The organism is Maribacter forsetii DSM 18668 (assembly GCF_000744105.1).
GTDB classification, from domain to species: Bacteria; Bacteroidota; Bacteroidia; order Flavobacteriales; family Flavobacteriaceae; genus Maribacter; species Maribacter forsetii.
In genome coordinates this window covers 1,557,129-1,787,814 of record NZ_JQLH01000001.1, presented here as the reverse complement: position 1 = coordinate 1,787,814, position 230,686 = coordinate 1,557,129, and the positions used below count along the sequence as shown (strand labels likewise).

178 protein-coding genes, 4 tRNA genes, 3 rRNA genes and 1 other RNA gene (2 of these 186 only partly in view) are annotated in these 230,686 nt (G+C 35.8%); 110 read left to right on the top strand and 76 right to left on the bottom strand.

Annotation, left to right across the window (positions count from 1 at the left end):
* On the top strand, positions 1-265 hold the final stretch of the coding sequence (locus P177_RS07515; protein WP_051941751.1) for an HAD family hydrolase. 386 nt of this gene lie to the left of the window's left edge; only the last 265 of its 651 coding nucleotides appear in the window; its start codon lies beyond the left edge, outside the window; it ends in the stop codon at positions 263-265.
* A 60-nt stretch (positions 266-325) separates the two neighbouring features.
* Here the strand turns inward: P177_RS07515 and P177_RS07510 are convergent, their stop codons facing one another.
* Both P177_RS07510 and P177_RS20515 read right to left on the bottom strand, forming a co-directional pair.
* Positions 326-2,374, bottom strand: a complete 2,049-nt coding sequence (locus P177_RS07510; protein WP_036153530.1) for an HAD family hydrolase — start codon at positions 2,372-2,374, stop codon at positions 326-328.
* 381 nt (positions 2,375-2,755) lie between these two features.
* Positions 2,756-10,783 (bottom strand): PKD domain-containing protein, encoded by an 8,028-nt coding sequence (locus P177_RS20515; protein ID WP_036153528.1) that lies wholly within the window; start codon positions 10,781-10,783, stop codon positions 2,756-2,758.
* Between the two features lie 334 nt (positions 10,784-11,117).
* Between P177_RS20515 and P177_RS19370 the strand changes: the two genes are divergently transcribed.
* Entirely contained in the window at positions 11,118-11,801 is a 684-nt protein-coding gene (locus tag P177_RS19370) for a hypothetical protein (RefSeq protein ID WP_051941750.1), read from the top strand.
* A 76-nt stretch (positions 11,802-11,877) separates the two neighbouring features.
* Here P177_RS19370 and P177_RS07495 read toward each other — a convergent pair whose 3' ends face one another.
* From P177_RS07495 to P177_RS07455, 9 genes are all read right to left on the bottom strand, one after another.
* Complete coding sequence (locus tag P177_RS07495) at positions 11,878-13,059, bottom strand: OmpA family protein (protein WP_036153527.1); 1,182 nt, start codon at positions 13,057-13,059, stop codon at positions 11,878-11,880.
* Positions 13,060-13,179: 120 nt separating this feature from the next.
* Complete coding sequence (locus P177_RS07490; protein ID WP_036153523.1) at positions 13,180-13,656, bottom strand: hypothetical protein; 477 nt, start codon at positions 13,654-13,656, stop codon at positions 13,180-13,182.
* A complete protein-coding gene (gene bshA, locus P177_RS07485; protein ID WP_036153520.1) occupies positions 13,619-14,758 on the bottom strand; it encodes an N-acetyl-alpha-D-glucosaminyl L-malate synthase BshA in 1,140 nt (379 codons plus the stop codon). Before bshA ends, P177_RS07490 begins: the two co-directional genes overlap by 38 nt.
* Positions 14,759-14,777: 19 nt before the next feature.
* Positions 14,778-17,687 carry a glycoside hydrolase family 3 N-terminal domain-containing protein gene (locus P177_RS07480; protein WP_036153517.1) on the bottom strand — a complete coding sequence of 970 codons (2,910 nt, stop codon included), beginning with the start codon at positions 17,685-17,687 and terminating at the stop codon, positions 14,778-14,780.
* A 94-nt stretch (positions 17,688-17,781) separates the two neighbouring features.
* On the bottom strand, positions 17,782-18,264 hold the full coding sequence (locus tag P177_RS07475; protein WP_036153514.1) for a hypothetical protein: 483 nt from the start codon (positions 18,262-18,264) through the stop codon (positions 17,782-17,784).
* A gap of 16 nt (positions 18,265-18,280) precedes the next feature.
* Positions 18,281-19,072, bottom strand: a complete 792-nt coding sequence (locus tag P177_RS07470) for a (Fe-S)-binding protein (protein ID WP_036153511.1) — start codon at positions 19,070-19,072, stop codon at positions 18,281-18,283.
* Positions 19,073-19,080: 8 nt separating this feature from the next.
* Entirely contained in the window at positions 19,081-20,406 is a 1,326-nt protein-coding gene (locus P177_RS07465; RefSeq protein WP_036153508.1) for a (Fe-S)-binding protein, read from the bottom strand.
* 110 nt (positions 20,407-20,516) lie between these two features.
* Positions 20,517-21,482 (bottom strand): MlaD family protein, encoded by a 966-nt coding sequence (locus P177_RS07460; protein WP_036153505.1) that lies wholly within the window; start codon positions 21,480-21,482, stop codon positions 20,517-20,519.
* Between the two features lie 47 nt (positions 21,483-21,529).
* Positions 21,530-22,846: an N-acetylmuramoyl-L-alanine amidase family protein gene (locus P177_RS07455; RefSeq protein WP_036153502.1), complete on the bottom strand. Its 1,317-nt coding sequence runs from the start codon at positions 22,844-22,846 to the stop codon at positions 21,530-21,532.
* 179 nt (positions 22,847-23,025) lie between these two features.
* Here P177_RS07455 and P177_RS07450 point away from each other — a divergent pair, with 179 nt between their 5' ends.
* Both P177_RS07450 and P177_RS07445 read left to right on the top strand, forming a co-directional pair.
* Positions 23,026-25,713 carry a putative LPS assembly protein LptD gene (locus tag P177_RS07450; protein ID WP_245233077.1) on the top strand — a complete coding sequence of 896 codons (2,688 nt, stop codon included), beginning with the start codon at positions 23,026-23,028 and terminating at the stop codon, positions 25,711-25,713.
* An 18-nt stretch (positions 25,714-25,731) separates the two neighbouring features.
* Positions 25,732-26,112: a RidA family protein gene (locus P177_RS07445; protein ID WP_036153499.1), complete on the top strand. Its 381-nt coding sequence runs from the start codon at positions 25,732-25,734 to the stop codon at positions 26,110-26,112.
* A gap of 5 nt (positions 26,113-26,117) precedes the next feature.
* On the opposite strand, the gene P177_RS07440 is transcribed toward P177_RS07445, so the two are convergent.
* The 4 genes from P177_RS07440 to P177_RS07425 form a co-directional block, all read right to left on the bottom strand.
* Positions 26,118-26,969: an N-acetylglucosamine kinase gene (locus tag P177_RS07440; RefSeq protein WP_036153496.1), complete on the bottom strand. Its 852-nt coding sequence runs from the start codon at positions 26,967-26,969 to the stop codon at positions 26,118-26,120.
* Between the two features lie 87 nt (positions 26,970-27,056).
* Positions 27,057-28,058 carry a type I glyceraldehyde-3-phosphate dehydrogenase gene (gene gap / locus P177_RS07435; RefSeq protein WP_036153494.1) on the bottom strand — a complete coding sequence of 334 codons (1,002 nt, stop codon included), beginning with the start codon at positions 28,056-28,058 and terminating at the stop codon, positions 27,057-27,059.
* A gap of 24 nt (positions 28,059-28,082) precedes the next feature.
* Positions 28,083-29,069: a 6-phosphofructokinase gene (pfkA, locus tag P177_RS07430; protein WP_036153491.1), complete on the bottom strand. Its 987-nt coding sequence runs from the start codon at positions 29,067-29,069 to the stop codon at positions 28,083-28,085.
* 162 nt (positions 29,070-29,231) lie between these two features.
* Positions 29,232-33,683 carry a translocation/assembly module TamB domain-containing protein gene (locus P177_RS07425; RefSeq protein WP_449405300.1) on the bottom strand — a complete coding sequence of 1,484 codons (4,452 nt, stop codon included), beginning with the start codon at positions 33,681-33,683 and terminating at the stop codon, positions 29,232-29,234.
* Positions 33,684-33,745: 62 nt separating this feature from the next.
* Here P177_RS07425 and tsaD point away from each other — a divergent pair, with 62 nt between their 5' ends.
* Positions 33,746-34,774, top strand: coding sequence for a tRNA (adenosine(37)-N6)-threonylcarbamoyltransferase complex transferase subunit TsaD (gene tsaD, locus P177_RS07420; protein ID WP_036153489.1), 1,029 nt, complete (start codon positions 33,746-33,748; stop codon positions 34,772-34,774).
* A 17-nt stretch (positions 34,775-34,791) separates the two neighbouring features.
* The gene (locus P177_RS07415) at positions 34,792-35,499 is read left to right on the top strand and encodes a 16S rRNA (uracil(1498)-N(3))-methyltransferase (protein WP_036153487.1); all 708 of its coding nucleotides are present in this window, start codon (positions 34,792-34,794) and stop codon (positions 35,497-35,499) included.
* 2 nt (positions 35,500-35,501) lie between these two features.
* Here P177_RS07415 and P177_RS07410 read toward each other — a convergent pair whose 3' ends face one another.
* Positions 35,502-36,293, bottom strand: coding sequence for a DUF1223 domain-containing protein (locus tag P177_RS07410; RefSeq protein ID WP_051941749.1), 792 nt, complete (start codon positions 36,291-36,293; stop codon positions 35,502-35,504).
* Positions 36,294-36,329: 36 nt separating this feature from the next.
* Here P177_RS07410 and P177_RS07405 point away from each other — a divergent pair, with 36 nt between their 5' ends.
* The 6 genes from P177_RS07405 to P177_RS07380 all read left to right on the top strand — a co-directional run bounded on the left by P177_RS07405 (position 36,330) and on the right by P177_RS07380 (position 48,224).
* Positions 36,330-36,980 carry a DUF4159 domain-containing protein gene (locus tag P177_RS07405; RefSeq protein WP_036153485.1) on the top strand — a complete coding sequence of 217 codons (651 nt, stop codon included), beginning with the start codon at positions 36,330-36,332 and terminating at the stop codon, positions 36,978-36,980.
* Between the two features lie 3 nt (positions 36,981-36,983).
* A complete protein-coding gene (locus tag P177_RS07400) occupies positions 36,984-38,084 on the top strand; it encodes an AI-2E family transporter (RefSeq protein ID WP_036153484.1) in 1,101 nt (366 codons plus the stop codon).
* A 6-nt stretch (positions 38,085-38,090) separates the two neighbouring features.
* On the top strand, positions 38,091-39,269 hold the full coding sequence (locus P177_RS07395) for a THUMP-like domain-containing protein (RefSeq protein ID WP_036153482.1): 1,179 nt from the start codon (positions 38,091-38,093) through the stop codon (positions 39,267-39,269).
* Between the two features lie 410 nt (positions 39,270-39,679).
* Positions 39,680-42,847 (top strand): SusC/RagA family TonB-linked outer membrane protein, encoded by a 3,168-nt coding sequence (locus P177_RS07390; RefSeq protein WP_245233014.1) that lies wholly within the window; start codon positions 39,680-39,682, stop codon positions 42,845-42,847.
* A gap of 4 nt (positions 42,848-42,851) precedes the next feature.
* Positions 42,852-44,546, top strand: a complete 1,695-nt coding sequence (locus tag P177_RS07385) for a RagB/SusD family nutrient uptake outer membrane protein (protein WP_036153480.1) — start codon at positions 42,852-42,854, stop codon at positions 44,544-44,546.
* A gap of 303 nt (positions 44,547-44,849) precedes the next feature.
* Positions 44,850-48,224 (top strand): VCBS repeat-containing protein, encoded by a 3,375-nt coding sequence (locus tag P177_RS07380; RefSeq protein WP_051941747.1) that lies wholly within the window; start codon positions 44,850-44,852, stop codon positions 48,222-48,224.
* 13 nt (positions 48,225-48,237) lie between these two features.
* Here P177_RS07380 and P177_RS07375 read toward each other — a convergent pair whose 3' ends face one another.
* On the bottom strand, positions 48,238-48,951 hold the full coding sequence (locus P177_RS07375) for a carboxylesterase family protein (protein WP_036153479.1): 714 nt from the start codon (positions 48,949-48,951) through the stop codon (positions 48,238-48,240).
* Between the two features lie 177 nt (positions 48,952-49,128).
* The gene (locus P177_RS07370; RefSeq protein ID WP_036153477.1) at positions 49,129-57,708 is read right to left on the bottom strand and encodes a T9SS type B sorting domain-containing protein; all 8,580 of its coding nucleotides are present in this window, start codon (positions 57,706-57,708) and stop codon (positions 49,129-49,131) included.
* A gap of 127 nt (positions 57,709-57,835) precedes the next feature.
* On the opposite strand from P177_RS07370, the gene P177_RS07365 reads away from it, so the two are divergent.
* The gene (locus P177_RS07365; RefSeq protein ID WP_036153475.1) at positions 57,836-58,957 is read left to right on the top strand and encodes a PQQ-dependent sugar dehydrogenase; all 1,122 of its coding nucleotides are present in this window, start codon (positions 57,836-57,838) and stop codon (positions 58,955-58,957) included.
* Positions 58,958-59,040: 83 nt separating this feature from the next.
* Here P177_RS07365 and murQ read toward each other — a convergent pair whose 3' ends face one another.
* A complete protein-coding gene (gene murQ / locus P177_RS07360; RefSeq protein WP_036153473.1) occupies positions 59,041-59,853 on the bottom strand; it encodes an N-acetylmuramic acid 6-phosphate etherase in 813 nt (270 codons plus the stop codon).
* Between the two features lie 4 nt (positions 59,854-59,857).
* Positions 59,858-60,607, bottom strand: coding sequence for a DeoR/GlpR family DNA-binding transcription regulator (locus P177_RS07355; protein WP_036153470.1), 750 nt, complete (start codon positions 60,605-60,607; stop codon positions 59,858-59,860).
* 204 nt (positions 60,608-60,811) lie between these two features.
* On the opposite strand from P177_RS07355, the gene nagB reads away from it, so the two are divergent.
* The 8 genes from nagB to acs all read left to right on the top strand — a co-directional run bounded on the left by nagB (position 60,812) and on the right by acs (position 72,345).
* Positions 60,812-62,740: a glucosamine-6-phosphate deaminase gene (gene nagB, locus P177_RS07350; protein WP_036153468.1), complete on the top strand. Its 1,929-nt coding sequence runs from the start codon at positions 60,812-60,814 to the stop codon at positions 62,738-62,740.
* A gap of 59 nt (positions 62,741-62,799) precedes the next feature.
* Positions 62,800-64,317: a glycoside hydrolase family 10 protein gene (locus P177_RS07345; protein ID WP_036153466.1), complete on the top strand. Its 1,518-nt coding sequence runs from the start codon at positions 62,800-62,802 to the stop codon at positions 64,315-64,317.
* Position 64,318: 1 nt separating this feature from the next.
* Positions 64,319-65,593 carry an MFS transporter gene (locus tag P177_RS07340; RefSeq protein WP_157486486.1) on the top strand — a complete coding sequence of 425 codons (1,275 nt, stop codon included), beginning with the start codon at positions 64,319-64,321 and terminating at the stop codon, positions 65,591-65,593.
* Positions 65,586-67,142, top strand: a complete 1,557-nt coding sequence (locus tag P177_RS07335; protein WP_157486485.1) for a glycoside hydrolase family 3 protein — start codon at positions 65,586-65,588, stop codon at positions 67,140-67,142. The genes P177_RS07340 and P177_RS07335 overlap by 8 nt, the downstream gene beginning before the upstream one ends.
* A 25-nt stretch (positions 67,143-67,167) precedes the next feature.
* On the top strand, positions 67,168-68,244 hold the full coding sequence (locus P177_RS07330) for an anhydro-N-acetylmuramic acid kinase (RefSeq protein ID WP_036153462.1): 1,077 nt from the start codon (positions 67,168-67,170) through the stop codon (positions 68,242-68,244).
* A 133-nt stretch (positions 68,245-68,377) separates the two neighbouring features.
* Positions 68,378-68,638, top strand: coding sequence for a DUF4212 domain-containing protein (locus P177_RS07325; RefSeq protein ID WP_036157977.1), 261 nt, complete (start codon positions 68,378-68,380; stop codon positions 68,636-68,638).
* A gap of 33 nt (positions 68,639-68,671) precedes the next feature.
* Positions 68,672-70,366 (top strand): sodium:solute symporter family protein, encoded by a 1,695-nt coding sequence (locus P177_RS07320; protein ID WP_036153460.1) that lies wholly within the window; start codon positions 68,672-68,674, stop codon positions 70,364-70,366.
* A gap of 47 nt (positions 70,367-70,413) precedes the next feature.
* A complete protein-coding gene (acs, locus tag P177_RS07315; protein ID WP_262493310.1) occupies positions 70,414-72,345 on the top strand; it encodes an acetate--CoA ligase in 1,932 nt (643 codons plus the stop codon).
* A gap of 122 nt (positions 72,346-72,467) precedes the next feature.
* On the opposite strand, the gene P177_RS07310 is transcribed toward acs, so the two are convergent.
* Positions 72,468-73,697 (bottom strand): multidrug effflux MFS transporter, encoded by a 1,230-nt coding sequence (locus tag P177_RS07310; RefSeq protein WP_051941746.1) that lies wholly within the window; start codon positions 73,695-73,697, stop codon positions 72,468-72,470.
* A 107-nt stretch (positions 73,698-73,804) separates the two neighbouring features.
* Between P177_RS07310 and udk the strand changes: the two genes are divergently transcribed.
* The 9 genes from udk (at position 73,805) to P177_RS07265 (ending at position 80,698) form a co-directional block, all read left to right on the top strand.
* Positions 73,805-74,419 carry a uridine kinase gene (gene udk / locus P177_RS07305; protein ID WP_036153455.1) on the top strand — a complete coding sequence of 205 codons (615 nt, stop codon included), beginning with the start codon at positions 73,805-73,807 and terminating at the stop codon, positions 74,417-74,419.
* Positions 74,419-74,751, top strand: a complete 333-nt coding sequence (locus P177_RS07300) for an FtsB family cell division protein (protein ID WP_036153454.1) — start codon at positions 74,419-74,421, stop codon at positions 74,749-74,751. The genes udk and P177_RS07300 overlap by 1 nt, the downstream gene beginning before the upstream one ends.
* A 190-nt stretch (positions 74,752-74,941) precedes the next feature.
* Positions 74,942-75,715, top strand: a complete 774-nt coding sequence (locus P177_RS07295; RefSeq protein WP_036153452.1) for a ParA family protein — start codon at positions 74,942-74,944, stop codon at positions 75,713-75,715.
* A 2-nt stretch (positions 75,716-75,717) separates the two neighbouring features.
* Positions 75,718-76,626, top strand: a complete 909-nt coding sequence (locus P177_RS07290) for a ParB/RepB/Spo0J family partition protein (protein WP_036153449.1) — start codon at positions 75,718-75,720, stop codon at positions 76,624-76,626.
* Positions 76,619-77,260 (top strand): DUF5683 domain-containing protein, encoded by a 642-nt coding sequence (locus P177_RS07285; RefSeq protein WP_036153447.1) that lies wholly within the window; start codon positions 76,619-76,621, stop codon positions 77,258-77,260. The genes P177_RS07290 and P177_RS07285 overlap by 8 nt, the downstream gene beginning before the upstream one ends.
* A gap of 2 nt (positions 77,261-77,262) precedes the next feature.
* Positions 77,263-77,964: a 4-hydroxy-tetrahydrodipicolinate reductase gene (gene dapB / locus P177_RS07280; protein ID WP_036153444.1), complete on the top strand. Its 702-nt coding sequence runs from the start codon at positions 77,263-77,265 to the stop codon at positions 77,962-77,964.
* Between the two features lie 94 nt (positions 77,965-78,058).
* Positions 78,059-79,759 carry a signal peptidase I gene (lepB, locus tag P177_RS07275; protein WP_036153443.1) on the top strand — a complete coding sequence of 567 codons (1,701 nt, stop codon included), beginning with the start codon at positions 78,059-78,061 and terminating at the stop codon, positions 79,757-79,759.
* Complete coding sequence (locus P177_RS07270; RefSeq protein ID WP_036153441.1) at positions 79,756-80,385, top strand: WbqC family protein; 630 nt, start codon at positions 79,756-79,758, stop codon at positions 80,383-80,385. The genes lepB and P177_RS07270 overlap by 4 nt, the downstream gene beginning before the upstream one ends.
* Positions 80,378-80,698, top strand: coding sequence for a DUF6122 family protein (locus P177_RS07265; protein WP_036153439.1), 321 nt, complete (start codon positions 80,378-80,380; stop codon positions 80,696-80,698). The genes P177_RS07270 and P177_RS07265 overlap by 8 nt, the downstream gene beginning before the upstream one ends.
* Here P177_RS07265 and P177_RS07260 read toward each other — a convergent pair.
* Genes P177_RS07260 through P177_RS07230 form a run of 7 tightly spaced genes read right to left on the bottom strand, consistent with a single transcriptional unit; the run spans position 80,679 to position 86,864 of the window.
* On the bottom strand, positions 80,679-81,710 hold the full coding sequence (locus P177_RS07260; protein WP_036153434.1) for an endonuclease/exonuclease/phosphatase family protein: 1,032 nt from the start codon (positions 81,708-81,710) through the stop codon (positions 80,679-80,681). The genes P177_RS07265 and P177_RS07260 overlap by 20 nt on opposite strands.
* A 2-nt stretch (positions 81,711-81,712) precedes the next feature.
* Positions 81,713-82,594: a rhomboid family intramembrane serine protease gene (locus tag P177_RS07255; RefSeq protein WP_036153432.1), complete on the bottom strand. Its 882-nt coding sequence runs from the start codon at positions 82,592-82,594 to the stop codon at positions 81,713-81,715.
* Positions 82,595-82,597: 3 nt separating this feature from the next.
* Positions 82,598-83,341 (bottom strand): rhomboid family intramembrane serine protease, encoded by a 744-nt coding sequence (locus P177_RS07250; protein WP_036153430.1) that lies wholly within the window; start codon positions 83,339-83,341, stop codon positions 82,598-82,600.
* Entirely contained in the window at positions 83,342-85,192 is a 1,851-nt protein-coding gene (gene mutL, locus P177_RS07245) for a DNA mismatch repair endonuclease MutL (protein WP_036153428.1), read from the bottom strand. It lies immediately after the preceding gene.
* Entirely contained in the window at positions 85,192-85,554 is a 363-nt protein-coding gene (locus P177_RS07240; protein WP_316930784.1) for a riboflavin synthase subunit beta, read from the bottom strand. The genes mutL and P177_RS07240 overlap by 1 nt, the downstream gene beginning before the upstream one ends.
* Before the next feature lie 57 nt (positions 85,555-85,611).
* Positions 85,612-86,097, bottom strand: a complete 486-nt coding sequence (gene ribH, locus P177_RS07235) for a 6,7-dimethyl-8-ribityllumazine synthase (RefSeq protein ID WP_036153426.1) — start codon at positions 86,095-86,097, stop codon at positions 85,612-85,614.
* Positions 86,097-86,864, bottom strand: a complete 768-nt coding sequence (locus P177_RS07230; protein WP_036153424.1) for a tetratricopeptide repeat protein — start codon at positions 86,862-86,864, stop codon at positions 86,097-86,099. Before P177_RS07230 ends, ribH begins: the two co-directional genes overlap by 1 nt.
* A gap of 123 nt (positions 86,865-86,987) precedes the next feature.
* Between P177_RS07230 and recF the strand changes: the two genes are divergently transcribed.
* From recF to P177_RS07215, 3 genes are read left to right on the top strand one after another with little or no spacing between them, the layout of a single operon-like run.
* Entirely contained in the window at positions 86,988-88,067 is a 1,080-nt protein-coding gene (gene recF / locus P177_RS07225) for a DNA replication/repair protein RecF (protein ID WP_036153422.1), read from the top strand.
* Complete coding sequence (locus P177_RS07220; protein WP_036153420.1) at positions 88,067-88,486, top strand: lipocalin family protein; 420 nt, start codon at positions 88,067-88,069, stop codon at positions 88,484-88,486. Before recF ends, P177_RS07220 begins: the two co-directional genes overlap by 1 nt.
* The gene (locus P177_RS07215; RefSeq protein ID WP_036153419.1) at positions 88,486-88,782 is read left to right on the top strand and encodes a DUF721 domain-containing protein; all 297 of its coding nucleotides are present in this window, start codon (positions 88,486-88,488) and stop codon (positions 88,780-88,782) included. The genes P177_RS07220 and P177_RS07215 overlap by 1 nt, the downstream gene beginning before the upstream one ends.
* A gap of 80 nt (positions 88,783-88,862) precedes the next feature.
* Here P177_RS07215 and P177_RS07210 read toward each other — a convergent pair whose 3' ends face one another.
* On the bottom strand, positions 88,863-89,282 hold the full coding sequence (locus tag P177_RS07210) for a nucleoside-diphosphate kinase (RefSeq protein ID WP_036153417.1): 420 nt from the start codon (positions 89,280-89,282) through the stop codon (positions 88,863-88,865).
* Between the two features lie 45 nt (positions 89,283-89,327).
* On the bottom strand, positions 89,328-90,356 hold the full coding sequence (locus tag P177_RS07205) for an alkaline phosphatase D family protein (RefSeq protein ID WP_036153414.1): 1,029 nt from the start codon (positions 90,354-90,356) through the stop codon (positions 89,328-89,330).
* A 75-nt stretch (positions 90,357-90,431) separates the two neighbouring features.
* Here P177_RS07205 and P177_RS07200 point away from each other — a divergent pair, with 75 nt between their 5' ends.
* Genes P177_RS07200 through P177_RS07190 form a run of 3 tightly spaced genes read left to right on the top strand, consistent with a single transcriptional unit; the run spans position 90,432 to position 93,146 of the window.
* Entirely contained in the window at positions 90,432-91,448 is a 1,017-nt protein-coding gene (locus P177_RS07200; RefSeq protein ID WP_036153411.1) for a DHH family phosphoesterase, read from the top strand.
* Positions 91,445-91,996, top strand: a complete 552-nt coding sequence (gene gldI, locus P177_RS07195) for a gliding motility-associated peptidyl-prolyl isomerase GldI (RefSeq protein ID WP_036153409.1) — start codon at positions 91,445-91,447, stop codon at positions 91,994-91,996. The genes P177_RS07200 and gldI overlap by 4 nt, the downstream gene beginning before the upstream one ends.
* Positions 91,997-92,006: 10 nt before the next feature.
* Positions 92,007-93,146 (top strand): peptidylprolyl isomerase, encoded by a 1,140-nt coding sequence (locus P177_RS07190; protein ID WP_157486484.1) that lies wholly within the window; start codon positions 92,007-92,009, stop codon positions 93,144-93,146.
* Positions 93,147-93,207: 61 nt separating this feature from the next.
* Here the strand turns inward: P177_RS07190 and P177_RS07185 are convergent, their stop codons facing one another.
* On the bottom strand, positions 93,208-94,653 hold the full coding sequence (locus tag P177_RS07185; protein ID WP_036153407.1) for an aminoacyl-histidine dipeptidase: 1,446 nt from the start codon (positions 94,651-94,653) through the stop codon (positions 93,208-93,210).
* Between the two features lie 68 nt (positions 94,654-94,721).
* Here P177_RS07185 and P177_RS07180 point away from each other — a divergent pair, with 68 nt between their 5' ends.
* The 3 genes from P177_RS07180 (at position 94,722) to P177_RS07170 (ending at position 100,250) form a co-directional block, all read left to right on the top strand.
* On the top strand, positions 94,722-95,789 hold the full coding sequence (locus P177_RS07180; protein ID WP_036153404.1) for a DUF3810 domain-containing protein: 1,068 nt from the start codon (positions 94,722-94,724) through the stop codon (positions 95,787-95,789).
* Positions 95,790-95,963: 174 nt separating this feature from the next.
* The gene (locus P177_RS07175; RefSeq protein ID WP_036153403.1) at positions 95,964-98,918 is read left to right on the top strand and encodes an amidohydrolase family protein; all 2,955 of its coding nucleotides are present in this window, start codon (positions 95,964-95,966) and stop codon (positions 98,916-98,918) included.
* A 39-nt stretch (positions 98,919-98,957) separates the two neighbouring features.
* Positions 98,958-100,250 (top strand): amidohydrolase family protein, encoded by a 1,293-nt coding sequence (locus P177_RS07170; RefSeq protein WP_036153401.1) that lies wholly within the window; start codon positions 98,958-98,960, stop codon positions 100,248-100,250.
* A gap of 80 nt (positions 100,251-100,330) precedes the next feature.
* Here P177_RS07170 and P177_RS07165 read toward each other — a convergent pair whose 3' ends face one another.
* The 10 genes from P177_RS07165 to P177_RS07120 form a co-directional block, all read right to left on the bottom strand.
* Positions 100,331-100,738 (bottom strand): hypothetical protein, encoded by a 408-nt coding sequence (locus P177_RS07165; RefSeq protein WP_036153399.1) that lies wholly within the window; start codon positions 100,736-100,738, stop codon positions 100,331-100,333.
* Positions 100,739-100,759: 21 nt separating this feature from the next.
* Positions 100,760-101,950, bottom strand: coding sequence for a molybdopterin molybdotransferase MoeA (locus P177_RS07160; RefSeq protein ID WP_036153397.1), 1,191 nt, complete (start codon positions 101,948-101,950; stop codon positions 100,760-100,762).
* Between the two features lie 65 nt (positions 101,951-102,015).
* Positions 102,016-102,792, bottom strand: coding sequence for a sulfite exporter TauE/SafE family protein (locus tag P177_RS07155; RefSeq protein WP_036153395.1), 777 nt, complete (start codon positions 102,790-102,792; stop codon positions 102,016-102,018).
* Positions 102,776-103,849, bottom strand: a complete 1,074-nt coding sequence (locus P177_RS07150) for a HesA/MoeB/ThiF family protein (protein WP_036153392.1) — start codon at positions 103,847-103,849, stop codon at positions 102,776-102,778. The genes P177_RS07155 and P177_RS07150 overlap by 17 nt, the downstream gene beginning before the upstream one ends.
* Positions 103,846-104,439: an NTP transferase domain-containing protein gene (locus P177_RS07145; RefSeq protein WP_036153389.1), complete on the bottom strand. Its 594-nt coding sequence runs from the start codon at positions 104,437-104,439 to the stop codon at positions 103,846-103,848. Before P177_RS07145 ends, P177_RS07150 begins: the two co-directional genes overlap by 4 nt.
* Positions 104,423-104,896 carry a cyclic pyranopterin monophosphate synthase MoaC gene (gene moaC, locus P177_RS07140; RefSeq protein ID WP_036153387.1) on the bottom strand — a complete coding sequence of 158 codons (474 nt, stop codon included), beginning with the start codon at positions 104,894-104,896 and terminating at the stop codon, positions 104,423-104,425. Before moaC ends, P177_RS07145 begins: the two co-directional genes overlap by 17 nt.
* Positions 104,896-105,879 (bottom strand): GTP 3',8-cyclase MoaA, encoded by a 984-nt coding sequence (moaA, locus tag P177_RS07135; protein WP_084684647.1) that lies wholly within the window; start codon positions 105,877-105,879, stop codon positions 104,896-104,898. Before moaA ends, moaC begins: the two co-directional genes overlap by 1 nt.
* Positions 105,880-106,070: 191 nt before the next feature.
* The gene (locus P177_RS07130) at positions 106,071-106,487 is read right to left on the bottom strand and encodes a molybdenum cofactor biosynthesis protein MoaE (protein WP_036153382.1); all 417 of its coding nucleotides are present in this window, start codon (positions 106,485-106,487) and stop codon (positions 106,071-106,073) included.
* A complete protein-coding gene (locus P177_RS07125) occupies positions 106,487-106,726 on the bottom strand; it encodes a MoaD/ThiS family protein (protein ID WP_036153379.1) in 240 nt (79 codons plus the stop codon). The genes P177_RS07130 and P177_RS07125 overlap by 1 nt, the downstream gene beginning before the upstream one ends.
* A gap of 100 nt (positions 106,727-106,826) precedes the next feature.
* The gene (locus P177_RS07120) at positions 106,827-107,621 is read right to left on the bottom strand and encodes a DUF6503 family protein (protein WP_036153377.1); all 795 of its coding nucleotides are present in this window, start codon (positions 107,619-107,621) and stop codon (positions 106,827-106,829) included.
* Between the two features lie 87 nt (positions 107,622-107,708).
* Between P177_RS07120 and P177_RS07115 the strand changes: the two genes are divergently transcribed.
* From P177_RS07115 to P177_RS07040, 16 genes are all read left to right on the top strand, one after another.
* Positions 107,709-108,512 (top strand): TrmH family RNA methyltransferase, encoded by an 804-nt coding sequence (locus tag P177_RS07115; RefSeq protein ID WP_036153375.1) that lies wholly within the window; start codon positions 107,709-107,711, stop codon positions 108,510-108,512.
* A gap of 45 nt (positions 108,513-108,557) precedes the next feature.
* Positions 108,558-109,790, top strand: a complete 1,233-nt coding sequence (locus P177_RS07110) for a M48 family metallopeptidase (protein ID WP_036153372.1) — start codon at positions 108,558-108,560, stop codon at positions 109,788-109,790.
* Positions 109,791-109,834: 44 nt separating this feature from the next.
* Entirely contained in the window at positions 109,835-112,039 is a 2,205-nt protein-coding gene (locus P177_RS07105) for a RelA/SpoT family protein (RefSeq protein ID WP_036153370.1), read from the top strand.
* Between the two features lie 50 nt (positions 112,040-112,089).
* Positions 112,090-112,560, top strand: coding sequence for a Fur family transcriptional regulator (locus tag P177_RS07100; RefSeq protein ID WP_036153368.1), 471 nt, complete (start codon positions 112,090-112,092; stop codon positions 112,558-112,560).
* Positions 112,561-112,585: 25 nt separating this feature from the next.
* Positions 112,586-113,857, top strand: coding sequence for an adenylosuccinate synthase (locus tag P177_RS07095; protein WP_036153366.1), 1,272 nt, complete (start codon positions 112,586-112,588; stop codon positions 113,855-113,857).
* A 148-nt stretch (positions 113,858-114,005) separates the two neighbouring features.
* A complete protein-coding gene (locus tag P177_RS07090; protein WP_036153364.1) occupies positions 114,006-114,803 on the top strand; it encodes a 3-keto-disaccharide hydrolase in 798 nt (265 codons plus the stop codon).
* A gap of 11 nt (positions 114,804-114,814) precedes the next feature.
* The gene (locus tag P177_RS07085) at positions 114,815-116,251 is read left to right on the top strand and encodes a Gfo/Idh/MocA family protein (RefSeq protein WP_036157965.1); all 1,437 of its coding nucleotides are present in this window, start codon (positions 114,815-114,817) and stop codon (positions 116,249-116,251) included.
* A gap of 240 nt (positions 116,252-116,491) precedes the next feature.
* Positions 116,492-118,195 carry an OstA-like protein gene (locus P177_RS07080; RefSeq protein ID WP_245233013.1) on the top strand — a complete coding sequence of 568 codons (1,704 nt, stop codon included), beginning with the start codon at positions 116,492-116,494 and terminating at the stop codon, positions 118,193-118,195.
* Positions 118,196-118,204: 9 nt separating this feature from the next.
* On the top strand, positions 118,205-119,380 hold the full coding sequence (locus P177_RS07075) for an aspartate aminotransferase family protein (protein WP_036153359.1): 1,176 nt from the start codon (positions 118,205-118,207) through the stop codon (positions 119,378-119,380).
* Positions 119,381-119,484: 104 nt separating this feature from the next.
* Positions 119,485-120,888 carry a tetratricopeptide repeat protein gene (locus tag P177_RS07070; RefSeq protein WP_036153357.1) on the top strand — a complete coding sequence of 468 codons (1,404 nt, stop codon included), beginning with the start codon at positions 119,485-119,487 and terminating at the stop codon, positions 120,886-120,888.
* A 17-nt stretch (positions 120,889-120,905) separates the two neighbouring features.
* Positions 120,906-121,820: a DUF368 domain-containing protein gene (locus tag P177_RS07065; RefSeq protein ID WP_036153355.1), complete on the top strand. Its 915-nt coding sequence runs from the start codon at positions 120,906-120,908 to the stop codon at positions 121,818-121,820.
* A gap of 13 nt (positions 121,821-121,833) precedes the next feature.
* The gene (locus P177_RS07060; protein ID WP_036153353.1) at positions 121,834-122,853 is read left to right on the top strand and encodes a DUF368 domain-containing protein; all 1,020 of its coding nucleotides are present in this window, start codon (positions 121,834-121,836) and stop codon (positions 122,851-122,853) included.
* Positions 122,825-123,577 carry a shikimate dehydrogenase family protein gene (locus P177_RS07055; RefSeq protein ID WP_036153352.1) on the top strand — a complete coding sequence of 251 codons (753 nt, stop codon included), beginning with the start codon at positions 122,825-122,827 and terminating at the stop codon, positions 123,575-123,577. The genes P177_RS07060 and P177_RS07055 overlap by 29 nt, the downstream gene beginning before the upstream one ends.
* A 148-nt stretch (positions 123,578-123,725) precedes the next feature.
* Positions 123,726-125,744 carry a DUF349 domain-containing protein gene (locus P177_RS07050; RefSeq protein WP_036153350.1) on the top strand — a complete coding sequence of 673 codons (2,019 nt, stop codon included), beginning with the start codon at positions 123,726-123,728 and terminating at the stop codon, positions 125,742-125,744.
* Positions 125,745-125,848: 104 nt separating this feature from the next.
* Positions 125,849-127,060 (top strand): sensor histidine kinase, encoded by a 1,212-nt coding sequence (locus P177_RS07045; RefSeq protein WP_036153347.1) that lies wholly within the window; start codon positions 125,849-125,851, stop codon positions 127,058-127,060.
* Positions 127,061-127,074: 14 nt separating this feature from the next.
* Positions 127,075-127,389 carry a hypothetical protein gene (locus tag P177_RS07040; protein WP_036153343.1) on the top strand — a complete coding sequence of 105 codons (315 nt, stop codon included), beginning with the start codon at positions 127,075-127,077 and terminating at the stop codon, positions 127,387-127,389.
* A gap of 54 nt (positions 127,390-127,443) precedes the next feature.
* Here P177_RS07040 and rny read toward each other — a convergent pair whose 3' ends face one another.
* The 4 genes from rny to P177_RS07025 all read right to left on the bottom strand — a co-directional run bounded on the left by rny (position 127,444) and on the right by P177_RS07025 (position 129,829).
* Positions 127,444-129,012, bottom strand: a complete 1,569-nt coding sequence (gene rny, locus P177_RS07035) for a ribonuclease Y (RefSeq protein WP_036153341.1) — start codon at positions 129,010-129,012, stop codon at positions 127,444-127,446.
* A 49-nt stretch (positions 129,013-129,061) separates the two neighbouring features.
* Positions 129,062-129,172: non-coding RNA, 6S RNA (gene ssrS / locus P177_RS19645), on the bottom strand.
* 56 nt (positions 129,173-129,228) lie between these two features.
* Positions 129,229-129,525, bottom strand: coding sequence for a cell division protein ZapA (locus tag P177_RS07030; protein ID WP_036153338.1), 297 nt, complete (start codon positions 129,523-129,525; stop codon positions 129,229-129,231).
* Between the two features lie 13 nt (positions 129,526-129,538).
* Complete coding sequence (locus P177_RS07025) at positions 129,539-129,829, bottom strand: hypothetical protein (RefSeq protein WP_036153335.1); 291 nt, start codon at positions 129,827-129,829, stop codon at positions 129,539-129,541.
* A 193-nt stretch (positions 129,830-130,022) separates the two neighbouring features.
* Here P177_RS07025 and P177_RS07020 point away from each other — a divergent pair, with 193 nt between their 5' ends.
* From P177_RS07020 to P177_RS07010, 3 genes are read left to right on the top strand one after another with little or no spacing between them, the layout of a single operon-like run.
* Entirely contained in the window at positions 130,023-131,714 is a 1,692-nt protein-coding gene (locus P177_RS07020) for a M23 family metallopeptidase (RefSeq protein WP_036153332.1), read from the top strand.
* A 5-nt stretch (positions 131,715-131,719) separates the two neighbouring features.
* Positions 131,720-134,185 carry a TonB-dependent receptor gene (locus P177_RS07015; RefSeq protein WP_051941744.1) on the top strand — a complete coding sequence of 822 codons (2,466 nt, stop codon included), beginning with the start codon at positions 131,720-131,722 and terminating at the stop codon, positions 134,183-134,185.
* 9 nt (positions 134,186-134,194) lie between these two features.
* Positions 134,195-134,845 (top strand): hypothetical protein, encoded by a 651-nt coding sequence (locus P177_RS07010; protein ID WP_036153330.1) that lies wholly within the window; start codon positions 134,195-134,197, stop codon positions 134,843-134,845.
* On the opposite strand, the gene P177_RS07005 is transcribed toward P177_RS07010, so the two are convergent.
* Positions 134,846-135,991: a cysteine desulfurase family protein gene (locus P177_RS07005; protein WP_036153328.1), complete on the bottom strand. Its 1,146-nt coding sequence runs from the start codon at positions 135,989-135,991 to the stop codon at positions 134,846-134,848.
* Positions 135,992-136,094: 103 nt separating this feature from the next.
* Here P177_RS07005 and P177_RS07000 point away from each other — a divergent pair, with 103 nt between their 5' ends.
* Positions 136,095-136,601, top strand: a complete 507-nt coding sequence (locus P177_RS07000) for a hypothetical protein (protein WP_036153325.1) — start codon at positions 136,095-136,097, stop codon at positions 136,599-136,601.
* Here the strand turns inward: P177_RS07000 and P177_RS06995 are convergent, their stop codons facing one another.
* Positions 136,602-137,144: a Smr/MutS family protein gene (locus P177_RS06995; RefSeq protein WP_036153323.1), complete on the bottom strand. Its 543-nt coding sequence runs from the start codon at positions 137,142-137,144 to the stop codon at positions 136,602-136,604.
* A gap of 59 nt (positions 137,145-137,203) precedes the next feature.
* Between P177_RS06995 and P177_RS06990 the strand changes: the two genes are divergently transcribed.
* From P177_RS06990 to P177_RS06980, 3 genes are read left to right on the top strand one after another with little or no spacing between them, the layout of a single operon-like run.
* Positions 137,204-137,509 (top strand): DUF2752 domain-containing protein, encoded by a 306-nt coding sequence (locus tag P177_RS06990; protein ID WP_036153321.1) that lies wholly within the window; start codon positions 137,204-137,206, stop codon positions 137,507-137,509.
* An 18-nt stretch (positions 137,510-137,527) separates the two neighbouring features.
* The gene (locus tag P177_RS06985; protein ID WP_036153320.1) at positions 137,528-137,866 is read left to right on the top strand and encodes a CCC motif membrane protein; all 339 of its coding nucleotides are present in this window, start codon (positions 137,528-137,530) and stop codon (positions 137,864-137,866) included.
* Positions 137,867-138,178 (top strand): CCC motif membrane protein, encoded by a 312-nt coding sequence (locus P177_RS06980; protein ID WP_036153318.1) that lies wholly within the window; start codon positions 137,867-137,869, stop codon positions 138,176-138,178.
* Positions 138,179-138,229: 51 nt separating this feature from the next.
* On the opposite strand, the gene rocD is transcribed toward P177_RS06980, so the two are convergent.
* Positions 138,230-139,510: an ornithine--oxo-acid transaminase gene (rocD, locus tag P177_RS06975; RefSeq protein ID WP_036153316.1), complete on the bottom strand. Its 1,281-nt coding sequence runs from the start codon at positions 139,508-139,510 to the stop codon at positions 138,230-138,232.
* A 248-nt stretch (positions 139,511-139,758) separates the two neighbouring features.
* On the opposite strand from rocD, the gene P177_RS06970 reads away from it, so the two are divergent.
* From P177_RS06970 to P177_RS06955, 4 genes are all read left to right on the top strand, one after another.
* Positions 139,759-140,931, top strand: a complete 1,173-nt coding sequence (locus tag P177_RS06970; protein ID WP_036153313.1) for a mechanosensitive ion channel — start codon at positions 139,759-139,761, stop codon at positions 140,929-140,931.
* Positions 140,932-141,115: 184 nt separating this feature from the next.
* Positions 141,116-142,528 (top strand): 23S rRNA (uracil(1939)-C(5))-methyltransferase RlmD, encoded by a 1,413-nt coding sequence (gene rlmD, locus P177_RS06965; protein WP_036153311.1) that lies wholly within the window; start codon positions 141,116-141,118, stop codon positions 142,526-142,528.
* Position 142,529: 1 nt separating this feature from the next.
* On the top strand, positions 142,530-143,036 hold the full coding sequence (locus P177_RS06960; protein ID WP_036153309.1) for a DUF6452 family protein: 507 nt from the start codon (positions 142,530-142,532) through the stop codon (positions 143,034-143,036).
* Positions 143,037-143,061: 25 nt separating this feature from the next.
* On the top strand, positions 143,062-143,808 hold the full coding sequence (locus P177_RS06955; protein ID WP_245233012.1) for a DUF6048 family protein: 747 nt from the start codon (positions 143,062-143,064) through the stop codon (positions 143,806-143,808).
* Here P177_RS06955 and P177_RS06950 read toward each other — a convergent pair.
* Together P177_RS06950 and P177_RS06945 are read right to left on the bottom strand one after the other, a co-directional pair.
* On the bottom strand, positions 143,803-144,033 hold the full coding sequence (locus P177_RS06950) for a hypothetical protein (RefSeq protein WP_036153306.1): 231 nt from the start codon (positions 144,031-144,033) through the stop codon (positions 143,803-143,805). The genes P177_RS06955 and P177_RS06950 overlap by 6 nt on opposite strands.
* Positions 144,030-145,199, bottom strand: a complete 1,170-nt coding sequence (locus tag P177_RS06945; protein WP_036153304.1) for a THUMP domain-containing class I SAM-dependent RNA methyltransferase — start codon at positions 145,197-145,199, stop codon at positions 144,030-144,032. The genes P177_RS06950 and P177_RS06945 overlap by 4 nt, the downstream gene beginning before the upstream one ends.
* A 95-nt stretch (positions 145,200-145,294) precedes the next feature.
* Between P177_RS06945 and P177_RS06940 the strand changes: the two genes are divergently transcribed.
* Both P177_RS06940 and P177_RS06935 read left to right on the top strand, forming a co-directional pair.
* Positions 145,295-145,966 (top strand): ZIP family metal transporter, encoded by a 672-nt coding sequence (locus tag P177_RS06940; RefSeq protein WP_036153300.1) that lies wholly within the window; start codon positions 145,295-145,297, stop codon positions 145,964-145,966.
* Positions 145,966-146,391 (top strand): DUF4268 domain-containing protein, encoded by a 426-nt coding sequence (locus tag P177_RS06935; RefSeq protein WP_036153298.1) that lies wholly within the window; start codon positions 145,966-145,968, stop codon positions 146,389-146,391. Before P177_RS06940 ends, P177_RS06935 begins: the two co-directional genes overlap by 1 nt.
* Before the next feature lie 17 nt (positions 146,392-146,408).
* On the opposite strand, the gene trhA is transcribed toward P177_RS06935, so the two are convergent.
* The 6 genes from trhA to P177_RS06905 all read right to left on the bottom strand — a co-directional run bounded on the left by trhA (position 146,409) and on the right by P177_RS06905 (position 152,533).
* Positions 146,409-147,041 carry a PAQR family membrane homeostasis protein TrhA gene (gene trhA, locus P177_RS06930; protein ID WP_084684646.1) on the bottom strand — a complete coding sequence of 211 codons (633 nt, stop codon included), beginning with the start codon at positions 147,039-147,041 and terminating at the stop codon, positions 146,409-146,411.
* 197 nt (positions 147,042-147,238) lie between these two features.
* A 5S ribosomal RNA gene (gene rrf, locus P177_RS06925) occupies positions 147,239-147,350 on the bottom strand.
* A gap of 168 nt (positions 147,351-147,518) precedes the next feature.
* Positions 147,519-150,347, bottom strand: a 23S ribosomal RNA gene (locus P177_RS06920).
* Between the two features lie 212 nt (positions 150,348-150,559).
* Positions 150,560-150,633: transfer RNA gene (locus P177_RS06915), tRNA-Ala, on the bottom strand.
* A 116-nt stretch (positions 150,634-150,749) separates the two neighbouring features.
* Positions 150,750-150,823, bottom strand: a tRNA-Ile gene (locus P177_RS06910).
* A gap of 183 nt (positions 150,824-151,006) precedes the next feature.
* Positions 151,007-152,533 (bottom strand): 16S ribosomal RNA (locus tag P177_RS06905).
* The 16S, 23S and 5S rRNA genes sit together here with 2 tRNA genes alongside, the layout of an rRNA operon.
* 683 nt (positions 152,534-153,216) lie before the next feature.
* Here P177_RS06905 and thrS point away from each other — a divergent pair.
* The 4 genes from thrS to rplT all read left to right on the top strand — a co-directional run bounded on the left by thrS (position 153,217) and on the right by rplT (position 156,500).
* Positions 153,217-155,157 carry a threonine--tRNA ligase gene (gene thrS, locus P177_RS06900; protein WP_036153292.1) on the top strand — a complete coding sequence of 647 codons (1,941 nt, stop codon included), beginning with the start codon at positions 153,217-153,219 and terminating at the stop codon, positions 155,155-155,157.
* A 28-nt stretch (positions 155,158-155,185) separates the two neighbouring features.
* On the top strand, positions 155,186-155,743 hold the full coding sequence (gene infC / locus P177_RS06895) for a translation initiation factor IF-3 (RefSeq protein ID WP_082642892.1): 558 nt from the start codon (positions 155,186-155,188) through the stop codon (positions 155,741-155,743).
* A gap of 115 nt (positions 155,744-155,858) precedes the next feature.
* Positions 155,859-156,056 (top strand): 50S ribosomal protein L35, encoded by a 198-nt coding sequence (gene rpmI / locus P177_RS06890; RefSeq protein WP_027064530.1) that lies wholly within the window; start codon positions 155,859-155,861, stop codon positions 156,054-156,056.
* A gap of 99 nt (positions 156,057-156,155) precedes the next feature.
* Positions 156,156-156,500, top strand: coding sequence for a 50S ribosomal protein L20 (gene rplT / locus P177_RS06885; RefSeq protein ID WP_027064529.1), 345 nt, complete (start codon positions 156,156-156,158; stop codon positions 156,498-156,500).
* A 36-nt stretch (positions 156,501-156,536) separates the two neighbouring features.
* On the opposite strand, the gene P177_RS06880 is transcribed toward rplT, so the two are convergent.
* A complete protein-coding gene (locus tag P177_RS06880) occupies positions 156,537-156,815 on the bottom strand; it encodes an EF-hand domain-containing protein (protein WP_036153286.1) in 279 nt (92 codons plus the stop codon).
* A gap of 31 nt (positions 156,816-156,846) precedes the next feature.
* Entirely contained in the window at positions 156,847-157,269 is a 423-nt protein-coding gene (locus P177_RS06875; RefSeq protein WP_036157959.1) for a secondary thiamine-phosphate synthase enzyme YjbQ, read from the bottom strand.
* Between the two features lie 92 nt (positions 157,270-157,361).
* Between P177_RS06875 and P177_RS06870 the strand changes: the two genes are divergently transcribed.
* Positions 157,362-158,156 carry an HAD family hydrolase gene (locus P177_RS06870; RefSeq protein WP_036153283.1) on the top strand — a complete coding sequence of 265 codons (795 nt, stop codon included), beginning with the start codon at positions 157,362-157,364 and terminating at the stop codon, positions 158,154-158,156.
* A gap of 24 nt (positions 158,157-158,180) precedes the next feature.
* On the opposite strand, the gene P177_RS19365 is transcribed toward P177_RS06870, so the two are convergent.
* Entirely contained in the window at positions 158,181-159,152 is a 972-nt protein-coding gene (locus P177_RS19365; protein WP_051941743.1) for a helix-turn-helix domain-containing protein, read from the bottom strand.
* A 148-nt stretch (positions 159,153-159,300) separates the two neighbouring features.
* Between P177_RS19365 and P177_RS06860 the strand changes: the two genes are divergently transcribed.
* Entirely contained in the window at positions 159,301-161,718 is a 2,418-nt protein-coding gene (locus P177_RS06860) for a TonB-dependent receptor (protein WP_036153280.1), read from the top strand.
* Between the two features lie 20 nt (positions 161,719-161,738).
* A complete protein-coding gene (locus P177_RS06855) occupies positions 161,739-163,109 on the top strand; it encodes a hypothetical protein (protein ID WP_036153278.1) in 1,371 nt (456 codons plus the stop codon).
* A gap of 91 nt (positions 163,110-163,200) precedes the next feature.
* Here the strand turns inward: P177_RS06855 and P177_RS06850 are convergent, their stop codons facing one another.
* From P177_RS06850 to tgt, 6 genes are all read right to left on the bottom strand, one after another.
* Positions 163,201-164,463: a hypothetical protein gene (locus P177_RS06850; protein ID WP_036153275.1), complete on the bottom strand. Its 1,263-nt coding sequence runs from the start codon at positions 164,461-164,463 to the stop codon at positions 163,201-163,203.
* A 172-nt stretch (positions 164,464-164,635) separates the two neighbouring features.
* On the bottom strand, positions 164,636-166,186 hold the full coding sequence (dnaB, locus tag P177_RS06845) for a replicative DNA helicase (protein WP_036153273.1): 1,551 nt from the start codon (positions 166,184-166,186) through the stop codon (positions 164,636-164,638).
* 166 nt (positions 166,187-166,352) lie between these two features.
* Positions 166,353-167,306, bottom strand: a complete 954-nt coding sequence (locus P177_RS06840) for an acetyl-CoA carboxylase carboxyltransferase subunit alpha (RefSeq protein ID WP_036153271.1) — start codon at positions 167,304-167,306, stop codon at positions 166,353-166,355.
* Between the two features lie 49 nt (positions 167,307-167,355).
* Entirely contained in the window at positions 167,356-168,255 is a 900-nt protein-coding gene (locus P177_RS06835) for a DMT family transporter (RefSeq protein ID WP_036153269.1), read from the bottom strand.
* A complete protein-coding gene (locus P177_RS06830) occupies positions 168,242-169,324 on the bottom strand; it encodes an LptF/LptG family permease (protein WP_036153266.1) in 1,083 nt (360 codons plus the stop codon). The genes P177_RS06835 and P177_RS06830 overlap by 14 nt, the downstream gene beginning before the upstream one ends.
* Entirely contained in the window at positions 169,324-170,454 is a 1,131-nt protein-coding gene (gene tgt, locus P177_RS06825; RefSeq protein ID WP_036157955.1) for a tRNA guanosine(34) transglycosylase Tgt, read from the bottom strand. The genes P177_RS06830 and tgt overlap by 1 nt, the downstream gene beginning before the upstream one ends.
* 230 nt (positions 170,455-170,684) lie before the next feature.
* Here tgt and P177_RS06820 point away from each other — a divergent pair, with 230 nt between their 5' ends.
* Complete coding sequence (locus tag P177_RS06820) at positions 170,685-171,275, top strand: outer membrane beta-barrel protein (RefSeq protein WP_036153264.1); 591 nt, start codon at positions 170,685-170,687, stop codon at positions 171,273-171,275.
* A 70-nt stretch (positions 171,276-171,345) separates the two neighbouring features.
* Here P177_RS06820 and P177_RS06815 read toward each other — a convergent pair whose 3' ends face one another.
* A complete protein-coding gene (locus P177_RS06815; RefSeq protein WP_036153262.1) occupies positions 171,346-172,305 on the bottom strand; it encodes an FKBP-type peptidyl-prolyl cis-trans isomerase in 960 nt (319 codons plus the stop codon).
* Between the two features lie 78 nt (positions 172,306-172,383).
* On the opposite strand from P177_RS06815, the gene P177_RS06810 reads away from it, so the two are divergent.
* Together P177_RS06810 and P177_RS06805 are read left to right on the top strand one after the other, a co-directional pair.
* Positions 172,384-172,812 (top strand): RNA-binding S4 domain-containing protein, encoded by a 429-nt coding sequence (locus tag P177_RS06810; RefSeq protein WP_051941947.1) that lies wholly within the window; start codon positions 172,384-172,386, stop codon positions 172,810-172,812.
* 48 nt (positions 172,813-172,860) lie between these two features.
* Complete coding sequence (locus tag P177_RS06805; protein WP_036153260.1) at positions 172,861-173,358, top strand: phosphoribosyltransferase family protein; 498 nt, start codon at positions 172,861-172,863, stop codon at positions 173,356-173,358.
* Here P177_RS06805 and P177_RS06800 read toward each other — a convergent pair.
* Complete coding sequence (locus tag P177_RS06800; protein WP_036157949.1) at positions 173,350-173,865, bottom strand: shikimate kinase; 516 nt, start codon at positions 173,863-173,865, stop codon at positions 173,350-173,352. The two genes, P177_RS06805 and P177_RS06800, sit on opposite strands and share 9 nt — an antisense overlap.
* Before the next feature lie 141 nt (positions 173,866-174,006).
* On the opposite strand from P177_RS06800, the gene P177_RS06795 reads away from it, so the two are divergent.
* Both P177_RS06795 and P177_RS06790 read left to right on the top strand, forming a co-directional pair.
* A tRNA-Lys gene (locus tag P177_RS06795) sits at positions 174,007-174,082 on the top strand.
* Between the two features lie 97 nt (positions 174,083-174,179).
* Positions 174,180-174,252 (top strand) — tRNA-Lys (locus P177_RS06790).
* A 118-nt stretch (positions 174,253-174,370) separates the two neighbouring features.
* Here P177_RS06790 and P177_RS06785 read toward each other — a convergent pair.
* From P177_RS06785 to P177_RS06750, 8 genes are all read right to left on the bottom strand, one after another.
* The gene (locus P177_RS06785) at positions 174,371-177,340 is read right to left on the bottom strand and encodes a tail fiber domain-containing protein (protein ID WP_084684644.1); all 2,970 of its coding nucleotides are present in this window, start codon (positions 177,338-177,340) and stop codon (positions 174,371-174,373) included.
* 4 nt (positions 177,341-177,344) lie between these two features.
* Positions 177,345-177,827, bottom strand: coding sequence for a T9SS type A sorting domain-containing protein (locus P177_RS06780; protein WP_084684643.1), 483 nt, complete (start codon positions 177,825-177,827; stop codon positions 177,345-177,347).
* Positions 177,828-177,989: 162 nt separating this feature from the next.
* Positions 177,990-179,927, bottom strand: a complete 1,938-nt coding sequence (locus P177_RS06775) for an OmpA family protein (protein WP_036153252.1) — start codon at positions 179,925-179,927, stop codon at positions 177,990-177,992.
* Between the two features lie 11 nt (positions 179,928-179,938).
* Positions 179,939-180,871 carry a PorP/SprF family type IX secretion system membrane protein gene (locus P177_RS06770; protein ID WP_036153246.1) on the bottom strand — a complete coding sequence of 311 codons (933 nt, stop codon included), beginning with the start codon at positions 180,869-180,871 and terminating at the stop codon, positions 179,939-179,941.
* A gap of 23 nt (positions 180,872-180,894) precedes the next feature.
* Positions 180,895-194,649, bottom strand: coding sequence for an Ig-like domain-containing protein (locus P177_RS06765; protein ID WP_036153250.1), 13,755 nt, complete (start codon positions 194,647-194,649; stop codon positions 180,895-180,897).
* A gap of 711 nt (positions 194,650-195,360) precedes the next feature.
* A complete protein-coding gene (locus tag P177_RS06760; protein WP_036153248.1) occupies positions 195,361-197,298 on the bottom strand; it encodes an OmpA family protein in 1,938 nt (645 codons plus the stop codon).
* Positions 197,299-197,309: 11 nt separating this feature from the next.
* On the bottom strand, positions 197,310-198,242 hold the full coding sequence (locus P177_RS06755; protein ID WP_036153246.1) for a PorP/SprF family type IX secretion system membrane protein: 933 nt from the start codon (positions 198,240-198,242) through the stop codon (positions 197,310-197,312).
* 23 nt (positions 198,243-198,265) lie between these two features.
* Complete coding sequence (locus P177_RS06750) at positions 198,266-206,191, bottom strand: T9SS type B sorting domain-containing protein (RefSeq protein WP_157486483.1); 7,926 nt, start codon at positions 206,189-206,191, stop codon at positions 198,266-198,268.
* An 894-nt stretch (positions 206,192-207,085) separates the two neighbouring features.
* On the opposite strand from P177_RS06750, the gene P177_RS06745 reads away from it, so the two are divergent.
* From P177_RS06745 to P177_RS06610, 28 genes are all read left to right on the top strand, one after another.
* A complete protein-coding gene (locus tag P177_RS06745; protein ID WP_036153241.1) occupies positions 207,086-208,174 on the top strand; it encodes a sensor histidine kinase in 1,089 nt (362 codons plus the stop codon).
* A 2-nt stretch (positions 208,175-208,176) separates the two neighbouring features.
* Positions 208,177-209,502 carry a sigma-54-dependent transcriptional regulator gene (locus P177_RS06740; protein ID WP_036153239.1) on the top strand — a complete coding sequence of 442 codons (1,326 nt, stop codon included), beginning with the start codon at positions 208,177-208,179 and terminating at the stop codon, positions 209,500-209,502.
* 211 nt (positions 209,503-209,713) lie between these two features.
* Positions 209,714-210,160: a GreA/GreB family elongation factor gene (locus P177_RS06735; protein WP_036153236.1), complete on the top strand. Its 447-nt coding sequence runs from the start codon at positions 209,714-209,716 to the stop codon at positions 210,158-210,160.
* Between the two features lie 17 nt (positions 210,161-210,177).
* Positions 210,178-210,537, top strand: coding sequence for a hypothetical protein (locus tag P177_RS06730; RefSeq protein WP_036153234.1), 360 nt, complete (start codon positions 210,178-210,180; stop codon positions 210,535-210,537).
* Positions 210,538-210,666: 129 nt separating this feature from the next.
* Positions 210,667-211,293, top strand: coding sequence for an MCP four helix bundle domain-containing protein (locus tag P177_RS06725; protein ID WP_036153231.1), 627 nt, complete (start codon positions 210,667-210,669; stop codon positions 211,291-211,293).
* A 229-nt stretch (positions 211,294-211,522) separates the two neighbouring features.
* Entirely contained in the window at positions 211,523-212,812 is a 1,290-nt protein-coding gene (locus tag P177_RS06720) for a Glu/Leu/Phe/Val family dehydrogenase (protein WP_036153229.1), read from the top strand.
* 171 nt (positions 212,813-212,983) lie between these two features.
* Positions 212,984-213,403, top strand: a complete 420-nt coding sequence (locus P177_RS06715) for a GreA/GreB family elongation factor (protein WP_036153226.1) — start codon at positions 212,984-212,986, stop codon at positions 213,401-213,403.
* The gene (locus tag P177_RS06710) at positions 213,400-213,792 is read left to right on the top strand and encodes a hypothetical protein (protein ID WP_157486482.1); all 393 of its coding nucleotides are present in this window, start codon (positions 213,400-213,402) and stop codon (positions 213,790-213,792) included. Before P177_RS06715 ends, P177_RS06710 begins: the two co-directional genes overlap by 4 nt.
* A gap of 57 nt (positions 213,793-213,849) precedes the next feature.
* Positions 213,850-214,695 (top strand): universal stress protein, encoded by an 846-nt coding sequence (locus P177_RS06705; RefSeq protein ID WP_036153222.1) that lies wholly within the window; start codon positions 213,850-213,852, stop codon positions 214,693-214,695.
* A gap of 73 nt (positions 214,696-214,768) precedes the next feature.
* Positions 214,769-216,013 (top strand): mechanosensitive ion channel family protein, encoded by a 1,245-nt coding sequence (locus P177_RS06700; protein WP_036153219.1) that lies wholly within the window; start codon positions 214,769-214,771, stop codon positions 216,011-216,013.
* Positions 216,014-216,106: 93 nt separating this feature from the next.
* On the top strand, positions 216,107-216,721 hold the full coding sequence (locus P177_RS06695) for an HD domain-containing protein (RefSeq protein ID WP_036153216.1): 615 nt from the start codon (positions 216,107-216,109) through the stop codon (positions 216,719-216,721).
* Between the two features lie 18 nt (positions 216,722-216,739).
* Positions 216,740-217,384: a hypothetical protein gene (locus P177_RS06690; RefSeq protein WP_036153214.1), complete on the top strand. Its 645-nt coding sequence runs from the start codon at positions 216,740-216,742 to the stop codon at positions 217,382-217,384.
* A gap of 12 nt (positions 217,385-217,396) precedes the next feature.
* Positions 217,397-217,660, top strand: a complete 264-nt coding sequence (locus P177_RS06685) for a hypothetical protein (RefSeq protein WP_036153211.1) — start codon at positions 217,397-217,399, stop codon at positions 217,658-217,660.
* Between the two features lie 56 nt (positions 217,661-217,716).
* Positions 217,717-218,376 carry a hypothetical protein gene (locus P177_RS06680; RefSeq protein WP_036153209.1) on the top strand — a complete coding sequence of 220 codons (660 nt, stop codon included), beginning with the start codon at positions 217,717-217,719 and terminating at the stop codon, positions 218,374-218,376.
* A 28-nt stretch (positions 218,377-218,404) separates the two neighbouring features.
* The gene (locus P177_RS06675) at positions 218,405-219,490 is read left to right on the top strand and encodes a hypothetical protein (protein ID WP_036153207.1); all 1,086 of its coding nucleotides are present in this window, start codon (positions 218,405-218,407) and stop codon (positions 219,488-219,490) included.
* Positions 219,491-219,550: 60 nt separating this feature from the next.
* The gene (locus tag P177_RS06670) at positions 219,551-220,240 is read left to right on the top strand and encodes a DUF4304 domain-containing protein (protein ID WP_167333098.1); all 690 of its coding nucleotides are present in this window, start codon (positions 219,551-219,553) and stop codon (positions 220,238-220,240) included.
* A gap of 32 nt (positions 220,241-220,272) precedes the next feature.
* Positions 220,273-220,746 (top strand): SMI1/KNR4 family protein, encoded by a 474-nt coding sequence (locus P177_RS06665; protein ID WP_036153195.1) that lies wholly within the window; start codon positions 220,273-220,275, stop codon positions 220,744-220,746.
* 325 nt (positions 220,747-221,071) lie between these two features.
* Positions 221,072-221,371 (top strand): hypothetical protein, encoded by a 300-nt coding sequence (locus P177_RS06660; protein WP_036153192.1) that lies wholly within the window; start codon positions 221,072-221,074, stop codon positions 221,369-221,371.
* A 140-nt stretch (positions 221,372-221,511) separates the two neighbouring features.
* Positions 221,512-222,009 (top strand): hypothetical protein, encoded by a 498-nt coding sequence (locus tag P177_RS06655; RefSeq protein WP_036153189.1) that lies wholly within the window; start codon positions 221,512-221,514, stop codon positions 222,007-222,009.
* Positions 222,010-222,093: 84 nt separating this feature from the next.
* Entirely contained in the window at positions 222,094-222,738 is a 645-nt protein-coding gene (locus P177_RS19360) for a hypothetical protein (RefSeq protein WP_051941742.1), read from the top strand.
* A 192-nt stretch (positions 222,739-222,930) separates the two neighbouring features.
* Complete coding sequence (locus tag P177_RS06645) at positions 222,931-223,980, top strand: ATP-grasp domain-containing protein (protein WP_036153187.1); 1,050 nt, start codon at positions 222,931-222,933, stop codon at positions 223,978-223,980.
* A 90-nt stretch (positions 223,981-224,070) separates the two neighbouring features.
* Positions 224,071-224,832, top strand: coding sequence for a DUF4272 domain-containing protein (locus P177_RS06640; protein WP_036153186.1), 762 nt, complete (start codon positions 224,071-224,073; stop codon positions 224,830-224,832).
* 82 nt (positions 224,833-224,914) lie between these two features.
* Positions 224,915-225,643: a hypothetical protein gene (locus tag P177_RS06635; RefSeq protein WP_036153185.1), complete on the top strand. Its 729-nt coding sequence runs from the start codon at positions 224,915-224,917 to the stop codon at positions 225,641-225,643.
* A 19-nt stretch (positions 225,644-225,662) separates the two neighbouring features.
* Entirely contained in the window at positions 225,663-226,049 is a 387-nt protein-coding gene (locus P177_RS06630) for an SMI1/KNR4 family protein (RefSeq protein WP_036153184.1), read from the top strand.
* Positions 226,050-226,175: 126 nt separating this feature from the next.
* A complete protein-coding gene (locus P177_RS06625) occupies positions 226,176-226,895 on the top strand; it encodes a hypothetical protein (protein ID WP_036153183.1) in 720 nt (239 codons plus the stop codon).
* Positions 226,896-227,768, top strand: coding sequence for a hypothetical protein (locus P177_RS06620; RefSeq protein ID WP_036153182.1), 873 nt, complete (start codon positions 226,896-226,898; stop codon positions 227,766-227,768). It begins immediately after the preceding gene.
* Between the two features lie 155 nt (positions 227,769-227,923).
* The gene (locus tag P177_RS06615; protein ID WP_036153181.1) at positions 227,924-228,898 is read left to right on the top strand and encodes a bile acid:sodium symporter family protein; all 975 of its coding nucleotides are present in this window, start codon (positions 227,924-227,926) and stop codon (positions 228,896-228,898) included.
* A 43-nt stretch (positions 228,899-228,941) separates the two neighbouring features.
* Positions 228,942-229,463: a DUF4442 domain-containing protein gene (locus tag P177_RS06610; RefSeq protein ID WP_036153178.1), complete on the top strand. Its 522-nt coding sequence runs from the start codon at positions 228,942-228,944 to the stop codon at positions 229,461-229,463.
* A gap of 7 nt (positions 229,464-229,470) precedes the next feature.
* Here the strand turns inward: P177_RS06610 and P177_RS20470 are convergent, their stop codons facing one another.
* Positions 229,471-229,593, bottom strand: coding sequence for a hypothetical protein (locus P177_RS20470; RefSeq protein ID WP_262493309.1), 123 nt, complete (start codon positions 229,591-229,593; stop codon positions 229,471-229,473).
* A gap of 221 nt (positions 229,594-229,814) precedes the next feature.
* Between P177_RS20470 and P177_RS06600 the strand changes: the two genes are divergently transcribed.
* Entirely contained in the window at positions 229,815-230,234 is a 420-nt protein-coding gene (locus P177_RS06600) for a DUF2147 domain-containing protein (protein WP_036153173.1), read from the top strand.
* 8 nt (positions 230,235-230,242) lie between these two features.
* Positions 230,243-230,686: the beginning of an NAD-dependent epimerase/dehydratase family protein gene (locus tag P177_RS06595; protein WP_036153170.1), read on the top strand. The gene runs 480 nt beyond the window's last position; 444 of the gene's 924 nt are visible here — the first part of the coding sequence; the start codon lies at positions 230,243-230,245; its stop codon lies off the right edge, out of view.

The following is a 230,686-nucleotide window of genomic DNA, read 5'->3' as shown; positions in this document are numbered from 1 at the left end:
AGATTGTTGTATTATTTCTGAAAGTGTAGGTACCGAAAAACCTAGTAAAAGAAACTTCAAATTGGTAGAGAAAGATCTGAAGGTCTCTAACTATTATTATTTTGGGGACAATTTCAAGAAAGATTTTATTACACCTGCATATTTAGGGTGGCATACTGTTGGGCTTATTGATAACGGTTTAAATATACACCCTAACAGTTGTTTTAACGCATTAAACTCACCACAAAGCTTAATACGGTCATTTAAGGAAGTAAGTGCCGTATAAGCATTAGTATTTAAAAAGCCGTATTGCAAAATAACAATACGGCTTTTCTATTTTTAACATTTAATTAATTAAATCTTTAGTGAAAATTCTTTTTTTAATGTATTTATTAAATCTAATATAATAATACGTACTACTCACCGTCCAGCCCATCCATGCCATTTTTTTATCATATAAAAATGGTTTTACTTTAACTAAGTATCTAAAGATCTTCTCTGGACTCCATATAAATTCTTTTAAGAGCTGTAATTTTGATTTAGACAATTGGCTTGGATCATACGCCATACCAACTTTATTTCCTCCAACATTTTGGTAAAATCCTTTTGAGATCAATTGTATGAATTTCAATTTTTTCCTATTGGTAAACAGTCCTAGTCTCAATGCAAGTGCTGTGATATACTCCTGCACCATGATATCCGAATAGGTAAGTCCTTCCAAGGATTTCATCAGTTCCATAAACTGTGTATCCATAAATTCCTGAATAGGCGATATAAAATCATCGAATACTCTTTTTTCATTAGGTTCATGGTATTCTATCGTGGGAGATTCAGGATCATTGCTGTAGCCTAAAGTACTACCATGAGGTGCAGCCAACAATTGTTCATACAATTGACCATTTGCCTGAAGAATATGATCAGAGTATCCTTTTTTTGGATATACTGTGAAATTAAGACCATATCTCTTTGTTTTACTTTCTATAGTATATATTTCACGTAAGCCAATATAATAACCGGTAACCGGCACTTCGCAATTTAAGTATTGGTATATACATTCTTGCATGGTACCTCCCCAACCAACATCCACTAAAGCCATACCATCTGCCTTGAAATCGACGTTAAATGAATTCAAATAATTATTAAAAGCATCGCGCTGCCCTACCCTATGTAACTCATAAGCTTCTTTAAAACGGTCGTTAGCTCGTAATTTTGTAACAACTTCCGATGTACTGAAATTTTCAATTTGCTCATCTTTATCTACGCCAACTTCTGAGGCAATTGCCAATATTCCCTCCTCTTCAATATTAAAGGATTGTAGAAACTGGGTAGTTGTCATTACATCATAGTTCTTTTTTATAGGTGCAAATTTTTCTTCTTCAATTGGTTTAAGAGAAACTTGTTTTGCTGAATGTCTAGAAGCTTTAAAGTAATGGGTTTGAATAAAATCTTCTTCTTTTAGTCCATTAAATTTTTGATACGTATCAAATAACTGCTTTAGATAATGACCTTCGCGCGCTAAAAAGAACAAATCTTTAATTCCTTTTCTTTTTGCTTCACTATATAAACGTTCTGTAAAAAAGTAAAAATGAATAATATATTCACTAAACGGAAAATCACTTTTTTTACAAGACTTTTCCGTTTTTTTACATGCGTCTTTAAATTCTGTATTAATACTACCGAATAAGTTTTTCTTATTTCTGTATTTGTGAGCGTAGTGCTTTAGAAAATGCCCATGTAAACCATGTTTTGCTGCATTAATTACATCACTAACTTTATTATCTCCCATCATGCCAGTATGTTCAGCTACCGAACCCGTTTTCTCTAATACCAATGGATAAATATTACCGGAGCTTTCCTTACTTTTTTCTAAATCGCATGAAATAAAAACTTCATTAAAAATAGATGTTATACCATGATGATCCAACAATCTTACAATTATCGTTTTTGGTAAGTGATAATCTGAAACGATGTATATCTTATAATTCTCTGCTTTTAACTTTTTAAGCCCTTCAACCAAAGAAATATTTAAAAATTGAACTGAAGTTTCACTTCTATAATCTGCCTCTTGAGTATAATAAAAGAAGGAATCCCAGTCCAAATCATTCAAAATATCAGAATTCACCAATCTATGGTATACATCTTTCATAACCAAGTGATAAGGAACCTCTACTTTGCTAAGTTTCATATCTTCTGCCAACTTAGCCGTTGCATCTGCCCTGATTTTAAATAAAGTATTTATATCTATGCTTAATCCTAAATCTCTTATCAGAAACTTTGCCCAAATTCTATATACATAATTTGGATGGACTGAACGATGAATCAAAGTATCAAAGAGATCGGTAAAGACAGTCTTTATTTTAGAATTACCCTTAATTTTTTGTATTGTATTGTTCAAGTTTTATTGATTTTTGATGGCTAGATTAAACTCTTCGTAAAATTTTAAACTCAGGCTTTTAGACCATACTACAATTAATAGGATATTTACACCCTAAACTCCATAATACTTGTCTTCCACCATACGACAAAATAAACCCTAAATATTAAGATTTAGTATAATTAATCGACAAAATAGTATAAATACCTACAAAAGGGATTTATTAAGTAAATACACCCATTAAATGTTTTTTAATGCTGTAATGATACCGGCATTAATTTAATTTTGGGTTTACAGAAAAATATTCCTATTACTTTTAAAAATAATATTTGATTTTTAAAATATAAAAAAAGCCGTATTTCTACAATGTAGAAATACGGCTTTCATTGAATATCTAAACTTCTATTTTCTCAAGATCATTCTTTTGGAAACTAGCTCACCATTATTAAGTACTACTGTAACCACATAAACATCGGTGGTTAAAATTTCCAAATCAATGATATATGTACCGCTTGTTGAAATCTCTTCAGGAAGATATTGTTTAATTAACCTACCAGCAGAGTCATGTAGCGTAAATCCAACAATATCGTCTTCTGATACAATACCATTCAATGTTATTTCTACAAAATCTATTGATGGGTTAGGTGATAAAACCATATCTAATTCTACATCAAGAGGTTCATTATCCTCAACTGTAATGGTAATGGTTGTACTGTTAGTTAAACCTTCAACATCTTCTACAGTTAAGATGACCTCAAATTCTCCTGCTGTATTAAAAATATATTCTGGATCTGCTTCTGTTGAAGTACCACCATCACCAAAATCCCAATCATAAGACACTATGCCAGTATCATCTACCGAAGCACTCCCAACAAAAAGTACTGTCAATGGCGCTTCACCTGTAATAATATCAGAACTAGCTATAGCTGTTGGAGCTTCATTCATAATAGCAAGCTCTTCAACTGTAATCGTTACAGTTGTGGTATCAGATAAACCTTCTTCATCTGTTACTGTTAAGGTTACCTCAAATACACCTGCTGTGTCAAAAACATATTCTGGATCAGCTTCTGCAGAGGTACCTCCATCAATGAAATCCCAGGCATAAGTAACTATACCCACATCGTCTGTTGAAGTACTACCAACAAAAGATACAGTAAGTGGCGCTTCTCCTGAAATTATATCTGCGTTCGCTATTGCCTCTGGAGCTTCGTTTACAACTATACCCTCTTCAACCGTTATAGTCAACGTTGTCATATCAGTTAAACCTTCTTCATCTGTAACCGTTAAGGTTACCTCAAAAATACCTGCAGATTCAAAAACAAACACTGGATCTGCTTCTGTTGACGTACCTTCATCCCCAAAATTCCAAGCATATGAAGTTACACCTATATCATCTGTTGAGTTACTACCAATAAAAGACACAGTGAGTGGTGCTTCACCAGATACAATATCTGCGTTAGCTATTGCGACTGGTGCCGTATTTGGTTCGTTCACAGTAATTGTTAATGTAGTACTATGTGTTTGTCCTTCTGCATCACTAACAGTTAATGTAACTGTATTCTCACCAACCACATCAAAAGTATGTACAGGGTCAACTTCATTTGAATTTTCACCATCACCAAAGTCCCATAAATAAGATACAACACCATTATCATCTGAAGACTCACTACCATCAAAAATAACTGTCAATGGCGCTACACCTTCTAAAACATCAGCGTTTGCAATTGCAATCGGAATCCCATTACCAACCACAGAAATATTAGCTGCGGAAGTATCTACTTTACCATCTGCATCTGTAACCGTTAAAGACACATTATAAGTGTTAGAAGCAGCATATATATGAATTGGATTTGGTTCATTAGAGGTGTTTCCATCTCCAAAATCCCATAAATAGGATACAATACCATTGTCATCCATACTAGCAGAAGAATCGAAATCTACTTGAAGTTCATTAATAGTATAATCAAAATCACTTTCTGGAGCACCTCCATCTGGCAAGTACTGTATCAAGGTTGCCTTAGTTTCCGTTGCACTATCATCTATATTATTGGAAACTCCACCGCGACCACGCAAATGAATACTAACAAGATCATTGACTCCGTCACTATATACTTGAACCCTTAATCCGTCCATTAGAATAGGTGCTTGTTCTTCACTACCCCATTCAAATATACCAGCATCGATCCAACCACCAACACCTTCTTCTAAAATAATCCAATCATTACCTACACGATAGCTAATTCTCCATAAAGAATTTGGCTGGGGTTGATTAGCATACACTCCACCAAAGGTGATATAATTCACTAATTTCCTTGAAGCCCAATCAACTTGCCATCTAAAGCCATTATCAACATCCGGTGTTCCTAAATTAGCATTAACAGGGGTACCATATTCATTATAATCTGTACGTACAAAATAGTCATCCCTAGACGGATCATATAATATAGATTGTACTGTTCCCCTTGGATTAGTAACGGAACCTGTTACTGTAGCATCTGGTAATAATGCTATATTAATACCCGCATTTGGTGTATTATCGGGTTGGTCACTTGTTACTATGATATCAACAAATGCTTGATCGGTTAACCCCTGTTCATCAGTTACCGTCAAAGTTGCCGTATAATTTCCTGGTTGCGTATAAATATATGTAGGATCAGCCTCAGTAGATGAATTACCATCTCCAAAATCCCAACTGTAAGAAACTACTGCCACATCATCAGTTGAATTGCTACCTATAAAATCTTCAGTAAGTGGAGCAGAACCCGTAATTAAGCTAGTTTCAATATTTGCAACTGGCGCTTGATTATCTGGTGCACCTAAATTAATGATCTGAGTAGAAGTGTCACTTAAACCATCAGCATCGGTAACCGTTAACATAACACTATAGGAACCTGAACTGATAAAAACATTTGTTGGGTTTTCTTCAGTTGACGTATTACCATCTCCAAAATCCCATTCATAAGAAACTATACCAACATCGTCAGTACTAGTAGTAGCGTCAAAATCAACTTCAAGATCATTTGTAACATATTCAAAATTACTTTCAGGAGCTCCTGTATCCGGTAAGTATTGAATCAGCGTAGCCTTTGTTTCCGTGGCGCTATCGTTTATTTTGTTTGACACACCACCTCTACCTCTTAAGTGAATACTGATTAGATCATTGACACCATCACTATAAACTTGAACTCTTAATCCGTCAATAGATAGCGGAACTTGTGTTATACCTCCCCATTCAAATATGCCAGAATCGATCCAACCACCAACACCTTCTTCTAAAATGGTCCAATCATTTCCAATACGGTAACTAATACGCCATAAAGAATTAGGTTGCGGCTGATTGTCAAACACACCACCTAATGTAATATAGTTAACATCTTTTCTTGCCGCCCAGTCTACTTGCCATAAGAAACCATCATCTACAAGCGGAGTCCCTAAATTTTCACCACGAGTAACACCATATTCGTTAAAATCAGTAGTTACAAAATAATCATCCTTAGATGGATCATAGAGTATAGCTTGTGGGGTACCTCTACCATTTTCAGAAGAACCACTTAAAACAGCATCTGGCAATAGCGCAAGGTTTAAACCTGAATTTGGATTATTATCAACCGCCCCACCACTAGCTAAAATAGATAATTCATCTACATTAGTATTACCATCGGCATCTGTAACTGTCAAGGTTACATTATAATTACCTGCTGTAATATAACTATAATTAGGATCAGCAACGTCAGCAGTATCACCATTCCCAAAATCCCAAAGATAAGATACGATACCAATGTCATCAGTAGAAGAGCTACCCGTGAACTGAATATTTAACGGCGCCGGACCTACACTAACATCAGATTCTGCAATCGCAACTGGAACAGAGTCATCTTCCATGACAGTGATTTCCTGTGCAGAAATATCACTTAGACCATTTTCATCTGTTACAGTAAGTGTTACATCATATGCACCAGATTCTGAATATGTATGAACTGGATTGGCATCTGTTGATCCATTACCATCACCAAAATCCCAAGTATAGGATACAATACCTACATTGTCAACGCTTTCTGACGAATCAAAAGTTACTTCTAAGTTATTAACTGTAAAATCGAACTCACTTTCAGGAGCACCTGTATCAGGCAAATACTGTATTAAGGTGGCTTTTGTTAAAGTTGAGCTATCATCTATTCTATTTGAAATACCACCTCTACCTCTTAGGTGAATACTTACCAAATCATTAGTACCATCACTAAATACCTGAACTCTTAAACCGTCCATTTCAATCGGTACCATAGTTGCACCACCCCATTCAAAGATTCCTGCATCAATCCATCCACCAGTACCTTCTTCTAAAATTGTCCAGTCATTACCAATTCTATAACTTATTCTCCATAACGAATTAGGTTGTGGTTGATTAGGGTATACGCCCCCAAAAGTAATATAGTTTACTTCTTTTTTATTTGCCCAATCTACTTGCCAATTAAAACCATTATCAGCATTAGGGGTACCTAAATTTTCAGCATTGGCAACACCATATTCATTAAAATCAGTAACCACAAAGTAGTTTTCTTCCAAAGGATCATAAAGAATAGCTTGTGGCGTTCCTCTACCATCTTCTGATGAACCAGTTACTGAAGCATCTGACAACAAGGCTAAATTAACACCTGCATTTGCATTATTATCGATAGCACCACCATTAGCTAAGATATTAATTGTCGTTTCGTTTTCGTTTCCATCAGCATCGGTTACCGTTAACGTAGCTATATAATTTCCAGGAATTGTATATTCATATTCCGGGTTTTCTTCTGTTGAAGTTGCGCCGTCGCCAAAATCCCAAGCATAGCTAACAATCGCCACATCATCTGTAGAGTCACTACCCGTAAACTGAACATCTAGCGGAGCAGGACCTGTTGTAACATTTGATGTAGCTACAGCCACTGGTATTGTAGGTATTCCTTCAACCGTTATTGTTTCTGAATGAACATCCATTAATCCATCTGCATCAGTAAGTGTTAAAGTAACATCATAGGTACCGTCTGAAGTATAATTATGTACAGGGTTGGCTTCATCAGAAATTTCACCGTCACCAAAATCCCAAGCATAAGCAACAATACCGTTGTCATCTGTACTATCCGAGGAATCAAAAGTAACTTCTAGTTCATCTGCTGTATATGTAAAATCAGCAACTGGTGAACCGTCGTCAATTAAATACTGAAACAATGTAGCTTTTATAGGTTGGTCAGTATCGTCAATTCTTAATGAAGCCCCTCCTCTTGCCCTAAAATGGGTACTTACAATGTCATTTACTCCATCACTATATAATTGCATACGGAACCCATCAGCTTCAATTGGCTCTTGACCTTTACCTCCCCATTCATAAATTCCAGAATCAATCCAACCACCAACACCTTCTTCAATTACCATCCAGTTGTCACCTTGACGGTAACTAAGTCTCCAAGCCGTATTAGGTTGCGGTTGATTAGGATAAGTACCTCCAAAAGTAATATAGTTCACTAATTTTTTATTAAGCCAATCCACTCTCCAAGTAATAGCCTCTTCGATAGGCAATGTACCCGAATCATGATACTGAAGAACTCCAAATTCGTTCCAATCGGTTGCAACTACGTAATCATTGGTAGAAGGATCGTATAAAATATCTTGAGGAACACCACGCCCTTCTTCACCATGTATTTGACCGTATATTATCGCGTCATTGGTCAAAGCTATATTTACGTTTTCATCTGCTATATTATCAACAGCCCCGCCCGTTACCGTAATCTCAATTGATTTTGATTCCGTTTGACCATCATTATCGGTAACCGCCAAAGTAACGGAATAGACACCAGGTACGGTATAAATATGATCTGGATCTACTTCTGCAGATGTACCACCATCACCAAAAGTCCATTCATAAGAGTCTATAGATTGGTCATCTGAGGACTCATTACCTGTGAAATTAAAAGCTATATCTATATTCCCAAGCGTTTTATCTGCAGTAATTACAGGAGTAGGGGGTATTAACAAGTTATTAATCCACTCCTCCAACAAGGCTACACCTGCTTCATCTACTTGACCTTTAGCTACCAAAGGCATCATTACTCCTGGTGTGATGCTATTCGCACGATGAAATATTTGTGATTTAGAAGCATCACCAACAAAAACTATTTTCTGATCAGCAGACATTTCTTCAATGGGCTCCGCTATTGATGCAGTTAATAGGTTGGTTTCTATTAGACTATTAGCCAACCTTAAATCAAAATCTGCTCGAAGATTATTATCTGATCGATGGCAATAGGCACAATTTAAATCTAAGTATGATCTAGCACGATCATCTAAACTAGCCTCTTCATCATTAATTGAAGTATGTTTTAAAAAACCAGGTGTATCTCCGTCTGTAATGGTTTCTTCTATAAAACCGAGTTCACTTAAAGTAACCAATTGATTACCTAAAACTCCACCGACATCACTATAATCAAAATCGCTGTTCAAGTTTCGAGTTCTTGGTCCTAATGTCCCTTTAGAAACACTATTATGACAACTTAAACAATCACTTGTTGATGGATACTGCCAAGTTATGGTGTTTGTACTACCATCATTCATAGCAACTTGTACATCTAAAGTATCACCGTTACTCATATTAATAAGATCTGCATCAGTTTGAGCAGCATTCCATTTATAGGACAGAAAAGTCCAGTTTTCGTTACTATTCTTAATAGAAAATCTTGTTTCTACTTTTTGAGTGATTTCTGGATTATCCTCATCTATAGGATAGTCAAAGTGCTTTATCATAACTGTACCTACAGGAAACTCCCATATTCCATTTTCTGAATAATTAATTTGTTCATCAGCTGTATCTGGGTTCCCGTCATTAGGAATAGCCATCCAACGTTTTTTTTGCGCACCATCCGACCAAAATGGGTCAATTAAATCATAAGGTAAAAAACTTTCTTTAACCACTAAATTTTCCACATCGGTAAAGGCACCTGTTTCAGTCAAGGTTTCTGGCACCCCAGATACTACACCAGGCTCCACGAAACGTAATAATTGTAGCCCCTCACCTGCTAAAAGATAATAAATATCTCCGCCAGCATCTTCTCCAAAAGAAATTGGTCTTAAATCTAATGTACCTAATGTTGACACATCTCCACTGGATATGTCAACTTCTAATATTTTTCTTGTAATATAATCTGCCGTAATGTACTTCCCATAATGTGAAGTAAATTCTGCCCCTCTATATACATGTCCACCAATGATAGAACCCGCATCTAATCTAGAAAATGCAGTTAATGGCTCTTGATGCTCCATATCATTTAGCAAACTAGTAATTCCGCAACCATTTTCAGGTCCTTCAACAGCACCTTCAAACAAAGGCCAACCAAAATTGGCACCTGCAGAAAGCACATTAATTTCATCATGTGTACTCAAGCCTACATCACCAATATAAATTAATCCCGTTTCAGAATCCTTGCTCATACGGTGTGGACTTCTACTACCAATGGCATAAAACTCTTCAAAAGTTTCGCCCGTTGGACTTAAAAAAGGATTATCATTTGGAATATAATAGTTTTGTCCTGTTATCTCCTCTACAGCTCCTATATCATCAGGCATTTTTCTTCTTGGGACATGACTTCTAGTAATGTCCATATCAACGTCTATACGAAGAATACCCCCATCAATATTTTCAGTCATCTCCTGAGAACTAATGGCACGACCTTGTTCACCTATTGCCACATATAAAAAACCATCATCTCCAAATTCTAATGCCCCACCACGGTGAGCTGTATTTAGCATTCTACGACGAATCAAAATTTCTCTAGAACCCTGTATAAAAGTTAAGTTAACCGGGTCTACTTCAAACCTTTCTAAATGAATATAATTATCATGAAATTCTTGTATATCACAACCAAATGTACCACCATCTTCACTATTAGCTAAAGTATCATCACCTGTCTCTGACTCGGTTGTATAATAAATATATACGTAATTACTACCTGCAGTTCCAAAATCAGGGTGTAACTCCAACCCTAAAAGACCACCGTCCCAAACTTCAATTTGACCATTTGTTCGAGTTCCTGCAGCAGACCCTACTTCTTCTGAAAAATCAACAATAAGTTGCTTATTAGTAACATTTTGATCATCTTGAAACCAATAGATATTACCATCTAATTGCCCAACAATTATGCGTTCTTGTCCTGGCACTGGGTTAAAAGTTAAAGGGTAGTCAAAGGTTAACCCCTCAAAGGCAACTTCGTAAGGTTCAGTACTGACAGTTAAATCAGGAAAGTTGGTATCGCCAAAAGCTACATAAGGCTGAGCCTCTGTTAAACCTGGCCCAAAAAACATAGGGCTAAAACTCATGAATACTGCAACAGCACCAACAACACCAGCCGTTAGTAATAAATTCTTTGCATTTCGAAAAGAAGTAGTAATTTTTTTAATCATAATTCTAAATAATATAGAGATGGGTATAATTATAAAACAAAAAAAAAGCAATATTCGTGAACACTAGATTAATATCGTTCAACACCATATAAAAACGTTTAATTTCAATGTTTGAGCTTTTATTAAATAAGTGAAAACCACCTCAATTTAGTCGTTATTTTCTTACATATTAATCAAGAATTCATCATAATTAGAATAAATAAATAGCGTAATTTTAAAAATTTTGTAGGTTGGCAGAACTCTTATGACTAAATAATTACATTTACACTTAGAATTACCACAAGATATTTGATCATGATTTGAGCAAATCATAAAACTTAAACTTATAGTTTAAATGAGAAAAAAAATAATATTTCTAATTTTTATAACATTCTTTGGCATATCTTCTTGCGGTGTTGATTCTGAAGTACTTGAGTACCAAAAAAGTACTATTGATCTTTTGTATCCTGAAGATAATACAGAAGTTACTGACGGAATTATTCTTACAGACTCTACCAATACCTTAGTTTTTAAATGGGAGTTTTTAGACCATAGCGAGAATCATTTATATTTCATTGAATTGGTAAATCTTGACAACAATATTATAGAGATATATGAAAGCAACAACAACGAAGCTACTATTCCTCTTCAACGAAACCACAACTACTCATGGCAAGTGACCGATTCCATACATAACAGCAGTTTAGTTTGGAAATTTAAAAATACAGGACCTTGGGATACCTCCATAGCTCCTTTACCTGCTACTGCAATTTCTCCTGTATCTGGAGCTTCTATTTCCCAGACCAGTACTACGGTAAATCTAATTTGGAAAGCCGAAGATGAAGATAATGATATTATAGGGTATGACCTTTATTTTGGTACAGCCGAAGATCCAGAATTACTAGTTAGTGATATCACAACTTCTAAATACGACGACCTACCTGTTGAAGCGGGCAAAATTTACTATTGGAAAATAGTCACCAAAGATAGTAGTGGTAACGAGTCTATCTCTGAAGTATTCAATTTTAGCGTTGGCTAAATATTATACTTAAACTAAAAAAGCCAATAAATAATATGTTTATCGGCTTTAATTGATTTCTACTACAACATTCTAATTAAAATTCGACAATTACGAATTCTGAACGTCTGTTTACTGCATGTTTCTCTTCTGGACAATATGTACTGTCATCACAATCATTTAACAACATAGTCTCACCATAAGCCTCTGTTGTCAACTTATTTTCTAAAACACCTTTAGATAATAAATAAGCTTTAGTCTTATTGACCCTACGTTGCGACAACCAATCGTTATATTTAGAAGTTCCGCGAGAATCGGTGTGTGAGGTGATTTTTAATTTCAAACTTGGAATCTGATCCAATACTTCAGCTAAAGAATCTAATACCTTTTTGGATGAAGAGTTCACTACCGATGAATTCAAAGCAAAATACACATTTCCTAAATCTTCAATCTTAGATTTAATTTCTGCTTTACGTTTATTAATAGCATCTACCTTGGCTTTTTCAGCAGCGGCCAATGCATCTGCTTCTTGTTGCTTCTTAAGCCTTTCTGCCAATAAAGCTTCGTCCTTTAAACGATTTACTTCATTAATAGAATCTGTTTGGCGTTGCTTTTCTTTTTCAATTGCTGCTAATAACTCTAACTTCTCTTCACCTCGTTTAGAAAGACCTTTTTCAATTCCAAATTGATAAACAACTCCCGCAGCATGTTGTATATGGTTTGTAGCACCCTCACTTTGACTCATTGCCCATTTACCTGTAGAATTAAGGTCTAATCCCCATCTGTCTGAAAACCATGTTCTGAAACCAACAACTGCATTATAAGTTCCTCTACCTATATTATTTGCATCGGTGTAACCAGCACCAATACCAACATATGGATCAAACCAACCTGTTTCTCCAATAATTTTATTTAAATCATAAGTAATTCTACCATCAATACTGTAGTAATCAATATCTTCGGATATAACCACCCCATCAATAATATTACCTTCCATATAAGTGTTATAAGCTCCTATGGCTTCTAAACCCAACCCATTTTTAAAGTACCTACCTATGCTAACTCTAGATGGAAATGGAACAATATTCCATTCTTTACCAACATTGAAGATACCATCAAAAACATTTCCTGAATCATCCACAGCATTAAATCCAATACCTAAAATCCAAGAGCTTTGCACGATACTATCTTTTGCCGTAATTTGAAGTTCTTCTTGGGCAAAAGTGACCGATGAAAGCAAAAACAGTAATAAAAAACTAAAAATTTTAGTAGTTTTCATAATATGCAATTTGGGTTTATAATATGTAAAATTAAATGTAACAGAGGTAGTTATCAAATATTTACTGCATACAGCAATTAAAATCGTTTGATAGTTGAATGTAGAATTATTATCGACTAATTACTTCAAAATTTTAAGAGTTTTTGTACTTAAAGGCAACTTATACACGCTGAAAGGACTTACAATAAATCTATTTTCTTCTTTTGAAGCTGTAGTTTTAAGTTTATGAAGTTCTAAAAAATCGTCTGTCTCATGCAATTCTAAATTAGCATAATGCGAGGCCGAATTATCTCCACACCAAATAAGAATCATTTCCGCATTAAAATCTATGGAAGGCGGAGTTAAACCAGGTTTTCTTGTACGGTTTACCTTCCCGTAAAAGGCATTTAAATCTTTTTGATTGTTTATTAAAATATACTCTTCTTGTTCAAAGCCGCTATAATTTTCATTTAAGAGAAGCTTCATACCCATGTTATTAGATTCTTGCAAATTACCTTGAGCAGTACTTTTACAAGAATTCAATTGAATTATTGCCGCTGATAATAAACAAATAGCATATTTAAACATTTTTGAATCTTCCGTTATAAGCCCTTTCATAAACCTCCTCATAAAGAGGTACTACTTTTTGAATATCAAAACGTTGTGCTTCTTTTAAGGCATTAAGTTTAAATCGTTCTAAAACACTATCATTCTTTAAAATGGTAATTGCCTTAGCAGCCATATCGCTTATATCACCTACATCACTTAAAAATCCGCTAACACCTTCTGTATTCACTTCTGGGATCCCACCTGCATTACTAGAAATTACAGGAACTTTGTTAATCATGGCTTCCAAAGCCGCAAGACCAAAACTTTCGGATTGAGACGGTAAAAGAAACAAATCTGAAAAGCATAAAATCTTATCTATCTCATTACTATTACCTAAGAATATAACTTTATCCGCGATACCTAATTCTTCACATAATCGCTCAGCACCTGCCTTTTCAGGACCTTCACCTACCATAATTAGTTTTGAAGGTATCTCTAACTGTATTTTACTAAATATTTTAATGACGTCTGGTATACGCTTTACCTTTCTAAAGTTACTAATATGAGTAACAATACGTTCATCATCAGTTGCCATGTTAGACCTTTGACAATCCGTAAAAGATGTACTATACTTTTTAGCATCGATAAAATTAGGGATAACTTCTATATCACCCTGAATATCAAATGTATCTAATGTTCCTTGCTTTAAACTTGCTGAAACCGAGGTTACAACATCAGACTGATTTATGCTAAAGGTAACGGCAGGCTTATAAAATGGATGTTTACCTACTAAAGTAATATCCGTACCATGCAATGTTGTAATCATAGGTACATATATACCTTCTTCTTCTAACATCTTCTTAGCCATATACCCTGCATATGCATGTGGTATGGCATAATGCACATGTAAAAGGTCTATTTTATGAAGTTTAATAGTATCAACCAACTTACTGGATAATGCAAGTTCATAAGGTTGATAATGAAAGAGTGGATATTCTGGCACATGAACTTCATGAAAAAATATCTTATTACTTAACAGCTCTAAACGCACGGGCTGCTTATAAGTAATAAAATGAATCTCATGACCTCTATTTGCCAATGCAATTCCTAATTCTGTTGCTACAACACCACTACCACCAAAGGTAGGGTAACATACTATTGCTATTTTCATTACAACAAAATTACCTTTTTTAATTCAGAATTGAATCGTAAATGGCTTGTTGAATTCTTGTTCTTAACCCAGATTTAACTAAAAGTGTGTTAGATGCGGAAGGATATGTTCTATTGGATAAAAATACGTAGACTATTTCTTCTTCTGGATCTGCCCATGTATACGTACCAGTAAAACCACTGTGCCCAAAACTTTTTCTAGAAACACAACCACATGTAGGACCACTGTGTTGCAACTGTGGCTTATCAAAACCTACTCCCCTACGCACATTGTTATCACAGAAATAACAGGTATTAAATTTCTTTACCGTTCTAGAATCGAAAAACTTAGTACCACCATAGTACCCATCTTGAAGGTACATCTGCATAATCTTGGCAATGTCATTAGAGTTACTAAAGAGACCGGCATGACCACCAACACCTGCTTGCATTGCTGCACCCATATCATGAACGTAACCCTGTACTCTACCATACCTGTAGTAGTTATCTTCCTCAGAAGGAACAATCTTGTTCTTGTCAAATTTCTCTAAAGGATTATACGAGGTATGGTTTGCCCCTATTCTACTGTAAAGAAAATTAGATGTTAATCCGTCTAATCTTTGACCGTAACTTTCTTCGACCACCTTTTTCATTACATAATATGGCACGTCACTATAACGATATCTGTTGGACTTTAAATCTTGTCTACCTATTCTATTGTAAATTGAATCTTTATATGCATCTGTTAAATATAAATTGTCATACACTTTTGTTGAAAAACCAGGCAAGGGTTTATTTCTATAAAATTCACCTGATGGTTTTTTATTTTTATCCAAAGTTCTAATGTAAAATGGAATCCAAGCTGGTAAGCGACCGTAATGAGAAAGTGCTTTTAAAACGGTTACATTTTTAATTTCCGTATTCGAGTAGTTAGGCACCAATTCTTCAAAAGTATTGTTCAAACCTATTCTACCTTCTTCTTCCATCTTCATTACCATTGGTAATGTTGCCAATATTTTGGTTAAAGAAGCAAGGTCATAAATGTAATCGTTGGTTATTTTTTCTTTACTATCATACGTAGGTTTTCCAAAACTCTTCTGGTAAATGACCTTTCCTTTTCTTGCCACCAATACTTGAGCTCCAGGAAACATTAAGCTATCTAGACCGTGGCTCATTAGCTCATCTATCTCTCTAAGTCCTTTTGAACTCATACCAACGCGCTCTGGAATACTATACCCCAATCTACTTAATGATTTAACTTCCACGCCTGTACGTACTGGAAATTCTTGATGTGCACTTACAGGCAATTTACCGGTAGCACTTACAGCTCCAAATAAAACTTCTGCCGTTTTCTCTTGTGCTATTTCACTATTCTGATAAGACATAACCACAGCATCAATAGTATCATATGATTCGATATCTGATAACGCATATGGTTTAGCAAAGACACAAAGTATAAGATTAGAAGTACGTTCGTTACCAATTTCTTGTAACCAGTTTAATTCTTTAGTTGAAAACTTATACGACTTCCATGGACTTTCATTACTCTTATGATGACCAACAATAACTAAATTGAAATCTTTAAGTTTAGCTTTCAAGGTATTGATATCATTTGCCTCAACCACAGTAACATCGGCATAATTCTTCAATCCTTTTATGAAAGCCTCGTTATTAGAATCGCCCATTTTCACATAAGCGATTTTCTTATTGTCAAGGTTTTTAATAGACAGTATATCTAACTTATTCTTTACAACCGTAATTGCATTCTCAATAGCTTGCTCGTAAATAATATCATCTTCAAGGCTATTTAAATCTTCAAATAGATTATTTAAAGCAATAGGTCTGTACTTATTTAACCCTGCCTTATATTTTGCCATCAATATCTTTTTTACGGAATACGCCAAACGCTCTTCAGACAACTTACCCTTATCATAAGCCTTTGCTAATTTTGCTTTTGCGCTTACAATATTTTCAGGCATTAACAACATATCGTTACCTGCCATAAAAGCATCTAGTTCTACGCTACCATCTTTACCTTTTGTAGACACCCCTTTCATATTCAGTGCATCGGTAAATATCAATCCTTCGTAACCTAATTCTTCTTTTAGAATACCTGATATAATTTGTTCGGACAATGAAGAAGGCATTCCCTTTTCCATCTCAAGGGCAGGAACCTCTAAATGAGCAACCATTATACTACTTAAACCAGAACTAATTAATTTTTTAAAAGGATAGAGTTCTAGGCTATCCAATCGTTTTCTCGAGAACGGAATTACCGGCAAATTGTGATGAGAATCTACTTCTGTATCACCATGCCCAGGAAAGTGTTTTCCATTTGCCAATACTCCTGCGCTCTCCATTCCGCGTGTAAAAGCTATTCCCTTTGCAACTACATTATCCCTATCCTCACCAAAAGAACGATTCCCTATAATTGGATTTTTTGGATTTGTATTGATATCTAAATCAGGCGCAAAATTTATATGAACACCCAATCGTTTTGCATGCTTACCTATTTGGTAACCTACTTTTTCAACAATTGAATTATCTTGAATTGCACCCAGGGTCATATTCCACGGGAAAGCATATGTTGAATCTAGGCGCATAGAAAGACCCCATTCCGCATCCATTCCAATAAGTAATGGAATTTTTGAGGCTACTTGATAATCGTTCGTAAGTTTAGCCTGACGTACAGGACCGCCTTTAGAAAAAATTACTCCGCCTAAATGTTCTTTTACTATTAAGTTCTTAATTAAATCTTTTGCTTGCTTACTTTGGTTGGAAGCAACACTTACCATAAATAGCTGACCTAATTTTTGATCTAAGCTCATTTGAGCATACTGAGCATCTACCCATCTCTGCTGATTGGTGCTGTCTTTAGTTACTAAAGGATTTTGAGCTAGGATACTTGAACAGCAAAACAACCCACAAATAAGAATAAAAATATAGCGCATAAAAATATATGTACTGAGATAACTATTACGGATTGAAATTATTGCATTTCATCGATAAAACCCAATAAATTCTGATACTTAAGAAGAAATTATGTTAAAGAAAACGAGCATGCCAACTCTCAGAAGCAGGTACTTCCCAGTGCTCCAAATACTCTCCCTTATTGGCAACCAGATTGTTAAATACAATGGTATTTTTTGAAATGGCTTTTTGCTTTGCCATAGCCTTAAAATCAATTAAGCTTTTGTAAGCTACAAACTCACCTTGTTTATAAGATACGTTCATTTTATCAAGCAACAGAACATCATATTTCTTTTCTAATGCTTGTATAAAATGCACAGATGCATCTATAGAACAACCGGTAGCACCTTGGGTAGTTTGATCAAGGGCAATCACTATAAATCTTTTGTACTTAATTTCATAACCTGCATTTAAATCATTGCCATGCGCGGTCCATGAAGTTAAAAAAGTATTTAAATCCGTTCCAATTTCTGCGATTTCCTTTTCAGAAAACGATCGATTACATTGGTATATCCAAACTCTTGAAGTATCTGGTAATGTGTTAAATTCTACTAGCAAATTTCCCTTCTTTAAATTATAAATCTTCTGCAGCCGCAATCATCTCTGCGATATCCATTACTGCAACATCATCTTCCTTTTCCTTATTCTTCACCCCATCGGTCATCATAGTATTACAAAATGGACAACCTGCCGCTATAATTTCCGGTTTAGTTTCTAAGGCTTGCTCAGTACGTTCAATGTTCACATCTTTATCACCTTTTTCAGGTTCCTTGAACATTTGTGCACCTCCTGCACCACAACAAAGACCTCTTTGCTTACAGCTTTTCATTTCAATAAGCTCAGCATCCAACTTTCTAATTAAATCTCTTGGTGCCTCATACACTCCATTTGCCCTACCTAAATAGCAAGGATCATGAAAAGTTATACGCTTACCTTTAAAGCTACCGCCCTCCATAGAAATTCTACCTTCGGACAGCAGGTCTTTTAAAAACTGAGTGTGGTGAACTACTTCATAGTTACCACCTAAGCCCGGGTATTCGTTTTTAATAGTATTAAAACAATGCGGGCATGCTGTTACTATTTTCTTTATTTCATAAGCGTTCAGCACCTCTATATTAGTTACTGCTTGCATCTGAAACAAAAACTCATTACCAGCACGTTTTGCAGGATCACCAGTACAACTTTCTTCTGTACCCAATACCGCAAAAGAAACATTAGCCTTATTCAAAATCTTTACGAAGGCTTTGGTTATTTTCTTTGCTCTATCATCAAAACTACCAGCACAACCTACCCAAAACAAAACTTCAGGTACAGTTCCCGACGCAAAAAACTCTGCCATTGTAGGCACTTTTAATTCACTTGCCATATCTATCTTTAAGATTCTTTACTCCAATTTAAGCGGTCCATTTGGTTAAATGGCCAAGGTGCTCCATTATTCTCAATATTACCCATCATGTTATTCAAATCTGTTGGAGCTGCAGATTGTTCCATCACCAAATATTGTCTCATATCCATAATTATGGAAAGAGGATCAATACTAATTGGGCAGGCCTGAACACAGGCATTACAAGATGTACATGCCCATAATTCTTCTGGAGTAATATAATCGTTTAACAATTGTTTACCGTCATCTTTAAACTCGCCTTTATTAGCATCAATATTTTTCCCAACTTCTTCTAGACGATCACGAGTATCCATCATGATCTTACGAGGAGATAATTTTTTTCCGGTCTGATTCGCAGGACATTCACTAGTACAACGTCCACACTCTGTACACGTATAAGCATTTAATAATTGTACCCAACTCAAATCTTGCACGTCTGATGCACCAAATTTATCTGGAACAGCAGCATCTTCTGCAGGTTCAGCATAAGGATCCGCATCTGGATCCATCATCATTTTAACCTCGTCAGTAACTGATTGTAAGTTTTTGAATTGTCCCTTAGGTGTCAACTTCCCGTAATACGTATTTGGGAATGCAAGTAAAATATGTAAATGCTTTGAGTAGTAAAGGTAATTAAGGAAAAACAAGATTCCTGCAATATGCAGCCACCAAGCTGTACGCTCTAATAGCACCAAGCTAGGAATAGGCATACCTTCAAACATAGGAGCAATCATACCACTAACAGGAAATGCACCTGCAGCAGCGTAGTGATCCGCACCCATTTGTTGCAACTGATAATCTGCTCCGTTCATTGTTAAAAAAAGTACCATCAAAACAAGTTCTATATAAAGAATCATGTTTCCATCATTCTTTGGCCAACCTTCCATTTCCGGTTTAAAAAATCGTTTTAATTTAATAACGTTTCTTCTCATCCAGAAAACAATGACCGCAACGATAACCAATAGCGCAAGTACTTCAAAAGAACCAATTAAGAAATCATATACAGGTCCTAAAACAGCAAACATTCTATGTGTACCAAAAATACCATCTAAAATAATTTCTAGCACTTCAATATTGATAATTACAAAACCAACATAAACAATGATATGTAATGCACCTGCAATGGGCCGTACAACCATTTTTGACTGCCCTAAGGCAATCATTGCCATGTTTTTCCAACGTTGCGGTTTATCATCAGTCAACGATTCTTCCTTTCCTAAGAAAATATTTCTTTTCAACTTAGAAACATTCCTTACAAAAAAACCTATACCTGCTATAAGCAGTATTACAAAAATTACATTAGGGAGATATTGCATATAATTAAGTCTTCTTTACTCGATAATCTATGTTTAAATGCCCCGACACTTTGGTCGAAATATTAACTATGTTTTCAATTTAATGCCTTACGGAATTCCTCAAAGGATTTTTAATTCTCAATAGCATTGGTTGCTGGATCATTTTCTGGCAACTCGTAGTCTTTCTGTTTTTTACCAAACACAGAAACATTTACATACCTTTTTGGGTTCAAACGAAAATCCTGCAGCAGTAAATCTAGTTCACGTGATGCATTATTTAAGTTATTGTATAGTTCCTTATCATTCATAAGTAATCCAAGTGAACCATCACCATTTTCTATTTTTGCCGTTACTTGATCCAAACTAGCCATTGTAGATTCTAAACTAGCTAAAGTTCTACCTAGTCCGGCAGAATTTAACGAATCTGAAAGCTTTGCAAAATTAGCGGTCAACTGCTCAAAATTCTCGAAAGAATTATTCAATTTATCCTTATTTGTATTTAAAACGGAATTAAGTTGAGTTGCACTACCATTAAGGTTTGTTATCAAGGTATTTAGACCTCCAATAACTTCTTTTAATTCTTTTTTCGTCTTTTCATCTAAAACAGAATTTACATTAACCAAAACGGAGTCTGCTCCAGAAATAGCGGATTCAACCTTGCGTACTAACGGATTCAACTTCTGCTGTGCCAAATCTGTTATTCCCGGTCTAGTTTCTGTGGGTAAAGTATCACCTGATTGCGCTAAAGCCTCGTCAAAAACTGGCTTAATCTGTAAACCTTTACCTCCAATAATACCTGTATCGTATAATTCAACCATACTGTTTTTAGAAAACTTAAATTCATTTCCAACAGTAAATGTCACCAATAAATTTCCTTTATCGTCTAAAAACCTGATATCATTAACCTTACCAACACTAAATCCGTTTATAGAAACATTGGTTCCAGACTGCAGACCACCAACATTAGGGTATACTGCAAAAAAGGTTTTACTATTATCAAAAATAGGAGTCGACTTCAAATAGCTAAATCCCATAATGAATAGTAAAATACCACCGATAACAATAATTCCCGTTTTTAATTCTCTAGATAGTTTCAAGCAATTATATTTTTTATACTCTCAAAATTATGAATAATATTTACACTTTATGGTCTAAAATTAGAAACCTCGTCAATAGCATGTTGAATAGGAATTCTTTCTCCTAGTTTATAGGCTACAATATAAGCGGATGGGTATCCTTTTTCTTGCGCCTGGGTCTGCATCATTTTTGCTTCTCTGTATGACCTTGTTTCACCATACATGTAACGATATAAGTTTTTATATGGTTCTTGAGATAGGTTTGACAATCCTTTAAAGTTACTAGAATTTAGAGCAACATTCTTACTACTCGCCATCAATTGAACCTTAAAAACAATAGAATCTGCAACTTCCTTTTCATTTATTGCTTCTTTTGTCTTTACCACTGGTACATCAACTACTTCTTTTACCACCTCAGTTTTTGGAGGCATGCTAATTTCTTTTGGCTTCTCAACTTCGGCAACTACTTCTTCAACAGGCTCAACAATAGTCTCTTTTGCCTGTTCAACTATAACTTCTTTCTTCTCTTCTACCTTTTCAACTATTTCTTCTTTTACAGGCGGCGCCGTTGGTTTTGTCTCTATGTGCTCAATGCTTTGCACAGTAGGCTGAACCCCTTCTTTATAATGTAAAATTGCTTTTGCAATTGCGTCACCCATTTCATTTTGGCCCTTTGTAGAATTTAAATAAGCTCCTTCAGACTTATTAGTTAAAAATCCTGTTTCAACCAAAACACTAGGCATAAACGTTTGATGCAGTACAATAAAACCTGCTTGCTTCACTTTTCTATCCGTTCTTTTTAATTGACTAGAAAAATTTTCCTGTATCATAGTTGCCAAAGCAACACTTTGATCTAAAAACTCTTCCTGCATTATTGTAAGTCCAATAACAGATTCTGGAGAATTAATATCGTAATCGGCATATCTATTCTCGTAATTATCCTCTAAATAAATTACCGAGTTTTCTTTCTTCGCAATTTCAAAATTTTGTTTATTGGCATGAAGTCCTAATACAAAAGTTCCCGCACCATGAGCATCAGAAGTATGAGAATCACAATGTACTGACACAAATAAATCGGCATTTGCTTTATTTGCGACTTCTCCCCTAACATACAAATCAATAAAAGTATCATCTTTACGAGTGTAAATAACCTTTATATCTTTATTCTTGGAAAGAATTTCACCCACTTTTAAAACAATATTCAGGGCTATTTTCTTTTCTAAATAACCATTACCCAAGTTTCCGGGATCATGCCCACCGTGCCCGGCATCAAGTACAACTATAAATGGATCATCTGATATATTTTCCTTGTCAGACGTTGTAAAAGACAGAAGTAATAACGCTGTGGATAAAACTAAAGAAATGCTAAAGAATTTTATTTTCATATGTGTTAGGGATTTTATCGCCCTTATAATGGTTAAATTTATTGTAAGACCCTACATACGGATTAAAAAATATATGTAAGTTTGACATCTTAAATAACGGCTCATTGGACCGCCAAACCTTTACAAAAATAGGATATATAGCCTTGCAATCAAATAAACAATACTTACTTTTCCTATTAATGGTCTTTGCCAGTGCTTTTTATGCCACCGGTCAAGAAGGTAAAATTACGACTCTCAACATCAAAGCTGAAAGAGATTCAATAATTGCGCCATTGTTCCCACCAACAGCGCTCAGGGACTCTATAGCCAACGATTCTTTAGCTGCAGATTCCTTAAACCAAAAACCCCCTTTACTTTTAGATAAAATTAAATACAAGGCAAAAGACTACGTAAAATTAAGTCAAAAAGATAACAAGATATACCTCTACAATGAGGCGGAAATCTATTATCAAGATACCGAATTAAAAGCCGGTATCATAATAATGGATTATATTAAAAATGAAGTCTACGCAGGTAGAATGATAGACTCCTTAGGTAACTACACCCAGCTCCCCTACTTTAAACAAGGAGAAAATATTGTTATACCAGATTCTATACGTTTCAATTTTGACACACAAAAAGCGCTGATCTGGAATTCTAGAACAGAACAGCAAGCCGCAGCTGGATCATTGGGTAGTGATGCCATGAAGGTATATGCCGAAATAACAAAAAAAGAAAATGACTCTGTCTACTTTTTAAGTGAAGGAAAACTGACCACTTCAACAGACACTATAAATCCTGATTACTACATAAGAGTTAGAAAGGCAAAATTTGTACCTAAAAAGAAGGTTATTGCCGGTTTTAGCAATTTATATATTGCCGATGTACCTACACCTATAGCCATGCCTTTTGCATATTTCCCATTAACCGTTGGTAGATCTGCGGGTATTTTAATGCCTTCTTTTGGTAACGACCCTAATACCGGCTACTTTCTACAAGATATGGGATACTATGTTCCTTTAGGGGATTATGCAGACATTACGTTATCTGGTGATTTTTACACCAATGGTAGTTACGCATTTAGAACAGCCTCCATTTATACAAAACGCTATAAATATAGAGGGAATGTAAATTTAAGATTTGAAAATATTGTCAATAGTCAAAAAGGATTCAGCGACTATAGTTTATCTCGTAACTATAACATTCAATTTTCTCATTCGCAAGACACAAAAGCTAGTCCAAATTCTAGATTTTCAGCATCTGTAAACTTAGGTAGTAGTGATTTTTATCAAAACTCTTTACAACAAAGCAACTTACCTAACACACAAAACAATACCTTATCCTCTTCAATTTCATATTCTAAAACATTCCCTAATTATCCCTCTGTGAATATGAGTGTAACCGCTACGCATTCGCAACTGACGTCAGCTGCAACAGACGATGACGATGATGATGACAACATCAATATGACCTTACCTACATTTCAAGCAAGTGTTGAGCGTATTTATCCATTTGTAAAAAAAGATGGCATAAAAAAGGGAATTATTGATAATATCAATTTTCAATATAGTGTCAATGCCCAAAATAGATTAACCACTAACGACGAAGATTTTTTCACCGCAAAAATGTTTGATAATGCCCGTGTGGGTGCAAGCCACAGTATACCGGTTGCCACAAACTTTAAAGTCGCTAAATTTTTCAGTGTAAGTGTTGGTGGTAATTATGAAGATGTTTGGTCATTGGAAACATTTAACCAACGTTTTGATGCTGACACAAATGAAGTAATAACGGATACTATTAGTGGTTTTGATCGTTACAACACCTATAATTTTAGTGCAAGTATAGGTACCACACTTTATGGTACATATGTTTTTGGTGAGGACAAAAAATTTCAAGCACTTAGACATACTGTAAGACCATCATTAAGCTATGGCTATGCACCATCTTTTGAACAGTTTTATGATGAGTATATTGGTGAGGACGGAGTTGAAGTCCAGTACAGCCGATTTACAGGTACATTGAATGGAGCACCATCTTTAGGGCAATCAAATAGTTTAAGTTTCTCTTTAGCCAATACCTTAGAGGCAAAGGTCAGGGATAAGGATTCTACAAAAATAGAACCGAAAAAAATCTCCCTTTTAAGTAATTTCAATATTTCTACAGGATATAATTTTGAATCAGATTCGTTACGCATCAACCCATTAAGTATAAATGGCGGTACAAATATCCTTGACAATAAAATGTCTATTAACTTCTCTGCCGGTTTAGACCCGTATGCTATTGACAATAACGGAACAAGAATAAACACTTTTAATATTGATAATGGAGGAAGCCTTTTTAGATTAACCAGAGCAAATGCGAACGTATCATACTCCATCAGTAGTGAAATGTTCGGTAAAAAAGATGATAAGGAAAGAGACGACGAAGAAGAACTAGACCCTTTTGATTATGTTGCACAAAGTGGCGGTAGGGAAGACGACCTGTTTGGTCGTGCCGATGACTTCAACTCAAATCCTGTCAGAAAGGACGATAAGAATTCTGACGTTGAGAACCCTATATTTGGCACAAAAATACCCTGGAACTTTAGACTGGCCTACTCAGCAAACTACAGTAATTCTGCACGGCAAAATGAATTTAGCAGTCACTCGTTAATGTTTTCGGGTGACATAGAACTTGCTCCACGTTGGTCTGTAGGTGGCTCTTCTGGTTACGATTTTAAAAATCAAGGTTTCACCCTAACTCAATTACGTTTTCAAAGAGACTTAAAGAGTTTTACAATGCGCTTTAACTGGACTCCTTTCGGCACTTATAAAAGATGGTACTTTTTTATAGGTATAGATTCATCTATACTTAAGGATCTTAAATGGGAAAACAGAAGCCAGAACTAACACCAAAATTCTAAAAAAATGAAGAAAATAATAAACACAGAGAACGCTCCAGCACCTATAGGACCTTACAACCAAGCAACATTGAGCAACGGTACTTTATACATTTCAGGTCAAATTCCATTAAATCCTAAAAGTGGTGAATTAGTTTCCGGAGACATCAAGCTAGAAACTAAACAGTCTATGGAAAATTTAAAGGCCATTTTAACCGAAGCTGAAATGACCTTTGAAAATGTTGTTAAATCGTCTATTTTTCTTAGTGACATGAATCAGTTCACTGAAGTTAACGAAGTATATGCTTCATATTTTAATGCAGAAACTGCACCAGCTAGAGAAACAGTAGAAGTTGCAAATTTACCTAAGTTTGTAAATGTTGAAATTTCTATGATTGCCGTAAAATAAAAAATTTACATATTAGCTTTGTGAAATTCCACAAGACCTTCAATAGGCTTTTGTCTAATTACACCAACTATTAAGTCGTTTCTTAGCAATACAGAAGTTAGTTCTTCTCTTAAATAATAAGCAACACTACCAACAAAATTGATTGGTACTTTTGTCGCAAGCTCAAACTGCATTACATAGTTATTTATAAACTGCTGAAATCCTTTATCTATAACGCCTTTAGAATATGGATGATCTTTGTTCTCGATTAAAAACCGAGCAAAGGTTGCTAAATAGGTATTTGGGTTAGGTTGCTTGTATAAATTCTCTTTAATAACATCAGCATCCAAATCATGCTGCTTTGCAAATTTATGAGCTAAATCTGCAGGCATTTTATGAAAGTAGTAGTCACGTATTAATTTACGGCCAAAAAAGTTACCACTACCATCGTCCATAGGAATATACCCTAATGACGTTACTTTTTGAAACAGTTGGTTACCATCGTAATAACTACAATTAGAACCTGTACCCAAAATACAAACGATACCTTGATGACCTACTTTGGTAGTAGCAAATATGGCAGCATATGTATCTTCTTTTACATCAGCTTTAGCATTCGGAAAAAAGTCTTTAAAGATGGATTTTAAGAACAATTTCATACGGTCGGTTCCACAACCTGCACCATAAAAATAAAGATGGGTTACCTTCTCCCTGTTCTTAGAAATTTCAAAATTATTCGCTAAACGATCTTCAATAACATCTTTTGTCAGTACCTCAGGACTTAGACCTAAAGTTTGTGTTAAAAAAAGTTGTTCACCATTTTCATCCAATGCAATCCAATCTGACTTGGTTGCGCCACTATCTACTATTAAAATCATATACCGAAGGTCTTTAAAAAATAATCCTGAAAATAAGGTAAAAGCGCCTCATTTTCAGGATATATCTATGTTATACTAAAATTAAGGTTATAAGGTATTAACGTGCTGCATTAAGTCTACCATTTTGTTAGAGAAACCAGCCTCGTTATCATACCAAGAAATTAGCTTAAAGAAACCAGAGTTAAGCTCTATACAAGCCTCTGCATCAAAAATACTAGTTCTTGGGTCACTTACGAAATCTTGAGAAACAACTGCTTCATCAGTATAACCTAATACACCTTTAAGCTCACCTTCAGAGGCAGCTTTGAAAGCTTTTTTAATTTCATCCAAAGAAGTTTCCTTACTTGTTCTCACAGTCAAATCCACAACAGACACATCTGCAGTAGGCACTCTAAACGCCATACCAGTAAGTTTTCCTGTTAATGCAGGTATAACTTTGGTTACCGCAACAGCAGCACCTGTAGTTGAAGGAATAATATTCAACATTGCAGAACGACCTAAACGGTAGTTTTTTCTAGAAGGTGAATCTACTGTAAATTGAGTAGAAGTACTTGCGTGGATTGTTGTCATCAACGCCTCTTCTATACCAAAACTATCATTTAACACCTTAGCAACAGGAGCTAAACAGTTAGTAGTACAAGATGCATTGGATACAATAACATCTGATGCCTTAACCTCTTTATGGTTTACACCCATTACAAACATTGGCGCATCTTTAGAAGGAGCAGAAATAACTACTTTTTTAGCACCACCATCAATATGGTATTGAGCAGTTTCTAAAGTTGTAAATATACCTGTACATTCTGCAACAGTATCAGCACCAACAGCATCCCACTTAATACTTTTTGGATCTCTTTCTGCAGTAATACGTACCGTTTTACCATTTACAACCAAGTTACCATCTTTTACCTCTACAGTACCATCGAATTTACCGTGAACAGAATCATACTTTAACAAGTAAGCCAAGTGCTCAACATCTAACAAGTCGTTGATAGCAACAACATCAACATCACCACGTTTAATTGTAGTTCTGAATACCAATCTACCTATTCTACCAAAACCGTTAATTCCTATTTTCAAATTTGACATTTTCTCTATTTTTAATTTTTAATATTATGTAGTCATTATTTCTGAAACTCGTATAAGCTCCTTATCAATTTTTGTATGCCCTTTAATGGCCTTGTTGATCGGCGTCAACGTAAGTTTATTATCCTGAATGCCCACCATTAGGTTGGTCTTGCCCTCTAACAAAGCTTCAACTGCCTTAACACCCATTCTACTGGCAAGAACACGGTCATAACAAGATGGTGCTCCACCCCTTTGCATATGTCCTAATACAGACACTCGTACATCATATATTGGTAAATGTTCCTCAACATATTCTTTAAGCTCAAAAACATTTTTACCAGATTTATCACCCTCCGCAACGATTACGATACTTGAAGACTTACCAGATTCTTTACTTCTTTTTAAAGACTCAAGCAATCTATCCAAACCTAAATTCTCTTCTGGAATCAAGATTTCTTCAGCACCAGCACCAACACCTGCGTTCAACGCTATATGCCCAACATCCCTACCCATAACTTCTACAAAGAAAAGTCTGTTATGAGAACTTGCCGTATCTCTAATTTTATCTATACATTCTACCACAGTATTTAATGCAGTATCAAAACCTAACGTGAACGTAGTACCGAATATATCGTTATCAATAGTTCCGGGAATACCTATTACAGGAAAATTATATTCTCTATTGAAAATCATAGCACCTGTAAAACTACCATCGCCACCAATAACAACAAATGCGTCTATACCTTCTTTTAAAAGTTGATCGTGAGCTGTTTTTCTTCCTTCTGGAGTTCTAAAATCGTCACAACGTGCAGATTTCAAAATAGTTCCTCCTTTATTGATAATATTATTTACGCTACGGGCATCCATTGGTTTAAAATCTCCCTCGATCATACCTTGGTACCCTCTATAGACTGCAACACAATCTACCTTCATGTAGGCACACGTACGAACAACTGATCTTATGGCTGCATTCATACCTGGTGAATCACCACCTGAGGTCAAAACTGCTATTTTTTTTATTTCTAAAGACATGGAAAAATTTAAGCCAACGAAATTAATAAATCTTAGTCAAAAACGGAATAAAACCCAGTCGCATTTTAAGAAAAAATCAACGAAAAGGATTTCGCTGTAACAGATTAATAGTCAAATTCTTAAAATTTGTTATTTATTACAAAAAAGATGAGGATTCGTTTGTTAATTTAATGATTTAGGCTTGTCATAAAATCGGATTAAACTATCATTACCCATGACTGAAGATGGGGTTTCAACTTCTTTTACAGGTTCTTTCTCAACTGCAGGCTTAGCACCCAAAATCTTTTGGAATAGTTCTTTAAAATTATTGAAATCTACCTCATAAGATATTCCTGCACCTTGAGTGGAACCTTGTTGATCAGATAAATAGGCTTGTATTTCACTTTGTCTACTGAAAAAATTAGCACTTAGCGTACCCTCTTCATTCAGCAATACCTGAATTTCAAAATCACCCGCAACCAATGTTTCACTAGATGCGCCCACCGGAACACCTACTTTACCATTAAACAATATTCTATCTGATATTTGAGTAGATACCGTAACCCCTATTCTATCATCCGTTTCTATATCAGCTGACCGATCCAATATACCTTGCTCATAAGATAAACCAAGATTAAATTTATCATTACCACCGCTTAATATAGAGTTTAGAATACTGGATGCACTTTGAACCAAGTTACCTGTTATCGCTTGTTGATTGATACCACTTTGAGAATTTACGAATGTACCTTGTGCCAATAAGAATATGGCATTTTTTTCTTCAACTGTAGGATCTTGCAAACGATATTCCAATTCTGATTTGACGATGGAGTTGGTACCCGGAAAATCAATACCGAAATCAATATCCGGTTTTTGAAGTTGCCCTGTTAGACTAATAATTACATCAGTAGGGATTCTTCTCGTAAATCCAGCATCATCAAGCAAAGGCGCAGGATTGGCATTTAAAGAATATACCGCCTCCATATCTAAAATAGCTTCTAAAGGTTTTTGATCCCAGTTTATGGTACCACCAGGCTCTACCTTAAATTTCTTGTCTATGATACCACCAAACTTATAATTGAACTCACCTGTTACAACAACATAATCCCCATACATTTCAAACTTACCATTGGTATTGATTTGAATTAAGATAATTCCTGCACCAGTTCCTTTCAAAGAGCTTCCGGTTTTTGTATCAGTTACAATTTCAACTTCTGCATCAGGAGTAACGTCAAGGTTAAATTCTAGCTCTAGCCCTTGGTAATCCTTTAATTGGAGCTTACTTTCAATTCGCTGTTTATCCTTCTTCTCTAAAAAATTGATAAAAGAATAATCACCTACACTTGCAACATCACTTAGTGGTATTTTTAAAGAAGTTCCTTTAGCGGTAGCTCCGTCTACAGTTATATTCAGTGCAGTAGTTGGTCCATAAATACGTCCGGTTCCATTTAAATACCCATCTCCATAATATAATTCACCCTCCTTAAATTCGGTATTCAAAATTAAGAATCTATCATTCTTAGTGTCTACGTTTAAGTCTAAAACCCAATCTTTGAAGAAACTATGTGTTATTGTACCATCAATATTGGCACGTGTACCTTTTGCCACATCTTCTAACGCTATATTTTCAAAATCAAAAGTCTGATTCTTAAGAACTACCCTTGATCGAGGCGCAAAACCATAATCAACATTTAAATATGGCACAGCAATACCCGCATTATCTAAAGTCAGCAGCCCATTAAAATTAGGATTATCTACATTACCTTCTATCTTGACCCTTCCATCAATATCACCACGTATATGATCAATAATCCCTTCACCCAAAGGACTAAATGGTTCTAAACTAAAATCATTAAAATTTGCAATTAGGTTTGCTTTAGGTATTTTTCCCTTATTCTCAACACTTCCTACTACGCTGAACTTTTCAACATTATTGTCTGATAATTGAGAATTTACTTGAAACTCAGATAAATCTTTATTCCCGATAATGTTGATTGCTAAATCACCCAACGGAATATTATTAATTCCAAATTGATCGATATTCAAATTTGACGAAGGCAGGTAGATTCCGTCTTTCTGTAGTACATTCAAAGTACCATTAACTTCTCCTTGAAGTTTTAGACTATCAATAACAGGTGTAATCTTATCTAAAGAAACAATTTTGAACTGAAGCTGCAGATCTTTGTATGTTGAATCTGCAAACTGACCTTTCAATCGAATTTGTTCTTTTTCTTCATTGTTCATTACAATTTCTTGAATTGTAATGCTATCTAAAGACCTATTTAGTATAACCTTGTTTTTGGTATCGCCATCTTTATTCAATACCCATTTATTGCCTTTAAAATTAACATCGGAAGTTTTAAGACCAATAACGGATTTATTATCCTTATTAAATGTATGATAAAAGTTCAGGTTATATGAATCGTTAAATTCACTACCTCCCTTAAATTCTGACCTAAAGAACAAGGTATCTTTTAAAGTAGTGTTAATCAGATTAAAATCCTTAAAATTATAATACGGCGTATCCAATTCACCCACAGAAACGAAAGTATTGAAGAGCGGGTTCTTATTATCAATTCTAACCTCAATACTATCGGCAGCCGTACCAAAAGCCTCTATACTTGGAGACGCAAAATTCAGTTTAAAATCACCATCATCCGCTACTATATTCCCTTTTATAAAAGTGTTGGGATCAAAACGTACCTCAGGAAAGAATACGTCTACAATCTTGTTATATATTTTAAAATTAAAGGAAAGATTTTGACCATCAGATATTTGAAACGGCCTATAATTTGTATAAATACTACCCAAAGAGTTTTGTACAAGTTTACCCAATTCCCTTACTTTAAAATTACCTTTCATAAAACCGGTAATTATATCTGGCGAGTTTATATTGATAGTGCGCTCACGATCTTCACCAAAGCTAGAGGTCACGACAAAATCTTCAAAATAATAAGTATCATTTACGTTTTGATAGCTGGTTTGTGTAAATTTAATATCTCCGGTAATATTATCTAAGGTAGTACCGGTAATATCCATACTAACATTACCCTTAAAAACAGAAACACTATCATTTATAATATTCAACTTCTTTAAATCTGCATAATCTACAGAAGCTATAAAATTGAAGTTATTTCTTGTTTCTGCCACATTGGCTAGACCCTTAAAATCAAATTTAAAATTCTCGTCATTACTAATCAAAGAACCATCAAACAACTGATCTTTAATTAGACCTGAAACACGTAAATCTTGGTAATTATATTTATTAAATTCTATGGAATATATTTGCCCTATTACCTCAGTGTTCAGTTTCTCTTTCACAAAACCTTTTCCTTCTACGTTGAAATCCAAAGTCGTTTTACCTAGGTTTTTATTTTCGATAAAATCACCTAAATCAAAATCTATCAAAGAGATAAATCCTTTATAAGTAGCATTGTCAATATTATTAAAATCACTTAGTACAATATCCGCATAGCTGCTACCTACGGCGGTGTTTAAATTTACTTTTGCATCTACTGAAGAATTGGTAATAAAAGCATTACCACGAATAGTAAATTGCCCAAGCTTACTAAAAGAAGATGGTAATGACTTGCCAATTAAGTTTGGTAATAAAGCATTCAATTGATAATAACTACTTGTAACATTTTTCATTTCAGCATTTAAGCTAAAAGGTTTTTGCTTGTTAAATAAATTTTTAAAATTAAAATCGCCACGTATTCCGGTATCATCAGAAAACAGGAAGAGATCATCAGTATTAAGATCATTTAAAACTCCGTTTACATTGGCGTTGAACGTTACTTCTTTTCCCTTACCAAATTCATTGTACAGCAAGTTGACTTCATCAAAAGCAACCTTAGATTCTTTAAACTCTGCTACCACATTAACCTTGTTCAAGAAATCCGCAAAATCTTTTCGGTCATAATTAAATACCAAATTACCATCTAAAGCAGAAAGCGGAGTTTGTATTTGCAAGGAATCAAAGCGCATTTGCTGCTTTGTATACTTAAAATTTGTTGCTAATCTATCAACTCTTAATCCTCTATTACTAAAAAAGGACATCTCTTGAATATCTGCAGAAACCTCAGGACCTAGAATTAAAAAATCTCCTGCATTTATATTTAGACTATCAAAATTTAAGACAGTCGCATTATTTAGATTTTCATCAATATACTTAAACCTACTATTTTCAATATCTACATTAGATGAGGAAAGTTTAAAAGGTGGCGTACCTGGAGCCCGTGGTTTACCATTATCTAGCTTATCTACGAAAACCTCCAGATTAGTATTCGTTTCTCCGAAATAAGTTTTAAGCTTAAAATTCAATTCATCAACATCTATATCTCCGAATTCTAAGTTACCTTGAGCTAAATTACCTATGCTAAGAATAGAGGTTTTAAGCTCATTTACATAGAATAAAGTATCTTGTTTGTAGTCTTCAATAAAGACTCCTTCCAAACCCGTATTCCAAGAAATCAAAGAAACCTTTAAGCGCTCAATATTGATATGCGTACCATACTGATCGTTAATTTTTTTCGTAGCAAACTGTGCCAACAAGGTCTGTACCACTGGCAGTGAAAAAATGATAGTACCTAAAACACATATCAGCAAAAGCACCAATAATGTTCTAACCAATATTTTTCTCAGTTTTTTGATAGGTCTTTATGTTTTACCTTTGTTGCTCAAATTTTATTCCAAATATGTCTGAACACGATACAATTTATATACTTGCTATAGAATCTTCCTGTGATGACACTTCTGCGGCAGTTTTAATGAACGATAAAGTGCTCAGTAATGTTGTGGCTACCCAGGCTATTCACGAAGAATATGGAGGGGTTGTACCAGAACTTGCTTCAAGAGCGCATCAACAAAATATAGTCCCTGTCGTTCATCAAGCCATAGCCAAAGCAAATATCGATAAAAAACAATTATCAGCCATAGCATTTACACGCGGACCTGGACTAATGGGCTCATTACTTGTAGGCACCTCATTTGCAAAATCTTTATCATTAGGTTTACAAATACCTCTTATTGAAGTTAACCACATGAAAGCCCATATTTTAGCTCATTTTATAAATGAGGAAACTATGAAGGCACCATCATTTCCTTTTTTGGCATTGACCATAAGTGGAGGTCATACACAAATTGTTCAAGTCAACGATTTCTTTGATATGAAAATTATTGGGCAAACTTTAGATGATGCAGTTGGTGAAGCATTTGATAAGAGTGCAAAAATTTTAGGTCTACCCTACCCTGGCGGACCATTAATAGATAAATATGCCGCAACTGGCAATCCTCATAAATTTGAATTCACCATACCAAATGTAAAAGACTTGGATTTTAGTTTTAGCGGATTAAAAACCAATATTTTATACTTTATTCAAAGACAAACGAAAGAAAATCCGGATTTTATCAAGAACAATTTGGAGGATATTTGTGCTTCTATACAATATACAATCATCACTATATTGATGAGAAAATTGAAAAAAGCTGTAAAACAGACTGGTATAAAAGAAATTGCCATTGGCGGTGGAGTATCAGCAAATTCCGGTATTAGAAACGCACTGGTTGAAGCACAATCCAAGTTTGGATGGAAAACCTATATTCCTAAATTTGAGTATTGCACTGACAATGCGGCCATGATAGGTATTGTAGGCTATCAAAAATACAAGAATGAGAAATTTTCTCAACAAGATGTAACGGCTAAAGCCAGGTATGTTATATCATAGCTTTTAAAACAACCCACATGCAATTATTTTATAATTCAGATATAAAAGACACTGATGCCACTTTCATTTTCGATAGTAATGAAAGTAAGCACATCATAAAAGTTTTGAGAAAAAAAAATGGTGACCAGCTATGGATTACAAATGGTTACGGTTATTTATTTGAAGCAAAAATAATTGGGGATAATTTAAAAAAATGCGAGGTAGAACTGGTGTCCTCTAAAAAAACCTATGCAAAATCTCATTGGTTACATATAGCAGTTGCACCAACCAAAATGAATGATCGTTTTGAGTGGTTTTTAGAAAAAGCTACCGAAATAGGCATTGATGAAATTACACCTATCATTTGTGACAGATCAGAACGCAAAGTACTAAAACTTGAACGTATGCAACGTGTGTTAGAATCAGCCATGAAGCAATCTTTGCAAACATATCTACCTAAACTAAACGAACCCATTAGTTTTTCTGAATTTTTAGAAAAACCAGCTGCTGAATTACAATTTATTGCGCATTGTGAAGACACCGAAAGGCATGAACTAAAAAGAAGGGTCGCTGCAGATAAAGATGTTACTATTTTAATAGGTCCCGAAGGTGATTTTTCTCCCGAAGAGATTAAAAATGCTATGCAAAAAGGATACGCCCCAGTTGCTATGGGCAAAACAAGATTAAGAACAGAAACTGCCGCAATCGTAGCTTGCACTATTATAGCAACCATTAACAATGGCTAATATTAAATAGCTTCTTTTACCGCACCCAAGATATCGCCATTGTTGTTTTCCATTATCAACATAAGAAAAAGTTCTTCTTTATTTTTAACGGTTGAAGGGATGGCTATAGAACCACTAAGACTGCTATTTGCAATTTTTATCGTCTTTTCTGCCACCACAATGTTGGAGTTTACTAACGTTCTTTGTCTGTTCTCTCCTCTTTTTACTTGTGTTGTCCTCTCGTTTAAAACTAAAACAGCTCGCACATTTTTACCTGAAGTATCTCCAGCAATAGTATAATTGAAATTTATTTTGTCCGTTTCTCTATTTAAATTTTGAACAATAAATTGGTTCTCTGATTTCAAAACAGAATATTTATTGATTGCATTTAAAACCTTTCCTTTATTTGAACCTACTAGATGCTCTTTACCGTTAACCACCAATTCCGGGGTGTAGTTCCCTTTATATCCAAATTTTCTATTATAACTGCTTTGTTTTTCAGTAAAGTCCTTATTACTAAATGGATCAGCCCAACCTATATAGTTCCAATAATCAACATGGTAACTAAGCACAAATACATTATCAGGATACCTAACCTTAACTTCCTGCAATAATTCATCCGCTGGCGGACAACTAGAACAACCTTGTGAAGTAAAAAGCTCTAGCACTACTACTCCGTTAAATGCTTTTTCTGAAAACTTTGAAGAAAAAGCATCACCAACTTTATTATCTTTACTCGGTTGGGATGGAATAAAGGAGGTTAAAAAAAGACCTGCTCCAAAAAACAAAAGAATAATCAATTTTTTATCTAACATAATAGTATAATTAGGTATACTATTATTCGAATTAAAATGAAAAAACTTACAATATATCTTGTTTTAAGCCTGTTATTCTGCAGTTTTCAGATATTTTCACAAGAAATAGCTATTTTAAAATATCAAGGTGGTGGAGATTGGTACGCCAACCCCACTGCATTACCTAACTTAATTACCTATTGCAACAATAATATTGACACAAACATAAACAGTAAACCAGAAACCGTAGAGGTTGGTAGTAGTTCCATTTTTCAATATCCTTTTTTACATATGACAGGGCATGGTAATGTTGTGTTTTCTGATCAGGAAATAGAAAACTTAAGAAACTACCTTTTATCCGGTGGATTTTTACATATTGATGATAATTATGGCATGAAGCCTTATATCACTAGAGAAATCAAAAAGCTTTTTCCAAATACAGAACTAGAGGAGTTAGGTGCTGAACATCAGATATTTAAAAACACCTACTCTTTTCCAAAAGGGTTGCCAAAAATTCATGAGCATGATGGGCAACGCCCGCAAGCATTTGCCATATCAAAAAACAATAGAATTGTATTATTGTTTACATCAGAATCAGATTTAGGTGATGGCTGGGAAGACCCATCGGTGCACAACGACCCTGCAGAGGTAAGAGAAAAAGCATTACAAATGGGCGCCAATATTATAACTTATGCCTTTAAAAATTAATCAATGACCGCAAAAACCATATCGCAAGGCATATTAAGAGCAATAGGTGTATTAGTTGGCATAGCTCTTTTACTATATTTTTTATACACGATACAATCTGTTATCGCATACTTAGCAATTGCAGCTGTTACCGCATTAATAGGCAGTCCTTTAGTACGTTTTTTTAGATTACGACTTAAACTACCAAACATACTTGCAGTTATTATAACGATGATTCTCATGGTTGGTTTGTTAGTAGGTATTATAGCTCTATTCATACCATTGTTAACAGAGCAAGGCAAAAACCTGTCCTTACTTGATATAGACGAATTACAAAAAAGTTTAAACACATTATACCATCAAATCACGAATTACCTGGGCTTATCATCGCATATAGTAGAAGATGTAATTGATGATTCTGGTTTAGAACAAAATATTCTACAGGGCTTAGATATTGGTTTTATACCAAATTTTTTAAACTCCTTTTTAAATATATTGAGCACAGCGAGTATCGGTTTATTTTCAGTTCTCTTTATTTCTTTTTTCTTTTTAAAGGACAGTAAATTATTTGAACACGGTTTATTAATTTTCGTTCCAGTTGATAAAAAGAAAGGCACCACCAATTCAATTGGAAAAATTAATGGATTATTGTCAAGATACTTTGTTGGTCTTTTACTACAAATTTTTATTCTATTTGTGATTTATACGATAGTTTTATTAATAGTAGGTATTGAAAATGCAGTAGTTATAGCCTTTCTATGCGCCCTTTTTAATATCATACCTTACATAGGTCCTATAATAGGTGGTGTTATTATGTTGACATTGACCATGACCAGTAATTTAGGCTCAAATTTCAGTGAAGTAATATTACCAAAAACAGGCTATGTATTTTTAGGATTGCTATTTGGTCAGTTGGTAGACAATTTTTTCTCCCAACCTTTTATATTTTCCAATAGTGTAAAATCTCATCCTTTAGAGATTTTCTTGGTTATTATCATTGCAGGCTTGTTATTTGGTACCGTAGGTATGATAGTTGCTGTTCCTGGATACACCGCTATTAAAGTTATTTTAAAAGAATTTCTTTCTGATAACCAAATAGTAAAATCTTTGACCCATAATCTTTAGATTGTTGTGAATAAAGAAATAATAAGTAGTGAAGTTCAAAATTTTATTGATGATAACCTAAAAACCGATATTCACAAAATCATTTTATCAAAACCAAAGTTCAAAAATGTCAGCCAAAAAGAGTTGGCTGAACAAATCGAGTCAAAAGTAAGGGCAAAATCAAAATTACCTACATGGTTTAAAACCAAAAATATATATTACCCTAACAAACTTAATCTTTCACAGACTTCATCAGAAATTACAGCAAATTACAAAGCTTCATTAATAGAAGGTAATTCCTTAATTGATGTAACTGGTGGATTTGGAGTAGATTCATTTGCGTTTTCCCGTAAAGTAAGCCAAGTCACTCACATCGAAAATAACGAGGCTCTATCTAAAATTGCCGATTACAACTTTACCCAAATGGGTACTACAAATATAAAATGTATTTCAGAAGATGGATTAGCATTTTTGAATAACACATCTAACTCATATAATTGGCTTTATGTAGACCCATCTAGAAGAGACAAGAACAACAAAAAAGTATATTACTTAGCTGATTGCGAACCCAATGTAGTAAGCAACATGGATCTTTTACTGTCAAAATCTTCGAATCTAATTATTAAAACTGGACCATTGTTAGATATTAAAAGTGGCTTAAAGGAATTGGGATCTGTAAAAGAGATACACATTGTGGCTGTTAACAATGATGTAAAGGAGCTACTTTGGCTAATTGAAAAGGGTTTTAATAATGAAACTCTTATAAAAACAGTAAATTTTAAATCTAATAACACACAAGAGTTCAATTTTAATATAAGCGACGAGGAACATACAATCTCTGAATATTCAGAACCTTTAGCATATATATATGAACCAAACACATCCATTTTAAAATCTGGTTCGTTTCATTTTATAGGAAAGCATTTCAACTTATATAAACTTCACCCTAATTCACATTTGTACACATCAGAAAAATTAATTGAGTTCCCTGGGCGTATATTTAAAGTTGAAGATATTTATGATTACTCAAAAAAAACATTTAAAAAATCAGGGATTTCCAAAGCCAATATCACCACAAGAAACTTCCCGGATTCGGTAGAAAAAATCAGAAAAAAACTAGGCATTAAAGACGGTGGAATTAACTATCTTTTCTTCACAACCAACATTGCCGAAAAATTAGTGTCTATTTCATGTTTTCAGATTTAAAAAAGCATTTTATTATGCCATTTAACACTCCCATTTATTAAATTATAACTCATTTAGAAGTAGCTCAAAAAAGTAAAACTACAACGTTGTAAATTACCTTTTAACGTAATTTTTATCTACATAACGAAATGAAAATGTTAAAAATTTAACGTAGAAAATTCCAAATTTATCGATAGCTAAATTATTGATTACTCAATATTTACGCCTATTAATACAGATTATTACAATAACAATACTGCAAAATGGATTTATGACCTTCGAAAATTAACATTGATGAATTATCGATATTTAAAGTAAAAGTGCTATTATTATACCGGATTTTGATTTTTTTAACATTTAATTACTGCAACTATAAATTTTAGAAGCTCAATTTCCGCGCATTTAATTTAAACTAACAAACAACAACTATTATGAGTCAAAAACGTGATTACACGTTGATGAAATCCAGCAAAAGGTCATCCTTTATTAAGTATGGAGTTTTATCAATGCTTGTTTGCTTAGGTACCCAATTGGTACAAGCAAATGAAAACACAAGTACTTCAAACGAAGTTGAAGTAAAAACGCTTCAATCTACTATTACGGGAACCGTTTTAGATGACACTGGCCAACCATTACCTGGAGCCAATGTTGTAGAAAAAGGAACAACTAATGGTACACAAACAGATTTTGATGGTAACTATAGCTTAAATGTATCTGATGGTGCTACATTGGTATTTAGCTATATAGGATTTAAAAGTACAGAGATTGCCGTGAACGGTCAATCAACTGTGAATGCAACTTTAGCTGAAGATGCTGCGGCTCTTGATGAAGTTATTGTATTAGGTTATTCAACTCAAACTAGAGGTGATGTCACCGGTTCCGTAGCATCCGTAGATGTTTCTGAAGCAACAAAAGCACCTGTTGTAAATGCTGCTTCTGCATTACAAGGTCGTGTAAGTGGTGTAACTGTAGTACAAAATGCTACCCCTGGTAGCCCACCAAAAATTAATATTCGTGGTTTTGGTACTAGTAATAATACCAACCCATTGTTTATTATTGATGGTCTACAAACAGATGACCCATTTGTATTAAACAGTATTAACCCGAACGACATTGATCAAATGAACGTTTTAAAAGATGGTGCAGCTGCTATATATGGTGCAAGAGCATCTAACGGGGTAGTAATTATCACAACTAAAGGTGGTGGTTATAATATGGACAAACCAATTGTATCTATAGATACTTATACCGGTTTTTCTACTGTAGCAAATGTTCCTGAACTTCTAAACGCTCAGCAATTAGGGGATGTCTTATTTCAAAGTGCTGCCAATGATGGTACCGCATTCAATCATCCACAATATGGTAGTGGTTCATCTGCAGTTGTCCCTTCATCATTAAATGGTTACACTAGAGTAGTTTCTTATGATCCTATCGTAAGAGGTGATGCCTCGGCTACCGTAAATCCAAATGGAACAGATTGGATAGATGCTATTACAAGAACTGCAATTATTCAAAGTGTTGCTTTTTCTGTTGCAAATGGTGAAGAAAATAGTAAATATAATTTATCTGCGAATTATTTAAACAATCCTGGTAATCTTTTAGAAACAGAATACAAAATTGGTCAGATTCGCTTAAATTCAGAATTTAAAATTGGGGACAAAATACGTATAGGTCAACATTTCAGTACTGCCTACAGTAACTCCAAAGGAGGAAGTGGTGCTCAATATGAGGAAGCAGTAAGAAGCAGTCCATTAATACCTTTATACGATGACGATGGCAATTTTGCAGGTACAGGAGCACAAGGTACAGGTAATTCAAGAAGTCCATTAGCTCAATTAAATAGACAAAGCGATAATTTTAACAAAACAATTAGAATCTTAGGAGATATATATGCATCAGCAGAAATTTTTGAAGGCTTAACCTTTAAAACAAATTTTGGTGGAACTATTAATTCTTTTAACACTCGTAGTTTTCAAGCATTGGACCCTGAGCATAGCGAACCTTTAGGAACTAATCAGCTTACAGAATTAAATCAAGATGGATACTCTTGGACCTTTACAAATACCTTAGGTTATAAAAAAACCTTTGAAAATAGTAAGATTGACGCATTAATAGGAGTAGAATCTGTTAAAGACGGAATTAAAGGTAAACAAATTAGTAGAACAGGTTATATTGTAGAGAGTCCTGACTTCTACTTATTAAATAATGGTACGGGAACACCAAACGTCGATAATGCCTTTGATACTGCTAACTCACTATTTTCAGTTTTTGGTACAGCGACTTATTCCATAGCAGACAAATATTTTTTAACGGGAACATTAAGAAGAGATACCTCTTCACGCTTTCTTGGAGACAACAAAAGCGATGTATTCCCTTCTTTAAGTGCTGGTTGGGTTGTAAGCAAGGAAGATTTTGTTTCCTCTGATTCTGCTTTAAGCTGGTTTAAATTAAAAGGTTCATGGGGACAGCTAGGAAACCAATCCTTACCTGTAAACAATCCAACTTTAAATTTATCTGGATTAAGTGAGAGTACGGCAAATTATGCATTAAATGGTAGTTCTATTGCTTATGGAGTTGTACTAACCTCAGTAGGTAACCCAGACCTAAAATGGGAAACTAGTGAAGCTATAAACGCAGGAGTAGAATTAGGATTTTTTGACAATAAATTAAATTTTGATTTTGAATGGTTTACAATTAAAACCAAAGATTTAATTACACAAAATAATGGTTTGATTAGTACTACAGCAATTGATGCATCCGCACCTTATGTTAACGTTGGTAATGTAAAAAATACCGGTTTTGACATTAGTCTTGGATATAAAGATGAGTTTGCTTCTGGTTGGAAATATGGCTTTGATGTAAACCTTTCTCATTATAAGAATGAAGTAACAGATTTAATAAGTGAATTCCAAGTAGGAGATGATAGCTTCCGTGGTGGTGCTGTATCAAGAACACAAGTTGGTCAGCCTATTTCTTCTTTCTTTGGTAGAGAAGTAATCGGTTTTACTGATGAAGGCAGATTTGAATATAGAGATGTAAACGGTGACACGGTAATTGACGATGACGACAGAACTTTTATTGGTTCTCCTCACCCAGATTTCACTTATGGATTCAACTTTAACTTAGGGTACAAAGCTTTTGACTTGTCATTGTTCTTACAAGGTTCTCAAGGAAATGACATTTACAATTACACTAAAATATTTACTGATTTCCCAACTTTCGTTGATGGTAATAGAAGTGTAAGAGTTTTAGATTCTTGGACACCAACAAATACGAATGCTACATTACCAGCATTAAGTAATTCTATTCAAAATAGTGAAACACAACCAAATTCATACTTTGTTGAAGACGGTTCTTACTTACGTTTAAAAAATGTTCAATTAGGTTATGCTTTCCCTGATAAAATTACCGAAAAAATAGGTCTTGATTTATTAAGGGTATATATTCAAGGAACAAATCTACTTACCTTAACTGGTTACGATGGCTTTGACCCTGAGATCATTTCATCAGTTACCGGTAATAACTTAACATTAGGTGTAGATAACCAGGTTGTTCCTCAATCTAGAATTCTTACACTTGGATTTAATTTAAAATTGTAAAAAAATGAAAAAGAATATAATTTATTTACTCACATTATTTGTTGCTATAAGTGCTTGTAGCGATGATTTTACAGAATTGCCTGCTATTGGCTCTTTAAGTGACGAAGAAGTTCAAAACGAAGATGGTGTAGAACTTTTACTAATCGGTGCCTACTCCACTCTTGACGGTATTCGAAATAACTTATCTGGCAATGGCTTTGCTGCAAGCGGAGACAATTGGTGGTTCGATGTTATTGCAGATGATGCCCACAAAGGTAGTACCGATGGTGATCAAGCTGATCTTTTTGAAATGGAAGTATATAACTGGACAACTGCAAACCCTTATGTATTAGGGAAGTGGTCATCCATATTTGCAGGTGTGAACCGCGCAAATGCAGTTATCGCTTTAATCGCTACTATAGAAGGTGCTGATTTAAATGCCCAATTAGCTGAAGCTCGTTTTTTAAGAGGTCATTTCAATTTTGAATTGCAAAGAATCTATGGAAACGTACCATATATCTCTGAAGATGATTATGCTAATACTGAATTCAACCAAACAAATTCAGGACCAATTTGGGACGAGATAGAAGCTGACTTTCAATTTGCGGTAGATAATCTACCTGATTCACAAGGTCTACCTGGAAAACCATCTTCTTGGACCGCAAAAGCGTATTTAGGAAAAGTTTACTTACAACAAAATGAATGGACTGCTGCTTTTGATTTATTGGAAGATGTTATAAACAATGGTCCGTATAGCTTAAATTCAGAATTTCTTGCAAATTTTGAAAGTGAAGGTGAAAACAGTTCTGAAGCAGTTTTTTCAATACAGTTTACCGCAGATAGTGGCCAGTCTTTAAATGGTAATATTGGTGGCGTATTAAACTTCCCTAATCCCGGTCCTTTTGGTTCTTGTTGTGGTTTTTACCAACCTTCACAAGATTTGGTAAATGCTTTTCAAACAGATGTAGACGGACTTCCATTGTTAGACACATTTAATGAAGCTAATAATGATGTAACCAACGATTATGGAATTGAAGATGAAGATGCATTTACACCACACACTGGTCCTTTAGATCCAAGATTAGATTATACTGTTGGTAGAAGAGGTATTGATTATAATGGTTATGGTACATTCCCCGGTCATTCCTGGATACGTGCTACCTTTTCAGATATTTCCGGACCTTATTTACCTGCTAAAAATGTTTATCAAAGTGGTGATAGCGACAATCAGGGCACAGGTGCTTGGGGGCAACAACACTCTGGTATAAACTATCATATTATACGTTTTGCAGATGTTCTTTTAATGGGTGCAGAAGCTGCAGTTGAAACTAACGATCTTGCATCTGCCCTTACTTGGGTAAACTTAGTACGTAACAGAGCTAAAAATATGGAATATGTTCAAAATGAAGCTGGCGATGCAGATGCTGCTAACTATGTAATTGAACCTTACACAAGTTTTGACGATCAGGCTTTCGCAAGAAAAGCTGTTCGTCATGAACGTCGTTTAGAATTGGGTATGGAAGGCCATCGTTTATTTGATTTAAGAAGATGGGGCAACAGCGTTGAGGTAATCAATGAATACATTGTTAACGAGAGTCGTACAATAACTAACTTTGGTACTAAAGCAAATACTTTTGAAGCCAAACATGATATGTTACCTATCCCATTAACCGCTATAGATTTAAGTGGTGGTATTCTAGAGCAGAATCCTGGTTACTAAATAATAGTTTTTAAAATTATTTAAAGCAGGACATTAACATGTCCTGCTTTTTTATTTGATGCTATTGACAGAAATTCACCCTCCATTTATTATCATTAGAATATGTTTGAGCTACCATATTGATTAACGTTATAAAGTACAAACAAGTATTACTACAAAAGCTATAAGTAAATAACCTTGTGGCTATGATATTCTATTCAAAAATATTATTTTGGTACTTGATAAAATGATTGGATTTAATTATCCAATTTTATATTAATTATCATTTTTTTCAACTCTTACATTCAACTAACTCATCTCACTTTGTATACTTCTAAACTAACAACTACTTTTAAGCATAAGGCTGTAAGAACAATTCTAGCTATAACTTTAGTACTGTTTCTACTTAATGCCACTCATTGTAAAAAACAGAGCAATTCATTATTTGAAATTGTACCAAGTTCAGATTCAGGAATTGATTTTAACAATAAAATTGTTGAAACTGACAGTTTCAATATATTAACCAGTGAATACATATTTAATGGTGGTGGTGTTGCCATTGGTGATTTCAATAATGACAATATGCCCGATATACTTTTTAGTGGGAATCAGGTTGCCAATAAATTGTATTTAAATCAGGGTGATTTTAAATTTAAAGATGTCTCTAAAGAATCTAAGATAGAAGCCCTAAATAAATGGAATACAGGAGTTGCCTTGGCAGATATAAACAATGACGGATTTCTAGATATTTACGTCTGTTCAGCAATGCTAAACAGTGAAGAGGAAAAGAAAAATTTACTATTTATACATCAAGGTTTAGATAACAATGGTGTACCATCCTTTAAAAATATGGCCAAAGAATATGGCCTTGAAGAATCTGGCAATAGTATGGGTGCATCTTTCATAGACTATAACAAAGATGGTCTTTTAGATTTATATGTTTTAAACAATGTGGATGTACATATATTACCATCTAATTTTAGAAAAAAAATTACCGACGGTTCTGCCCTGAGTAATGATAAGTTATATAAAAATAATGGTGACGGCACATTTACAGATGTTACGATAGAAGCAGGTATAACTATAGAAGGTTATGGTTTAGGACTCTCTATAGCCGACCTAAACTATGACGGTTGGCCAGATATATATGTTAGTAATGATTACCTGTCAAATGATATTCTCTACATTAACAATCAAGACGGAACATTTACTAACAAGATAAAAGAGAATATTAAACACCAAAGTAAGTTTTCTATGGGTAATGATATTTCCGATTATAACAATGATGGTTATTTGGATATTATCACCTTAGATATGCTTGGTGAAACCAATGAAAGATTAAAAACAACATTAGCAGGAAACAAATACACAGAATATATTTTAAACGACCGTTTTGGCTATGAATACCAACATACCAGAAACATGTTACAAAAAGGTAATGGAAACAATGTGCCTTTTAGCGAAATAGGATTAATGGCAGGTGTATCTAAAACAGATTGGAGCTGGTCTCCCCTATTTGCTGATATGGACAATGATGGATATGAAGATTTACTAATTACAAATGGTTTTCCAAGAGATATTACGGACTTAGATTTTGGCGATTTCAAATTTAACGTTAGTAGATATTTAAGTCCCGCTCAAATTTTAGACTCTATCCCAAAAATAAAGATTCCTAATTACGCATATAAAAACAATACCAACAATCAGTTTACAGATGTTAGTGAAGATTGGGGTATTGGAATAGCATCATTTTCCAATGGTGCTGCATTTGCTGATTTAGATAATGATGGTGATTTGGATTATATCGTAAATAACATTAACGATGAAGCGTTGATTTTTCAAAACCAAACTGACCTAAAAGATGGTCAACATAATTACCTAAGTATAGACCTTAAAGATTCCCCTTCAAAATCGCAAAAAACAGGTACGAAAATTGTTTTAAGGTTTGATGATGATACATTTCAATATAAGGAACATCATACCTACAGGGGCTATATGTCTACCGTTGAAGACATCATGCATTTTGGTCTCGGCTCCAAAAAACAAATAACATCCATTGAAATACTATGGCCAAATAATAAGTTTCAAAAAATATCTAACGTCAAAGCAAATCAAAGAATAATTCTAAACTATGAAGATGCAGTTTCAACAGCTTCAGATAAATTAAGTTTCCCACTAGTTGCCAAAAAAGAAAAAACGATTTTCAAAGAGGTTTCAAGTGATATAGGGTTATCATATTTACATGAAGAAAAAGATATTGTAGACTATAATATTCAACGAACAATACCACATAAATTAACCCAAAATGGTCCAGTAACAGCCGTGGGAGATATGAATGGTGATGGTATTGAAGATTTTATTATTGGTAGTTCGTCAGGCAATTCACCTCAATTATTTTTTCAAAACACAGAAGGTAAATTCACGCAACAAAGTTTATTTGATGATGAAGAAAACAAGAAATATGAAGAAGAAAGTATTGCTTTATTCGATTTAGAGAACGATGGTGATTTAGACATGTTCTTAGTTTCTGGTAGCAATGAATTTAATCTAGAAAGTATATACTACAATCATAGGTTATTAATTAATGATGGTCAAGGAAACTTTGATATTGCAACTGATCAAATGCCTATAATTAATACAAGCGGCTCTATTGTTACCATCTCAGACTTTGACAAAGATGGGTTTATCGATTTGTTCATTGGCGGAAGAACTCCTTATTCAAAATACCCGAATACGGAAAAAAGCTTTTTATTAAAAAACCAAAATGGCATATTAAAAGATGTAACCAATAGCATGTCTCCTGATTTAAGAAACATAGGAATGGTTACAGATGCTGTTTGGGCAGATATTGATTTAGACGGAAATGATGATTTAATTGTAGTTGGTGAATTTATGCCTATCTCAATCTTTAAAAATAACGTTACCAGTTTCAAAAAATTAGATAAAACAGGAATTGAAAAACTTTCCGGTTGGTGGGAAAGTATCATAAAAACCGACATAGATAATGATGGTGATATTGATTTCGTAGTTGGTAATTTAGGTATAAATAATTTTTATCAACCTTCGGCGGAAAGACCAGTAACCGTAGTCGCAAAAGATTTTGACAACAATGGCACTATAGACCCTGTAATGTTCGCATATTTCAAAGACAGCTTTAACAATCCTACCTACAAGGCATTTCCTGTAAATTTTTGGGGAGATTTAAACGGACAAAGTCCAATTTTCAGAGCAAAATATAACACATTTAAAGCATATTCCAAAGCAACTATTGCTACCTTATTTACAGATGAAGAATTAGAAGGGTCAACTAAATTAATTGGCAATTATGATAATAGTATTATTATAGAAAATAATGGTGATGGTACATTTAAATATAGTCCACTACCTATAGAAGCTCAAGTTGCTCCCATAAACGGAATTACATCTTTGGATTACAACAATGATGGTTACCAAGATCTTTTATTAGTTGGAAATAATTTTGGAAATGAAGTTTTTATAGGAAGAAATGATGCCTTTAATGGTTTATTACTACAAAACGACGGAAATGGTAAATTCAAATCTATTGAGACATCTAAAAGCGGATTTCTTGTGCCTGGAGATTCAAAAAGTATAGCTACCGTTAAAAGCAACAAAGAAAATTATCCATACTATATCGTTACTCAGAATAGAGACTCTGTTCGGGTATTTCAGAAAAATTAAGGGAAAATGGTCATCACTTCAACTCCTGATTTATAAACCAATCATACAAAGCTTCGGTTTCATACGCTTTTATCCATGCGTTGTGACCTACGTTAGGGTATCTTGTGAAAATGACCTCATAGCCCATTTCCTTTAATTTGGCGACCATATTTTCAGATTCGGAAAAGGGAATGGACTTATCTTTCTCTCCATGAAAAACCCAAATCGGCATTTCGCGATTAATCCATGAAGCATAAGGTAATGGTGCCATACCACAAACCACAGCCATGGCTGCAAAAGTATCCGGGTATTGCACTGCCAGCTCCCATGCAGCCCCTCCTCCTCTACTCAATCCTGTTAAATAAATTCGCTTTTTATCTATTCTATTATTATCTACAATTGAATCCAGCAACTGCTTAACAGCTCTCGTATTCCACCATTTTTTAGCATTCGGATTTTGAGGTGCCAGTATTAAAAATGGAAACTTTTTGCCTTGAACTATCAATTTTGGAGGGCCATTCCTCTTCACGGTAACCAAACTATCGCCCGATTCACCACCACCATGTAAAAATAAAAGAATAGGAAAATCTTTCTCAGGCTCTTCTTCATAGTCTTCTGGATAATAAAGATAATAGGCTAAATTTTCTTTTACATTCGTTTCCATTGCCGAATCTATTAGAATAGGCTTTGCCTGAGATGCACAACTTTGAAAAATAACCAATAAAATAATATATACAATTGCCCTCATCTGTAAAATCTAAATTATTCATCAAATGTACCCTAAAAACAAGTTCTTTTATAGTTATTGTAGTTTTAGGTTCATTCAGATTTAAAAAGTTAGACGATGAAGTTTTAAAAAACTTAATTAAATAAAAAAGAGGATGCAAAATACATCCTCTTTTTAAAACCATGTTCTCTCTTTTGTTTATCTGTATAAAGTAAAGTGACCTACATACTTAAGCTCATCGCTATTGGCATTTACTACGTACCAGTAATCTCCTGTTGGTACTTCTTTACCTTCATAGGTACCGTCCCAACCGCTAACCTCATCTAATACAGCCACTACTCTACCATAACGGTCATATATTCTAACCTCAACTCCGTCAAAAAGATCTCTATTCTTTGGTGACCAAATATCATTAAGATTATCTCCATCAGGAGTAAAGAAATTAGGGAATTCCAGCATTCCCGTAAATTCAAACGGTACACTTAATTCTAGTTCACAACCTCTTGCATCTCTTACACGAACATTTACTATTCCGCTTTCATTTGTGGTAAATACGGTCTCTTCACCAAATGATTGTCCGTTAAAGAAGAATTCATATTCACCGTAACCACCAGCAGCAGCAGCTTGAACTTCATTAGGTCCAGTTTTATCAACTACCAAGCTCAATGGCTCATACCCGTCAATGCTAAACTCAACAAAATTGGTACAACCATTTTCATGATATATATATACTATATGGTCCCCTGCCGGTAAATCTCCCCAAACATACTCATCATTTGCATTTGCAGTAATAGCATCTGTAGGGTCTATTGGATCTAGAGCAAACATTAGCTCAGGCAATAAATTAGTATTAGCCAATTGAACAGTTGATGTACTCGTTGGGAATATACCTTCACAACCATATTGAATTTGAGGTTCTGCAGTTAAATCTACCCCAATATCAATAGTAAACAATTCTGAAGCAGTACAAAAATTGGAATCTTGTATGTAAATAATATATGAGGCACCACCTTGTAAATCTTCTATTATTTCTCCGTTATAAGGTGCAAATACTGCTGTACCAGTTTCATCAACCGGATCAACCATTTCTATTTTATACTCATAAAATGGAGTAGGATTAATTAAAACATCATCAAATGGAGTACCACCTATGATATCAAAAACTACTGTTCCATTATTAGCACCAATACACAACTCATCTGTAGTCTCTATATTGATTGCTTCAATTTGATCGGGCTCTTCAACTGTAATGAAATCCTTTTCAAAACAACCGTTGTCATCTTTAATTAAGATTTCATAAGTACCGGCCGCAAGTTCATCAAAAGTATACGAACCAGGATTATCAGAATCACTAAAGAATTCATTAAAGTTAGGGGCAATAGCAAATTGAATCAAACCTTCACCACCAGCACTTACAGAAACTGTAATGGTACCATCTTCTTCTCCATTACAACTAACATCTGTAGGAACGGCATCAAATATTATAGGATCAGGTCTAACTATTTCAAACGGACCAGCAATATCCATACAAGTAGCTCCACTAGTTACAGCTATATAATATTCTGTGCCTTCAGGAAGTCCCTCAAACGTTCCGTTATCTTGAGGACCCCTAATTACCGTTGCTGTTGCAGCAGGATTAAAAGCATCTACAGGATCACCTTCATACAGGTAAAATAAATCTGCACCTACACCGCCGTTAACAAATGACTCTATTCTACCATCTAACTCAGATGCACAAGAAATATCATCCGGTAAATTTGGAAGTAAAGTAATACCCGTAGCATCGGTCATTGTAATACCATTAGAACGAATTGCCGGACAAGCACCGGATCCATTTACTTTTCTTACATCAAATTGATATGTAATACCCTGAACTCCTGTAATAGTTACAGAATTGCTCGTCATAGGCTGATAAGCACCAATAGCAACCCCGTTTTCAACTCTTAAATATTCATAGGTAAATAAAGGATCAGGATTCTCTACCGTCATTCTCATTTCACCATCTCCACCACAACCAGGCACTCTTGTCTGTACCAATAATGGTTGAATTGGTGGTGGTGGATCAACGTAGTAAGCATCTGTTACGAATGAACACCCAAAACTAGAAGATACTTCTATTGCATACCAACCAGCGCTAATATAACCTCCACTATCGCCAATGAAAGTTGGTGTATTTTGCAATCCACTTTCAGATACAATAGCTGTGTTATCATCACCACTTAAATATAATAATGTGTAATTGTAACCAGCACCAGGGAAACCGCCGCTTGCACCAGGTGTAGCAGTAATAGCATCACCAGAAGTGATATCATAAGCTTCAAGAACAGCATTGTTACCATTAGGGCAATCTAGTGTTTGTGGCTCTCTAATACCGGCGATAATTTGTGGTACTTCTTCTAATTCTATTTCTACCGTATTTGTACAACCTTCAACATCCGTAATTTCTACTTCATAGAATCCGAAAGACAAACCTGTAAATTCATTATTATTTGAGAATGCAGCAATTTCAGTAGTATACGTAGCACCACCATCTGTACTCATTAATAATCTGTACTCATACGGAGTAGTATCCCACCCACCGGTACCGGTAGCAATTATCTCACCTGTATCGTTCGTACAACTTACATTACCTATAGATTCTGCAGTTACTTGAAGTTCTCCATTCGGAGTTCTAATGTTCGTCACATTACTAATTCCGGCACAATACGGATTACCAATAGAAACTACATCAACAATTAAGTTACCACCAGGCAAATTATCTATTCTAGCTTCATCGCCATTTACATCAGGGAAATTATTGGTGTCAAAAGTTCCCGAAGCCAACGGTGTTGTTCTAGCATCATCAGTAGCCTCATAAACGATGTAATCAAATACCCCTACATAATCACTAACCGAAATAAATAAGGCTCCATCATTTCCAGGTACCGCACAACTAACCGATTTGGCCTCGCTAATTAATACCGTTGGTGCAATTGGCGTATTAACCGTATGCACAGGCATTGGGTAAGTACAACCTACTGTATTATCTACAATCTCGAACAAATAATCTCCAACAGCAGGTAAATAAACATCTACATAGTTATTACCAGAAGTATTCGTTACAGAAGGAACCGCGATAACTGAAACCGTATTTACCGTAAAATCTGTTGTACCAGCTACCTCTATACGTACACGCTCATCATCTCTACAATTTAAAATATCTACCTCAATAATTGTTGGAACAACATCTGTAGGAGGATTAATAGTAGGAACGTCAAATGTAGTCTGACAACCATTACCATCTATTGCATAAACAGTGATGTTTTGAGCACTACCGTTATCAATAATTTCAAACGTATTACCTGTTTGATAGTTTTCAAAACCAGTGATGCTATATTGATATCCTGAACCAACCGTACCTGCATCATCGACGGTCACTGTAATAATTGTTGAACTATATCTATTTGCCCCTGGCTCACAAGCAAAATCAGCAGCACTAGCAGAAATACTAAATACATCAGGATTTATAATGGTATGCACAGCAGATAGCACCTCGCAGTTACGTGCCGTTACCACCTGTACTTGATAATCACCAGCAGTCAACCCTGAAAAGGCACCCGTATTATTTCTAGTAACTTCAGTAGTTCCTGAAGTTACATCATTTAAAATGTATGTTATAGGAGTATCTTGAGATGTAAATGGGACTGCTGCATTAGCAGGACCAACAACTACTTCTATTGTACCATCGTTTTCATCTCTACAACTAATATCAATTGCTTCTTGTGAAACGATAACTGGTTGTGCAGCTTGATTTAGAATGATGTTTGTAACCGTTGTTTCACAGTAATTAGAACCATCAAACATGATATTATCAACAATTCTAACCTCATATGCACCTGGAGTAAGTCCCGTAAAAACAGGATCGTTAGTTTGCGAAATAGTTCCTATAGCATTTGAGTTATAATCTGTTCCCGTTAATTCATAATCAAAATCTCCACTACCACCATTTGTAGTTATTGTAATTTCACCATCTGCATCATTACAAGTACTATCTGTAGTAAAGTCGCCCGTTGCGGACAAGAAATCATAAACAGTAGCCGTACCAACACTTGTACAACCATTAGCATCCACAACATCTACCACATAATCACCTGGGCTACTCACAGTGTAAGTATAAATCCAATTTGTACCATCATCTATTGGTAATTGTTCATCACCTCCTAAAGTAAATCTTGGAGTATTCACAGAACTGGGGACTGAAACGGTAATATCAAAAGATGTAGATAAAGGGTCACATTGATTTACAATCGTAAAAACTGGAACAGGCAAGTCTGGATCTAAAGAAATAATCGTTGCGATATCAAAAGAAGTACATCCACTTGCATCTCTTACATAAACATCATAAGTGCCATCAGCTGCCGAGAATGTGGTATCTGTAGTCCAACCTGATGGTGCTACACCTGCATCCATAAAAGCAAATTCATACGGACCACCTGAACCACCTCTACCCTGAACGGTAACTTGACCAAAAGCGTTACAATTTGCAGGAACTTCCTGTAAGATATCAATATCAGGTAAATTCTGAAGTATTGTAACCGGAGCGGCATCTGTACATGTATCGGTTAAATTTTCAACCAATATCTGGTAGTTTCCAGGTAATTCAGGGTACGTACCATTATACTGTAAAGCTGTAGTTGCTACCGAAGGTTCCAACTCCGTCTCTGAACCATCTTCATTATTAATCAACACGATTCTTAATACATCACCTACAGTATACCCAGTAATCTCATAAGCTATTTCTCCATTTCTATTTAAATCACACGCTCCAGGTGTAGAATCTGCTGAAACATTTAATGTTGATGGCGCATCTACAGGCGGAATTTCTTGTTCGTAGGTACAACCAGTACCAGTATCTAATACGACTACGGTATACGCTACTCCATACTGAATACCATCAGTAGTATTGCTAAACGTATGGTCATTTACAGCCGGTGTATTGTTTAATGCGTAAAAACTAGGCTGATCTAATAATCTAATTTCATATGAACCAGAACCTCCACTTACGCTTACCGCATAAGTAAATGCCGTATCATCACAATCTGCGGGTGCAGTTGGCGGTATAGGTGTAATCACTACTTCATTAGAAGTAATGGTCACCGTATCAATATCGGTACAACCATGAGCATCAATTGTAATCACTGTGTAATCTCCTGTTACTAAAAGTGGATCTATAATTTGCACGGGTAAAGTAGAAGGATCAACATCTTCCATTCTCGCAATTTCCACCCCTGTATTATCTTCTACAATAAAATCGAAATTTGGATAACCATCAGCAACAGTGTCAATACTGATACCACCGCTAACTGGACCACTACCACTACATACTGCCTGAATTTCAGAAACTAATGTAGCAGGTGGAGGCGTATTATCTAATACAATATCAAAAGTATCAACTGGAGTTTCACAACCTCTAGCATCTCTAACCAAGTAAGAATACGTACCTACCGTTAAGTTCGAGTATACCGTTTCTGATGCCCATCCCATTCCATTGAAATTAACTTCATATGGTGGTACACCGCTAGTAGCATCTGGTATAATTGTTACTGCGCCGTTATTTGTAGAACTACAGCTAACCGGTCTTGTCGTGTAAGCAGCCGCTGCAATATTCTGAGGCGGATTTAATGTTATAGAAACAGATTCTGCTACACAACCACTACTTGTCGTATTATTATCTGTAATTCTGAAAACATAATCTCCAGGCACATTTGTATCATAATCAAAAGTATCTGCAGTAAGTGGAATTGCAGCTCCAAAAGTAGCTCCACCATCAGAACTAACTTCATACTGTTTTGCACCAGCACCAGAAGTGTAACCACCGTTAACACTTACTCTAATAGTACCATCAGCTCCGCCACAAGGTATTTCAGCTTCAATACTTGTATTCACTCTTAATTGAGGAGCAATAGTAATTGGAAGACTATCTGAACAATCGTTTCCATCAACAACTTCAATGGTATAATTACCTGGAGAAAGTCCTGCGAAAGTTGCACCTGGTTGAAGGGCACCTCCGTTAATTCTATAATGATGCGTTCCAATAGCTGCGGTACCAGCAGTAGATGTCACTACCACAGTTGCTCCAGTACCTGCTACAAAACAGAAATCTGAAGATGGACCATCTAATGCTATACTTGGTGCATCGATTGGGTTTAAATCGAATGTAAAAGTATCTGTACAACCTTCAGCATCTTCAACAGATAAAATGTATGTTCCCGCTGCGGAAAGATTACTAAAGGTTCTTCCAGATTTTGGACCAACTTGTGGTCCTATTGGTGGCGTTAAGGTATATCTATACGTACCCCATCCACCAATTGCGTTTGCTCTTACTGCACCTAAATTGCCATTTGCACAACTCATATCGGTTACCGTACTTGTTGACAAATCTAAAACCGGAGCTTCGTCGATGTCAAAAGAAATGGTATCTGTACACCCTGTATCGGCATCGGTAACAGTAATAGTATATGTCCCCGCTCCAGATAAAGGCAAATCAACTTCACTATTACTTTGAGGTCCACCAGAGAATAATCCTCCGTTAATATCATATGTATAATTATTCGCGAATCCGTCAATGATAAACGTTCCCGTACCATCCGTTGCGCCATTACAAACTCTAAGATCACCTCCCGATTTTACACGTACACGAATTGAACTGATTTCTACAGGTCTAAAACCTTCGGTATAAGAACAGCCATTTACATCTGTAATTTGAAAAATATATGCCTGAGAAGTTAATAACCCAACGAATGTATCATTAGTACCGTTATCAACATAAGCCGGACTAATAATTTCATATCTATTGATTGCAGCGTTACTTGTTGGTGTCAACTGAACATCTGTTGTACCAGCCGCACAACTAGTATTACTTTGGGCAAAATCTAAATCTGTAGGAGGGTCAACATCTAAAATATCTATAGCTGTCAACTCTAAGCGACATCCACCTGCATCACGAATAATAGGCGTATAAGTTCCTGTAGCCAAATCTGTATATGATGCTATCGTAGAAAAGTTTACACCATCTATACTAAATTCATAACCACTACCAGAACCACCAGAAAACGGACCTACAAAATCAATTTGCCCACCTATAGCTCCAGAACCAGAACATGTAACATCAGCAACTTTAGTGGCAGATCCCGTTAATGAACCAACCGTGTCTACTGTTACTGAAGGCAGCGCTAAAGTACATTCGAACCCACCTTGTTGGTATCTTACTTCTATATCGTTATATGTACCTGCCGCAACTGAAATCTGCGGAGTACTTACCCAAGGTTCAGATGCACTTTCTCTGTAAGATATATTATAACCTCTACCATTATTGATAGTAAATTCTAATTTTGCCCCACCATTACTACAAGTACCATCGACGCCCGACACTGTTACATCTGGCGGAAGCAAATCTTCAACATCTGAAGACGCATTAATAATACAACCGTTACTATCTGTAATAACAAAATCATACGTTCCTGCAGAGGTTACTGTATATGTGGTAGTACCTGAATCTGTTGCCGCATCACCAAATGAAGGTTGCACAGGGCCACCATTTACAGTAAATGTATAAGGTGCAGAACCACCTGAAGTATTTAAAGTAATATCAACGCTAGAAATATTGGAACAACCAAAACTACTATTAACCTCAGTAGAGGCATCTAGAGCAGAAGCTCCGGCACCGATTGTCAGTGGATTTCCGCTAGTATCGACACTTTGTCGTGGAGGGTCAATACCATTTAATGGATCTCCTGTACATTGTTGTGTTTCTACTTGTACCGTATATGTACCAAAACCTACAGCTGAAAACGTGTAAGGGTTTGTAGAAACAAAAGCAGTAAACTCTTGGGCAACACCACTAGAATTTAGTAAAGTATATTTATAAGGACCTGGTACATTAGAAGCAGTTACAGTAATAGTACCCGTATCTCCACTACATAACGCATCTGTAAAAGTCGCTGCAATTTCTATCTCTTTTTCCTCTATAACAATAGGCTCGTAAGGGTACTCACATGTATTCGCAGTATTTCTTAATCTTGCCTTAACATTATATGTCCCTGGTAAAAGGTTAGAAAATATAGCACCTTGCCAAGCACCAAATCCGCTACCGCTATCAATAGCAAATTCATAAGCACTTGATAAGTTGGTAATTTGAATTCTACCGTCAACGCCACATATATAGTCTTGTTTTACATACGTTTGGGTAATAGTACTTTTTTTAACCTTAAAGTAATAAGGTTGTCCGTCGACTAAAACCCTATACTCTGCTCCAGAAGTAGCCGATACTGAGCTCGCATCTAGAGTAAAGGTTTGTTGTCCAGTTACAACATTTGAATAACATGAAGCGGTGGTGTTAGGGCATTCAGTATTAACATCAGATGAGCAAGAACCTCCCAATACTTGCCAAGACACATTAGTATATGGACCTCCTGATAAACTTATTATACGATCATCATAATCGCCACATAAATTAAAACGAGCAATGGTAAATCCATTATCGTTACACGTTTCAGTAGCATCTGCACCTACAATAAGTGTATTGAACATTGCCGGAGCCGCTAAATTAGACTTAGGTGAAACTTTCTTTTCTAAAATGGGTTGACTTGTGGTAGAAACCGAAACAGCTTTTTCGATTACATGAGCCACCTCTTCGTATAAAGTAGTTACTTTAGAGTTGGCTAGAGCCGTAGTACCAATTACTGAAAGAACAATCAGAAGTAGTACATACAGCGCATACCGCTGTTGTTTTGGAAGCATAGGTTAAGATTCGTTTTTAAGAACAAAGTCGATTTGGGATCTAATTAGCTCTTTGGTGTAATTTTTTACTTATATTTTGTCTTATTAAATAATCATGTGTTCTCTAATATATTTCTAACGCCTGTATATGAAAAATAGTATTATCCTCAACCTTTTATTCGTTGTAACGTTAAATTTTTCTTGCGCACAAAACATTGACAACAAGGCAACTACCCCAAAAGAGTCTGTTTTTACAGCTAAGCTATTCGTCGATCAGGTACAGATTCCATGGGGCTTCACCTTCCTTCCTGACAAAAGTATTTTAATCACTGAAAAAGAAGGAAAATTGATTCATTTTGAAAATGGCAAAAAAACGATTATTAGCAATGTTCCTAAGGTATACAATAGAGGTCAAGGTGGATTGTTGGATATAGCCCTTCATCCTAAGTACACAGAAAATGGGTGGATATACCTCACATATGCATCAACAGATGGGAATGAAAAGGGCGGTCATACGGCAATTATGAGAGCAAAATTGAAGAATAGTTCTTTGACAGAAAAACAAGTACTTTACAAGGCAACACCCAATACTACCAAAGGGCAACATTTTGGATCTAGAATTGCTTTTGATAATGAAGGATATCTATACTTTTCAATTGGTGAACGTGGGGAAAGAGATATTAATCCACAAGACATAAAAAGAGATGGTGGGAAAATCTATCGTTTACACGACGATGGGCGTATTCCGAAAGACAATCCATTTATAAACGAAAAAGGTGCGAAGACTGCAATTTACAGTTACGGACACCGAAATCCACAAGGGTTGATAAAGCACCCTGTCACAGGTGAAATATGGGATAATGAACACGGACCCAGAGGTGGTGATGAAATTAACATTATCAAAAAAGGCGCTAACTACGGATGGCCATTAGTAACCTATGGTATAAATTATGGCGGAACACCTATAACCGATAAAACAGAAATGAAAGACATGGAACAGCCCATTCATTATTGGGTACCTTCTATTGCGCCTAGCGGAATGGCTTACGTAACATCTGATAAATATAAAAACTGGAAGGGCAGTCTTTTAGTAGGTTCCTTAGCTTTTCAATATTTGGAACGATTGGTCTTAGACGGAAGCAAAGTAACTGCAAGAGAAAAATTAATGGACGGATTAGGTAGAGTAAGAGCCGTAAAGGAAGGACCTGATGGCTATATCTATGTAGCCATTGAAGGCAAAGGTATCTATAAGTTGATACCGAAAAAGTAGAAAACAACTTCAAACATTAAAAAAAAGGCCGGTAACTTCATTCAACCTTTACAGACCTTTTGCTATTTTTATAATATCCTTACTTATCCCCTACCGGCATCTATAGCCAGCTTTACGGAACCATGTTTTTTAAGCAACGCTTCTGCAGCTGCATATTCAATATTCAGCCCTTCCATTATATAGCGCGTACCGCGATCAACCAATTTATCGTTGCTTAATTGCATATTCACCATCTTATTACCTTTTACTCTACCAATTTTTATCATTAAGGCAGTAGATATCATGTTCAAAACCAATTTTTGAGAAGTTCCACTTTTCATTCTTGTACTACCTGTTAGGAATTCTGGCCCCACATTAATTTCAATAGGAATATCTGCAATTCTTGCTATTGGTGCACCAGGGTTATTAGTTATTGCTGCAGTAAGAATTCCGTTTTTCTTAGCATCTTCCAAACCACCAATAACATAAGGCGTACTGCCAGATGCAGCAATACCCACTACTACATCAGTATCATTAATATCATGTTTCTTTAAATCTAACCACGCTTGCTTAGTTGCATCTTCGGCATTTTCAACCGCTTTTCTAATAGCGGTATCCCCACCAGCAATTAAACCGACTACACGTTCATGTGGCATACCAAATGTTGGTGGAATTTCAGAAGCATCCAAAATTCCTAATCTACCACTAGTACCCGCACCAATATAAAACAACCTTCCTCCTTTGTTGAAACGTTCTGCCAAGGCATCAACTAGTTTAGTCACTTGCGGAATTGTCTTTTCTACTGCATCAGCCACTTTTTTATCCTCCTCATTCATTTTTTGAAGAATAGTAGTGGTATCCATCAACTCTAAATTGTCGTGATTTGATGGGGTTTCGGTTATTTTTTTATAATCCATGTAACTATATAATTTTAATATCGTGATTTCTAAATGCTTTTAATAATAGATCATCTGGAGATAACTCTGTAACCATTGTATTTATAGAATTGATATCGCAAGTCTTATACCTATGCTGAGAATTCAATTTTTCTGATATAGATAATAGCACGGTTTTCTTTGATGCTTTAATCACAGCCTTTTTAATTTGAACAATATCCCAATCGAATTCTGTAAGTCCAAAAGTAGCATCAACATAACCGGTACCAATAAAACTATAATCGAATCGTATTTCTGAAATGTGATGAATGGCATTTGCTCCAATAGCAATCTGTGCTTCCTTAGAAATTTGCCCGCCAATAGAAATTACATTTATATTAGCTTTATGCGAAAGTTCCATAGCCACAGGCAAGCTTATGGTAAAACAGGTAAGGTTTAAATTCTCTGGAATAATTCTGGCCAACTCCATACATGTAGTTCCACCATCTAAAAAAATAAGTGCTCCATCACGCAACATTCCTACAGCTTTAGCTGCAATTACCGCTTTATCTTCCAACTTATAAATATTGGTATTTCTGGCACTATTGGTCATATATCCCATAGATATTGCCCCACCGTGCACCTTACGCAATTTATTCTCGGCATCAAGCTCCTTTACGTCTCTTCTAACAGTGTCAATAGACACATCTAAAGCCTCGGCAATGTCTGTAATTAGAATTCTATTATGCAGATCAACCTCGTTTAAAATGGTCTGCTGGCGTTCCTCTTTTAGCATTTAAAAAGCAAAATTTTTACTGTTGAATATGGCAAATATAGCGATTATTATCACATGCCGTTTTATGACGTTAATACAATGTAAACCAAATTTAATGATTAATTAACAGCAAAATACAGCATAATTTATTGCAAAAAACTGCAATGAATCAAAATAACGCATATATTTGCATGATTTAAAAATCCAAAAATCTACCATATTACCATGAAAAACGCCGTAAAAGATTCCAAAATCGACATCACCCACAAACCCATTGGTCAATTTGAAGAAACACGATTTGAAAAAATTCACAATGTAATTTTTCAAGATTCCAACGAAGCCTCTATTCAAGTAGCACATGAAATTGCCGCTTTAATGAAAAAGAGACAAGGGCAAAAAAGAAATTGTGTTTTAGGTTTGGCTACAGGTTCTTCACCAATTAGGGTTTACGAAGAATTAGTTCGTATGCACAAAGAAGAAGGTTTAAGCTTTAAAAATGTGATTACCTTCAACTTAGATGAATACTTAGCCATGGAGCCGAATAACATACAGAGTTATTTCTACTTTATGCACGAACATCTTTTCAACCATGTAGATATACCTGAAAAAAATATTCATATTCCAGACGGCACTGTAAGTAATGAAGAAACAACAGCGTACTGTTTAAGTTACGAAAGCAAAATAAAAGAACATGGCGGACTCGATTTTCAATTATTAGGTATTGGTAGAACCGGGCACATTGGATTCAATGAACCAGGATCACATTTTAACTCGGGCACAAGGGTTATTACGCTAGACCATATTACTCGCGTTGATGCCGCTCCTTCATTTTTAGGCATTGATAATGTACCTAGAAAAGCCATTACCATGGGTATTTCTACGGTAAGAAAAGCAAAGCGAATTGTACTACTAGGGTGGGGTCAGAACAAAGCCAATATCATAAAAAAAACCATTGAAGGTGATATTTCTTCTCACGTACCGGCAACCTATTTACAGGAACATGACAATTGCACCTTTGTTCTTGATACTGGTGCGGGAAGTGAATTAACAAGAAACAAAACCCCTTGGTTAGTCGATGCTTGCGAATGGACAGAGGAGCTAAAAGCAAAAGCAATGGTTTGGCTCTGTGAAAATACTGGCAAGACCATTTTAAGCTTGACCGATAAGGATTATAATGATAATGGTATGGCCGATCTTTTGGCCTTAGATGATTCTTACGATTTAAATATTGAAATGTTCAATAAGTTACAGCATACCATTACCGGATGGCCAGGTGGTAAACCAAATGCTGATGATACACATAGACCAGAAAGAGCTACTCCTGCAAAAAAACGTGTGATTATATTTAGTCCGCACCCAGATGACGATGTCATTTCAATGGGAGGAACATTTGACAGATTAGTGGAGCAAGGTCACGAAGTACATATCGTTTACCAAACATCTGGCAATATTGCGGTTTCTGATACCGATGCGAGAAAATATGCCGAGATAGCAATGCAAATTAATCCGTCAGATGAAGCAGAGAACATAATTAAATCCATTTCGGAAAAGAATGAAACCCGTATAGATTCACCTGAGGTAAGAAATCTAAAAGGTAAAATACGAAGAGGGGAATCTTATGCCGCTACTAGATACATGGGGCTACAAGATGAAAATGTACATTTCTTGGATTTGCCGTTTTATGAGACAGGCACCATAAAAAAGAAAAACTTATCTGAAGTAGATATTGATATCGTTGTTGATATTATTAAAAAGATAAAACCTCATCAAATATATGCCGCTGGCGATTTGGCTGATCCACATGGCACACATAAAGTATGTTTAGATGCCGTTTTTGCAGCATGTGAAAAACTAAAATCAGAAGATTTCATGAAAGATTGCTGGGTATGGTTATACAGAGGGGCTTGGCATGAATGGGACATCAACGAAATTGAAATGGCGGTACCTATGAGTCCGGGGCAAGTATTGAAAAAACGATACGCTATTTTCTGCCACCAATCCCAAAAAGACGGAGTAATGTTTCAAGGTGATGACTCAAGAGAATTTTGGATGCGTGCAGAAGAAAGGAACCGCGACACCGCTAATAAATATAAAGCTATGGGCTTATCATCATACGCAGCAATGGAAGCCTTTGTAAGACATAAATTTAACTAACAACTAAATTTGAATTAAAAGACCTATTTTTAGTTTTAAAATGGGTCTTTTTTACATTTATGACTAAACAACTAACGCTACTCGTACTTTTATTGCTGCTTCATTCGTGCGGAATTTTTAATTCTTATGAAAAATATCCGAAGAGAGAGTTCAGAGGGGTTTGGATCGCTACCGTGGTAAATATAGATTGGCCAAAAAATGGCAATGACACCGCAGAAAAACAAAAAGCGGATTACCTTAAAATTCTAAATTTTTATGAAAAGGAAAATTACAATGCCGTAATTGTACAAGTACGCGCTGCCGGTGATGCTTTTTATAAATCTGATTACGCACCCTATTCCCGATTTTTGACCGGTGAAGAAGGTAAAGCTCCAAAATGGAATACAGATGTTCTTGAGTGGATGATCAATGAAGCCCACCAGCGTGGTATGGAATTCCATGCATGGCTAAACCCGTACAGAGCAACTTTCGATGAGAATTTTGAAGTACTATCAGAAACGCATGACTATTGCACCAACCCTGAGTGGATGGTACATTACGGTAAAAAGAACTACTACAATCCTGGATTACCAGAAGTACGCAACCATTTTTCAAACATTATTGCAGAATTGGTTTCTAACTATGATGTAGATGCCATACATTTTGATGATTATTTTTATCCTTATACCATTAAAGATGCCGTTTTTAATGACTCCCTAGCATTTGAAACCTACGCTCAAAAAAACCAAAATATTGATGATTGGCGACGCAGTAATATAGATTCATTAGTAAAGCAATCTCACGAAACCATTAAATCCATAAAACCATGGGTGCAGTTTGGTATTAGTCCGTTCGGTGTTTGGAAAAACAATTCCACAGACCCAAAAGGTTCTGACACTAAAGCAGGGCAAACCACCTACGAAGATCTATACGCGGACCCTTTACTTTGGATGGAAAAAGGCTGGATAGACTATCTAGCACCACAAGTTTATTGGAGTATGGATTTACCCGTAGCATCTCACAGAAAAATTTTAGATTGGTGGTCAAAAAACAACTACGATACTAACCTCTATATAGGCAATGGTCCATATAAGATTAGAAACAACAGCGATAAAGCATGGGATGAGGTTGAAGAAATTCCAAATCAAATAAAACTCGCCCGCGAAACTCCTCAAATACAGGGTAATATTATGTTCAGCGCCAAATCCCTAATGAAAGATAATGATGATGTAGTTGAGTATATGCATAAGAAATATTACAAAAAGCCAGCATTGAATCCGGTTTCTACCTTATCAAATAAGCATTCTGCAAAAAACCCTAAGTTAATAGCTACATCTAAAACAGATTCAGAGCTTGTTCTTGAATTCAATGATTTAAGAGAAATACGGTTTGCTTTGTTTTACAACTCTGGTATACGGGTCAAAGAAACATATGACATCAAGAAATTACGATTCAAAATATATGTTGACAACACCTCCAATGTTGTACGTATTCCTCTTAACCAACTGAGAAAAAAATATAATGCCATTAGTTTTATAGACGTATATGGTAAAGAAACTACACCTATAATTTTCAATTTAAAACAAGTTAATAAGTAATATGGTACAAAAAGACAAAGGAGCTTGGGCATGGGTACCCGTGTTATACTTCACGCAGGGCTTACCTTATGTATTGGTGGTTACCGTATCTGTAATCATGTACAAGAAATTAGGTGTAAGTAATGAAGATATTGGACTATATACCAGTATTCTCTATTTACCTTGGGTATTAAAACCATTATGGAGTCCGTTCGTGGATTTAAAAAGTACCAAGCGTAAATGGTTTTTGAGCATGCAGCTCCTAATTGCCATCGCCTTGTTAGGTGTTGGACTCACTCTACCCACCAACATGTTCTTCGTTTCATCATTAGCCTGTTTTTGGATGGCAGCTTTTGCTTCTGCAACAAATGATATTGCTTCAGATGGATATTACATGTTAGGTCTTACCGAAAAGAAACAATCTTTTTTTGTTGGAATGAGAAGTACCTTCTATCGTCTTGCCATGGTAACAGGCGAAGGGTTGATAGTTGTGTTAGCAGGATTTTTAGAAAATAAATATGGAGACAATACCAAAGCTTGGAGCGTAACCATGTCGGCAGCAGCTTTTTTAATGCTCATTATGACCATTGCCAACTTTTTCGTCACTCCAAAATATGAATCTGAAAGCAACGAAGAAAAAGAAAAACCCGCAGGTTTCTTAGAAGTATTTGCTTCATTCTTTAAAAAACCAGGTATAGGCATTGCTTTAGCCTTTATTCTAACCTATCGTTTAGGAGAATCGCAATTGGTAAAAATGACATCTCCTTTTTTGCTGGATTCCCCTGATAAAGGAGGGCTAGGATATTCTACAGAACAGCTAGGAACCATTTTTGGCACAGCAGGAGTTATTTTTCTTTCCATTGGAGGTATTCTAGGAGGCATTTTAATTTCAAGGGACGGATTAAAAAAGTGGATGCTACCAATGGTGCTTTCATTAAACCTACCAAACATTTTGTATGCTGTATTGGCAATCACCAATACAACAAATATTTATGCCGTAACGGCAACCGTAATTTTTGAAAAGTTCGGTTACGGATTCGGTTTTGCCGCCTTTTTAATGTACCTCATTTACATTGCAGATGGCAAGTCTAAAACATCTCATTATGCCATTGCCACAGGCTTTATGGCATTAGGAATGATGTTACCGGGTATGATAAGCGGCTATATTCAACAATGGCTAGGCTATGATGGCTTCTTTGTGTGGGTCGTAATTGCTGCTTTGCCAGCATTATTCTTATTAAAATTCATTTCTTATCCGGCAGATTTCGGCAAAAAAACAACACTTCCCAATGAATAATATGATACCTACAAAAGAAGCTATAGAAAAACTCTCTTTGATTGAAAAAGTGGGACAGCTTTTTATGCCTGCAGCTTTTATTAATGATACAGAAGAAGAAATTCAGAAATTAGAAAAACTGATTTCTGAGCACCACGTTGGCAGTCTATGCTTTTTTCACTCCAGGGCAAGTGCGGCTACCAATTTTGAAGGCAAGAAGAAAATAGTTGTCAATAAAAATAGCTTTGACACCTTAAGAAACCTCATCAAGAGATATCAAAAAGCGGCAACATACCCCCTATTGATTTCTATTGATGCCGAATGGGGATTGGCAATGAGAATAGAAAATACGCCTCAATATCCATATGCCATAACCTTAGGGGCAAATACAGAAAATAAAGATTTAGTATTTGAAGTTGGTAAGCAGATAGCAAAAGACTGTAAAGCTGCGGGTATTCATTGGAATCTTTCTCCCGTAGTTGATGTCAACGTTAATCCTAACAATCCTGTTATTGGTTATCGTTCTTTTGGTGACAACAAGCACAATGTAGTTACCATGGCGACTGCTTATGTAAAAGGAACACAAAGCGAAAACGTGCTTACAAGCATTAAACATTTTCCGGGTCATGGGGACACCGCTACAGATTCGCATTTGGGCTTACCTGTTATAGATAAATCGAAAAAAGATTTACTTGAAAATGAATTGTATCCTTTTCAAATATTAATTGACAAAGGTGTAGATTCGGTCATGGCAGGGCATTTATCCGTCCCCGCTTTTACCACTAGTCCAGAATTACCTTCAAGCATAAACAAAGATATTATAACAGGAGTATTACGAAATGAAATGGGTTTTGACGGTGTTGTAATATCCGATGCTTTAAATATGCATGCCGTATCTAAAAATTATCCAACAAAGGGTGAACTAGAATGGCTTTCCTTTAATGCCGGTAACGACGTACTATGCTTTGCCGAACATATTGAAGAAGGAATACAATTCATCTTACAAAATGCATCTGAAAAACAAATAAATAAAAGTATTGAGCGTATTTGGAGGCTAAAAGAAAAGGCAATTATCGAAGAGAGTTTAGAAATAAAATTAACGGACCCTTCTTCTCTAAATAGAAGAATAGCTGAACAATCACTTACACTGCATCATGGTTCTAGCGAGGATATTGCAAATTTTAAAGAATCGAATTTCTGCACATTAACCATTAAAAGATTTGGGACGGACCAATCTAAACAAGATATCTTAGAAAACATTGTAGAGATGAAAAAGGAAGTTAAGAACGAAACTGAAATTCTTTTGCTTTTGACTCCCCCACAAATAAAACCGACGAATAAATTCGGGTTCTTTGATGAAGAAATCTATTTCATAAACGAACTGATCGCCTCTAAAAATATTGTATTGTATCATTTCGGCAATCCGTATGCATTGAAGTTTTTGAAAACCGAAAAAACAACCGCAACGGTAATCGCATATCAGAATTTTAAAGAGTTTCAAGATGCGGCAACTGAGCATTTTTTAGGCAAACTTGAAGCAAAAGGGAAATTACCGGTATCATTGAGCTAATCCATTATATTAAAAAATCAACCAAATGAAAACATATAAAATCATCGGTCTTATGTCTGGCACATCATTAGATGGTCTTGACTTAGCATATTGTCACATTTGGGAGAAAAATGATGTATGGCAGTTTGATATTAAAAAAACTAAAAGTGTTAAGTATTCTTCAGAAATGCTGAACACCTTAAAAAATGCTATTAGTTTATCCGCAGAAAAACTAATTGAATTACATAACACATACGGTACGTGGCTAGGTGAGCAAACCTCAATATTCATAAACGAGAACAAATTAGATGTAGACTACATAGCAAGTCACGGTCATACCACACATCACCGACCAGAAATGGGACTTACGTTTCAAGTAGGTTCTGGTCAACATTTAGCAAATGCTACAGGAATTAAGGTCATAGCAGATTTTAGAACAAATGATTTAGCACTTGGTGGACAAGGAGCGCCATTGGTGCCTATTGGTGACCGTATGTTTTTTAATGAATATGAATTTTGCCTAAATTTAGGAGGAATCAGTAATATCTCTTTTGAAGTAAAAGATAAGAGAATAGCCTACGACATTGGTTTGGCAAATATGATTCTAAATTATATTACCAGAAAGGTTGATTTAGAATATGATGAAGGCGGAAATCTAGCACGTTCTGGGATTATACATACAGAAATGCTAGAGCGGTTAAATAATCTTGAATATTATCTGTTACCACACCCAAAATCTATAGGTTATGAGTGGTTTTTAGAAGAAGTGGTGCCCATTGTTGAAGATACAGATGGTACCATTGAAAATTTATTACACACCAGCATTCATCATATATGTGATAAAGTGGCTCAACAGATTCAATTAAATTTTATAAATAAAGACCAACAATTATTAGTAACAGGCGGTGGCGCACTCAATTCATTTTTAATAGAAACACTACAAGAAAAATTAGGCGCAAAGACAAAAGTAGTTGTACCAGAAAAAATAATCATTGAATTTAAAGAAGCTTTGGTATTTGCATTAATGGGTGTATTGAGAGTGGAGCAATTAACAAATGTACTTTCATCGGTAACTGGAGCAAAAAAAGATTCTTCAAGTGGAGTATTGTTCATACCCAATTAAAGTTTTTTACCTAATTTACTCGATAATCGAGAATCAAATAAGCAGATATTCACCCCTGCAACACACTAATTTTTAATTAAAGTTTCCTTAAATCAACCTTTAGGAAATGGACTTCATTAAAACCAAAATAGACATGTCAGATAAACAAAAGAAAGCGTCGGCTTATTGGAAAGAAAATGTCAGGTACTTGTTCATTTTATTAGCTATTTGGTTTATCGTTTCTTTTGGTGCGGGTATATTATTTAAAGAATCTTTAGATGCCATAAAAATTGGTGGTTTTAAACTAGGTTTTTGGTTTGCACAACAAGGTTCTATTTATGTATTTGTTATTCTGATTTTTGTTTATGTAAGACTCATGAACAAATTGGATAAGAAATACGGATACGACGAATAACAACACAACCATTAACCACCAAAAAACCAACTTATGAGTGTTCAAACTTGGACGTATATTTTAGTAGGACTCACCTTCGCTCTCTATATCGGAATTGCAATCTGGTCTAGAGCCGGATCTACCAAGGACTTTTATGTTGCTGGTGGCGGAGTATCACCACTTGCTAACGGTATGGCAACGGCAGCCGATTGGATGTCTGCTGCTTCGTTTATTTCTATGGCAGGAATAATATCCTTTGCCGGCTATGATGGTTCCGTATATCTTATGGGTTGGACAGGCGGTTATGTACTACTGGCATTACTGCTAGCCCCATACCTAAGAAAATTTGGTAAATTCACCGTACCAGACTTTATAGGTGATAGATACTATTCAAAAACTGCACGTATTGTTGCAGTAATCTGCGCATTGATTGTTTCCTTCACATATGTTGCGGGTCAAATGCGAGGTGTTGGGGTAGTATTCTCAAGGTTTCTACAAGTAGAAATCAATACAGGTGTTATCATTGGTATGATTATCGTTTTGTTTTATGCCGTTTTAGGAGGAATGAAAGGTATTACCTATACACAAGTAGCACAGTACTGTGTTTTGATTTTTGCCTTTATGGTTCCCGCAATTTTCATATCGATTCAAATGACCGGAAACCCTATTCCGCAATTGGGCATGGGCGCAACTCTTAATGATGGCTCTGGCACTTTTCTTTTGGATAAGTTAGATGGATTATCAACAGAACTAGGGTTTAACGAATACACCGATGGCTCTAAATCCGTTACCGATATTTTTGCCATCACCTTAGCCTTAATGGTCGGTACCGCAGGATTACCACACGTAATCGTTAGGTTCTTCACCGTTAAAAAAGTAAAAGACGCTAGAAAATCTGCCGGGTTGGCTTTACTGTTAATCGCTATTCTATACACTACGGCACCTGCCGTTTCTGTTTTTGCAAAGACCAATTTAATTAATACGGTAAGTAATGAAGAATACTCAAGTATGCCGGTTTGGTTTAAAAACTGGGAAGAAACAGGACTCCTTTCTTTCGATGATAAGAATGAGGATGGTAAAATTCAGTATGTAGCAGATGCATCTAAAAATGAATTGACCATTGATAACGATATTATGGTATTGGCAAATCCTGAAATTGCAGATCTACCTGCCTGGGTAATTGCTTTGGTTGCAGCAGGAGGATTAGCAGCAGCACTTTCAACAGCAGCAGGTTTATTATTAGTGATTTCTGCATCGGTTTCTCATGATTTAGTAAAGAAAGTGTTTAAACCGAATATTTCTGACAAAGCAGAATTGTGGGTAGCAAGAGGTGCCGCAACGGTAGCAGTAGTTATTGCAGGGTACTTTGGTATTAATCCGCCAGGTTTTGTAGCCGCAGTAGTGGCACTGGCATTTGGTTTGGCAGCTGCATCATTCTTCCCTGCCATTGTACTAGGTATATTTTATAAAAAAATGAATAAAGAAGGAGCCATTAGTGGAATGGTAGTAGGTATAGTTCTTATGTTATTCTATATGACCAAGTTTAAATTCGGCTGGTTTGGTGGCGGAACACCTGATGATTGGTGGTTTGGTATTTCGCCTGAAGGCTTTGGTAGTATCGCTATGATTGCTAACTTTATTGTAGCCATTATTGTTCTTCAATTTACACCAGAACCACCTAAAGATGTGCAAGAAATTGTAGAAAATATTAGAATACCCAGTGGCGCAGGTGAAGCCACGGGACATTAACAGAAACAAATCAACATTCAACAACAACCAAAGGACTTCAACAACCTTTGTATAATAAATTAACGCATACCATGAGTAATTATCACATTAAACATCTAGAGGAATATTATCAAGTCTATCGAAAATCGGTTCGTAATCCTGAAGCTTTTTGGGAAGAAATTGCTGAAGAGCATTTTGTTTGGCGTAAACGATGGGACAATGTATTGACTTGGGATTTTAAAAAACCAGAGATAAAATGGTTTGAAGGTGCTAAACTGAATATAACAGAAAACTGTTTAGACCGTCATTTACCAACAAGGGGAAATAAAACAGCTATCATTTTTGAACCTAACAATCCAAAGGAAGAAGCACAACATATAACCTACAGGCAATTACATGAACGCGTATGCCGTATGGCAAATGTTTTGTTAGACCACGGGGTCAAAAAAGGTGATCGTGTTTGCATTTATCTACCTATGATTCCTGAATTATCTGTGGCACTTTTAGCATGTGCGCGTATTGGGGCTATACATTCAGTAGTATTTGCAGGGTTTTCATCTCATGCATTAGCAACGCGTATCAATGATTCTGACTGTAAGGTTGTATTGACATCAGATGGTTCTTATAGAGGAAACAAATCAATAGATCTAAAAGGCATTGTTGATAAAGCTTTGGAAGGTTGTCCAGGAGTTGCAAATGTGCTGGTCGTAAAACGTACCAAATCTAAAATTGATATGTTAGAAGGTAGGGACAAATGGCTACAACCATTGTTAGATGAAGCCTATGCAGATTGTGTAGCTGAGGTTATGGATGCTGAAGACCCGTTATTTATACTATACACTTCAGGTTCTACCGGAACCCCAAAAGGAATGGTGCATACCACCGCAGGTTACATGGTATATACAGCCTACACCTTTAAAAACGTATTTCAATATACCGAAAATGATGTGTATTGGTGCACTGCGGATATCGGTTGGATTACCGGACATTCGTATATTGTCTATGGACCATTAGCAAATGGAGCAACTACTTTAATGTTTGAAGGAGTTCCCTCCTATCCGGATTTTGGTCGTTTTTGGGAAGTTGTTGAAAAACACAAAGTAAATCAATTTTATACCGCGCCAACAGCTATTAGAGCGCTAGGTAAAGAAAGTTTGGATTTTGTTGAAAAACATGATTTATCCAGCCTTAAAGTTTTAGGATCTGTAGGCGAACCTATCAATGAAGAAGCATGGCATTGGTACAATAATAATGTTGGCAAAAAGAATAGCCCTATTGTAGATACGTGGTGGCAAACAGAAACCGGTGGTATTATGATCACCCCTATACCTTACGTAACCCCTACTACTCCAACTTATGCAACGCTGCCATTTATTGGTATACAACCAGCGTTAATGGACGAAAACGCAAAAGAAGTAAAAGGTAATCAAGTAGAAGGCAGGCTATGTGTAAAATTCCCATGGCCATCTATAGCCAGAACTATTTGGGGTAACCACGACCGCTACAGAGACACTTATTTTTCAGCATATGAAAACATGTATTTTACAGGCGATGGCGCGTTGAGAGATGCCGTTGGATATTACAGAATTACTGGTCGTGTAGATGATGTCATCATAGTTTCAGGTCATAATTTAGGTACTGCACCAATAGAAGATTCCATTAACGAACACCCAGCAGTGGCAGAATCCGCAATTGTAGGTTTCCCTCATGATGTAAAAGGAAATGCTCTTTACGGATATGTTATTCTAAAAGAAACAGGTGAAAGTAGAGATCGCGATAACTTAAGAAAAGAAATCAACCAACAGATTACCGAACTTGTTGGTCCTATTGCAAAATTGGATAAAATTCAGTTCGTATCTGGACTTCCTAAAACGCGAAGCGGTAAAATCATGCGTAGAATATTACGTAAAATCGCGAGTAATGATACAAGTAATTTAGGAGATACCAGTACGTTACTAAATCCGGAAATTGTTCAAGAAATCATGGATAATTCGCTGTAATCAAGAATTCAATTTATAGCACTGTTTAATTTAAAATCCATCAAACCCGTATAAATTGGAGTTTGATGGATTTTTATTTTTTTCAAAACATAGACTACTTCGTAAATTAAGACAAAAAAATATTAGGATTGATTTGAAAAAGCACGATTACTTGCAAAAAGTGGACGCGTTTTAAATGTCATAAATAAAATCACTGATATAAGTCCGCATACACCCAAGCCAGCAAAAAGTGCCCAAACAGAATCTTCTATAAAGCTACCCACGAAAATTGAAATTGGAATAGAGAGAATTGTAGAGATGAATCCGGTAATTGCTGCTCCAATACCAGCAATATGACCAATAGGTTCCATTGCAATGGATCGCATATTTCCCCAAATAAATCCTAAACACAAAAACTGCAGTGATAAGAATATCAGTAAAATAGTAATACTTGGATTTTTAGCCCCTAAAAATAACAGACTATATGACAAGGCTATAAATGTGAATGCTACTAACGCTGCAAAAGATAAATTCCGCATTCCAAAACGCAATACCAACGTACCGTTCATTAAAGTAGAAAACCCAACTGAAAGCGCAAGTCCGGCAAACACATAAGGGAATGTTTCCGTTAACCCGTAAAGCTCTTCAAAAACATGTTGAGCAGAACTTAAATATACAAGAAAAGATCCTGTAATCAATCCTGATATCATGGTACACGAAACGGTTTCTTTGTATTTAAAAATCTCTTTAGTCCCTCTAATAAAAACATGAAAAGAAAAAGGAACTTTGTATTCCGGATGTAAGGTTTCTTCTTGTCTTTTATAAAACCAAATCCCTACAACCAGAGCAAAGAACAATTGCATGTAAAAAATACCCTGCCAACCCGTAATACCCATTACCGCTTTACCAATAGCAGGTGCCACCACAGGAACAAGAATAAAGAACGCTGTAACAAATGACATAATTTTAGCCATGTAATCCCCACGGTAGGTATCACGAATTATAGAAATACTTATAGTTCTGGGTGCAGAAAGACCAATTCCCTGCAATACACGACCAACTAACATTACCTCAAGATTTGGCGCTAACAAACAAATGATACTGGCAATTAAAAAAACAGTAAACCCAAAGTATACAATGGGCTTTCTACCAAGACTATCTGATAATGGACCAAAAAACAACTGCCCTACTCCCAATCCTAAAAAAATCATTGTCACCAATAACTGATTTTGGGTTGGATCCAAGCTATTGATAGACACACCAATATCTGCGATAGCAGGTAAAATGGCATCGATTGTCAATGCTACAATAGACATTAAAGAAGCCATTAGGGCAACAAACTCAAAATTCGGTTTTACCTGTTCATTCTGCATTATACAAAAATACGGCTTAACATTTCAAGCTATGTTATTAAAAGTTGATATTTGAGAGTATGCATTTTTGAAATTCAAATATGTACTTTTGCATTAAATTACAATGTATGCTGATTATAGGTATTGCCGGTGGAACAGGTTGTGGAAAAACCACAGTAGTAAATCAAATAATAAATGAATTACCAAATCAAGAAGTTGGGGTAATATCACAAGATTCTTACTATAACGACCTATCTCATTTATCTCTTGAAGAGCGACGCAAAACTAACTTTGACCACCCAAGCTCTATAGATTTCGTATTATTGGAGCAACATTTGATTGCTTTAAAAAATGGAGAATCAATCGAACAGCCTGTATATTCCTTTTTAGAATGTAACCGAACTGCAAAAACAGTTTTAACACACCCAACAAAGGTTATTATCGTTGAAGGTATATTGATTATGACCAATTCTGCCATTCGTAAAATGTTTGATATTAAAATATTCGTGCACGCAGATACGGATGAAAGACTGATCAGAAGATTAAAGCGAGATGTTAACGAAAGAGGTTGGGATTTGGATGAAACTATAGAAAAATACCAAGCCGTAATTAAGCCAATGCACGAACAGTTCATTGAACCTACAAAAGAGTATGCAGATATTATTATTCCGAATAATAAATACAACACGGTTGCCGTTGAAATAGTTAAGAGTATTATCAACGAAAAAATCATGCAAGAGTAATGGCTTTTAAGGATTTAAAACAAAAAAAATGGTTTAAGATCATGACCAATATGTATGTATTGGTCCTATCCGTTTTTGTTGTTTGGATGCTTTTTTTTGATACCAATTCACTCTTAATTCATCTAGAATTAAGAAAAGAAATCAAAAAATTAGAAAAAACCCAAGATTTTTTAAAAGAAGAAATAGCCAGAGATAAAAAAATTATCGAAAAATTATCTGACGAAGATGAACTTGAACGCTTTGCTCGAGAAGAATATTACCTAAAGAAAAAGAACGAAGAAATATATCTTATTGAATACGAGGACAGTTTAAAACTCAAGGATAATAAATAATTTTTCATATCCTTTTTAATAAGTTTTTGCCTTTTAATATACTAAGTAACAAACACGGCGTTAACCATTTCATAATTAAAAGTTTAACGCTTTATTAAAGAAAAGTAAGCGCTAATTCACTTAGTGTTAACAAAAAGCTTTCATTAGCCCCATAAATAATTGTATTTTTACCACCTAACTTACTTTGAACATGGGCAAGATTATTGCTATAGCCAATCAAAAAGGAGGCGTAGGTAAAACTACTACCACAGTTAACTTAGCTGCCTCTCTAGGTGTATTGGAAAAAAAGGTTTTATTAATCGATGCTGACCCCCAAGCAAACGCAACTTCTGGGTTAGGTATAGATGTCGATGGTGTTGAATTAGGTACGTACCAACTTTTGGAACATACGAAAACCGCCAAGGAGGCTATCATCCCCACCACATCACCCAATGTAGACCTTATCCCTGCACACATTGACCTTGTTGCCATCGAAATCGAATTGGTAGACAAGGATGAGCGTGAATACATGATGAAAAAGGCTATTTTAGACCTTAAGAACGATTACGATTATATCCTAATTGATTGTGCTCCTTCATTAGGACTACTGACATTGAATGCATTAACTGCAGCAGATTCAGTAATAATTCCTATTCAATGCGAGTATTTTGCATTAGAAGGATTAGGCAAATTATTGAACACCATTAAAAGTGTTCAAAAATTACATAATGCCGAATTAGATATCGAAGGTATGTTGTTGACGATGTACGATTCTAGATTACGTTTATCTAACCAGGTAGTAGATGAAGTAAGAAAGCACTTCGGAGACATGGTTTTCGAAACTGTAATTCAGCGTAATGTTAGGTTAAGTGAAGCTCCTAGTTACGGAGAAAGTATAATCAAATATGATGCTGCCAGTAAAGGAGCAACAAACTATTTGAACATGGCTAACGAGATAGTCAAAAAAAATAAGCAGACGGTTTAAGTATGGCAAAAGCGACAAAGAAACAAGCTCTTGGTAGAGGACTTTCAGCTCTTTTGAAAGACCCGGAGAATGATATAAACACGGCATCAGATAAGAATGCAGATAAAGTTGTTGGTAATATAATAGAGTTAGATTTAGATCACATTGAAGTAAACCCATTTCAACCACGTTCTAATTTCAATGATGAATCTATAAAAGAATTAGCAGCTTCTATAAAAGAATTGGGTGTTATTCAGCCAATTACTGTTAGAAAACTAGGCTTTAACGAATACCAACTGGTATCTGGAGAAAGAAGATATCGTGCTTCTAAACTTTTAGGATTAGAAACTATACCAGCTTACATACGTATCGCTAATGACCAAGAGTCTTTAGAGATGGCTTTGGTTGAGAATATTCAACGACAAGATTTAGACCCCATTGAAATAGCACTCTCTTACCAACGTCTTATTGATGAAATCAACCTTACTCAAGAGAGGCTCAGTGAACGTGTTGGAAAAAAAAGATCAACTATTGCCAATTACTTACGTCTATTAAAGTTAGATCCAATTATACAAACGGGTATGCGCGATGGTTTTTTAACTATGGGCCACGGAAGAGCTTTGGTTAATATTGACAAAAAGCAAGATCAAATTTCGCTTTACGAAAAGATTATATTTGACAACCTTTCTGTTAGAGATACTGAAAGTGCTGTAAAAGCCTATCATGCAGATGATGTACCAACTGACGACGTAGTTAAGACAGTAAAAAAAGAAGCTTCTGTTTTTGTACGTAAAGGGATAAAGGAACTAACCGATGCCTTATCGGTAAAGGTAGATATTAAATCTGCTGATAATGCAAGAGGAAAAATAACCATACCATTTAAGTCTCAAGAGGAATTTGACCGTATCAAAAAATTGATAACAGGTGCGTAACTATCTTTTATTATTTAGTACTTTATTATTATTCATTAATTTCTCCTATTCTCAAGAGGAGCAAGATTCTATTCCTAAAACTGAAATAGACAGCGTACAAGCAGATTTGGCTGATATGGGAGTAGTTATCAAAGATTCCGTTTCTTTTAAAAAAGCAAAAAAGGAATTCAATCCGTTAGCACCAAGTAAAGCAGCATTTTACTCTGCCGTTATACCAGGATTGGGTCAAATTTATAATAAGCGGTACTGGAAAGCACCCATTGTGTGGGGTGCTATTGGTGGTAGTGCTTATATGTATGCATGGAACAATAATCAATATCAAAGATTTAGAACCGCTTTTATAAGAAGACAAGCCGGGTTTACAGATGATGAATTTAATGGCGAAGGTACTTTACCATTGTTTGGTGATGACGATCTTGAATCTCAACAAGAGCGTTTTCAAAGTGATCGCGATCTTTGGCTAGTAGCGACTATAGCTTTATATGCCTTAAATATAGTAGATGCTAATGTAGACGCCCATTTAAAACAATTCAATATAGACGACGATCTTAGTTTAGACTTTGAGCCCTATTTTGATTACAATCAGGTAACCAATAGTCCAAATTACGGTATGGCATTAACTATTAAATTTTAAGAATGAGAATTGCACTTTTCGGATACGGAAAAATGGGTCAGATGATAGAGCAAATCGCTCTAAAACGTGGTCATGAGATTATTGCCAAAATTGACGAAAATTCTGAGAATATTGATTTCAGCAAAATGGATGTTGCTATTGATTTTAGTATGCCTGAAGCAGCTTTCGGCAATATTACCAAATGCTTGAATAACAATATTCCCGTAATCTCAGGAACAACCGGTTGGTTAGATAAGTATGATGAAGCAATTTCTTTATGTAAAGAAAAGAAAGGTGCTTTTATTTACGCTTCTAATTTTAGTTTAGGAGTAAACATTTTTTTCGAGCTAAATAATTACTTGGCAAAAATGATGCAAAATCTTCCAGAATATAAAGTAGAATTAGAAGAAATACATCATACTCAAAAATTAGATGCCCCAAGCGGTACAGCAATAACCTTAGCAGAAGGTGTCATTGCTAATTCTAATTACGCCCAATGGAAATTAGATAGCACAGCTGACGAGAGCCTTAAAATCACATCTAAACGAATTGGCAAAGTACCAGGTACACACACCGTTGCATATAACTGTGTTGTAGATAGTATTGAAATAAAACATACTGCCCATAACAGAGAAGGTTTCGCCTTAGGAGCCGTTACAGCTGCGGAATGGATCATCGGAAAAACAGGTGTTTTTTCAATGCGAGATGTGTTAAACCTAGGTTAAAAACGTAACAAAAATCAATCTATAAGACTGATGGATTATCGATGTTAACCAATACATCTAAAAATTCATTCTATTTCAATAAAAAACAAAGACGATGAACGGCACCCAATGGATTATTTTTATTCTCATTGTACAAGTAATACATTTCTTAGGTACTTGGAAACTATACGTTAAAGCAGGCAGAAAAGCTTGGGAAGCAGCAATACCTGTTTATAATGCCATAGTTTTAATGCAAATAATCAATAGACCAAAATGGTGGGTGATTTTATTATTCATCCCTATAATCAACCTTTTGATGTTCCCCGTAATATGGGTAGAAACCATAAGAAGCTTCGGAAGAAATAGCAAGTTAGAAACTTGGATCGTGGTATTGACACTTGGTTTTTATATTTACTACGTAAACTATTCTCTCGATGTAAAATATATTGAGGACAGATCGTTACACCCAACAACAGCTGCAGGTGAATGGGTTAGCTCCATTTTATTCGCAGTAGTTGCTGCTACTTTGGTACACACTTATTTTATTCAACCTTATGTAATACCTACAGGTTCTCTAGAACGTACTTTAAGAGTAGGAGACTTTCTTTTTGTAAGCAAATTTCACTACGGCGCAAGAACACCTATGACGACCGTTGCTGCGCCAATGGTTCATGATACATTACCAGGGCTGGGCATTCCGTCTTATTTAAAGAAACCACAACTACCCTATTTTAGACTACCTGGATTTACAAAAGTAGAAAGAAATGATATTGTTGTATTTAGCTGGCCCGCAGATACCGTTCGTGTATTTTTCAAAAAAGAAAAAGGCGTTGACAAACCAATAGATAAAAAATCTAACTACGTTAAACGTTGCGTTGGTGTACCTGGCGATTCTCTAGAAGTACGTGATGGTTATGTTTTTATCAACGGAAAGCAATTAGAATTACCTAAAAGCGCCAAACCACAGTTTGATTATAACATTTACAGCTCTAAGGGAGTATCTTCTAAAACACTTGACGATTTAGGTGTAACTGATTTCACTAGAAAATATTTATCTGGGCAGTTAAATCAAAATCAAGCAAATGCCCTTAACCCTTATTTATTAGGTTACAACCAAGCAGACAATGGTCAACTGGAGTTATATACAAAAGCATCAGGTATACCATCAAATATTATATCCAAATATGGATTCGCATTAAAAGAAATTACCGATCGCCAACGTACGGTTCCTTTAACTGCAGATATGGTTGCATCTCTCAGAAACAATCCTAAAATTGATTCTGTAGTACAAAAAGTAGTCGAAAAAGGGAGAAGAGGCATTAACTTATTTCCTCAAAGTCCGGATTACCCTTGGAATTACAGCCAAATGGGACCTATCTACATCCCTCAAAAAGGAGCAACGATAGATTTGAATTTAAAAGTACTTCCGTTATACAAGAAAATTATAAAAGAATACGAGAAGAACGAGATTTCTGTATCTGGAAATCAAATTAGCATTAACGGCAACCCAGTAACCAGCTACACTTTTAAACAAGATTATTTTTGGATGATGGGTGACAATAGAGACCACTCAGAAGACAGTAGAGCTTGGGGTTATGTTCCTGAAAACCATATAGTTGGTACTCCTATTTTCATATGGATGAGTTTCGATAATTTTACCGAGGGTATTAGCAATTGGAGACCACGATGGGATCGTATATTCACAACGGTAAATGGTGACGGAGAACCACAATCTTATTTCAAATATTTCTTAATATTACTAGTAGCTTATTTCGTAGGAAATTGGTTCTGGAAACGTAAAAAGGATAAAAAGTGAAATTAATTCATCCCTCATATTTCCCTAACATACTAACATTTAGTTATATCATGCACCACCCAGTTTGTTGGGAGGTGAATGATAATTACCAAAAACAGACATTCAGAAATAGAACATATATTTCTAATGACAGAGGCAAACACATACTTAGTATTCCTATTATTCATGTAGGCAGAGCTAATGGTAGACAGAAGTATAAGGATGTTAAAATTGATAATTCCTATCCTTGGCAGAGACAACATTGGCGAACATTAGAGACCGCCTATAGAACATCACCTTTCTTTGAGTTTTATGAAGATGATATTAAACCGTTATACGATAGACCTTACGAAAGCCTACTTGACTATAATTTAAAAACGGTAGAAACCATATTTGAATGTCTTCAATTAGAAATGCCGACGGCTAAAACAACTACTTTTGAGACCAAACCAGAAGATAAGGAAGATTATAGATTTTTGATAAGCGCAAAATTCAAGCCTCAACTAAATATCGAAGCCTATACACAAGTATTTGGTGACAGACATGGTTTTACGCCCAATCTAAGCATTTTGGATCTTTTATTTAACCTAGGTCCAAATAGTATAGAATATTTAAAACACGAGTTTATAGCTACCTCAAATGATTAGGTTCATAGCGCACTATGGAATACATTTTATTGTACCCATTGTAATTGCTATCTATTTCTATAGGGAAAATATGCTTTGGTCTGCAGTAATACTTTTATCTGCAATTGTAATTGACCTAGATCATTTGTTAGCAACACCATTATTTGACCCAAACCGGTGCAGTATCAATTTTCATCCGCTTCATAGTTATTGGGCAATTGGTCTATATACCGTAATGTTCATATTTAAGAAAACCAGAATTTTTGGCTTAGCATTGCTATTGCATATATTGGCAGATATAGTAGACTGCCTTTTTATTCTTCGGACACCTTAAAAGTTGCCATAATAGGTTCGTGATCGGATATATCTATTTTGTAGTTCTTATGAGATAAGAATGTAAAACTAGGGTCTCCCAAAATCATATCAATTCTAAAAGGGAACTTCCAAAATTTAATGGTTTCTCCATAACCGTGTCCAGATTCTAAAAAACTATCCTTTAAATCACTCTTAATATTAAAATACACTTTAGAAAATTGGGTATTATTAAAATCCCCACCTACAATAACAGGATAAGGACTAGTTTTAATATGCTCTCTTACAATATCAGATTGTCGTTCCTGTTTATCAAAAGAATCCCTTAGTCTAACAAGCAGCTTATCTGACCGTTCTTTTTTAAAATAATTTGGTCTTATACTTAAAGATTCTAGATGCAGATTATAGAAGCGAATGGTATCTTTCTTAAATACGATATCCGCATAAACGCCACCATTAAATGTATTAGGAAAATCAAGCTCTCCATTATTAATAATCTTAAGCTTTGAAAATATCGCTAGATTTTTACTTGACTCCCCGTCTTTTATCTGAAACTTATTTGCTTTATAAGGGTGATTTTTCAACATCTGGTCCTTAAGATAATGAGGTTCGAATTCTTGAAAATAAATAATATCAGGATTCTCACCTTCAATAAATTCTACAACTTCTGGACTAGTGATATTCTCCCAATCACCATGATATTTACTATGAAAACCCAATGCGTTATAACTTAACAAAGAAATGGTATCAGAATCAGCAATAGTTTTTGACTTACCATTAAAAGCTATAAAAGAACCAAGTGTGAAGTATCCAAAAACTAAAATGGAAAGAGATAATAACATATATATCTTCTTACCAAATAACCAGTATAGAAAAAACAATATGTTTATTAAAACCAATGCAGGCACTGTTAAACTAATAAATGCCAAACTAGCTATAGATGTATATGGCACTATGGAAGCCAAAACCAAACAGATCGCCGCAATCAAATTTAAAAACAACATGAACTTTTTAAAAAAAGACATTCTCTTCATGCTCAATTTTCTTTACCCGCTTTAAATAAAAAGTCCTTCTCAGCCTTTGACAAACTTTCATAGCCAGACTTGCTTATTTTATCCAGAATAGCATCAATCTTTTTCTGATGTGTTTTCTTGTCGTAATCTACGGCAGACTTGCTGTTACTACGGGTAGTGCTTTTATTCTTATATACTGTTTTTAATGGCGCTTTCTTCTCTGAACCTTTAAAGAGGTTGGCAATACTATCCATAAACTTTGAGAATCCAGACCCTATGTCGTTTCCTTTTGTTAGTTGACTTGCATATAGGTAACCCAAAAAAGCGCCTCCCAAATGCGCTAAATGACCTCCTGAATTACTAATTGGTAGTTGAATCAAATCACTCAAAACCAACACGGCACCAACCATCCATAGCTTTACATTAAAAAATATAACCCGAACTTCTTGGTTAGGTAAATAGGTGCAAATAAATATCAAAACAGCACTAGCACCTGCAGAAGCCCCTATTAAAGTTGCATTAACATCAAAGAAAGCAGGAAATATATTATAACCTAAAACAAAGAAAAGTCCGCCTAAAATAACTCCTAGCAAATACACATTTAAAAATCGCTTAGCGTCAAAAAGATTTAAAAAGATGCGACCTACGAAATAAATCATCAACATGTTCCAAAATAGGTGACCTATCCCTCCATGAAAAAATGAATAAGTTACAATAGACCATGGTTGAAAAGCGATATCGACAATATCATTGGGTAGCTCAAACCATTGTACAATGATATTCTTTTGTAAGCCTAATAAAAACGGGATTAGGGCATTCACAATAAAAACTACCACGTTGACCGCAATGAGTTTTTCTGCAATGTTTAATCTACTAAATTGATATTTTAAATCTGGTTGAGCCATAGTTTAGTTCCACCTATTATTATTAAACTGATTTTTTTTCCAGTACCACATCATTAAGAATCCAAATAAAGCACCTCCTACGTGCGCAAAGTGCGCAATACCCTGTCCAAACAAACTGTACCCAGTTACACCAGAAAATAAATCTAAACCTATTAAAACAGGTATAAAGAATTTTGCTTTGATAGGAACCGGAAGGAAAATAAGAAACAATTCGCTATTCGGGTAAGACATCCCAAACGCAACCAATATACCGTAAATAGCACCTGAAGCACCAACTACCGGAGTATTAAATGCTCCTAGGAAGTTATCTATAGTAGCTTTCCCTGCTATACCATACCAATCTGTACTATACTGTCCGCTATTGATAATCTCTAGAATACTACTCTCAGATATACCTGCATCCATCAAAGCACTCATACCTGCATTGTAATAATAATAATTCACACCTATATGAATCAAAGCAGCACCTAAACCAGCAGAAATGTAGAAAAACAAAAACTTATTTCTACCCCACATACGCTCTAAAGGCGTACCAAATGCCCACAAAGCATACATATTAAAAAGAATATGCATAAAACCACCATGCATAAACATATGTGTGATGATCTGCCATAACTGAAAATGATCATTCTTTGGAAAGTACAATGAAAACCACTCGTACATCTGTTCGCCATACAATTGTGTAGCAACAAAAAACAGAACATTAATAATCAGTAAGTGTTTTATTGTTTCTGTTATTCTTCCCATTTATATAAATTTTCGTTCAATATCATTCTCTGTAACTGTAATGTATACTTTTTTGTTAAACGGACTCAAAGTTGTTTCCTTACATGCAAATAAATCGTTCACCAATTTAACTTGAGAAAACTCATCTAAGGTTTCACCAGTTTTCACCGAAAGTGTTTTTGCTAATGTTTTTGCTAACATATCACTTTGCGAAAAACTATCTCCAGGTACTTCTTGTTGAAAATCAGAAATTAGTTGTTCCATTATCATTTGCACTTCACTTTCTACAACTAGTACAGGAACCCCAGAAATTTCTACCCCGTCGTCACTAATCTCCCCGAATACAAAACCTACGGTACAAAGATTATCTTTGATTTCTTTTAAAATATTTATTTCACTAGTAGAAAAAGATAAGGTCAATGGAAAAAGCAACTGCTGACTTATAGCTTCTTTTATGGTAATATTCTTTAAAAAATTCTCATACAATACACGTTGGTGTGCTCTACTTTGATTAATAACCACCATGCCAGACTTTATCGTCGTAATAATATACTTTTTGCGCATTTGAAAAGTGGTAGTAGAATGATCAACAACCTCTTTTTCACCATCGAAAATACTACTGTTCACAACCTCTGACTCGAACTCTAAATGGCTAACACCGCTATCTACCGTTGTTTCTAAACCTTCATACAAATTCTCCCATCCATCAACTTTTGGCTTTGAATAACCGCCCCCGCCAGAGTTACTTTTTGAAGGTTTTACAGTCTCAAAAGGATTAAATGAAGAATCTACTACCACTTGCGGTATACCTACCTGTTTGTTTTTATATGAATAAGGGGTATCTAAATTTTGGTCTTGCTCAAAATCAAGCGCAGGCACCACATTAAATTGACCTAAACTATGCTTTACCGTTGATTTAAGCATGGCATACAATGTATGCTCATCATCAAATTTCACTTCTGTTTTGGTGGGATGTATATTAATATCAATAGTACCTGGATCAACCTCTAAGTTCAAAAAATAACCAGGGTGCGTACCCGGACGAATTACTCCCTCAAAAGCACCTAATATAGCATGATGTAAATACGGACTCTTTATAAATCTATTATTAGCAAAGAAAAACTGTTCACCCCTACTCTTTTTAGCAAATTCGGGCTTTTGGATGTACCCTGATATTTTTACTACCTGAGTTTCCTCTTCTACAGGTACAAGTTTTTCATCTGTTTTTCTACCAAAAATATGTACGATACGTTTTCTAAAATCATTCCCTGGTAACTGAAAAACATCGCTACCGTTATTATAAAAATTAAAAGCAACCTGTGGATGCGCCAATGCAATTCTATGAAACTCGTCTGCTATATGTCGGTATTCTACCTGGTCAGATTTTAAAAAATTACGTCTTGCAGGGATATTGAAGAAAAGATTCTTTACCAGCATTGAAGTCCCTTTTGGGGCAACTACCACCTCTTGCGTAACTATTTTACTCCCTTCAATCTTAATTTTCGTACCTATTTCGTCATCTTCGGTCTTTGTAAGCATTTCTACATGTGCAATAGCCGCAATAGAAGCCAGGGCCTCTCCCCTAAAACCTTTGGTATTTAAATTAAATAGATCTTCTGCCTTTTGAATTTTAGAAGTAGCATGGCGCTCAAAACTTAAGCGTGCATCTGTACCACTCATACCTTTACCATTATCAACTACTTGAATAAGTGTTTTACCACCATCTTTGATAATAAGTTGAATATCGGTAGCACCTGCATCAATGGCATTCTCCATTAACTCTTTTACCACAGAAGATGGACGTTGCACCACTTCACCAGCAGCAATTTGGTTTGCTACATGGTCAGGTAATAATCTAATAATATCTGCCATTATGAAGTAAAGAAAATTGTGAGGTCAAAATCAATGATATAAAGAAAAATAAAAACCAGTACTGCAATTATAAAAGCCATTCTAATCTTTAAGTTGCGATCTCCTTTTCTTTTAGAATCTTCAATTGCACTATTGATTTTTCTTTTTAATCCTCGAGATGTATTTAATGTGCTACGAAATTGGTCGAACTTAGGTTCCATTTTAAACGGATTCCCTTTTCCTTTGCCATCATAATACCTAGGATTGTATTCAAATGACCTATTTTTTCGTAACCGCGTTATTTTGCTCAACATCCCCATAACTTCAAAGTTACTTAAAATAGAAAAATGGCGCATGTTACCAATGCCAAAAATTGTTAACATCTTGCGACATTAACCTAGCAACCTTATACTTAGTGGAAATTGAACTAGTGAAAAAGTTTACTTATTACCTAAAACTGCCATTTTTATGGCTGCAATAGCGGCTTCAGTACCTTTGTTTCCATGCTTACCACCACTACGATCTATGGCTTGTTGCATGTTATTATCTGTAAGTACACAAAATATAACCGGTACATCAGTAATAACATTTAAGTCTTTTATGCCTTGAGCGGTAGCATCACAAACAAAATCGAAATGTTTGGTTTCGCCTTGTATAACACTTCCAATGGCAATAACTGCATCGACCTTAAGACTCTTGATCATTTTCTTTGAACCAAAAGTAAGCTCAAAACTACCAGGAACATCCCAACGGATAATATCAGATTCTTGTGCTCCGCAATCTAACAAAGCTTCTATTGCACCAGAATATAAACCCTCTGTTATTTCTGAATTCCATTCTGAAACAACAATCCCAAACCGAAGTCCGTTCGCGTTTGGGATTGTTGCCTTATCGTAAACCGATAAATTTTTATTTACTGTAGCCATTATTCACCACTTTTAGCCATACCTATAAATGCATCTATAGAATTGGCATTTTCTGATTTTGGAAACTCGTCCTTAATTTTTTGAAAGAAACCTAAGGCCTTATCCTTATCTCCCATCTCCAATGCGGTTACGCCAGCTTTATACAAAAACTTAGGAGCAGTATAATCATTATTGCTATGCTTTACAGCAGCCTCATAATACCCTAAAGCATCAGAAGGTTGGTCTAATTGCATAAAAGCATCACCTAAACCACCTTTTGCCAAGGCACCTAAAACATCATCATCAGAGCTAAAATCCTCTAAATAAGTAATAGCTTCTTGATACTTGTTCATATTCAAGTATGACATACCAGCACCGTAGTTTGCAAGGTTAGCAGCTTTAGTTCCACTATATTCTTCTATGATATCTAAAAAACCATATTTTCCTTCAGCACCTTCCAATGCCAATGTAAATAATGAATCTTTAGCAGTTGTTGCAACCAATGCTTGGTCAAAATATTGTTGTGGGTAGTACATTTCATTTGCAGCACTTGCCTCTTTCGGCTTTTCTACAAATTGGTCATAAGCCAAGTAGCCTAAAACACCAATAGCAATAACACCAATGACACCCAAAATGATATTCTGATTCTTAGAAACCCATTCTTCAGATCTAGAAGCGCCCTCATCTAACGAACTAAAAACTTCAGCTGTTGTGCTTTCCTGTTCGTCAAATTCTTGCTGTTCAACCTTTGTTTCAGGTTTATATCCTCTTTTCTTATATGTTGCCATCTCTAAATTTATTGATCGCGCAAAAATAATGGTTTTATTGAAATCGCAAAGTGTATTTATTCGTTATTTTTGGATATTTTAAGCTAGTTTACATTCTTCCAAATCTAAAATCTGATATTCTTAATGCTACTGAGACAATTATCATTGATCAATTACAAAAATTTTGAGTCCAAAGAATTGTTGTTCGATGCTAAAATAAATTGTTTTGTAGGTGATAACGGAATTGGAAAAACAAACATTCTTGACTCTATCTACCATTTATCATTTGGCAAGAGTTACTTTAACCCCGTTTCTTCTCAAAACATTCGTCACGGATCAGATTTCTTTGTAATTGACGGCACTTTTGAAAAAGAGGGAAGAGAAGAAAAAATTGTCTGCAGCTTAAAGAAGAACAATAAGAAAATTATAAAACGAAACGGCAAAGCCTATGACCGTTTTGCCGACCACATTGGTCTTTTGCCTTTGGTTATTATCTCTCCGGCAGATAGAGACCTTATCATAGAAGGCAGCGATACACGTAGAAAGTTCATTGACGGTGTTATCTCTCAATCGGACAAAAGTTATTTACAAAACCTCATCAATTACAACAAGGTAGTTTCTCAAAGAAATGCCTTGCTTAAATACTTTGCGGCTAATAGAACTTTCAATAAGGATACTTTGGCGGTCTACAATGAGCAGATGGAGACGTATGGTACTGAAATCTTTAAAAAAAGAACATCTTTCCTAGAAGCCTTTATTCCTATTTTTCAAGAACAATATAAATCTATTACCGGCAATACAGAAGATGTTTCCCTTTCCTATAATAGCAAATTGAAAGATTATGATTTGCTAACGCTGTTAAACAAAAATCTAGACAAAGACAGAGCTTTACAATATACTAGCGTAGGTGTGCATAAAGATGACCTTAGTTTTGAAATCAGCAACTATCCTATTAAGAAATTTGGCAGCCAAGGTCAACAGAAGTCTTTTTTAATAGCTTTAAAATTTGCCCAGTTTCATTTTATGAAATCTCAAAGTGGCACTACCCCTATATTAATTTTAGATGATATTTTTGATAAGCTGGATGAGCACCGGGTCTCTCACATCATCACTTTGGTAAACAATGAAAATTTTGGGCAGATCTTTATAAGTGATACACATGCTGACAGAACCGAAAGTGTTGTTAAAAAAATTCATCAATCGTATAAAATATTTAAATTGTAATGATGAAAAAATTACTGATAATTTGTTCTTTGATTCTTATTTCTTGCAATTCAAAAATTGATAAGAATCAGTTGCATTTACTAAATGGGTATTGGGAAATCAAGGAAGTTACTTTTAAAGACGGAGCTAAAAAAGAATACTCAATTAACAGTACTATTGACTATATAAAGTTAGATTCGTTAAAAGGGTTCAGAAAAAAAGTAGACCCTAAATTTAATGGTACTTTTGAAACTTCTAATGATGCCGAGCCTTTTACAATTAGAATTTCTAACGATTCTATATTCATGGGCTACAATAATAATGCTAACACTTGGGAAGAGGTATTGACAGAATTATCAAAAGATAGCTTTAAGGTAAAGAACAACCAAGGTATCACCTATACATACAACAAATTTGAACCTATAAACATAACCCCATAATGGCAAGTAGAGGCAACGACAACACTTCAATGAAAGATGCACTTTCCGCATTTATTCAAAAGAATAAATTGGAAAAAGGAATAGATAAGGTCGACGCCAGAGAAGCATGGGCTAAGCTTATGGGTAACGGTGTTAATAATTACACTACAGAAATAGAATTAAAATTCGGTACGCTTTACGTAGCGTTAAGCTCTTCTGTATTACGCGATGAATTAAGCATGGGCAAATCTAAAATAGTCCGAATGCTTAACGAAGAAATTGGAAAAGAAGTCGTAAAAAAACTCGTGCTTAGATAGTTGTTGGCTGTTGGAAAATACTAGATATAAAAAATGCCAGCTCAAAAGAGCTGGCATTTTTTATATCTAAACAATTTAACTTAGTAAATTTCTCTACCAGAAAAATGGAATGAACCTTCAATAGCTGCATTCTCATCGCTATCAGAACCGTGTACTGCATTCTCACCAATACTAGTAGCGAACATTTTACGAATAGTACCTTCTGCTGCATCTGCAGGGTTGGTAGCACCTATCAATGCTCTAAAATCTTCAACAGCATTTTCTTTTTCCAAGATTGCCGCTACAATTGTACCGCTAGTCATGAATTCAACTAACTCACCAAAGAAAGGACGCTCTCTATGTACACCATAAAATTCCTGTGCATCTCTTAAGCTCAATTGTGTATATTTCATCGCTACGATTTTAAAACCAGCAGCAGTAATTTTTTCTAAAATAGCCCCAATATGTCCGTTTTTAACGGCATCTGGTTTAATCATTGTAAACGTTCTATTCGTACTCATATCTTAATTTTTGCGCAAAAATACGTTTTTCCACATATCTCACAACTATTCGTAGACTTGTTCTAATTTCTCTAGCACTATTCCGTTATCACCAACTATCTTAAAATCAACCTTTTTAGCCTTAAAATTGAATTCTAAGATTCCGAAACTTTCTGTAAAAACAACTTCCCCTACTCTATATTTATTAGGCTCACCGGTAAAACCTCTATAAGCATGTGTGAGTCCGCTACTGGTAAAATCTATAACCGGATAACTCACACCATCAATATTGGTTTTAGAAAATTCAGAAATATGTCTGTCCCCAGATAATACAATTACACCGTCTGCATTAGAATCTGCTATCATCTTTGCCAGTTTATCTACTTCATGAGGAAAATTACCCCAAGCTTCAAAGCCGTGTTCATTAGATAAATACTGCACACTGCTTACAATAATATTAAAATCAGATTTTGATGTATTCAATTCATTCTCCAACCAATTCCATTGTACTTCTCCCAACATGGTTCCTTCTCCATACTCATTGGGTTTCAATCTTTTTTTGGTTTCGGTATCAGGAGTCAATTTTGTCCTAAAATATCGGGTATCAAGTATTATGATATTAATTGAATGACCATTTACTTCATACTTCTTAGCATTATAAACCCCTTTACGTTTTCTAAGCGGACTATCATCTGGCACATTCATGAAATTTAAAAACTCTTGCTGACTGGCATCTTTGGCTTTAAATTCTACTCCGCCATCGTTTAGACCATAATCATGATCGTCCCAAGTACCTAATATATCTGTACTTTCTTGTAGTTTTTTATATTCGGATTGTTCTTTTTGCATATTGTACATAGTTCTTAAGGCAACCATATCATCCGTATCCGCATAAATATTATCGCCACCCCAAACCCAAACATCCGGTTCCGTATTTAAAACATCATCCCATAAGAGATTTGGTAAATCAACTCTATTACAGGAACCAAAAGCCAGTACAAAATCAGCATTCACAGCATTATCTTCTACTGTTTTTTTGTTGGATGAACACGATGCCAATACGAGGGTGCTCATTAAAAAGTATATTATTTTCATATGAGATAGTTAAGTCTGGGTAAAATTAAGGCTTTCGGTTTAAAGCCTATATTATTAAATTGTATCTTTGCCGCCATGAATTTAGAGCACCTAAACGAGCTGAAAAAGTTACTTTCTTCAACTAAGAAAATAGCAATTATTCCACATAAAAACCCCGACGGAGACGCCATTGGATCAACATTGGCACTTTGGCATTATTTAGTCAATACAGGTCATACGGCCAGCATTGTAGCTCCCAATGATTATCCAAAGTTTTTAAAATGGATGCCAGGTTCAGATAAAATTTTGAATTTCGAAAAAGAAAATTCACAGTCTAAAGCATGCATTAACAATGCTGATATCATATTTACATTAGACTTCAACCATTTAGGCCGTGTAGGTCAAATGAGTGATATTCTAGAATCTGCACAAGCAACTTTTGTAATGGTTGATCACCATCAAGAACCATCAGATTACGCTAAAATCATGTATTCAGATGTAAAAATGAGTTCTACCTGCGAAATGGTCTATGTACTCATTAATCAACTGGGCAACGAAAACAGTATTACTCCTGAAATGGCCAATTGTATCTATACAGGTATCATGACAGATACTGGATCTTTTAAATTTGCAGCTACCACAAGTAATACCCATAGAGTCATTGCCGACCTTATGGACAAAGGTGCTGAAGGTACAGAAATTCACCACCGTATATATGACACCAATTCTCCAAGCAGACTGCATTTACTGGGCTGCGCTTTGAAGAACATGGTGATATTAGAAGAATTTTCAACAGCATACATTACGTTGAGCCAAGATGAACTGGATACCTTTAATTACCAAAAAGGAGACACGGAAGGTTTTGTAAATTATGGTTTAACATTAGACGGTATTAAATTTGCCGTCATATTTATAGAAAACAGAGAAGAAGGTATTTATAAAATATCATTTAGGTCTGTTGGTGAATTTTCTGTAAATGATTTCGCAAGACAACATTTTAGTGGTGGCGGACATACAAATGCAGCAGGTGGAAAAAGTGATGATACTTTAGAAGAGACAATTACCAAATTTACATCGTTACTACCATTATATAAAGATCAATTACAATCATGAGACTAGTTTCATTTTTATTTTTATCCATATTGATATTAGGTTGCGACGGACCAGAACCAAGAAGACCTATTCAGACAAAAAGCGGCAGTTTTTTTAAGGCGTCTATTGAAAGAAGCAGAAAATTATTAGAAGCCGAAGAAAGTAAAATTCAAAAAATTATAGCTTTAGATTCTTTGAAGCACTATTCTCATAGTAGCTCTGGATCATGGTACCACTACCTAACCGTTAATGAAGAAAGTGATTACACGCCTAAAACGGACGATCTAGTTGCATTCAGCTATGACATATTAACTTTAGACAATGACACTATATACGCTCAAGAAGAAATTGGTGTTGTTACCTATAAAGTCGATAAGCAAGAGTTATTCTTAGGACTTAGAGATGCCGTTAAAATGCTAAAAGAAAATGAGCGAGCTACCTTTCTCTTTCCTTCATCCATAGCATTTGGCTACCATGGCGATGAAAATAAAATAGGCAGTAATGTTCCCATAAAATCTACGATTACCATTTTAAAAATAGAAAAACAAGAAGACAACACAGTAAATTAAAATGACCATTATGATTAAAAAAATGTACTTGATTGCAGTAATAGGCTTAGTTTTAGCTAGCTGCAAAACCAGTAAAAGAGCAGATTTAGGAGACGGTTTATTTGCAGACATTAAAACTTCTAAAGGCGATATCATTGTTCGTTTAGAGCAAGAGAAAACTCCTGTTACCGTGGCTAACTTTGTCTCTTTAGCAGAAGGAACAAATACTTTCGTTAGCGAAGAATACAAAGGCAAAAAATACTATGACGGATTAACGTTTCACAGGATTATGAAAGATTTCATGATACAAGGTGGTGATCCTTTAGGTCAAGGAACAGGCAACCCTGGTTATAAATTCATGGATGAATTCAACGACTCTTTGGTTCATGATAAAAAAGGTATTCTTTCAATGGCCAATTCAGGACCAACAACTAACGGTAGTCAGTTTTTCATCACACATAAGGAAACTCCTTGGTTAAACAACAAACACACCGTATTTGGTGAAGTTGTAGAAGGTATGGATGTAGTTGATTCTATTGCAAATGTTGCTGTAGGTGCAGGTAACAAACCTGTAGAACCAGTGATTATGAATACTGTTGAGATTATTAGAAATGGTAAAGAGGCTCGTAAATTTGATGCCGTGCAAATCATGACAGACTATTTTGATGGTGAAGAAGATAGACTTGCTGCTCTTGAAAAAGAGAAAGCCGAAAAATTAGCTGCAGTTCAAAAAATAAAAACTGAGTTTGCTTCTTCTATTGAAGCTCAAAAAGCAAAAGCAAAAACATTGGATTCCGGTCTTAAGGTATTAACCTTAGAAAGTGGTTCTGGTGAAAAGCCAAAAGTAGGCCAGAAAGTAAACGTAATGTATGCTGGTTATTTAATGGACGGTACTTTATTTGATAGCAACTACGAAGAAATTGCCCAGAAATATGGTATGTTCGATATTAAAAGACAACAAGGCGGTGGCTATATGCCAATACCTATGGACTATTCTCCGGAATCTCGTTTAATCGCAGGATTTAGAGAAGGGCTTTTAACAATGAAAGTTGGTGATAAAGTTCGTTTGTTCATTCCTTCTCATTTAGGTTATGGACCACAGGGTGGCGGTCCAATTCCACCAGATGCAGATTTAATATTTGATTTAGAAATTACGGGCTTAGCCCAATAATTATAAGAAATAAAAAAAGCCCTTTAGTTTTCACTAAAGGGCTTTTTTTATACCTGAAATTTTAATTTGTATGCTTCAGAATTTCTAAAAGCAAACTCCAGAACTTCTGAACAGATGATATACTAACCCGTTCATCTGGCGAATGGGCTCCAAGAATGGTCGGTCCAAAACTTACCATATCTACATCAGGATAATTCTGTCCTAAAATACCACATTCCAAACCTGCATGGCAAGCAACTACCCTAGGCTCTTCTTTGAACAAATTAATATAGGTGTCTCTAGCTACAGTTAATATTTCTGAATTAGGATTAGGGTTCCAACCTGGGTAAGCTCCACTAAACTCTACCTTAAAACCACTGATCTCAAAAGCGGAACGTAGAGAATTAGCCAAATCTAACTTTGCGGTATCAACAGACGAGCGCGTTAAGCAACCAATAGATATTTCCCCTTTTTCAACCTTTACAATAGCAATATTGTTAGAAGTCTCTACCAAATCATCAATTGCAGCACTCATAGCATATACGCCGTTGTGTGCAGCATAGACAGCTTTAACCAGTTTTTCTTGAGCACCAAGCCCCATTACCTTTTTGGCTGGTTTTAAATCTTTAAACTCTATTTGTAAATCTGGCTCTTGCACACTTAACTCTGCCTTTATGGCTTTAGAAAGTTCATTTATCTTTTTAAAGAATTCTTCGGCATGCTTTCTACCAACATTTAGTTTACAAACACTTTCCCTAGGTATTGCATTTCTAAGACTACCACCGTTCAATGAACTAATACGAACATTATAATCAAGACCTAAAAAAAGTAATCTATTCATAATCTTATTGGCGTTACCCAAACCTTTATGAATATCCATACCACTATGGCCACCTTTTAAACCTTTTACAGTAATTTCTAAACCGGCATCACCGTGAGTTCCGTCCTTTTCATTGTACGTTCTAGTTGCCGTAACATCAATACCACCTGCACAACCTATATCAATTTCATCATCTTCCTCCGTATCTAAATTCAAAAGAATTTCACCCTGTAAGACCCCTGCTTTCAATTCAAAAGCTCCGGTCATTCCAGTTTCCTCATCAATTGTAAACAAAGCTTCAAGAGCAGGATGCTGTATTTCCGTACTTTCCAAAAGCGCCATTATAGCGGCAACACCCATACCATTATCAGCACCTAAGGTGGTACCCTTTGCTTTCACCCAATCACCATCAACATACATTTCTATACCTTGAGTCTCAAAGTCAAAAACGGTATCTGCATTTTTTTGATGTACCATATCTAAATGACTCTGCAGCGTTATCATTTTTTTATCTTCCATACCTTTAGTGGCAGGCTTCCTTATGATAACATTACCTATTTCATCAGAGAAAGTTTCTAGACCAAGAGCATTGCCAAACTCCAACATAAAGCTAATGACCCTTTCCTCTTTTTTAGAAGGTCTGGGCACCGCATTCAATCTAGAAAAATTCTTCCAAACTGAGATTGGCTCTAATTTATTTATATCCATACTATTATTTTCATGGTTAGTGCCTGCAAAAATACTGATAGAAAAAGGATTTCGCTATTTTTGAGATAATGAAGATATCTTTAAAGAATGCCATTGTAATTTCATTGATTCCCCAAATCATTATTGTAAAATGGCTAGGTACGCGGTCAGACTTAGTTGAAAAATACTATAGTAACGGATTATATCCTATAATTTCTAAATTCTTTAGACTACTATTGGGATGGATACCCTTTTCAGTAGGTGATATTATTTACTTCGTATTAATAGTACTTGCACTCCTGTACCTAATTAAAAACAGAAAATACATTTGGCGAAATAAACTGAAATTTTTACAAAATGTAGCCATGGTACTGTCCGTCGCTTATTTCACATTTCATGTGATGTGGGGTTTAAATTATTATAGGGAACCGCTAGCTAAAAAACTGGAATTAACACCTAATAAAGATTATCAAGACTTACTTGAATTCACAGAACGGTTAATTCAAAAAACGAACGAAACACAGGTAACTATCACAAACGACTCAAGTTTAGCAGTCAAAATTCCGTATTCTCAAAAGGAGATTTTCAACAAAACAATTCAAGGTTACGACCATTTAAAAACGATACATCCATTTTTAGCTTACGATAGACCAAGCATTAAAAAATCATTATTCAGTACCGGCTTAACATATATGGGCTACGCCGGATATTTAAATCCGTTTACCAACGAAGCTCAAGTAAACGATTTACTGCCCAACTTTAGATTTCCCTTTGTTGCAGGTCATGAAGTTGGTCACCAGTTGGGATATTCCGCAGAAAACGAAACAAACTTTATAGGTTATTTGGTTACATCTAATAACGAAGATGACTATTTTAAATATGCAGCTTATGCCTATGGCTTAGGCTATTGTCTAAATGATATTAGAAGGTCAGACAAAAAAGATTTCGACAGATTAATGCTTCAGCTAAACGCCGGTGTTAAAAGCAACTTTCAAGAAATGGCTATTTTTTGGAACTCTTATGAAAACCCTATGGAACCCGTATTTAAATCTGTTTTTGATACGTTCCTAAAAGCTAATAATCAAAAAGAAGGAATTAAAAGTTATAGCGCTGTAGTACTCTTTTTAGTAGCCTATCACAAAGATCATCCACTTTAAAATAGGTTTAGAACTTCGCGATCCTAAAGCGATATATTAGTCTTTCCTTTAATATTTTAAGAAAATAATGGCTATTCTCAATTACTGCCAATTCAATTGTTAAAGAAAAGTGAAACAGACCGAATTTACTGTAGAATCCGAGTATTTTTAAAACACTAATTCAAACCAAACATAATGAAAAAACTATTTTTTGCGCTATGCCTACTCGGGTATGGCTCATTATTAACTGCACAAGATTATTTCCCAGAAAACGCTGGGGTAAAAGTCAACAATAACAACTACACGGCTTTTACGAATGCAAAAATCTTTGTAACCCCTACCCAAGTAATTGAAAAGGGAACATTATTAATTCAACACGGTAAAGTAGTTAGCGCTTCAAGTTCCGTTAGCATTCCAAAAAATGCTGTTGTTATCGATTTAGATGGAAAATCTATTTACCCTTCCTTCATTGATGTGTATTCTAAGTTTGGAGTAGAACAAGCAAAGAAAAAACCAGGCAGAGGCAGATCTACTCAATATGAACCTTCTAGAGAGGGCTATTACTGGAACGACCATATCATGCCCGAAAACAAAGCAATTGAGAAATTCACTTATAATGACAAGGAAGCCAAAATACTTCGTGAAGCTGGTTTTGGTGTCGTTAACTCTCACATTCAAGATGGTATTGCCAGAGGTACCGGTGTGCTTATTGCTCTAAATGGAAACGGAACTAATGCAAACAGAATTTTAGATGACCGTTCTGCACAGTATTTTTCTTTAAGCAGAAGTATTGCCAAAGGGCAATCTTATCCTGGTTCATTAATGGGAACATTGGCGCTGTTGAGACAAATGTATAGTGATGCCGACTGGTATGCTAAAGGCAATGCGTCTACTACGGACCTTTCTTTAGAAGCACTTAATGAAAATAAAAGTTTGGTTCAAATTTTTGAAGCAAAAGATAAATCCCATGATTTACGTGCCGATAAAATTGGAGATGCCAATGATATACAATACACCATTTTAGGTGGCGGTAATGAATTTGAGCGCATTGAAGAAATAAAAGCTACCAATGCAAAATATATATTACCACTTAACTTTCCAGACGCCTACGATGTTTCTAATCCGTTTGCCGTAGGGTATGTTTCTTTACAAGATATGCGTTATTGGAACCAAGCTCCTTCTAACCCAAAGGTATTGGCAGAAAACGGAATTCAGTTTTCACTGACTACCCATGATTTAAAATCACCCGCTAAATTTAAAGCGAAGTTGATTAAAGCCATTGAATACGGACTTTCCTCTACCAAAGCATTAGAAGCTTTAACTACCGTACCTGCGCAAATATTAGGGAAATCGAACGAAATAGGTTCTTTAAAAACAGGTGCTCTTGCCAACTTCTTAATTACTTCAGGTGATGTTTTTGATAAATCTACTACACTATACGAAAACTGGGTTCAAGGCACAAAAAGTGTTGTTAATTCAATGGATTCAAAAGACATTCGTGGAGATTACAACTTAACCGTTCAAGGAAAATCTTATGATGTTTCTATAACAGGAGAAATCTCTAAACCTAAAATCGAGGTAAAACAAGACACTTCAAAATTGTCTTCTAAAATAGCATATAATGACAATTGGGTAACTATGTCATTTGCGACAGATAAAGGTGAAAAAACATATAGAATGATAGGTGCAGTTACTAAAGCATCGGACAATCTAACTGGTCGTTTGGTATTACCTGATGGTACAGAGTCGCAATTCACGGCAACCAAATCCAAATCTTTCACAGAAAAAGAAGCTGAGAAAAAAGACAAGGACAAAACAATAAAAGTAATGCCGGTTACCTTCCCTAATGTAGGGTATGGATTCGCATCAAAACCAAAAGCACAAAACACACTGTTCAAAAATGCTACGGTATGGACAAGTGAAGATGCTGGTATCTTAGAAAATACCGATGTTCTTGTTAAAAACGGAAAAATTGTCAAAATAGGAAAAGATTTAAACGCTGGTGGCGCAACAGTTATTGATGCTACAGGCAAACATTTAACTGCTGGTATCATTGACGAACATAGTCATATTGCAGCTTTAGCCGTAAACGAAGCTGGTCAAAACAGTTCTGCCGAAGTAAAAATGGAAGATGTGGTAGACCCAGAACATATGGGTATTTATCGCTCTCTTGCAGGTGGTGTTACATCTCTACAATTACTACATGGTTCTGCAAACCCAATTGGTGGTAGATCTGCCATATTGAAATTAAAATGGGGCGAAGAAGCAGACGGATTAATATATGACAACTCACCTAAGTTCATCAAATTCGCACTTGGTGAAAATGTAAAGCAAAGTAACTGGGGCAGCTTCTCTCGTTTCCCACAAACACGTATGGGTGTTGAACAGTTATACATGAACTATTTTCAAAGGGCAAAAGAGTATGACACCAAAAAGAAAAATAGTGAGCCTTACCGTTATGATGAGGAAATGGAAGTATTGGCTGAAATCATAAACGGAGAACGTTTTATTTCTTGTCACTCTTATGTGCAAAGCGAGATCAATATGATGATGAAAGTTGCTGAACACTTTGGCTTCAGAATTAATACGTTCACTCATATCTTGGAAGGGTATAAAGTAGCCGATAAAATGGCGGAACATGGTGTTGGTGCCGGTACGTTTAGTGACTGGTGGGCATACAAATTCGAAGTAAACGACGCTATACCTTACAATGCTGCTATCATGCAACAGCAAGGTGTTGTTACGGCAATTAATAGTGATGACCGCGAAATGATCAGAAGATTAAATCAAGAAGCTGCAAAAACTATTAAGTATGGTGGCATGACAGAATTAGAAGCTTGGAAAATGGTTACTATTAATCCTGCTAAGCTTTTACATCTAGATAATCGTGTAGGTAGTATTAAAGAAGGTAAAGATGCAGATTTGGTATTATGGTCTGGTAGTCCACTATCTATTTATACGAAAGCAGAAAAAACAATGATCGAAGGTGTTACTTATTTTGATTTAGAAACGGACAAGAAAAACCGTGAGAAAATCAAAAAAGAAAGAAATGAGTTGGTTACCATGATGCTTAAAGAGAAAAGTAGTGGTAAAAAAACTCAAGGTCCTAAACAGAGTGTAAAAAGAGACTTCACTTGTGAAAGCCTTTAAATCAACAAACTGCATTTCTTAAAATATAAAACAATACAAATGAAAAAATTTATAACCATAATCATAGCCTTAGCGCTGGTCCTACCAGCTTTGGCACAACAAACACCCGGTTCTAAACAAACCGAAGCTATTACTATTGAAGGTGCCACCGCGCATTTAGGTAACGGAGAAGTTATTGAAAGCTCACTTATCATGTTTGAAGATGGTAAAATTACTTTCGTAGGCGACTCTAAAATGAGAATTGCCAGAAAAGGTAAAGTAATAGATGCCACGGGAAAACATGTTTACCCAGGCTTCATTGCCCCTGCAAAAACTTTAGGTCTTGTTGAAATTGATGCCGTAAGAGCATCTAAGGATGAAGATGAGATAGGAGATTTCATACCACATGTTAGAAGTTTAATCGCGTATAATGCAGAATCAAAAGTGGTAGAAAGCATGCGACCTAATGGAATTTTGATCGGACAAATTGCACCGTCTGGTGGCAGAATCTCAGGTACATCAAGTATTGTACAGTTTGACGCTTGGAACTGGGAAGATGCCGCTATTAAAGTAGATGATGGGATTCATTTAAACTGGCCAAGTACTTTTAAGCAAGGTCGTTGGTGGGCTGGCGAAGATCCAGGCTATCACCCAAACAAAGATTATGCAGAACAAACAGAAGCAGTTGCTACATTTTTAAAGAATGCTGCCGCTTATGGAAAATCGACACCAAAAGAAGTAAACCCAGCTTACGCAGCAATGCAAGGAGTATTTGATGGCAGCCAAAAATTATATGTGCATGCCGATGATGAAAAGCAAATTATCGATGCAATCAACACTTTAAAGTCTAATGGCGCCAAAGAAGTCGTATTAATTGGTGGTTATCATGCCTATAAAATTCCTGAGTTTTTAAAGAGCAATAACATTCCCGTTTTGGTTCAGTACACACACAACTTACCTGTATTTGATGATGATGATTATGATCTACCTTATAAATTACCTAAGTTGTTGGTAGATGCGGGTTTATTAGTAGGAATACAAAATTCAGATGCGGTGAACTTTCAAACTAGAAATTTACCTTTCTATGCAGGTCAAGCAGCACAGCAAGGTTTGGACAAAGAAATAGCCGTTCAATTATTAACAGGTAATACTGCCAAGATTTTAGGTATAGATGATCTTTATGGAACATTAGAGAATGGCAAAAGTGCCACACTTTTCATATCTGAAGGTGATGCTTTAGAAATGGCCGGAAATCAATTAACACATGTTTTTATTGATGGTAGAACAGTTTCATTAGAAACACACCAAACTGAGCTTTGGAAACGCTATATGGGCAAGTACGAAGGAGAATAGTGATTTTTATAAGTTGATATATCAAAAGAGGCTGTCAACAATTGTAGACAGCCTCTTTTTTATTTACGAAAATGTTATAATTATTTCTTACCAAGCATATATCCTAGATATGCCATTGGCATATAAGCCACAATAATATCCAAAGCGGTAAACCACATTGGTCCGCCTAACATAGTAATATTTGCAGTACCACCAATTAGAAAAAACAAGCCAATAATCAAAGCCATTACCATTTTTCTGGTTGCCGCAATTTTAGTTGCGACGATGGCACCTACTAAAGTTCCCAAAGCATGGGCAAGAAAAGGAAAAATAAAATGCTTGGGTTCAAATAAATGCATTGTGGACTTCAACCCTTCCATTGTTGTTACATCACCACCCTCAGGTGGCGGAATTATGGAACCACTAATCATAATAATTCCCATATTTACAATACTACCAACAACTACTCCGGCTATGACCGCCAAAATATTCTTAACTACTGGATTCATATAGAAAAATTTAATTGATTACTATCTGGTTCTTACAAATGGTACAACCTCCCCTACCTCATAATCATTACTTCTTGGTTCTAGGCAAACAAAACCATCAGCTTTTGCTAAACTTGTTAAATCTCCCGATCCATTTTCGACTACGGGCGTTGCCCAAGATATACCATCTTTTATTTCAGTACCCACCTGAATAAACCGGGTTAACGGCTGTGTTATTTTAATTGCTACACTTAGCTTAATATACGAATTTTCTAATGGCACTCCCCAAGAGACCTGCAACCATGGTAAAAAATAGAGATGATAATTGGCAAATGTAGAAACCGGATTTCCTGGAAAAGAAAAAATAACCGTTTTCAATTTTGAGTGAATTCCAAACCAAAATGGCTTACCTGGTCTTTGCAATACTCTATGAAAAACTTTCTCCACACCCAATGATTCCATTACTTCCGGGATAAAATCAAACTTTCCTTTTGAAACTCCGCCACTTAACAAAAGCACATCGTTTTCAGTTAATGCTTTTTCCAATTCATTTTTAATAATTGCTTTATCATCCAATAAATGAAGGGAACTCGCTTCAATTTTAGAATTCATTAATGCTGCTTCAATTGTTAGCATATTAGATTTTCTAATTTGATGTGGCTTTGGAATATCCCTTACCTCTACCAATTCATTACCAGTAGCAATAGTGCAAATTTTAGGATTACCCATAACCTCAACCGTAGCTTTCCCAACCGTAGCCATCACTCCGATTTCCGCTGGAGTAATTTTTTTTCCTTTTGATAATAGAAGCGTACCAGCCTTTTCATCACTACCTTGATAATGTATATTCTGACCTCTTTTGACCTTCTCGTTAATTGTAACCTTGTTATCTACAATAGTGATGTGTTCATACATAACAACAGTATCACAATTTTCAGGCACTACAGCACCCGTCATCACTTCCAAACAATTACTTTTATCTTTTAAAATTTGTTGAACTTCACCGGCGGCAGCAATTCCTTCAACAACAAAAGAATGACCATTATTTGTAAAATCTGAGAACTGAAGTGCAATACCATCCTTGGTTGCCCGATCAAATGGAGGGAAATCCCTATCAGCAAAAATATCTTCAGCCAATATTCTATTTAAACTATTTAAAAGTGAAACATTCTCCGTTCCCAAATCAAGAGGATGGTCTAACACTTTCTGATATGCTTCTTTAAATGTAATCATAGAATTAAAGGTAAAACTATTACAAACTATAGCCTTGAAGAATTGTAGCTAATTATTTTAAACTTCTAAAATAACCCGAGTCCATTTACCAACAAGACTCTAATACCCACTACAAACACCAACAAAGCTGTAACCCTTTTAATACCGTTTGCCGAAAGTTTTTTAAGACTGATGCGAATACCTAACTGTCCGCCAAGAAGAACGGCTACAACCAAGCAAATAGTTTCTAGCCATGGTAATGACAATGAATTACTGGTTATCAACCCAAATAACCCAGATACAGAATTTACCAAAATGAAGAAACTTGCTAGAGCGGCTATTTTGATGGCTTTATTCCATCGTAAATGATTTAAAATCGGAGCAAGAAAAATTCCTCCACCAATCCCTACTAATCCAGACAAGAACCCAATTCCCGCTCCCAATACATAACTTAAATAATTAGGATAATCTTCAACCTCTTTTTTAGATTGGTTTATATTAAAGGTCTGAACTGCCAAGAACAATGCTGATAGAATAAGAGAACATCCCAAAATCATAAAAAATACACTCTCTTTTAAACGAAATGTAGCTCCTATATATGCCAACGGAATACTTGCCAAAACAAAGGGTAAAAAATCTTTCCACTTTGCATGACCATTTTTAAAATACAGATACGTACTACCGGAAACAACTACTAAATTACAAACCAATGCAATTGATCTAATCTCAAAAAAACTAGTTAGAAAAAGCGTTAACAAAGCCAAATAGCTAGAGCCACCACCAAAACCTACAGAAGAATAAAGTGTAGCAATGATAAAAAAACCAATGCATAGTATAATTAGATGCTCAATTGGTATCAACATAATTTTTCATCTGGTTCATACCACCCGTAACATTAACAAAGTCTTTACCCGGAAATAATTCTTGCAATTTTACTATTGCTTTTTTGCTACGAATACCAGACTGGCAAATTACATAAACCGTTTTCTCTAAATTAACCTCAGCGACCCTATCAGTTAATGAACCCAATGGTATATGCTTGGCTTCTTTTAAATGTTGCCTCTGAAACTCTTTATCGGTTCGCACATCAATAAGTTCAATTGAGTTACTTGAAAGTAATTTTTGAAGTTCACTAGCCTCAACTGATTTTAGCGGAAATTCACAATCAAACTCGTAGCTAGGAGCTAACGTTTTAATCTTATTGTTACCAGATTGCAATTGAAATTTCATTCGTTGCATACGCTGGCTAAGTGTACCAAACAGTAATAAAACACCTGATAACACCTCGCCTATTTCAGCAATAACCTTTACCACTTCTAAAGCTTGTAGATTACCTATGATACCTGGCAAAATACCTAGCACACCATTTTCATTACAATTAGGTACTGCATCTGCCGACGGCATGGTTGGGAACAAACAACGATATGTTGGCCCGCCTTTGTAATTAAAAACACTTACCTGCCCTTCAAAAGCGTGTAGTGCCCCATATACAAATGGTTTGTTGGCTATTACACAAGCATCATTAATCAAATACCTAGTGGGGAAATTATCTGTAGCATCTACAACTATATCATAATCTTTAATAATATCAAGTGCGTTGGCGGTTGTTAAATAAGACTTGTAAATCTCAATATTGGTTGTAGAATTCTGAGCTGACAACTGTTTCTTTATCGCTTCAACTTTGGGAGTGCCTACCATAGTCTCAGTAAATAAAACTTGACGATGAAGATTAGATAACGAAACTACATCGGCATCTACAATACCCAAAGTACCAACACCCATAGCGTTCAAATAGGTTAAGACAGGAATTCCTAATCCGCCAGCACCTACTACAAGCACTTTTGCCTGACTTAATTTTTGTTGACCTTCAGTTCCAAATCCGTCTAAAGTTATTTGTCTTAGGTAACGTTCCTCGTTCATGGTGCTATTTTTAGTAGCGCTTCTTCATACTCTGCTCTAGAATTAGCATTGAGCAATACCTCTTTCTCTTTTGGAAACACCAAGTTGACATCTGAATTTATCAAAAATTTTCTAGGGCAAGAACCATTACCCGCTTCTAAATATGCAACGGACTTTTGTAAAGCTTCAGGTTCCCAAATAGCACAAAGTGGCTCTGGTAAAGGATCATCAGCATCGGCAAAAGCACTTGCTATTTTATCTGAGTTTCTTGCTGCTATTAATTCTTGAAGTGCCTTTTTATCCATTAACGGTAAATCGCACGCCAAAACAAGCCAAGCAACTTCAGGATGAGCTTTATGTGCAGATAGCAATCCATTATATGGTCCACGAAATTCATCATTATCCACTATAGTTTTAAATGAATCTGAAATTTCTTTCTCTTGATCTTTACGAATACTCAGAAAAGTTTGGTCACAGACTTCATTTAACAAATGGTATAAATGTTCACGTTGCGGAAGATTATGATACGTAATTAAACCCTTATCCTCTCCCATTCTAGTGCTTTTTCCACCTGAAAGCACTAAACCGTATATCTTATCTTTGGAAATCATTCTTTCCTCCTGTTTTTTGTTCTAATTGAATTGCACCAATGACAATATCTTGCGAAAGTGCCTTACACATATCATAAATAGTTAAGGCAGCTATAGAAACACCGGTTAAGGCTTCCATTTCCACTCCTGTTTTTTCATTGCACTTTACAGTGCAAATAATCTGAAACGAATCTAATGCCGGTTCAATTTCAACATTAATTTTAGACAGATTTATTTGATGGCATAAGGGTATTAATTCCGATGTTTTCTTTACACCTTGTATTCCAGCAATAACAGCTGTTTGTACAATACTTCCTTTTTTGCCTACAAAATCTTGATCTGATAATGATTTAAAAACTTCCTTTGGAAATTTTATAGTACCACTAGCAATTGCGGTACGTACTGAAGCTGTTTTTTGAGAAACGTCTACCATAGTAGCATTCCCAGATTCATCTATATGTGATAATTTCTTTTGCATTATCCTCCTATTGAAGTCATTGAATTACTAAATACATCTATATATTTTTCTTGTGCTTCAAAACCAGTTTTAGCACGACTGCCTACAGCCTTTAAAATTTCTTTTTTGATATTTTCTTCCACGTCATCAGCTCTCATAATATCTCTTAAATTCGCACTTGCTTTAGCATACAAACAAGTGATAACATCACCGATTGCTGAAATTCTTAACCGATTACAACTACCACAAAAAGTTCTACTAAAAGAAGGAATAACCCCGAACGTGCCTTTATAACCAGGAATCTTATAATTAATTGAAGTCGATGTTTTTGGTGATTCTAATTTATAATAATCTGGGTGCTCACTTCTAATATGTTCAAGTATGGTCTTAAAATCCCATTTTATAGTTTGAAATTCTTTTGACCCACCATTAAAAGGCATTTCTTCCAAATACCGAACTGATACATTGTAATGCTTTGTTAGCTCTAGCATAGGTAGAATATCATCTGTATTTTGACCATCTAAAGCAATGAAATTAATACGGACATTAAATCCTTCGGTTATTAAGCGAATCATATTATTATACACCACATCATAATGATCCCGACGTGTAATACGCTCAAAAGTCTCACGATTAATGGCATCCATACTCACATTAATATTCTTAATGCCCAGTTCTTTCAACTCATCAATATACGGACCAATTAAAGTCGCATTGGTAGTAACAGATATATCATTAAGTCCCTCTAACTTTGATAAGCTTCTTAGCAATACCATTAAATCTTTACGTACAAAAGGTTCGCCACCAGTAATACGTATTTTGTCTATACCTTGAGAAACCACAATCTCACTCAATTTCACCAACTCATCAATGGTAAACAATTTGTCATTTTTAGCAAAATTGATTCCCTCCTCTGGCATGCAATAATTACAACGAAGATTGCAACGATCTGTAACCGCCAATCTCAAGTAATTAATTGCTCTATTATGGTTGTCTACTAACATATTTATAATACAAGTTCAAGTGCAAGTTCAAAAAACAAATACAAATTCAAAAATCAAACACAAACACAAGTTCAAGTTCAAATTCAAAAATCAAGTTCAAACTCAACTTCCTCTATTTTCTTTACTCTATTTTCTATAATCTAGCTCCTCTTCTCTATTTTCTCACCTCTAGCTTCTCTCTTCTCCAAAAATCACGGATGAGCCGAAACCCACACGGTCTTATTCTTAAATTTCTCTTTCTTCCAGATAGGAACAGTTTCTTTAAGAGTATCGATCAGATATCTACAGGCTTCAAAACACGCATCTCTATGTGCAGATGATGCACCTACAACCACAACGGGTTCTTCAACACCCTTTTCACCAACCGCATGTCTCATAACCACTTTATTCAATGACCATTTCTCTAGAGCGCTGTCAGCAATTTTCTCCATTTCTTTAAGCGCCATAGTTTTATAAGTTTCAAACTCCAAAGCAACTACTTCTTCGTTATTTGTAAACTCACGTACAGCACCTACAAAAACACAGATTCCACCGCTATTGGCATCGCTTAATTCAGCATACACCTTAGCCGTATCAATTTCATCGACTATCTCAATTACTTTCTTCATTAGCCTCCGCTTACTGGTGGTATAATGGCAATTTCTTCATTACCAATTAATGTTACATTATCATCCGCATATTCACTATTTACAGCTACAGCCAATGAATTTAATTTTGAAAATTCAGGATAAGAATCAATCAGTTGTTTTTTAAGTTCGGCAACATTTACAGGCTTAAATTCATCAGAAAAATTAATTTCAGAGCTACCTACGATATCTTTTGTTATACCAAAAAAAAGTACATTCATATCCCATTAGAATTAGATAAATTCCAAGTTAGGTATAAAAAATAAGGTGCCATAAAAATGGCACCTATTTTAAAAAAATTATATGATTTTGAGAAACTCCTTACTCCACAATTACAGCATTCTCAGGTTTAGAATAAAAGCCGTTTGGCTTAGCCTCTGTAGATAACGTAGCATTTTCAAAGTTTACGGTTTTAGCCGGTCCTTTAACTTCACCTTCTTCAACTTTATGCCATGTAATTGATTTTGGCAATAAAACGGCATCAACCTTTACCCAATCATTATAATTGATCCAATTAATTTTCTTAGATGGCTCACCACTAAAATACGTCATCGTATAACCCAACCATCTCATTTCAAAAGTCTCTGCATCATAATGAATATAGTATTCGTCTGTAGAAGAAGCCCCTACTCCACTATTATAAGAAATTTTATAACCCGGGTATGAAACCCCCTCATATACCAAAGCATCAACTTCTTCATATTTTATTCCGTCATCAGACAATACAAATGGCATTGCGTAGAAGTAAAACATTAAATTGTGATAGAACTTTGGCTTACCTTCATAGTCACCTGTGTTATCTAAAAGCCAAACTTCAGCACCATCATAACCAATTGTGTATGCTGGAGTAGAAATTTTATCAAATCTTTTATGAAGATCAATAGTCTGTAATTCGTTGAACTTTTCGTTAGGCATTTCAAAATTCAACGTTTTGTATCCCTTCCAAGCATTTAATCCGCCATGAGCTTCAAATACTTTATTCAATTCCGCAGGATATTTATCTAAATTCACTTGTGTTACAACTTCTTCAGCAGCTTCTGTAATGGTTTCTTTTTTAGGAGCTTCTTTACATGAAAATATTGCCAAGGCTAAAACTAAAAGGTAAAATTTATTCATAATGTTAATTGATTATTTATTGTTTTTTGAAATCCGTTAGTCGAGAAACTACAAGAGACTTACTAAATTGAACTATTTTTGTATTTCATGCAAGCAACAAAACACATAAGTAGCGCCCAAAACCCACTGATAAAGAAGATTTTACTATTAAAGGAAAAATCTAGGGAGCGCAAAAAAACAGGTCTTTTTGTCTTAGAAGGGCTGCGCGAATTGCAGATTGCAAGCAATGCAGGGTATGGTATAGATACCATTCTATACTGCGAAACCATTTTAGAAAACACAGCTATAATACAGTCCTTCAGCAGTGATCAACTCATATCCGTAACACTAGATGTTTACAAGAAATTAGCTTACAGAGACACTACGGAAGGCATCATTGCTATTGCGAAGAGTAAAGACCACGAGCTCTCGTCTTTAAAATTCAAGACTAAAAATCCGCTAGTGCTGATCGCAGAAGCACCTGAAAAACCAGGCAATATAGGAGCACTACTGAGAACGGCAGACGCTGCAAATTTAGATGCCGTCTTAATTGCCAATCCAAAAACCGATTTATACAATCCGAATATTATAAGATCAAGTGTGGGTTGTATTTTTTCAAGGAATGTTAAAATAGGCAGTACGACAGAAATTATATCCTTTTTAAAAAAAGAAGGATTTCAGATATTTTGCGCTGCACTATCTGCATCCAAAGATTATACGACGGTTGATTATAAAGAACCCACAGCAATAGTAGTAGGAACCGAACATTCTGGACTAAGTGAAGAATGGCTTACGAACAGCACACAGAACATTATTATACCAATGGAAGGTGAGATAGATTCCATGAACGTTTCGGTCTCTGCGGCAATACTTATCTTTGAAGCCAAACGTCAGCGAAAAATAAACCAATAAAACATATACTTTTTATAGTACCGTTTTCGTTTGCAACAACACTATATGGATAATACATTCGTCTTTTATTGTATCCTTTTCATTTTGATATCGGAGTTTATACTTGCTACGGTGATGAATTACTTAAACGCACAGCGATTTAAAGACCCTATACCAGAGGATTTAAGTGATGTTTATAATACAGAGGAATATGAAAAATCTCAAGCCTACAAACTCACCAATTATAAATTTGGTGTTTTTACATCAGTTTTTTCATTGTTATTGATTCTAACCTTTTTATTGTTTGGCGGATTTGCCTATGTGGATAACATTGCACAAAACCAGAGCGATAACATTATCATAGAAGCATTGGTTTTTTTCGGTATTATTATGATCGGAAGCGATATTATTAACATTCCTTTTTCTTACTACCAAACATTTGTAATCGAAGAAAGATTTGGTTTTAATAAAACAACGATATCGACTTTCTTTTTAGATAAATTAAAACAATGGGCAATGACCATAATTGTAGGTGGAGGAATTCTATCTTTGGTCATTTGGTTTTTTCAATGGGCAGGCACCAACTTTTGGCTGTATACGTGGGCATTAGTTGCAGCATTCACGCTGTTCATGAATGTGTTTTACAGCAAACTAATTGTACCATTGTTTAATAAGCAAGAACCTTTGGAAGCTGGTAGTTTAAAAGAAAAAATTGAAAACTACGCCGCACACGTAGGTTTTGATCTACAAAATATATTTGTGATTAACGGATCTAAACGATCCACAAAAGCCAACGCGTATTTTTCAGGATTTGGTAAGGAAAAGCGAGTAACCTTATATGACACTTTAATTAATGATTTAGAAGAGGAAGAGATTGTAGCCGTATTGGCACATGAAATAGGTCATTATAAACGAAAGCACATCATATATAATCTAGCGACTTCAATTCTGCTTACAGGATTAATGCTATTGTTACTCTCATTATTTATTAATAACCCAGAAGTTTCTTTGGCAATTGGTGTAGACAGACCTAGTTTTCACGCAGCCTTAATAGGTTTTGGAATATTATATAGTCCCATTTCAGAAATAACGGGCTTGCTAATGAATCATTTTTCAAGAAAATTTGAGTATCAGGCAGATGACTATGCTAAAGACACATACGCAGCCTTACCATTGGTCACTTCTTTGAAAAAGCTATCAAAAAACAGTCTTAGCAACTTAACTCCACACCCAGCATATGTATTTATGCACTATTCTCACCCACCGTTAATCGATCGCATACGTAATTTAAAGGCATAATTTTTGTTGTGCATCATATAAGATTATCTTATTTTTAATCTAGTATGACACAGGCAGCGATAGAAGAGGAAAATAAGCTTATAGCTCAAGAGTACAAAGAGTTACTCCGAATTAGTTATCAAACATTGACAGATGATGATAAAAAACTAATACGAAGCGCTTTTGAGGTAGCTGTTGATGCGCACAAAACGCAACGAAGAAAATCTGGTGAAGCTTATATTTTTCATCCGATAGCAGTAGCAAAAATAGTAGCTTCTGAAATTGGACTTGATGCCGTTTCCATAGCCTCTGCCCTATTACATGATGTAGTTGAGGACACCGAGTATACTTTAGACGACATTGACCGTATGTTCGGTGAAACCGTAGCGCGTATTGTTGACGGACTCACAAAAATATCGCATTTAAAGAAAGACATGAATATCTCTCAACAAGCAGAGAATTTCAGAAAAATGCTCTTGACCTTAAATGATGATGTGCGTGTAATTATCATTAAGATTGCCGATCGATATCACAACATGCTCACCATGGATTCTATGCCAGAGCACAAGCAAGTAAAGATTGCATCAGAAACATTGTATATCTATGCTCCTCTTGCCCATAGAATTGGTCTATACAACATTAAAACAGAATTAGAAGATTTAAGTTTAAAATATACAGAGCCAGAAGTTTACAACTCTATTAAAGATAAAATAGAAGATAGTAAAGAAGACCAACAAGCTTATATTGATGCATTTTCTGGCACAATTGACAATTCACTAAAAAAAGAAGGTCTTAATTACATTATAAAAGGGAGGATGAAGTCTATCTTCTCTATGCGCAAAAAGATGATTGCCCAAAATGTCACTTTTGAGGAAATCTATGACAAATTCGCAATTCGAATTATTTATAAATCCGACTTACAGAACGAGAAATTTCTTGCTTGGAAAATATATTCGATAGTTACCGATCACTTTACCCCTAACCCAGTGAGGTTAAGAGATTGGATATCTTCGCCTAAATCTACCGGTTACGAAGCACTGCATATTACCGTTATGGGACCAAAAGGTAAATGGGTAGAAGTGCAAATCAGAAGTGAACGCATGCACGAAATAGCTGAAAAAGGGTATGCTGCGCATTTCAAATACAAACACGGCGATCAAAAAGAACAAGGTATAGAGGTGTGGTTAAACAAACTACAAGAAGCATTAGAAAACGCAAATACCAATGCTGTTGATTTTGTAGAAGAATTTAAGCTGAACCTATATTCAAAAGAAATATTTGTTTTTACCCCAAAAGGAGAATTAAGGTCTTTGCCCAAAGGTGCAACACCACTAGATTTTTCTTTTAACATACATACAGAAGTTGGTATGCGTACCAGAGGCGCTAAAGTCAATGGTAAATTAGTTCCTTTGAACACCACACTTTCAAGCGGAGATCAAGTGGAGATTATTACATCTGATCAAGCAAAACCAAATCAAAATTGGTTAGACTATGCTACTACAGCTAGAGCTAGGGCAAAAATTAAATCTGTTTTAAGGGAAGAGAAAAAAGCAGTTGCTGAAGATGGAAAAGAGATTTTACGTAGAAAATTAAAATCTCAAAAAATTTCGCTCAATGAAGACTCCATCAATAAAATGGTTTCTTTCTTTAAATTAAAAACAAGTCTAGACTTATTTTACAGAGTTGGTATTGGTTCTATTGACAATACCATGATCAAAGATTTTGCATCTTCCTACAATAATGCGTTTATAAGTTTCTTTAAGAACAGAATGCGCAAAACGCCAGTACCAGAAGACATCAACAAAGATGAAATTACATCTAAGTACGACATGTTGGTTTTTGGTAAGGAAGAAGAAAAGTTAGAATACAAACTTTCACAATGTTGTAATCCAATACCAGGTGACGAAGTGTTTGGTTTTGTAAGTGTTTCTGAAGGAATTAAGGTTCACAAAAAAAACTGCCCAAATGCGATTTCATTACAGTCTAACTATGCCTACCGTATTATCAGTGCAAAATGGATAGATTCATCGCAACAAGAATATCAAGCAGATATTGTATTGACCGGTATTGACAATTTAGGACTAGTTAGTGACATTACAGAAGTTATATCTGATATTATGCACGTAAATATGCGTAATTTGAACTTCAGCACCGATGGCGGTACATTTAAAGGTAAGATTACCGTGGTGGTCAAAAACAAGGCTGTATTGAAAAAGCTGACAGATAATCTTATGAACATCAACGGTATTGATAAAGTTACCCGTATTTAGAAAAAGGAAATTAAAATTTAACTGTACCTTTGTGTATTAATGTAGTAAATATGTCTTCTGATAAAAATCAAGAAATAGTAAAAAACGTCTTCACCGCCTTTTTAGAGGATAAAGGACATAGAAAAACCCCTGAACGCTACGCCATACTTCAAGAAATTTACGAAAGTGACGAGCATTTTGATATAGAATCCCTCTATATTAAAATGAAGAATAAAAACTATCGCGTAAGTAGGGCAACTCTTTATAACACCATAGAACTACTTTTAGATTGTAAATTGGTACGTAAGCACCAGTTCGGCAAAAATCAGGCACAATACGAAAAATCTTATTTTGACCGTCAGCATGACCATGTTATACTAACGGATACAGGTGAGGTAATGGAATTTTGCGACCCAAGAATACAGTCTATAAAGAAAACGATAGAAGAGGTTTTCGATATTACGATAAACACACACTCCCTTTATTTTTACGGGACTAAAAATACTCCTGCTAAAAATGCAGGCAAAAAAGAAATTAAATAAAACTAACCAAGTATATAATATTTAGATGGCAGTAGATTTATTGTTAGGCCTACAATGGGGTGACGAAGGAAAAGGAAAAATCGTTGATGTATTAACTAGAGATTACGACATTATTGCACGTTTTCAAGGCGGTCCAAATGCTGGTCACACCTTAGAATTTGACGGCATTAAACACGTTCTTAGAACTATTCCTTCAGGAATTTTTCATAAAAAAGCAATGAATGTAATTGGTAACGGTGTTGTTATCGATCCAGTTGTTTTTGTAAAAGAACTAGAAGGCTTAGACCAGTTCAACATAGACTACAAGGCTAAACTTATTATCTCTAGAAAAGCACATTTAATATTACCAACGCACCGTTTATTAGATGCCGCATCCGAAGCATCTAAAGGAAAAGCAAAAATTGGTTCTACACTAAAAGGTATTGGTCCAACGTATATGGACAAGACCGGTAGAAACGGTATGCGTATTGGAGATTTAGAATTAGATTCTTGGAAAGAAAAGTACCGTCATTTAGCAGACAAACATGAAGCAATGATCAGCTTCTATGATGTTGATGTACAGTATGACTTAGAAGAAATGGAAGTAGAGTTTTTTGATGCCGTAGAGCGTTTAAAAGAATTAACTTTCATTGATAGTGAAGAGTATTTGAACGAAGCTATTAAAGCAGGTAAAACTATACTAGCAGAAGGCGCTCAAGGATCTTTATTAGATATCGATTTTGGAACATACCCATTTGTTACTTCATCTAATACAACGGCAGCAGGTGCTTGTACAGGATTAGGTATTGCTCCAAATAAAGTAAAAGAAGTATTTGGTATTTTCAAAGCATATACAACACGTGTAGGTTCCGGTCCTTTCCCAACAGAATTATTTGATGAAGTTGGTGCAGAAATGGCTAAAGTAGGTCATGAGTTTGGTGCGGTAACCGGTAGACCACGTCGTTGTGGTTGGTTAGATCTTGTGGCATTAAAATATGCTTGTCAAGTTAACGGTGTTACACAATTAAACATGATGAAAGGTGATGTACTTTCTGGGTTTGATAGCCTGCAAGTATGTACTGCCTATAAGTATAAGGGTAAGACCATAACTCATTTCCCATATAACATAGAACCAGAAAATGTAACTCCTGTTTATACTGAGTTCCCATGTTGGAAAGAAGATTTAACCAAAATGACTTCAGCTAACCAATTGCCGAAAGAACTTAACGAGTATATCGATTTCCTTGAAAAAGAATTAGAAGTGCCGATCAAGATTGTTTCTGTAGGTCCAGATAGAACACAGACAATATTGAGATAGACATTAAGCGACCAGAATAGGTTATTCAACTTTCAAGAATGGCGATATAGGGAAATACCTTTATCGCCATTCTTTTTTTTTGTATTTTCAAGTTTGTGTAAAATGTACATTTTTATAATTCAGCAACAACTTAACTACAACTCAAAAAATGAAAATAACCACCTATGCTACCTTCCTTTTTTTTCTTGTTTTAGCGACAGCTTGTAAAACAGAAAAAAAAGATAAGGTAGAAAAACAAACCGTTACCGACCAAGAAAAAAATAACGAATGGATAACTCTTTTCGACGGCACTACCACCAAAGGTTGGCGCGCATATAACGGTAAAGAACTACCACCGGGTTGGATTGCCAAAGATGGAGAACTACAGTTTGATACCGATTTAGGTATGGAGCAAGATTACACCGGCGGCACAGATATTATTTATGGCGCGGAAGAATTTGACAATTTTGAGCTCTATGTAGAATGGAAATTGCCAAAAGGTGGAAACAGCGGTATTTTCTACCACTTGAAAGAAGGTTATGATAGTCCACCAGAAGTTTCACCTGAGTATCAATTGATCGATGATGAAAATTATGCAAGCATTCACGATATTACAGATTACAATATAAGTTTAGGCTACACCGAAAAGCCAGAGGAATTAAAGCCACTTCAGCAAACCGCCTCTGATTATGCCATGCATGCCGCTAATCCAGAAGGTAAAATACTGCATCCGGTGGGGCAATGGAATACCACTAGAATCATTTTCACGCCTGAACAAGTAGAACACTGGTTAAACGGTAAGAAGGTGGTTTCTTTTGTACCGTGGGATGAAGCTTGGTACGAGAAGAAGAAATCGGATAAATGGAAGAACAGTGAAGACTACGGCAAATTTAAAACTGGCTATATTGGTTTTCAAGATCATTCTAGCCCTATTTGGTTCAGAAATATAAAAATCAAAAAACTTTAACCACCACACCAATGAATAAAAGAGACTTTCTAAAAAACGCAGCTACATTATCAACATTTGTATTACTTCCATCTGGACTTTGGTCTTGTAAAAAAGAGGTCAAAAAATTGACAAGGTTAAAAACTGCACACATTGGTGTTGGCAATATGGGAGCCGAAGATTTAAAAGCCATTTCATCTCACAGCAAGGTTGATGTCACCGCATTATGCGATGTTGATGCAAACAATTTAGCAGCTGCAAAAGAACTTCATCCTAATGCAAAAACATATACCGACTATAGAGTGATGTTAAAAGAAATGGGCAATGAGATCGACGCCGTTGTTGTTTCCACACCAGATCACACCCATGCACCAGCTTCTATGATGGCTATGGAAATGGACAAACCTGTGTATTGCCAAAAACCATTGACCCATTATGTATCTGAAGCAAGGGCGATGAACAAGCTGGCCGAAGAAAAGGGGTTGGTCACTCAAATGGGAATTCAGGTACATTCGTTCTATGACTATAAATTGGCAACGTTATTAATACAATCCGGTATTATAGGAAAAGTACATACCGTTCGTGCATGGTCACCAAAAGATTGGGGTTATGACGGAGCTGAACCTACTGGATCTGACCCAATACCAGCATCATTAGATTGGAATCTTTGGCTAGGAACTTCCGCAGAAAGACCTTACAAAGAAGGCTTCTATCACCCAGGCAACTGGAGAAAGTTAGTTGATTATGGTTGTGGAACATTAGGTGACATGGGCGTACATATTTTTGATACTCCGTATAACGCATTGGCTCTTCAAGTTCCAAAGACGATTAAAAATGAATGCAGAGAACCAAACGGATTTGGTTTTCCACAGAACAACATCGTTACTTATGAATTTCCACAAACAGAATATACTACGGAAACTTTAAAATGGGTTTGGTATGATGGTCCGGGTGCACCAAAAGACCATGAAGATTTAATATTACCAGGGGCTGAAAATATGGCAACTACTGAAGGTGATACCGAGGAATCCATGGAAGACAAGATGTCCTTAGTAACAAAGACAGCAGATGAAGGTGCGTTACCAGATCAAGGTGCTATGTTCATTGGTGAAAAAGGAAGATTATTGCTACCTCATTTCATGCAACTACCAAAAAAGATTGTAGATGGCAAATATGTAGATATTTCTGCAGAAATAGAATCGGTAGAAAAAGCCAACAATATGGGCAAACCAATTAGAGATTATGATTTGGAAGGACCAAAACATTATCATCAGTTTGTAGATGCTTGCTTGGGAACAGATGAAACTACCGCTCCTTTCTCCTATGCATCTAGGCTAACGGAAACCATTTTATTAGGTGTAATCGCCGGTAGATTCCCTAACCAAACTTTACATTGGGACAGTGAAAATGCAAAATTTTCCGAAGATGAAGCCAATGCTTTTCTTGAAGGAAATTATAGAGATTTCTAAATCACATGAAAATAAAAAACCACTTTCGGGTGGTTTTTTACATCCATTCTTTTTTAACTTTACCGTACATGGGCGATCTTAGATACATTTGAAATAAGCCTAAAAAATTATATTTTTCATTTAGAAACACTCATCAACAAACCCCATAAAACAATTGTCCTTTTCGCATTAAAATCCCAAAAGTATCTTAACCATGACAAGGCTCTTTTAAAATGTCCTATTTTTGAAAAAATTTTTAGGTTGAAAAAGATTTATCCAGTAGTTCTTTTATGCTTAGCATGTTCTCTTTTTGGCTATTCCCAGCAGAATACTACCGAAGAAGAGCCCAAACAAATTAATATAGTCTACGGTGCCAATTTTACTAAAAACGAAGCAGAATATCCAGGTGCTTCTATTTTCAGTAAAGATACCCGTCAAGTACAATTTGAACACCAAGGCGCTGATCTATGGTGCGATGTTGCTATTTATTACCAATTAGAAAATAGACTGGAAGCTATTGGCAATGTCATTCTAAAGCAGGGAGATTCTGTTGAAATGACCAGTAAAAAAATCAACTACTTAGGTGATGTAAAGTTGGCTAAAGCATGGGGTAATGTTGTATTGACTAATTCTGATATGACCTTAAGAACGGATACCTTACGTTTAGATCGCGAAAAGCAAGAAGCTTTTTATCAAGATAACGGTACTGTAGTAGATTCAGCAAATACGTTGACCAGCAAAATTGGTAAGTATTTTATGGAACTTAAAAAATATCAGTTCTTAGACAGCGTACATGTTAAAAACCCTGAATATACTTTAGACTCAGAACAATTAGACTATTACACGAATTCTAAAAACGCTTATATGTACGGTCCGTCAACTATAAACGGAGAAACGTACAAAATATATTGTGAAAGAGGATTTTATGACACTAAAGTAGAAACCGGCTACGGAATTAAAAACACTCGTATAGATTATAACAACAGAATTATAGAAGGTGATAGTGTTTACTTCAATAAGGCTAAAGAATTTGCATCTGCCACTAACAACATTACCGTTACAGATACTATAAACAATGGTATTATCAGAGCGCACTATGCCGAAGTATTTAAAGCTAAAGATTCTGTATTTGCAACAAGAAGAGCAGTTTCTATTTCTGTTCAAGAAAGAGATTCTCTTTATGTTCATGGAGATACATTAATGGTTACCGGAAAACCAGAAGATAGAATTCTACGAGCTTTTAGAAATGCTAAATTCTACAAAACAGATTTAAGCGGTAAATGTGATAGCATCCATTCAGAACAAAAAACCGGTATTACCCAATTAATTAAGAATCCAGTTATTTGGAATGGTGCCAACCAAATGACAGGTGACAGCATTCATCTAAAATCGAATCTAGAAACTGAAAAACTAGACTCCTTAAAAGTATTGAACAATGCCTTTATAATTTCTTTGGACAGTGTTAGCATGACCGGATATAACCAAGCCAAGGGAATTAATTTATACGGAAAATTCATTGAAAACGAATTAAAACTCATAGACTTAATACAAAATACCGAGGTCGTTTATTATATGTACAATGATGATGACGAACTAATAGGTATTGATAAAACTGTGTGTAGCAAAATAAGAATTACTATGGCAGAAAATGACATAGAAAACTTGACTTTTTATACAGACCCAGATGGCGATATTTTCCCTGAGAAAGATCTACCCAAGAATAGCAGAATATTAAAAGGCTTTGTTTGGCGTGGAGATGAACGCATATTAACTAAGGATGATATTTTTGATGAAGATGATAATAATCTAAAACTTGTAGTTATCAATGGTATTGACAACCCAATAGATATTGACGCTGAGGAACAACAACGAAGTCAAAACGAATCTGACCCGGTAAATAACATTCCTACACAAGATAAAGCAACAGACCCTAAAAAGTCTGTAAAGCCTAAAAAGGTGAAATAGCTATTTCACATGAACAAAGACTTTCTAAAATATCAAGCACAGACTTCTCCCTACCCTTTAGGCATGGAAGTTTCCTATGCCAGCGGCAGTTATATTTATGACACCAATGGTAGTGCACATTTAGATTTTGTTGCTGGAGTATCGGCATGTACTCTTGGTCATTGCCACCCAGATGTGGTAGATGCAATAAAAAAGCAAGTAGATAAATACATGCACGTAATGGTGTATGGCGAATATGCACAATCACCAGCAACCATATACACTAAATTGCTTGCGGATAACTTACCTGAACCTCTAGAGGTAACCTACTTGGTTAATTCTGGAACAGAAGCTATTGAAGGTGCATTAAAATTGGCGCGCAGATATACTGGTCGTTCAGAAATTATTGCAGCTAAATCCGCCTATCATGGTAATACCATGGGTAGTTTAAGTCTTATGGATTTTGAAGAACGCAAAAGTGTTTTTAGACCTTTATTACCAGATATTTATCATATCAGTTTCAATAACGAAGAAGATTTAGAGAAGATAACCTCTAAAACTGCCTGTGTTATTTTAGAGACCATACAAGGTGGCGCTGGCTTTATACTTCCATCAAAAGACTATTTAAAAAAAGTAAAAGCGCGTTGCAAAGAAATGGGAGCGCTCTTAATACTTGATGAAATACAGCCCGGTTTTGGCAGAACAGGAAAGCTATTCGCATTTGAACATTTTAACTGCATCCCTGATATTTTAGTTATCGGCAAAGGGATGGCATCTGGCCTGCCCGTTGGTGCTTTTACAGCTAGTAAAGAAATTATGCATACGCTAAGTGAGAATCCTAAAATGGGTCACATAACTACTTTTGGCGGTAATCCAGTAATTGCGGCGTCTAGCTTGGCTACACTAAATGTACTGTTGAACTCGACTTTAATTGCTGACACCTTAATTAAAGAAAAGCTTTTTAAATCGTTATTAAAACATCCGAAGATAAAAGAAATTAGAGGTAAAGGATTGATGCTTGCCTTGATAATGGATTCTCCAGAAACAGCCAATGAATTGGTATTAAAAGCAAAAGAGAAAAATCTTATTCTTTTTTGGTTATTATTTGAAAATAGAGCGGTAAGAATTTCCCCGCCATTGACCATTTCAGAAAAAGAAATTAAAGATGGTTGTGCTATAATCTTAGAACTTCTTAACGCTATGTAAATCAGCGTTGTTAACTAATTTGTTAATAATATCGATTAACAAGATGGCTGAAACCCCATACAATCACTTACTTTTAAAATATCTTGTAAAACCAAATAGTGCCTATGGCGTTAGAATCTAACGAGAGACCGGACAAGCCAATAACAAAATTTGAATCAATGTTAAAGACAGATGATGTCTATTTCTTTGATGCAGAGGATTTTGAAGATATTGTGCACCATTACCTAAATCATGGGAAGATTTCTTTGGCTAAAAAAGGAATTAAAATTGGTTTACAGCAGCATCCAGCTTCTATAGAACTGAAATTGCTGCAGGTAGAAGTCATGGTTTTTGAAAACCAGATGGAAAAAGCCGAAGCCCTGCTAGATGAATTACAGCAGTTGGATAATAATAATGATGAAATTTACATTCAACGTGCCAACATTTTTTCTAAGAGAGATGACCATGCTGGCGCAATAGAATTACTACAAAAAGCATTAAGCTTCACTAATAATAGTTTTGATATCTACAGCCTACTGGGTATGGAGTATTTGTTCATGGACAACTTCAATAATGCCAAGGAGAGCTTTATGAAATGTGTGGAGTTTGACGAACAGGATTATTCATCGCTCTATAATGTGGTGTATTGCTTTGAGTTCCTTGAGGATTATGATGGTGCTATAGTTTACTTAAACAGCTATTTAGAAAAGAATCCGTATTGCGAAGTAGCTTGGCATCAGTTAGGTAAGCAATATTATTTTAAAGAAATGTATACGGAAGCATTAACTGCTTTTGATTTTGCAGTTATTTCAGATGATACTTTTATTGGCGCTTACTTTGAAAAAGGAAAAGTACTTGAAAAATTAGGTCGCCATAAAGAGGCTATTGAAAATTACGAAACCACCATTTCCATTGAAGACCCTACCTCTCATGCATTTTTGAGAATAGGTAAATGTTATGAAAAACTGAAGGATACTGAAATGGCCAAGTACTATTTCTACCAAACAGTACATGAAGATCCACTTTTAGACAAAGGCTGGTTGGCGATTACAAATCTATATTATAATAGTAGAGATTTTGAAAAGGCAGTTTTCTATATTAATAAAGCTTTGAATATTGATGGTGAGAATCCGCAATACTGGAAAAAGTGTGCGCAAATTCACATGGCTTTAAAGAATTATGACCAAGCAGATTTCGCTTTTAAACAAGCAGTGGACCTTGGCAATTTTGAAATAGATACATGGTTAAGCTGGGCAGAGGTTGTTCACATTAACGGAGAGGAATCTGCTGCAGTAGAAATCTTAGCCCAAGGTAGAGAGTTTTATCCTGAAAATTTAAAACTTTTATATAGATCTGTAGGCTACCTACTACTTGCCAAAGATCCTATCAATGCACGTATTATGTTAATGGATGCATTGAAGATTGACAAAAAGCAGAAAAAACTACATTTGTTCACTGAAAATTTTCCAGAATACGGCAAGTCTGAATGGACACAAGAAATTGTAAGAAAATACAATAAAACCTCTTAGAATAGGTTCTACATTTCATGGACAATAGAAAACTAAAAGATTACACCTTCATATCTCTAAAAGGTATGGCAATGGGTATTGCCGAATTGGTTCCGGGAGTATCTGGTGGCACAATAGCCTTTGTAACAGGCATCTACGAAGAATTTATTACCTCTATCAATAACGTTAATCTAAAAACTTTAAAAGTTTTAAAGGAAGAAGGTTTTAAAATGTTTTGGGAGAAATTGAACGGTAACTTTCTTTTAGCCCTGCTAATTGGTATGATGATCAGTATTTTCTCATTATCAAAAGTTATTGCTTGGTTATTAGAAGAACACCCAATTGTAACGTGGTCCTTCTTTTTTGGTTTGGTATTGGCCAGTGTCATTTTCGTCGCTAAATCCATAAAAAAATGGAATATTTTAGGTTTTATATTATTTCTAATTGCAACAGTCACCGCTTTCTATATAACCACCCTTCCTCCTTCTACTAGTTCTGGCAGCCTGCCATTTATCTTTTTATCGGGTGCTATTGCAATTTGCGCCATGGTTTTACCAGGTATTTCCGGTTCTTTTATATTGGTGTTACTGGGTTCTTACAAAACCGTTTTAGAAGCCGTTAATGAAAAAGATTTTGGTATTGTAATTACTTTTGCTTTTGGCGCTGCCTTTGGTATTTTAAGTTTTGCCAGAATTTTAAAATGGATGTTTACCAATTACAAAAATAGCACCTTAGCTTTTTTAACAGGTTTCATCTTAGGCTCGTTGAACGAAATATGGCCTTGGAAGAATATCATAGAAGTTATTCAGATAGGTAAAAAAGAAATAATCATTGACGAAAATATTTCTCCATTCGCTTTTCAAGGTGATAATCAATTAACCTTTGCTATTGTAGCTGCTGTAATAGGTTTTTCTCTTATTTTTATATTAGAAAAATCAGCTTCTAAGAAGTAACGCTAAAACCTACATGAACGAAACCCGATCCTTTACTGATAAATTTTTCTTGGTCGTAAAGGGACTTTGCATGGGCGCCGCCAATAAGGTACCTGGTGTTTCTGGTGGTATAGTTGCATTTGTTGGTGGTTTCTACGAAGAATTTATTTATTCGCTACAAAAGGTAAATGGCAAAGCCTTCAAACTTCTTGTTAACGGAAGACTCAAAAGTTTCTACAGGTATATTAACGGTTCTTTTTTAACCCTGCTCATTTTTGGCATGCTGGTCAGTTACTTCAGTATATCCAAAGTATTAGATTACTTTTTGGTTAAACGAGAACTCTATGTTTGGGCTGCTTTTTTTGGTATGATCTTAGGATCTATATATTACATAGGTAAAGATTTCGATTATTGGAAAAAGAAAACATTTACCGCTGCCATTATAGGCTTAAGTGTTGGTGTAGCAATTAGTTTTCTTAGTCCCGCAAAGGAAAACGACAACTTACTTTTTATTTTTTTATGTGGAATAATCAGTGTATCTGGTATGACTTTACCTGGGCTATCGGGTTCCTTTATATTAATATTACTAGGTAATTACGTACTCCTTTTAGTAGATTCCGTTAATGCCTTATACGATACATTCTCAGAATTATTAGTAGGTGATTTTAGCTTTACTTCCAATACGGAAAGGTTACATACGCTCAAGATTTTAGCGGTATTCACCTTAGGTTCCGCTACAGGCTTAGTAACCCTATCCCATTTATTAACTTATGTTTTAAAACACTATAAGCACATTACTACTGCTACTATTTTAGGTTTCATTACAGGATCTTTAGGAGTAGTATGGCCGTGGAAAAGAACCATTTTTAAAACGGGAATTAATGGAGAAAATATTTTAGATACGAACGGAAAACCGATAATAATGAACTATGAAAGGTTTCTACCAGATTTGACCAACGTAGAAAACTGGACGGCTATTTTCTTTATTATCATAGGTATTAGTATTTTGCTACTTTTAGATTGGTATGGAAAAAACAGAAGAACAGAAAGCTAATTACGGCTTAATAGGAAAAGATATTTCTTATTCATTTTCAAGAGGATATTTTAAAAAGAAATTCGAAGATATGGGATTGAATCAATGCCTATATCAAAATTTCGATTTGCAATCCATATCAGAATTCCCCACTATATTTGAAACTACAGAAAACGTAAAGGGTCTAAACATTACTATACCTTATAAAGAAGAGGTCATGGCTTTTTTAGATGATATGGATATGGCTGCAAAAAAAATTGGAGCCGTGAATACCATAAAATTTACAGAAAATGGTTTAGTGGGTTTCAATACCGATGCCTATGGATTTGAGAAATCTATAGAACCATACTTAAAAGAACACCATAAAAAGGCATTGATCTTAGGCACCGGAGGAGCATCAAAAGCAATCGCATTTGTATTGGATGAATTAGGAATTAATTTTTCTTTTGTGTCCAGAAGTGGTAAAAATAATGGATATACCTATGGTGAGTTAAATGATGATATTATTGCTGACCATACCTTGATCATAAACTGCTCTCCAGTAGGTACCTTCCCCAATATTGAAGAAAAACCTGCAATTCCGTATTCCCAAATCAACAAACAACATCTTCTATTTGATCTCATATATAACCCTGAAGAAACTTCTTTTCTTGCTGCCGGTAAAGCTAATGGCGCGTCCATATGTAACGGACATAAGATGTTAGAGTTTCAGGCCGAAAAATCATGGGAAATTTGGAATCGATAACTATCCTAATTCACACATATCAATTAGAAAGACAATGTAAAATATAGGTTTACCCTAGATTACTCTTTGGTGATTTAACTAAAAAGAACAATCAATTCTTTGCCAGTCGTAGGGTTGTTACTATCTTGTAAGCATATAATTTAGGATTATGTCTGAGGATAAAGAACAACAATTACCAGAGAATTCAATTGAGGAAAAAACTACGACCGAAACTACTGAAAACGTAGTGGAGGAAACAGTTAATCCTTCAGACGAATCAACACCATTACAAACAGAAACTACAACTGCACCAAATGAAGATGCAGAAGAAACTGATGTAATGAATGAAATTGACGATTCTAATGCAGAAGATGCAGAAGATACCGACAATGAAAAAAGACATGAGATCCCAATGCCAGATTACCATGACATGAGCATGGAAAATTTAGTAGGTGAATTACAACGATTGGTAAAGAATGAGAAGGTACAAGCCATAAGAAAACATGTTGATTCTATTAAAGACGAATTCAATCAAAAATTTGATCAATTTTTAGAGGAAAAGAAAGAAGAATTCATCTCAAACGGAGGTAATGAAATTGACTTCAGATACAATTCTGTTGACAAACAACAATTTAACGAAGTATACTCAGAATACAGAGACAAGCGCAACCAATATTACAAGAGTTTAGAAAAGAGTCACAAAGAAAATCTTGCCTATAGATTAGACCTTATTGAACAATTAAAAGCCTTGGTGAATGTAGAAGAGGATATTAATACAACGTATAACAATTTTAAGGATATACAAGCTAAATGGCGCCATGCCGGACCAATACCTCGTGCAGATTATAACAATGTCTGGAAAACATACCACCACCACATTGAAATATTCTACGACTTTTTAAATATCAATAGAGACTTAAGAGATTTAGATTTTAAGCATAATCTAGAAGAAAAAGGTAAAATAGTTGCTAGAGCAGAGGAACTTTCTAAGGAACCAGATTTAAATAGAGCATTTAGAGAACTACAGGTATTGCACAAAATCTGGAAAGAAGATTTAGGTCCTGTAGGTAAAGACCATAGAGAAGAAATCTGGGATCGTTTTAGTGCAGCTACAAAAATTATTCATGAAAGAAGACAAGATTACTTTAAGAATCTTGATAAGATAAAAGAAGAAAATTTAGAGCGAAAGCACGCAATTATTGCGGAGATAAATACACTTAGTGAAAATGTATCCAGCAATCATGGTGCACTTCAACAACAGATTAAAAAATTAGAGGAACTTAGAGAGTCTTTCTTCAAAGCCGGTCAAGTACCGCAAAAAGTGAATTCTAAAACTTGGAATAGCTTTAAGGCAGCGGTCCGTGCATTCAATCAGAATAAAAATGCTTTTTACAAGAATCTTAAAAAAGAGCAACAAGAGAATTTAGAGAAGAAAAGAGCTTTATTGGAAATTGCGGTTTCTTTAAAAGATAGCGATGATTTTGATGCTACAACTTCAGAAATGAAGCGCATACAAGGCCAATGGAAAAAAATTGGACATGTCCCAAGAAAATATTCAGATAAGCTTTGGAAAGAATTTAAAACAGCCTGTAACCATTATTTTGATAGATTAAATGCACTTAAAAGTGATGCATTTAAAGAAGAAGAAGCAAATTTTAAACTTAAAGATGAATTCATTAATCGTCTTAAAGCTTTTGAATTAAGTGGTGACAAAGCAAAAGATTTAGAAGCTATAACAAAGTTTTCCGAAGAATGGAAAACCTACGGCAGAGTTCCTTTTAAAAAGAAAAACATCAATCAAAAGTTCGATAAAATTATAGATGCACTATATCAAAAATGTGGTGTTAGTAAACAAGAATCTGAACTGTTGAAATATGGTAACAAAATTCAGCAATTAAGTAACAATGATAATCAAGAGCGTGCAATACAAAATGAACGTGCCTTTATTAGAAAAAAGATTGATGAGAGTAAAGATGAGATTAGACAACTAGAGAATAATCTACAGTTTTTCTCTAATGCTTCTGAAAGCAACCCATTGGTACAAGACGTTATAAAAAGAGTCAACCAACACAAAGAATCTTTATCCGCTTGGAAAGCAAAATTAAAGAAGTTGAATATCTTAAAAAACAATCTACTTAAAGAAGAGGAAGAAGCTGAGGATACTGAAGAAACCAAAAGCGAGGAGTAGCTTTACTTCTAAATTGAAAAATATATAACATTTATACATTTTATACGTTATTTATGTAAGAAAAAACTTACTTTAATTATTATAAGTAGTTAGTTACACCTAAAATGGTCAAACCAGAAATACCGAATAACGAGAAACAAAGGTTAGAAGCCTTAAAAAGTTTTAATGTACTTGATACATTAGAAGAAAAGGAATATGACGCTATTACGCGTATAGCCGCAGATATTTGTAATACTCCAATGGCATTAGTTTCCCTTGTTGATGAAGACCGACAGTGGTTTAAATCTCACCACGGTATAGATGCCACAGAAACTCCTAGAGATTTAGCTTTTTGCGCACACGCCATTAATTCTCCAGATTCTTTATTATTGGTTAATGATGCCAATAAAGATGAACGATTTTTTGACAATCCTTTGGTTACAGGCGGTCCGTCAGTGCAATTTTATGCTGGCGCACCATTAAATACAAAAGAAGGTCAATCCATTGGCACCCTGTGTGTTATAGACATTAAACCAAGGCAGGAGTTTACAGAAAAACAACAAGCATCTTTAAAAGATCTAGCTGATCAAGTAATGGCTCAGTTAGAATTGAGAAGGCAAAATATACGGCAGAAGATTGTTAATGAAGAATTACGAATAAAGAACAATCAACTAAAACAATTATCATATCGAATGGCGCATGATATGAAAACACCATTATTGGGCATTAGCTCTATGGTTGGTTTTATTAAAGAAGATTATTCCGATTTTTTTAAAGATACCGAAATACCAAAATATCTAGGCATTATAGACACTAGAGTTGATTACATGGAATCTTTAATCACTGGTATTATCAATTACAACTCAATAACCAATGCCGAGATAAATCTTGAAAAATTTAATGTATCAAAAGAAATAGAAAATGTACTTAGCAAACAATATGATAATGAATCTGTTTCTTTACAATTAGAAAATTGCGATCACGACATTAATCATTCTTTAAATAGCTTTGACCAAATTTTTAGAGATTTAATATCTAACAGTATTAAATTTACCGATAAGTCTGATATTGAAATTACGGTTTCTTTTAACGAAGATGAAAAATCATATTCTTTCACTTATGAGGATAATGGTCCTGGCATACCAGAGAAATACTGGAAAAAGGTTTTCTTATTATTCGAAAAACTTAGTACGGAAGGTGCTACCGATACCGGTATTGGACTAACCACCATTAAAGAACTTATAGAAAAACTAGGCGGAGATATCACTATAGGCAAACGTAATGACAATAAAGAGGGAGTGCATTTCAATTTTACACTTTCCAAGAACCTTAATTAAAAGTATTAAGGAATATGAAATCAGTAATCTGGATTGTAATAGTTATTTCAAATTTCATTTCTAGACCATCAAGTAAGGAACTACAAGTAATAGGGAATCAAACTAAGACAGCCAAGAAAGAAGCTTACTTAGTATTGAATACAAAATGTAACTTTTGCCATTCCGTAAAGAAAAATAGAACTATTTTTTCCCTAGAAAATATGGACGGACTAGCAAAAGTGATAGAATTTCAAGTGTTTAAAAAGAAAAAAATGCCGAAAGGCAGAAAAAATAAATTATCATCCTTAGAAGAAACCCAATTATTAAATTGGATTAAAACTTTAGATTAGAAACAAAAAAAGCCTCTATAAATAGGGGCTTTTTTTTATTATTAATTGTGTTTATTACTTAGCAACGTTAACCGCTCTTGTCTCACGTATTACAGTAACTTTCACTTGACCAGGATAAGTCATATCGGTTTGTATTTTTTGAGAAATCTCGAAAGACAATTGTGCAGCTCTGTCATCATTGACTTTTTCGCTCTCAACGATTACACGAAGCTCTCTACCTGCTTGAATAGCATAAGCCTTCTGTACCCCACTAAATCCAAATGCAATCTCTTCTAGATCCTTTAAACGTTGAATATAAGAATCTAAAACCTGTCTTCTTGCACCTGGTCTAGCACCACTAATGGCATCACAAACCTGAACTATTGGGGCAATAAGCGTTTTCATTTCAATTTCATCGTGGTGAGCTCCAATAGCATTACATACTTCTGGTTTCTCTCCAAATTTCTCTGCCCACTGCATACCTAAGATAGCGTGTGGAGTTTCTATTTCATTTTCGGTATTAGGTACTTTACCTATATCATGTAAAAGTCCGGCACGTTTAGCAATTTTAGGATTCAATCCTAATTCAGATGCCATAACACCACAAAGTTTAGCAACCTCTCTAGAGTGTTGTAACAAGTTCTGACCGTAAGAAGATCTATACTTCATTCTACCAACAGCACGTATTAATTCTGGGTGTAAACCGTGAATACCCAAATCTATAACCGTACGCTTACCTATTTCAACAATTTCGGCCTCTATTTGCTTCTCTGTTTTCTTTACAATTTCCTCTATTCTTGCCGGGTGAATTCTACCGTCTGTAACTAATTTATGAAGCGATAGTCTTGCAACTTCTCTCCTAACAGAATCAAAACAAGAAAGAATAATAGCTTCTGGCGTATCATCAACAATAATTTCTACACCGGTAGCCGCTTCTAAAGCTCTAATATTTCTACCTTCCCTACCAATAATTCTACCTTTAACATCATCAGATTCTATATTGAATACGGACACACAGTTTTCAACCGCTTCTTCTGTACCAATTCTTTGAATGGTATTAATAATGATTTTACGTGCTTCTTGCTGTGCGGTAAGTTTAGATTCTTCAACAGTAGACTGTATAAAAGCCATTGCATCTGTCTTTGCAGTCTCTTTTAAACTCTCTACCAATTGATTTTTAGCCTCATCCGCAGACAGTCCAGAAATAACTTCTAGCTGTTGAATTTGACTTTTGTGCATTTTATCCAACTCCTCATGACGCTTATCAAAAAGTTGTCTTTTCTGCTCTACATCTTTTAATTTACTATCTAACTGAGAGTTCATGTTCTTGTTTTTGGCAAGTTCACTACTCACTTGAGATTCTTTATCTCTAGTACGCTTCTCTGCGTCGCTTATCTTCTTATCCTTATTATTAATAACCTTTTCATGTTCGGCTTTTAATTCTAAGAATTTCTCTTTCGCCTGTAAGATTTTTTCTTTCTTAACACTTTCTCCTTCAGCATTTGCATCTTTTAAAATACGTTCAGCATCTTTCTTTGCATTTATAATGGTTTTAGAGGCTTTCCCTTTTTCCAAAAATTTTGCTATTGCAAAACCGATTGCCAGCCCAACTATTGCGGCAATAATTATCATTGTACTATCCATAGTGTAATTTATTAATAAAAAAAAAGCCCACATTGGAGAAGTTTTGATCAAACTCCGGTAAACAGGTTTAGGGCTAACAGACTGATCAAGGATCCCTATACAAGTAGGGCTTGCTTTTACAATCTAAACTCACCCTTTTTAAAAAAAATAAATGTTGAGTTTGTCAAAAGGTATTACCAATGTGGGCAGTAACTTAATGTATTTAAAAGAACGTTTTTATTTCAAAGCCAATTTAGATGTTACCAAATGCTCAAGTGCTTGTAAGCGCTCTTCAGCTTCTTTGGTTCCTTCTGTTTGCTCTATGCCATTCTGTTCAATCTTAGACGCAAATTGCAAGGCGCACATGGCCAAAACATCTTGTTTGTCTCTAACTGCATAGTTCTGCTCAAATTTTTTAGCCAACTGTTCTATATTCTTAGCTGCTTTACGCAAGCCTTCTTCCTGAGCGGGGTCAATAGTCAATGGATAGACCCTATCAGCAATAGAAAGTTTTATTTTGAGCTTTTCTGACATATTATTATAAACATTACTCCGACAATTGAGCTATACAATGGTCCAACTCTCGTATTAATGTATTTATTTTAAGCTTAGCTTCTGTTTTATTGGTATTACTGCCAAGCATTGAATTAGCTAGTTTAAGCGAATTATATTTTTCTTCCCATTCAGACACCGTTTTACTGGCGCTTTCTTGTGAAGATTTTATATTCCTTAATTCTTTTTCCAATTCTAGATTAGCATTGTTCAAAACCTCAAGTTTATGCAACAATTTGCTAATTTTATTTTCTAAAGAATCAACGATTTTAATTAACTCGCTCATACATTACCATCAATGCGATTTACACAAAGTTAACATAGATTATATGACTTAGCAATAGTTTTTTCAAATATTCGTAAATCAGCGGTACATAAATTCAGAATACACAACCATATACTCTTTGTAATAATTTTTGCACCCTCAACTTCATTGAATTGTATTTGATTAATTATTTTCGCAGTATTCCTATCTACCTATGAAAAAAATATCCCTTGGTCTGTTATTATTATTTTGTTTTAGTCTTTTCTCACAAGAAAAATATCCGAAAGATGTTTTTGGTCCACCAATGGATATCCCCATTATTTTAGCGGGTACTTTTGGCGAGTTACGTTCCAATCATTTTCATTCTGGTGTTGATATAAAAACACAGCAGCGAGAGGGAATCCCGATCAACGCAATAGGTGATGGTACTATAACCCGAATAAAAGTTTCTCTTTGGGGTTACGGTAAAGTGCTCTATATAGCCCACCCAAACGGGTATACATCAGTTTATGGTCACCTTCAAAAATTTTCACCTAGAATTGAAGCCTACATCAAGAAATTACAATACAATAAAAAATCTTTCGAAGTAGAAGTATTTCCTGATTACGGGGAGTTAAAAGTTTCTAAAGGAGAACTTATTGCCTATAGCGGTAATACAGGTGGTTCTGCAGGTCCGCATTTACATTTTGAAATACGAAGTAGTATTTCTGAAAAACCCACCAATCCGTTAATGTACGGTTTAGAGGTTGCCGATGCTACTAATCCTATTTTAGAAAAATTATTTATTTATCCGTTAACAGATAACTCTCATGTTAATAATAATTACGCAAGAACACAGATAAACGTTAGTAAACAGAAAGATGGTACATTTTTAGCGGATAAAGTAACTGCTTTAGGTGAAATTGGAGTTGGCTTTATTGGATTTGATAGGTTAGATATGGCCGCCAATAAAAATGGTGTTTATAGTGTAGAACTTAGTGTAAACGGCAAAGTGTATTCTTTATATGATTTTGAGAAATTTTCATTTGGAGAAACCAGATATATAAACACACTTGTAGATTATGATTATTACGGTAGAAATAGGCAAAAAATTCAAAAAAGTTTTAAATCGCCAGGTAACAAGCTTAGTATTTACAAAGACATATATAATGATGGCAAAGTTAAAATAAACGAAGGCTTAAGTTATAACGCCAAATTATTGATTAAAGATTATGCTGGTAATAAAATTGAGGTCAACATACCTATTGAAGGAGTAAAGAATCTATTGGGCAATAAAAAGGTTATAGAAAAAACGGAGAACTATGTAATTGCAAAAAAACCGAATAATTTTGATTTAGACGGTGCTAAAGTATATTTCCCAACAAACACTTTTTATGAAGATTTTTATATTGACTTAAAGAAAGGAAAAGATACGGTTACCATACACACCAACACTGTGCCTGCACATAGAAACTTTACAATCACTTTTGACGTTTCTAAATATTCACAAGAAGAACGAAAGCAATTGTTTATCGCCAGATTAGATTCTAAACTTAGACCAAACCATGCAAATACGTATAAACGTGGTAATGAATTTACAACAAGAACACGTAATTTAGGAACATATACTTTAGCTAAGGATACTGTAGCGCCAACCATAAGAACCAAAAACTTTAAAGAAAAGCAATGGTTAAATAATTACAAGTACCTAAGTGTACAGATTGCAGATGACTTAAGTGGTGTAGCCAAATATTCCGCTACCTTAAACGGAGAATGGATATTAATGGAGTATGAGCCTAAGCGCAATACCCTTACTTATAATTTTGACGATAAGATTGCTGATCAAACGCAATGTGTACTTGAAGTTACCGTTACAGATAATGTAGGTAATACAAACACCTTAAGCACCTCCTTTTACAGAAAATAATATAGTTGAAACTTTATAATGTTCTAAGCCTGATATTACTGCTGTGCAGCTCCATTGGTTTTGCTCAGAACGCTACTATTTCTGGTATAGTACTAGGTGCAAATAATGAACCGTTACCAAATGTCAATATATCCTGTAAGGGTTTGGGAACCACTACAAATTCTGACGGATTCTATATTCTAGAGATTACCTCAGATATAGAGAACACCATAGTTTTTTCTCATATTGCATACCTAGACGTCGTATTGGAAAAATTACTATTGAATACGAACGAGACCTTTGAATTCAATCCTGTTTTAAAAAATGATGTTACCCAAATAGACGGCGTAACCGTTTCTGCCACTGGGACCAAAGAAGCTAATAACATTCTGAATATTTCTCCAGAGAAAATTAGAAAAATACCAGGTGCAAATTCCGGGGTAGAGACCATATTAAAACTCTTACCAGGCGTATCTTCCAATAACGAATTAAGTACGCAATATGCGGTAAGAGGCGGTAATTACGATGAAAATTTAGTTTACGTTAACGAGATAGAAGTGTACAGACCCTTTTTAATTCGTTCTGCACAACAAGAAGGATTAAGCTTTGTAAACAGCGACCTAGTACAGAATGTGAAATTTTCAGCTGGTGGTTTTCAAGCAAAGTATGGTGATAAGCTAGCTTCCGTATTAGATATTAAATACAAGACCCCTACTCTATTTTCCCTTAGGGCAGATGTAAGTTTTCTTGGTGCAAGTGCAAGTTTAGAAACTGTTTCTAAAAATCAAAAATTGAGCTCAGTATCAGGTATAAGATATAGAAACAACTCTTTACTGGTTAATACCCAGCAGACACAAAGCAATTTCAATCCGGCATTTACAGATATTCAAAGTTATTTGACCTACCGTTTTTCACCTAAATTTCAGTTAAATTTTCTAGGTAACCTAACTGTCAACGATTACAAGAACGAACCTTTAAACAGACAAACTAATTTTGGAACCATAGATAATCCTCAGGCATTAGTGGTTTATTATCAAGGACAAGAGACAAATAAATATACCACCGCATTAGGAGCTTTAAAAGGCAGTTATTTTTTAAACGAGAATACTACATTAAAATTGATATCCTCCATTTATCATACTACAGAAGAAGAATATTCAGATGTTGTTGCAGCCTATGAGCTTGGTGATGTTGATAGTAATTTAGGTAGCGATACGGCTGGTGAGGTATTAACTTCTCGCGGTATAGGTTCTCAGTTCAACAGAACGAGAAACGATCTAGATGCCTTAATATTTAATCTAGAGCACAAAGGCTTACATACTATGGGTAATTCTATTTTGGAATGGGGAGCAAAATATACTCATGAAGATATACGCGATCAATTACGTGAATCTGAATTTATTGATTCTGCAGGATTTTCCATTAGACCACCTAGAAGTGAATTCATAAATAATCAACCTTCTGAACCATTTGATGCACCATTAGAAGCATATAGCGGATTAAGCGCTTTGAACTTTGTGAAGACAAATAGGTTTTCTGGCTACGTTCAATTGGGAACACATAAAACATGGAGCAATGCAGATGTGTATTACAATGTTGGTGTACGCTCTCATCATTGGACAGTTAGTGGAACCGGGGTTGAAAAAGTATCACAAACCGTTTTTAGTCCGCGTGCGCAATTTGCTATAAAACCCAACTGGGATAAAGATATGCTCTTTAGGTTATCTACAGGAATATATCACCAACCACCTTTCTACAGAGAATTACGAGACAACACTGGCACAATACAGCCAAATGTAAAAGCACAAAAAGCATTTCATTTCGTAGCAGGTAATGAGTACAGTTTTCTTCTTTGGGATAGACCTTTTACATTGATAAGCGAGGCATATTACAAAAAATTGGAAAATGTGAATTCGTATACTTTAGAAGATGTACGTATCAGATACGCAGCCAATAATGACACTGAAGCTTATGTTTATGGAGCTGAAATTAGATTAAACGGTGCCTTTGTACCAGGAACGGAGTCTTGGGTAAGTCTAGGTTATTTAAAAACCGAAGAGAATAGAAACAATAGAGGCTATATACCCAGACCTACAGATCAACGCGTAAAATTTGGCATTCTCTTTCAAGATTACATACCTACGATTCCAGATTTAAAAATGTATTTAAATTTGGTTTATCAAACAGGTGTTCCCGGTGGATCCCCTAGTTACGCCGACCCATATATTTTTCAGAATAGATTAAGAGATTATAAACGTGCAGATTTAGGAATTTCATATATTTTTGCAAATAAGAACAAACAATTTCCAAAAACACATTGGCTACGCAATTTTAAAGAATTGAGTTTAGGTTTTGAAATTTTCAATTTATTCAACAATCAAAATTCAATTACCAACACTTGGGTAAGAGATGCCGACAGTAAAAATGAATATGCTGTACCAAATTATCTTACTTCCAGGGTTTTAAACCTAAAATTGGGTATACGCCTTTAAACAATACAAATGAAAAGAATACTTTTCTTACTAGCACTTATTTCCTCATTTGCTGTAATGGCTCAGAAAAACATTTATGAAAGTCCAAGTTTTGATAACTTGAGTGCTGACCATAATGTTTTAGCTATCATTCCTTTTTTAACCAATTTAGATTTAAATGAAAAAGTGTCTAAAACGGAACAAAAAAGATTAGAAGAAAACGAAGGTTACGCTGTTCAAAATGCTTTAGAGACCTATTTCTCTAAGCGTAGTAAAAAGAAAAAGCTGCCGGTAACATTCCAAAACATTGAAAATACAGCAGCTATTTTAGCTAAGAAGAACATCAGTTATGATAATATAGATGTATATACTACAAAGGAGCTAAGCGAAATCTTAGGTGTTGATGGTATTATTAGTGGCACCTTAGATTTAAACATACTACTATCTAACGGTATACCAACAGAGTTCAGCTTTACAGACTATTTCTCTGGAGGGGCAAATTACGGTAGAATTGGCATTAAAATAAGCGATGGCGATTCTGGTAAACTTCTTTGGAAGTACGAAAAGGAAATCAATAAGAAAACCGGTAAGAACACCACTGACCTTATTGACCGCATGATGAAATTAGCCATTAGAAAATTCCCTTACGAGAGAGAACGCAAAAGGGATCGTAAAAATTAATTACGCTTCCACAATATCCTTTAAGGCTGCAATAGTATAATCTATATCCTCTTTGGTATTATACGTTGAGAATGAAAAACGAACAGATGGCTTTTTCATGTCCTCATCAGATAATATCTGGGTAAGTACATGAGAACCAGCATCGCTACCAGACTGGCAAGCACTACCTTTAGAACAAGCAATACCTTTCATATCCAAATTAAATAAAAGCAACATCGCTTTTTCTTCTGTAATAGGTAAGCATACATTTACCAAAGTATAGGTACTCTTCTCCAAATCGCCAGAATGCCCATTAAATTTGACACCAGGTATTTCTTTAGTTATCTGATCAATAAAGTAAGATTTTATGCCTTCAACATATTTCTTTTCTTCTTCTAAGTTCTCGTATGCATGAATAAAAGCTTCTTCTAAACCTACTATATTATGAAAAGACTCGGTACCGGCCCTAAGACCACGTTCTTGAGAACCACCTGAAATCATACAGCTTAAACCTGAATTCTTACGAATAAAGGCAAAACCAATACCTTTTGGTCCATGAAACTTATGAGCGGCAGCAGCTAAAAAATCTATCGGAAATGCTTTAACATCCCAATTATAATGTCCTAAAGACTGTACGGTATCTGAATGTACGAGTGCATCATACTTTTTAGATAAAAGGGTAATTTCCTCTAAATTGATTTTATTTCCTATTTCATTATTTACATGCATTAGGCTAACCAATTTTTTGGAGTCATCTTTTTGTAAAAGTGTTTCTAAATGAGCTACATCAGGATTACCAAATGCATCTAAATCTACATATAACAATTGAATCAATCCTTTCTGTTCCAATTCTTCAACAGTATGTAAAACTGCATGGTGCTCAATTCTCGTAGTAATAATAGTTTTTACACCAAGATCACGTACTGCACATCTAATGATCATATTATCCGCTTCTGTACCACCAGATGTAAATATAATTTCTGACGGCTGTGCGTTCATATACTTAGCAATTATTTTGCGTGCACTTTCAATAGCAGTTTTTGCCGTTCTTCCAAAACTATGAGTAGAAGAAGGGTTTCCGTAAACAGCTAAAGCTTCTTGCATTTTTGCAATTACATTAGGGTGAACTTGTGTAGTGGCTGCGTTATCTAAATATACTTGTTTCATATAGGCGTACTCTAAAATAAATAATGAACAAAAATAGTTAATTAACCTATAATTGACAGTGATGCGACAGACAGATTTATAAATTTTAAACTAAATTTGAAATATGAAAAAATACCTTTTAATTGGCTGTTCCATATTATTCTTTAACTGTAATGATGGTGACCTACAGATAGAAACTGTTGATTTTGAAAGTATTGAAACAATTGAAAGTTGTAATGACATTTCTCCAACAACAGAAAATGTATTGTTTAAAATAAACGATGACGAAGCATTAATATTAAATCTTCCTAGTGAACTATTAAAAAATGAAGTTTCAACTACTGAAATTGAAAGTGCTGTACCAGGTAGTTCTCAAATTACCTATCGTATTTTCTCTGAGACCGTTAGTAGTAGTTATTTTTGTGACTCACCACCACCACTTACGCCAACTGTTCTAGAGGAAATTGAAGCTGAAGGTGGTAGTATTATAGTTACAACCGTTGAAGTAGACAGTGTAACTTTTTCGCATACAATTCAATTAAGTGGCGTTACTTTTTTAAATGAAAATGGCAGTAGAATTACAGATTTACAAGTAAATGAATTTGGCACTGTAACCACTACAGTAGAATAATTAGAAGTTTTGAAAAATATAAACTTCCGTTGCACCTAACCCATACTTTTGGTAATCGGCATCGTAATACTTTACATTGTCATACTTTCTGAATAAATAACCCAATTCTTCTTTTAAAACACCCTCGCCTACTCCATGTATAAATACAATTTTCTGTATTCTTTTACTGATAGCAAAATCTAGTTGACGTTTGGCCGTATCTAACTGTAGGGTAAGCATATCAAACTTACTTATAGATTTAGGGTTCTTGATAAGTTGATTTATATGCAGGTCAACTTCCATTTTTGGAGCTGTACGTTCCTTTGACTTTAGAACTCTCGTCCTTTTACGCTTAGGAATTTCCTTTTCCTTTTTAATTTTAGCGACTTCATAATTAGAAACGCGAATATCATCGGCTATCAAAACCAATTCATGAGCGCTAAATGTTAACGGAAACCCATCATCGCTTAGCATTGTAATATTGTTGCCATTAATAGACTCCACAACGCCTTTTATGACATCGTCAATAGTTTCTACCGTATCACCAATATTAAAATGAGGCATGTTTTTATTTTGAATACACAAAAATAATGGTAATTTTCGGACTACTAATTTATTTATAGATGCGTATTAAAGCATTAGTTATTTTTCTAGGACTTGAAAGTTTCATGCTACCCTGTTTCACAAAGCAAATATTAGGGGTTGATTGTCCTGGTTGTGGTTTACAACGATCGCTATTATTTTTACTTAAAGGGGAGTTTACATCTGCCTTTTTAATGTACCCAGCTATTTACCCTATGCTTTTACTTTTTGGCTTTTTAGGATTAAATAAATTATACCCTTTTAAACATTCAAATACAATTACAATTACGCTTATGGTAAGTACCGTAGGTTTTATATTAACCAATTATATTTTAAAATTTATCTAATAACTAAACCTTTAAATTATGGAACAACAAAAATTACCTAATGTAACCATTGCTCTAGTTTTGAGTATTATATCTTTCTTATGCTGCTGTTTAAGTGCTGGTATTGGAGGAATTATTTTGTCTGGTATTGCATTAATTTTAGTAAATAAAGACACTAAAACCTATCAAGAAAACCCTCAAGAATACTCAAACTTCAGTACTCTTAAAACAACTAAAACCGTTGCTATCATCGGGCTAGTATTAGGAGCTCTTTCTCTTATATGGACAGTATACTCAATAGTTTCTATGGGCGGCTGGGATGCATATATAGAGCAAACTTCTGAAATTTACGAACAACTTGGAATACCAATGGAATAAATGAACAATTTAGAACATCAACAAATACCAGGTTCCAGTAACGCTTTAACTTTTGGCATTTTATCTATTGCACTAACCCTTTTCTGTTGTGGTCCCTTTGGTGCTATATTCAGTTTTATTGGTTTAAGCAATGCTAAAAAAGCTAAGAGTTATTTTGAAGCTAACCCTGGTAATTATAGAGGGTATGAAAATATTAAAACAGGAAGAATTCTTTCTTATATAGGACTAGCACTAGCTCTTATTTACCTAGTATTCTGTATTCTCTATTTCGGATTGATTATCGCTTTCTTTGCAACAGCTGATTTTCAATAAGAAAATAGTAACTAAAAAAAATCCCCGATTTACATCGGGGATTTTTTATTTCTAGTTTTTAAACTCTTGTAGTGTTTTAATAATAATAGAAACACAATCTAAAAGCTGTTCTTTTGTCATTACCAATGGTGGTGCAAATCTTATAATATTACCGTGTGTTGGTTTTGCCAGTAATCCGTTTTCTTTTAACGCCATACAAATATCCCATGCAGTAGAACTATCTTCACTATCATTTATAAGTATTGCATTTAAAAGACCTTTACCTCTAACACTGTTTACCAAATCTGTGGTTGGTATAAATTTATTTAGTTCAGCTCTAAAAAGTTCACCTAATTCAAAGGCATTTTCTGCAAGCTCCTCATCTTTTACCACTTCTAAAGCAGCCATACCAACGGCAGCGGCAATAGGGTTACCACCAAAAGTACTACCATGATTTCCTGGGCGTATAACACCCATAATATTATCATTAGCCAAAACTGCAGAAACAGGGTATGCCCCACCGGACAAGGCTTTACCTAATATTAAAATATCTGGCTTAATTTCAGGAGTGCCACTACAATGTTTATCTGGGCAAGAACAATTACCACATGTTGCCAACAAACGACCTGTTCTTGCAATACCTGTTTGTACTTCATCTGCAATGAACAATACATTATACTTTTCGCACAAAGCTTTCGCTCCGCTTAGATAACCTTCAGATGGCACATAAACTCCAGCTTCACCTTGTATAGGCTCCACCAAAAAACCAGCGATATTCGAATTTGATTTTAAAACATCCTCTAGAGCCGATAGATTATCGTACTCTATTTTAATGAATCCGTCAGTATACGGACCAAAGTTTTTACGAGCAACAGGGTCATTTGAAAAAGAAATTATAGTTGTTGTACGACCGTGAAAATTATTTTCGCAAACAATTATTTCAGCATTGTTATCTGCAATACCTTTTTCTTCATACGCCCATTTTCTACAAATTTTCAAAGCTGTTTCTACAGCTTCTGCACCTGTATTCATAGGTAACAACTTATCAAAATGAAAAGTTTCGGTTGCATACTTCTCGTATTTACCCAACATATCATTGTAAAATGCTCTAGAAGTCAAAGACAATGTTTTTGCTTGTTCTGTCATGGCGTTTACAATTTTGGGGTGACAATGCCCTTGATTTACGGCAGAGTACGCAGAAAGAAAATCATAATATTTTTTTCCTTCCACATCCCAAACATGAACACCTTCCCCTTTACTTAATACAACAGGTAAAGGGTGATAATTGTGGGCACCGTGTTTTTCTTCTAATGCAATAGCATCCTTAGAAGTGATGTTTTCTAAAATTGACATGATAAAAATTACTTTAAATAAAACTTTAGCAATTCCTTCTATACCTTTTTCCTTTCAAATCCCGAAAAAGTCATCGGGGCGAAAATTCAGCGTGGGAGAGAAATCATCCTGTAGAATTACAAACTTAATAAATATTTTTTTTGAACTACTATAAATATGAAAAGAACCTATGAACTACCATTAAGTGTGACCTTTAACAAAATATGGTGTCTTAATTAATACAACCAATTTATTATAAAAAGAACACTATGAATTATTTAGAGAACATGATGACCAGCCTTTCTAACTCAGTCGGCGATTTTTTACCAACTACCATCGGCGCAATACTGATCCTTTTGATAGGATGGTTTATTGCCGGATTTTTGAAAAGGCTTATTACAAAATTAATTAAACGAACCAATGTTGACAGCAAACTTGGAACAGGTAAAGTGGTACTTTCTTCTTTTATTGGAAAATTAGTATACTTCTTTATCATGATTTTTGTGTTTATGCTTGCTTTAGAAAAGTTAGGTATGACGAGCGTTTTAGATCCAGTTAAGAACCTACTTAATGGCTTTACAGATTACATACCAAATATTGTAGGTGCAGGTTTAGTAGGCTATATAGGTTATATGCTAGCTACTATTGTATCTGAATTAGTAGGTCTTTCAGGCGAAACTATACAAAGTTTTGTACCTAAATTAAAACTTCCGGAAAATTTGGATTTAGTAAACATCCTTAAAAAAGTAGTTTTCATTTTTATCTTTATTCCGCTATTGATAACCGCATTGAACATCTTAAATATGGATGCTATCTCTGTTCCTGCAACACATATGCTAGAACAATTTTTTGCTGCCATACCAAAAATCATCGTTGCTGTTCTAATTCTTTTAATCTTCGTTATAGGTGGTAGATTTGTTGCTAGTTTGGTTACAGATTTATTAGAAAGTTTAAATTTAGATGGTATTGTAAACAGAATGAATTTAAGCAGCTTATCATCTAATACAAACCTTTCAAAACTTTTAGGTAATGTTGTTTACTTTTTCATTGTTCTTTTTGGAATTACGACTGCATTAGAAAAACTAGAATTTGAAAAACTTACCAATGTACTTGACACTTTAGTAGGTGTTTCTGGAAATATTCTTTTCGGATTAGTAATTTTAATTATAGGAAATTGGATTGCCTCTACAGCTCACAAAGCTATGGCTAAAGATGAAAGCAGTCTTTTTGTTGCTTCAATTGTAAGAATGTGCATTTTAGCTATTTTCTTAGCAATGGGTCTTAAGACCATGGGTATTGGTGATGAAATTATCAATATGGTTTTTGGTATTACATTGGGTACTATTGCAGTAACCATTGCACTATCATTTGGCTTAGGCGGTAGAGAAGCTGCTGGCAAGCAAATGGAAAGAATTTTAAACAAATTCAATAAGAACAAATAGTAGTAAAATATATTTTACTGTTCAAAGTCAGGGAATCTTAAACTAAAGATTCCCTGACTTTTTTTATTTAAATAATTAGGTAAACATTTGATTAGCTACTTGAACGGTCATATTTAACTAAATATAACAAGGCTACTAGGTTTATTAGTTATAATAAATGCCATGGGATGCTTATTTTTGCCACATGCGAAAAAAGACAAAGCGAGTAGTTTTTGAAAATGTAACGGTAACTGATGCTGCTGCAAAAGGAAAAACTATTGGTAAAGCCCCAGATGGTAGGGTTATTTTCTTAAATAACACCGTACCTGGCGACGTGGTAGATGTACAAACTACAAAAAAAAGAAAAGCTTATTTTGAAGGAACTGCTATTAATTTTCACAGTCTTTCAGATAAAAGAGTAGACCCGGTTTGTCAGCATTTTAATGTTTGTGGAGGTTGTAAATGGCAAGATATGGGCTATGAACACCAACTTTTTTACAAGCAGAAAGAAGTAGAGAATAACCTAAAAAGAATAGGTCATTTAGATTTGCCAGAGCTAACACCTATACTTGGTTCAGAACAACAATACTTCTACAGAAACAAAATGGAATTTTCTTTTTCTGACAGTCGTTGGTTAACGCTAGAAGAAGTAAGATCAGATAATCAAATAGAAGATAGAAATGCCTTAGGTTTTCATATACCAGGCATGTGGGACAAGATTTTGGACATTAAAAAATGTCATTTACAAAAAGACCCATCAAACGCAATACGTTTAGAGACTAAAAAATTTGCCACTGAAAACGGATTAACATTTTTTAATCCAAGAAACCAATATGGATTGCTACGTACATTAATGATACGTACTAGTTCTATAGGTGAAATAATGATTTTAGTTCAGTTTTTTGAAGATGATAAAGAGAAAAGAGAATTGCTTTTAAATCATCTTTCTACAACTTTCCCAGAGATTACATCATTATTATATGTAATCAATCCAAAACAGAACGATACTATTTACGATCAAGAGATTATCTGTTTTTCTGGTAGAGATCATATTTTCGAAGAAATGGAAGGACTAAAATTTAAAATCAATGCCAAGTCTTTTTATCAAACGAATTCAGAGCAAGCTTACGAGCTTTATAAAATCACCAGAAATTTTGCAAATTTAAATGGTGATGAATTGGTGTATGATTTATACACAGGTACAGGTACCATTGCACAATTTGTTTCTAAAAAAGCTAAAAAAGTAATAGGTATAGAATCGGTACCTGAAGCAATTTTAGATGCCAAGGCAAACGCAGAGCGAAACGAAATTGAAAACGTTGATTTCTTTGTTGGCGATATGAAAAATGTTTTCAACGAACAATTTATTGCTCAAAATGGTGTGCCAGATGTTATTATTACCGATCCTCCACGAGATGGAATGCATAAAGATGTAGTTCAGCAAATATTGAACATTGCACCTAAAAAAGTTGTTTACGTAAGCTGTAATAGCGCTACACAGGCAAGAGATTTAGAACTAATGAAAGAGATGTACAATATAACCAAGGTTCAGCCTGTAGACATGTTTCCGCAGACGCACCACGTAGAAAATGTTGTACTTTTAGAAAAGAAAGTTTAGGATGAGAAAAATTCAATTCGGCTTATTGCTGTTTCTTAGTATTATTTCTGCATCGTCATGTGAGAAAGATGATATCTGTGTAGAAGGAGATACTCCCTTACTGGTCATAGAATTTTATGATATTGATGACATAGATACGTTAAAAGAAGTAAAGACTTTAAGGGTAGTAGGTGTCGGTCAAAATGTAACAGTGAATACTGTTACGGATCGCAGCAATTTAAGTACCATATCCATTCCGTTAAAGACAGATGAAGATGCTACAAGTTTCATATTAATTAGCGACTCGGCAGATTCTGATGATGGCGCTGAAATAGGTAACCTAGATACCATTAATTTTTCATACACTAGAATTGAAGACTTTCTTTCACGTGCATGCGGTTTCGTAGTAAATTATGATGAACTACAAGCGAATGCAACAGCGGATACAGATAATTGGATTCAAAATATAGAAATAACACAGTCACTAGTCACCAACTCAGATTCTACACATGTCAAGATTTTTCACTAATCTTTTATTTATACTGGGAACTTGCATGGCTTTTAGCCAGAATAAACCAATTGATCTTAACCCTAAGGATACGGTGGAATATAAACAATCCTATGGTTTACGTTTAGGTGTAGATTTAAGTAGAATTATAACCGGTGCCTTAGACGACAACTATCAAGGAATTGAATTTGTTGCGGATTACAGATTAACCCAAAATTTATATCTAGCTGCTGAACTTGGAAGCGAAGAAAAGACACGACAGGAAGACCTTTACAATTTTACAACCTCTGGTAATTACATTAAACTAGGCATCAATAAAAACAATTATGCTAATTGGTATGGAGAGCAAAATTTAATATATATGGGAGGTAGAATAGGGTTTAGCACCTTTGAAAACACGCTAAACAACTATCAATATTTCGACACAAATAGATACTGGAATCCAGATGATTTTGCGAGTGGATCAGATACTCCCGAAAACTTCTCAGGACTCAATGCAACATGGTTAGAAGCCGTTTTTGGTACTAAATTAGAAATTATATCGAATTTATATATAGGGGCCAGCATTCGTTTAGGTCTTATTATATCTTCCAATAACAATGATTTTGAAAGATTTCCTAATTTGTGGATTCCTGGTTTTAACAAAGTCACATGGGATAGTAATTTCGGGGTTGGATATAATTACAGTATTTCTTACTTTTTACCGCTCTACAAAAAGAAAAATAAGGCTAAGAAAAAGATTGAAAATTCTAATGAACCCTTAGGGCCGCCTAAGCCAAAAGAGCGCTTATAAAATTTTAAATCCTTTCACAAAGACCCATTTCATAACAATTTTCTCAAGCCCCTCTATTTTTGCAACTGCAAATTTGGGAGCTAGTATAGAAGCTGCAATAGCAGCTATTGCCGACAAATAAATACTATTTATTGATAGCGAAATATATAAGAGAAAGCGGAACAACACAAATAGTACTGCAAAGCCTAAAAAATTATATATTAGAACTTTATGTTTTAGCTTCATTCTTCATTTCTTTTTTGATATTTGGCCTTCTTACTACCTTCATACATTTCATACTTTACCAAACGAGATTCTAGGTGGCTATTAAACACCTTTATTTTTCGAGAAGGTCTTAACCCTACAAACTTTAAAGCAGGCAGGTTACTTGTTATAAACCAAGCATTGGTACCAGGGTAACCTTGTTTTAAAGTATCACCAATAGCACTATAAAAGTTTTCCAAATCAATATCTAGACGTTCTCCATAAGGTGGGTTAAAGCACATATGCAAGGTACCTCCTGTTTGCTTATCAGTTTTAAAGAAATCTTTTCTTTCTACTGTGATATAATCTTCAAGATTGGCATTCTCTATATTGTCTTGAGCCTTTCTAACAGCAGAAGGTGCTTTATCATACCCTATAATTTTATGATGAAATTCTCTTGTTTTCTTCAAACTAGAATCTACAATCTTCTCATATAGTTCAGCATCAAAATCAGTCCATTTCTCAAATGCAAATTCCTTCCTATTAATATTTGCGGGAATATTACAAGCAATCATAGCCGCTTCTGTCAACATAGTACCACTACCACACATTGGATCAAGAAAATCACACTGACCATCCCATCCACTTAATAAAAGCAAACCAGAAGCTAATACCTCATTTATTGGTGCAATATTAGTTGCTGTACGGTATCCTCTTTTGTGCAATGAGTAACCAGAACTGTCTAAAGACACATTACAGTCATTATTATGAATATGAATGTTGATACGTAAATCTGGATTTTTAACATCTACATCTGGTCTTGTACCATCAGTATCCCTAAATTTATCTACAATAGCATCCTTAGTCTTTTGAGAAACGTACAAGGAATGTGTAAACTGCTCTGAGTTCACCGTAGCATCTATGGCAAAAGTTTCGCTGACAGAAAGATACTCTGTCCAATCCATCGCATATATTTTCTTGTACAGATCATTTTCATCTCTAACTCGAAAAGAATGTATTGGCTTAATAATTTTAATAGCTGTTCTCAAACATAGATTGGCTTTGTACATAAAGCCATTATCACCTTCAAAAGATACATTTCTAGTTCCCTCAACAACATTGCTTGCCCCCAAATTTCTAAGTTCTTTAGAAAGTAGTTCTTCGAAACCAAATAAGGTCTTAGCGACCATTTTAAAATTATTACCCATATTCATCTTTTCTCGTACCGCAAAAATACGCTAATTTTGACGCCTGTTTAATTTATGACCTATTTCCTTTTTTTTAAAAGGTTTATCAGCATCACATGATTTATATTTTACCTATTCTAGGAGTGCTTATTAGTTTTCTTTTTGTGGTTGTTGCAAAACCCCAGAAAAACGAATCCTTCAAACTATTATTAGCATTTAGTGGCGCATTTTTATTAGCACTTACTATTTTTGAAATGTTACCAGAAGTATATGAAAATACGAATCATAAAACTATAGGTGTATTTGTAATGCTAGGTATTCTTTTTCAAATATTTTTAGAATTTTTCTCAAAAGGAGCTGAACACGGCCACGTTCATATTTCGAAGCAAAGTAAAGATTTTCCTTGGTTACTTTTTATTAGTCTATGCACCCACTCTCTATTGGAAGGTCTACCTATAGGTACAAATGACACCATCATTTACGGTATCCTTATTCATAAAATTCCTATAGCAATAATATTGAGTATATTCCTTTTAGGGTCAAATATTAAACCTATTTACGCAGCATTTTTCATGCTTTTATTCTCTGTTATGACTCCGTTAGGGACCTATTTAGCCAATACAACAGATATACTTTCCACTTACGGCATGTATTTAAATGCTCTAGTAATAGGTGTGTTCTTACATATTTCAACTGTAATTCTATTTGAAAGTTCTGAAGGGCATAAATTTAATTTAAGAAAGTTATTAGTGATTTTACTAGGTATAACAATCGCATATTATCTATAATGTTCAGTAAACAAGAATCAAGAAAATTACGAGAAGAATTTTGGATCGCTTTTGGCAAATCTTTTCCAAACAAATGGACTTTATATAAAACTGAAGTAAAAGGTTTATCATTCAAATTTCATTTTGATTTAAAAAAAGCTATAGTCTCCATTGACATAGATTCTGATTTTGATCAACAAATTAAAGTATGGGATAAACTAATTGCTTTAAAATCAATATTATTAGATGAATTCCTACCTGAAGGAATATTTGAAGATTTCTATATCCTAGAAAACCAAAAAGAAATATCAAGAATTTATGTAGAATTAAATAACGTATCTATACATAATAAAAATACATGGAGGGAGACGATGGAATTTTTAAACAATAATATGTTACAGATAGAGAAATTCTATGAAGAGTATAAAGATGTTATAGATTCTTAATTTTATTAGAGAAACATTTAGATTACATCTATGTAAATAAAATACCAATGGCATATTGCTCCGCACAGTACAAAAAGGTGCCAAATAAAGTGATTATACGGAATTCTTCTTACCGCATAAAATAATATCCCTATAGTATAAAATGCACCCCCAAGCATGAGTAAATTAATTCCAAACTCTGAAGTATTATCTACCAGATTTTGAAAATCGAATATTATGAGCCATCCCATGGCTAAATAAAGTAGCAAGGATATAATTTCAAACTTACCAGTAAAAAATAACTTTAAAATAGTACCAACAGCAGCTATACCCCATACTGCAAAGAAAATAGACCATCCATTTCCGTTAATAAGTGTTATTAAAGCAACAGGAGTATACGTACCTGCAATTAGATAATATATATTTATATGGTCTAGAATTCTCATTCTAAGTTTCCAAACCTTATTATCGACTGCGTGATATATCGTAGATACGCATAACATACTTATTAATGATAAGCTATATATCACTATTCCCCACAATGACCACTCAGATTTATGATTATTTCCTTGAATAAGAAACACCATACCCACAATAGCCAATAGCGCGCCTATACCATGAGAGATGATATTGAACTTTTCTTCCTTTTCCAATGAATCTAAGTACATCATAACAATTTTTATAACACTATCACCTTCACAAAATCAGATCCAATGACTAAAATTAGTGCTTTGTATAAACTCATAGATACAAAATTAAAGCTATTCTATAAAATCTGATAATAGCCAAAAAGTTATTAGAAGAAAAATATAACCTCAGACTTTATTCCATAAAAAAAGCCCCTTACATTACTGTAAAGGGCTTTCGAAAAAGGCGGCTACCTACTCTCCCACTTGGTATAGCAGTACCATCGGCGCAAACGGTCTTAACTTCCCTGTTCGGAATGGTAAGGGGTGGGCCCCGTCGCCATGGCCACCTAAGTTTTAGATCGGGTTTTCCCGACCGCGGCCTTCGCCGCAATATCGTTGACATGAATGGAACAGGATCCTATAAAGGAAAGAAGCATTTATAATATAAAGTATGTTTCGGTATAAAAAGAAAGAGGTTAAAGATCGTCGTCCGCCCCTCCGCAAGGGAAGGACGTACGTATGCGCAAGCCTGACGGGCAATTAGTACTACTCGGCTACGGACATTACTGCCCTTCTACCTATAGCCTATCAACGTGGTCATCTCCCACGGCCCTTTAAAGAAATCTCATCTTGTGGCCGGTTTCGCGCTTATATGCTTTCAGCGCTTATCCGATCCCGACATAGCTACCCAGCGATGCTCCTGGCGGAACAACTGGTGCACCAGCGGTCAGTCCAACTCGGTCCTCTCGTACTAGAGTCAGATCCACTCAAATTTCTAACGCCCGCAGTAGATAGAGACCGAACTGTCTCACGACGTTCTGAACCCAGCTCGCGTGCCACTTTAATGGGCGAACAGCCCAACCCTTGGGACCTTCTCCAGCCCCAGGATGTGACGAGCCGACATCGAGGTGCCAAACCCCCCCGTCGATATGAGCTCTTGGGGGAGATCAGCCTGTTATCCCCGGCGTACCTTTTATCCTTTGAGCGATGGCCCTTCCATGCGGAACCACCGGATCACTATGCTCTTGTTTCCAACCTGATCGACCTGTATGTCTCTCAGTCAAGCGCCCTTGTGCCATTGCACTCTACACACGATTGCCAACCGTATTGAGGGCACCTTTAGAAGCCTCCGTTACTCTTTTGGAGGCGACCACCCCAGTCAAACTACCCACCACGCACTGTTCTCTCTAATGAGAGTTAGGCCCCGGACAAGCAAAGGCTGGTATTTCAACAATGACTCCACCACACCTGGCGATGCAGCTTCAAAGTCTCCCAGCTATCCTACACATTGCTTGACCAAGGTCAATACGAAGCTATAGTAAAGGTGCACGGGGTCTTTTCGTCCCACTGCGGGTAACCGGCATCTTCACCGATACTACAATTTCACCGAGCTCATGGCCGAGACAGTGTCCAGATCGTTGCACCATTCGTGCAGGTCGGAACTTACCCGACAAGGAATTTCGCTACCTTAGGACCGTTATAGTTACGGCCGCCGTTTACTGGGGCTTCAATTCAATGCTTCGCCGAAGCTGACATCTCCTCTTAACCTTCCAGCACCGGGCAGGTGTCAGGCCCTATACTTCATCTTTCGATTTTGCAGAGCCCTGTGTTTTTGATAAACAGTCGCCTGGACCTCTTCACTGCGGCCCCCCATAAGGGGGCGACCCTTCTCCCGAAGTTACGGGTCTATTTTGCCTAGTTCCTTAGCCATGAATCTCTCGAGCGCCTTAGAATACTCATCCCAACCACCTGTGTCGGTTTACGGTACGGGCTGCTTCACTCGCTTTTCTTGGAAGTCGATATGCTGGATTATCACCTTGACCGTGGTCTCGGTGTACTATCGGGGCATTGCTGCTCCCTTCAACGTACAATTCCGTCTGTACGCACCAACTTCTCGCCTCCGTCACTTTTAGCGTGAGCAGGTACAGAAATATTAATCTGTTGTCCATCCACTATCCCCTTCGGGTTCGCGTTAGGTCCCGACTGACCCCCAGCTGATTAGCATAGCTGGGGAAACCTTGGTCTTTCGGCGTGCGGGTTTCTCGCCCGCATTATCGTTACTTATGCCTACATTTTCGTTTGTAACCGCTCCAGCATCCCTCGCAGGTACGCCTTCGACGCAGTTACAATGCTCCCCTACCCCTCATATAAATATGAAGTCACGGCTTCGGTGATATACTTATGCCCGATTATTATCCATGCGGAACCGCTCGACCAGTGAGCTGTTACGCACTCTTTAAATGAATGGCTGCTTCCAAGCCAACATCCTGGCTGTCAATGCAGTTCCACCGCGTTATATCAACTTAGTATATACTTTGGGACCTTAGCCGGTGATCTGGGTTCTTTCCCTCTCGGACATGGACCTTAGCACCCATGCCCTCACTGCGCAGAAACATTTTATAGCATTCGGAGTTTGTCAGGAATTGGTAGGCGGTGAAGCCCCCGCATCCAATCAGTAGCTCTACCTCTATAAAACTATCTACACGCTGCACCTAAATGCATTTCGGGGAGTACGAGCTATTTCCGAGCTTGATTGGCCTTTCACCCCTACCCACAGGTCATCCCAAGACTTTTCAACGTCAACGGGTTCGGTCCTCCACTATGTGTTACCACAGCTTCAACCTGCCCATGGGTAGATCGCACGGTTTCGCGTCTACTACTACTGACTATGGCGCCCTATTAAGACTCGCTTTCGCTACGGCTCCGTTCCTGAAGAACTTAACCTTGCCAGTAAAAGTAACTCGTAGGCTCATTATGCAAAAGGCACGCCGTCACCCATATGGGCTCCGACCGCTTGTAAGCGTATGGTTTCAGGATCTATTTCACTCCGTTATTCACGGTTCTTTTCACCTTTCCCTCACGGTACTGGTTCACTATCGGTCTCTCAGGAGTATTTAGTCTTGGCGGATGGTCCCGCCGGATTCATACAGGGTTTCACGTGCCCCGCACTACTCAGGATACCACTATCTTAATGCTCTTTGCCTATACGGGACTATCACCCTCTATGGTCGCTATTTCCAAAGCGTTCTAGTTCATCACATCTCGAATATCGTGGTCCTACAACCCCGCACATGCCGGAACATGTACGGTTTGGACTAATCCGATTTCGCTCGCCGCTACTATCGGAATCACTTTTGTTTTCTCCTCCTCCGGGTACTTAGATGTTTCAGTTCCCCGGGTTTACTTCTCTTACGAGATGACATATCTTCAATATGCCGGGTTGCCCCATTCGGATATCTACGGATCATATCGTGTGTGCCGATCCCCGTAGCTTTTCGCAGCTTATCACGTCCTTCTTCGCCTCTGAGAGCCTAGGCATTCCCCATACGCCCTTTTCCAGCTTGTCGCCAGATCTTTAATCTATTCTATCTTATTCGTACTCTTTACTTAATAAAGATTCGTGTTTCTTTCTTTTTTAGTCGATAATACACCTAAATGTATTACCTCCTGTTCCAATATGTCAATGAACGTTGTCGTGAGCCACGACAGGCAATTAAATACCTATCTTTCTCATCTGCGATACTTCGAGATAAAATAAATTATCCCTGGGCATCGCCCAGTGGAGAATATCGGAGTCGAACCGATGACCTCCTGCGTGCAAGGCAGGCGCTCTAGCCAGCTGAGCTAATCCCCCATTCTATAAGTCGGCAGTTGCCAGTTTACAGTTGACAGGTAGCACAACTTCTAAAATTTCCTTCAATATTTCAATATATGAACGTATCGCCTATTACTAAACGAATTCCCTTTTTGTAGTCCCAGGCAGACTCGAACTGCCGACCTCTACATTATCAGTGTAGCGCTCTAACCAGCTGAGCTATGGGACTGTCCCTACTCCTTCCTCTTAGTATAAATACCTTTTCGGAAAAAGCAATTACTTATATATCATGATCATGGAGATTATTTTTTCGAACAATTCTTAAAACAAAAACATTATTAAATCAAAAGACCGGGACCGTTATTCCGATTCTTTACTTCGTCAGGGACCGTCCTTAAAGGACAATCTCTAGAAAGGAGGTGTTCCAGCCGCACCTTCCGGTACGGCTACCTTGTTACGACTTAGCCCTAGTTACCGATCTTGCCCTAGGCCGCTCCTTACGGTGACGGACTTCAGGCACTCCCGGCTTCCATGGCTTGACGGGCGGTGTGTACAAGGCCCGGGAACGTATTCACCGGATCATGGCTGATATCCGATTACTAGCGATTCCAGCTTCACGGGGTCGAGTTGCAGACCCCGATCCGAACTGTGATAGGTTTTATAGATTCGCTCCGCCTTGCGACGTGGCTGCTCTCTGTACCTACCATTGTAGCACGTGTGTGGCCCAGGACGTAAGGGCCGTGATGATTTGACGTCATCCCCACCTTCCTCACGGTTTGCACCGGCAGTCCCGTTAGAGTCCCCATCATGACATGCTGGCAACTAACGGTAGGGGTTGCGCTCGTTATAGGACTTAACCTGACACCTCACGGCACGAGCTGACGACAACCATGCAGCACCTTGCAAATTGCCCGAAGGAAAATCTATCTCTAGACCTGTCAATATGCATTTAAGCCCTGGTAAGGTTCCTCGCGTATCATCGAATTAAACCACATGCTCCACCGCTTGTGCGGGCCCCCGTCAATTCCTTTGAGTTTCATTCTTGCGAACGTACTCCCCAGGTGGGATACTTATCACTTTCGCTTGGCCGCCCAAGACTCAAGGCCTCGGACAGCTAGTATCCATCGTTTACGGCGTGGACTACCAGGGTATCTAATCCTGTTCGCTCCCCACGCTTTCGTCCATCAGCGTCAGTATATAGTTAGTCACCTGCCTTCGCAATCGGTGTTCTATGTAATATCTATGCATTTCACCGCTACACTACATATTCCGGCAACTTCACTATAACTCAAGACCAACAGTATCAAAGGCAATTTTACAGTTGAGCTGCAAACTTTCACCCCTGACTTATCGGCCCGCCTACGGACCCTTTAAACCCAATAATTCCGGATAACGCTCGGACCCTCCGTATTACCGCGGCTGCTGGCACGGAGTTAGCCGGTCCTTATTCTTACGGTACCGTCAGTAGAGTACACGTACTCTTTTTTCTTCCCGTATAAAAGCAGTTTACTACCCATAGGGCATTCTTCCTGCACGCGGCATGGCTGGATCAGAGTCTCCTCCATTGTCCAATATTCCTCACTGCTGCCTCCCGTAGGAGTCTGGTCCGTGTCTCAGTACCAGTGTGGGGGATCCCCCTCTCAGGGCCCCTACCCATCGTAGCCTTGGTAAGCCGTTACCTTACCAACTAGCTAATGGGACGCATGGCCATCTTATACCGCCCGAAGGCTTTAACCGTATCCCGATGCCGGGTCACGGTACTACGGGGCATTAATCCAAGTTTCCCTGGGCTATTCCCCTGTACAAGGTAGGTTCCATACGCGGTGCGCACCCGTGCGCCGGTCGTCATCTTGTGCAAGCACAAATGTTACCCCTCGACTTGCATGTGTTAGGCCTGCCGCTAGCGTTCATCCTGAGCCAGGATCAAACTCTTCATCGTTGTTTTGTAAATATTCGTCCCAACGAAGTCAAAATCTTTCCCGGCCCCGACTCTCGATTCAATTCCTTATATATGTCCTAAGACATAATGAATTTTCATGTTTCCTTAATTCTTGTTCCTCTCGCCCAGGTCCTCACCTGAACTCGATTCTTATCTCCACAATATTTCAATGAACTTCTATCCACTCAGCTCAAAATCTCTCGATTTTCCCGCCTAGTTTCCCTTAGGTGTTTCCCTAAGCGGCTGCAAATATACAACTGTTTTTTAACCTGACAACTTTTATCGAAAAAAAATTATTTTCTTTTTTTCGTCAAACCAAAACAACATATCTAAGAACCTTTTTCCTACTCCCGATTCCAAATCAATCTTCCTCGCTAGCGGGGTGCAAATGTACACACTATTATTAATTACACAACCATTTTTTTAAATAAAATTAAAGAAAAATTTACATCAACATGCAACACACTTATAAATAACACTTTAACCTTATTATAAAAATACAAAGCATTAAATTTTATCAAATAAGCTACCATATAATTAATACATTCGACAGATATAAACCTAATAGATAGCATCAATTGATCAAAAACAAATACATTATATGTCCTTTACATTATAACATGATTCTATTGCGGACTTGAATTGTTCATATTATCTTTGACATCCTATAATATGTATATAAAATGATTAAAATTACTCTTCCAGACGGATCGGTCAAGGAATTCGAAAAAGGAACAAGCCCTATAGTGGTTGCAAAAAGCATTAGCGAAGGATTAGCACGAAATGTAATTTCAGCAAAATTCAATGAAACGACTGTTGAAACCACCACCCCATTAGAGACAGACGGAAGCTTAGTTTTATACACCTGGAACGATAAAGAGGGAAAAACAGCTTTTTGGCATTCTACTTCACATATTGTAGCACAAGCAATAGAAGAATTGTATCCTGGAGTCAAATTAACAATTGGTCCAGCTATAGAAAATGGATTCTATTATGATGTTGACCTACCCAATGGATCTATATCGGAAAAAGATTTCCCTACAATAGAAAAGAAAGCAATTGAAATAGCGCGTGGTAAGCATGATTATAAAATGAGAGCCGTTTCAAAAGCAGAAGCTCTTGAATTTTACAAAAATCAAGGCAATGAGTACAAAGTAGAATTAATAGAAAATCTTGAAGACGGTACTATTACTTTTTGCGACCACGATACGTTCACCGATTTATGTAGAGGTGGCCACATACCAAATACAGGTATAGTAAAAGCAATAAAAGTATTAAGTGTTGCCGGTGCATATTGGAGGGGAAATGAAAACAACCCACAACTTACACGTATATATGGTATCTCATTTCCAAAACAAAAAGAGCTTACTGAGTACTTAGCCCTTTTAGAGGAAGCCAAAAAACGCGATCACAGGAAGCTCGGCAAAGAATTAGAGTTATTCACTTTCTCTCAAAGAGTAGGTCAAGGTTTACCATTATGGCTACCCAAAGGAGCTGCCTTAAGAGAAAGACTTGAAGACTTTCTGAAAAAAGCACAAAAAAAAGCCGGTTACGAAATGGTGGTAACTCCACATATTGGTCAAAAAGAACTTTATGTAACCTCTGGTCATTATGAAAAATATGGTGAAGACAGCTTTCAGCCCATACACACTCCGAAAGAAGGCGAGGAATTTTTATTGAAACCAATGAACTGCCCTCACCACTGTGAAATCTATAATACCAAACCATATAGTTATAAAGAACTCCCAAAAAGATTTGCTGAATTTGGTACTGTATATAGATATGAACAAAGTGGAGAACTTCACGGTCTTACACGAGTACGTGGATTCACTCAAGATGATGCCCATATTTTCTGTACACCAGACCAATTGGACGAAGAGTTTAAAAATGTAATTGACCTATCATTATATGTATTGGGTTCATTAGGATTTGACAATTTCACGGCACAAGTATCTGTTCGTGATTTAGAAACTCCAGAAAAATATATTGGATCAGTTGAAAACTGGGAAAAAGCAGAGCAAGCAATTATAAATGCCGCCAAGGAAAAAGGCTTAGATTTTGTGGTTGAAGCAGGAGAAGCAGCTTTCTATGGTCCAAAGCTAGATTTCATGGTAAAAGACGCCTTGGGAAGACAGTGGCAGTTAGGAACAATCCAGGTAGATTACAACCTACCAGAAAGATTCGATTTAAATTATAAGGGCAGTGATAATGAGCTACATAGACCAGTAATGATTCACCGTGCACCTTTTGGAAGTATGGAACGTTTTATAGCATTATTACTAGAACATACAGGCGGTAATTTCCCGTTATGGTTAACCCCTGAACAAGCGATTATTCTTCCTGTTAGCGAAAAACACGAAAAATATGCTGAAAAAGTTTTAAAATCCCTAGAAAATAACGAAATTCGCGCCCTTATCGACAGTCGAAATGAGACTGTTGGTAAAAAAATACGTGAAGCAGAAATGACCAAAGTACCATTTATGTTGATCGTAGGAGAAAACGATGAGGCAGACAATACTATTTCTGTACGTAAACACGGAGGTGAAGATTTAGGAGCAATAAGCATTGCAACGTTTACAGACTTGGTTAACAAAGAAATAAATAGTACCTTAAAGACGTTTTAAAAATAAGTTTAATTAAAAAGAATTAGTCATAGCAATACGTAAAAGATTTAGACCGCAACCTAGAAGGGAAAATAAGAATCCTCATAATATTAATGAGAAGATTACAGCACCGAAAGTTAGGTTAGTTGGCGATAACGTTGAAGTAGGTGTATATCCTTTTCCTCAGGCTCTTGAAAAAGCAGAAGAATTAGGTTTGGATTTGGTGGAAATATCCCCAAAGGCAGACCCTCCTGTTTGTAAAATCATGGAGTATAAAAAGTTTTTATACGAACAGAAGAAAAGAGACAAGGCCATGAAAGCGAAAGCTTCAAAGGTCGTTGTTAAAGAAATAAGATTTGGTCCTAATACAGATGACCATGATTATGAATTTAAAAAGAAACATGCTGAAAAGTTCCTTAAGGAAGGAGCGAAATTAAAGGCTTATGTGTTTTTTAAAGGACGATCAATTGTCTATAAAGATCAAGGAGAAATTTTATTACTAAGATTAGCATCTGAATTAGAAGAATTAGGGAAGGTAGAACAAATGCCTAAACTAGAAGGAAAGCGTATGACTATGTTCATCGCACCTAAAACTAAAGGAAAATAATAAAACACATCGGCTTCGTAAAACAACCGAGGTATTTATAAAATACTAAACGCTGCTTGCTTTTGTAGGCGGCGTTTAGCATGCAAAGTGAGATTAATATATAAACTAGGAGAAAATGCCTAAACAAAAAACAAAATCCAGTGCTAAGAAGCGTTTTAAGCTTACAGGTACAGGTAAAATTAAAAGAAAGCACGCTTTTAAGAGTCACATTTTGACTAAAAAATCTAAAAAGCGTAAGCTTAAGTTAACTCATGATGGTTTAGTTCATCAAGCAGATGTTAACAGTATTAAAGAACAATTACGTTTAAAGTAAATTCAAGTTCTTTAAAAGGTAAAATTATTAACCATGGAGTTAGGCAATAAAAGTTCCTTAAAATAAACAGGGCGCCTACTACAAAAAAAATTAGAAAAAATGCCAAGATCAGTAAATGCAGTAGCTTCAAGAGCCAGAAGAAAAAAGGTGATGAAGCAAGCCAAAGGTTACTTTGGAAGACGTAAAAACGTTTGGACAGTAGCCAAAAATGCGGTTGAAAAAGCAATGTTATATGCTTACAGAGACCGTAGAAACAAGAAAAGAACTTTTCGTTCATTATGGATTACCCGTATTAATGCAGGTGCCAGACAACACGGAATGTCCTACTCTCAATTTATGGGAAAAGTAAAAGCTAATAACATAGAACTTAACAGAAAAGTTCTTGCAGATTTAGCAATGAACCACCCAGATGCCTTTAAGGCAGTTGTAGATCAGGTAAAATAAATTAATAACAATCTCACTTTTTGAAAAATCCGATTCTTACGAATCGGATTTTTTTATTTTAGCTATTGCTGCTTTAAATTCTTGCCAATCAATAAGCTCATCGCCATTCTTATCATAACCTTCAATAAGCTTAGAAGAAACTATCCCTCTAATAAATCCGCTTATTTCTGCTTGCTTCAGTAATTTTACGATTTCAGATTTTGTCAATTTCTGATCATTATCTTCATCAAAAAAGTTGAATGCCATTTCTGGTGTATCGAAATGATTTGTAATCAATATTTGAATTTTATTCAAAATAGATTCTTCAGTCGTCATATAATTCCTTTTATATCAATTTAAGAAAAACTCAATTGCCCCACAATGTAATTACAATGTTTCTACCTGATGCATAATTTCTATGTTCACATAAATAAATACCTTGCCAAATACCCATATTCAATTTACCATTAGTTACTGGAATTTGAACAGAAGCCCCCATCATAGACGCTTTTATATGTGCAGGCATATCATCTGAGCCTTCATAATCATGCTTGTAATATGAAGCATTTTCAGGTACCATAATATTTATATGAGACTCAAAATCTTCTCTTACCGTAGGATCAGCATTCTCATTAATCGTTAAACTTGCCGATGTATGCTTTATAAACACCTGCAAGAAACCGGTATCTATATTTGCTATTTCCGGAATTCTAGAAGTAATATTATTAGTTATGATATGAAACCCTCTATTATATGCGGGTAATTGAAACTCTTTCTGAAATAACTTCATTCGTTCTATATTATTAAATAAAGGTAAAACTTTGAACATAATCGACCTTATTAAACAGCATTCAAATATCTTTGCCTTTAAATTAAATGTATATGGATTTATCAAAGATTAAAATGGTTGTTACCGATATGGATGGGACACTTTTAAACTCTAACCATCAAGTTAGTGACCAATTCTTTGACATATTTAAAAATTTAAAATCTCAAGGCATCACTTTTGTTGCTGCTAGCGGTCGACAGTATAATAGTATCATTGATAAACTGCAATCTATCAAAGATGATATTATCGTTATTGCCGAGAACGGCGGTTTTGCTATGAAGCAAAATAACGAACTACTGGTTACACCTTTAAGTCAACATCATGTACAAGACATATTGAATACATTAAGTAAAATACCGAACATTCACCCTGTATTATGCGGTAAGCATGAAGCTTATTTAACCGGTAAATCAAAAGAGTTCGTCAGTAAATTGGCAGAGTATTATACCGAATTTAAAATTATTGATGACTTAAGTGCATTTAACTCAGAAGTTATAAAAATTGCCATCTATCATTTTGAAAGTTCAGAGAAACATATATACCCTTATGTAAAACATTTTGAAGGGGACTTAAAAGTAAAGGTTTCAGGAGAAAATTGGTTAGACATCTCAAACATTAATGCACATAAAGGTTATGCACTGACCAAAGTCATGGAAAGCTACAATTTAAAATCTGACGAGGTTATGGTTTTTGGCGACTATAATAATGACCTAGAAATGCTAGCACTATCCGATTTTGGGTTTGCGATGGAAAACGCACATCCAAATGTAAAAGAAGTAGCTAAATATAGTACTTTAAGTAATGATGAAAATGGTGTGGAGCACGTATTGAAGATGCTAGTTAAATAGTTGCACTTAAATACTCACTAAACTTTACTGAACAGCCGGTTTTAATTCACTTGGCACATAGCCCATGGTTCTTTTGAATGCCGTAGTAAAGTGCTGCGGATTTGCATAACCAACTTCATATGCCGCATGAGCAATGGTAGCACCTTCTTGTGTAATTAAACTCTTCGCTACCTCCATACGCAATGCAGTAATATATTTAAATACGGTTACCCCGTACAGCTTTTTAAAATCTCTTTTAAGTTTGGTGGCATTGAAACCGGCTAAGTCTGCAAGATCAATAATTTTAAGTGGCTCTTTTAAATTTTTCCTGATATAATCTTCTACTCTTACCAATGCCAAATAATCTGAATTTAACAACTTCACATTATTCTTTGAGAGTTTTGAAGTTTGCCTGCCCAAAAGAAAATCGATCATTAAGACCGTTAATTTACTTTCTAAATACGTCTTTCTGATTTCACCCTCATAAGGACATTGAATTATATCATTTATCTTACTTCTTATACTAGGGGGAATAAATTTACTTTTATCCCACAATATAAAAGAATTAGAATTCTGGATTGCATTATTCAGTTTCTGAAAAGATTGTTCAAATTCAGTTCCCAATAAATTCTTTAAAAGACTTGGTTTTACGTAAATCTCAAACGATTTAGCATTACCCTTAAAAAATATATCTCTACCCTCTGTTGTTGGGTAATAAAACATATTGCAATGATTCTCTGGGATCTGCACTAAATACTTAATATGCCTAAGAGGTTGATAACAATAAGTACCTTCTAAAGAAAAATGAAGTTTTATTAAATGCTCATCACTAGAAACACAAATTTCTGAATTAAACTCATGCAACGCATTGCCATTAGAAAAATTTACTCCTTTTATAAATGAACTATTATCCTTAGTGGTTACCTCTAGCTCATTAAACTGCACAGAATTACCTATAAAACCATTTTTAAATAGTTCTTTGACCCGAATTTCTTTCCGCAATAACTCCTCGCTCATATAGCTTCTTCTAACGCAAACCAATACTTCCTTTCGCGTATGTTTAAAATCCTTTCTCGGTACTGCTCTTTTTATTCCTTCTTTAGATTTGCAAAACTAATTTATTTAGACTAAATCTTAATAAAGATAGTAACCTTTTTTATACCAAATGAAAAATTACTTTACTGTCATAATTCTTTTACTGTTCACATCAGCTCATTCTCAAGAGATTCTTAGTTCGGTTTCAGGTACTGTCAAAGACAATTCAGGTAACCCTTTACCTTTTGCAACGGTTATGATAGAAGGTCTAAAACTAGGCGTTTTAACCGACGACAATGGTAGTTTTACCATAGACAACGTACCAGAAGGAAAACACTATTTAGTTGTTTCTTTTGTAGGTTATCATACCCGGTCAAAAACTATAGAAATTAAAGAAAGTACGAATAGCGTTACGGTTAACTATACCTTAAAAGAAAGTGTTGAAAACTTAGATGAAGTCAATGTCAATGGCAAATCTAAAGAGACTCAAATAGAGACCAAAGGTTTTGCAGTAAATGCAATAAAAACAGAAGAAGCCAGTCTAAGAAATATTCAAACAAACGAATTACTGAATACTACCGTTGGGGTAAAAATTCGTCAAAATGGTGGGTTAGGATCAGAGGTAACTTATAGTTTAAATGGATTATCAGGTAATTCGGTTCGCATATTCATTGACGGCATACCAATTTCTACTTACGGCAACTCATTCAATCTTAACAGCATACCCCCTTCAATGATAAAGAATATTGAAGTCTACAAAGGTGTGGTTCCAGGTCATTTGGCCGATGATGCTTTAGGTGGTGCAATAAATATTGTATTACATAATGATGCAAAAACAAATTTTAATGCTTCTGTATCTTACGGCTCTTTTAATACTTTACAAGCCAGTGTTAACGGGTTGTATCGTTTTGAAAAATCTGGGTTAACAGTCAAAGCTTCTTTATTTCATAATTATTCTGATAACGATTATAAGGTATCAGGAAGAAGTGTAGTCGTTACCGGATTAGGCGGAGTACAAACCCCTATCACTGCCAGAAGATTTAATGACGCATATAGATCAACTGGTGGTAAAGCAGAAATTGGATATACCGACGTTAAATGGGCTGATCAATTTTTTATAGGTATTACAGGTTCAGACGATTATAAAGAGGTGCAGCACGGTGCTTTTATGACCATAACACCATATAAAGATAGATTTCTTGAATCTGATGCTTTACTAGGTAGTTTAACTTACCAAAAGAAAGATTTATTTACTAAAGGTCTTGACGTAAATGTGAACGGTTTATATGGTAAAAGAAATCGCGCAGTGAATGACACTGTTTCTTGGGCTTATAGCTGGAACGGAGAACGCGCTATCGATTTCAGAGGTGATGAATACCAATATACTTGGCGTTCACAACAAGAAGGAGGTCCAACATTGGCAAAAATCAAAAGAAATGTTGCCTCTATTAGAACCGGGGTTTCATATACTATTAACGACCATCATAAAATATCTGCAAACCATGTATATAGTGGTATTGATAGAGAAGACAGCGATGCCCTTCAATCCGTCTTAGAAAACACATTTGTTGGTACAAGAGATTTGAACAAAAACATATACTCTCTAACTTATGAATTGACTGCTTTTAATGAAAAACTAAATACAAGTTTGTTTGTTAAACATTACCAGCAAAAAACCACCAGTGTAGATCCCGCTATTGAATCTGATGAAAACGGAAACGATGTAATTGTCGACGAAGTGGTTAGTAGTAATAAGAACTACGACGGGTATGGATTTGCTGCATCTTATGAAATTGTACCAAATATTACACTATTAACATCTGCAGAGAAAGCTATTCGATTACCTAACGAAACTGAAATTTTCGGAAATGATGGTGATAATGTAGTAGCGAATTCAAGTATTGACCCAGAAAGCAGCAATAATTACAACTTAGGTTTCAGGTTTGGCAACTTCAATATAAAAAAACATGCTTTTACAATTTCTACCAATGTTTTCACGCGAAATATAAAAGATAGAATTGGGCTACCAATAGAAACATCTTTAAATGTAGATGATGAATTAATTGTCTATGTAAATCAAGGTAGTGGAACATCAAAAGGCTTTGATGCACAATTAAACTACTCATATAATAACAATTTTGGACTCAACTTTAATATATCAAAGTTCGACTTGAAAATTGAAAACCAAGGAATAGAAATCGATGTTCCCAACACTCCTTTTTTCACCATGAACGGGGGCTTGCGCTATTCATTTAAAAATCTTATTCAAAAAAAATCTAGATTAAATGCATTCTACAATGTGTATTTCACTGATGAATTCTCATTCTTAACTGCACAAGGCAGTAATACTGTCGGTAATGAATTTTTTGAAATACCGCAGCAGTTATCTCAGGATATTGGACTTAGTTATGCGTTTCCAGACAAAAGATTTGTAGTAAGTTTTGATATCAAAAACATATTTGACGAACCCGTTTACGATAATCTTTCTGTACAAAAACCAGGAAGAGCTTTTTACCTAAAATTAAATTACGCAATAAATAAATTCTAATCTTTTAATCAATACATAAAATGAAAAAAACTATCCTAAACCTTAAAACCTTTGCTGCCGCAATACTTACCGCTGGTTTAATGACAGCTTGTAGCAGTGATGACGATACCGTAGTTACACCTGATACAGATACCGAGGAACCAGAAACAGAAGAATCAGTTGAAGAAGAAGATCCAAGATGGATTACCGTTGCAGGAGCAAAAATGGGAGAAGATCCAGGTGATGGAAACGGAGGTACTTTAATTTACGCTGTTACTAGTGTTGATGCCAAAGACCCTACAGTTTCTATTGACCCTTTTGAAAATGGATTTATAGCACCTTCAAACAGAACGGCAAGATTGCAATCTTCTGAAGATGGAAATACCATTTTCAATATCAGCTACGCAGGTGATACTGGCGGAAATTACACTAAATATACTGTTGAAGGCGGACAAACATTTACCCCATCAGGTTCTGAAGTTAGTATAGCTCCTTACGTTGGTACAGCTCCCCGTTGGATTAAGTTATTTGACGGAGATCAAACTGGTGCAGCTGTATATGTATCAACAGAAAACGAATTTGACGAGAATGATGCCTATACCCGTACCGAGGCTACCATTGGCGTAGTAACATTAGATTTGGTCAACTCTTCTATTAAAGAATTTCAAGAGCACAGTGTTCCGTTGTCTACTGAAGAAGAAGCTGCTGGATACTATATTTCTAGAATTGATATGCCAACATTAAATGCAGCAGGAGACAAATTATATATTGGTGCTCGTTTAAGCAAAGTAGATCCTGCTACTGCTGAAAGTGATAGTGATTATGAAATATTAGGTTCTAAAACAATTGTGTTAGATTACCCTTCACTATTGAATCCTTCAGTTATTACATCAACTGTAGGTCATGGAAATACTAATGGATACCGTAGTATTAATGCTTTTGAATACAATGGTAGTGTATACCAAGCAAATCAAAGTGACCCAGAAGGTTCTTATATTTTAAAAATCGATGCTGACAATGAGTACGATGACACGTACGACTTTAACCTAGATGAAGCTTTAGGCATTGAAGGAGCTTATGTACTTGCATGGAGACCTGCTGCAAATGGAAAAGCAGTTGTAGCTTACCGTCATAATGGATCTGCAGAAGGTGTTGCTGGTCTTCAAGGATTTTTTGCTCTTGTAGATTTAAACGCTCAAACTGCAGTAAGAATTGACGATATACCTTATGACCCAGATTTCTACTTATTTCAATATCAAGGATTTGTAGTTGAAGGAACAGAGATATATCTTACTCAAGGTGCTGTTGGACAGAATGGAAATATCTATGTTGTAGATACAGAAACTGGTGCTGTTACTAAAGGTGCTGAACTTGTGAATACTACGGGAAGTCACTTTATTGGGGTATTCTAGTATATCAAAAGATACCTCTATTAAAAAACCGTTATCAAGACAATTGTTTTGATAACGGTTTTTTTATTTCTTTCTACTACTAAAATTACGGTTAGGTTTTCTGTTTCTTCTTTCGAGCAGCTGGGAACAATACATTATTCAATATTAAACGATAACCAGGAGAAGTTGGATGCAACTCCAGCTCCGTTTTAGGATCCCCTACCCTATGTTGGTAATCTTCCGGATCGTGTCCGCCATAAAAGGTAAAAAATCCCTTTCCTTTAATTCCGTGTATATATCTAGCTTCCTCATTAAGTTTATTTTCCCCTAACACCAAAACAGTCGGCTTAATTTCAGAACGTGTAAAAGCAGTTGTTTGCCCCATGAACCCTTTTACCAAAGAAGTATGATTCTGGCATAACATCGTAGGTACAGGGTCCCATTTAGCCGAAAAATCCATCAAAGAAAAGTAATCTGACTCCTTTGGTACATTGCCTCTTTTATTGGTCATATCTATAGAAGAAAATTCATATTTCAACGGACTACGTTCTAGAATAAAATCTGTGAAAGCAAAAGTTTTTCCATAATCTAAGCTTGCTTGATAGTTGGGGTCAGAAGCATCACCATCAAACATAGGTTCTACAATATCAACACCGTCAGCAGCCAAGGCTATATCAAAACTATCGGTTGCCGAACACATGGCAAACATGAATCCTCCGCCAATTACATAATTTCTAATTTTTAAGGCAACGGCTCTTTTTTCATCGGATACTTTCTCGTAACCTAACTTCTTAGCCAACTTTTCTGCATTTTTCTTCCCTTCAATATACCATGGTGTTGCTCTGTATGCTCCGTAAAACTTACCATACTGACCAGTAAAATCTTCATGATGCAAATGCAACCAATCATACAGTGCTAGCTTATCTCCAAGCACTTCTTCATCATAAATGGTAGTATAAGGTATTTCGGCATAGGTCAATGCCATGGTTACCGCATCATCCCAAGGTTGTTTATCTTTTGGTGAATACACCGCTATTCGTGGAGCTTTTTCTAAAATTACCGCATCTTGATTAATAGAAGGGCTACTGATTTCATCTAAAATTCCATTTGCTTGTCCGTCCGATAAAATTTCAAAACTTACGCCTCTAATCTGGCACTCCTTTCTAATACTTTCTCCGTCTGGCAATAAAAAAGAACCACCACGGTAATTCAATAACCACTGTACTTTTTGTTGCTTTGCCAGTACCCAATATGTAATGCCATACGCTTTTAAATGATTCTTTTGACTATCAGCATCCATTGGTATTAAAATAGATGATGCGAACATTTGTAATGCAAAGAAGAGGAATAAAACAGAGGTAATTAATTTACGCATAAAGTTTTCTAAAACTATTCACTCAAAGATATAGTAAAATCTTTTGAGCAGTATTTAAGATGCAGTTAAAGCTATTGTAATTAAGTTAACGAGATTTTTTATAAATCAATTGCTTTAAAACCAAAAAAGTCTCCCAAATGGAAGACTTTTAAACTTTTAAATATATGCTATTTTAAAAAGGAACATCATTATCCTCATCTAAATCTGGACTATTGTTCATACTACTACCAAAAGCATCATCTGCACTTGGCAAGTTTTTAGTAGCAAACGGATTCTCTTCATTTGCATTCATTTTGGATTGAAATTCGAAAGGAGAATCAAAATCATCAAGGTTATCGAATTTACCTTGATTACCGATAAACTTCAATCTAATATTTTCCAAACCACCATTACGGTGTTTTGCCACAATAAATTCACCCTGACCTTGTGTTGGAGTACGTTCTTCATCATCCCATTCTTCAATCTTATAGTACTCCGGTCTATAGATGAACGATACAATATCGGCATCTTGCTCAATCGCTCCAGATTCCCTCAAATCCGAAAGAATAGGTCTCTTACTACCTCCACGTGTTTCAACGGCACGCGATAATTGGGATAGTGCAATTACAGGAACGTTCAATTCTTTTGCAAGGGCTTTCAAGTTTCGAGAAATAGTAGAAATTTCCTGTTCCCTGTTTCCTCCTTTTTGACTACCACCAGCTGTCATTAACTGCAAATAATCGATCATGATCATTTTTATACCATGCTGAGAAGCAAGACGTCTTGCCTTTGCACGTAAATCGAATATAGATAACGACGGGGTATCATCAATGAACAAAGGAGCTTTTTCCAAAGTTTTTACCTTTACGTTTAACTGCTCCCACTCATGCTTTTCTAGCTTACCGGTTCTTAATTTTTCTGAAGACAAACCTGTTTCAGAGGAAATCAATCTAGTAATCAACTGTACTGAGGACATCTCCAAAGAGAAGAAAGCTACAGGAGTGTTTGTATTCACGGCCATATTTCTTGCCATAGATAAGGTAAAAGCCGTTTTACCCATACCAGGACGTGCTGCAACGATAATTAAATCACTTGGCTGCCATCCAGATGTTAGCTTATCCAACTTATCAAATCCGGATGCAACACCACTCATTCCCTCTTTACCGGCAATCTCTTCAATTCGTTTTTTAGCCTGTATTACCAAATCTTGAGCAGTCTCCGCAGAACGCTTTAAGTTACCTTGGGTAACATCATATAATTTTGCTTCGGCAGTGTCTAACAAATCAAAAACATCTACAGCTTCATCATATGCCTCTTCAATTATTTCACCTGAAATTTTGATCAAACTACGCTGAATAAACTTCTGAAGAATAATACGTGCGTGAAACTCAATATGAGCGGATGAAGCTACTTTTTGAGTTAATTTTATCAAATAAAAATCGCCTCCACAGACCTCTAGCTTACCAGCTTTCTTAAGTTGTGACGAAACGGTTAATAAATCTATAGGTTGCGACTCTTCAAAGAGAATGAAGATAGCCTCATAAATGAATCTATGAGCGTCTTTATAGAATACATCTGGGTGTAAAATATCAATAACTTCATCAACACCTTTTTTATCTATCATCATAGCACCCAACACAACCTCCTCTAAATCAATAGCTTGTGGTGGAATTTTGCCTTTTTCAAGACTTATAATATTAGATTTGTCAATCTTTCGAGCGACAAAAGGTTTCGTGTTCTCCATAGTGCGAAAGTATACAATTAACCTTTAGTTAACGTGAAAAACATCAATTTCGATGTTCACAGTTGACTAACAATTGACTGTTAATAAGTTACAATTTTCTGTTGATAACATAAAAAAACCGAGGAATAAAATCCTCGGTATATTTTTAAGAAGCCTAAAATGCAGATTAGCCGTTAAAAACGCCCATTTGTGCGTATTTATCCATGCGTTGATTTACAAGTTCTTTTGGTGATAACTTTTGAAGATCTTCAAAATGAGAAGAAATTTTATTTTTTACCGTTTCAAAAGTTTTAGGTCTGTTGGCATGTGCTCCACCTGCAGGCTCACGAATGATTTCATCGATCAATTTCAACTTTTTCATATCGGTCGCTGTCAATTTTAAAGCCTCGGCAGCTCTTTCTTTATATTCCCAGCTTCTCCATAATATAGAAGAACATGATTCTGGTGAAATTACAGAATACCAAGTATTCTCTAACATTAACACCTTATCACCAACACCTATACCTAATGCACCACCAGAAGCACCTTCACCTATAATTACAACAATTACAGGTACTTTAAGGCGAGTCATTTCAAGAATATTTCTTGCAATTGCCTCTCCTTGACCTCTTTCTTCTGCCTCAATACCTGGGTAAGCACCCGGTGTATCTATTAAGCAAACTACAGGTACTTGGAATTTTTCAGCAGATTTCATTAATCGTAAAGCCTTTCTATACCCTTCTGGGTTGGCCATACCAAAATTTCTATACTGACGTGTTTTTGTATTATATCCTTTTTGTTGACCAATGAACATATAGCTCTGATCACCAATTTTACCTAAACCACCAATCATAGCCTTGTCATCCTTTACGGTACGATCACCATGAAGTTCCAAGAACGTATCTCCACATATGGCTTTAATATAATCTAATGTATAAGGTCTATTTGGATGTCTAGATAACTGTACTCGTTGCCAAGCAGTTAAATTCTTATAGATATCTTTTCTAGTTTCGGTAAGTTTCTTTTCAATCTGTTTACATGTCTCGGTCACATCAACATCACTTTCCTCTCCAATGATCATGCACTTGTCCAATTGTTCTTCCAACTCTTTGATCGGAAGTTCAAAATCCAAATATTCCATATTTCTATAAAGTTTCTTTAGTTGCGGCTCAAAGATAAAACTTTAATACCTAAATCTTGGGTACCCTTTTTTTAATATTTGTTCTTTGTTTTAAAATACCGTTCGCAATGACCGTACTGAGTATGATTAAGGCTCCCACATAAAACATAGGTTTCATTTTTTCTTCTGATCCAAATATAAACCAAGCTAAAAGAATACCATAGACCGGTTCTAGATTTGTTGTAAGCATAACCGTATATGGAGTTAAAACACGCATAATCTTTACCGATGCAATAAAGGCATACGCCGTACAAATAAGCGCTAATACTACTAAATAAACCCAATCCATTTGCGGCAGGGTTATTAATGACAGACTAAAATCGCCCTTAACAATTAAAATTATTGATAAGAAAACCATGCCCACGCCTAATTCATAAAAAGATATAACCGATGGACGATGAGTTTGAACCAGCTTACCGTTTATCAATGAAAAAACCGCTGCCAAAAATGCCGATATCAATGCGATGACCATACCAAAAACATATTCTGTTTCTACCTTAAATATTAAATAGAGCCCAGCAACGACCATTAAACCGAAGAATATCTCATAGCCAATTATCTTTCGCTTATACCAAAAAGGCTCCATTAAAGCTGTAAAAAAAGCACCTGTAGACATCATTGCCAATGCTACAGATACTGTAGAGACTTTAATTGCCAAGAAGAAGGTTACCCAATGTAAAGCAACAACCACTCCCCCACCTAACAACCACCAAAATGTTTTCTTTGAAACTTTTAAACTGAATTTGGCAAAAAGTATATATACTGCTATAAATAAGGTTGCCATACCCATTCTAATCCACACCAAGGGTAATGAATCTATAGTGATTAACTTTCCTAGAATGGCTGTAAAGCCCCAAATAAAGACAATGAAATGTAAGTGTAGTAGATTAAGTATTCTATCTTTTTGCATTTTGAAGTAGATAAAATGCCAGACATCCAAAAACTACATTAGGTATGATAACCGCAAGTAAAGGAGAAAAGCCCGATTGCTCTGCCAGTACACCGAATACCTTATCAAAAAATATAAATATAAAAGCAATTAAAATACCAAATGCTAAATTAGCCCCCATACCGCCACGTCTTTTAACCGACGATACCGAAACAGCAATAATAGTCAATATAAAAGCTGTTAACGGCAGCGCCCAACGCTTATATTTAACCAAGACGTAGGTATTAATATTAGATGCACCCTTTCTCCTTTGGTCCTTAATAAAGGTGTCCAATTCAAAAAGATTCTTTGTTTCTGCAACGTATGAAACCGGGGTAAGATCACCTATATCAAAAGCAAAAATGGTATCTAACCTACGTTTACTTTCAATAATTGCCGTATCCCCCATAATGGTACGTTTTTTATAAGAAGTTAATCGGTAACTAGAATCTTTATCTACCCATCTAATATTTGCGGCAGATATTTTAAAATCTAATTCATTGTTTTCTTTAAAACGCTCAAATGTAAAATTATGACCCAACTGCCTAGCCGGATCAAAACTACTCACATAAATAAAATCGGTTTCATTGAGTTGATTAAAGATATTGTTGGTGACCCGATCTTGTTTGCCTTTTTTAAGGTATTTGTATTTAAATTCATTGAAGCCCACACTAGCGTTGGGTACAATGAACATGGTCATAAAGAACATTAAAACAGCTACCATAGAAGCCCCAATAATGTAAGGTCTTAAAAACCGACCATAAGAAACCCCGGAACTTAATATGGCAACAATCTCGGTATTGTTAGCAAGTTTAGAGGTAAAGAAAATTACGGATAAGAATAGAAAAATAGGGAACAATAGATTACCAATGTAAATGGTGAAATTCACATAATACATAACTATTTCATTCAACGGCGCTTCATTATCGATCATTTTACCGATCTGTTCTGCCAAATTCACCATAATACCAATGGGAATGAATAACAAAAGCATTAGCGAAAAAGTCGCGATATACCTTTTTAGAATGTATTTATCTATTATTGATAGCATTATAGCCTTTTATCCATTTGTTTTACCATCATATCTTTCCAGGTTCTAAAATCTCCTGCAATTATATGTTTACGCGCTTCACGCACCAACCACATATAAAAGCCTAAGTTATGAATTGTGGCAATTTGTTTACCCAAATATTCATTAGCAGCGAATAAATGTCTTAAATACGCTTTAGAATATTCACGGTCTACAAAGGTAGTTCCCATTTCATCAATAGGAGAAAAATCATCTTCCCACTTTTTGTTCTTAATGTTAATGGTACCGTGGGCCGTAAACAACATTCCGTTTCTAGCGTTTCTAGTAGGCATCACACAATCAAACATATCTATGCCCAAGGCTATATTCTCCAAGATATTAATAGGTGTACCAACACCCATAAGGTACCTTGGTTTATCTTCTGGTAGAATTTCACACACCACCTCTGTCATACCATACATTTCTTCAGCTGGCTCACCAACAGATAATCCGCCAATTGCATTCCCTTCAGCTCCTGCATTTGCAATATATTCTGCAGATTGCCTTCTTAAATCTTTATAAGTAGACCCTTGTACGATAGGAAAAAATGTTTGTGCATAATCATACTCAAAAGGTGTTTTCTCCAAATGATTGATACATCTATCTAACCACCTATGCGTCATATGCATAGAACGTTTGGCGTAGTTATATTCACATGGGTAAGGCGTGCACTCATCAAAGGCCATGATAATATCTGCACCGATTACACGTTGAATTTCCATCACATTCTCTGGCGTAAACAAATGCATGGATCCGTCAATGTGCGATTTAAACTTGACCCCTTCTTCTTTAATCTTCCTATTTCCGGATAAAGAATATACTTGGTAACCACCACTATCTGTAAGAATATTTCTATCCCAACCCATAAATTTATGGAGTCCGCCAGCTTTCTTTAAAATCTCAGTTTTGGGTCTAAGAAATAAATGATAGGTATTTCCAAGAATAATATCTGGATTTACCTCTTCTCTTAATTCTTTTTGATGCACTCCTTTTACAGAGGCTACCGTGCCCACCGGCATAAATATGGGGGTTTCAATAGTACCATGATCGGTAACAATAGTACCTGCCCTAGCTTTTGATTGTAAATCGGTATTGTGTAGTGTAAACTTCAAAATTTCTAAATCTAGCTGCAAATATAATGAACTGTCTTTGGGAAAAACTTAATAAAAAGCAAAGATGTCAATGAAACCAATAAATTACGGAGCGTGACTTTATAAAATTGAAATTGACCCAAATGGAATACAAAACAATAAAGATATTTAACCTCCGTTCTGATGGTATAACGAGAAATGGAACATTTGGTATCGTATTTGCTACATGTACCACTTAAAACAACAACGATATGAAAAAAACAATTTTAGTTGCCTTCATGGCACTCTCTGGGTTTTATGGAATGGCACAGGGTGATTCGGGATTTGGTATTAAAGGAGGATTAAATTACAACGCAAACGGAGATTATTTTGAATCTGCGGGAGATGTTGCTAGAAATCCTGATAGAAACATTGGGTACCATGTAGGTATCTTCGGAAAAATTGGTGCTTCTAAAGTTTATGTTAGACCAGAGTTGGTATATACTAAAACAAAGTCTGATTATGACGGAGCTGATTTTGACATGAGCAAATTAGATGTGCCGGTATTATTAGGCATCAACTTGGTTGGACCGTTGCATGTTTTTGCTGGACCTAGTTTTCAATACATTTTAGATACTGAATTTGACGGTATTACTATTGACGATGTGGAAAATGATTTTTCAGTTGGCATGAATATTGGTGCTGGAGTAAACCTTGGTAAATTAGGGATAGATTTACGCTATGAGAGAGGGTTTAGTGACAACGAAGCTTCATTTATAAATACCAACATTACAAATCTAGGTCCAAGTAGAATAGATACTAGACCAGATCAATTGATATTGAGTTTGTCTTTAACGATGTAAACAAAACAACAAGAAACAAAAAACCTCTTAAGAATACTTAAGAGGTTTTTTTATGCTTTAGAATAAATTTCTATAAGTCGTTATCAAGATGATCGGGAGTTCCGTCACCATCCGTATCAAGGAAACCAACAAAATTACCATCGGCATCCAACTCAATTTCGTCAATTGTTAAAATACCGTCACCGTCATCATCGGTATCATTAAAGTTTGCTAAAAACACCGTAAATCCTTCTAAGTCTTCATCAGTATTATCATCAGTAAGATTACCGTTTCCGTTTATATCTTCTAAAATTGAAGGAATTCCATCACCATCAAAATCTGAATCTGGTTCATATGTAAATGCATCTACCTTAAAAATTAGTGGCGAATATGTTGGTACTACGGTATTAGGAGATGAATCAAAATAAGCTAATGCCGCTGGCATAAAAATAGCCCCAATTCCATATCCTTCATAACTAACGGTACCATCTCCATTTTCTATAGGACCGTTACCTGTTTGGAAGTTTTTCATACCGTTACCAAAACCTTGCACTACAGAAGAAAGATTAAAGCGAATTGGTTGATTAACGGAAGCATCAAAAAGAGTACCATCCAATAATAATCCTTCATATCTAAGAATACAAAAATCACCAATTGTTGGTTTGCCTTCAGCTACTCCTTGTCTTACTACAAGTGTGTAAAGAGTTTGATCAACTACCTCATCATCATCCGGTCTCCCCAAATTTTCAGAATCAACAGTAATTGTTTGAGTAATTAAATTAGGACTATCAAAAAGTGATTGTCTAGAACTGTTGTCGCCAGCAATAGTATCGAATTTTATCTTAAAATCGAATCCTTCTGGTGGCGTTTCAAACTCATCATCATTATAAAAATGAGTCTTCAAAAACTCTATAATCTCAGCATCATCCTCTATGGTAACTTCACTCAATAACCTTGGTGGTACAACTTCACCAATAGCATCATCATCATTTCTACATGAACCTAAAATAATTAAGCCAGCTATTAGTAAGTATGCATTTCTTAATTTCATCAATAATTTATTTTGAACGCGCAAGATACAATTTTCCCCTATTTTTGTTTGGAAGTTAACAAAGAAATGCAACCTATAATGCGCATAGATAAATTCTTGTGGAGTATACGATATTTTAAAACACGTAACATTGCATCTACCGCATGCAAAAAAGGTCATGTGAAAATTAACGGTAACACTGCCAAGCCGGGCAAAGAAGTTTTTCCGATGGATGAAATAGTAGTGCGCAAAAATCAAATTGATTATAAACTTACTGTTCTTGACATACCACCAAGTCGTGTTGGCGCAAAATTAGTAGACATATACAGAAAAGATACTACACCAAAAGAAGCCTTTGAGCATAATGAACTATTGCAATATTCAAAAGACTATTATCGTAAAAAAGGAATTGGTAGACCCACAAAAAAAGATAGGCGAGATATTGATGATTATCTAGAAGGTCCTTCAAATACAAATGATGACCAAACAGCAGAACCCAATATTAAAAGTAAAGAAACAGAAGATTAACAAAAACTTTTAAAAACATACCTATCTTTATTGTTTTAAGAATAGCAAATGCAACAGACCATACTTTCCCATCAACAGATTCAACATAAAATTGAACGCATAGCGTACCAAATCTATGAAGCTAATGTTTCTGAAGAGGAAATCATAATAGCAGGTATAGAAGGCGGCGGATTACAATTTGCAAAGAAGATCGTTGCTAAGCTTAAAAAGATTACCGAGGCTAAAATTGTATTATGCAAACTATCTATGGACAAGAAAAATCCGTTAGGTAGTGGTGTTACTACTTCTTTGCCTGATAATGACTTCATAAATAAATCGGTCGTAATCGTTGATGATGTACTAAATTCCGGTACTACATTGATATATGGAGTACACCACTTTCTAAAAACCCCATTAAAGCAACTTAAAACTGCAGTATTGGTTAATAGAAACCACAAAAAATATCCTGTTAAGGCAGATTATAAAGGAATTTCTCTATCGACCTCATTGCAAGAGCATGTAAACGTGCATTTTGAAACCAAAAATGACAGAGTCTATTTAGACTAATTTATTTACGATCATTTCTGCAATTTCAGTTGGGGTATTATTATTGCTCTTTATTTTCTGATGTGCCTGATTGTAGAAAAAGCTTCTCTCGAATAAATGCATGCCAATAAACTCAGTTAACTTTTCATCTTCTAAATGAGCAATCATTGGGCGATGACTTTTTTCTTTCTTTAAACGATCGGTAAGTTCATTTATACCCACATTCAAATAAAAAGAGTTGGCAGTTTTTTCATTGACCAGCTCCATATTTTTTCCAAAACAAGGTGTACCACCACCTAATGAAAGCACAAAACTATCTTCATTAGAAAAAATTTCCTGAAGATATTCTATTTCTTTTTTCCTGAAATATATCTCTCCTTTAGTCTCAAAAATGGAAGCAATAGACATATTTTCACCTTCTTCAATATAGTCATCCAAATCTAAAAATTTAATATTCAAATGGTTAGCAACTATTCTACCTACGGTTGTTTTACCACTACCCATGTAACCGACTAAAACTATTTTCACATCTTTCATTTGTACAAAATTGGACTAAATAAAAGGGTTTTCAAAAAAAAATAAATTTATCTCATAAATGGCTTGCAAAATAAAGTTATCGACGTATATTTGCACCCGCATTGAGGGAATATTAATTCTGAATATGCTTTTGACCTGGTAGCTCAGTTGGTAGAGCATCTCCCTTTTAAGGAGAGGGTCCTGGGTTCGAGCCCCAGCCAGGTCACCACTAAATATTAGCCTCTTCAAAAAAAAGAGGCTTTTTTATTTAAACTTTTGAGTTGATTTATTTGACTTGATGACCAAGTAAGTTCTTTATACATTTTGACCTGGTAGCTCAGTTGGTAGAGCATCTCCCTTTTAAGGAGAGGGTCCTGGGTTCGAGCCCCAGCCAGGTCACAAAAAACCTTCCAATAGTAATTGGAAGGTTTTTTCGTTTTTAAGGGTATTTTTAAAGAGTTTAGAATTGAATTTGTAATAACTACCAAGTAAAATATAAGATTGATTTACTGCTTATTTATTTACCAATTCTTGCCTCTAGTCTACGTAGTCTTTCTTCTAAATTTGATATTTTTTCTGACTGTTTTTCTATTATAAATTGTTGCTCTTGAATAGCACGCAATGCTACCACACTAAAACCCGAGTAATTAACTCCGAGCATACCATCACCATCACTTTTACTGACAAACTCAGGAAATAATGGCTGCACATCTTGAGCTATAAGTCCTAAAGTTTTTGTTTTTGTCGTATCTGCCTTGTAAACATAAGTTGATGGCTTAAGAAGAGATACTTTATCTAAAACACTTGGTAAAGGCTCAATATCCTTTTTAAGTCGTCTATCGGAACTAACAGTATAAGCCCCTGTACTGGCATTTATAAAAGCTTTTAATGTATTCCCATAATGAAACCTTAAGCCATAACCATGGGTAATATGCCAATCTTCATTTGGGCCACCATCACTAAAGCTCAGACCATTACCTACATCTTGACCATCTTGATAAATAGTCAATCTTGCAGATGGATTACTAGTATTAACACCTACCCTACCATCCCCTGTAATGGTCATTCTATTTCCAGCTCCTTGGTCGTTATTAAAATAAAAATTTATTTTACTATTTGATCCACTGCCAAATCCATCTTCACCCACACCTGCAACATGCCAAAATGCATCGCTTTCGGTATTTTTAAATTCCAATCTTGCGTAATCATTTCCTTCCTCTTCCAGTTTTAATAAAGGCTTGTTTAGATTTGAATTCCCAATTAAATGTAAATTGGCCGTAGGATTAATTGTGCCAATACCTACATTACCATTAGGAATTAATGTTAACTTTGGAGAAGCACCAGTAACTAAATGCACCTTTCCTATAGTATTTAATACACCAGTACCAAAATCCATATCATTAGCTCCATTAAAGATGCCTGTATAACCAATATAACCATTAGAATTATTATAGCTTATCCAATTTTGAGATGCAAAAGTTTCTAATCTTAAAGGATTAGACCTTCTACTAAATATATCCAAATTTGTAACAGGATTATCTATACCAATACCAACATACCCTCCATCAAAATAAATACCATCGTCGTTTACCATCCAAAGCGAACTACCACCAATGGCACCTATTTTCAAATTACCATCTACATCTGCTACTACATTGCGATCACCAGACCCCATTAAAGTAGTAGAACGAATAATACCATCTACTTCTAACTTACTTGTTGGGTTTATAACACCAATACCAACATTACCAGTTCTTTTAATGGTCATTCGTTCTTGAAGCGAAGCATCAGTTCCGTCTGACCCATTCATAGTAAAAAAACCCAAATCTCCAAGAAATTGAGCACCATCTGAAATTCTCGCTTCTATGCGAGCAATTTCAAAAGTTGAACCTATATTACTTAATGAAAGAAAACCAAACCTTCCTATTGGCATGCCAATAGTGTTCTGTCTCCCTTTTATTTCTATTGCACCGAAATCACCATCTGTTACCCCACCCGATACCGTAAAATATTGCGAAGCATCTGGTAAATGTCCAGGTGAATTTTGACCAATGCTTACATTCCCATCATTATAATTGATTCCATCAGCTATATCGCCCCAAACTGAACTTCCGCTACCTCCACCAACTTCATCAGTGCCTGCAACCCAATTACCTAAGGCTGCATCCCACTTTGCCACTTGACCATCAGCTGTTCCAACTAATCCATCTATAATTCCGTCATCCCCTACTAAAAGTCCGTGCCTGGTAGTTCGATTAAAAAAATCGCTAAAATCAACATTCCCAACACCATCTTCAATAGAAAGTACATCACCCGTTAGGACCAAACCTTGATCATCCGTATCTACCAAGCCGCCAGCTGCCAATTCTGCTATTGCTGCTTGTGTGTCCGCAGCCGCAAGACCCGTTCCTGTATTGTCGAAAGGAACTTCCGATGCTTCTTGGTCATCCGTACCTCCCGGGGGAATAATAGTAGAAAGATCTACACTAGCACCATCTGTAATTTGTAAGGTTGTACCCGATAATGATAAATCTTGATCATCAGTATCTACCAAGCCGCCAGCTGCCAATTCTACTATTGCCGCCTGAGTGTCTCCTGCAGCAAGACCTGTACCCGTATTATCAAAAGGAACCTCAAAAGCGTTTTGGTCATCTGTTCCTCCAGGAGGAATTATTGTAGATAAATCTATTGTAGAGCCATCTGAAATACTTAAATCTGTTCCAGAAAGACTGATATCTTGTAACTCATTAGTAGAATCCATATCATCATCAGTACCTCCCATTCCTGCGATAACAAGTTCATCTAAAGCATCCTGAACATTAATTGCCGTTAGTCCGGATTCCAAATTATCAAACGGTACTTCCACTGCATTTTGGGCTTCTCCACCACCAACAACCCTACTATCAACATAGGTCTTCACAGCTTTTTGTGTTGGTAAAGTAGTACTACTGTTATCTAATAACGTTCCATCATCAGATATTTCATTCACAGCATTACCATCATTTAATGTAAACTCACCAAAAACTTGTAAATCATCAGTAATACGGACTTCACCTATATTTTTATTCGTTATAGTATTTCCGTCAACTATCCACTGATCACTACCTGAAGTTATTGCGTATGGCACTGCCATTAATTCGGTCGTGCCCAGTTCTGAACCATTAAAAGAAACCGCAACAAATGAGGCTTCTCCCCATGGTAAATTCTCATAATCACCATTACTGTTAATTCCGCTACCAATTTGCAGACTAAAAACGCCATTCATATCTGTTGAAATAATATGACTTTCTTCATATTGAATAGGTGCGTTGGTAGCGCCAAATTTTAAAGCTATACCGATTTCAACGGATTCTTCTACCAATAATTCATTTTCGGCATCTCTTACCACCCCTTGATAATTAATATAATTCTTCTGCTGTGCATTTAGTATAAAAGAGCCACACATCATGGCAACTATTATCAGTACTGAAACGTAATTTCTTTTCATAGTTCTATTTTTTAATCAGTTTATATTCTTTGATTTCCGTTCTTTCTGCTATGTATAATCTTAATATGTAGACCCCATTGGCATGTGTAGTCATGTCAATTTCATTTTTAGTAGTCCCAGTGTCAAATAATTGTGATGATACTTTTTGTCCGTTTATGGCAAAGAGCTCCATACCGTCAATATTATGTTCAGGAGAAGTAACCGTAACACTTTCAATAACGGGGTTAGGGTATACCAGTATTTCTATATCATCTTCATCAAGACTTAACGGTGTGATCAAAAGACCATAACCTGTCCAAAATCCTTGGTCAACAGCACCATCTTCTGCTACCAAACCTACCAAGGGCTCACCTATGGTAAACCCTACAGAAATATCAGCATTACCTAAGGTATTTCCTTGGCTTGCAACCACACTTCGGTCTATAGATTGGGCAATGGAGCATATACTGTAGAACAAGCATGTAAATAGAAGTAGTTGTCTTTTCATTATAGTTCAGTTTTAGATTAATGTTGTACAACCGTAATAGGTTAACATTGTTCTGAACTATTTTTATGAATACATCACATTCATCTTGACCGATAACAAAAACAAAAAAAGTGGATAGAAGCATTGCTTCTATCCACTTTAAAAGAAATTGATTTATGTTATTTATTCCACTACTATAAACTCCGATCTTCTGTTCAGTTGATGGTTTTCTTTGCTACATGGTACATTGTTGCTACAACCGTTGGTAAGCTCCGTCTCTCCATAGCCTTCATATGAGATTCTGTTACTCGGTATGCCAGCTGCTATTAGATACTCGGCCGTGGCCTTTGCCCTGTTAGCCGATAATTGCATGTTGTAGCTATCGTTCGCCCTTGAATCTGTATGCGAGCGTACCTGTACGTTTACGTTAGGGTGTTCGTTAAGGTATGCCAATACCTTTCCTATGCTGATCTTGGCATCTTCCCTGATGAAGTACTTGTCGAAATCGAAGTAGATCGGTTCTTTGTTCAGGTATTTCGCAAGATCCGTGCCTACAGGCGCGGATGGGTCTACCTGTGCCAGTACGATCTCTATACCCGTAAGGTCTTCTGCCTTTACCGTCATGAAGGTCTTGTTGCCTTCCACGTAATCCGTCTTGGTCGCCACTACCTTATAACTTCCTTCGCCGCAGTTGCCTTCCATTTCGAATGCTCCATTGGCATCCGTACTCGAGCTAGATACCATTTTGTTGTCCTTGTCGTATACCGTTACCGATGCATCCGCTAACAGTGCATTGGTCTTTTCGTCCTTTACGATTCCCGTAATATTTGTATGACAGGTGAAGTCCAACGGCGTCATTTCTATAAAACCATAGATATCGTCATTGCCCTGTCCTCCTTTTCTGTTCGATGCGAAAAAGCCTTTCTTGGTCCCTTCGTTTATAATGTACGAGAAGTCGTCTTCCTCTCCGTTCAAAGGGCGTCCTACATTGTAGATCTCGCCCGTTTCATTGTTCAGGTCGGTCGCGAAGACGTCAAGTCCCCCTAGTCCCGGGTGCCCGTCCGAAGAGAAATAGAGTTTATCCGATTCCGTCACGAACGGAAAGGTCTCCCTGGCCTCCGTATTGATTCTTGGTCCAAGGTTCTTCGGTGTACCAAATGTACCGTCCGTGTTGATATCCACAACGTAGATATCCGACTCCCCTTTCGTTCCCGGCATATCGGAAGCGAAGTACAATTTGGTTTCGTCGTTGTTCAGCGTCGGGTGTGCCACCGAATAGCTGTCCCCGTTAAAGGGCAGTTCCTCGATATCTTTCCATTCGCCTTCTATCAATTTTGCCCTATATATTTTTAATCTACTCACTCCTTCTTCGTCCCTTTCGAACTTACCGTCGTCAGAGTTGTTACGTGTAAAGTACATCGTCTGTCCGTCCTTGGTGAATGCCGTTGACGATTCATGGGTCTTCTTGTTCAGTTTCTTGGAGAGCTTGTCCACATTGGTGAAATTGCCCTGATCGTCCTGTTCAGCTTTGTACAGGTTCAAGAAAGATCCATTGTTCCATCTATGGATGTTCTTCGTTAGCAGTCCGCTGTCCCTTGCCGTGGAGAACACCAGTCCGTCTTCATAAAAAGCGGGCGCAAAGTCAGATACCTTCGAGTTCAGACCTATGTTCTTGAGTTCGTACCTCCCCGAACGTTCCGCGATCTGTTCCAGATAATCTTGGTTATCGCCATATAGTACGCCGCGTTGATCGTTAGATCTGGCGTTCTTGAACTTGTTCATCCATGTGTCGGACTCTCCGTATTTCTCCAATGACTTCAATGTCTGTGCATATCTGTACATATACTCCGGATCGATGTCCGCACCTTCAAGTGCGAACAGCTTGCCGTACCAGATCGATGCCTCTTCATAGTTCGCGTTCAGATAGTTCGCGTTGCCCAGGTTCTTATAGATATCCTCCTCCGTATTCCCGTCCTTGACCAGCTCTTCGTACGATCGTATCGCAGAGGCATAGGCGTAGTTCGTGAATTTCGTATCCGCTTTCTTTACTTTCTTGTCCTGTGCGCTCGCCATTATGGCCATTACCGCCAAGCCACAAAAAATATATCCTGTTTTTTTCATGTCGTTTTTTATTAAAAGAATCTTGGGGTGATCACTCGTTTGTACTTGTTAAGAAATTCATATCTCAGCATGATCTCGAAAGAGCCGTCGTTGAACCTGGTAGCTCCAAGATCGGTCGTTTCCTTGTCGTACGCCAGACCGATCATGAACTGGTCGTTCAACTGAAAACCGAACAGGGCGCTCAGCGCCGCGTCCCATCTGTACGCCGCTCCCAAAGAGAACTTGTCGTTGAACAAAAAGTTTGCACTAAGGTCTACTTGTAACGGTGCTCCCTTTACCGCTTTGATCAATGCCGCTGGTTTGAACTTTACGTTGTTCTTAAGATCGAACACATACCCCGTGATCAAATAGAAGTTCATACGCTCTTGTGCGATAAGGCTGGAACTGTTAGAATCCGAACTGTCGAAATGCTCGGTCTGTAAAAAGTTCGGTACCGATAGCCCTGCATAGAACCGATCCGTATGGTAATAGATCCCCGCACCGAAGTTCGGCGAGAACTTGTTATCGATGTTCGGTAGGTTGCTCTCCGCCCCGTAGTTCCTAAGTTTGGTAAAATCCACGTTGAACAGGTGGCCACCGGCCTTCAGTCCGAAGGAAAGCTTTCCTTCCTCTGACGTGTTGACCGTATAGCTGAACGCGGCGTCTATGTAGGTATCCTGGTTGGTACCGTTACCGATCTCATCGTTCACCACCGATAGCCCCAATCCTACATGTTCGGATACCGGTGTATGGAAGTTCAATGTCTGCGTCGTAGGTGCGCCGTCAAGCCCCACCCACTGCGAACGGTGCAGTGCGGCGATGCTGAGCACCCCTCGGGAACCTGCATACGCAGGGTTCACAGATATCGTATTGTACATGTACTGCGTGTACTGAGCGTCTTGCTGGGCATGCCCCATAAAGAGTCCCGCAAGGGTAATTATAATGGTTAGAAAATATTTGTTCATCGTATCTTTTTTAAAGAAAATTTTTATCTGTTTATGTATAGGTAACCTGATTTGCTTAAGCTATTTCCATCCTTCACATACTTGATGACATAGAAATAAACTCCTACCGGTAGTTCTGAATCTTTACTTATAGTAGCTCTACCATCTGAAGACCCTTTGAATGTATTGGTTATATTATCATAACCTGACATTTCATATACGATTATACCCCATCTGTTATAGACCAGTACCGTATTATTAGGATAAGACTCTATATTCTCGATCAAAAAGGAATCATTGACTCCATCACCATCGGGGGTGATTATTTCATTTGATACCGCGATACCAGAATCTACAACCTCAGCATTACAACCCGCATCAAGTGGAGGAACCCCGTTCAATGAATCACAAGGATTCAATGGATCTGTACCGTCTATTATCTCTTGTCCGTCTAAAATAGTGTCACCATCCGTATCTGCAACATCTGGATCTGTACCTATAGCTTCCTCTTGAGCAGTAGTTAATCCGTCTTCATCACAATCTGATGTGCCTATCGGAGTACCTCCTATAGAATCACAATCGTCTAAAGGATCAGTATTGTCCAATACTTCTTGCCCGTCATTTATACCGTCACCGTCGGAATCAGGGTTTAATGGGTTCGTACCCAAATCTAGTTCTTCACTATCGGTAAGTCCGTCATTATCCGTGTCAGGATTATTTGGATCGGTACCTAATGCCGCTTCCTCATCGGTAGTCAAATCATCATCATCACAATCACTCGCACCTAACGCAGTACCATTAACATGATCACAATCATCTAAAGGGTCTGTTGTATCAATATTTACTTCTTGACCATCGTTGATACCGTCTCTATCTGTATCAGGATCATTAGGATCTGTTCCTAAAGCAGCTTCTTCGTTATTTGAGAGTCCGTCATTATCCGTATCCTCAGAAATGGTCACCGTACCAGTTCCTGTATTACCTGCTTCATCGGTAACAATAACTTGGATAAGATCTTCATCAGAAAGAACAGGAAGACTACCACTATCAGGAATAACGGAACCGGTATCTATACTCCAATCACCATTTGCATCAGCTATCACAGTATAGGTTACATCAACAGTATTATCTCCATTAGTATCCAACTCAATCAAAAGACTTTCATTAGCGTCACCTTGCCCAGTTACTACCGGAGAGATATCCGAAGTACTAAAACTATCGGCACTAGGAGCCGTAGTATTGAGCACTATTGATTCTATGTCATCCGCAGTATTGCCTGCAAGATCAGAAACCTCAGCATTGACCGATATCGGACCATTGTTTAATCCGGAAATATCCACTTCATTAGCCGTCCAAGCTCCAGCGGTTACCGTTGCTGTCGTAGTAACAGAATTTACGCCATCATCTAAAGTAACGGTTACAGTTTGGTTGTCTTCAACCCCAGTGGTTACACCTGAGATTATCACGTCGTTATCTTCCGCTTCATTAACAATATTATCTATTTCAATAGGGGTATTTATCTCAATGTCAATAATATCATCATGCACTATATCCCGAGTATCTTGCGTAGCAGGGTTTCCTGCCAAATCACTCACATCTGCAGTGATGGTTTCATTTACATCCAACACCTGTGCATCTACTGCAGGTACATCTAAACTCCAAATGCCACCAGTAACTGTTGTTGTATAAGTTTGACCGTTCAAGGTTACCGTTACAGTTTGACCATCTTCGGCATCTGTAGTACCACTAATAGTAACATCGTTATCATCTTCAATTCCACTGATAACATCATCGTTAGATACAACATCTATAGTTATTGTTGGCGGAGTTACATCATGTTCGATATCTCTTGTCACCTGAATAGCAGGATTACCGGCTACATTACTTACATCTGCAGTAATGGTTTCGTTTGCGTCTAATGCCTGTGCATCTGCAGCTGGGACGTCTAAACTCCAAGTACCACCAGTTGCCAAAGTAGTGTAGGTTTGTCCGTTCAAGGTTACCGTTACCGTTTGACCGTCTTCGGCATCTGTAGAACCATTAATAGTAACATCGCTATCATCTTCAACTGCATTAATAATATCATCTAAAGCAACTACATTAATCGTAATTACAGGAGCGGTAACATCATGTTCAATATCGCGTGTAGCTTCAACAGCAGGGTTACCGGATGCATCATTTACATTAGCGGTAATCGTTTCATTTGCATTTAATGCCTGAGCATCAGTTGCAGGCACATCTAAACTCCAAGTGCCACCAGTTACTGTTGTTATATACGTTTGACCATTCAATACTACTGTTACCGTTTGACCATCTTCGGCATCTGTAGTACCACTAATAGTAACATCACTATCATCTTCCACAGCATTAATGATATCATCGGTAGATACTACGTTTATTGCTATTGTTGGAGCAGTGACATCATGCTCTATATCTCGTGTTGCTTCTATAGCTGGGTTACCAGCTACATCACTTACATCTGCAGCAATAGTCTCCATGGCATCCAATGCCTGTGTATCAGCTGCGGGTAGATCAAAACTCCATGTTCCTCCGGTCACCGTTGTAGTATATGTTTGTCCGTTCAACAAAACAGTCACTGTTTGACCATCTTCAGCATCTGTAGTACCATTAATGGTAACATCGTTATCGTCCTCAATTGAGTTGATAATATCATCTAAAGCAACTACATCGATGGTAATTACAGGAGCGGTAACATCATGTTCAATATCTCTAGTAGCTTGTGTTGCAGGGTTACCCGCCAAATCGCTTACATCTGCAGTAATCGTTTCATTAGGGTCTAAAGCTTGGACGTCTATTGCCGGAACATCTAGACTCCATGTACCAGCTGTTACCGTAGTTGTATAAGTTTGACCGTTCAATATTACCGTAACAGTTTGACCATCTTCGGCATCTGTAGTACCACTGATGGTAACATCACTATTTTGCTCAAATTCATTGATAATATCATCTGTAGAAACCACATCTATTGTGATTATCGGAGCGGTATCATCATGAATAATATCTCGTGTTGCTTGTGTTGCAGGATTATCCGCTGCATCACTAACATCTGCAGTAATCGATTCCAAAGGATTTAATGCCTGTGCATCTGCTGCAGGTAAATCAAAACTCCAAGTTCCTCCAGTTACCGTTGTAGTGTACGTCTGTCCATTTAATATAACCGTTACAGTCTGACCATCTTCAGCATCTGTAGTGGTTCCACTAATAGTAACATCACTATCATCTTCAATAGCACTGATAATGTCATCGCCCGATACAACATCTATTGTAATTGTCGGTGCCGTGACATCATGCTCTATATCTCGTGTTGCCTGTGTTGCAGGGTTACCCGCTACATCACTTACATCTGCCGTAATCGTTTCCGTAGCTCCTAATGCTTGAGCAGAAGTTGCTGGCAAGTCAAAACTCCATACGCCTCCTGTTACGGTTGTCGTATATGTTTGTCCGTCTAAAACTACAGTTACGGTTTGACCGTCTTCTGCACCCGTAGTAGTTCCGCTAATAGTCACATCGCTATCATCTTCCAAGGCGTTTATAACATCGTCTCCAGATACTACATCAATTGTTATTGTTGGCGCAGTGACATCATGTTCAATATCTCTGGTTGCCTGTGTTGCAGGGTTACCCGCTAAATCACTCACGTCTGCAGTAATCGTTTCCGTAACATCCAATGATTGGGCATCCGCCGCAGGCAAATCAAAACTCCATATTCCACCGGTTACTGTTGTAGTGTATGTTTGTCCGTTCAATAGTACGGTTACGATTTGACCATCTTCGGCACCCGTAGTGGTACCACTTATAGTAACATCAGTATCGTCCTCAATAGCATTAATAATATCATCGGTAGATACTACATCTATTGCTATTGTTGGGGCAGTTACATCATGTGTAATAACTCTGGTTGCTTGAGTGGCAGGGTTACCGGCAGCATCACTTACATCTGCCGTAATCGTTTCTGTTACACCCAATGCTTGAGCAGCTGCTGCTGGCAAGTCAAAACTCCATACTCCTCCTGTTACCGTAGTGGTATACGCTTGTCCATGTAAAATCACCGTAACGATTTGACCGTCTTCGGCATCTGTTGTTGTACCACTAATGGTCACATCATTGTCATCTTCAACCGCATTGATTATATCATCGGTAGTAACTACATTTATTGTAATTGTCGGTACTGTAACATCATGTTCAATATCTCGTGTAGCCTGTGTAGCAGGATTACCAGCAACATCACTTACATCTGCGGTAATTGTTTCATTAGGGTCTAATGCTTGGGCATCTGCCGCAGGTAAATCAAAACTCCAAGTGCCACCGGTTACCGTTGTAGTATACGTCTGACCATTCAATACAACCGTTACAGTCTGACCGTTTTCGGCATCTGTTGTTGTACCACTTATGGTTAAATCCGTGTCGTCTTCAACTGCATTGATAACATCATCGCCCGATACAACATCTATTGTGATTGTCGGAGCCGTAACATCATGCTCAATATCTCGTGTAGCTTGTGTTGCAGGGTTACCCGCTACATCACTGACATCTGCAGTTATGGTTTCCAAAGCATCCAATGCTTGGGCATCTGCTGCAGGTAAATCAAAACTCCAAGTACCACCTGTTACCGTGGTCGTATATGTTTGTCCGTTCAATACCACTGTTACAGTCTGACCGTCTTCGGCTCCGGTAGTCGTTCCACTTATAGTTACATCAATATCATCCTCAAGAGCATTAATAATATCATCGGTAGATACCACATTAATTGCTATTGTAGGAGCAATCGCATCGTGTTCAACATCTCGTGTTGCTTGAACTGCAGGGTTACCAGCATTATTACTCACATCTGCTGTTATTGTTCGGGTTGTACCCAATGCCTGAGCATCTGCCGCAGGCAAATCAAAACTCCATGTGCCACCTGATACCGTAGTTGTATAGGTTTGTCCGTTCAAGGTTGCCGTAACCGTTTGACCGTCTTCAACATCTGTAGTTGTACCATTTATAGTTACATCATTATCATCTTCAACTGCATTGATAATATCATCAGTGGCTACTACATTTATTGTAATTATTGGTACCGTAACATCATGTTCGATATCTCTGGTTGCCTGTGTTGCAGGGTTACCAGCTACATCACTGACATCTGCAGTAATGGTTTCTAAAGCATCTAATGCCTGAGCGTCTGCCGCGGGTACCTCTAAAGTCCATGTACCACTCGTAACTGTAGTCGTATAGGTTTCTCCGTTCAATACTACAGTAACTGTCTGCCCATCTTCGGCATCTGTGGTACCATTAATTGTTACATCTGAATCATCTTCCAAAGCATTTATCACATCATCGCCCGACACCACATTGATTGCAATTGTAGGTGCAGTTACATCATGTGTAATAATTCTGGTTGCTTGTGTCGCAGGGTTACCCGCTAAATCACTCACGTCTGCAGTTATGGTTTCGGTAGGGTCCAATGCCTGAGCATCAGACGCAGGTAAATCAAAACTCCATACTCCTCCCGTTACCGTAGTGGTGTATGTTTGTCCGTTTAGAACGACTGTTACCGTCTGACCGTCTTCAGCTCCGTTAGTTGTACCACTAATAGTCACATCACTATTATCCTCAAGGGCACTAATAATATCGTCTGTTGAAACCACATTAATAGTTATTGTAGGTGCCGTATCATCATGTACGATATCTCGTGTTGCCTGTACTGCAGGGTTCCCCGCCAAATCACTTACATCTGCAGTTATGGTTTCCGTATCATTCAATGCCTGTACATCTACTGCCGGAACATCTAACGACCATACACCACCGGTTACTGTAGTCGTATATGTGTGCCCGTTTAGAACTACTGTCACTGTCTGACCGTCTTCGGTTCCTGTAGTTGTACCACTAATAGTAACATCACTATCGTCTTCAACCGCATTGATAATATCATCGGTAGCTACTACGTTTATTACTATTGTTGGCGCAGTTACATCAATAGTAAGTAAAGCAGCATCAGAAGTAAGAGGAGAACACACAAAAGTTAAATCGGTAATTATAACTCGGTATTCAAATCCGTCTTCGGCAACGGTAGCACCTGTTAGTGTTAAGGTTTCCGTTGCACTTCCTGTATAAATATCCGTTCCATTGGCATCATCTATAGCTACAAAACCACCACCTAACTGATCGTCTACCTCCCATTGGTATGCTAATGAGATTCCTGATGCCGTAACAGTGAATGTTTCTGGAGAACTACCATTTGTCAATACATCTTGTGGTTGATCTGCACTTGATGCTATAGTAGGAATTTCCCCTGGCTGTTGAAAATCGAAATCTGTATTTGTAGCACTATCTACATTATTTGGTTCGGTATATCCGTCCACTACGTTGGTACCAATTACCACACCATCTGCGTCTACTACCAGAGCTCCGTCTCCTAAAATTCCGTCGCCATTATCATCGGTAAACCCTGCTTCTATAACATCATTACATAAATCGCCATCGGCATCCAATTCCAAGAAATCGGCAATACCATCTGGAGTTGTCTCCGAATCTAATACGGTGTAATTTACAGCACCGCTATTTTCTTGACCACTTACTTGAACCGAGTCTGGAATACCATCCGTACCAACATCGCCATCTAATCGACCATCTGTAAACGCTTGTCCACTACCAGATTCTACGACATCATAAATTCCGTCATTATCGGCATCTAAATCGAAATGATTAGGTACGCCATCACCATCGACATCAAAAGCATCTACAATACCATCACCATTTGCATCGACACCCAAATCAGTATCTCTATAATTTAAAATTCCGTCAGAATCATCATCGGCACTTGGGTCTATACCTGAAGGACTTTCTAAAGTATCCAAGATTCCGTCATTATCATCATCTAAATCAGCAGAATCAGCGATGCCATCCAAATCATTATCATCTATAGCATTTTCTCTATAATCTACTTCAGGAGTTGTGGTCACAGCAATATTTGGTAAATCTGATGCACCATTATCTTGATCATCATTAGAATCGAACGGGAAACCTGTAGTATCGACATCATCATAGTCATCAAACAAACCATCGTGATCATTATCTAAATTATTTGATGCCGCAGTAAAACCAGCTTCTTCCGTATCTGAAAGTCCGTCACCATCGGTATCCAAATCCAAATAATCGGGAATTCCGTCGCCATCCGTATCTATTGGTGAGACGCCTTCATCACCTGTACCTTCATACTCGTCTCCTAAACCATCACCATCGGTATCATCATTTCCATTGCCATCTGTATTGGCATTTCTTGCAACGTAACCACTTGTAGTTTGCGCTTCAACATTATCTGGAATACCATCGTTATCAGAATCAATATCCAAATGATCTTCTATACCATCATGATCACTATCAATACCTTCGTTTATGGTATACACAGGAGCAGTACCCGGACCAGAAGTATCACCTGCAGGTGACCCCGCAGAGTTTACAGCCGATGTAGTGTTAGTAGGTGTAAACAGTCCGTTAATATCACAGGTTTGAAACAAAACAGACCCTAAATAATCATTGGATGCAAAACCAGATTGTAGTTGACCCGAAAAGGTAATTGTCAAATTCGTAGTTTCATAATAATTAAAATATACGGCAAGTCGTGGTCCAAAATCTACCCCAGACCATGTTTGTGCCGGACCTTCAAAAGTGGTTGTACCCGTAGCCGCGTTTTCTGAAACATTTAGCAATGTGTTACTATCTACAGCATATAAGCCAGGCTGTGCCAGGGTTACACTTTCTTTAGTATTGGCTCCGTCAATATCATAAATAACACCACCAAAACGAATTAGATTTACTTGAAAATCTGTTCCTGTTGCTACCAACCTAATATTAAATGTCATACTACCAACAGCACCGACACCACCACCTACATCAAAACTAGGTTGCCAAGCATCATCACTACCAAAACCACCATTATCAATAGAAGTTAAGGTTGCATTGTTAATATCCGTAATGGCAACAATTGCATCTAATACCCCAAGAGATGAAGTAACTACAGTTGAGAAACGGTATTCAGCACCTACAGTACCCGCACCACTACCCGTAGCCGCTATATAAGAACCACCAGTAAAAGACCCTGGCGGTATACCACAATCATCACCTTTTGTATCGGTAGGTTCAAAGCCTAATGATTCCACATAATCTAAAATACCATCATTGTCATTATCCTTATCCAAATCATTATTTACACCATCACCATCAGTATCTATAGGTGTTAAGTGCACATTGGCATCTCTAAAATCTACCTCACTTGTGAATGGGTCTTGATCATTTGGAAAGCTATCTACATCTTGATTATTATTCGTTGCTCCATTTGCATCTGCAATTCCATTTGGTGCGTTAATGCTTAAATCGAAATTATCATCTAAACCATCATTATCGGAATCTACACCTGAGATTGAGGTATCTGCCGTATTATCGTCATCTATGTCATATGCCTCTACATAATCGCTTACACCATCATTGTCAGAATCTGAATCCCTAAAATCTGGACTATCTTGACCATCGGAATTTTCAGGTTGATTAATAGATTCTCCAGAACCGGCAGGAACCACTTCATAATTATCTGCCAAACCGTTACCGTCAGAATCTGCAGAAGGACTCAAATAACCCGAAGTTGATTGCCATTCTATGTTATCTATAATACCATCATCATCACTATCCAAATCTAAATAATCTGGATGCGTATCGTTGTCAGTGTCTACTGGTAAATTGGTAAGGCTATTATTAATATTAAAATCTACATCAAAAACATCATCTATACCATCGTTATCATTATCATTACCCGATAATTGAACCAAGCCAGCATCTGTTTGAGATTCTACCAAATCTTGAATACCATCATTATCAGAATCAATATCCAAGTAATTGGCACCTCCGGTGTTATCACTATTAACAGGAACCGCAGAAACTCCGTTTCCATCAACACCTCCATCTTCTGCAGAATCAGGAATACCATTAGTACCTGGATCGCTTTCACTTGGGTCTATAGACCCATTACCATCGATATCTAAACTTCCATTACCTGTCTCTACGACATCTGGAATACCGTCATTATCACTATCTAAATCTTCATTATTAGGAATACCGTCATTATCAAAATCTGTTGTTCCTTCAACAGTATCAAGAATACCATCATTATCATCATCTTCATCATTAGTATTACATATTCCATCACCATCTGTATCTATACCGTCATTATCTGGGTCGAAGTTAGCACCCGCAGTAAAATCAGTACTTGCCGTTGCACCACAATCATCACAACCATCACCATCCAAATCTTGACAAACGGAAGGGTCTAAAGGATCAGTATCAGAACCATCTGCTACGCCATCGTTGTCATCATCAGGATCTCCAGAATCACATAAACCATCACCATCGGTATCAGTACCATCATTGGCAGGATCAAAATTAGCACCCGCAGTAAAATCATTGTTTGCGGTTGCGGAACAATCATCACAACCATCGCCATCTGAATCTTGACAAACAGAAGGGTCTAAAGGAGCAGCATCTGAGCCATCAGGCACACCATCATTATCATCATCAGGATCACCAGAATCACATAAACCATCACCATCGGTATCAGTGCCATCATTGGCAGGGTCATAATTATCACCTGCGGAAAAGTCAGTACTTGCTGTTGCCGAACAATCATCACAACCATCACCATCCAAATCTTGACAAATGGATGGGTCTAACGGAGCAGCATCCGAGCCATCGGCTACACCATCATTATCATCATCTAAATCTGAAGAATCACAAATACCATCACCATCGGTATCGGTACCGTCATTATCCGTATCAAAATTAGCACCCGCAGTAAAATCATTACTTGCATTAGCAGAACAATCATCACAACCATCGCTATCTAAATCTTGACAAATGGAAGGGTCTAGCGGTGCAGCATCCGATCCATCGGCTACGCCATCGTTATCATCATCAGGGTCACTAGAATCACAAATTCCATCACCATCGGTATCGGTACCATCAGTATCCGTATCAAAATTAGCACCTGCGGAAAAATCAGTACTTGCCGTTGCGGAACAATCGTCACAACCATCACCATCCAAATCTTGACAACTACTTGGGTCTAAAGGAGCATTATCATCACCATCCAAAACTCCGTCATTATCATCATCAGGGTCACTGTCATCACAAATTCCATCGCCATCGGTATCGGTTCCATCATTAGAAGGGTCGAAATTATTACCGACGGAAAAATCGTTATTTGCCGTCGCGGAACAATCATCACAGCCATCACCATCTAAATCTTGACATACAGAAGGGTCTAATGGGGCAGCATCTGAACCATCGGCAACACCATCATTATCATCATCAGGGTCGCTAGCATCACAAATTCCATCACCATCGGTATCGGTACCGTCATTGGCAGGGTCAAAATTATTGCCTGCTGAAAAATCGGTACTCGCCGTTGCAGAACAATCGTCACAGCCATCACCATCTGTATCTTGACAACTACTTGGGTCTAAAGGTGCGTTATCGTTTACATCCAGAACTCCGTCATTATCATCATCTGTATCGCCAGAATCACAAATTCCGTCACCATCGGTATCGGTGCCATCATTGGCAGGGTCAAAATTATTTCCCGCTGAGAAATCAGTACTTGCGGTTGCGGAACAATCATCACAACCATCACCATCCAAATCTTGACAACTGCTTGGATCTAAAGGTGCATTATCATTACCATCAAGAACACCATCGTTATCATCATCTGGGTCGCCAGAATCACAAAGTCCGTCACCATCGGTATCAGTGCCATCATTAGAAGCATCAAAATTATTACCTACCGAAAAATCGTTATTAGCCGTTGCAGAACAATCGTCACAACCATCGCCATCCAAATCCTGACAACTACTAGGGTCTAAAGGTGCGTTATCATCGCCATCTAGAACTCCGTCATTATCATCATCTGGGTCGCTAGAGTCGCAAATACCATCACCATCGGTATCAGTTCCATCATTTGCAGGGTCGAAATTATTACCTACGGAAAAATCTGTGCTTGATGTTGCCGAACAATCGTCACACCCATCGCCATCCAAATCTTGACAGCTACTAGGGTCTAATGGTGCATTGTCATTTCCATCTAGAACTCCGTCATTATCATCATCGGCATCACCAGAATCACATAATCCATCACCATCGGTATCTGTACCATCATTGGCAGGGTCAAAATTATTACCTCCTGTAAAATCGTTACTTGCCGTTGCAGAACAATCGTCACAACCATCACTATCCAAATCTTGACAGCTACTAGGGTCTAAAGGTGCGTTATCATTTCCATCTAAAACTCCGTCATTATCATCATCGGTATCACCAGCATCACAAAGTCCGTCACCATCGGTATCGGTACCATCATTGGCAGGATCAAAGTTATTACCTGCTGAAAAATCAGTACTTGCAGTTGCGGAACAATCGTCACAACCATCATTATCCAAATCTTGACAGCTACTTGGATTCAAAGGTGCATTATCATCACCATCTAGAACTCCGTCATTATCATCATCTGGGTCACCAGAGTCACATAAGCCATCGCCATCTGTATCTGTACCGTCATTGGCAGGGTCGAAATTATTACCGACAGTAAAATCATTATTAGCCGTTGCCGAACAATCGTCGCAACCATCGCCATCCAAATCTTGACAGCTACTTGGGTCAAAAGGAGCGTTATCATCACCATCTAGAACCCCATCATTATCATCATCGGCATCACTGGAATCTGGTGTACCATCACCATCAGTATCTGGATCATTGGTTACCGTTATATTCACTGTTGCGATTTCACAAACATCTGGATCTGGATCCGTATTACAAACCTGATAAATTACCGTTACCGTTGACCCATTTTCCGTTATTAATGGGGTATACGCCAATTCACCTGTTAAAGCATCTAAAATTGCAGTACCACCAGCCGTACCTCCAGTTCTAGTGATTGTAGTAGTACCCTGGTTGTTTGGATCATTATTAGGTAAATAATCATCATTACTTAAAATATTGATATTAGTGGCAACGCCCAACGTAGCATTAACGCTTTCATCTTGAGCAGTTGGTGCATAAGGGTTTGGATCCGTAGCGTCTAAATGACCATCACCGTCACTATCTATATCTAAATGATTGGGTAAGCCATCATTATCTACATCAAACGCATCTGGCACTCCATTGCCATCGGCATCTGTATAATCTGTTGAAGTACCATCTCCGGTATTACCAACATCTTGCCTTGTATCTTTAAAATTTAAAATACCATCACCATCTGCATCCCCAAAAGGATCAAGACCAGGGTATTCATCCAAATCTACGATACCATCATTATCATCATCGGTATCATCGTTATCACTGGTACCATCACCGTCACTATCCCTTGGATCTCTCCAATCTCTTTCTCCGCCAGCGGGATCATCATCTGGAAATGAATTTGGAGTTTGACCATTGTTGGTTGCGGCATTGGGATCTTCCATACCATTAGCGTTCTGATCAAAATTATCGTCTATCCCATCTAAATCGGTATCGTTGCCCGATAAGGTGGTCTCTGGAACATCATCGCCATTGGTATCGTAAGCTTCAACAGCATCTGGGATACCATCATTATCACTATCTGGATCTAAGAAATCTGGGACATTATCTGGTGTTGCAAAAGCTACATCTGTATTAACAGGAATAAGACCCTGATTACCAGAGCCCTCATAATTATCATCTAATCCGTCGCCATCTGAATCATTACCCGATGGCGCTATGTATGATCCCGAAGCCTGAGCTTCTACATTATCTGGAATACCATCATCATCGGAATCTAGATCTAGGTGGTTCGGATAACTATCGTTATCTTGACTGGCTTCAAAAACATCGGGAACCCCATCAGAATTAGCATCGGTGTAGTTCGTAGTACTACCATCGGCATTTGCATTATATGTAGGCACGCCGTCACCAGAATTATCTAAAACATCCTGAAAATTTGGAAGTCCGTCACCATCTGCATCTCCATTAGGATCGTTCCCACCTGATTCTACAACATCTAAAATACCATCATTGTCATCATCAATATCAACATTATCAAAAACACCATCACCATCTGCATCGCCCACACAAACCGAATAAAAAATCGTGTTTATTTGGTATTCACTTTGGTTAAGGTCAAATTCTTTTACAAACCCAGGGTTAGCATAAATATCAAACTCTATAAAATTAATATCATTAAACTCAAACATTAAATTACTTTCCGGACCATTGGCTTCAGATTCCGTACCTGCAGAAACAAGAGATGGCGGTGTAGTATCAATATCAATATTTGTAGGAATATCTGTAGCTGTAAAACGGACAGAATTACCACAATCTGTACCTACGGCTTCATTTTCTATAGGAACATTAGGATCAGCAGGAGCCGGTGTACCATCAATATCATTAATAATTATTCTAAAATCATTTAAAGGAATTGGTGTTACGTTATCCGCTTGTAAAAAACTAATTCTTATTCTTGATGGAGCATTAGTACCACTGTCTGAAGGATTTAAATAATAGAAATTATCGACTGCATTAGAATACGCAATTTGACCATTATTACCTGCCCCACTAATTTTTTGAACTCTAACAATAGCCAAAGAAGGTATAGTCGGTGAACTTGCAGTAAAATAAGCATCTACTATTGAACCACTTGAAATTCCTGTTATAGAAACTTCTTCAAAATTTTGTGCTTTTACCGTAACAGTTAACAACAATGTAATGGCTGAAAATAATAGTTGAAAACTACTTTTACTTTTCATGAATGATAGGTTTGATCTCACAATCAGAAGCGTTTTTAATACATTGAATACACTTCTCGATTTAAAATATTGATTTTTGAATGGTACTATGCCGAAAATTCTAGGAGTGTGAAATTTGGTGGTATTCATGTTCTAACTATATTAATAAACCCTAAATAAATAAGACTTAGCTGATACTAAATGGCATTAAATTCACCTAAACAGCTCTTACTTCTATAGGAATTTTATTGTTCAATGTTCTTTGCTAGTATTAAAATACATATTTTGTAATCCAATGACTACAATCCAATAGTAATTTTTCTTAAAAGTATAGTAAGAAATAATATTTACGAAGTATATTGTTGTATGAATTCATCACTTTGTTGTGAAAAAGCAATTTTTGTATGTGTATGCAAATTAAATGAGTGCACTTTATCGATGAAGCCCATTATTAAAAAGGATTACAGAGTTCTCAATTCCTTGGATTTGTAGTATGTAATTTGTTTCCACGAAGTCCCTAAATACGGTTTGCAAGCGATTAGATATCCATTAAAATTAGTGATGAAGAAATTTTTTAATTAATTCCCACAAAACACTGCTACAAAATATTGTAAGGTATATGACCGATACACCTAATAGAACATTCCAAATATTTTAAACTTTCTTAAAAAACAAAAAAAGTGGATAGAAGCATTGCTTCTATCCACTTTAAAAGAAATTGATTTATGTTATTTATTCCACTACTATAAACTCCGATCTTCTGTTCAGTTGATGGTTTTCTTTACTACATGGTACACCATTGCTACAACCGTTGGTAAGCTCCGTCTCTCCATAGCCTTCATATGAGATTCTGTTACTCGGTATGCCAGCTTCCATTAGATACTCGGCCGTGGCCTTTGCCCTGTTAGCCGATAATTGCATGTTGTAGCTATCGTTCGCCCTTGAATCTGTATGCGAGCGTACCTGTACGTTTACGTTAGGGTATTCGTTAAGGTATGCCAATACCTTTCCTATGCTGATCTTGGCATCTTCCCTGATGAAGTACTTGTCGAAATCGAAGTAGATCGGTTCTATGTTCAGGTATTTCGCAAGGTCCGTGCCTACAGGCGCGGATGGGTCTACCTGTGCCAGTACGATCTCTATACCCGTAAGGTCTTCTGCCTTTACCGTCATAAAGGTCTTGTTGCCTTCTTCATAGTCCGCTTTGGTCGCCACTACCTTGTAACTGCCTTCGCCGCAGTTGCCTTCCATTTCGAATGCTCCATTGGCATCCGTACTCGAGCTAGATACCATTTTGTTGTCCTTGTCGTATACCGTTACCGATGCATCCGCTAACAGTGCATTGGTCTTTTCGTCCTTTACGATTCCCGTAATATTTGTATGACAGGTGAAGTCCAACGGCGTCATTTCTATAAAACCATAGATATCGTCATTGCCCTGTCCTCCTTTTCTGTTCGATGCGAAAAAGCCTTTCTTGGTCCCTTCGTTTATAATGTACGAGAAGTCGTCTTCCTCTCCGTTCAAAGGGCGTCCTACATTGTAGATCTCGCCCGTTTCATTGTTCAGGTCGGTCGCGAAGACGTCAAGTCCCCCTAGTCCCGGGTGCCCGTCCGAAGAGAAATAGAGTTTATCCGATTCCGTCACGAACGGAAAGGTCTCCCTGGCCTCCGTATTGATTCTTGGTCCAAGGTTCTTCGGTGTACCAAATGTACCGTCCGTGTTGATATCCACAACGTAGATATCCGACTCCCCTTTCGTTCCCGGCATATCGGAAGCGAAGTACAATTTGGTTTCGTCGTTGTTCAGCGTCGGGTGTGCCACCGAATAGCTGTCCCCGTTAAAGGGCAGTTCCTCGATATCTTTCCATTCGCCTTCTATCAATTTTGCCCTATATATTTTTAATCTACTCACTCCTTCTTCGTCCCTTTCGAACTTACCGTCGTCAGAGTTGTTACGTGTAAAGTACATCGTCTGTCCGTCCTTGGTGAATGCCGTTGACGATTCATGGGTCTTCTTGTTCAGTTTCTTGGAGAGCTTGTCCACATTGGTGAAATTGCCCTGATCGTCCTGTTCAGCTTTGTACAGGTTCAAGAAAGATCCATTGTTCCATCTATGGATGTTCTTCGTTAGCAGTCCGCTGTCCCTTGCCGTGGAGAACACCAGTCCGTCTTCATAAAAAGCGGGCGCAAAGTCAGATACCTTCGAGTTCAGACCTATGTTCTTGAGTTCGTACCTCCCCGAACGTTCCGCGATCTGTTCCAGATAATCTTGGTTATCGCCATATAGTACGCCGCGTTGATCGTTAGATCTGGCGTTCTTGAACTTGTTCATCCATGTGTCGGACTCTCCGTATTTCTCCAATGACTTCAATGTCTGTGCATATCTGTACATATACTCCGGATCGATGTCCGCACCTTCAAGTGCGAACAGCTTGCCGTACCAGATCGATGCCTCTTCATAGTTCGCGTTCAGATAGTTCGCGTTGCCCAGGTTCTTATAGATATCCTCCTCCGTATTCCCGTCCTTGACCAGCTCTTCGTACGATCGTATCGCAGAGGCATAGGCGTAGTTCGTGAATTTCGTATCCGCTTTCTTTACTTTCTTGTCCTGTGCGCTCGCCATTATGGCCATTACCGCCAAGCCACAAAAAATATATCCTGTTTTTTTCATGTCGTTTTTTATTAAAAGAATCTTGGGGTGATCACTCGTTTGTACTTGTTAAGAAATTCATATCTCAGCATGATCTCGAAAGAGCCGTCGTTGAACCTGGTAGCTCCAAGATCGGTCGTTTCCTTGTCGTACGCCAGACCGATCATGAACTGGTCGTTCAACTGAAAACCGAACAGGGCGCTCAGCGCCGCGTCCCATCTGTACGCCGCTCCCAAAGAGAACTTGTCGTTGAACAAAAAGTTTGCACTAAGGTCTACTTGTAACGGTGCTCCCTTTACCGCTTTGATCAATGCCGCTGGTTTGAACTTTACGTTGTTCTTAAGATCGAACACATACCCCGTGATCAAATAGAAGTTCATACGCTCTTGTGCGATAAGGCTGGAACTGTTAGAATCCGAACTGTCGAAATGCTCGGTCTGTAAAAAGTTCGGTACCGATAGCCCTGCATAGAACCGATCCGTATGGTAATAGATCCCCGCACCGAAGTTCGGCGAGAACTTGTTATCGATGTTCGGTAGGTTGCTCTCCGCCCCGTAGTTCCTAAGTTTGGTAAAATCCACGTTGAACAGGTGGCCACCGGCCTTCAGTCCGAAGGAAAGCTTTCCTTCCTCTGACGTGTTGACCGTATAGCTGAACGCGGCGTCTATGTAGGTATCCTGGTTGGTACCGTTACCGATCTCATCGTTCACCACCGATAGCCCCAATCCTACATGTTCGGATACCGGTGTATGGAAGTTCAATGTCTGCGTCGTAGGTGCGCCGTCAAGCCCCACCCACTGCGAACGGTGCAGTGCGGCGATGCTGAGCACCCCTCGGGAACCTGCATACGCAGGGTTCACAGATATCGTATTGTACATGTACTGCGTGTACTGAGCGTCTTGCTGGGCATGCCCCATAAAGAGTCCCGCAAGGGTAATTATAATGGTTAGAAAATATTTGTTCATCGTATCTTTTTTAAAGAAAATTTTTATCTGTTTATGTATAGGTAACCGGCTTTATCTAAATTATTGCCATTATTATTATACTTGATTATATAGAAGTATGTACCTACGGGTAATTTAGCGTCTGTTGAAATAGTTACCCTTCCGTTAGAAACGCCTTTAAAGGTGTTCGTAACATTATCGTAACCGTTCATCTCATACACTATGACACCCCATCTGTTATAGATCTGTACCGTGTTGTTCGGGTAAGACTCTATATTCTCGATCAAAAATTCATCATTGGTACCATCATTATCTGGTGTTATGATTTCATTGATAACAGAAATACCTGATTCCACTAACTCTTCACCACAACCTGCCGCTAAAGTTGGCACCCCGTTTAATGAGTCACAAGGATTCAATGGATCTGTACCGTCTATTATCTCTTGTCCATCTACGATAGTATCACCATCGGTATCTGCAACATCTGGATCCGTACCGATCGCCAATTCTTGAGAAGTTGTAAGACCATCTTCATCACAATCGGAAATCAAATAATCACCACCTTGTTCCAAGGTTATACTACCTTCATCATAATCACAAGGATCTTCCGGATTGGTATCATCGTCAAGCTCTTGGCCATTGATTACTCCATCTCCATCACAATCAGCAACTAAATAGTCTCCTGAGAAAGCCAAAGTAACATTCTCAATTACGTAATCACATGGGTCGTTCTTATCCGTACCATCTACTTCTTCTTGAGTATCCAGTACACCATCACCATCGCTATCACCTATTTCTCTAAAGTCCACTTCTGGTGTAGAATCATCGTCATCATTATCCGTACCATCTGCACCTGTATCTAAATCATTGTTAACATCAGGACCTGGTGTATCGTCAAAGCCGTCATCCAATCCATCAGCATCAGAATCAACATCTGTAAAAGTACCTTGACCCGCTTCATCAATATCAAGCACACCGTCATCTTCAGAATCAAGATCCAAATAATCTGGAGTTCCGTCACCGTCCGTATCTTCTGGAATTAAACCATCTGGATAGTTGGTATCCAGCCCTGCTGCATCAAAAGAAGCGGCAGGAGCGACATAGCCTGATGTTGGCTGTGCTTCTACGTTATCTGGAATACCATCATCATCCGCATCGATATCCAAGAAGTTAGCTTCACCAGTACCATCTGTATTTGGTGGAGTTGTTCCTTCTGAGCTATCCGATTGACCATTAGTATTCGCATCTACAAAACCAGAATCCTCAGCATTGACAACACCGTCATTGTTTGTATCTAGTGTACCATTACCTGATTCCACTACATCTGTAATACCATCATTATCGGCATCAATATCAAAGTGGTTAGGGATTCCGTCTCCATCAAAATCAAACACCGGTTCTGTTGTTCCGTTTACATCTCCGATAGCAGGATCGTTAGGATCATCATCAGAATGATTAGGAACACCATCGTTATCAGCATCTGCACTTGGGTCGATACCGTTAGCTTCATCTAAATCTGAGATACCATCGTTATCATCATCAAGATCTACTGAATCAGGAATACCATCTTCATCAAAATCTAGGATATCCCTAAAATCTACCTGAGTTAAATTGGCATCATCTTCATTATCAGTAGCAATTGCTCCTGTATTCAAATCATTATTAACATCTAGACCCAAAGTATCATCATAAGCATCGTTAAGACCATCTCCGTCAGCATCTGCTAAAGGATCAATCATTGTACCTTGACCCGCTTCTAAAGCATCTTCTACTCCATCTGAATCTGAATCTGAATCTATGTAATCAGGAATACCATCAAAATCTGTATCTTCTGGTACTAAACCACCTGGATAATTGGTATCTAATCCGGCTGTATCAAAAGCATCTGCTGGTACGATATACGCATCAGTAGGTTGTGCTTCTACATTATCTGGAATACCATCATCATCTGAATCAATATCCAAGAAGTTAGCTTCTCCTGTACCATCTGTATTTGGTGGAGTTGTTCCTTCTGAGCTATCCGATTGACCATTAGTATTCGCATCTGCAAAACCAGAATCATTAGCATCTATAACACCGTCATTGTTCGTATCAATGTCACCATTACCTGCTTCAACTACATCTACGATACCATCATTATCGGAATCAATATCAAAGTGGTTAGGAATTCCATCACCGTCAAAATCAAATGCCGGTTCTGTTGTTCCGTTTACATCTCCAATAGCAGGATCGTTAGGATCATCATCAGAATGATTAGGAACACCATCGTTATCAGCATCTGCACTTGGATCAATTCCGTTGGCTTCATCTAAATCAGAAATACCATCGTTATCATCATCCAAATCAACTGTGTCTGGAATACCATCTTGATCGAAATCAAGTACTGATCTAAAATCTACCTCAGTAACATCTGAATCATCTTCGTTATCCGTTGTAATTGCACCAGTATCCAAATCATTATTTACATCGTTACCTGGTGTATCATCAAAGGCATCGTTTAATCCGTCATTATCAGCATCGGCTAAAGGATCTACAATTGTACCTTGACCAGCTTCTAATACATCATCAATACCATCTGCATCTGAGTCAGTATCGATATAATCTGGAATACCATCTAAATCCGTATCTTCTGGCTCAATTCCGCTTGGGTAATTGGTATCTAATCCGGCTGTATCAAAAGCATCTGCTGGTACAATATACGCATCAGTAGGTTGTGCTTCTACATTATCTGGAATACCATCATCATCCGCATCAATATCCAAGAAGTTAGCTTCACCTGTACCATCTGTATTTGGTGGAGTTGTTCCTTCTGAATCATCAGCCTGTCCGTTATCATCAGTATCAGCGAAACCAGTATCAAGACCATCAATGACACCGTCATTGTTTGTATCAAGGTCACCGTTACCAGATTCCACTACATCTACGATACCATCATTATCGGCATCAATATCAAAGTGGTTAGGAATACCATCACCATCAAAATCAAATGCCGGTTCTGTTGTTCCGTTTACATCTCCAATAGCAGGATCGTTAGGGTCATCATCTAAATAATTCGCTACCCCATCATTGTCATCATCGGCACTTGGGTCTATACCATTTGATTCATCTAAATCTGAAATACCATCATTATCATCATCTAGATCAACAATATCCATAATACCATCTTGGTCGCGATCCAATATCGATCTGAAATCTACCTCAGCAGTATCTAAATCATCTTCGTTATCTGTTGCGATTGCCCCTATATCCAAATCATTATTGACATCATTACCGGATGTGTCATCGAAAGCATCGTTTAACCCGTCACTGTCGGCATCAGCCAATGGATCTGTAATTTCACCTTGACCTGCTTCAATAACATCTGGTGTACCATCATTATCAGAATCTACATCTAAATAATCAGGAGTTAAATCAGTATCTGTATCCTCAGGTCTTAATCCGTTAGGGTAGTTGGTATCTACTCCGTTTGGACTAAAAGTAGCTGCCGGAGCAACATATATTGCCGTTGGTTGTGCTTCAACGTTATCTGGAATACCATCATCATCTGCATCAATATCTAAATAATCGGCACCACCAGTACTATCTGTATTTATTGGCGTTGTTCCTTCTGAATTATCTGCCTGACCGTTATCTGTACTATCAACAAAATCATCATCCAAACTATCAATAACACCATCATTGTTGGTATCTAAGGCATCATTACCGGCTTCATACACATCAAATATTCCGTCGTTATCGCCATCTAAGTCAAAGTGATTTGGAATGCCATCACCGTCAAAATCGAATTCAGGTTCTGTTGTTCCGTTTACATCTCCGATTGCAAGGTCGTTAGGATCATCATCAGAATGATTAGGAACGCCATCATTATCATCATCGGCACTTGGGTCTATACCATTTGATTCATCTAAATCTGAGATACCATCGTTATCGTCATCAAGGTCTACTGTATCTGGGATACCGTCTCCATCAAAATCTAATACCGATCTAAAATCAACTTCAGTCAAATCTGCATCGTCTTCGTTATCAGTAGCTATCGCACCAGTATCTAAATCATTATTTACATCGTTACCTGGTGTATCATCAAAGGCATCGTTTAATCCGTCATTATCAGCATCGGCTAAAGGATCTACAATTGTACCTTGACCAGCTTCAAAAACATCATTTATACCGTCATTATCAGAATCAGCATCCAAATAATCTGGAGTTAAATCATTATCTGTATCTTCTGGAGTTAAACCAACAGGGTAGTTGCTATCTAAACCATTAGTAGCCTCAGTTTCATCAGGAGCTATGTAACCTGAAGTAGTTTGAGCTTCCACATTATCCGGAATACCGTCATCATCAGCATCAATATCTAAATAGTTAGCACCACCGGCACCATCTGTATTTGGTATTGGAAGTGGAGAAGTTGCCGTAGCATCATCCCAACCATCTGTTGTAATAGTATCATCAAAACCATCTACAACACCGTCACCGTTAACATCAAGACCACCAGCTTCAGTAGTATCTGTAATACCATCATTATCAGAATCTATATCTAAGTGATTAGGCACGCTGTCTCCGTCGAAATTATCAATAGGCAAAGCTGTACCCAGACCATCGTCAAGTGTGCCTGTTGTATTATCATCGGTATCTACTAAATCTGAAAGTCCGTCGTTATCTGCATCTGTAATTGTACCTGTACCAATTCTACCATCATTATCAGGATCAGTACCGCCAGCCTCAATTACATCTGGAATACCGTCGTTTTCTGAATCTAAATCTATTCTATCATCTAAACCATCATTATCCGTATCTGGATTTTCTAAAGGTGTACCAGATGTAGCAGGACCAACTGGGTCTACACTATCCGCAAGACCATCATTGTCCGTATCAGTCGCAAAATCATCTATTATACCGTCATTATTTGAATCTGTGCCTCCAGCTTCGATAACATCTGGAATACCATCATTGTCAGCATCTAAATCTAAACGATCTTTAATACCATCATTATCAGAATCCTCATCTGGTAATGGAGTAGTTGCAATTTCATCTGCAAGTCCGTCATCATTATCATCTATCATAGAAGTTGGGTCACCAGGAGTTGGGTAATCTATATGACCGTCACCATCTGTATCTATACCACCAGCTTCTATAATATCTGGAATACCATCATTATCAGAATCTAAATCAATACTATCTGGTATACCATCACCATCTGTATCTCCTGTTTCCTCTGTATCTAAAATTCCATCATTATCATCATCAAGATCTACGGTATTTGGAATACCATCTTTGTCATTGTCTGGTAAAACGCTTACATCGATATTTGCAGTATTTGAGGTATTTCCTAGATTATCATTTACTATATAACTTATTGATGAAGTACCAATAAAAGTAGGTAAAGGGTCAAAAGTAATAGTACCATCACCATTATTTGTAAATGTACCCTCACCCGAAACCGTAAGAGTTGTTTGTTGACCAGCTGTAACTGGATCTAAATCAATAGTGGCATCATCTACACCATCGTCATCCGTATCATCATTTGTTAAATCAATAACCACATTAACATCTTCAGGAGTTGTTTCATTTTCATCACCTGCAACCGGACCAGGGTTACAGCTAGCATCGGTCAATGAAACTGAATTAGAATCCACATTCATACATAAAGGAGCTCCCACATAACGTACAGCTGCTGTGTAAGATCCAGGACCAGGACTAAAAGAACTTGAATTTTGCCAAGGCCCTGAAGAACCATTAATACTATATTCTAAAGCTCCACCACCATTGCTTGTAGCAACAATATCAATAGCACCTTGGTTAGAAGGGCATGTAGGCTGTGTAACCGTTGTTGTTAATGAAATCGTTGGAGGAGGCGTTAAAAAGAAAGGATTGTAAACAATAAACACTTTACCATCACCTCCATCACCTCCATTAGCACCAGATTGTGTTATTCTAACCCCATTAATAGGAACATTAGACCCTACAAATGCTGTCAAAGGATAAACTGTAGCAAAGATGTTTTGTCCATTATCATTTGGCACACCAGTATCTATATAAGTTGTACCAGGGTCAGTTTTTCGTAAAACTGGTCGTGCAGTACCTATGACATCTCCATTAGCATCTATAGCTTGTACTTCCATAGTATTATTACCATTACGTTCTGTAATAACTACATATCGATTAGAAGCTGCATTAATGTCATAGTTGAACTTAAAATTCACATAATCAGAAGCAAAAATGCTTCCATCATTTCTAAAGTAATGATTTAGGTTTCTATCTGTATTTGCATCAATTAAAGCTGGATCAAAAATAGAGGGATCATCTGTTATATTAGATCCATCTATACCATTTTCAATGATTTGTTGGTTACCCGCAGAGGCGGTATTATAAGAATATGAAATATTATCAGGAACCAATAATTCTGAAAAAGTTTCTCCTTCAACAGTTATTGAATTAAATGTTTTGGCAGAGGTATTTGTACCCGGATTCGTAATATCGAAAGAAACCTCTCCTGAATTTAAAAAATTAGAAGGACTGCCGGGAGGAATAACATCTGAACAATTTTCATCGCTACATTCAAAAGGTGAATTCACTACCGAATTATCTGTAAAAGAACATGCTGATTGTGACGAAAATGTAGCAGTTAACGATATTTCGCTTCCATTGGCAGGTAATTCTACCCCAATAAATGTATGTGGTGAAGTTAAGCCTACAACCGAAACAGAATCAGAACCATCTCCTGTTAAATCTAAAGTTCCTGTTACAGGAGTATTTATGAAGGTTACTGTAATATCTGCTGTAAACGTATCATCATTTATATCAATAGCAGTACCATTATCATTACAACTAGATTCGTTTGTTGAATCAATAGCTGTTATGGAACATGCTCCTGTAACGGTTACCGTAAAAACTCCTTCGTTAGATGAAGCTCCAGGAACATCTTCTACTCTAAAGTTTATTGTTGAATCTCCCACAAACCCAAATACAGGTGTAAATACTATATTACCTGAGTTGTCAACAACATAGGTACCCTCATTTGGTATTGTTAATGAATTTCCAGGATTACCCGTATTTAATTCATCATTAGGATCTAATAGGTAAATTGTTGATGGATCAATATTGCCTTCATTATCTGAAGCTCCAGTTAATAAATTTACTGAATTACTTGCTGTATTTATTGTTGTTGAAGTAGAAGAGTTAACCACACTTGGTGGTGTATTTACCACTACCGTATTTGGGTTTGAAAATGTTACCTCTCCTAAAAATCCTACGGAAATATTTCTAGTTGTAGAAGGGTCTGCATTATCACGCCCTAACGTAAAATCAACAACACTAACATTAACATAATTAACTTTTACTATTGACCTCGTGTTTGCAGTACTTACCCCTGGATCAGTAATGTTAGCACTAGTAAATCTTATAGAATTTGGAATCGTACCTGCACTAGTTGTTATAATTGTTTCTGGTTGAGCCGTTCCAGCTAGTTCATAACTTTGAGGAACAATAACCTCTGCCCATTCTTGAGCATCTAAATCTATAATCTCTAAAGTATAAGTATCTAACGGTACAGGTACCGCATCGGCAATATTAGCATCTGAAGATCCGGCAACTATAAATTGCATTCTCCACCTAACCGCCTCACCGGCTGTATCATAAGTAATCGTCGGTTCAAATCTATTTTGCACAAATTGTGTATTATCTACATCTCCAACAACCGGTGTTCCTGTAAATGATACTAAAGTTAATAGTGCATCTACATCTTGCGTAGACCCATTTACATTTAAAGCTACATCATCTATTCTGTAGACAGCACCTGGTTGATTTGCTGTTCCTTGAACTAGAACTTGTGTATTAGGAAATACAGGCTGAGATTGAGCCACTAAATCCTCACCGATCATCAATATAATTAAGACGGTAAAAAACAATTTAACTGAAGTATTGAATCTTTTGAAGGATTTATCTTCAAGGTTATTAATATTCTTTTTCATTATAATAGAAGTAAAATCATTAATTTTTTTTGTGTTGCAAGGCATTTTTCAACCTTTTTAATTAAAGAGAATTATTGGTTAAAATCAAAAATGAAGTTTAGATGAAACTATAGCCAAATCAACTTATTAAACGAAACGCTTGTTTAAGTTAATAGCAATTTCATTTTTGAATCGAAATCCTATTCTCAAAGATGCTTATTTCAACAAATAATTAAAGGTTTAACATTTGGGCAGCTATAAATCTTTAGCTGTACTTGGGAAGAATTCAGTGTTAGAAAAAAGGGAACGTTTTTTGAAAACATGGTATTTATGGTTAGTGTTAAATATTATAGAACTACACTGAAATTAGATATAGGACTACAAATTAATTGTTATAATTACAAATCTAATTGAAGACTAACAGGTGTTATATTTTTTGTTGTGAACTGAAGATAGTTGTATGCCAAATACTCAAAATCTAATGCGTATGATTTTAATTTTATTACCTTTTATCGATAATCTCAACTATAGCAGTAGTTAACAAGTTTTTGTAATTCCAGAGAATTAGTCAAAAAAAGCAGTTTTCATTATAAAGTCAATGATACCGGGACTTTTTGGATAAAATATTAGAGTTTTAAAATCACTGAAAAAATTGCGAACAAGTGTAAAAAGCAGTCGCACCTTAAATTGGTCAACCAGCAATTCCTACAAAAATCCTAATAAAAAATATTAATTATAGTTGCTATAAAATTTAAATAATCCATATTCTAGAATTGGTGTTATTTTTAATTTGAATTTTAATTATCACCCTCTTAGATTTGTATCTACTCAAACCTGTTAAAGAAAAGATTTAAATACGTCATATTTTATAATTTCCTGAAAATTGTTGAACTTTAGGTTAGAAAGGAAAGTAGTATGAACACAGCTGAAGATAAATTAAAAGAACGTGTAAAGGAACTTACCTGTCTTTATGAGGTCACCTCTATAATAGTTAATTCTGATTATGATCAATTAGATGCTTCGTTAGAAGCTATCGCATATTGTCTTAAAAGAGCTTGGCAATATGAAAATGTTACCGAAGTCTTTTTAAAAACCAGTGAATACCAAGTGCAGACCGATGATTTTACACCTGATATGGTCAGTTTAGCTTCTAAAATTAAAGTGTTTAATAAAGTGGAAGGTGAAGTATTAGTTGGCTACCCTTCAAATACATATACCCTTGACGATTTTTTGATTGAAGAACAGACGTTACTAAATAACGTAGCCTTAGATATTGGTAATCTAATTGAACGTAAACAAATACGTGATAGTGAAGCCATCACTAGAAGAAAGATGGAGCGTACAGACCGTTTACATATTCTTGGTGAAATTACCGCAGGAATTGCTCATGAGCTAAATACGCCCCTAGCAAATATTCTTGGTTTTGCTGAATTATTGACTGATAAAATTACGGACAAAGAGACCGTTAGAGACCTTGAAAAAATAATGGACAGTGCTATTTTTAGCCGAGAAATAGTAAAAAAGCTAATGTTCTTTGCCTGCGAAATGCCACAAGAAATGAAGATGGTAAAGCTGAACCCACTAGTGATCAGTGTTATAAAACTACTTGAACCTTCTTTACGGGCTAAAAATCTAAAACTGACCAAAGCGTTTGACAATAATGATATTGAACTTAGGGCAGATACTGTTCAAATGACACAGGTACTATTCAATTTAATCATGAATGCCATCTACTATTCTCCCAATAGTAGCACTATAAACGTACATGTACTAGAGACCGAAAATTATATACGTATTGAAATTGCTGATGAAGGAAAAGGTATACCGACCGAATTAGAAGACAAGGTATTTGAACCCTTTTTTACTTCTAAACCTATTGGAGAAGGCTCTGGCTTGGGGCTAAGTGTTGTACATGGAATTATTACCAGCCATAAAGGTAAAATAGAACACAAACCAAATACACCGAAAGGGACTATATTTACCGTAGACTTTCCTAAATTGTAATTATGGATTTGCGCAAAGAGAACATTCTTATAGTAGATGATGACATAGATATCTTAGAGCTATTACAAAGGCACTTGAAGTCTATGGACTACCATACCTATAAAGCAGTTTCTGTAAAAGAAGCCTTATTCATTCTAAAGGATACGTTCATTGACCTGATTATTACCGATATACAAATGCCTGAAATAGACGGACTCCAATTATTGAAGTTCGCAAACGAGCATTATCCTGAGATTCCGAAACTTGTGGTTACTGGTTACCCATCTGTAGAAGGAACTTTAGAAGTTATAAAATCAGGCGCTACAGATTATTTAACCAAACCCTTCACTAAAGCAGAATTAAAAGAAGCTGTTGAAAAGGCACTTACGCAAAATGCATCCCGTAAAAAAGCAAAAAGCGTCCATGTAAAAACTAACGCGAATACGTATTCAGATATGGTAGGTGCATCTGAAGCTTTTAAAAAGGTTACCAATATCATTGAACGCGTAAAAGATAATAAGGCTACAGTAATAGTTACCGGTGAAAGTGGTACGGGTAAAGAGTTGGTTGCGAGGGCTATTCATTATTCAGGTAAGTTTTCTAGAGAGCCATTTATAGCCGTTAACTGCGCCGCCATACCAGAAAATCTTCAAGAAGCTGAACTTTTCGGGTATATAAAAGGTGCCTTTACAGGTGCCAACGAAAATAGAAACGGCTTTTTTCAAGCTGCAAAAGGCGGCACCTTGTTTTTAGATGAAATTGGTACAGCATCCTTAGCCGTACAGACCAAATTACTACGCGCTCTTCAAGAAAAAGAAATTACCAGAGTAGGTTCACAAAAGGTTGAAAAAGTAGATATCCGTATAATTGCGGCAACCAATGCCAATTTACTGGAAGAAATTAAGAACAATACCTTTAGAGAAGATTTGTATTACAGATTAACTGTTGTAGAAATCAATGTGCCTCCCCTACGCGAACGTAAATCTGATATTGCTATTTTGACGGAAAAATTTTTACGTAAATACGGTATAGAATTTAAAGATCGGTTACTTCGTATTTCTCCAGAAGCATTACAAATACTGCAGCGATACAATTGGCCTGGAAATATTAGGGAGTTAGAGAACATAATACAACGTGCCGTAATTATGGCAGATGGTAGTATTGAAGTAAAAGATCTACCCGAATTTTTAAAGTACCAGATTGATTTTCCAGAGAACGAATTACGCCCGCTACGTACCATGGAAAAAGAATATATACAACGCGTATTAGCTCACACAAAAGGCAACAAAACCAAAGCTGCTAAAATTCTTCAAATAGATCGCAAAACCCTGCGTGAAAAATTAAAATAACACCGGGTATTCCCTCCCCAGTTGGGTAATTTCTCCCCAATTAAAAAAAATTACTCAAATTATTATCGAAAACAATTAACTGAATATCAGGTATTTACAAAATTACCTGCATTTTAATTTCATACTAGGCACATCAATTGCATAATAGACCACAAACAGAAACTATAAGAAATAGTTCTAGTAGTTGGTGATATTATTTAAAAGGCAACAGATGAAATACGGCAGTCTCGTTTTTGAAGAAAGTGAGTTCTTGATAATTAAAAAGTATCTAGAACACAATGTTACCATAGAAGACTATGCACATAAAAACGTGTTAGAAATTCTAACTCAAAATATGAATATCGCTATGTGTTTAAAAGCCGAAGATATTCCGTTCGATATTATCACATTAAACACTATTCTAAAAGTTAGCGGTGCATCTGGTATACGGCAAACGTTTCAGATCGTATCGCCTAACGAAGTAGACGTTAAGAATAATAAAATTTCTGTCATCAGTAGTTTAGGCGCCTCTGTTATTGGGCGTGCCGTTGGGGATAAAATTTCATACGGACTACCAGGAGACCTTATATCATTGAAAATAACAAAAGTTAACCAATCAAATACAGCCAACAAAAACACAACTGAAGATCAAAAGACCAAAAAAGAAACTATTCATTAATTATAAATTATTCAATTATGTTAAAATACGCAATTACTCTATTATTTTCAGTAAGTCTATTAAACGCTCAAAGCAACACTACAAACCAAACCGAGGTTAACGTCGGTGATGTTTTTGAAATTGGAAAACCAGAATCTAACAAATATAAACACATAGATTTTCCAAGAGAAAACTTCATTATTAAGCGTGGTGGCATAGCCAATTATAGGCGTGCCCATGGCGAAGAAGTTGTAGTAACAGCAGTTAAGGAGTTAAAAGACGGTACTACACAAATTAAAATTAAACGCAATGATGGTGGTCGTTTTTTCAATAGTCATACTGTTGTTACTGCAGACTATAAAGACGCCATTACATCGGGTGAATTACAAGCTCTATAATTTTTTTTAGTTGGTTGATGATCCACTTGGCTTCTATAAATAAGTTGGCTGATTTATTAAGAATCAACCAAGTGGATTTCTTTTAAAAGTAGCACTTTCAAATTTATTCATAACCCTAGAACTAAACTCATGTTTATAAAACTAAAAACATCGCAAAGATTACATGCCGGCTTTATATTGGCCATCGCGTTTTTATTGGTGTTGGGTTCTAATAGATTATATCATAGACATTTTTCTACGCTACAGAACACCGTAAATTCTGTATATGATGATAGGGTTAAAGTTCAAGATTACATTTATCAATTGAACAATATTTTCCACACAAAAAAACTACGATTTATAACTGAAGAGAATTTTACTGATCTAGCAACTGAAAACGAGAAAGCAGAAAAATTACTTTCAGATTTTGCGCTAACAGAACTAACTACTAAAGAATATAGTGCACTAAACGAATTAACTTCTCAGTTCCATAAACTTAAAACATTTGAAAACAAGGTTTTACAATCCCAAGATAATCTTAGCAATGGGGTTGCATTACTCTCACTACAAACTCTAAAAAAAATAGATGAAAAATTAGATGTACTGGCAACAATACAATTAAAAGAAAGCAAGCAAATGACACAGCTTTCTAACAAAGCTTTAGAAAGCAACTTACTACTATCTAGATTATCACTTGGCTTTTTAATATGTATTGGCGTTGCCTTGTTGGCATTAATTTTTTATCCCATAAAAACTAAAGAATCCGTCCTAGATTAAGGGGCAATCAAATACATCTTAATATGAGCTCGATGAAAAATTATATGCGGAGCATATGCTCAACATGTACCCACGCTACATACTGTTCATTAACAATAAACAAGAATAGCATTTATGCGTGCAGCGAATATTTTCATTTTCTAGATATCACTAACGAACCCGTTTTGGTAGTATCTAATGAAATGTCTAGTAGTGAATTAAACAAAGAATTAGTCTTAAACTAAATAGAATGATAGCAAAAGTAGCATCTAAAAAAGCGCCTAAACAAGGCATGCTAGACAATGTAATGCGACAATTTGATAATGCCGCAGATATTATTGACCTAAACGCCAATATTAGAAAAATTCTTGAGGTAACAAATAATGAGATCGTTGTACATTTTCCTGTTCGGATGGATAATGGTGAAGTGGAAATTTTTACCGGTTATCGTGTACAGCATAACAATGCATTGGGGCCGTATAAGGGCGGCTTACGTTATCACCCTACCGTTGATATAGATGCAGCAAAAGCACTGGCAATGTGGATGACCTGGAAAACCTCTTTGGCAGGTTTGCCATATGGTGGTGCCAAGGGTGGAATTCAACTAGACCCAAACAAATATTCAAATTCTGAATTAGAACGTATAACCAGAAGGTTCACCTACGCATTAGGAGATAATATTGGTCCGGAATTAGATATTCCTGCACCAGATGTAAATACCAATCCGCAGACCATGGCTTGGATTTTAGACACCTATATGTCTACCAAATCTCCTGCAGAACGGTCTACCAATATGCACGTAGTTACAGGTAAACCTATTGGTGCGGGTGGCTCAAAAGGTCGTGATAGAGCTACGGGATATGGAGTATTTCTTACTATTAAATTTTGGGCAGAAAGTCATAATGTAGATTTAAAGGACAAAAAATTCATAGTACAAGGTTTTGGTAATGTTGGGTATTGGGCAGCCTATTTCTTGGTCAACGAAGGTGCCATTTTAACCGCGGTCCAAGATGCCTATGGTAGTATAGCAAATGAAGAAGGTATAGATGTAGATCAATTATTAGCATACGCTAAGGGCAATAAAGGCAGTATTCTTGGCTATGCAAAAGCAAGAACGATCAATAGCAAAGATTTCTTTTCTTTAGACTGTGATATATGTATACCTGCTGCATTAGGTAACCAGATTACGCCTAAAAATGCCAACAAGATAAAAGCTTATTTAATTGCCGAAGGTGCCAACGGACCTACAGATGTAGATGCTGAAGAAATTCTATTGAAAAAAGGCATCGACATCATTCCTGATATTCTTTGCAATTCTGGTGGTGTAATTGGCAGCTACTTTGAGTGGTTACAGAACCGAAATGGCGAAATATGGTCTTTAGACGAGGTCATGGAAAAGCTGGAAAAGAAAATGAAAGAATCTTTTACAACCGTTCTAGAAACATCGAAAAAGAGAAAAGTAGACATGCGTACCGCTGCCTTTGTAATCGCTATTGAAAGATTAGAAGAGGCGTACGTACAACGTGGTATTTTTCCATGATCAGTAAAACAGTATTTAAATAATGGTGATGATTTTAAGAAGTATGTAGTTAATACTGCCACATTGGGCGTGGTCGAAATTATTTGAAATAAGCTAGCCAATGTTCTCGGCTGCGCTTAAAATGGCAATGAACAATACTTTTAGAATTACATCGGAATAAAATAAGAAAAAATGAAGTACGGTAATCTAGTTATAGAAAAGAAAGAATACGTGTTACTTAAAAGGTTTATGAACCTATCGGGTTATTATAAAGATGATACGCTACGCAAATCTGTCCAAAAATTGGTAGGAGAATTAGAAACTGCTACCGTTTGCGATGCATCAGACATGTACGATGATGTTATACGGTTCAATACAACGGTTACTATAGTATCTGAAAACGGTTGGCAAAAAAAGTTCAAGCTGGTAATGCCAACGGACAGTGATATAAAGAATGATAAAATATCTATACTCACCCCAATGGGTGCAGCGGTTATTGGTTACAGCGAAGGGGATTCCATTACTTGGGAGTTTCCATCCGGAGAACAAAAGCTAACAATTGAAAAAGTAGAACAAGAAAATCAGCATATGAATATAAATATGGTATTATGATTACATCAAAACATTTTTATCCGCATGAATCTGACAAAAGAATAATGGTGAAGAAGGATAAGTTAGAAATTAACAACTGGACAGATGAACTAGAGTTTCTAAATAAGGAAATCGAATTCTATTTGGACATTGAAGATAGCATCATACAAAGCTCAAAATTATACCAAGAGCTACACCGTATTCGTAGGGAAAATGCATTAATGCTGGCAGCATTATACAAATATGACAATGCCGTAAGTAAAGCAATTGAATGTGATACTATCGCCTGTGACGCCTATTATCTTAATCACCATGAAAAGAAAAGAGATGCCTACCTATCGCTGATTCAAAATTACAGAAACCTAAAACTAAAAGTATTGTCACAAATATTAATACAAGCAAAAAGTTAAGTGAATTAGAAACTACCATTGCAAACCAAACCCACCAAACCTCTAAAACATACCGTCATGGAAAATAGAATATTATTACCAACAGATTTTTCAAAAAACTCATGGAATGCTATACAGTACGCCATTAAATTATTTGAAAATAAAAAATGCTCATTTTACATTTTACATACCTATTCTAAAGAAACCCATGGCTTGGACAGTTTAACATTACTAGATCCAGATGAAGCCTTTAACAAAATGTCTGAACTAAAATCAAGACAAGGTTTGGGCAATATTCTGGTGCGGCTATCAAAATTTCAGAATAAAAATCACCAATTTCATGTAGTATCTGAATCTACGCTACTTTCAAACGCAATAAAAACTCTGAATAAAGAGCTCCGTTTTAAAATGATAGTAATGGGTGCCAAGGGTATGACAAACCAAAAAGGAGAAACGTATGGTAAACAAACCTTAGATATATTAAAACAGATAAGAAAATGTCCGGTTTTGATAGTGCCTACCAAAGTAGATTTTAATTACCCAAAAGAAATTGTTTTAAGTACTAATTTCAATACCAAAATTAATGTATCTGAAATAAAGTACCTGGTAGATATTGCCAAATTAAGTAATGCCAGCATACAAGTACTAAGTCTAACAGCTCCCCACAAATTAACCTTTAATCAAAAAAGAAATAAAGTATTTATTCGTAAACAGCTCAAAGATGTAGCGCATAAGTTTAATTCCTTACGAAATGTAAATATGGCTATTGCCCTAAGCTGTTTCGTAGAAATTAGAGAATCTAACATGATTAGTTATATAGATAGAAAACCCTCGTTTTGGGAAAGACTAGGTTTTGGTAAATTATCATTAAGAAAATTAGGCTATTATGCAAATGTGCCCGTATTGGCACTGCATGCAAAGTAAACTTTTAAGTTCATAATCGTCGTTTCTGGCTAATGCATATTGTACCTTTGTATCGTTATATTGAATAGAAACAATGGACGACGATTTTCATAGAATACTGTATAATTATCTGGTAGAAACGGGACTAAGCGAAAAAGCGGCAGCGTATTTAAACCTTGCTATTTTATTGGTCTTTGCGTTGGTATTGGCATATTTTTTAGATCTTATCATCTGGAAAGTATTACGATCGGTCTCATTAAAACTTGCCCGAAAATCAAAAACCAATTTCGATAATTTTCTAGTCGCCAATAGAGTGCCAAGGTACCTTGCACATATTATACCCTTAAGCATTTTGGTTGAACTTGTACCGTTTGGGTTTATTGGTTTGGATTATGCAGAAAAAATAGCATTAAAATTTTTAAATGTACTGTTTGTTGTTCTTACACTCTACGTTGTTAAAAGTGTTTTTACAAGTATTAACGATTATTTAAAGACCAAGCCAAGGTTTAGAGACAAACCAATGGGCAGTTATATACAGGTCTTTATGATCTTCGCTTGGGTGGTAGGTATATTCACCATTTTTGCCATCATTACAGAAATACAGGTTTGGAAATTCTTTACCGCTCTAGGTGCGGGGTCAGCTGTAATACTTTTAATTTTCAAAGATTCTATTCTTGGTTTGGTTGCCAGTATACAGGTAAGCATAAATGATATGGTACGTATTGGTGATTGGATCAGTTTTGACAAATTTGGTGCAGATGGCGATGTTATTGAAATATCATTGGCTACGGTAAAAGTCCAGAATTTTGATAAGACCATAACCACTATACCTACCTATGCGTTAATATCCGACTCTTTTCAGAACTGGCGCGGAATGCAAGAATCTGGAGGAAGACGTATGAAACGTGCCTTGATTATAAGCCAAAAAAGCATTCGTTTCCTGTCTGATACCGATGTTGAAGAATTTCAAAAGATTCAATTAATTCAGCCGTATTTAAATACACGGTCAGCACAAATCAATACCTACAACACAGAAAACAATATCAACAAGGACCTTGCTATAAATGGTAGAAACCTAACTAATATTGGGGTCTTTAGAAAATACGTAAACGATTACCTTCAAAACCATTCTGCAGTAAATAAAGGTATGACTTTAATGGTGCGCCAATTAGCACCAACACCACAAGGTATTCCGTTAGAGGTGTATGCTTTTAGTGCTGACAAAAGATGGGAGAATTATGAGTATGTCATGGCAGATATCTTTGACCACCTCTTGTCTGCCCTACCCTATTTCCATTTACAGGTGTATGAAATACCGGTGCCAGTAGCTACTTCATAAGATTTGGTGTATTAACCTTAACTGAAAATTGTATCTTTCTTGGGTATATATGCTGTTGTGCATACTTGCATTGGTCGCTATAAACAGATAATCATGCTTAAAGAAACATTCACAAAACTTCTAACAAAATATACAGACGATGATCGTTTGACAAATATATTGTGGACAGAAATTGAGAAAAACTATACAGACAAAAAAAGACATTATCATACATTACAGCACCTTGATAATTTATATTCTCAATTAACTATTGTAAAGGAAGAAATAAAAAACTGGGAAACCATATTATTTACACTTTATTACCACGATATAATCTACCATGCTACAAAATCTGACAACGAAGAAAAAAGTGCTGAACTTGCTGAAAAGCGCATGATGGAAATTTCGGTTTCTAAGGAGATTATTGAACATTGCAAGAAACAAATTTTAGCTACCAAATGGCATCATAATTCAATTGACAGCGACACTAATTATTTTACAGATGCCGACCTTTCCATTTTAGGCCAAGATTGGGATACATACCAATTGTATTATAAAAATGTTAGAAAAGAATATGCTATCTATCCCGCATTCATTTATAATCCTGGGCGTAAAAAAGTTCTCAATCATTTTTTGTCGATGGACAGAATATTTAAAACCAACTTTTTTTACAACAAGTTTGAAGAACAAGCTAAACAGAACTTACAGCGGGAACTAGATTCATTATGACAAAAGTAAAAACATCATATGATTAAATTCTTTTTAAAAGCAAAACATTGGCAACTATTCATTTTAATATTTGGTATTCCCTTGGCTTATCAACTATTCACTATATCTCAATTATTTGGACCACAAAAACATCTAAACCCAATAACAGATAGTGGAGTTGGCGCAACTGAAGTTCTAAACGACAACATCATTTATTTTGACTATTTCCCATATGTAATGATTTTATTCGTTGTTATGTTCTTCGGTTGGTTTTGGTCTATCGCAATCGGACTTCAAAAAAAAATTCCTTCAGAAATTAAAATGAAGGTTGAAAAATTTAAAATTTTATTCTTCATTCCTCTTATCTACATTATATCCATAATGCTTTTTATAAGCGGACTATTTTCCGGAACAGGAACTAATAGTTTCTCATTTATCGGTTGGCCTTTGTTTATTATTTCATTACTTCACCTATTCTCCATGTTCTGTATGTTTCATTCTATGTATTTTGTTGCCAAAACAATTAAAACTGCAGAATTAAAACGAAAAGTAGTGTTTGGAGATTTTGCCGGAGAATTTTTCCTCTTATGGTTCTATTTTATTGGTATATGGATTATTCAGCCAAAAGTGAATAAACTTTTTCTACATAAAACTACAGTAATTAATAATAGTCAAATGCAGTAAAACACAATAGTTATGAATACAAAGAATCTATATAAACTAACAGATGAAGAATTAATAATTGAAAAAAAGAATCTAAAAAAGTCTAAAATTATTAATGCATTTGTAATTGGGTTTCTTGCCAGTATAATTGCTATAGGAATTGTTTCTTCAATTTACGGGAAAAATTATTCCATTCTTATTCCGTTATTATTTCCTATTTATTTTATTTATCGAATAATCAGCAATTCTACTAAAAACAATGAGTTAGAAACGGTTTTGAAAGAGCGAAATATCTAAAACAAATATAAGCTTCTTTATTCCCCTACTCTGTACGGTACAATATTTAAACTAAAATGAAAAACATAATCTTATTTACATTATTACTTGTTTTAACTGTAATCTCTTGCAAAACGATAGGAAAAAAAACAGATACTAACCCCAGTATTGAAATTGACTGGACAACAGATTTAAAAGGAGACTTTTCCTTTAAAGAAAAATGGAGTTATAAAGAAGGAGTCTATAAAAACAGTCATGGTCAACTAAGTTGCGATGGCGATTGCCCTGCAGCAATTGACCGAATGAAAGATAAATCAGGTAAAATTTACAAAGATTCCTTATCCGAATTTTACAAAATTATAGACACCACCCACGTTTACCATTCTTTAATATCTGAGAACAGAATGTATGAATATTCAGGTATCGATTTTATTGAGTTCAAGAAACTAAAGAATGGAACGATACTAGGAGAATCTGTAAGCAATGTCTCTACACACAGTAATTTAATCATAGCATTGAAAAATAATTCTTGTACTGCTTCTGTCTACTTCAATAGCATAAGAGATTTAGGTGTACACACCTTCCCTTTAAAAAGCGGAACTATTAAAATAGACAAAACCCTATTTGAAAACGGAATTATAAAAGCCGTGTTCGATTTTGAATTTATAAATACTTTAGAGACAGATAAACAGTTATACTGGAAGGGAAATATGTATAGTAGAGTTCAAATTAAATAAATACTCCCCACAAAACACGACCGGTCAAATGAACGAAAATCTTAAGCAATACGAGCAGTCAATTAAGAAAAAACACAGTTTTAGTTGGTCTCCCAAATTTGAAGAGGAAATAAAAACCGATTTGAATAAAACAGTCATTATAAATGTCGTCAACAAAACTTTTGAAAAGTTAGGGTGGGATATTGTTTACTATGATGAGAGAAATGCCGAAGCGAAACGAAAAGGAGATTGGAACCGTTGGACCGAAAAAATCAATGTCTCATTTAAAAACGGCAAATTAACCGTTAAAAGTGTTTCTCTAGGCAACGAAATGTGGGATAACGGCAGAAACTCAAAAAGGGTCAAATTATTCATACACGCATTTCAACAAACCGAAAAAGAATTTGATCATGAATCTATTGCAGCATTAGAAAAGGAAATTGAAAAAGCAAACAATTGGGATGACTACGTAATACCAGAAAATTTACCAAAGCCTAAAAACAAAACAAAACCTCAGATTTGGATTCCGATTATTGGCGGTTTAATTACAGCGCTCATAGTTGGCTTTGTCGTTGCTTTTCTATCTGTTAAAGGCATATACTTCATTGGTGTTTTTGAGGTTGTTGTAGCAATTATTCTAGGCTATGTACTTACGCAACTCATCAAATTAAGCAATTATACATTTTATGATCACTTACACTATTTACTTATAGCAATGATAGTGGTAACTTATGTATCCAATCAATACTTTCAGTATCAAATAATATTGAACGAAAATAACTTTGAAGCTTTTAGCTTTTGGGAGTTTCTACAAGTGAGGTTTGATGCTGGTTTAACCATTAAAAATACAAATACAGGATGGATCGGTTTAGTTATAAGTTGGATCGTTCAATTAGTAATTACCTATTACGTGGGTCTTTTGAGATTTGTTTCTGGTTTAACAGCTTATCAGCTTAAAAGAGTGCCAACAGAGGTTATTGATTTTGCCTACTATCATTTTGTAAAAGAAAAAACAGAGCAACAAGTTAGAACTGAACTATCAAAAATGGGTTGGACAGCTGCTCAAGACCAAGATGAAGTTTTTGAATCGATTGGTGCAATAGCAGGAGCTACCAAGTTAAATAGAATGGAATAAGCAGTTTTATAACTTCACTTAATCATTAACGTTAGGCTTCTGTATAAAATGGAACACGAAATGAATACAAAAGAAATTTTTAATATTGGTTGTAATAAAATTCATGAAAACTTTATAGATTTTGGATTTAAAGCAATAAAAAAAGGTCAGGTATTAAAAAAATCTTCTGATAATAGATTATTTGATTTCGTCATTACCTTTTCATCAAGTTCAAAAAACTGGAGTGGTTCTGTAGCTGTAATCCCATATATTTCAGTAGAATCAAAACAATTGAAAAAGTGGCGAAAAGAGAAGTATAATTCTGAAGATGTAAGTGCTATTATTTTTCGCACAAGTTTAGAAAGTATAACTCCGCTAAAAGGAAAAAATAATGAGTGGAATATGGCAATAAATAATCAAGAAAATAGTATTCCTAAATTATCAGAAACCATTAAAAAATATGTGTTTCCCATTTTTGAAAAATTTGAAAATATTGAGCATCTCTTAAGAGAAATTACTCAAAATGGATTACAATTAAATGAACATTTTAATTCAAAAAACCAAAACTTACCCATAGACTTTCTTCTATACTATGGTGACTTAAAAACTGCAGAAGTAGCTTTTAATAATTATTTGAATACTCAAAAATTAAAAGGAAGAGCAACAAGTTTTTATAAAAAAATTGAAGAAGACAAGAATACTTCTTATGGTAATATGACAGATATTACTATGAAAAAGGCATTTATAAACGAATTAAAAATTCAATCATAAAAGAAAAATACTAAACTATTTAAACTGAATTAATGAAAGACGGATTCTTTACCTCGTTACAAAAACTAAGACAAGAAATTAAACCTCTTGACAATACTTCTGTTCTAGATGTTGAAAAAAAGTACAGTATTAAATTTCCAGAATCATATATCAACTTATTACGATTTCAAAATGGTGGATATTTAGATTATTCCAATTACCCTATCGGGTTATTAAAGATTAAAGTCCCTTTTTCAGATGATACTTTAACAATTAGAGGGCTATGTGGAATTAGAAATGAATCTAGAGATTATGATATTGAAGAAAATACAGACCTTTTAGAAGAATGGGGTTTAGATAAAACTAAATACGTAGCATTAGATAACGATGGTCATTGGTGGATATGTTTTGACAAAACACAACTGAACCAAAATGGAGAACCAAAAGTTGTACATATTGAACTTGAATATGGCGACAGCCCTGTTATAACCGTTTTAGCAGACAGTTTTTCAAACTTTTATAAGTAACCTACAACCAAAAGAGTTGTAAGTATCACTGGGAACAGACAAACTTAACTTTAAAAAAGTCAACCCCCATTCTTCTAAAATGCTGTTTTTATTTAAGAGGAACTAGGTAGAAGCTATTAAATTGGTGAAAAAGATTAAGATTTCTTATTTTCCAATATATACTTTTAGTATTGCTTTACGTATTCAAAAAAAATATCCTCTACCCCTTTCTTACAACTGTAAATTAAATAACTACACATAAAAAATGTTGATAGGTAAAAGAAATATAAATAGCATTTTAAGGTTATATAAAACCAATTAATTCACGAACATTAAATAAGTATCTATGTTAGAAATTCTCGCAATTGGTTATTTTACCAAAAAAATCAGAACAATAGCTGATGAAAAAAATATAAAACCTAGTAAATGGATTTGGAGGTTAGTTCTTACTTGGTTTGGTGTAGAAATAGTCACTATAATTTTAATTTTTGCACTAACAAATACTGATATAGACGATGGTATTTTTATTGCTGTTCTACCTGCCCTGTTAATGGCAGCACTAAGTGCTTTTTATACAGTGGAACAGCTTAAAAAAGAGCCAAAAATACCTTACGATGAAATTAAACCTGATGCAATTGAAGCTTAAATAATTATCATTTAGTGCATTAGCTATACTTCTAATACTTACAAACTAGATGTTCACTCTTATCTATTGAACTTATAGAACATAGGAACTATTACTTTTAAAAACTGTTTAATAAAAAAAACAACTATTAGTATTAATATATGAGATCTGAACTAAAACCTAATTTAGAAATTGCTCGTAAATTATATCCTGTAGTAAAGCAAAAAATTCTTGATTTTACTGAGTATTGGGAAAACCACCCTGACAAAGCAGAATTACAACATGCTCAGGTAAAACTAGATTTAGAAGAACTGACAAGAAAAAATCTATCTGAATTTAATTTGTGGGAATATTGGGAAGCTGACGGAATCGAAAATTTATCCTTTAGAATATCGCTACCTAATCCAGTCAAAATTACGGACTTTGAGAAAAATGAATTAAAGGAAATATTGGTAAAAATAAAAACTTTTGAAAACCCTGAAAAATATGAAGATGATCAAATTGCAATGTTAAACTGGGCTAATGAATCTTCTTTCTACAAAAAATTATTAGACATAAATTTCGTGAATTACGAACACAAATATTTCAACCGGAATAAAGATAAAAATGGAAATTATTTTGAATACACGGTTGATGAAATCTTTGATTTTATTTGGTAAGAATGTGGCGTTACCAAATGAAACTGCCCTTTAAAAATTTAGACTTCCAATAAATAACTTTATAAACCAAAACCAACCTTGAATATGAAAAACACATTTAAAAAAAAGCAAGAACTATCTCAAGATCAAAAAGCCAAAACCTTTTGGAGTTGGTTTGAAAAAAATCAAAATAAATATCTTTTTTTATCTGATGTAGATGAAGAGGAAAAAGAAAACTTATTGAATATTTTTTTAGAAGAACTACAAAAATTCAACGAGCATCTGTACTTTGAAATTGGTGGTCACCCAGATGATGAAAAAGTAGAGTTAATAATATCTGCAGAAGGCAATACAGATTTTTTTCCGGCAGTTGAAGACTTAACAGCATACGCCCCTAGCCTTAAAAATTGGGAAATCATAGCTTTTAAACCACCAATGGGAAAGGGGTTTAAAATGGAATTTCATGGAATTAAATTTGATCCTGAAACAATTATTTATGTACCATTACATTCTGAAAATAATCCTAATTCTATAGGCATAAACGTATGTTATCCCGATTTTGAAGAATCTGAAAAAGAAGTTTATCTAACGGGTACTTTTTTAATGTTAGACACTATACTTGGCGAAAAATCTTCAGCATTGGATATTGACTATTTAAACGTAATAAAAACACCCGAAGATATTGCTGAATACAATTTTTCTCATCTTTCAGATATCGCAGAATTTGTTGACGAGAAGAAAAACACTTAAAAATAACACCACCCACCTTCCTTCTCTGTTTAACACAGTATTTATTCTCTAATTACATATCTTTATGGTAGCAGCTTTCAAGCTATAATAAAGAGTAGATAAACTCCGGATTAGCCCTTTAAGCATTCTTTTGAATTTTTATTTACCTGAAGCTATACCTCTGGGCATTTAAATCTCGATTATCTAATTAAAATGACGAATAAAATAGCAATTTTATATCAGGCAAAACTCCCACCTATTAAAAATGGAATTCAGAAACCAATGAAACCTGGTGGGTATTCAGATAGTGGAGCGGACATAGCTTATGAATTGAAAAAAAACGGCATTCACATAATTACACCAATTGAAAATCCTGATAATAACATTGATTTGGATTGGGTCTTTCCAGATACAAAAGAGGGCATTGAACATGCCATAAGTAAAGGAGCAGACACATTTTGGTTGAATACCGTTTTATATAAAAAGCATGAAATTGAGCACTTTTTTGACAAAAAACTTCAATTTATAGGGCAATTACCTGAAAAAGTGGACATTTATGATAAATATTTTACGAACGAATTATTACGAAAAAATCAAATTCCGGTTCCTAAATCAGAATTAATCACCTCAAAAGACCTTACCGAATACAAATTAAGTTTAAATTTCCCTTTGGTCGTTAAACCCATAAGAGGTCGTGGAAGTCAAGGAGTAACATTGGTAAAAAATCAAAAAGAATTAGACAACAGCCTTAGAAATATATTCTCTGATAAAGAATATGGAGACATCGTACTTCTAGAGCAATATTTAAATGGTCAAGAAATAACAATTACCGTAATGCCTTCAGGCACATATGTAATTAACCATAACGAAACAAAACTCGAAACCCCTTGGTGCCTACCTGCAGTAAAAAGATTTAACCATAAAGATGGTATAGCGCCATACAACGGTAATATAGCTGTAATCAATAATAGTTTGGTATTGAATGATGCCGAACTGAAATCTAAAGAAATTTTAGAAGTATATAGCCATTGCCAAAAAGCTGGGGAACTGCTACAAATAAATGCACCTATTCGTATAGACTGCCGTGCAGATGAAAATGGAAAGTATTATTTATTCGATTTAAATATGAAACCTAACATGACAGGGCCTTCTAGACCACAAAGACAAAATCAAGATAGTTTAACACTACTCTCTGCAAGAAAAATAGGCTGGAATTATTTTGAACTTCTAAAAAATATGATAAGACAATCGTGGATCGTCTAAATTCATCATTTTAGTTTAATTGCGCCTAAACTAATACAACAAAGCATATGCAAAAACGTTAAAAACCCAAACGATAGTAACATCAACGCTATGGGCATATTCAAAAAGCTATTCGGTTCAAAAGATAATGAAGAACCAAAAAAGGAAACTCAGAACAAACCTATTTCTAAATCTTATGATGACATTTCTTGGATGACGGATATAAGAAGAGAAAATCTAGATATTTGTTTTAATGCCGGCTTTAAACCTACCATCTCGCTACCAACAGAACTAGGCAGACAATTAAGACCTTCTATAGAAATAGCAAATAGACTACATGCTATAAAAGCATTGGTACTATGGTTAATGGTACCTGAAGAAAATTTACCTAAAGAACACATCTTAAGTTTTATTGAAAATAATGATCTTGAAGATTTCATGACCCAAAATGAAAAAGCAATCTTAGATACACCAAGAGATGATGAACAAGCAAGAAACGCTATAGGTTGGAAATTTGAAAATGCATGGCCGTTAGCTTGGCATTTTGGATACAAAGAACCTGAAATAACCGGGCAAATGATGGCAGGCGACCAAATGCAAGATATTTTAAGTAATTATACATGTAAATTAGATGGCAGAATAGCAGAGTGGATAAAAGATAAGGAACAAGTTTCAAAAGACGATTTGATGCAGAAAGAAGACTTGTTCTACTGTTTACATAACGCAGTTAGAAGTGCACAATTAGGCAGTGATACGGTTCCTGCCGGTTTTGACCCTATGGGCAATGGTGGTGTAATCCATGAAAGAAGACATTCATTAACGTATATGGTTTCTAAAGATACCAGTTGGGAAGAAACTGATTTAAGTACCTAAAGCAACTTTACTCAAAATAGCTTAACAGACCGTAAACGGCAAGTAAGTATCAATTGAATAAAAACTACTTAAAATCAGAAAAATGAAATTATTCCCAACAATTGAAGAAGTATTTAAAAATCCTAAAAAACACTTTAAATATGTCTTTTTTCCATTATTATCCATCGATTTAAAAGAACATAACCTAGGCGAAGGTTTGGTTCATTTTGTTTCAGTTTGGGGAAATGGTGATCCTGATGAAGAATTAGAACCTGGAAATTTTGAATACAATTACATTAAGTTTCAGCGCGAAGGAAATAAATATGTTTTCAATGGAAAACTAGAGGGTATTGAAACATTCAATAAGATTGAAGATTGGTATAATGAAGCTCTCAACGAATATGAAGAAAATAAAGCAGAGTATTTAAAAACACGAGACCGAAAAGAAGTAAAAGAAAGTGCTTTAAATAAAAGCCTGGAAAAAAGAAATGCTATTGATTTTGATTATTACCATTATTCAAAAGGACTTTTTAATTACTGGATAACTAGAGATAAATATTCAGAAACTAAAAAATTTATTCAAGGCGGATTTTATTCGGATGCCAACAGTGGTCATGAGCGAGAAATATTTGAACAAATTGGCGGTGAAATTAATTACGATGAATTTGAATATTTCATAGAATTGTTAGAGCAAACTAACGAAGTAAAAGAGGATAAAAAATTTATTGGTTCTGTAACTGGATTTAATTATATAAGTTTCGGAGAAGATGAGATTCATTTATTCCTTGACGATAAAAAAGGTGAAGTCATTATATATGCTGATTGGAGCTAAATAAACTAAAAAAAAAATTATGCCATTTCCTGTAGATGAAAAGTACATAATAGAAACTGAAACTGAGTTGAATGTAAAATTTCCACCTGACTTCAAAAACAGAATGATAAAATCTAATGGTGGAGAAATAGATTCAGATGATTATTTTTTTCAACTTCACCCATTTTTTGATAGATCTGATAAAAAGAGAATAAGTAGAACATGCAACCATATTGCACTTGAAACCAAAAATGCACAGGAATGGAAAAATTTTCCAAAAAACACAATTGTAATAGGAGATGGTGGTTCTGGAGATTTACTATTTTTACAGCATAATGGTAACGGAATTCTATCTGATGACATTTACTTATGGGATCACGGGGAAATTAAAAAAATAGCAAGATCAATTGTAGAATTAGATGGTTAAAAATCAATAAACCAACTACTCAACACCTTAAAATTTAGATACTTAAATAAATTTTATTTTCTATTATTAAAACACCCTTCCTAATTTTTAATACAGGTAGCTAAGACAATTCCACAATTAACAACCATGACCATATTCTCTTATCATCTTGTCAAAATACCATTTGCTTTGGCAGTTAAGGGCTTATTAACTAACCCCATAGATAAGAAAACAAAGGGTCTGGTTCATGCCGAGTACATGTCTGCAATGACATTAGGTTCTCCTATTATTTCAACCTCTAGATTTCTTATAAATCAGGTTGCTATTTTTGCACAATGGGAAAATGAAGAAGCACTTGAGAACTATCTTAGAAATAAAAAATTCGGTCAAATTTTAAACCAAGGGTGGCATGTTCGACTATTATTCATGCGAGAATGGGGGAAAATAACCGGATTCAAAATTCCTAAAGAGAAAGCAAAATTAGAAAACGAATCATCTACAGTAGTCGCTGTTACCATTGCCAGAATGAAACCCTTTGCCATACCAAGGTTTTTAAAATGGGGAAGACCTGTTGAAAAACTGGTTAGAGATCATTCCGGAACTATTTTTTCATTGGCATCCATTAAATTTCCTAATACAGTATCTACATTTTCTATTTGGAAAACAGAGAAAGAAATGACTAACATGGTTCATGGTCATAGCAATATGCCAAAACCCAAAAGACATTCAAATGCCATGAAAGAAAGAGATCGAAAAGATTTTCATTTCCAATTCACTACGCTACGTTTTAAGCCTATTTCAGAATTTGGAGAATGGAAAGGACAGCATAACTTTATTTCAACCGGGCAATTGTACAAAAGCAGTTAAATGGAATTTGCGCCTTTAAAACAAAACTTTCAAGATTGGATAACCCAACAATGGGTAATTCTATTTGGTAAAAAAATCAATGCGGCTGAAAACAAATGGTTACTTGGTCCTTTCGGAGAAAAGAACGGCATTGGCTTAAAATTCATTCAGCAATTAGCTGAAAAAGAAAACTTGCTACTAGATGACAAACAGGTAGACAAAGGTTTGTTGCTGTCTATAAGTCAATTAAACTTACCAGAAAATCAACGAAACAAATTATCTAAAGACGTCATTGATTTTTACGAAAACACAAGTAATTACGATTTTGACTTGGGAGTAAAATGGAATCCGGTTTTCAAAGTATTTGGAGGATTATTAAAAATCTTGTTCAGTAATCGTATTCAGCAGCTAAATATCCCTATGGGTACCGGTAAACAATCTGAAGTTCTACAGAGTAAAATTATTCATTTAATAGATAAAAAAACGAAAGTAGTTAAGCGAACGATATGGCTCAGGACTTTCAAGAAATCTGGTCAGGTAGTATATTCTGGTGTATATGAACCGTGTACACTACCAAATGGCACTGGTGGTATAAAAGCTATTTTTCCTTTACCCAACGGTAGTGCAACCGTTATTTTAAACCCCGTAGTAAGTGATAATGGTGAACTCATTTTAAACTCATCGGGTAAAAAAATAGGTGATAGCGGATTTTACTTCCTACTACAAGACGCTAAAAAGAATTTATGGACCAAGTTTATAAAATCATTTAAAGATCAACTGGTGGTAAGTTCAGAAAATGAACAAATAACTGCAATACAGACTTTAACTTTATGGAATTTAAGAGTCTTACAATTCACCTATAACATCAAGAAACTAAATACAATAAAAAGATAATACCCTTCTTAAATCACTTCGAATTAAACCTATAAAAAGGCAAGATTTTATAACTTCAACAGAAGGATAATACTAATTTTGTATAAGTACCTTCAATTTAGGGAAATCTCTTATTAACCTAAATAAAATTCAGTTATTTGCCCTAAAGAATATTCATGAAATTAAAGATTGATAAGTTTGTCTTTTTTATAATTATTGCAATAGCATTAGCATACCTATTTCCACAATGGGGAACACAGGAAGATAAATTCCCTATAAATGCAATTAGTAGTATAGGAATTTCACTTATTTTCTTTTTTTACGGTCTCAAGTTAAGTCCAGAGAAATTAAAACAAGGACTCAAAAATTGGAAATTACATCTAGTGGTACAAGGAACTACTTTTTTGCTTTTCCCTTTGTTGGTTTTACTTTTACATCCATTCATACAAAATGAAGAACAAGAAAACATTTGGTTGGGTTTCTTTTTTTTGGCTGCACTACCATCTACAGTATCATCTTCTGTTCTTATGGTCTCATTAGCAAAAGGTAATATACCAGCAGCAATATTCAACGCCAGTATTTCTGGAATTATAGGCATTGCCCTTACCCCATTGTGGATGGGACTTTTTGTAAGTGATTTACAAACCGACTTCGATTTTACAGAAATTTATATTAAACTAATTGTACAAATAATAATACCTGTAATAATTGGTCTTCTTTTGCATCGTTTTTTAGGTTCATTTGTATTGAAACATAAAAGTAAAATAACGCTGTTCGATAAATCGATAATTTTACTGATTATCTATAAAAGTTTTTGTGAATCTTTTGAAAAGAATATTTTTAGTGCTGTCTCTATATTAGATTTACTACTCCTATTAATAGGTGTCTTATGTTTGTTTTCTATTGTCTTTTATCTCACCAAATTAGTTTCAAGAAAACTTCAGCTCAATACAGAAGATCAAATTACCGCCCAATTTTGCGGTACTAAAAAATCATTGGTTCATGGTACCGTTTTCTCTAAAATACTATTTGGCAACATGGCATCTATTGGTATCATCTTATTACCGCTCATGTTGTTTCATGCCATACAAATACTAATAATTAGTGTTGTAGCGACAAAACTATCGGTTAGAAAATTAGAAGAACTTTAGAAGTTCAATTAAATTTACTTGCCTTTTTAATTATAAAAAGAATATGTCAGTATATCAGAAAGTTGAAGCATTAGCATCAAAAGTGTTTAAGAAGAATACCATTTTTAAATATGGTTTTAATCTTTCACCCATGTACAAAAGAAGTACTGCCAAAATAATTGAGGTATCAGAAGATTTATTACACGTTAGAATTAAATTACCGCTATCTTATAAAAACAAAAATTACGTCAATTCCATTTTTGGTGGTAGTCTATTCTCTGCCGTAGATCCTATACCTATGATTCAGCTTTTAAGCATTATGGGCAACGACTATGTTGTTTGGGATAAATCTGCTGAAATATTCTTCAAAAAACCGGCAAAAGAAAATCTATATGCAGACTTTAATTTTTCTGAAGATGAGCTTGCAGAAATTAAAGCTCAGGTAGCCGAAAAGAAAGAAGTTGATGTTATTAAAACCACGCAGCTTACCAATAAAGAAAAAACCCAAGTGTTTTGTGAGGTTAGAAAAACAATTTACATAGCTAACAAAGCGTATTTTAAAGAGAAGCGTAAGAAAAACAAGTGATTAGTGCTTAGTTGTTGGTTGTTGGTTGTTGGTTGTTGGTTGTTGGTTGTTGGTTGTTGGTTGTTGGTTGTTGGTTGTTGGTTGTTGGTTGTTGGTTGTTGGTTAGGAAAGTAATATATATTTTTTTCATAAGAGTTGAACATATTCTTTACCAATTATAAACCACTGAAATCAAGTTTAATAAATCTGAAAAAATCGTAAATTTTAAATTGAATTTTTAATGCTATAAATTTGCATTAGCTTTAAGTATTCTAAGAAATAGTATCTTTATTTTTCACCCACTATAACTCAAATATTTAAGAACCAAAAGTGGGTAATAAATCAATTAACAATATAACATAGCGTACAAACATGAAAAATTTATTCTTCCTAATAGCAATGACAATAAGCTTTATTAGCTACGGACAAACTATTACCGGTCAATGGGAAACTTATGATGATGAGACAAACGAGAAAAAAGCGCTTATTGAAATCTACAAAACCAATGATACGTATTTCGCCAAAATAGTCAATAGCTATAAAAGTGATGCAGACAAAGTTTGCGACAACTGTAAGGGGGCTAAAAAAGGTCAAAAAATAAGAGGTCTAGTTATCATCGAAGACATTAAAAAAGACGGCGATGAATATAACGACGGTACAATTCTAGATCCAGAAAACGGTAAAGAATATAAGTGTTATTTAGAGCTGGAAGAACCTAACAAATTGAAAGTAAGAGGTTATTTAGGCTTTTCGCTTTTAGGAAGAACGCAATACTGGATCAGAAAGCAATAAATAATTAAATGCAAACTATACTTGGGGCAAACGGTCAAATCGCAATTGAATTAGCAAAAGAGCTAAAGAAAAAGTATACTTCTAACATAAGGCTTGTAAGTCGGGATCCGAAAAAAGTAAACGATACCGACACGCTTTTTTCTGCCAATTTATTAGACAAGCAAAAAACCGAAGAAGCCGTAAAAGGAAGTGAAATTGCATATTTAACGGTTGGTCTACCCATGAATACCAAAATGTGGGTAGACCAATTTCCAATAATGATGCGTAATGTTATCGATGCTTGCAAAAAGCACCATACCAAATTGGTGTTCTTTGATAACACCTACATGTATGCACAAAATGAAACTCCTTTAACCGAAGAGAGCGAATTTGCACCTGTAGGACCAAAAGGAAAAGTAAGAGCAGAAATTACTACCATGATTTTAGATGAAATGGCTGCAAATAATTTAGAA

Excerpts from the sequence above, each read along its gene's own strand:
- P177_RS06935 (WP_036153298.1), top strand. The coding sequence starts at position 145,966 with ATGTTCAGTAAACAAGAATCAAGAAAATTACGAGAAGAATTTTGGATC.
- P177_RS06990 (WP_036153321.1), top strand. The coding sequence starts at position 137,204 with ATGCGTATTAAAGCATTAGTTATTTTTCTAGGACTTGAAAGTTTCATG.
- P177_RS06750 (WP_157486483.1), bottom strand. The coding sequence starts at position 206,191 with ATGAAAAAGAATATTAATAACCTTGAAGATAAATCCTTCAAAAGATTC.
- P177_RS06705 (WP_036153222.1), top strand. The coding sequence starts at position 213,850 with ATGGAAAATAGAATATTATTACCAACAGATTTTTCAAAAAACTCATGG.
- P177_RS07495 (WP_036153527.1), bottom strand. The coding sequence starts at position 13,059 with ATGAAAACTACTAAAATTTTTAGTTTTTTATTACTGTTTTTGCTTTCA.
- P177_RS07185 (WP_036153407.1), bottom strand. The coding sequence starts at position 94,653 with ATGGATATAAATAAATTAGAGCCAATCTCAGTTTGGAAGAATTTTTCT.
- P177_RS07085 (WP_036157965.1), top strand. The coding sequence starts at position 114,815 with ATGAATAAAAGAGACTTTCTAAAAAACGCAGCTACATTATCAACATTT.
- P177_RS07335 (WP_157486485.1), top strand. The coding sequence starts at position 65,586 with ATGAATAATATGATACCTACAAAAGAAGCTATAGAAAAACTCTCTTTG.
- P177_RS06720 (WP_036153229.1), top strand. The coding sequence starts at position 211,523 with ATGATAGCAAAAGTAGCATCTAAAAAAGCGCCTAAACAAGGCATGCTA.
- P177_RS07065 (WP_036153355.1), top strand. The coding sequence starts at position 120,906 with ATGGACAATAGAAAACTAAAAGATTACACCTTCATATCTCTAAAAGGT.
- P177_RS06860 (WP_036153280.1), top strand. The coding sequence starts at position 159,301 with ATGAAAAATTACTTTACTGTCATAATTCTTTTACTGTTCACATCAGCT.
- P177_RS19365 (WP_051941743.1), bottom strand. The coding sequence starts at position 159,152 with ATGAGCGAGGAGTTATTGCGGAAAGAAATTCGGGTCAAAGAACTATTT.
- P177_RS06625 (WP_036153183.1), top strand. The coding sequence starts at position 226,176 with ATGACCATATTCTCTTATCATCTTGTCAAAATACCATTTGCTTTGGCA.
- ribH (WP_036153426.1), bottom strand. The coding sequence starts at position 86,097 with ATGGCTACAGTAAATAAAAATTTATCGGTTTACGATAAGGCAACAATC.
- P177_RS07400 (WP_036153484.1), top strand. The coding sequence starts at position 36,984 with ATGACCGCAAAAACCATATCGCAAGGCATATTAAGAGCAATAGGTGTA.
- P177_RS06770 (WP_036153246.1), bottom strand. The coding sequence starts at position 180,871 with ATGAACAAATATTTTCTAACCATTATAATTACCCTTGCGGGACTCTTT.
- P177_RS07150 (WP_036153392.1), bottom strand. The coding sequence starts at position 103,849 with ATGAACGAGGAACGTTACCTAAGACAAATAACTTTAGACGGATTTGGA.
- P177_RS07040 (WP_036153343.1), top strand. The coding sequence starts at position 127,075 with ATGAAATCAGTAATCTGGATTGTAATAGTTATTTCAAATTTCATTTCT.
- P177_RS07450 (WP_245233077.1), top strand. The coding sequence starts at position 23,026 with ATGGTCTTTGCCAGTGCTTTTTATGCCACCGGTCAAGAAGGTAAAATT.
- dnaB (WP_036153273.1), bottom strand. The coding sequence starts at position 166,186 with ATGGAGAACACGAAACCTTTTGTCGCTCGAAAGATTGACAAATCTAAT.
- P177_RS06815 (WP_036153262.1), bottom strand. The coding sequence starts at position 172,305 with ATGAAATTAAGAAATGCATACTTACTAATAGCTGGCTTAATTATTTTA.
- P177_RS06725 (WP_036153231.1), top strand. The coding sequence starts at position 210,667 with ATGTTTATAAAACTAAAAACATCGCAAAGATTACATGCCGGCTTTATA.
- P177_RS06875 (WP_036157959.1), bottom strand. The coding sequence starts at position 157,269 with ATGAAGTTATTTCAGAAAGAGTTTCAATTACCCGCATATAATAGAGGG.
- P177_RS06970 (WP_036153313.1), top strand. The coding sequence starts at position 139,759 with ATGAATTATTTAGAGAACATGATGACCAGCCTTTCTAACTCAGTCGGC.
- P177_RS06840 (WP_036153271.1), bottom strand. The coding sequence starts at position 167,306 with ATGGAATATTTGGATTTTGAACTTCCGATCAAAGAGTTGGAAGAACAA.
- P177_RS06635 (WP_036153185.1), top strand. The coding sequence starts at position 224,915 with ATGAAATTATTCCCAACAATTGAAGAAGTATTTAAAAATCCTAAAAAA.
- trhA (WP_084684646.1), bottom strand. The coding sequence starts at position 147,041 with ATGATGTACTTAGATTCATTGGAAAAGGAAGAAAAGTTCAATATCATC.
- P177_RS07025 (WP_036153335.1), bottom strand. The coding sequence starts at position 129,829 with ATGAGCGAGTTAATTAAAATCGTTGATTCTTTAGAAAATAAAATTAGC.
- P177_RS07055 (WP_036153352.1), top strand. The coding sequence starts at position 122,825 with ATGGAAAAAACAGAAGAACAGAAAGCTAATTACGGCTTAATAGGAAAA.
- P177_RS07145 (WP_036153389.1), bottom strand. The coding sequence starts at position 104,439 with ATGATTTCCAAAGATAAGATATACGGTTTAGTGCTTTCAGGTGGAAAA.
- P177_RS06615 (WP_036153181.1), top strand. The coding sequence starts at position 227,924 with ATGAAATTAAAGATTGATAAGTTTGTCTTTTTTATAATTATTGCAATA.
- P177_RS06700 (WP_036153219.1), top strand. The coding sequence starts at position 214,769 with ATGGACGACGATTTTCATAGAATACTGTATAATTATCTGGTAGAAACG.
- P177_RS07345 (WP_036153466.1), top strand. The coding sequence starts at position 62,800 with ATGACTAAACAACTAACGCTACTCGTACTTTTATTGCTGCTTCATTCG.
- P177_RS07030 (WP_036153338.1), bottom strand. The coding sequence starts at position 129,525 with ATGTCAGAAAAGCTCAAAATAAAACTTTCTATTGCTGATAGGGTCTAT.
- P177_RS07130 (WP_036153382.1), bottom strand. The coding sequence starts at position 106,487 with ATGAAGAAAGTAATTGAGATAGTCGATGAAATTGATACGGCTAAGGTG.
- P177_RS06835 (WP_036153269.1), bottom strand. The coding sequence starts at position 168,255 with ATGCAAAAAGATAGAATACTTAATCTACTACACTTACATTTCATTGTC.
- P177_RS06760 (WP_036153248.1), bottom strand. The coding sequence starts at position 197,298 with ATGAAAAAAACAGGATATATTTTTTGTGGCTTGGCGGTAATGGCCATA.
- P177_RS07230 (WP_036153424.1), bottom strand. The coding sequence starts at position 86,864 with ATGGCAACATATAAGAAAAGAGGATATAAACCTGAAACAAAGGTTGAA.
- P177_RS07320 (WP_036153460.1), top strand. The coding sequence starts at position 68,672 with ATGAGTGTTCAAACTTGGACGTATATTTTAGTAGGACTCACCTTCGCT.
- P177_RS06620 (WP_036153182.1), top strand. The coding sequence starts at position 226,896 with ATGGAATTTGCGCCTTTAAAACAAAACTTTCAAGATTGGATAACCCAA.
- moaC (WP_036153387.1), bottom strand. The coding sequence starts at position 104,896 with ATGCAAAAGAAATTATCACATATAGATGAATCTGGGAATGCTACTATG.
- P177_RS07445 (WP_036153499.1), top strand. The coding sequence starts at position 25,732 with ATGAAGAAAATAATAAACACAGAGAACGCTCCAGCACCTATAGGACCT.
- P177_RS07410 (WP_051941749.1), bottom strand. The coding sequence starts at position 36,293 with ATGTTAGATAAAAAATTGATTATTCTTTTGTTTTTTGGAGCAGGTCTT.
- P177_RS06945 (WP_036153304.1), bottom strand. The coding sequence starts at position 145,199 with ATGGGTAATAATTTTAAAATGGTCGCTAAGACCTTATTTGGTTTCGAA.
- P177_RS06690 (WP_036153214.1), top strand. The coding sequence starts at position 216,740 with ATGATTAAATTCTTTTTAAAAGCAAAACATTGGCAACTATTCATTTTA.
- P177_RS07480 (WP_036153517.1), bottom strand. The coding sequence starts at position 17,687 with ATGCGCTATATTTTTATTCTTATTTGTGGGTTGTTTTGCTGTTCAAGT.
- P177_RS06870 (WP_036153283.1), top strand. The coding sequence starts at position 157,362 with ATGGATTTATCAAAGATTAAAATGGTTGTTACCGATATGGATGGGACA.
- P177_RS07265 (WP_036153439.1), top strand. The coding sequence starts at position 80,378 with ATGATTAGGTTCATAGCGCACTATGGAATACATTTTATTGTACCCATT.
- P177_RS07120 (WP_036153377.1), bottom strand. The coding sequence starts at position 107,621 with ATGAATAAATTTTACCTTTTAGTTTTAGCCTTGGCAATATTTTCATGT.
- P177_RS06830 (WP_036153266.1), bottom strand. The coding sequence starts at position 169,324 with ATGCTATCAATAATAGATAAATACATTCTAAAAAGGTATATCGCGACT.
- P177_RS07010 (WP_036153330.1), top strand. The coding sequence starts at position 134,195 with ATGAAAAGAATACTTTTCTTACTAGCACTTATTTCCTCATTTGCTGTA.
- gldI (WP_036153409.1), top strand. The coding sequence starts at position 91,445 with ATGAGACTAGTTTCATTTTTATTTTTATCCATATTGATATTAGGTTGC.
- P177_RS07310 (WP_051941746.1), bottom strand. The coding sequence starts at position 73,697 with ATGCAGAATGAACAGGTAAAACCGAATTTTGAGTTTGTTGCCCTAATG.
- P177_RS07180 (WP_036153404.1), top strand. The coding sequence starts at position 94,722 with ATGAAGATATCTTTAAAGAATGCCATTGTAATTTCATTGATTCCCCAA.
- P177_RS07160 (WP_036153397.1), bottom strand. The coding sequence starts at position 101,950 with ATGATTACATTTAAAGAAGCATATCAGAAAGTGTTAGACCATCCTCTT.
- P177_RS07095 (WP_036153366.1), top strand. The coding sequence starts at position 112,586 with ATGGCAGTAGATTTATTGTTAGGCCTACAATGGGGTGACGAAGGAAAA.
- lepB (WP_036153443.1), top strand. The coding sequence starts at position 78,059 with ATGAACGGCACCCAATGGATTATTTTTATTCTCATTGTACAAGTAATA.
- rplT (WP_027064529.1), top strand. The coding sequence starts at position 156,156 with ATGCCAAGATCAGTAAATGCAGTAGCTTCAAGAGCCAGAAGAAAAAAG.
- gap (WP_036153494.1), bottom strand. The coding sequence starts at position 28,058 with ATGTCAAATTTGAAAATAGGAATTAACGGTTTTGGTAGAATAGGTAGA.
- P177_RS07005 (WP_036153328.1), bottom strand. The coding sequence starts at position 135,991 with ATGAAACAAGTATATTTAGATAACGCAGCCACTACACAAGTTCACCCT.
- P177_RS06665 (WP_036153195.1), top strand. The coding sequence starts at position 220,273 with ATGAAAGACGGATTCTTTACCTCGTTACAAAAACTAAGACAAGAAATT.
- P177_RS06765 (WP_036153250.1), bottom strand. The coding sequence starts at position 194,649 with ATGAAAAGTAAAAGTAGTTTTCAACTATTATTTTCAGCCATTACATTG.
- P177_RS07405 (WP_036153485.1), top strand. The coding sequence starts at position 36,330 with ATGAAAAAACTTACAATATATCTTGTTTTAAGCCTGTTATTCTGCAGT.
- P177_RS07260 (WP_036153434.1), bottom strand. The coding sequence starts at position 81,710 with ATGAAGAGAATGTCTTTTTTTAAAAAGTTCATGTTGTTTTTAAATTTG.
- P177_RS07250 (WP_036153430.1), bottom strand. The coding sequence starts at position 83,341 with ATGGGAAGAATAACAGAAACAATAAAACACTTACTGATTATTAATGTT.
- P177_RS07200 (WP_036153411.1), top strand. The coding sequence starts at position 90,432 with ATGAATTTAGAGCACCTAAACGAGCTGAAAAAGTTACTTTCTTCAACT.
- P177_RS06655 (WP_036153189.1), top strand. The coding sequence starts at position 221,512 with ATGAGATCTGAACTAAAACCTAATTTAGAAATTGCTCGTAAATTATAT.
- dapB (WP_036153444.1), top strand. The coding sequence starts at position 77,263 with ATGAGAATTGCACTTTTCGGATACGGAAAAATGGGTCAGATGATAGAG.
- P177_RS06740 (WP_036153239.1), top strand. The coding sequence starts at position 208,177 with ATGGATTTGCGCAAAGAGAACATTCTTATAGTAGATGATGACATAGAT.
- P177_RS07385 (WP_036153480.1), top strand. The coding sequence starts at position 42,852 with ATGAAAAAGAATATAATTTATTTACTCACATTATTTGTTGCTATAAGT.
- P177_RS07390 (WP_245233014.1), top strand. The coding sequence starts at position 39,680 with ATGAGTCAAAAACGTGATTACACGTTGATGAAATCCAGCAAAAGGTCA.
- P177_RS19370 (WP_051941750.1), top strand. The coding sequence starts at position 11,118 with ATGAGAAAAAAAATAATATTTCTAATTTTTATAACATTCTTTGGCATA.
- rny (WP_036153341.1), bottom strand. The coding sequence starts at position 129,012 with ATGGATAGTACAATGATAATTATTGCCGCAATAGTTGGGCTGGCAATC.
- P177_RS06660 (WP_036153192.1), top strand. The coding sequence starts at position 221,072 with ATGTTAGAAATTCTCGCAATTGGTTATTTTACCAAAAAAATCAGAACA.
- P177_RS06735 (WP_036153236.1), top strand. The coding sequence starts at position 209,714 with ATGAAATACGGCAGTCTCGTTTTTGAAGAAAGTGAGTTCTTGATAATT.
- P177_RS06680 (WP_036153209.1), top strand. The coding sequence starts at position 217,717 with ATGAAAAACATAATCTTATTTACATTATTACTTGTTTTAACTGTAATC.
- tsaD (WP_036153489.1), top strand. The coding sequence starts at position 33,746 with ATGTCTGAACACGATACAATTTATATACTTGCTATAGAATCTTCCTGT.
- P177_RS06985 (WP_036153320.1), top strand. The coding sequence starts at position 137,528 with ATGGAACAACAAAAATTACCTAATGTAACCATTGCTCTAGTTTTGAGT.
- P177_RS07170 (WP_036153401.1), top strand. The coding sequence starts at position 98,958 with ATGAAAAAATTTATAACCATAATCATAGCCTTAGCGCTGGTCCTACCA.
- P177_RS07440 (WP_036153496.1), bottom strand. The coding sequence starts at position 26,969 with ATGATTTTAATAGTAGATAGTGGCGCAACCAAGTCAGATTGGATTGCA.
- P177_RS07020 (WP_036153332.1), top strand. The coding sequence starts at position 130,023 with ATGAAAAAAATATCCCTTGGTCTGTTATTATTATTTTGTTTTAGTCTT.
- P177_RS07175 (WP_036153403.1), top strand. The coding sequence starts at position 95,964 with ATGAAAAAACTATTTTTTGCGCTATGCCTACTCGGGTATGGCTCATTA.
- rlmD (WP_036153311.1), top strand. The coding sequence starts at position 141,116 with ATGCGAAAAAAGACAAAGCGAGTAGTTTTTGAAAATGTAACGGTAACT.
- P177_RS07090 (WP_036153364.1), top strand. The coding sequence starts at position 114,006 with ATGAAAATAACCACCTATGCTACCTTCCTTTTTTTTCTTGTTTTAGCG.
- P177_RS06810 (WP_051941947.1), top strand. The coding sequence starts at position 172,384 with ATGCGCATAGATAAATTCTTGTGGAGTATACGATATTTTAAAACACGT.
- P177_RS06610 (WP_036153178.1), top strand. The coding sequence starts at position 228,942 with ATGTCAGTATATCAGAAAGTTGAAGCATTAGCATCAAAAGTGTTTAAG.
- P177_RS07470 (WP_036153511.1), bottom strand. The coding sequence starts at position 19,072 with ATGGCAAGTGAATTAAAAGTGCCTACAATGGCAGAGTTTTTTGCGTCG.
- P177_RS07115 (WP_036153375.1), top strand. The coding sequence starts at position 107,709 with ATGCAAGCAACAAAACACATAAGTAGCGCCCAAAACCCACTGATAAAG.
- P177_RS07165 (WP_036153399.1), bottom strand. The coding sequence starts at position 100,738 with ATGAATCCAGTAGTTAAGAATATTTTGGCGGTCATAGCCGGAGTAGTT.
- P177_RS06780 (WP_084684643.1), bottom strand. The coding sequence starts at position 177,827 with ATGAAAAGACAACTACTTCTATTTACATGCTTGTTCTACAGTATATGC.
- P177_RS06855 (WP_036153278.1), top strand. The coding sequence starts at position 161,739 with ATGAAAAAAACTATCCTAAACCTTAAAACCTTTGCTGCCGCAATACTT.
- P177_RS06670 (WP_167333098.1), top strand. The coding sequence starts at position 219,551 with ATGAATACAAAAGAAATTTTTAATATTGGTTGTAATAAAATTCATGAA.
- P177_RS07070 (WP_036153357.1), top strand. The coding sequence starts at position 119,485 with ATGGCGTTAGAATCTAACGAGAGACCGGACAAGCCAATAACAAAATTT.
- P177_RS06805 (WP_036153260.1), top strand. The coding sequence starts at position 172,861 with ATGCAACAGACCATACTTTCCCATCAACAGATTCAACATAAAATTGAA.
- P177_RS07100 (WP_036153368.1), top strand. The coding sequence starts at position 112,090 with ATGTCTTCTGATAAAAATCAAGAAATAGTAAAAAACGTCTTCACCGCC.
- nagB (WP_036153468.1), top strand. The coding sequence starts at position 60,812 with ATGAAAAACGCCGTAAAAGATTCCAAAATCGACATCACCCACAAACCC.
- P177_RS06730 (WP_036153234.1), top strand. The coding sequence starts at position 210,178 with ATGTTAAAATACGCAATTACTCTATTATTTTCAGTAAGTCTATTAAAC.
- P177_RS07465 (WP_036153508.1), bottom strand. The coding sequence starts at position 20,406 with ATGCAATATCTCCCTAATGTAATTTTTGTAATACTGCTTATAGCAGGT.
- P177_RS07355 (WP_036153470.1), bottom strand. The coding sequence starts at position 60,607 with ATGCTAAAAGAGGAACGCCAGCAGACCATTTTAAACGAGGTTGATCTG.
- P177_RS20515 (WP_036153528.1), bottom strand. The coding sequence starts at position 10,783 with ATGATTAAAAAAATTACTACTTCTTTTCGAAATGCAAAGAATTTATTA.
- P177_RS07330 (WP_036153462.1), top strand. The coding sequence starts at position 67,168 with ATGAAAACATATAAAATCATCGGTCTTATGTCTGGCACATCATTAGAT.
- bshA (WP_036153520.1), bottom strand. The coding sequence starts at position 14,758 with ATGAAAATAGCAATAGTATGTTACCCTACCTTTGGTGGTAGTGGTGTT.
- P177_RS07060 (WP_036153353.1), top strand. The coding sequence starts at position 121,834 with ATGAACGAAACCCGATCCTTTACTGATAAATTTTTCTTGGTCGTAAAG.
- P177_RS06995 (WP_036153323.1), bottom strand. The coding sequence starts at position 137,144 with ATGCCTCATTTTAATATTGGTGATACGGTAGAAACTATTGACGATGTC.
- P177_RS06745 (WP_036153241.1), top strand. The coding sequence starts at position 207,086 with ATGAACACAGCTGAAGATAAATTAAAAGAACGTGTAAAGGAACTTACC.
- P177_RS19360 (WP_051941742.1), top strand. The coding sequence starts at position 222,094 with ATGAAAAACACATTTAAAAAAAAGCAAGAACTATCTCAAGATCAAAAA.
- P177_RS20470 (WP_262493309.1), bottom strand. The coding sequence starts at position 229,593 with ATGAAAAAAATATATATTACTTTCCTAACCAACAACCAACAACCAACA.
- P177_RS07050 (WP_036153350.1), top strand. The coding sequence starts at position 123,726 with ATGTCTGAGGATAAAGAACAACAATTACCAGAGAATTCAATTGAGGAA.
- P177_RS06880 (WP_036153286.1), bottom strand. The coding sequence starts at position 156,815 with ATGACGACTGAAGAATCTATTTTGAATAAAATTCAAATATTGATTACA.
- murQ (WP_036153473.1), bottom strand. The coding sequence starts at position 59,853 with ATGGATTATAAAAAAATAACCGAAACCCCATCAAATCACGACAATTTA.
- udk (WP_036153455.1), top strand. The coding sequence starts at position 73,805 with ATGCTGATTATAGGTATTGCCGGTGGAACAGGTTGTGGAAAAACCACA.
- P177_RS07365 (WP_036153475.1), top strand. The coding sequence starts at position 57,836 with ATGAAAAATAGTATTATCCTCAACCTTTTATTCGTTGTAACGTTAAAT.
- P177_RS07370 (WP_036153477.1), bottom strand. The coding sequence starts at position 57,708 with ATGCTTCCAAAACAACAGCGGTATGCGCTGTATGTACTACTTCTGATT.
- P177_RS07340 (WP_157486486.1), top strand. The coding sequence starts at position 64,319 with ATGGTACAAAAAGACAAAGGAGCTTGGGCATGGGTACCCGTGTTATAC.
- P177_RS06850 (WP_036153275.1), bottom strand. The coding sequence starts at position 164,463 with ATGCGTAAATTAATTACCTCTGTTTTATTCCTCTTCTTTGCATTACAA.
- P177_RS07105 (WP_036153370.1), top strand. The coding sequence starts at position 109,835 with ATGACACAGGCAGCGATAGAAGAGGAAAATAAGCTTATAGCTCAAGAG.
- P177_RS06955 (WP_245233012.1), top strand. The coding sequence starts at position 143,062 with ATGGCTTTTAGCCAGAATAAACCAATTGATCTTAACCCTAAGGATACG.
- recF (WP_036153422.1), top strand. The coding sequence starts at position 86,988 with ATGCTACTGAGACAATTATCATTGATCAATTACAAAAATTTTGAGTCC.
- P177_RS07295 (WP_036153452.1), top strand. The coding sequence starts at position 74,942 with ATGGGCAAGATTATTGCTATAGCCAATCAAAAAGGAGGCGTAGGTAAA.
- P177_RS06950 (WP_036153306.1), bottom strand. The coding sequence starts at position 144,033 with ATGAAGCTAAAACATAAAGTTCTAATATATAATTTTTTAGGCTTTGCA.
- P177_RS07220 (WP_036153420.1), top strand. The coding sequence starts at position 88,067 with ATGATGAAAAAATTACTGATAATTTGTTCTTTGATTCTTATTTCTTGC.
- P177_RS06710 (WP_157486482.1), top strand. The coding sequence starts at position 213,400 with ATGATTACATCAAAACATTTTTATCCGCATGAATCTGACAAAAGAATA.
- P177_RS07375 (WP_036153479.1), bottom strand. The coding sequence starts at position 48,951 with ATGAGGGCAATTGTATATATTATTTTATTGGTTATTTTTCAAAGTTGT.
- P177_RS07190 (WP_157486484.1), top strand. The coding sequence starts at position 92,007 with ATGATTAAAAAAATGTACTTGATTGCAGTAATAGGCTTAGTTTTAGCT.
- P177_RS07325 (WP_036157977.1), top strand. The coding sequence starts at position 68,378 with ATGTCAGATAAACAAAAGAAAGCGTCGGCTTATTGGAAAGAAAATGTC.
- P177_RS06755 (WP_036153246.1), bottom strand. The coding sequence starts at position 198,242 with ATGAACAAATATTTTCTAACCATTATAATTACCCTTGCGGGACTCTTT.
- P177_RS06640 (WP_036153186.1), top strand. The coding sequence starts at position 224,071 with ATGGGCATATTCAAAAAGCTATTCGGTTCAAAAGATAATGAAGAACCA.
- P177_RS06600 (WP_036153173.1), top strand. The coding sequence starts at position 229,815 with ATGAAAAATTTATTCTTCCTAATAGCAATGACAATAAGCTTTATTAGC.
- thrS (WP_036153292.1), top strand. The coding sequence starts at position 153,217 with ATGATTAAAATTACTCTTCCAGACGGATCGGTCAAGGAATTCGAAAAA.
- P177_RS06715 (WP_036153226.1), top strand. The coding sequence starts at position 212,984 with ATGAAGTACGGTAATCTAGTTATAGAAAAGAAAGAATACGTGTTACTT.
- P177_RS06820 (WP_036153264.1), top strand. The coding sequence starts at position 170,685 with ATGAAAAAAACAATTTTAGTTGCCTTCATGGCACTCTCTGGGTTTTAT.
- P177_RS07490 (WP_036153523.1), bottom strand. The coding sequence starts at position 13,656 with ATGAAAGGGCTTATAACGGAAGATTCAAAAATGTTTAAATATGCTATT.
- P177_RS07215 (WP_036153419.1), top strand. The coding sequence starts at position 88,486 with ATGGCAAGTAGAGGCAACGACAACACTTCAATGAAAGATGCACTTTCC.
- P177_RS07125 (WP_036153379.1), bottom strand. The coding sequence starts at position 106,726 with ATGAATGTACTTTTTTTTGGTATAACAAAAGATATCGTAGGTAGCTCT.
- P177_RS07155 (WP_036153395.1), bottom strand. The coding sequence starts at position 102,792 with ATGTTGATACCAATTGAGCATCTAATTATACTATGCATTGGTTTTTTT.
- rpmI (WP_027064530.1), top strand. The coding sequence starts at position 155,859 with ATGCCTAAACAAAAAACAAAATCCAGTGCTAAGAAGCGTTTTAAGCTT.
- P177_RS07240 (WP_316930784.1), bottom strand. The coding sequence starts at position 85,554 with ATGTTAACAATTTTTGGCATTGGTAACATGCGCCATTTTTCTATTTTA.
- P177_RS07300 (WP_036153454.1), top strand. The coding sequence starts at position 74,419 with ATGGCTTTTAAGGATTTAAAACAAAAAAAATGGTTTAAGATCATGACC.
- moaA (WP_084684647.1), bottom strand. The coding sequence starts at position 105,879 with ATGTTAGTAGACAACCATAATAGAGCAATTAATTACTTGAGATTGGCG.
- P177_RS06785 (WP_084684644.1), bottom strand. The coding sequence starts at position 177,340 with ATGAAAAGAAATTACGTTTCAGTACTGATAATAGTTGCCATGATGTGT.
- P177_RS07000 (WP_036153325.1), top strand. The coding sequence starts at position 136,095 with ATGAAAAAATACCTTTTAATTGGCTGTTCCATATTATTCTTTAACTGT.
- P177_RS06675 (WP_036153207.1), top strand. The coding sequence starts at position 218,405 with ATGAACGAAAATCTTAAGCAATACGAGCAGTCAATTAAGAAAAAACAC.
- P177_RS07455 (WP_036153502.1), bottom strand. The coding sequence starts at position 22,846 with ATGAAAATAAAATTCTTTAGCATTTCTTTAGTTTTATCCACAGCGTTA.
- P177_RS06980 (WP_036153318.1), top strand. The coding sequence starts at position 137,867 with ATGAACAATTTAGAACATCAACAAATACCAGGTTCCAGTAACGCTTTA.
- P177_RS07205 (WP_036153414.1), bottom strand. The coding sequence starts at position 90,356 with ATGAAAATAATATACTTTTTAATGAGCACCCTCGTATTGGCATCGTGT.
- P177_RS07415 (WP_036153487.1), top strand. The coding sequence starts at position 34,792 with ATGCAATTATTTTATAATTCAGATATAAAAGACACTGATGCCACTTTC.
- P177_RS06940 (WP_036153300.1), top strand. The coding sequence starts at position 145,295 with ATGATTTATATTTTACCTATTCTAGGAGTGCTTATTAGTTTTCTTTTT.
- P177_RS06685 (WP_036153211.1), top strand. The coding sequence starts at position 217,397 with ATGAATACAAAGAATCTATATAAACTAACAGATGAAGAATTAATAATT.
- P177_RS06960 (WP_036153309.1), top strand. The coding sequence starts at position 142,530 with ATGAGAAAAATTCAATTCGGCTTATTGCTGTTTCTTAGTATTATTTCT.
- P177_RS06775 (WP_036153252.1), bottom strand. The coding sequence starts at position 179,927 with ATGAAAAAAACAGGATATATTTTTTGTGGCTTGGCGGTAATGGCCATA.
- P177_RS07210 (WP_036153417.1), bottom strand. The coding sequence starts at position 89,282 with ATGAGTACGAATAGAACGTTTACAATGATTAAACCAGATGCCGTTAAA.
- P177_RS07255 (WP_036153432.1), bottom strand. The coding sequence starts at position 82,594 with ATGGCTCAACCAGATTTAAAATATCAATTTAGTAGATTAAACATTGCA.
- P177_RS06645 (WP_036153187.1), top strand. The coding sequence starts at position 222,931 with ATGACGAATAAAATAGCAATTTTATATCAGGCAAAACTCCCACCTATT.
- P177_RS06630 (WP_036153184.1), top strand. The coding sequence starts at position 225,663 with ATGCCATTTCCTGTAGATGAAAAGTACATAATAGAAACTGAAACTGAG.
- mutL (WP_036153428.1), bottom strand. The coding sequence starts at position 85,192 with ATGGCAGATATTATTAGATTATTACCTGACCATGTAGCAAACCAAATT.
- pfkA (WP_036153491.1), bottom strand. The coding sequence starts at position 29,069 with ATGTCTTTAGAAATAAAAAAAATAGCAGTTTTGACCTCAGGTGGTGAT.
- P177_RS07045 (WP_036153347.1), top strand. The coding sequence starts at position 125,849 with ATGGTCAAACCAGAAATACCGAATAACGAGAAACAAAGGTTAGAAGCC.
- P177_RS07110 (WP_036153372.1), top strand. The coding sequence starts at position 108,558 with ATGGATAATACATTCGTCTTTTATTGTATCCTTTTCATTTTGATATCG.
- P177_RS06695 (WP_036153216.1), top strand. The coding sequence starts at position 216,107 with ATGCTTAAAGAAACATTCACAAAACTTCTAACAAAATATACAGACGAT.
- P177_RS07290 (WP_036153449.1), top strand. The coding sequence starts at position 75,718 with ATGGCAAAAGCGACAAAGAAACAAGCTCTTGGTAGAGGACTTTCAGCT.
- P177_RS07075 (WP_036153359.1), top strand. The coding sequence starts at position 118,205 with ATGAACAAAGACTTTCTAAAATATCAAGCACAGACTTCTCCCTACCCT.
- rocD (WP_036153316.1), bottom strand. The coding sequence starts at position 139,510 with ATGTCAATTTTAGAAAACATCACTTCTAAGGATGCTATTGCATTAGAA.